This window comes from Paenibacillus sp. PSB04, from assembly GCF_025809195.1.
Taxonomy (GTDB): Bacteria; Bacillota; Bacilli; order Paenibacillales; family Paenibacillaceae; genus Paenibacillus_AQ; species Paenibacillus_AQ favisporus.
In genome coordinates this window covers 7,051,237-7,281,922 of sequence record NZ_CP081301.1, presented here as the reverse complement: position 1 = coordinate 7,281,922, position 230,686 = coordinate 7,051,237, and the positions used below count along the sequence as shown (strand labels likewise).

General features: G+C 54.2%; 217 protein-coding genes, 1 tRNA gene, 1 pseudogene and 1 other annotated feature (2 of these 220 running past the window's edge). Of the genes and pseudogenes, 151 read left to right on the top strand and 68 right to left on the bottom strand.

The features are described 5' to 3' along the window. From K2F33_RS33440 to K2F33_RS33415, 6 genes are all read left to right on the top strand, one after another. A protein-coding gene (locus K2F33_RS33440) for a response regulator transcription factor (protein ID WP_263880671.1) crosses the window boundary here: on the top strand, nucleotides 1–1,145 show its 3' portion. 400 nt of this gene lie to the left of the window's left edge; 1,145 of the gene's 1,545 nt are visible here — the last part of the coding sequence; the start codon falls outside the window, past its left edge; it ends in the stop codon at nucleotides 1,143–1,145. Between the two features lie 131 nt (nucleotides 1,146–1,276). Beyond that, nucleotides 1,277–2,971, top strand: a complete 1,695-nt coding sequence (locus tag K2F33_RS33435) for an ABC transporter substrate-binding protein (protein WP_089545780.1) — start codon at nucleotides 1,277–1,279, stop codon at nucleotides 2,969–2,971. 90 nt (nucleotides 2,972–3,061) lie between these two features. Beyond that, complete coding sequence (locus tag K2F33_RS33430; protein ID WP_089545781.1) at nucleotides 3,062–4,021, top strand: ABC transporter permease; 960 nt, start codon at nucleotides 3,062–3,064, stop codon at nucleotides 4,019–4,021. A 2-nt stretch (nucleotides 4,022–4,023) separates the two neighbouring features. After that, nucleotides 4,024–4,983, top strand: coding sequence for a carbohydrate ABC transporter permease (locus tag K2F33_RS33425; RefSeq protein ID WP_179232121.1), 960 nt, complete (start codon nucleotides 4,024–4,026; stop codon nucleotides 4,981–4,983). A gap of 162 nt (nucleotides 4,984–5,145) precedes the next feature. Next, nucleotides 5,146–6,162, top strand: a complete 1,017-nt coding sequence (locus K2F33_RS33420) for an endo-1,4-beta-xylanase (protein WP_089545782.1) — start codon at nucleotides 5,146–5,148, stop codon at nucleotides 6,160–6,162. Between the two features lie 468 nt (nucleotides 6,163–6,630). Next, entirely contained in the window at nucleotides 6,631–7,917 is a 1,287-nt protein-coding gene (locus K2F33_RS33415) for a glucuronoarabinoxylan endo-1,4-beta-xylanase XynC (protein WP_089550065.1), read from the top strand. A gap of 153 nt (nucleotides 7,918–8,070) precedes the next feature. On the opposite strand, the gene K2F33_RS33410 is transcribed toward K2F33_RS33415, so the two are convergent. Further along, on the bottom strand, nucleotides 8,071–9,306 hold the full coding sequence (locus tag K2F33_RS33410) for an MFS transporter (protein ID WP_089545783.1): 1,236 nt from the start codon (nucleotides 9,304–9,306) through the stop codon (nucleotides 8,071–8,073). Between the two features lie 484 nt (nucleotides 9,307–9,790). On the opposite strand from K2F33_RS33410, the gene K2F33_RS33405 reads away from it, so the two are divergent. The 15 genes from K2F33_RS33405 (at nucleotide 9,791) to fba (ending at nucleotide 26,613) form a co-directional block, all read left to right on the top strand. Beyond that, on the top strand, nucleotides 9,791–10,969 hold the full coding sequence (locus tag K2F33_RS33405) for an ROK family transcriptional regulator (RefSeq protein ID WP_089545784.1): 1,179 nt from the start codon (nucleotides 9,791–9,793) through the stop codon (nucleotides 10,967–10,969). Between the two features lie 24 nt (nucleotides 10,970–10,993). Continuing rightward, the gene (locus K2F33_RS33400) at nucleotides 10,994–12,001 is read left to right on the top strand and encodes an asparaginase (RefSeq protein WP_089545785.1); all 1,008 of its coding nucleotides are present in this window, start codon (nucleotides 10,994–10,996) and stop codon (nucleotides 11,999–12,001) included. Between the two features lie 246 nt (nucleotides 12,002–12,247). Then, entirely contained in the window at nucleotides 12,248–13,897 is a 1,650-nt protein-coding gene (locus K2F33_RS33395; RefSeq protein WP_076170526.1) for a peptide ABC transporter substrate-binding protein, read from the top strand. 124 nt (nucleotides 13,898–14,021) lie between these two features. Continuing rightward, on the top strand, nucleotides 14,022–14,957 hold the full coding sequence (locus K2F33_RS33390; RefSeq protein WP_076170525.1) for an ABC transporter permease: 936 nt from the start codon (nucleotides 14,022–14,024) through the stop codon (nucleotides 14,955–14,957). A 13-nt stretch (nucleotides 14,958–14,970) separates the two neighbouring features. Then, complete coding sequence (locus K2F33_RS33385) at nucleotides 14,971–15,885, top strand: ABC transporter permease (protein ID WP_244879341.1); 915 nt, start codon at nucleotides 14,971–14,973, stop codon at nucleotides 15,883–15,885. 12 nt (nucleotides 15,886–15,897) lie between these two features. Then, nucleotides 15,898–16,908, top strand: coding sequence for an ABC transporter ATP-binding protein (locus tag K2F33_RS33380; protein ID WP_089545787.1), 1,011 nt, complete (start codon nucleotides 15,898–15,900; stop codon nucleotides 16,906–16,908). Further along, nucleotides 16,905–17,924, top strand: a complete 1,020-nt coding sequence (locus K2F33_RS33375; protein WP_089545788.1) for an ABC transporter ATP-binding protein — start codon at nucleotides 16,905–16,907, stop codon at nucleotides 17,922–17,924. Before K2F33_RS33380 ends, K2F33_RS33375 begins: the two co-directional genes overlap by 4 nt. After that, nucleotides 17,921–19,354 carry a dipeptidase PepV gene (pepV, locus tag K2F33_RS33370; protein ID WP_089545789.1) on the top strand — a complete coding sequence of 478 codons (1,434 nt, stop codon included), beginning with the start codon at nucleotides 17,921–17,923 and terminating at the stop codon, nucleotides 19,352–19,354. Before K2F33_RS33375 ends, pepV begins: the two co-directional genes overlap by 4 nt. A gap of 42 nt (nucleotides 19,355–19,396) precedes the next feature. Beyond that, the gene (locus K2F33_RS33365) at nucleotides 19,397–20,854 is read left to right on the top strand and encodes a leucyl aminopeptidase family protein (protein ID WP_089545790.1); all 1,458 of its coding nucleotides are present in this window, start codon (nucleotides 19,397–19,399) and stop codon (nucleotides 20,852–20,854) included. After that, a complete protein-coding gene (locus K2F33_RS33360; RefSeq protein ID WP_089545791.1) occupies nucleotides 20,851–21,555 on the top strand; it encodes a copper homeostasis protein CutC in 705 nt (234 codons plus the stop codon). Before K2F33_RS33365 ends, K2F33_RS33360 begins: the two co-directional genes overlap by 4 nt. A 32-nt stretch (nucleotides 21,556–21,587) precedes the next feature. Continuing rightward, nucleotides 21,588–22,544, top strand: coding sequence for an ROK family protein (locus K2F33_RS33355; RefSeq protein WP_373309524.1), 957 nt, complete (start codon nucleotides 21,588–21,590; stop codon nucleotides 22,542–22,544). Nucleotides 22,545–22,824: 280 nt separating this feature from the next. Further along, nucleotides 22,825–23,886, top strand: coding sequence for an SIS domain-containing protein (locus K2F33_RS33350; RefSeq protein WP_212982755.1), 1,062 nt, complete (start codon nucleotides 22,825–22,827; stop codon nucleotides 23,884–23,886). A 20-nt stretch (nucleotides 23,887–23,906) separates the two neighbouring features. Continuing rightward, entirely contained in the window at nucleotides 23,907–24,692 is a 786-nt protein-coding gene (locus K2F33_RS33345) for a DeoR/GlpR family DNA-binding transcription regulator (RefSeq protein ID WP_076170516.1), read from the top strand. Between the two features lie 30 nt (nucleotides 24,693–24,722). After that, nucleotides 24,723–25,727: an ROK family protein gene (locus tag K2F33_RS33340; protein WP_263880670.1), complete on the top strand. Its 1,005-nt coding sequence runs from the start codon at nucleotides 24,723–24,725 to the stop codon at nucleotides 25,725–25,727. A gap of 22 nt (nucleotides 25,728–25,749) precedes the next feature. After that, on the top strand, nucleotides 25,750–26,613 hold the full coding sequence (gene fba, locus K2F33_RS33335) for a class II fructose-1,6-bisphosphate aldolase (protein WP_076170514.1): 864 nt from the start codon (nucleotides 25,750–25,752) through the stop codon (nucleotides 26,611–26,613). A gap of 87 nt (nucleotides 26,614–26,700) precedes the next feature. Here fba and K2F33_RS33330 read toward each other — a convergent pair whose 3' ends face one another. Further along, nucleotides 26,701–27,375 carry a TetR/AcrR family transcriptional regulator gene (locus tag K2F33_RS33330; RefSeq protein WP_089545796.1) on the bottom strand — a complete coding sequence of 225 codons (675 nt, stop codon included), beginning with the start codon at nucleotides 27,373–27,375 and terminating at the stop codon, nucleotides 26,701–26,703. 286 nt (nucleotides 27,376–27,661) lie between these two features. Between K2F33_RS33330 and K2F33_RS33325 the strand changes: the two genes are divergently transcribed. The 6 genes and pseudogenes from K2F33_RS33325 to K2F33_RS33300 all read left to right on the top strand — a co-directional run bounded on the left by K2F33_RS33325 (nucleotide 27,662) and on the right by K2F33_RS33300 (nucleotide 33,272). Next, the gene (locus K2F33_RS33325; protein ID WP_076170512.1) at nucleotides 27,662–28,414 is read left to right on the top strand and encodes an SDR family NAD(P)-dependent oxidoreductase; all 753 of its coding nucleotides are present in this window, start codon (nucleotides 27,662–27,664) and stop codon (nucleotides 28,412–28,414) included. Between the two features lie 156 nt (nucleotides 28,415–28,570). Then, nucleotides 28,571–29,737, top strand: a complete 1,167-nt coding sequence (locus K2F33_RS33320; protein ID WP_263880669.1) for a DUF4349 domain-containing protein — start codon at nucleotides 28,571–28,573, stop codon at nucleotides 29,735–29,737. A gap of 146 nt (nucleotides 29,738–29,883) precedes the next feature. Then, nucleotides 29,884–30,564 (top strand): Na-translocating system protein MpsC family protein, encoded by a 681-nt coding sequence (locus tag K2F33_RS33315; RefSeq protein ID WP_089545799.1) that lies wholly within the window; start codon nucleotides 29,884–29,886, stop codon nucleotides 30,562–30,564. Nucleotides 30,565–30,678: 114 nt separating this feature from the next. Then, nucleotides 30,679–31,065, top strand: coding sequence for a response regulator (locus tag K2F33_RS33310; protein ID WP_076170509.1), 387 nt, complete (start codon nucleotides 30,679–30,681; stop codon nucleotides 31,063–31,065). An 85-nt stretch (nucleotides 31,066–31,150) separates the two neighbouring features. Continuing rightward, nucleotides 31,151–31,927, top strand: coding sequence for a delta-lactam-biosynthetic de-N-acetylase (gene pdaA, locus K2F33_RS33305; RefSeq protein ID WP_076170508.1), 777 nt, complete (start codon nucleotides 31,151–31,153; stop codon nucleotides 31,925–31,927). A gap of 185 nt (nucleotides 31,928–32,112) precedes the next feature. Beyond that, nucleotides 32,113–33,272 (top strand): annotated as a pseudogene (locus K2F33_RS33300) (phosphodiester glycosidase family protein). A gap of 37 nt (nucleotides 33,273–33,309) precedes the next feature. Here K2F33_RS33300 and K2F33_RS33295 read toward each other — a convergent pair. Together K2F33_RS33295 and K2F33_RS33290 are read right to left on the bottom strand one after the other, a co-directional pair. Next, on the bottom strand, nucleotides 33,310–34,161 hold the full coding sequence (locus tag K2F33_RS33295; RefSeq protein WP_076170506.1) for a DegV family protein: 852 nt from the start codon (nucleotides 34,159–34,161) through the stop codon (nucleotides 33,310–33,312). 49 nt (nucleotides 34,162–34,210) lie between these two features. Continuing rightward, complete coding sequence (locus K2F33_RS33290; RefSeq protein ID WP_076170505.1) at nucleotides 34,211–34,648, bottom strand: hypothetical protein; 438 nt, start codon at nucleotides 34,646–34,648, stop codon at nucleotides 34,211–34,213. Nucleotides 34,649–34,824: 176 nt separating this feature from the next. On the opposite strand from K2F33_RS33290, the gene K2F33_RS33285 reads away from it, so the two are divergent. After that, a complete protein-coding gene (locus K2F33_RS33285) occupies nucleotides 34,825–35,205 on the top strand; it encodes a DUF423 domain-containing protein (protein WP_076170504.1) in 381 nt (126 codons plus the stop codon). 106 nt (nucleotides 35,206–35,311) lie between these two features. Here the strand turns inward: K2F33_RS33285 and K2F33_RS33280 are convergent, their stop codons facing one another. Next, complete coding sequence (locus K2F33_RS33280; RefSeq protein ID WP_089545800.1) at nucleotides 35,312–35,842, bottom strand: hypothetical protein; 531 nt, start codon at nucleotides 35,840–35,842, stop codon at nucleotides 35,312–35,314. Nucleotides 35,843–36,058: 216 nt separating this feature from the next. Here K2F33_RS33280 and K2F33_RS33275 point away from each other — a divergent pair, with 216 nt between their 5' ends. Continuing rightward, complete coding sequence (locus K2F33_RS33275; protein WP_076170502.1) at nucleotides 36,059–36,361, top strand: YunC family protein; 303 nt, start codon at nucleotides 36,059–36,061, stop codon at nucleotides 36,359–36,361. A 119-nt stretch (nucleotides 36,362–36,480) separates the two neighbouring features. Here the strand turns inward: K2F33_RS33275 and mtnA are convergent, their stop codons facing one another. Together mtnA and mtnK are read right to left on the bottom strand one after the other, a co-directional pair. Further along, on the bottom strand, nucleotides 36,481–37,566 hold the full coding sequence (mtnA, locus tag K2F33_RS33270) for an S-methyl-5-thioribose-1-phosphate isomerase (protein WP_089545801.1): 1,086 nt from the start codon (nucleotides 37,564–37,566) through the stop codon (nucleotides 36,481–36,483). Further along, complete coding sequence (gene mtnK / locus K2F33_RS33265) at nucleotides 37,563–38,786, bottom strand: S-methyl-5-thioribose kinase (protein WP_076170812.1); 1,224 nt, start codon at nucleotides 38,784–38,786, stop codon at nucleotides 37,563–37,565. Before mtnK ends, mtnA begins: the two co-directional genes overlap by 4 nt. A 321-nt stretch (nucleotides 38,787–39,107) precedes the next feature. Between mtnK and K2F33_RS33260 the strand changes: the two genes are divergently transcribed. The 6 genes from K2F33_RS33260 to sufB all read left to right on the top strand — a co-directional run bounded on the left by K2F33_RS33260 (nucleotide 39,108) and on the right by sufB (nucleotide 45,357). Then, on the top strand, nucleotides 39,108–39,569 hold the full coding sequence (locus K2F33_RS33260; protein ID WP_076170500.1) for a Dps family protein: 462 nt from the start codon (nucleotides 39,108–39,110) through the stop codon (nucleotides 39,567–39,569). Nucleotides 39,570–40,186: 617 nt separating this feature from the next. Beyond that, the gene (gene sufC, locus K2F33_RS33255; protein ID WP_076170499.1) at nucleotides 40,187–40,969 is read left to right on the top strand and encodes a Fe-S cluster assembly ATPase SufC; all 783 of its coding nucleotides are present in this window, start codon (nucleotides 40,187–40,189) and stop codon (nucleotides 40,967–40,969) included. 25 nt (nucleotides 40,970–40,994) lie between these two features. After that, complete coding sequence (gene sufD / locus K2F33_RS33250; protein ID WP_263880668.1) at nucleotides 40,995–42,299, top strand: Fe-S cluster assembly protein SufD; 1,305 nt, start codon at nucleotides 40,995–40,997, stop codon at nucleotides 42,297–42,299. Next, nucleotides 42,296–43,507, top strand: a complete 1,212-nt coding sequence (locus tag K2F33_RS33245; protein ID WP_076170497.1) for a cysteine desulfurase — start codon at nucleotides 42,296–42,298, stop codon at nucleotides 43,505–43,507. The genes sufD and K2F33_RS33245 overlap by 4 nt, the downstream gene beginning before the upstream one ends. Beyond that, nucleotides 43,507–43,938 (top strand): Fe-S cluster assembly sulfur transfer protein SufU, encoded by a 432-nt coding sequence (gene sufU, locus K2F33_RS33240; protein WP_076170810.1) that lies wholly within the window; start codon nucleotides 43,507–43,509, stop codon nucleotides 43,936–43,938. Before K2F33_RS33245 ends, sufU begins: the two co-directional genes overlap by 1 nt. A 21-nt stretch (nucleotides 43,939–43,959) precedes the next feature. After that, complete coding sequence (sufB, locus tag K2F33_RS33235) at nucleotides 43,960–45,357, top strand: Fe-S cluster assembly protein SufB (protein WP_076170496.1); 1,398 nt, start codon at nucleotides 43,960–43,962, stop codon at nucleotides 45,355–45,357. Between the two features lie 230 nt (nucleotides 45,358–45,587). Here sufB and K2F33_RS33230 read toward each other — a convergent pair whose 3' ends face one another. Then, complete coding sequence (locus tag K2F33_RS33230; protein WP_076170495.1) at nucleotides 45,588–46,637, bottom strand: HD-GYP domain-containing protein; 1,050 nt, start codon at nucleotides 46,635–46,637, stop codon at nucleotides 45,588–45,590. Between the two features lie 89 nt (nucleotides 46,638–46,726). After that, nucleotides 46,727–47,455 (bottom strand): molybdopterin converting factor subunit 1, encoded by a 729-nt coding sequence (gene moaD / locus K2F33_RS33225; RefSeq protein ID WP_076170494.1) that lies wholly within the window; start codon nucleotides 47,453–47,455, stop codon nucleotides 46,727–46,729. Between the two features lie 130 nt (nucleotides 47,456–47,585). Here moaD and K2F33_RS33220 point away from each other — a divergent pair, with 130 nt between their 5' ends. The 10 genes from K2F33_RS33220 to K2F33_RS33175 all read left to right on the top strand — a co-directional run bounded on the left by K2F33_RS33220 (nucleotide 47,586) and on the right by K2F33_RS33175 (nucleotide 57,100). Continuing rightward, nucleotides 47,586–49,022 carry a bifunctional metallophosphatase/5'-nucleotidase gene (locus tag K2F33_RS33220; protein ID WP_412974029.1) on the top strand — a complete coding sequence of 479 codons (1,437 nt, stop codon included), beginning with the start codon at nucleotides 47,586–47,588 and terminating at the stop codon, nucleotides 49,020–49,022. Nucleotides 49,023–49,043: 21 nt separating this feature from the next. Then, nucleotides 49,044–49,871: an undecaprenyl-diphosphate phosphatase gene (locus K2F33_RS33215; protein ID WP_076170492.1), complete on the top strand. Its 828-nt coding sequence runs from the start codon at nucleotides 49,044–49,046 to the stop codon at nucleotides 49,869–49,871. Nucleotides 49,872–50,005: 134 nt separating this feature from the next. Continuing rightward, the gene (locus tag K2F33_RS33210; protein ID WP_263882496.1) at nucleotides 50,006–51,088 is read left to right on the top strand and encodes an HD-GYP domain-containing protein; all 1,083 of its coding nucleotides are present in this window, start codon (nucleotides 50,006–50,008) and stop codon (nucleotides 51,086–51,088) included. A gap of 298 nt (nucleotides 51,089–51,386) precedes the next feature. Further along, on the top strand, nucleotides 51,387–52,520 hold the full coding sequence (gene yfkAB, locus K2F33_RS33205; protein ID WP_263880666.1) for a radical SAM/CxCxxxxC motif protein YfkAB: 1,134 nt from the start codon (nucleotides 51,387–51,389) through the stop codon (nucleotides 52,518–52,520). Nucleotides 52,521–52,536: 16 nt separating this feature from the next. Beyond that, nucleotides 52,537–53,898, top strand: a complete 1,362-nt coding sequence (locus K2F33_RS33200) for a hemolysin family protein (protein WP_076170489.1) — start codon at nucleotides 52,537–52,539, stop codon at nucleotides 53,896–53,898. A 10-nt stretch (nucleotides 53,899–53,908) separates the two neighbouring features. Beyond that, a complete protein-coding gene (gene ytvI / locus K2F33_RS33195) occupies nucleotides 53,909–54,940 on the top strand; it encodes a sporulation integral membrane protein YtvI (RefSeq protein WP_076170488.1) in 1,032 nt (343 codons plus the stop codon). A gap of 244 nt (nucleotides 54,941–55,184) precedes the next feature. After that, the gene (locus K2F33_RS33190) at nucleotides 55,185–55,427 is read left to right on the top strand and encodes a spore coat associated protein CotJA (protein WP_076170487.1); all 243 of its coding nucleotides are present in this window, start codon (nucleotides 55,185–55,187) and stop codon (nucleotides 55,425–55,427) included. After that, nucleotides 55,411–55,686: a spore coat protein CotJB gene (locus K2F33_RS33185; RefSeq protein WP_076170486.1), complete on the top strand. Its 276-nt coding sequence runs from the start codon at nucleotides 55,411–55,413 to the stop codon at nucleotides 55,684–55,686. The genes K2F33_RS33190 and K2F33_RS33185 overlap by 17 nt, the downstream gene beginning before the upstream one ends. A 34-nt stretch (nucleotides 55,687–55,720) precedes the next feature. Further along, complete coding sequence (locus K2F33_RS33180) at nucleotides 55,721–56,290, top strand: manganese catalase family protein (RefSeq protein ID WP_076170485.1); 570 nt, start codon at nucleotides 55,721–55,723, stop codon at nucleotides 56,288–56,290. Between the two features lie 123 nt (nucleotides 56,291–56,413). Next, complete coding sequence (locus tag K2F33_RS33175; RefSeq protein ID WP_263880665.1) at nucleotides 56,414–57,100, top strand: HAD family hydrolase; 687 nt, start codon at nucleotides 56,414–56,416, stop codon at nucleotides 57,098–57,100. A gap of 60 nt (nucleotides 57,101–57,160) precedes the next feature. Here K2F33_RS33175 and K2F33_RS33170 read toward each other — a convergent pair whose 3' ends face one another. The 6 genes from K2F33_RS33170 to K2F33_RS33145 are packed head-to-tail and all read right to left on the bottom strand — an operon-like array spanning nucleotide 57,161 to nucleotide 63,805. Further along, on the bottom strand, nucleotides 57,161–58,294 hold the full coding sequence (locus K2F33_RS33170; RefSeq protein ID WP_089545809.1) for a YheC/YheD family endospore coat-associated protein: 1,134 nt from the start codon (nucleotides 58,292–58,294) through the stop codon (nucleotides 57,161–57,163). Further along, nucleotides 58,276–58,797: a GNAT family N-acetyltransferase gene (locus tag K2F33_RS33165; RefSeq protein WP_089545810.1), complete on the bottom strand. Its 522-nt coding sequence runs from the start codon at nucleotides 58,795–58,797 to the stop codon at nucleotides 58,276–58,278. The genes K2F33_RS33170 and K2F33_RS33165 overlap by 19 nt, the downstream gene beginning before the upstream one ends. Nucleotides 58,798–58,819: 22 nt before the next feature. Continuing rightward, nucleotides 58,820–59,926, bottom strand: coding sequence for a YheC/YheD family endospore coat-associated protein (locus tag K2F33_RS33160; RefSeq protein ID WP_263882495.1), 1,107 nt, complete (start codon nucleotides 59,924–59,926; stop codon nucleotides 58,820–58,822). A 2-nt stretch (nucleotides 59,927–59,928) separates the two neighbouring features. Then, nucleotides 59,929–61,305: a YheC/YheD family endospore coat-associated protein gene (locus K2F33_RS33155; RefSeq protein ID WP_089545811.1), complete on the bottom strand. Its 1,377-nt coding sequence runs from the start codon at nucleotides 61,303–61,305 to the stop codon at nucleotides 59,929–59,931. Continuing rightward, entirely contained in the window at nucleotides 61,305–62,426 is a 1,122-nt protein-coding gene (locus K2F33_RS33150) for a YheC/YheD family endospore coat-associated protein (protein WP_089545812.1), read from the bottom strand. Before K2F33_RS33150 ends, K2F33_RS33155 begins: the two co-directional genes overlap by 1 nt. A gap of 11 nt (nucleotides 62,427–62,437) precedes the next feature. Further along, nucleotides 62,438–63,805, bottom strand: a complete 1,368-nt coding sequence (locus tag K2F33_RS33145; RefSeq protein WP_089545813.1) for a YheC/YheD family endospore coat-associated protein — start codon at nucleotides 63,803–63,805, stop codon at nucleotides 62,438–62,440. A gap of 291 nt (nucleotides 63,806–64,096) precedes the next feature. Between K2F33_RS33145 and K2F33_RS33140 the strand changes: the two genes are divergently transcribed. The 3 genes from K2F33_RS33140 to K2F33_RS33130 all read left to right on the top strand — a co-directional run bounded on the left by K2F33_RS33140 (nucleotide 64,097) and on the right by K2F33_RS33130 (nucleotide 66,278). After that, nucleotides 64,097–64,444, top strand: coding sequence for a YlbF/YmcA family competence regulator (locus tag K2F33_RS33140; RefSeq protein ID WP_089545814.1), 348 nt, complete (start codon nucleotides 64,097–64,099; stop codon nucleotides 64,442–64,444). Nucleotides 64,445–64,528: 84 nt separating this feature from the next. Beyond that, on the top strand, nucleotides 64,529–64,816 hold the full coding sequence (locus tag K2F33_RS33135; protein ID WP_076170477.1) for a hypothetical protein: 288 nt from the start codon (nucleotides 64,529–64,531) through the stop codon (nucleotides 64,814–64,816). A gap of 127 nt (nucleotides 64,817–64,943) precedes the next feature. Beyond that, nucleotides 64,944–66,278 carry a DRTGG domain-containing protein gene (locus K2F33_RS33130; protein WP_089545815.1) on the top strand — a complete coding sequence of 445 codons (1,335 nt, stop codon included), beginning with the start codon at nucleotides 64,944–64,946 and terminating at the stop codon, nucleotides 66,276–66,278. 188 nt (nucleotides 66,279–66,466) lie between these two features. Here the strand turns inward: K2F33_RS33130 and K2F33_RS33125 are convergent, their stop codons facing one another. The 3 genes from K2F33_RS33125 to K2F33_RS33115 are packed head-to-tail and all read right to left on the bottom strand — an operon-like array spanning nucleotide 66,467 to nucleotide 67,662. Next, entirely contained in the window at nucleotides 66,467–66,814 is a 348-nt protein-coding gene (locus tag K2F33_RS33125) for a YtpI family protein (RefSeq protein ID WP_306433629.1), read from the bottom strand. Between the two features lie 14 nt (nucleotides 66,815–66,828). Then, the gene (locus tag K2F33_RS33120) at nucleotides 66,829–67,332 is read right to left on the bottom strand and encodes a sporulation membrane protein YtrI (protein ID WP_076170475.1); all 504 of its coding nucleotides are present in this window, start codon (nucleotides 67,330–67,332) and stop codon (nucleotides 66,829–66,831) included. A 3-nt stretch (nucleotides 67,333–67,335) separates the two neighbouring features. Then, the gene (locus K2F33_RS33115) at nucleotides 67,336–67,662 is read right to left on the bottom strand and encodes a YtrH family sporulation protein (protein WP_076170474.1); all 327 of its coding nucleotides are present in this window, start codon (nucleotides 67,660–67,662) and stop codon (nucleotides 67,336–67,338) included. A gap of 155 nt (nucleotides 67,663–67,817) precedes the next feature. Here K2F33_RS33115 and K2F33_RS33110 point away from each other — a divergent pair, with 155 nt between their 5' ends. The 13 genes from K2F33_RS33110 (at nucleotide 67,818) to K2F33_RS33050 (ending at nucleotide 82,654) form a co-directional block, all read left to right on the top strand. Beyond that, a complete protein-coding gene (locus tag K2F33_RS33110) occupies nucleotides 67,818–71,486 on the top strand; it encodes a DNA polymerase III subunit alpha (protein ID WP_263880664.1) in 3,669 nt (1,222 codons plus the stop codon). 236 nt (nucleotides 71,487–71,722) lie between these two features. After that, entirely contained in the window at nucleotides 71,723–72,229 is a 507-nt protein-coding gene (locus tag K2F33_RS33105; RefSeq protein WP_089545818.1) for a phosphatidylglycerophosphatase A family protein, read from the top strand. Between the two features lie 135 nt (nucleotides 72,230–72,364). Beyond that, on the top strand, nucleotides 72,365–72,553 hold the full coding sequence (locus K2F33_RS33100; RefSeq protein WP_076170471.1) for a glutamate decarboxylase: 189 nt from the start codon (nucleotides 72,365–72,367) through the stop codon (nucleotides 72,551–72,553). A gap of 77 nt (nucleotides 72,554–72,630) precedes the next feature. Beyond that, nucleotides 72,631–73,521, top strand: coding sequence for an acetyl-CoA carboxylase, carboxyltransferase subunit beta (accD, locus tag K2F33_RS33095; RefSeq protein WP_263880663.1), 891 nt, complete (start codon nucleotides 72,631–72,633; stop codon nucleotides 73,519–73,521). Next, the gene (locus K2F33_RS33090; protein WP_076170469.1) at nucleotides 73,522–74,505 is read left to right on the top strand and encodes an acetyl-CoA carboxylase carboxyltransferase subunit alpha; all 984 of its coding nucleotides are present in this window, start codon (nucleotides 73,522–73,524) and stop codon (nucleotides 74,503–74,505) included. A 136-nt stretch (nucleotides 74,506–74,641) separates the two neighbouring features. Beyond that, nucleotides 74,642–76,066, top strand: coding sequence for a pyruvate kinase (gene pyk, locus K2F33_RS33085; protein ID WP_076170468.1), 1,425 nt, complete (start codon nucleotides 74,642–74,644; stop codon nucleotides 76,064–76,066). 179 nt (nucleotides 76,067–76,245) lie between these two features. Further along, nucleotides 76,246–76,755: an acyl-CoA thioesterase gene (locus K2F33_RS33080; protein WP_076170467.1), complete on the top strand. Its 510-nt coding sequence runs from the start codon at nucleotides 76,246–76,248 to the stop codon at nucleotides 76,753–76,755. Beyond that, nucleotides 76,752–77,153, top strand: coding sequence for an FxsA family protein (locus K2F33_RS33075; RefSeq protein WP_076170466.1), 402 nt, complete (start codon nucleotides 76,752–76,754; stop codon nucleotides 77,151–77,153). The genes K2F33_RS33080 and K2F33_RS33075 overlap by 4 nt, the downstream gene beginning before the upstream one ends. A gap of 339 nt (nucleotides 77,154–77,492) precedes the next feature. After that, nucleotides 77,493–78,608, top strand: a complete 1,116-nt coding sequence (gene citZ, locus K2F33_RS33070) for a citrate synthase (protein WP_089545820.1) — start codon at nucleotides 77,493–77,495, stop codon at nucleotides 78,606–78,608. A gap of 124 nt (nucleotides 78,609–78,732) precedes the next feature. Next, nucleotides 78,733–80,025, top strand: coding sequence for an NADP-dependent isocitrate dehydrogenase (gene icd / locus K2F33_RS33065; RefSeq protein ID WP_076170464.1), 1,293 nt, complete (start codon nucleotides 78,733–78,735; stop codon nucleotides 80,023–80,025). Between the two features lie 15 nt (nucleotides 80,026–80,040). Beyond that, nucleotides 80,041–80,982, top strand: coding sequence for a malate dehydrogenase (gene mdh / locus K2F33_RS33060; RefSeq protein WP_076170463.1), 942 nt, complete (start codon nucleotides 80,041–80,043; stop codon nucleotides 80,980–80,982). A 135-nt stretch (nucleotides 80,983–81,117) separates the two neighbouring features. After that, nucleotides 81,118–81,543 (top strand): hypothetical protein, encoded by a 426-nt coding sequence (locus tag K2F33_RS33055; RefSeq protein WP_076170462.1) that lies wholly within the window; start codon nucleotides 81,118–81,120, stop codon nucleotides 81,541–81,543. Nucleotides 81,544–81,778: 235 nt separating this feature from the next. Beyond that, a complete protein-coding gene (locus K2F33_RS33050; protein ID WP_076170461.1) occupies nucleotides 81,779–82,654 on the top strand; it encodes an SDR family oxidoreductase in 876 nt (291 codons plus the stop codon). 180 nt (nucleotides 82,655–82,834) lie between these two features. On the opposite strand, the gene yfbR is transcribed toward K2F33_RS33050, so the two are convergent. Next, complete coding sequence (gene yfbR / locus K2F33_RS33045) at nucleotides 82,835–83,494, bottom strand: 5'-deoxynucleotidase (RefSeq protein WP_263880662.1); 660 nt, start codon at nucleotides 83,492–83,494, stop codon at nucleotides 82,835–82,837. A gap of 334 nt (nucleotides 83,495–83,828) precedes the next feature. Here yfbR and pnpS point away from each other — a divergent pair, with 334 nt between their 5' ends. The 10 genes from pnpS to K2F33_RS32995 all read left to right on the top strand — a co-directional run bounded on the left by pnpS (nucleotide 83,829) and on the right by K2F33_RS32995 (nucleotide 95,382). Further along, complete coding sequence (gene pnpS / locus K2F33_RS33040) at nucleotides 83,829–85,634, top strand: two-component system histidine kinase PnpS (protein ID WP_263880661.1); 1,806 nt, start codon at nucleotides 83,829–83,831, stop codon at nucleotides 85,632–85,634. Between the two features lie 165 nt (nucleotides 85,635–85,799). Continuing rightward, nucleotides 85,800–86,534 (top strand): response regulator transcription factor, encoded by a 735-nt coding sequence (locus tag K2F33_RS33035; RefSeq protein WP_076170458.1) that lies wholly within the window; start codon nucleotides 85,800–85,802, stop codon nucleotides 86,532–86,534. Nucleotides 86,535–86,689: 155 nt separating this feature from the next. Continuing rightward, complete coding sequence (locus tag K2F33_RS33030; RefSeq protein ID WP_263880660.1) at nucleotides 86,690–87,880, top strand: methyl-accepting chemotaxis protein; 1,191 nt, start codon at nucleotides 86,690–86,692, stop codon at nucleotides 87,878–87,880. 145 nt (nucleotides 87,881–88,025) lie between these two features. Continuing rightward, nucleotides 88,026–88,781, top strand: coding sequence for a phosphate ABC transporter ATP-binding protein PstB (gene pstB / locus K2F33_RS33025; protein WP_076170457.1), 756 nt, complete (start codon nucleotides 88,026–88,028; stop codon nucleotides 88,779–88,781). Between the two features lie 49 nt (nucleotides 88,782–88,830). Next, nucleotides 88,831–89,490, top strand: coding sequence for a phosphate signaling complex protein PhoU (gene phoU / locus K2F33_RS33020; protein ID WP_076170456.1), 660 nt, complete (start codon nucleotides 88,831–88,833; stop codon nucleotides 89,488–89,490). A gap of 179 nt (nucleotides 89,491–89,669) precedes the next feature. Then, nucleotides 89,670–92,336, top strand: coding sequence for a DNA polymerase I (polA, locus tag K2F33_RS33015; protein WP_263880659.1), 2,667 nt, complete (start codon nucleotides 89,670–89,672; stop codon nucleotides 92,334–92,336). Between the two features lie 129 nt (nucleotides 92,337–92,465). Further along, nucleotides 92,466–93,299, top strand: coding sequence for a DNA-formamidopyrimidine glycosylase (gene mutM, locus K2F33_RS33010; RefSeq protein WP_263880658.1), 834 nt, complete (start codon nucleotides 92,466–92,468; stop codon nucleotides 93,297–93,299). 141 nt (nucleotides 93,300–93,440) lie between these two features. Next, complete coding sequence (locus K2F33_RS33005) at nucleotides 93,441–94,211, top strand: manganese efflux pump (RefSeq protein WP_076170453.1); 771 nt, start codon at nucleotides 93,441–93,443, stop codon at nucleotides 94,209–94,211. A 14-nt stretch (nucleotides 94,212–94,225) separates the two neighbouring features. Then, complete coding sequence (coaE, locus tag K2F33_RS33000; RefSeq protein WP_076170452.1) at nucleotides 94,226–94,822, top strand: dephospho-CoA kinase; 597 nt, start codon at nucleotides 94,226–94,228, stop codon at nucleotides 94,820–94,822. Further along, nucleotides 94,819–95,382 carry a lytic transglycosylase domain-containing protein gene (locus K2F33_RS32995; protein WP_076170451.1) on the top strand — a complete coding sequence of 188 codons (564 nt, stop codon included), beginning with the start codon at nucleotides 94,819–94,821 and terminating at the stop codon, nucleotides 95,380–95,382. Before coaE ends, K2F33_RS32995 begins: the two co-directional genes overlap by 4 nt. A 91-nt stretch (nucleotides 95,383–95,473) precedes the next feature. Here the strand turns inward: K2F33_RS32995 and K2F33_RS32990 are convergent, their stop codons facing one another. Next, nucleotides 95,474–95,692: an alpha/beta-type small acid-soluble spore protein gene (locus K2F33_RS32990; RefSeq protein WP_076170450.1), complete on the bottom strand. Its 219-nt coding sequence runs from the start codon at nucleotides 95,690–95,692 to the stop codon at nucleotides 95,474–95,476. A gap of 214 nt (nucleotides 95,693–95,906) precedes the next feature. Between K2F33_RS32990 and nrdR the strand changes: the two genes are divergently transcribed. Both nrdR and K2F33_RS32980 read left to right on the top strand, forming a co-directional pair. Next, nucleotides 95,907–96,374: a transcriptional regulator NrdR gene (gene nrdR, locus K2F33_RS32985; RefSeq protein WP_076170449.1), complete on the top strand. Its 468-nt coding sequence runs from the start codon at nucleotides 95,907–95,909 to the stop codon at nucleotides 96,372–96,374. A 236-nt stretch (nucleotides 96,375–96,610) separates the two neighbouring features. After that, nucleotides 96,611–96,683: transfer RNA gene (locus K2F33_RS32980), tRNA-Ala, on the top strand. A gap of 51 nt (nucleotides 96,684–96,734) precedes the next feature. Here the strand turns inward: K2F33_RS32980 and K2F33_RS32975 are convergent. Then, the gene (locus K2F33_RS32975; protein WP_263880657.1) at nucleotides 96,735–97,613 is read right to left on the bottom strand and encodes an AraC family transcriptional regulator; all 879 of its coding nucleotides are present in this window, start codon (nucleotides 97,611–97,613) and stop codon (nucleotides 96,735–96,737) included. Nucleotides 97,614–97,779: 166 nt separating this feature from the next. Between K2F33_RS32975 and K2F33_RS32970 the strand changes: the two genes are divergently transcribed. Together K2F33_RS32970 and K2F33_RS32965 are read left to right on the top strand one after the other, a co-directional pair. Beyond that, entirely contained in the window at nucleotides 97,780–98,964 is a 1,185-nt protein-coding gene (locus K2F33_RS32970; RefSeq protein WP_263880656.1) for a Gfo/Idh/MocA family protein, read from the top strand. Between the two features lie 49 nt (nucleotides 98,965–99,013). Then, entirely contained in the window at nucleotides 99,014–100,099 is a 1,086-nt protein-coding gene (locus K2F33_RS32965) for a Gfo/Idh/MocA family protein (protein ID WP_263880655.1), read from the top strand. A 106-nt stretch (nucleotides 100,100–100,205) separates the two neighbouring features. Here K2F33_RS32965 and K2F33_RS32960 read toward each other — a convergent pair whose 3' ends face one another. Together K2F33_RS32960 and K2F33_RS32955 are read right to left on the bottom strand one after the other, a co-directional pair. After that, entirely contained in the window at nucleotides 100,206–100,652 is a 447-nt protein-coding gene (locus K2F33_RS32960) for a GNAT family N-acetyltransferase (protein ID WP_263880654.1), read from the bottom strand. A gap of 195 nt (nucleotides 100,653–100,847) precedes the next feature. After that, a complete protein-coding gene (locus tag K2F33_RS32955) occupies nucleotides 100,848–101,426 on the bottom strand; it encodes a TetR/AcrR family transcriptional regulator (RefSeq protein WP_263880653.1) in 579 nt (192 codons plus the stop codon). A gap of 184 nt (nucleotides 101,427–101,610) precedes the next feature. Between K2F33_RS32955 and lpdA the strand changes: the two genes are divergently transcribed. Further along, the gene (lpdA, locus tag K2F33_RS32950) at nucleotides 101,611–102,999 is read left to right on the top strand and encodes a dihydrolipoyl dehydrogenase (RefSeq protein ID WP_263880652.1); all 1,389 of its coding nucleotides are present in this window, start codon (nucleotides 101,611–101,613) and stop codon (nucleotides 102,997–102,999) included. Nucleotides 103,000–103,088: 89 nt separating this feature from the next. On the opposite strand, the gene K2F33_RS32945 is transcribed toward lpdA, so the two are convergent. Both K2F33_RS32945 and K2F33_RS32940 read right to left on the bottom strand, forming a co-directional pair. Then, the gene (locus K2F33_RS32945; protein ID WP_076170443.1) at nucleotides 103,089–103,586 is read right to left on the bottom strand and encodes a MarR family winged helix-turn-helix transcriptional regulator; all 498 of its coding nucleotides are present in this window, start codon (nucleotides 103,584–103,586) and stop codon (nucleotides 103,089–103,091) included. 250 nt (nucleotides 103,587–103,836) lie between these two features. Then, entirely contained in the window at nucleotides 103,837–104,979 is a 1,143-nt protein-coding gene (locus K2F33_RS32940; RefSeq protein ID WP_089545834.1) for a family 8 glycosyl hydrolase, read from the bottom strand. Between the two features lie 305 nt (nucleotides 104,980–105,284). Here K2F33_RS32940 and K2F33_RS32935 point away from each other — a divergent pair, with 305 nt between their 5' ends. From K2F33_RS32935 to gdhA, 5 genes are all read left to right on the top strand, one after another. Continuing rightward, nucleotides 105,285–105,863, top strand: coding sequence for a TetR/AcrR family transcriptional regulator (locus K2F33_RS32935; RefSeq protein WP_116232286.1), 579 nt, complete (start codon nucleotides 105,285–105,287; stop codon nucleotides 105,861–105,863). Between the two features lie 125 nt (nucleotides 105,864–105,988). Further along, a complete protein-coding gene (locus K2F33_RS32930) occupies nucleotides 105,989–106,543 on the top strand; it encodes an NAD(P)H-dependent oxidoreductase (protein ID WP_089545835.1) in 555 nt (184 codons plus the stop codon). Between the two features lie 54 nt (nucleotides 106,544–106,597). Next, nucleotides 106,598–107,311 (top strand): SDR family oxidoreductase, encoded by a 714-nt coding sequence (locus K2F33_RS32925; protein ID WP_263880651.1) that lies wholly within the window; start codon nucleotides 106,598–106,600, stop codon nucleotides 107,309–107,311. 132 nt (nucleotides 107,312–107,443) lie between these two features. After that, on the top strand, nucleotides 107,444–108,427 hold the full coding sequence (locus K2F33_RS32920; RefSeq protein WP_076170438.1) for a diaminopimelate dehydrogenase: 984 nt from the start codon (nucleotides 107,444–107,446) through the stop codon (nucleotides 108,425–108,427). Between the two features lie 150 nt (nucleotides 108,428–108,577). Next, nucleotides 108,578–109,942 (top strand): NADP-specific glutamate dehydrogenase, encoded by a 1,365-nt coding sequence (gdhA, locus tag K2F33_RS32915; protein ID WP_412974028.1) that lies wholly within the window; start codon nucleotides 108,578–108,580, stop codon nucleotides 109,940–109,942. A 190-nt stretch (nucleotides 109,943–110,132) separates the two neighbouring features. Here the strand turns inward: gdhA and K2F33_RS32910 are convergent, their stop codons facing one another. Then, the gene (locus K2F33_RS32910) at nucleotides 110,133–111,392 is read right to left on the bottom strand and encodes a cytochrome P450 family protein (RefSeq protein WP_263880649.1); all 1,260 of its coding nucleotides are present in this window, start codon (nucleotides 111,390–111,392) and stop codon (nucleotides 110,133–110,135) included. Nucleotides 111,393–111,632: 240 nt separating this feature from the next. Between K2F33_RS32910 and K2F33_RS32905 the strand changes: the two genes are divergently transcribed. Next, nucleotides 111,633–112,250: a TetR family transcriptional regulator gene (locus tag K2F33_RS32905; protein ID WP_263880648.1), complete on the top strand. Its 618-nt coding sequence runs from the start codon at nucleotides 111,633–111,635 to the stop codon at nucleotides 112,248–112,250. 401 nt (nucleotides 112,251–112,651) lie between these two features. Here the strand turns inward: K2F33_RS32905 and K2F33_RS32900 are convergent, their stop codons facing one another. Both K2F33_RS32900 and K2F33_RS32895 read right to left on the bottom strand, forming a co-directional pair. Further along, nucleotides 112,652–113,629 carry an aldo/keto reductase gene (locus K2F33_RS32900; protein ID WP_076170434.1) on the bottom strand — a complete coding sequence of 326 codons (978 nt, stop codon included), beginning with the start codon at nucleotides 113,627–113,629 and terminating at the stop codon, nucleotides 112,652–112,654. 180 nt (nucleotides 113,630–113,809) lie between these two features. Continuing rightward, nucleotides 113,810–114,427, bottom strand: coding sequence for a LysE/ArgO family amino acid transporter (locus K2F33_RS32895; RefSeq protein ID WP_263880647.1), 618 nt, complete (start codon nucleotides 114,425–114,427; stop codon nucleotides 113,810–113,812). A 126-nt stretch (nucleotides 114,428–114,553) separates the two neighbouring features. Here K2F33_RS32895 and K2F33_RS32890 point away from each other — a divergent pair, with 126 nt between their 5' ends. From K2F33_RS32890 to K2F33_RS32880, 3 genes are all read left to right on the top strand, one after another. Then, the gene (locus K2F33_RS32890; RefSeq protein ID WP_263880646.1) at nucleotides 114,554–116,002 is read left to right on the top strand and encodes an aminotransferase-like domain-containing protein; all 1,449 of its coding nucleotides are present in this window, start codon (nucleotides 114,554–114,556) and stop codon (nucleotides 116,000–116,002) included. A 161-nt stretch (nucleotides 116,003–116,163) separates the two neighbouring features. Then, a complete protein-coding gene (locus K2F33_RS32885; protein WP_263880645.1) occupies nucleotides 116,164–117,003 on the top strand; it encodes an alpha/beta fold hydrolase in 840 nt (279 codons plus the stop codon). A 1-nt stretch (nucleotide 117,004) separates the two neighbouring features. Further along, on the top strand, nucleotides 117,005–117,478 hold the full coding sequence (locus tag K2F33_RS32880) for a PAS domain S-box protein (RefSeq protein ID WP_263880644.1): 474 nt from the start codon (nucleotides 117,005–117,007) through the stop codon (nucleotides 117,476–117,478). A 58-nt stretch (nucleotides 117,479–117,536) separates the two neighbouring features. Here K2F33_RS32880 and shc read toward each other — a convergent pair whose 3' ends face one another. Then, the gene (gene shc, locus K2F33_RS32875; RefSeq protein ID WP_263880643.1) at nucleotides 117,537–119,465 is read right to left on the bottom strand and encodes a squalene--hopene cyclase; all 1,929 of its coding nucleotides are present in this window, start codon (nucleotides 119,463–119,465) and stop codon (nucleotides 117,537–117,539) included. 77 nt (nucleotides 119,466–119,542) lie between these two features. Continuing rightward, on the bottom strand, nucleotides 119,543–120,454 hold the full coding sequence (locus K2F33_RS32870; protein ID WP_263880642.1) for an alpha/beta hydrolase: 912 nt from the start codon (nucleotides 120,452–120,454) through the stop codon (nucleotides 119,543–119,545). Between the two features lie 136 nt (nucleotides 120,455–120,590). Between K2F33_RS32870 and K2F33_RS32865 the strand changes: the two genes are divergently transcribed. The 5 genes from K2F33_RS32865 to K2F33_RS32845 all read left to right on the top strand — a co-directional run bounded on the left by K2F33_RS32865 (nucleotide 120,591) and on the right by K2F33_RS32845 (nucleotide 125,021). Further along, nucleotides 120,591–121,442, top strand: coding sequence for a helix-turn-helix transcriptional regulator (locus K2F33_RS32865; RefSeq protein ID WP_089545844.1), 852 nt, complete (start codon nucleotides 120,591–120,593; stop codon nucleotides 121,440–121,442). A 132-nt stretch (nucleotides 121,443–121,574) separates the two neighbouring features. Further along, entirely contained in the window at nucleotides 121,575–122,804 is a 1,230-nt protein-coding gene (locus K2F33_RS32860; RefSeq protein WP_263880641.1) for an MFS transporter, read from the top strand. Nucleotides 122,805–122,821: 17 nt separating this feature from the next. After that, nucleotides 122,822–123,835: a quinone oxidoreductase family protein gene (locus K2F33_RS32855; protein ID WP_263880640.1), complete on the top strand. Its 1,014-nt coding sequence runs from the start codon at nucleotides 122,822–122,824 to the stop codon at nucleotides 123,833–123,835. 92 nt (nucleotides 123,836–123,927) lie between these two features. Beyond that, on the top strand, nucleotides 123,928–124,383 hold the full coding sequence (locus tag K2F33_RS32850; RefSeq protein WP_089545846.1) for an SRPBCC domain-containing protein: 456 nt from the start codon (nucleotides 123,928–123,930) through the stop codon (nucleotides 124,381–124,383). 404 nt (nucleotides 124,384–124,787) lie between these two features. Next, entirely contained in the window at nucleotides 124,788–125,021 is a 234-nt protein-coding gene (locus tag K2F33_RS32845; protein WP_076170422.1) for a hypothetical protein, read from the top strand. Nucleotides 125,022–125,538: 517 nt separating this feature from the next. Here the strand turns inward: K2F33_RS32845 and K2F33_RS32840 are convergent. From K2F33_RS32840 to K2F33_RS32830, 3 genes are all read right to left on the bottom strand, one after another. Beyond that, the gene (locus K2F33_RS32840; protein ID WP_076170421.1) at nucleotides 125,539–126,522 is read right to left on the bottom strand and encodes a glycoside hydrolase family 43 protein; all 984 of its coding nucleotides are present in this window, start codon (nucleotides 126,520–126,522) and stop codon (nucleotides 125,539–125,541) included. Between the two features lie 219 nt (nucleotides 126,523–126,741). After that, entirely contained in the window at nucleotides 126,742–127,812 is a 1,071-nt protein-coding gene (locus tag K2F33_RS32835; protein WP_084203900.1) for a hypothetical protein, read from the bottom strand. Next, nucleotides 127,802–128,377 carry a sigma-70 family RNA polymerase sigma factor gene (locus K2F33_RS32830; protein ID WP_089545848.1) on the bottom strand — a complete coding sequence of 192 codons (576 nt, stop codon included), beginning with the start codon at nucleotides 128,375–128,377 and terminating at the stop codon, nucleotides 127,802–127,804. Before K2F33_RS32830 ends, K2F33_RS32835 begins: the two co-directional genes overlap by 11 nt. 268 nt (nucleotides 128,378–128,645) lie before the next feature. On the opposite strand from K2F33_RS32830, the gene K2F33_RS32825 reads away from it, so the two are divergent. Further along, the gene (locus tag K2F33_RS32825) at nucleotides 128,646–128,852 is read left to right on the top strand and encodes a zinc ribbon domain-containing protein (protein WP_089545849.1); all 207 of its coding nucleotides are present in this window, start codon (nucleotides 128,646–128,648) and stop codon (nucleotides 128,850–128,852) included. Between the two features lie 74 nt (nucleotides 128,853–128,926). Here the strand turns inward: K2F33_RS32825 and K2F33_RS32820 are convergent, their stop codons facing one another. Then, the gene (locus K2F33_RS32820; RefSeq protein WP_263880639.1) at nucleotides 128,927–129,364 is read right to left on the bottom strand and encodes a GNAT family N-acetyltransferase; all 438 of its coding nucleotides are present in this window, start codon (nucleotides 129,362–129,364) and stop codon (nucleotides 128,927–128,929) included. 184 nt (nucleotides 129,365–129,548) lie between these two features. Here K2F33_RS32820 and K2F33_RS32815 point away from each other — a divergent pair, with 184 nt between their 5' ends. The 11 genes from K2F33_RS32815 to K2F33_RS32765 all read left to right on the top strand — a co-directional run bounded on the left by K2F33_RS32815 (nucleotide 129,549) and on the right by K2F33_RS32765 (nucleotide 141,231). Beyond that, nucleotides 129,549–130,706: a YhgE/Pip domain-containing protein gene (locus K2F33_RS32815; protein ID WP_263880638.1), complete on the top strand. Its 1,158-nt coding sequence runs from the start codon at nucleotides 129,549–129,551 to the stop codon at nucleotides 130,704–130,706. 69 nt (nucleotides 130,707–130,775) lie between these two features. Beyond that, the gene (locus tag K2F33_RS32810; RefSeq protein WP_089545852.1) at nucleotides 130,776–131,303 is read left to right on the top strand and encodes a PadR family transcriptional regulator; all 528 of its coding nucleotides are present in this window, start codon (nucleotides 130,776–130,778) and stop codon (nucleotides 131,301–131,303) included. 82 nt (nucleotides 131,304–131,385) lie between these two features. After that, nucleotides 131,386–131,621, top strand: a binding site (T-box leader). Between the two features lie 94 nt (nucleotides 131,622–131,715). Beyond that, a complete protein-coding gene (locus K2F33_RS32805) occupies nucleotides 131,716–133,278 on the top strand; it encodes a 2-isopropylmalate synthase (protein ID WP_076170417.1) in 1,563 nt (520 codons plus the stop codon). 15 nt (nucleotides 133,279–133,293) lie between these two features. Continuing rightward, on the top strand, nucleotides 133,294–133,767 hold the full coding sequence (locus K2F33_RS32800; RefSeq protein ID WP_263880637.1) for a YbaK/EbsC family protein: 474 nt from the start codon (nucleotides 133,294–133,296) through the stop codon (nucleotides 133,765–133,767). Nucleotides 133,768–134,036: 269 nt separating this feature from the next. Beyond that, nucleotides 134,037–134,705, top strand: coding sequence for a helix-turn-helix transcriptional regulator (locus K2F33_RS32795; protein WP_263880636.1), 669 nt, complete (start codon nucleotides 134,037–134,039; stop codon nucleotides 134,703–134,705). Nucleotides 134,706–135,034: 329 nt separating this feature from the next. Then, complete coding sequence (locus K2F33_RS32790; RefSeq protein ID WP_263880635.1) at nucleotides 135,035–136,126, top strand: alanine racemase; 1,092 nt, start codon at nucleotides 135,035–135,037, stop codon at nucleotides 136,124–136,126. A gap of 26 nt (nucleotides 136,127–136,152) precedes the next feature. Then, nucleotides 136,153–137,364 (top strand): M20 family metallopeptidase, encoded by a 1,212-nt coding sequence (locus K2F33_RS32785; protein ID WP_263880634.1) that lies wholly within the window; start codon nucleotides 136,153–136,155, stop codon nucleotides 137,362–137,364. Continuing rightward, nucleotides 137,364–137,825 carry a RidA family protein gene (locus K2F33_RS32780; RefSeq protein WP_076170412.1) on the top strand — a complete coding sequence of 154 codons (462 nt, stop codon included), beginning with the start codon at nucleotides 137,364–137,366 and terminating at the stop codon, nucleotides 137,823–137,825. Before K2F33_RS32785 ends, K2F33_RS32780 begins: the two co-directional genes overlap by 1 nt. Nucleotides 137,826–137,964: 139 nt before the next feature. After that, nucleotides 137,965–138,195, top strand: a complete 231-nt coding sequence (locus K2F33_RS32775; RefSeq protein ID WP_116232318.1) for a DUF3311 domain-containing protein — start codon at nucleotides 137,965–137,967, stop codon at nucleotides 138,193–138,195. Then, nucleotides 138,195–139,685: a sodium:solute symporter family protein gene (locus K2F33_RS32770; RefSeq protein WP_263880633.1), complete on the top strand. Its 1,491-nt coding sequence runs from the start codon at nucleotides 138,195–138,197 to the stop codon at nucleotides 139,683–139,685. Before K2F33_RS32775 ends, K2F33_RS32770 begins: the two co-directional genes overlap by 1 nt. Before the next feature lie 340 nt (nucleotides 139,686–140,025). Then, nucleotides 140,026–141,231: an acyltransferase gene (locus tag K2F33_RS32765; protein WP_263880632.1), complete on the top strand. Its 1,206-nt coding sequence runs from the start codon at nucleotides 140,026–140,028 to the stop codon at nucleotides 141,229–141,231. Between the two features lie 114 nt (nucleotides 141,232–141,345). Here K2F33_RS32765 and K2F33_RS32760 read toward each other — a convergent pair whose 3' ends face one another. Then, the gene (locus tag K2F33_RS32760; RefSeq protein WP_263880631.1) at nucleotides 141,346–142,335 is read right to left on the bottom strand and encodes a quinone oxidoreductase family protein; all 990 of its coding nucleotides are present in this window, start codon (nucleotides 142,333–142,335) and stop codon (nucleotides 141,346–141,348) included. Between the two features lie 143 nt (nucleotides 142,336–142,478). Between K2F33_RS32760 and K2F33_RS32755 the strand changes: the two genes are divergently transcribed. The 4 genes from K2F33_RS32755 (at nucleotide 142,479) to K2F33_RS32740 (ending at nucleotide 146,955) form a co-directional block, all read left to right on the top strand. Continuing rightward, nucleotides 142,479–143,351, top strand: coding sequence for a LysR family transcriptional regulator (locus tag K2F33_RS32755; RefSeq protein WP_263880630.1), 873 nt, complete (start codon nucleotides 142,479–142,481; stop codon nucleotides 143,349–143,351). Nucleotides 143,352–143,467: 116 nt separating this feature from the next. Continuing rightward, on the top strand, nucleotides 143,468–144,337 hold the full coding sequence (locus K2F33_RS32750; RefSeq protein ID WP_318671803.1) for a LysR family transcriptional regulator: 870 nt from the start codon (nucleotides 143,468–143,470) through the stop codon (nucleotides 144,335–144,337). A gap of 221 nt (nucleotides 144,338–144,558) precedes the next feature. After that, nucleotides 144,559–145,458, top strand: a complete 900-nt coding sequence (locus K2F33_RS32745) for an NAD-dependent epimerase/dehydratase family protein (protein WP_263880628.1) — start codon at nucleotides 144,559–144,561, stop codon at nucleotides 145,456–145,458. Between the two features lie 426 nt (nucleotides 145,459–145,884). After that, nucleotides 145,885–146,955 (top strand): bifunctional 3-deoxy-7-phosphoheptulonate synthase/chorismate mutase, encoded by a 1,071-nt coding sequence (locus tag K2F33_RS32740; RefSeq protein ID WP_089545861.1) that lies wholly within the window; start codon nucleotides 145,885–145,887, stop codon nucleotides 146,953–146,955. Nucleotides 146,956–147,102: 147 nt separating this feature from the next. Here the strand turns inward: K2F33_RS32740 and K2F33_RS32735 are convergent, their stop codons facing one another. After that, nucleotides 147,103–147,948: a LysR family transcriptional regulator gene (locus tag K2F33_RS32735; RefSeq protein ID WP_263880627.1), complete on the bottom strand. Its 846-nt coding sequence runs from the start codon at nucleotides 147,946–147,948 to the stop codon at nucleotides 147,103–147,105. 119 nt (nucleotides 147,949–148,067) lie between these two features. Here K2F33_RS32735 and K2F33_RS32730 point away from each other — a divergent pair, with 119 nt between their 5' ends. Further along, a complete protein-coding gene (locus tag K2F33_RS32730) occupies nucleotides 148,068–149,189 on the top strand; it encodes a Gfo/Idh/MocA family protein (protein WP_089545862.1) in 1,122 nt (373 codons plus the stop codon). Nucleotides 149,190–149,324: 135 nt separating this feature from the next. Here the strand turns inward: K2F33_RS32730 and K2F33_RS32725 are convergent, their stop codons facing one another. Then, entirely contained in the window at nucleotides 149,325–149,798 is a 474-nt protein-coding gene (locus tag K2F33_RS32725) for a MerR family transcriptional regulator (protein ID WP_076170404.1), read from the bottom strand. Between the two features lie 191 nt (nucleotides 149,799–149,989). Between K2F33_RS32725 and K2F33_RS32720 the strand changes: the two genes are divergently transcribed. Beyond that, nucleotides 149,990–151,126, top strand: coding sequence for an NADH-dependent flavin oxidoreductase (locus K2F33_RS32720; protein ID WP_263880626.1), 1,137 nt, complete (start codon nucleotides 149,990–149,992; stop codon nucleotides 151,124–151,126). 146 nt (nucleotides 151,127–151,272) lie between these two features. Here K2F33_RS32720 and K2F33_RS32715 read toward each other — a convergent pair whose 3' ends face one another. Further along, complete coding sequence (locus K2F33_RS32715) at nucleotides 151,273–152,133, bottom strand: SDR family oxidoreductase (RefSeq protein WP_089545865.1); 861 nt, start codon at nucleotides 152,131–152,133, stop codon at nucleotides 151,273–151,275. Nucleotides 152,134–152,221: 88 nt separating this feature from the next. On the opposite strand from K2F33_RS32715, the gene K2F33_RS32710 reads away from it, so the two are divergent. Beyond that, nucleotides 152,222–152,671 carry a MerR family transcriptional regulator gene (locus K2F33_RS32710; RefSeq protein WP_263880625.1) on the top strand — a complete coding sequence of 150 codons (450 nt, stop codon included), beginning with the start codon at nucleotides 152,222–152,224 and terminating at the stop codon, nucleotides 152,669–152,671. A gap of 84 nt (nucleotides 152,672–152,755) precedes the next feature. Here the strand turns inward: K2F33_RS32710 and K2F33_RS32705 are convergent, their stop codons facing one another. Continuing rightward, complete coding sequence (locus K2F33_RS32705) at nucleotides 152,756–153,613, bottom strand: DMT family transporter (RefSeq protein WP_318671798.1); 858 nt, start codon at nucleotides 153,611–153,613, stop codon at nucleotides 152,756–152,758. A 22-nt stretch (nucleotides 153,614–153,635) separates the two neighbouring features. Beyond that, nucleotides 153,636–154,598 (bottom strand): metallophosphoesterase family protein, encoded by a 963-nt coding sequence (locus tag K2F33_RS32700; protein WP_076170400.1) that lies wholly within the window; start codon nucleotides 154,596–154,598, stop codon nucleotides 153,636–153,638. A 249-nt stretch (nucleotides 154,599–154,847) separates the two neighbouring features. On the opposite strand from K2F33_RS32700, the gene K2F33_RS32695 reads away from it, so the two are divergent. Next, complete coding sequence (locus K2F33_RS32695) at nucleotides 154,848–155,627, top strand: DeoR/GlpR family DNA-binding transcription regulator (protein ID WP_076170399.1); 780 nt, start codon at nucleotides 154,848–154,850, stop codon at nucleotides 155,625–155,627. A gap of 7 nt (nucleotides 155,628–155,634) precedes the next feature. Here the strand turns inward: K2F33_RS32695 and K2F33_RS32690 are convergent, their stop codons facing one another. After that, complete coding sequence (locus tag K2F33_RS32690) at nucleotides 155,635–156,603, bottom strand: glycerophosphodiester phosphodiesterase family protein (protein ID WP_412974027.1); 969 nt, start codon at nucleotides 156,601–156,603, stop codon at nucleotides 155,635–155,637. Between the two features lie 35 nt (nucleotides 156,604–156,638). Then, nucleotides 156,639–157,220 (bottom strand): TetR/AcrR family transcriptional regulator, encoded by a 582-nt coding sequence (locus K2F33_RS32685; protein WP_212982816.1) that lies wholly within the window; start codon nucleotides 157,218–157,220, stop codon nucleotides 156,639–156,641. Nucleotides 157,221–157,445: 225 nt separating this feature from the next. Here K2F33_RS32685 and K2F33_RS32680 point away from each other — a divergent pair, with 225 nt between their 5' ends. The 10 genes from K2F33_RS32680 (at nucleotide 157,446) to ptsP (ending at nucleotide 167,026) form a co-directional block, all read left to right on the top strand. Next, nucleotides 157,446–157,799: a DUF2512 family protein gene (locus K2F33_RS32680; protein WP_076170396.1), complete on the top strand. Its 354-nt coding sequence runs from the start codon at nucleotides 157,446–157,448 to the stop codon at nucleotides 157,797–157,799. A 347-nt stretch (nucleotides 157,800–158,146) separates the two neighbouring features. Then, nucleotides 158,147–160,282, top strand: coding sequence for a BglG family transcription antiterminator (locus tag K2F33_RS32675; RefSeq protein WP_263880623.1), 2,136 nt, complete (start codon nucleotides 158,147–158,149; stop codon nucleotides 160,280–160,282). 24 nt (nucleotides 160,283–160,306) lie between these two features. Further along, nucleotides 160,307–160,750 carry a PTS sugar transporter subunit IIA gene (locus tag K2F33_RS32670; protein ID WP_076170394.1) on the top strand — a complete coding sequence of 148 codons (444 nt, stop codon included), beginning with the start codon at nucleotides 160,307–160,309 and terminating at the stop codon, nucleotides 160,748–160,750. Further along, a complete protein-coding gene (locus K2F33_RS32665) occupies nucleotides 160,747–161,010 on the top strand; it encodes a PTS sugar transporter subunit IIB (RefSeq protein WP_089545873.1) in 264 nt (87 codons plus the stop codon). The genes K2F33_RS32670 and K2F33_RS32665 overlap by 4 nt, the downstream gene beginning before the upstream one ends. 35 nt (nucleotides 161,011–161,045) lie before the next feature. Then, nucleotides 161,046–162,344: a PTS ascorbate transporter subunit IIC gene (locus tag K2F33_RS32660; protein WP_089545874.1), complete on the top strand. Its 1,299-nt coding sequence runs from the start codon at nucleotides 161,046–161,048 to the stop codon at nucleotides 162,342–162,344. Nucleotides 162,345–162,481: 137 nt separating this feature from the next. Continuing rightward, nucleotides 162,482–163,474: a phosphotriesterase family protein gene (locus tag K2F33_RS32655; protein ID WP_212982817.1), complete on the top strand. Its 993-nt coding sequence runs from the start codon at nucleotides 162,482–162,484 to the stop codon at nucleotides 163,472–163,474. 12 nt (nucleotides 163,475–163,486) lie between these two features. Next, nucleotides 163,487–164,245 carry a creatininase family protein gene (locus K2F33_RS32650; protein WP_212982818.1) on the top strand — a complete coding sequence of 253 codons (759 nt, stop codon included), beginning with the start codon at nucleotides 163,487–163,489 and terminating at the stop codon, nucleotides 164,243–164,245. Further along, nucleotides 164,242–164,976, top strand: coding sequence for an SIS domain-containing protein (locus K2F33_RS32645; protein ID WP_373309579.1), 735 nt, complete (start codon nucleotides 164,242–164,244; stop codon nucleotides 164,974–164,976). Before K2F33_RS32650 ends, K2F33_RS32645 begins: the two co-directional genes overlap by 4 nt. Before the next feature lie 26 nt (nucleotides 164,977–165,002). Further along, entirely contained in the window at nucleotides 165,003–165,272 is a 270-nt protein-coding gene (locus K2F33_RS32640; RefSeq protein ID WP_076170389.1) for an HPr family phosphocarrier protein, read from the top strand. Next, nucleotides 165,272–167,026, top strand: a complete 1,755-nt coding sequence (ptsP, locus tag K2F33_RS32635) for a phosphoenolpyruvate--protein phosphotransferase (RefSeq protein WP_212982820.1) — start codon at nucleotides 165,272–165,274, stop codon at nucleotides 167,024–167,026. Before K2F33_RS32640 ends, ptsP begins: the two co-directional genes overlap by 1 nt. 374 nt (nucleotides 167,027–167,400) lie before the next feature. On the opposite strand, the gene K2F33_RS32630 is transcribed toward ptsP, so the two are convergent. Then, the gene (locus K2F33_RS32630) at nucleotides 167,401–168,156 is read right to left on the bottom strand and encodes a YqjF family protein (RefSeq protein ID WP_212982821.1); all 756 of its coding nucleotides are present in this window, start codon (nucleotides 168,154–168,156) and stop codon (nucleotides 167,401–167,403) included. Nucleotides 168,157–168,299: 143 nt separating this feature from the next. Here K2F33_RS32630 and K2F33_RS32625 point away from each other — a divergent pair, with 143 nt between their 5' ends. Then, nucleotides 168,300–168,641, top strand: a complete 342-nt coding sequence (locus tag K2F33_RS32625; RefSeq protein WP_212982822.1) for a KGG domain-containing protein — start codon at nucleotides 168,300–168,302, stop codon at nucleotides 168,639–168,641. A gap of 76 nt (nucleotides 168,642–168,717) precedes the next feature. Here K2F33_RS32625 and K2F33_RS32620 read toward each other — a convergent pair whose 3' ends face one another. The 5 genes from K2F33_RS32620 to K2F33_RS32600 all read right to left on the bottom strand — a co-directional run bounded on the left by K2F33_RS32620 (nucleotide 168,718) and on the right by K2F33_RS32600 (nucleotide 173,972). Continuing rightward, nucleotides 168,718–170,007, bottom strand: a complete 1,290-nt coding sequence (locus K2F33_RS32620) for a phytoene desaturase family protein (RefSeq protein WP_212982823.1) — start codon at nucleotides 170,005–170,007, stop codon at nucleotides 168,718–168,720. A gap of 248 nt (nucleotides 170,008–170,255) precedes the next feature. Further along, nucleotides 170,256–171,167 carry an aldolase gene (locus K2F33_RS32615; RefSeq protein WP_212982824.1) on the bottom strand — a complete coding sequence of 304 codons (912 nt, stop codon included), beginning with the start codon at nucleotides 171,165–171,167 and terminating at the stop codon, nucleotides 170,256–170,258. 103 nt (nucleotides 171,168–171,270) lie between these two features. Then, the gene (locus K2F33_RS32610; protein WP_105441696.1) at nucleotides 171,271–171,396 is read right to left on the bottom strand and encodes a paeninodin family lasso peptide; all 126 of its coding nucleotides are present in this window, start codon (nucleotides 171,394–171,396) and stop codon (nucleotides 171,271–171,273) included. A 15-nt stretch (nucleotides 171,397–171,411) separates the two neighbouring features. After that, nucleotides 171,412–173,361 (bottom strand): asparagine synthase-related protein, encoded by a 1,950-nt coding sequence (locus K2F33_RS32605; RefSeq protein ID WP_212982825.1) that lies wholly within the window; start codon nucleotides 173,359–173,361, stop codon nucleotides 171,412–171,414. A gap of 140 nt (nucleotides 173,362–173,501) precedes the next feature. Further along, nucleotides 173,502–173,972, bottom strand: a complete 471-nt coding sequence (locus K2F33_RS32600; protein WP_076170382.1) for a VanZ family protein — start codon at nucleotides 173,970–173,972, stop codon at nucleotides 173,502–173,504. Nucleotides 173,973–174,347: 375 nt separating this feature from the next. Between K2F33_RS32600 and K2F33_RS32595 the strand changes: the two genes are divergently transcribed. From K2F33_RS32595 to K2F33_RS32520, 16 genes are all read left to right on the top strand, one after another. Then, the gene (locus K2F33_RS32595) at nucleotides 174,348–175,100 is read left to right on the top strand and encodes a YveK family protein (protein WP_076170381.1); all 753 of its coding nucleotides are present in this window, start codon (nucleotides 174,348–174,350) and stop codon (nucleotides 175,098–175,100) included. Then, nucleotides 175,081–175,770: a CpsD/CapB family tyrosine-protein kinase gene (locus tag K2F33_RS32590; RefSeq protein ID WP_212970006.1), complete on the top strand. Its 690-nt coding sequence runs from the start codon at nucleotides 175,081–175,083 to the stop codon at nucleotides 175,768–175,770. The genes K2F33_RS32595 and K2F33_RS32590 overlap by 20 nt, the downstream gene beginning before the upstream one ends. Nucleotides 175,771–176,022: 252 nt before the next feature. Continuing rightward, nucleotides 176,023–176,913: a UTP--glucose-1-phosphate uridylyltransferase GalU gene (gene galU / locus K2F33_RS32585; protein ID WP_212982826.1), complete on the top strand. Its 891-nt coding sequence runs from the start codon at nucleotides 176,023–176,025 to the stop codon at nucleotides 176,911–176,913. A 17-nt stretch (nucleotides 176,914–176,930) separates the two neighbouring features. Further along, nucleotides 176,931–177,629, top strand: coding sequence for a sugar transferase (locus K2F33_RS32580; RefSeq protein ID WP_089550070.1), 699 nt, complete (start codon nucleotides 176,931–176,933; stop codon nucleotides 177,627–177,629). 24 nt (nucleotides 177,630–177,653) lie between these two features. Beyond that, on the top strand, nucleotides 177,654–178,862 hold the full coding sequence (locus K2F33_RS32575; RefSeq protein WP_263880622.1) for a glycosyltransferase: 1,209 nt from the start codon (nucleotides 177,654–177,656) through the stop codon (nucleotides 178,860–178,862). 31 nt (nucleotides 178,863–178,893) lie between these two features. Next, a complete protein-coding gene (locus K2F33_RS32570) occupies nucleotides 178,894–180,153 on the top strand; it encodes a hypothetical protein (RefSeq protein WP_263880621.1) in 1,260 nt (419 codons plus the stop codon). A 28-nt stretch (nucleotides 180,154–180,181) separates the two neighbouring features. Then, entirely contained in the window at nucleotides 180,182–181,264 is a 1,083-nt protein-coding gene (locus K2F33_RS32565; RefSeq protein ID WP_263880620.1) for a glycosyltransferase family 4 protein, read from the top strand. 20 nt (nucleotides 181,265–181,284) lie between these two features. Next, nucleotides 181,285–182,448: a glycosyltransferase family 4 protein gene (locus K2F33_RS32560; RefSeq protein ID WP_263880619.1), complete on the top strand. Its 1,164-nt coding sequence runs from the start codon at nucleotides 181,285–181,287 to the stop codon at nucleotides 182,446–182,448. Nucleotides 182,449–182,479: 31 nt separating this feature from the next. Then, nucleotides 182,480–183,928, top strand: coding sequence for an oligosaccharide flippase family protein (locus tag K2F33_RS32555; protein ID WP_263880618.1), 1,449 nt, complete (start codon nucleotides 182,480–182,482; stop codon nucleotides 183,926–183,928). 43 nt (nucleotides 183,929–183,971) lie between these two features. After that, nucleotides 183,972–185,342 (top strand): sugar phosphate nucleotidyltransferase, encoded by a 1,371-nt coding sequence (locus K2F33_RS32550; RefSeq protein WP_263880617.1) that lies wholly within the window; start codon nucleotides 183,972–183,974, stop codon nucleotides 185,340–185,342. 31 nt (nucleotides 185,343–185,373) lie between these two features. Beyond that, nucleotides 185,374–186,717, top strand: coding sequence for a UDP-glucose dehydrogenase family protein (locus K2F33_RS32545; protein WP_263880616.1), 1,344 nt, complete (start codon nucleotides 185,374–185,376; stop codon nucleotides 186,715–186,717). 15 nt (nucleotides 186,718–186,732) lie between these two features. Then, nucleotides 186,733–187,947 carry a nucleotidyltransferase domain-containing protein gene (locus K2F33_RS32540; RefSeq protein ID WP_263880615.1) on the top strand — a complete coding sequence of 405 codons (1,215 nt, stop codon included), beginning with the start codon at nucleotides 186,733–186,735 and terminating at the stop codon, nucleotides 187,945–187,947. Next, nucleotides 187,931–188,968 carry a dTDP-glucose 4,6-dehydratase gene (rfbB, locus tag K2F33_RS32535; RefSeq protein ID WP_263880614.1) on the top strand — a complete coding sequence of 346 codons (1,038 nt, stop codon included), beginning with the start codon at nucleotides 187,931–187,933 and terminating at the stop codon, nucleotides 188,966–188,968. Before K2F33_RS32540 ends, rfbB begins: the two co-directional genes overlap by 17 nt. 18 nt (nucleotides 188,969–188,986) lie before the next feature. Further along, nucleotides 188,987–189,292, top strand: coding sequence for a lasso peptide biosynthesis PqqD family chaperone (locus K2F33_RS32530; protein WP_116232362.1), 306 nt, complete (start codon nucleotides 188,987–188,989; stop codon nucleotides 189,290–189,292). After that, nucleotides 189,279–189,773 (top strand): lasso peptide biosynthesis B2 protein, encoded by a 495-nt coding sequence (locus K2F33_RS32525; RefSeq protein ID WP_263880613.1) that lies wholly within the window; start codon nucleotides 189,279–189,281, stop codon nucleotides 189,771–189,773. The genes K2F33_RS32530 and K2F33_RS32525 overlap by 14 nt, the downstream gene beginning before the upstream one ends. 13 nt (nucleotides 189,774–189,786) lie before the next feature. Next, on the top strand, nucleotides 189,787–191,595 hold the full coding sequence (locus K2F33_RS32520; RefSeq protein WP_263880612.1) for an ABC transporter ATP-binding protein: 1,809 nt from the start codon (nucleotides 189,787–189,789) through the stop codon (nucleotides 191,593–191,595). Nucleotides 191,596–191,702: 107 nt separating this feature from the next. Here K2F33_RS32520 and K2F33_RS32515 read toward each other — a convergent pair whose 3' ends face one another. Together K2F33_RS32515 and K2F33_RS32510 are read right to left on the bottom strand one after the other, a co-directional pair. Next, nucleotides 191,703–192,530 (bottom strand): NAD(P)-dependent oxidoreductase, encoded by an 828-nt coding sequence (locus K2F33_RS32515; protein WP_263880611.1) that lies wholly within the window; start codon nucleotides 192,528–192,530, stop codon nucleotides 191,703–191,705. A 66-nt stretch (nucleotides 192,531–192,596) separates the two neighbouring features. Continuing rightward, a complete protein-coding gene (locus K2F33_RS32510) occupies nucleotides 192,597–192,986 on the bottom strand; it encodes a MerR family transcriptional regulator (RefSeq protein ID WP_263880610.1) in 390 nt (129 codons plus the stop codon). 351 nt (nucleotides 192,987–193,337) lie between these two features. On the opposite strand from K2F33_RS32510, the gene K2F33_RS32505 reads away from it, so the two are divergent. Then, entirely contained in the window at nucleotides 193,338–194,570 is a 1,233-nt protein-coding gene (locus tag K2F33_RS32505) for an acyl-CoA dehydrogenase family protein (protein WP_263880609.1), read from the top strand. A 197-nt stretch (nucleotides 194,571–194,767) separates the two neighbouring features. Here K2F33_RS32505 and K2F33_RS32500 read toward each other — a convergent pair whose 3' ends face one another. Beyond that, nucleotides 194,768–195,721, bottom strand: a complete 954-nt coding sequence (locus K2F33_RS32500) for a helix-turn-helix transcriptional regulator (RefSeq protein WP_263880608.1) — start codon at nucleotides 195,719–195,721, stop codon at nucleotides 194,768–194,770. Between the two features lie 238 nt (nucleotides 195,722–195,959). Between K2F33_RS32500 and modA the strand changes: the two genes are divergently transcribed. Continuing rightward, nucleotides 195,960–196,802 carry a molybdate ABC transporter substrate-binding protein gene (gene modA / locus K2F33_RS32495; RefSeq protein WP_263880607.1) on the top strand — a complete coding sequence of 281 codons (843 nt, stop codon included), beginning with the start codon at nucleotides 195,960–195,962 and terminating at the stop codon, nucleotides 196,800–196,802. 3 nt (nucleotides 196,803–196,805) lie between these two features. Then, nucleotides 196,806–197,519: a molybdate ABC transporter permease subunit gene (gene modB / locus K2F33_RS32490; RefSeq protein WP_263880606.1), complete on the top strand. Its 714-nt coding sequence runs from the start codon at nucleotides 196,806–196,808 to the stop codon at nucleotides 197,517–197,519. Between the two features lie 32 nt (nucleotides 197,520–197,551). On the opposite strand, the gene K2F33_RS32485 is transcribed toward modB, so the two are convergent. The 9 genes from K2F33_RS32485 to K2F33_RS32445 all read right to left on the bottom strand — a co-directional run bounded on the left by K2F33_RS32485 (nucleotide 197,552) and on the right by K2F33_RS32445 (nucleotide 206,639). Beyond that, nucleotides 197,552–197,839, bottom strand: coding sequence for a hypothetical protein (locus K2F33_RS32485; protein WP_263880605.1), 288 nt, complete (start codon nucleotides 197,837–197,839; stop codon nucleotides 197,552–197,554). A gap of 348 nt (nucleotides 197,840–198,187) precedes the next feature. Then, nucleotides 198,188–199,903 carry an adenine deaminase C-terminal domain-containing protein gene (locus tag K2F33_RS32480; protein ID WP_076170358.1) on the bottom strand — a complete coding sequence of 572 codons (1,716 nt, stop codon included), beginning with the start codon at nucleotides 199,901–199,903 and terminating at the stop codon, nucleotides 198,188–198,190. Nucleotides 199,904–199,921: 18 nt separating this feature from the next. Next, nucleotides 199,922–200,977, bottom strand: a complete 1,056-nt coding sequence (locus K2F33_RS32475) for an ABC transporter ATP-binding protein (protein WP_076170357.1) — start codon at nucleotides 200,975–200,977, stop codon at nucleotides 199,922–199,924. 16 nt (nucleotides 200,978–200,993) lie between these two features. Continuing rightward, a complete protein-coding gene (locus K2F33_RS32470; protein ID WP_263880604.1) occupies nucleotides 200,994–201,782 on the bottom strand; it encodes an ABC transporter permease in 789 nt (262 codons plus the stop codon). 4 nt (nucleotides 201,783–201,786) lie between these two features. After that, a complete protein-coding gene (locus K2F33_RS32465) occupies nucleotides 201,787–202,608 on the bottom strand; it encodes an ABC transporter permease (RefSeq protein WP_076170355.1) in 822 nt (273 codons plus the stop codon). A 15-nt stretch (nucleotides 202,609–202,623) separates the two neighbouring features. Then, on the bottom strand, nucleotides 202,624–203,568 hold the full coding sequence (locus tag K2F33_RS32460) for a nucleoside hydrolase (RefSeq protein ID WP_263880603.1): 945 nt from the start codon (nucleotides 203,566–203,568) through the stop codon (nucleotides 202,624–202,626). A 132-nt stretch (nucleotides 203,569–203,700) separates the two neighbouring features. Further along, the gene (locus tag K2F33_RS32455; protein ID WP_145137863.1) at nucleotides 203,701–204,744 is read right to left on the bottom strand and encodes an ABC transporter substrate-binding protein; all 1,044 of its coding nucleotides are present in this window, start codon (nucleotides 204,742–204,744) and stop codon (nucleotides 203,701–203,703) included. A gap of 364 nt (nucleotides 204,745–205,108) precedes the next feature. Then, entirely contained in the window at nucleotides 205,109–205,456 is a 348-nt protein-coding gene (locus K2F33_RS32450; RefSeq protein ID WP_089545915.1) for a Na-translocating system protein MpsC family protein, read from the bottom strand. A gap of 220 nt (nucleotides 205,457–205,676) precedes the next feature. Then, nucleotides 205,677–206,639, bottom strand: a complete 963-nt coding sequence (locus K2F33_RS32445) for a family 43 glycosylhydrolase (protein WP_263880602.1) — start codon at nucleotides 206,637–206,639, stop codon at nucleotides 205,677–205,679. 261 nt (nucleotides 206,640–206,900) lie between these two features. On the opposite strand from K2F33_RS32445, the gene K2F33_RS32440 reads away from it, so the two are divergent. Together K2F33_RS32440 and K2F33_RS32435 are read left to right on the top strand one after the other, a co-directional pair. Continuing rightward, nucleotides 206,901–207,500, top strand: a complete 600-nt coding sequence (locus K2F33_RS32440; RefSeq protein ID WP_263880601.1) for a phospholipase D-like domain-containing protein — start codon at nucleotides 206,901–206,903, stop codon at nucleotides 207,498–207,500. A 109-nt stretch (nucleotides 207,501–207,609) separates the two neighbouring features. Next, entirely contained in the window at nucleotides 207,610–208,239 is a 630-nt protein-coding gene (locus K2F33_RS32435) for a nitroreductase family protein (RefSeq protein ID WP_076170352.1), read from the top strand. Nucleotides 208,240–208,374: 135 nt separating this feature from the next. On the opposite strand, the gene K2F33_RS32430 is transcribed toward K2F33_RS32435, so the two are convergent. Further along, the gene (locus K2F33_RS32430) at nucleotides 208,375–209,265 is read right to left on the bottom strand and encodes a LysR family transcriptional regulator (RefSeq protein ID WP_076170351.1); all 891 of its coding nucleotides are present in this window, start codon (nucleotides 209,263–209,265) and stop codon (nucleotides 208,375–208,377) included. A gap of 161 nt (nucleotides 209,266–209,426) precedes the next feature. Here K2F33_RS32430 and K2F33_RS32425 point away from each other — a divergent pair, with 161 nt between their 5' ends. The 3 genes from K2F33_RS32425 to K2F33_RS32415 all read left to right on the top strand — a co-directional run bounded on the left by K2F33_RS32425 (nucleotide 209,427) and on the right by K2F33_RS32415 (nucleotide 213,096). Next, the gene (locus tag K2F33_RS32425) at nucleotides 209,427–210,650 is read left to right on the top strand and encodes an amidohydrolase (RefSeq protein ID WP_263880600.1); all 1,224 of its coding nucleotides are present in this window, start codon (nucleotides 209,427–209,429) and stop codon (nucleotides 210,648–210,650) included. A 104-nt stretch (nucleotides 210,651–210,754) separates the two neighbouring features. After that, the gene (locus tag K2F33_RS32420; RefSeq protein WP_263880599.1) at nucleotides 210,755–211,978 is read left to right on the top strand and encodes an amidohydrolase; all 1,224 of its coding nucleotides are present in this window, start codon (nucleotides 210,755–210,757) and stop codon (nucleotides 211,976–211,978) included. Between the two features lie 353 nt (nucleotides 211,979–212,331). Further along, on the top strand, nucleotides 212,332–213,096 hold the full coding sequence (locus tag K2F33_RS32415) for a class I SAM-dependent methyltransferase (protein WP_263880598.1): 765 nt from the start codon (nucleotides 212,332–212,334) through the stop codon (nucleotides 213,094–213,096). 227 nt (nucleotides 213,097–213,323) lie between these two features. Here K2F33_RS32415 and K2F33_RS32410 read toward each other — a convergent pair whose 3' ends face one another. Continuing rightward, a complete protein-coding gene (locus K2F33_RS32410; RefSeq protein WP_263880597.1) occupies nucleotides 213,324–214,343 on the bottom strand; it encodes an aldo/keto reductase in 1,020 nt (339 codons plus the stop codon). A gap of 365 nt (nucleotides 214,344–214,708) precedes the next feature. Here K2F33_RS32410 and sigZ point away from each other — a divergent pair, with 365 nt between their 5' ends. The 4 genes from sigZ (at nucleotide 214,709) to K2F33_RS32390 (ending at nucleotide 219,672) form a co-directional block, all read left to right on the top strand. Beyond that, nucleotides 214,709–215,446 carry an RNA polymerase sigma factor SigZ gene (sigZ, locus tag K2F33_RS32405; RefSeq protein ID WP_263880596.1) on the top strand — a complete coding sequence of 246 codons (738 nt, stop codon included), beginning with the start codon at nucleotides 214,709–214,711 and terminating at the stop codon, nucleotides 215,444–215,446. Nucleotides 215,447–215,601: 155 nt separating this feature from the next. Next, the gene (locus K2F33_RS32400; protein WP_263880595.1) at nucleotides 215,602–217,584 is read left to right on the top strand and encodes a stalk domain-containing protein; all 1,983 of its coding nucleotides are present in this window, start codon (nucleotides 215,602–215,604) and stop codon (nucleotides 217,582–217,584) included. A 183-nt stretch (nucleotides 217,585–217,767) separates the two neighbouring features. Next, on the top strand, nucleotides 217,768–218,379 hold the full coding sequence (locus tag K2F33_RS32395; RefSeq protein WP_089545931.1) for a TetR/AcrR family transcriptional regulator: 612 nt from the start codon (nucleotides 217,768–217,770) through the stop codon (nucleotides 218,377–218,379). A gap of 84 nt (nucleotides 218,380–218,463) precedes the next feature. After that, nucleotides 218,464–219,672: an MFS transporter gene (locus K2F33_RS32390; protein WP_076170343.1), complete on the top strand. Its 1,209-nt coding sequence runs from the start codon at nucleotides 218,464–218,466 to the stop codon at nucleotides 219,670–219,672. Nucleotides 219,673–219,874: 202 nt separating this feature from the next. On the opposite strand, the gene K2F33_RS32385 is transcribed toward K2F33_RS32390, so the two are convergent. The 5 genes from K2F33_RS32385 to K2F33_RS32365 all read right to left on the bottom strand — a co-directional run bounded on the left by K2F33_RS32385 (nucleotide 219,875) and on the right by K2F33_RS32365 (nucleotide 226,184). After that, nucleotides 219,875–220,585: a rhamnogalacturonan acetylesterase gene (locus K2F33_RS32385; protein ID WP_263880594.1), complete on the bottom strand. Its 711-nt coding sequence runs from the start codon at nucleotides 220,583–220,585 to the stop codon at nucleotides 219,875–219,877. Nucleotides 220,586–220,681: 96 nt separating this feature from the next. Beyond that, complete coding sequence (gene uxaC, locus K2F33_RS32380) at nucleotides 220,682–222,103, bottom strand: glucuronate isomerase (protein WP_263880593.1); 1,422 nt, start codon at nucleotides 222,101–222,103, stop codon at nucleotides 220,682–220,684. Nucleotides 222,104–222,156: 53 nt separating this feature from the next. Further along, entirely contained in the window at nucleotides 222,157–223,644 is a 1,488-nt protein-coding gene (locus K2F33_RS32375) for a UxaA family hydrolase (protein ID WP_263880592.1), read from the bottom strand. 11 nt (nucleotides 223,645–223,655) lie between these two features. After that, nucleotides 223,656–225,065: a tagaturonate reductase gene (locus tag K2F33_RS32370; protein ID WP_263880591.1), complete on the bottom strand. Its 1,410-nt coding sequence runs from the start codon at nucleotides 225,063–225,065 to the stop codon at nucleotides 223,656–223,658. A 120-nt stretch (nucleotides 225,066–225,185) separates the two neighbouring features. Beyond that, the gene (locus tag K2F33_RS32365) at nucleotides 225,186–226,184 is read right to left on the bottom strand and encodes a LacI family DNA-binding transcriptional regulator (RefSeq protein ID WP_263880590.1); all 999 of its coding nucleotides are present in this window, start codon (nucleotides 226,182–226,184) and stop codon (nucleotides 225,186–225,188) included. A gap of 160 nt (nucleotides 226,185–226,344) precedes the next feature. On the opposite strand from K2F33_RS32365, the gene K2F33_RS32360 reads away from it, so the two are divergent. Beyond that, nucleotides 226,345–228,588, top strand: a complete 2,244-nt coding sequence (locus K2F33_RS32360; protein ID WP_076170337.1) for a helix-turn-helix domain-containing protein — start codon at nucleotides 226,345–226,347, stop codon at nucleotides 228,586–228,588. A 68-nt stretch (nucleotides 228,589–228,656) separates the two neighbouring features. Here the strand turns inward: K2F33_RS32360 and K2F33_RS32355 are convergent, their stop codons facing one another. Then, entirely contained in the window at nucleotides 228,657–229,547 is an 891-nt protein-coding gene (locus K2F33_RS32355; RefSeq protein ID WP_076170336.1) for a carbohydrate ABC transporter permease, read from the bottom strand. 292 nt (nucleotides 229,548–229,839) lie between these two features. On the opposite strand from K2F33_RS32355, the gene K2F33_RS32350 reads away from it, so the two are divergent. Beyond that, nucleotides 229,840–230,686, top strand: the 5' portion of a protein-coding gene (locus tag K2F33_RS32350) for an ABC transporter permease (RefSeq protein WP_373309525.1). The gene runs 119 nt beyond the window's last position; 847 of the gene's 966 nt are visible here — the first part of the coding sequence; the start codon lies at nucleotides 229,840–229,842; its stop codon lies off the right edge, out of view.

Here is a 230,686-nt window from a genome sequence, read left to right as displayed (position 1 = left end):
TGACGAGGATGGCTTCTTACGAAGAGGCGGTTTCGATGATTAAAGATCTGCTGAATGGCGGTGCGAACGCCTTGGACGGCAGGGAGAAGGAGGTCACCCGCCTGTCGGATGCCATGCCGGCATGGAATATGTGCCTGGTGCAGGCGGCGCCGGATGCTCTTGCCAGGCTGAGGGCGAAGGCTGCCGCAATGGCAGAGGCGGGGGAATACATATACCTGGTCGATCTGGAGCCGAGCAGCTTCGGGATTGTGTACGGTTGGAACTCGGCAGAGGATAACGATAAGGCAGCTTACGCGATGGCGGAGGAGCTGCTGTCGGAAAGCGCGGACGGACAACGGGTGTTTATGGCGTCAGGGCAGGCGGAGAACAGCCTGCACCGGATCGGCTGCTGCTGCAAGGCGGCGAAGAAGGCCATACAATATGCCTTTTACCTTGATCATGCCCCGGGCTTGATCCTTTACGAGCAGGTAGAACATCTCCAGTTTGAGGATCATTTCGAGCGGTTGGATCTATTTAAAGAAATGCCCCAGGCCGTATCGCTGCTGGACAAGCCGGCTTTGCGAAAAACGGTACAGTTAGCGGATTCCAGCCTGCGGGAGTCCATGCCGAATCCGGACTTCGTCAAAAAACTCGCCATCCATGTCATGTATCAAATCATGAGCCATATGCGAGAAGCAGCCGGCCCGGCAGCGGAGCCCTGGATCGAAAAGCACGATATTCCCCGGATATCCGGCACCGTGATGACGCTTGGCGACGTGATGGGCGATTTGCTGTCCTGCGCCGAGGGCTGCATCGACTTTTTTATACGGGAACAGCAGCGGCAGTCCCAGGGCATTGCCCAGGAAATTATCGACTACGTCCGCGAGCACTACCGGGAGCCGCTGACGATCCGCAAGCTGGCCGAGGTCTTCTACCTGCATCCCGTTTATCTCGGCCAGCTGCTGCTGAAGAAGAACGGCATCGGCTTTAACGAAATGCTGCATAACCTGCGGATTGAAGAGGCTGTACGCCTGCTGGAAAACAGCAGTTTGAAGAACAGTGAAATTGCGGAGCGCGTCGGTTACGGCCATTACGGCCAATTCCTCAAGCAGTTCGAAGCGAGGCATGCGATGTCCCCCAATGAATACAAAAAAAGGATGTTCTAAAGTTTTGAAGGTGACTCCTTTAATTCCGATATAGTTTCGGCTATGGCAGCGCTTTTACAATAAAGGCAGTTACATGAAAAGGCTTACAATAAAAAGCTTGGTGTGGCTAAAATTTGACGGAGGTGCTTTACATGGGGGGAAGATTTAAACCGCTGTTTCGTCTTGGCATACTCATGGCGATGACGTTCAGCGTAGTCCTGTCCGGCTGCGGCGGCAGCAAAGACAACAGCGCAGACAACGGCAGCAGCTCTACAGGGCAGACAGCAACCGGAAGCAGCAGCGACGGAAAGGTGGAGCCGTTCAACGTGAGCGTTTTCATCGGGGAAGCCGGGCAGCAGCCCACTCCGGACAACAAGATTTACAAAAAAATCAAGGATGAGACGGGAGCCACGTTTAATTTTGAGTTTTTGGCAGGCGACATTAACCAGAAGCTGGGCGTCATGATTGCCGGCTCCGACTACCCGGATCTGATGACCGGCAACACGAAGCTGACAGCGGCTGGAGCCTATATTCCGCTGGAGGATTTGATCGAGAAGTACGCGCCAAATTTGAAGAAGCATTATGAAAAATACTGGAACATGATGAAGGACCCGAACGACGGGCACATTTATATTCTGCCGAACTATGGAGTATACAACGGCAAGCTGAACAGCACCTGGTATTCCGGGCCGGCGTTCTGGGTCCAGAAGGACGTGCTGGCTGAGGCCGGCTATCCGAAAGTGAAGACGCTGGACGAGTACTTCGACCTGATCGCCAAGTATAAGGCGAAGCATCCGACCATCGACGGCAGCCCGACGATCGGTTTTGAGATTTTGAACTATGACTGGAAAAACTGGGGTCTCTTTAACCCGCCTCAGCATCTGATTGGTCATCCGAACGACGGTGGCGTTGTTGTGAACAACGGCGTAGCCGAAATTTTTGCCGATAAGGATTATGCCAAGCAATACTACCAGAAGCTGAATCAAATGAACGAGCAGGGGCTGATCGACAAAGAGACGTTCGTACAGAACTTTGACCAGTACCTGGCCAAACTGTCCAGCGGCACGGTGCTCGGCATGTTCGACCAGCACTGGAACTTCCAGAATGCCGAGAACTCGCTGATCACCCAGAAGAAGTTTAACCGGACGTATGTGGGACTTCCGCTCGTATATGACACAAGCACGAAGGACTATTATCGCGACCGGGCTGTGCTTAACCTGAACAACGGCTTCGGAATCAGCGTCAATGCAAAGGATCCTGTGAAGATCATCAAGCTGCTCGACACCTTGATCACGGAAGATTGGCAAAAAGTGTTCTCATGGGGCATTGAAGGTGAGGACTACATCGTCAACGACCAGGGCCGGTTTATGAGAACCCAGGAGCAGCGCGATAAGCAGTCGGACGGAACATGGAAGCTGGCGAACAAAGCTGACGCCCTTTTCGGAAACTTGCCGAAAATCGAGGGAAGCTTCAGCGACGGCAACTCCACCGACGCCGCTGCACAGCCGGAAGAATACAAAGCGGGCCTGAACGATTACGACAAAAAATTCCTGGAAGCTTACGGCTTTGACAGCTACGTCGATTTCTTCAGCGAGCCGCCGGAGAATCCGATTTACTACCCGGCCTGGTCCATCGATCTGGTCGAAGGATCGCCAGCCAAAGTAGCGAACACGAAGCTGAACGATCTATCCACCAAGTATTTGCCGAAAGCAGTTTTGGCGAACCCGTCCGATTTTGATTCGGTATGGAATGAGTACACTTCACAAATTCACAAGGTCGATGTCAAGGCGTACGAAGACAAGATCAACGAGCAAATCAAGTGGAGAATCGATAATTGGAGCAAATAAGGGTTCACAGAAAGTGGGAGGCGCTAATGAGCGCCTTCCGCTTTATAGATACCCGCTCCGGAATTTGAATATGGTGAGGAGAGCAAACGTATGGCTGTGACTGTAACCAATAAGAAAGCTGTCCGGAAACCAGAGAAGAAACGGAAGCTGACCTGGGCTGTGCTGAAGAGCCAGCAGCAGTTGATCTGGATGTCCGTGCCCTTGACGTTGTATATCATTTTATTTGCCTACGTTCCGGTCTGGGGCTGGACGATGGCATTTCAGAACTACAAACCGGCGCGTTCCTTCAGCCAACAGGACTGGGTCGGATTCAAGCAGTTTAAATTTTTGTTTACCGATGACGATTTTATGCGGGTGCTGCGCAATACGCTCGGGATGAGCATTATCAATCTCGTGCTTGGTTTCGTAACGGCAATCGTGCTCGCGCTGCTGCTCAACGAAATTCGAAAGGTCATTTGGAAAAGGACGGTACAAACGATTTCTTACCTTCCGCACTTTTTGTCCTGGGTTATCGTGACCGGGATCGTAGCCACTTCGCTGGCTTCCGACGGCATTGTCAACGATATTTTGATGAAGCTGCATCTGATCAAGGAACCGATTTTATGGCTTAGCGAAGGAAAGTATTTCTGGGGCATCGTCGGTGCTTCCCATGTGTGGAAAGAAGTGGGCTGGAACACGATCATCTATCTGGCCGCCATGGCGTCGATCGATCCCGCGCTGTACGAAGCGGCGGAGATGGACGGAGCCAACCGCTACCGGAAGATGTTTCATGTAACTCTGCCGGGGATCAAATCCACGATCGTGATTCTGCTGATCATGTCCATCGGCCATATTTTGGACGCTGGCTTTGAGGTTCAGTACCTGCTCGGCAACGGGCTTGTCGTGGACTGGGCCGAAACGATCGATATCTTTGTCTTGAAATACGGGATTGCTCAAGGAAACTATTCACTTGCCACAGCCGGCGGGATCTTTAAAACGGTCGTGAGCGTCGCCCTGTTACTGGTGGCCAACTGGACCGCAAAGCGGCTTGGGGAAGAGAGGCTGTTATGAGTATGGAAAATCATCAAATCAGCCCGCAGGGAGCGGCTGGTGTTACGATAAGAAAAAGCATGCGCTCGAGCAAGGTTGAGCCGGTGCTGTTCAATACGTTTAATGCGATTTTTATGATCTTTTTGGTGGTTGTCACGCTGTATCCGTTTTTGAACACGATCGCCGTGTCGCTGAATGCGGGTAACGATACGATCCGCGGAGGCATTTATTTATGGCCACGGCAATGGACGCTGCAGAACTACAAGGCGGTGTTCGCATCGGGCACGATTTATGACGCATTCTGGATCTCTGTGGCACGGACCGTGCTGTCCACGGTGCTGAACATCTTCCTGACAACGATGCTGTCGTATACGCTGAGCCGGAAGGAATACGTCTTACGCAAGCCGATCACCGTCATTTTCGTGCTGACGATGTACTTCAGCGCCGGCCTGATCCCGGGATACTTCCTGATCAAGGACCTGCACCTGCTGAACAGCTTCTGGGTGTATATTTTCCCGTCCATGATCAGCGCGTTCAACATGATCGTTATCCGCACCTATATCGGAACGATTCCGGACAGCCTGGTCGAATCGGCCAAGATCGACGGCGCCGGCGATTTCAAAATTTTCCTGCGGATCATTTTCCCGCTGTGTACACCGGTGCTGGCCACCATCGCACTGTTTGTGGCCGTAGGCGCATGGAACTCCTGGTTTGACGCATTCCTGTACACGTCTTCCAGACAGGAGCTCAGTACACTGCAGTATGAGCTGATGAAGCTGCTCTCGTCGAGTATGAACTCCAACAGCAATCCGAACGTGGCGGCAGGCGTCGGCGTGAACCAGGAAACCGCGGTATCGATGGTGACGCCGCTCTCGATCCGCGCAGCTATAACGATTGTTGCCTCCGTTCCGATTCTGGTGGTCTATCCGTTTCTGCAAAAGTATTTTGTGGTCGGACTGAATGTCGGCAGCGTGAAAGAGTAACCGAGTCAAAAAACGGAAAAGAGCAGTGGATGGCGATTTTTCGAACCCTAAGAGAACCGAACCGCATAGGGGCCTTTTAGTGGCCTCCCAAGAGGTCATCGTGGCGGCCGCCGGATTTCACTAAAGTCCAAATTAACACCCATAGGCAGGAGGGAGTCTGTCATGAATTCAACGGGCACGCATACCGAGCAGGCGCTGAAGGATCTCTTCGCGCAGCATTTCCGGATCGGGGCGGCGGTCAATCCGCGGACGATCCGGTCGCAGGAGCAGCTGCTGGCGCACCATTTTAACAGCATTACCGCGGAAAACGAAATGAAGTTCGTCAGCGTTCATCCGGAGGAAGACGTGTATACGTTTGAGGATGCGGATCTGCTGGCCGATTTCGCCGGCAGGCACCAAATGGCGATGCGCGGGCACACGCTTGTCTGGCATAATCAAACCCCGGACTGGCTGTTCGAGGACAGCCAGGGACGGCCGGCAGGCAAGGCCTTATTGCTTGAGCGGCTGCGCTCGCATATCAATACGGTGGTGGGGCGGTACAAGGGCCGGCTTTATGCCTGGGATGTGGTCAACGAGGTTATCGCCGACGAAGGCGACGCGCTTCTGCGTCCGTCGAAGTGGCTGGGCATCGCCGGGCCGGAGTTTATCGCCAGGGCGTTCGAATACGCCCATGACGCCGATCCGGAAGCTCTGCTCTTCTACAACGACTACAACGAATCACATCCCGCCAAGCGGGATAAAATCTATGCGCTGGTGAAGTCCTTGCTGGAGCAAGGCGCGCCGATCCACGGCATCGGCCTGCAGGCGCACTGGAACCTGTTCGATCCGTCCCTGGACGATATCCGCGCGGCGATCGAGAAGTATGCTTCGCTCGGCCTGCAGCTGCAGCTCACCGAGCTGGACGTGTCGGTCTTCCGCTTCGATGACAGGCGGGCCGATCTGACTTCGCCGGAGCCGGGCATGCTCGAGCGTCAGGCAGAGCTGTACGAGGGCGTGTTCGGTCTGCTGAAGGAGTACAGCGACGTCATCAGCGGGGTGACGTTCTGGGGGGCGGCCGACGACTATACGTGGCTGGACGATTTCCCGGTGCGCGGCCGCAAAAACTGGCCGATGCTGTTCGATGCGCAGCACCGTCCGAAGCCGGCTTATGACCGGATCGCCGCGTTGTTTGCGGAGTAGGCGAAAACGCAAAATAGCGAAGAAGCGGATTCTTGCAGCTTGCAGCAAGCAAGCGCCTGGTATTAGATGATGCCGTTCTCCTATGATCTACGGGGGACGGCTCATTCCTTTACCAATTGGAAATGTTCTAAATCGGAATACATTCGTTACATGGAAACTTCGATGGGGTTCGGGCAGAAACGTCATGCGTCTTACCGACAGGGAAGCGTTGATATCAAAGAGCGGCTGGCTGAGCGAGGGATTGGGGTCTCGCCCATCGATGGTTATCCGAATCTGAGATGAAGGGGAAGTCGAGACTTAAACAGGGGGGTGAGAGGAAACCGAATTTTAATCCGGCAATATAGAATGAACTAAAAAAGAATGTTATCGGCCGTATTTGGGCGGTTATAACAGGAAGTTCAGTGCAACACTTTTGTTCAATCTATATAGCTAAACGATTCTATCAAGAGAATGGAGGTATTGATGGAAATGCATGCAACGTGGTCACGTTTGAAAAAATCGGTTTGCGGATGGTTAGCCGGTGTAACGGCCCTGTCGATCGTACTGGCCGTGCCGGGGCCGGCTCAGGTGTCGGCTTCAAGTAACGCCACCGTCAACTTATCGGCGGAAAAACAGGTCATTCGCGGTTTTGGGGGAATCAACCACCCCGTCTGGATCGGGGATTTGACGGAAGCCCAAAGAGAAACGGCTTTTGGCAATGGGGACAACCAGCTCGGCTTTTCCATCCTCAGAATTCATGTAGATGAAGATCGGAACAATTGGAGCAAGGAAGTCGAAACGGCCAAGAGTGCGATTGCACACGGAGCTATTGTGTTTGCATCCCCTTGGAATCCGCCAAGCGATATGACAGAGACGTTCAACCGGAATGGAGATACGTCGGCCAAACGGCTAAGATACGACAAGTATGCCGACTATGCCCAGTATCTTAACGATTTCGTTACGTTCATGAAGAACAACGGTGTGGATCTATATGCGATATCCGTCCAGAATGAGCCTGATTATGCCCATACCTGGACGTGGTGGACCCCTGAAGAGATGCTTCGCTTTATGAAGGAAAATGCAGGCTCCATTAACTGCCGGGTTATCGCGCCGGAATCGTTCCAATACCTGAAAAACATGTCCGACCCTATTCTGAACGATCCGCAGGCCCTGGCCAATATGGACATTTTGGGTACCCACCTGTACGGGACCCAGATCGGCGATTTCGCGTATCCTCTCTTCAAGCAGAAGGGAGCGGGCAAAGAACTGTGGATGACGGAAGTATATTATCCGAACAGCGATGCCAACTCTGCAGATCGGTGGCCCGAGGCGCTTGACGTGTCCTATCATATTCATCATGCGATGGTAGAGGGAGATTTCGAGGCTTACGTATGGTGGTATATCCGCAGGCAGTATGGTCCTATGAAAGAGGACGGTACGATAAGCAAGCGCGGGTATAATATGGCTCATTTCTCCAAGTTTGTCCGCCCCGGTTATGTCAGGGTCGATGCAACGAAGAACCCCGATACCAACGTCTACACCTCTGCATATAAAGGCAACAACAAGGTCGTGATTGTGGCCATTAACAAAGGCACCTCAGCGGTAAGCCAAACCTTCACCTTGCAAAACGGCAAGGCGTCGAAGGTCACCCCATGGGTAACGGACGCCAGCAGAAATATGGCAGCCGGATCTTCGATTAAAATCAAGGGCGGTTCTTTTACGGCCCAACTTCCTGCCCAGAGCGTGACAACCTTCGTAGGTGAATTGGCGCATTAAACGGTGCAAACTAAACGGTGAGACAGGATGATGATTTCGGCCCGCCGGCTCGTTAATCGGGAATGATATGTAACAAAAAGAGAACACCTCCCTTTCAAGGGAGGTGTTCTTTGGCTTATCACTCTAATCTCAGGCATATGCTCAAGTCCGGTCTTACTTGCTAACCGTCCCCGCCACCGGAACCGTCTGCCGTCTGCGCTCCTGCATATAGACGGCCAGCACGATCAGGAAGGCGAGCCCGACGAGCAGGGCGCCGATCCAAGGCAGGGAGGTGAGCCCCATCTCGTCGATGACCCATCCGCCGAAGAAGGCGCCGAACGCGTTGCCGAGATTCCCGGCGGAGTGATTGGAAGTCGAGGCGAGCGCGGGTGCCTCCTGCGCCAGGTTCATAATTTTCACCTGAATGCCTGGCATGACCGCAAACGAAGCGGCTCCCCACAGGAAGATCGTAACGACTGCGCCAACGGGGCTTTTGACGGTAAAAGTGAAAATCGTCAGCAGCACACAGATGGAGAGGAAGATGCCCAGGATCGCGGGCATCAGCCTCCAGTCGGCGAGCTTGCCGCCCAGCATGTTGCCGACCGTGACCCCGATGCCGAACAGGACGAGAATCCAGGTGACGCTGCTTTCATGGAATCCGGTCACCTGCTCCAGCAGCGGGGCGATATACGTAAAGACGGCGAACAAGCTTGAGTTGCCAACGGCGCAGGCCAGGAGGATGATCATTAGCTTGGGCTGGGCTACCGCCCTGAACTGCTTGCCCAGGCTGGCCGACTCATCGCGGCGGATCCGCGGGATGAACAGGACGATGCCGATCAGGGCCACGATCCCCATCACCATGATCGCGCCGAAGGAGGCGCGCCAGCCCAGGTGCTGGCCGACAAAGGTGCCCACCGGCACGCCGATAATGTTGGCGATCGTCAGGCCCGCCATCATGATGGATACTGCTCCGGCCCGCTTATGCGGCTTGACAAGGCCGGAAGCGATGACGGCGCCGACGCCGAAGAAGGTGCCGTGGCACAACGCCGTTATGAGGCGGGCTGCCATCAGCACGGTATAGTTCGGTGCGATGACGGCAATGCCGTTGCCGAGAATGAACAGCGCCATCAGCAGGCAGAGCAGCAGCTTCTGCGGAAGCCGGTGAGTTAAGATGGTCAGGATCGGGGCGCCGACCGCTACACCCAGCGCGTAGCTTGTGATCAGCTGCCCGGCTGTGGAGATGCTTACGTTCAGATCATCGGCTACATTTGGCAGAATGCCCATGATCACGAATTCGGTCATGCCGATCGCAAAGGCGCCCACCGTCAGCGACAGAAGGGAGACAGGAAAGGGTTCCTTGCCTTTTGCCGTCGTACGGGGATGCAAATCTGGAGTAGAAGTAGAATTCATGCTGCAGCTTCAACCTTTCTGTAACCAGACCGTCGCCGTCCGGATCATGTTCTTTCTCCATAGTAACAGGAAAACAGGGGATTTTCAGAAAAAGTTTCACGGTTACTGGTTAGATAGGGGGCTTGTAAAGGGCCGAAACATTCTAATCTTTGAAATAAAAAGTTGACACAAAGTGTTATAGTAAGCGGTTTAATTGGGATTTTCATTGAAAACCTAAATCTGAAAATTTGCATTTCATTCGATGGAATTTCCTCAAAAACGGAAATTCAGACGAATTTCGACAAAAACATGACATATATATTGACACGAAATCTCAATTCTATTAAAGTTCAATTAATAACATCACTGGAGAAATTATAAGACCAAAGTCGGACGCTAATTCGGGTAATTATCCCTAAATGCCGAGTTTGAATCCGCTGTGTTCCTTTTTCCTACCAAGATTTTCTCCATAGGTGAAATTAATTAAAATGGAGGACCGTCTCCGATGCAGAAGCACGATCAGGATTATATCCGGAGGAAAAACAGAAGTACGGTGTTTGAACTGATCCGTAAACACTCGCCCCTGTCCCGTGCCGAGATCGCCAGACTGACAGGAATGAGTCCTACGACGGTCAGCCGGATCGTTTCCGAGCTGTTCCAGCAGGACTTTATGCATGAGATCGAGCAGACGACGACCGGCGTCGGACGGAAAGCTGTGATGCTGCATGTGAATCCCGGCTCGGTGCTCTCCGTGGGCGTTGAAATCGACCGCAGCGGCATCCGGATCGGCATTGTGGACCTGGATGGCAAAGTGGTTCACAGTACGCAGGTGACGCGCGATTCCCGCGAAACGCCGGAGGCAACGCTGGAGCGTATCGCCTCGGCCATCGAGGAGCTGATCCTGGCGGAGGACATCGACCGCCGCAAGGTGGTCGGCATCGGCGTCGGACTGCCAGGCATTGTCGATTACGCCGGGGGCAGCGTGGTACTGTCCGCGCAGCTTGGCTGGAAGCAGACTGACATCGCCGGGGAGCTCCGGCGGCTGACCGGATTTGAGGTTGCCGTGGATAACGAGCTGAAAGTCCGTGCGCTGGCCGAGCACCAATATGGCTCGGCGAGAGGATCGAGCCGCTCGGTGCTGATCGGCTTCGGCAGCGGGGTCGGCTCCTCCCTGATCATCGATGGGGAAATCTATCGCGGGGAGACGAACAGTGCCGGGGAAATCGGGCATACGGTAGTAGACCCGGGAGGCCTTCTGTGCGAGTGCGGCAAGGTCGGCTGCCTGCAGACCTATATCGCTGAAGCGTCGCTTGTTGAGCAGGCCAACAAAATCAAACCGATCGGATCGCTGGAGGAATTGTTTCAGGCGAAGAAGGACGGAGAGTATTGGGCGGCGAGCATTGTAGACCGGGCCATGACTTTCGTAGCGGTCACGGTCAGCAACATCGCCTGCGTATACAACCCGGATACGGTGATTCTGACCGGCAAGCTGGTGGAAAGCTTCCCTGAAGTCCGGGACTTCATTTCGGACAAATGCATGGATCAATTTGTGTGGGAGCCGCTGCGCGGAACGTTCCAGATCGTCTACTCGGCTCTGGAGAGTGACGGCGTGGTGATCGGATCGGGCATACTGGCCCAAAACCTGTTCCTGGACATCGACAGACAGATGGAGCAGGCAGACTAAATTTAACGAAGCGGGTGTTGACGTATGAAATTGGAACCGTTGGTGGAGGAATACCGCGGCGGCGTGCTGGAGAACGTGCATCTCGGCGTGCTGTGCGGCGTATCGGATCAAGGAGAAGTCATCTATGAGGTGGGCGATGCGGAGCATATGACCTTCCTGCGTTCGGCGGCCAAGCCGTTCCAGGCGATCCCGGTCATGAAGCAGAACATCGCCGAAAAGTACGGGCTGACGGATGCGGAAGCCGCCATGTTCGCCGCCTCCCACCGGGGCGAAACGTATCATATCGAAGCATTGGAATCGATTATGGCCAAAACCGGCCTCAAAGAAGAGCAGCTGCTGTGCTGCCCGACCTATCCGTTGAACGATGAGCCGAAGTTCGCCCTCATGCGGGAAAATAAACCGCCGCGCAAGCTGTATCATAACTGCTCCGGCAAGCATCTCGGCATTCTGGCTGCGGCGAGGGAGATGGGCTTGCCGACCGAGACTTACTGGCAGCCATCGCATCCGCTGCAGCAGGACATCCTTCACACGCTCGCGGACATGGCCGAATATCCGGTCGATCAGATTAAAGTAGGCGTTGACGGCTGCGGATTTCCGATCTTTGCGCTGCCGCTGAAATCGATCGCCACGGCATACCTGAAGCTGGCCTGCCCAGAGCTGATCCGTGATGCCGGGACGCGGGAAGCCGTGCAGCGTATGGTCCGCTATATGCACGCTGCGCCGGACAGCATCGCGAGCCATCAGTTTATCTGCTCGGAGCTGCTGCGGGACGACAACATCGTCGCCAAGGGTGGAGCCAAAGGTGTCTACTGCTTCTCTTTAATTCGGGAACGCGTCGCTTTTGCGCTGAAAGTGATCGACGGCTCGGAGACACCGTGGCCGATCGCCGTTGCTTCGATCCTCGAGCAAATCGGATACAGCAACCAGGCCACGATTGACCGTCTGTATACGGTCGTTTCAAAGGAAATCAAGAACGACAACCACATTGTAGTCGGCGAGCGCAGAGCCGCTTTTACCCTGGCAGGTAAGTAAACGCAAGCTTCTAAATAAAGTAATACTCTCCTTTTCGAAAAATTGTTCGATCTACGAAACTAGCATTTCGGCAGTAACGAATAGAGGAAGCAGGAGAGACCAAGCACCTGATTGCCATTGACACGCAGTACCGGAAGTTCTTCAGCATGAATGAGCACAAGAGATTCGGATTCACCCGCGGCTTCCTTCGGAAACGGCGGTGCAATCATACATTCACAAAGGGGACATAAAGGAGTGGGACATGCAATGAAAAGGAAAAAGGTAAGCTTGCTGGCGACGCTGCTTGTCGTATCGGCCATTTTCACAGGATGCTCGTTCACCGGCGGCGACAGTAAAGGCGCGAGCTCGGGCACGACGGGGGACACGGGCAATGCCGCACAGACGGCGTCCAAAGAGCTGAGACTGTCTGTAGAAAGCGAAATTAAAGACCTGAATCAATGGGCGGCATCCGACGACGTATCGTTTACGGTGCTGAACAATATCGGAGAAGGGCTGTACCGCCTCGATCCGAAGAACGAGCCCCAGCCGGCCATGGCAGAAAGCTCGGAGCTGTCCGAAGACAAGCTGACGTATACGTTCAAGCTGCGCGCTGACGCCAAATGGAGCGACGGATCGCCGGTAACGGCAGCCGATTTCAAGTTCGCCTGGCTGCGTGAAATGGATCCGAAAACCGGAACCAACGGCTATTCCTTTATTATGACGGACTACATTGTTGGTGCAGCCGAGTACGCAGAAGGCGGTTCGGCGGACAAAGTCGGCATCGAAGCGAAGGATGACAAGACGCTGGTCGTTCATTTGAAGCAGCCGACGCCTTACTTCCTGAGACTGACTTCGCTGGCTCCGTACTTCCCGATGAAAGAGGAATTCGTGAAGTCCCAGGGCGAAAGCTATGCGCTGAGCCCGCAAAACATGCTGTTCAATGGTCCTTACACGCTGACTTCGGTCGATGCCGCCAGCGGTGCGGTGCTCGAGAAGAATGCCGGCTATTGGGACGCTGCGAACGTCAAGGTGGACAAAGTGGACGTGAAAGTCATCAAGGAAAAGAGCACGGCGCTGAACGCTTATAAAGCCGGACAGCTTGACCGTGTGCTGCTGCAGTCTTCCGATGTCAATGCATCCAAGTCCGACCCTGGATTCGGAACAGGCATCAACTTCAGAACGACGTACCTGCAGTTCAACCTGAAGGCGGACGGCGTGAGCAACATCAACATCCGCAAAGCGCTGGAATACGGCTTCGACTCCAAACTGCTGGCAGACCAGGTGCTGAACAACGGTTCCAAGGCCGCTACAGGACTGATTCCGGACCAAATGAGCGCAACGGGAGGCAAAAGCTTCCGCGAAATGCAGGGCGACCTGATCACGCCGGATGCGGCAAAGGCCAAATCCTATTGGGAGCAAGGGGTTAAAGAGCTGGGTAAAGCGCCTAAAATTACGATGCTCGTAGCGGACACCTCCGAAACGAAGGACGTCGCTACCTTTATGCAGAGCGAGTTCAAGAAAAACCTCGGCATCGACGTGGCCATCGACACCAAAACGGCGAAAGCCCGCGGACAGCTGATGGACAACAGCCAGTATCAAATGGCGATTACCGCATGGGGCGCCGATTATGATGATGCCATGACGTATCTGGATCTGTGGGCAAACCACACGCCGTACCGCGGAAACTATGAAAATCCGAAGTACGACAAGCTGATCACTGACGCCAAGAAAGAAACGGACGAAGCAAGACGGATCGACATGCTGCTGGCTGCCGAAAAAATTCTGACGGCAGAAGACGTCGTGGTCGTTCCGATCTACTTCGGCGGATACTCCTACCTGCTGAGCGATAAAGTCGAAGGACTGGACTACCATCCATACGGCAACCCGGTTGACTTTAAATATGCAAGCATCAAGTAATGCCGCTTCACATGGGCATGTATCGGGAGAGGAGAGAAGCGCGGCTTCTCTCTTTCCCTTTCCTGGATCAAGCTCCGGGACGTAATGAAAATTTTGAAGGCCCCGCGTATTGGGAGGTGCAACATTGAAACGGTATATCGGCATCCGGATCGTATACTTACTGCTGACGTTGTTTATTATTACGACCGCCACCTTTTTCCTGATGAAAGCACTGCCTGGCACTCCGTTCGATGAAGAGAAGCTTCAGCAGCTGCCGCAGGAACAAAGACAGATGATTTATGCCAGCTACGGCTTGGACAAGCCGGTTGGCGTGCAGTACGTGAACTATTTAAAAAATATTGTCAAAGGCGATTTGGGAACGTCGTTTTTCTACACCGGTCAACCTGTAAAGGACATCATCATGAGCCGGATCGGACCTTCGGCCTTGATCGGTCTGCAAGCGGTTCTGCTGGGACTGGCCATCGGCATGATCCTCGGGATCATCGCCGCTTACCGCCATAACTCCGGCTGGGATTACGCCACCATGATTATCGCCGTTCTCGGCGTGTCGGTGCCGAATTTCGTGCTTGCGGCGCTGCTGCAGTATTTTGTCGGGCTCAAATGGGGGCTTCTGCCGGTCGCATTCTGGGAGAGCTATCCCAGCTCCATCCTGCCGTCCATTGCGCTCTGCGTCGGCGTCATCGCCTTGATCGCCCGGTTTGTACGGACAGAGATGCTGGAGGTGCTTGAGCAGGATTATGTCACGACGGCTAAGGCAAAAGGGCTTGGGTTCGCGCGCATCATGTTCCAGCACGTGATCCGCAACTCGCTCATTTCGGTCATTACGATTCTTGGTCCGATCGTAGTCAATTTGCTGACAGGTTCGCTCGTCATTGAGAATATTTTTGGGATTCCGGGGATCGGGAGCCTGTTCGTCGACTCGATCAAAATGAACGATTATTCCACGATTATGGGGATCACGATTTTTTACAGCGCCTTCTATGTATTCGTCATGCTGATCGTGGATCTGCTGTACGGCCTGGTGGATCCGCGGATCCGTCTGGCATCGGGAAAGGAGTGAGGACATGACGCAAATGGATAACGTGGATGCGCTGTTTAAGCCGGCCGCCGCAAAGCCGGACGAACGGGAGAAGATTTCGGGCAAATCCTTGACGGCTTTTCAGGACAGCTGGAGACGGCTGAGACAAAACAAAGCGGCGATCGTCAGCTTGGTCATCCTGGTCATCATGCTGCTGCTGGCGATCGTCGGTCCGTGGATCGGACATCACGACTATTACTCTACCGATTATAATGCCGTCTATCAAAAACCGAACGCCGATCATTGGTTCGGCACTGATAAATTCGGCCGGGATCAATGGGCCCGCGTATGGCAGGGAACGCGCGTATCGCTCCTGATCGCCGTGCTCGCCGCCGCGCTCGACCTCGTCATCGGGGTTGCCTACGGCGCCATTTCCGCCCTGTTTGGAGGAAGAGTCGATAACGTGATGCAGCGGATCGTCGAAATTTTGACCGGGATTCCGAGCCTGATCATTATTATTCTGCTGATGATGGTGATGAAGCCGGGGATTGTGACCATCATGGTCGCGATGTCCATTACGGGCTGGGTCAACATGGCCCGGCTGGTCCGGGCACACATTATGAAGCTGAAGTCGCAGGAATTCGTCCTGGCGGCCCGTACGCTGGGCACGCCCACCGGGCGCATCATTACAAAGCATTTGATTCCGAATACGATCGGCATCATCGTCATCAACACGATGTTCACGATTCCGTCGGCGATCTTTACCGAAGCGTTCCTGAGCTTTATCGGCCTTGGACTTCAGTCGCCGATGTCTTCGCTCGGGGTGCTGATCAACGACGGCTTCGCATCCTTGAATACGCAGGCATACCTGCTGCTATACCCTTCGATTGTCATCGTCCTCATCATGGTAACGTTCAATATTCTGGGTGACGGGCTGCGGGATGCGCTGGATCCGAGAATGCGGAAATAGGGGGAAGAGAGAATGGACAACTTGCTCGAAGTGCAGGATTTGCAGGTCAGCTTTTTCACATATGCGGGCGAAGTGCAGGCCGTGCGCGGCGTAGGCTTTTCCCTGGGCCGGGGCGAGACGCTGGCGATCGTGGGGGAATCCGGCTCCGGCAAATCGGTGACTTCCAAAAGCATCATGAGGCTGCTGGCGAAGTCCGCAAAAATTAAACACGGCTCGATCCGTTTTGAAGGCAAGGACATCGCGTCGCTGCCTGAAAAGCAGATGCAGGATATCCGGGGCCGGGACATCTCGATGATCTTTCAGGACCCGATGACGTCGCTAAACCCGACGATGACGATCGGCAAGCAGATCACCGAGGTGCTGAAGAAGCACCGCAAGCTCGGCGGTGCGGAAGCCAACCGGCGGGCGGTGGAGCTTCTGAACCAGGTTGGCATCCCGAATCCGGACAAGCGGCTGAAGCAGTATCCGCACCAGCTGTCCGGAGGCATGCGCCAGCGCGTGGTCATCGCGATTGCGCTGGCGTGCAACCCGAAGGTGCTGATCGCCGACGAGCCGACGACTGCGCTTGACGTGACGATCCAGGCGCAAATTCTGGAGCTGATGAAGAAGCTGCAGCAGGAGCTGGACACGTCCATCGTGCTGATCACGCACGATCTGGGCGTAGTCGCGAATATGGCGTCACGCGTAGCGGTCATGTACGCCGGTAAAATCGTGGAAACCGGTACGGTAGACGAGATCTTTTATGAAGGCAAGCATCCGTATACTTGGGGGCTGCTCGCTTCCATGCCGAAGCTGCATGAGAAATCGGAGGAGCTGACGGCTATTCCCGGCACGCCGCCGGACCTCAGCGACCCGCCCAAGGGATGCCCGTTTGCGGCACGCTGTCCTTACGCCATGGAAATTTGCCACGAATATATGCCAGAATATACAGAACACTCGGAGACGCACCGCGCGGCCTGCTGGCTGCAGGACAGCCGGGCGCCGAAAGTGCAGAGTCCGCTTGCGGGAGGTGATCGGCCATGAAGCATGAGAAGGGGACAAAACCGCTGGTCGAGGTCAAGCATTTGAAGAAGCATTTTGACGTGGGCCGCGGACAGATTCTGAAAGCGGTGGACGACGTCTCGTTCGACATTTATCCGGGGGAGACTTTCGGTCTTGTCGGCGAGTCCGGCTGCGGCAAGTCGACCCTGGGCCGCACGCTGATCCGTCTCTATGAAGCGACGGAGGGGACGGTCAGCTTTGACGGCGAGGCGGTGCACGGCCGTAAATCCAATGCCGAGCGGAAGAAGCTGAGCCGGAGCATCCAGATGATCTTCCAGGATCCGTATGCGTCGCTGAACCAGCGGATGACGGTGACCGACATCATCGCCGAAGGCATTGATGCCCACGGCATCGCCAAGAACCGCAAGGAGCGCCAGCAGATGGTCTACGACCTGCTGGAGACGGTCGGACTGAACCGCAGCCACGCTGAGCGGTTCCCGCACGAATTCTCTGGCGGCCAGCGCCAGCGGATCGGCATCGCCCGGGCGCTTGCGGTTCATCCGCGGTTCGTGATCGCCGATGAGCCGATTTCGGCGCTGGACGTTTCGATCCAGGCACAGGTCGTGAACCTGATGAAGAAGCTGCAGCAGGAGCTGGGATTAACGTATTTGTTCATCGCCCATGACCTGTCGATGGTGAAGCATATCAGCGACCGCATCGGGGTGATGTACCTCGGGGGCATGGTGGAGCTTACGAGCAGCGACGAGCTGTTTGAGAATCCGCTGCATCCATACACCAAAACGCTGCTTTCGGCGATTCCGATTCCTGATCCGAAGCTGGAGCGCGGCCGGGAACGAATGGTGCTGCAGGGAGACCTGCCAAGCCCGATCAACCCGCCGAGCGGATGCCGATTCCGGACGCGCTGCCCGTTTGCTACAGAGCTGTGCGCTGCGGAAACGCCGGTATGGCAGGAAGCGGAAAAAGGGCACTGGGTAGCCTGCCATCTGTATGATCCAAGTAAAAAGATGACTGTAAATAAGGAGGGAGCCGGCGCATGAGCTGGTACGAGATGGCCGAAGAGCGGGAAGAGGCCTTGATTGAAGATCTGTCCGGACTTCTGAGAATCGACAGTGTTTATGATCCGGACACCAGCGGCCCCGGGCAGCCGATGGGCCAAGGTGTTGCGGAGGCATTGCAATATATGCTGGACCTGTGCGCGGCCGAAGGCTTCCGGGTCCGGAACCTGGACGGATATGTTGGCTACGCCGAATTCGGCCCGGAATCGGCCGAGAACTATGTGGCCGTTCTGAGCCATCTGGATGTCGTTCCGGCATCCGGGAAGTGGACGACCCCTCCGTTCGAGCCGTCCGTCCGGGGCGGCAAAATTTTTGCGCGCGGCGCTGAGGACGATAAAGGCCCGGCAATGGCTGCGTTTTACGGACTCAAAATTGTCAAAGACATGGGGCTTCCGCTGAAGCACCGGATCCGCCTTATTTTTGGAACGGACGAGGAGCGGACAGGGAAGTGCATGCAGAAATATAACGAGCTGGAGCCGGCACCGGTTTGCGGATTTACGCCGGATGCCGATTTTCCGATCGTTCGGGCAGAGAAGGGGCAGATCAATACCCGGCTGCTCTTTAAGCCGATCGAGGAGAGCGATTCGTCCGGCTCCGAGTACCGGCTGCAGTTGTTCACGGCCGGCGAGGTGGCCAACAGCGTGCCTGAAGGGGCGCGCGCCGAGGTAGCGGGAGATGCAGGCAGCCTGGGTGCGATGCAGAAGGCTTATGAGGACTACTGCGCGTCGGAAGGGCTGAAGGGAAGCTTTGAGATCGATGCGGACGGGCAGACGGCGAGCCTGTCGCTAACCGGTAAGACGGCCCATGGCATGGAGCCGCAGCTCGGCATTAATGCGGGCCTCAAGCTGATCCATTTTCTGAAGGAGTTCTCGTTCCCTTCGGGTGCGGAGCATTATCTCCATACGGTCGATGCGCTGATGTATGGCGATATCCACGGGCGTGCCTTCGGCATTGCGATGGAAGACCAGATCACCGGACCGCTGACGGTCAACACAGGGCTGCTGCAGTATGATCCGGAAGGAGAATCGTATTTTCACATCAACCTGAGATATCCGGTTTGCGGCAATCAAGCGGATATTCTGGAGAACATCGCGGTCCGGGCCTCAGCCTGCGGCCTTGAGATCGAACCGCCGAGCTTGAAACATCCGCACTGTGTGCCGGACGATCATCCGATGATCGAAGCGCTGCAGCGGGTATACGAGGCGGAGACGGGGCAGCCGGCCGAGCTGCTGTCCACCGGCGGCGGAACTTATGCGGCGTATATCGCAAACGGCGTCGCTTTCGGCCCGGTATTTCCGGGCATGGCCAATTCGGCACATCAAAGGAATGAACATATCGACATCGACGCACTGATTCGCTCGACGGCAATCTATGCCCGGGCGATGCATGAGCTGGCCAATCTGAACCTATAATCTGCGGCTTAACCAAAATTCTTGTAAAGGAATGTACAGCTGATGGAATTGATATCAGGAACAGGGCAACCGGCGGATGTAACGATCTATCCGGTGTTTGAGGACAGCGAAGGCGAACCCGCCGGGCTCACCCTTCGCGAAGGGATGGGCGGCCGCGGCGCCGTCCATTGGTTTTACGGACGGCACGGGGAGCAGGATATTCTCGTCGTCGGTCTGGGCAGCCGGGACAAATTCGGCATGGAGGCGCTGCGGGAAGCCGCCGGCGGGGCGGGCCGCGAAATCCGCAAGGCGTCCTTGAGAACCGCGTCGATCGACGGTACGGCCCTCCGTGACATTTTCGGGGAAGGCGAATGGCCCGAGCAGGCGGCCGTCGCCTGGGCCGAAGGATGGCTTCTGGGCACATATGTGTTCGATAAATATACATCGCGCCACAAGAAGGGGCAGGTGGATTGGATTCGGATCGAGTCCGATGCCGAGCGCAGCTATGCGGAGGCGGCCTGGCTCGGACGTGCGCGGGCCGAAGCGGTCGCCTTGGCCCGGGACCTGTGCAACGAGGCCCCGAATGATCTTCATCCGGCCAGCTTCGTGCAGCGGATCAAGACGGTCTTCGCCGGCCGGAACGTGAAGCTTCACGTGTACCAGGGCGAGGAGCTGAAGCAGCGGCAGATGAACGGCCTGCTGGCTGTCGGCAGCGGAAGCAAGCATCCGCCGGCCATGGTGGAGATCGAATACTTCGGCGATTCTAACGCCCCGCATCTTGCGCTGATCGGCAAGGGGATCACGTTTGACATGGGCGGCATGAACCTGAAGGTCGCCCGGGATCTGAGCGACGCCCGCTTTGACATGGGCGGGGCCGCGGCTGTCATCGGCGCGATGGACCTGCTCACCCGGCTGGAAGTGAAGGCGAGAATCACGGCGCTCATTCCGATCGCGGAAAATGTGCCGGATGGGGACGCCATCCTGCCGTCGCATGTGATCCGCTATCCGAACGGATTGTCCGTGCAGGTGGTCAACACGGATGCCGAAGGACGGCTGATCCTGGCCGACGCCATCCTGCACGCCGCCCGGAACGGAGCCGAGCGGATCATCGATATTGCGACGCTGACCGGTGCGGTGGGACACGCACTGGGGCTGCGGGTGGCCGGCATCTGGGGCGACGCCGGGTTTGCCGAGCAGCTGATGCGGATCGGCAGCAAGAACGGCGACCCGATCTGGCGCCTGCCGCTCGTCGATGAGGACGAGGAGCTCCTGGGCAGCCCGTACGCCGACCTGGCCAACCTGGCCTCCAGCCCTTATGGGGGAGCCAATATGGCGGCCTTGTTCCTGCGGCGGTTTGTGCCCTCTAAGGCGCGCTGGTGCCATATCGACATGGCCAATACGTCCCAGGTCCCGGCGGACCGGGGGTATAAAGCTGCCGGGGCTACCGGTTACGGAGTCCGGCTGCTGGCCGATTTTGTGACGGAACAGGCCAATTCTGGAAATGGAGGCACTGCGGAGTGAAGCTGGAAGTGATCGCAACCAATTTGTACGACGCGCTCGTCGCCGAGAACGCGGGTGCGGACCGCCTGGAGCTGGTGACGGGCATTATGGAAGGCGGATTGACGCCGGGTCCGGGCATGATCCGCAAGGTCGTCGGCTTGATGAGCATTCCGGTCCATGTCATGGTCCGGCCGCACAGCCAGTCGTTCGTCTACGACCAATACGACTTGCTGACGATGCGTGAGGATATCGCTTTTATCAAAGAGTGCGGAGCGGCGGGAATCGTGCTTGGAACGCTAAAACCGGACCGCACGGTGGATACCGAAGCGCTGGAAATGCTGCTGAAGGAGGCCGACGGTCTGAACGTGACGTTTCACCGGGCCTTCGACGAAATCGACGATCAGCTCGGCGCGCTCCAGACGTTATCGGCATATCCGCAGATTAACCGGATTCTGACTTCCGGAGGGCCGCGGCCCGCGCCGGAGTCGACGGACCGCATCCAAGCACTGGTCGAGGCATCAGCCGGAACCGGCATCCGTATCTTGGCTGGATACGGTTTGACCGTACCTGGGTTATCGGAGTTCGTCCAGAAGACGGGCGTGACTGAGGTCCATTTCGGCTCGGCGCTGAGAGCGGAAGGGAATTACCTGCTGCCGCTCGATTCCGAGCGGGTGAAGGCGGCGGCGCAGACGGTGAAATCCATCGCAAAGTCAGCAGGGTAACAACAAAATACTCGATTACTGTGGTGAAATCATTGGACAAACAACCTAAGATGATCGTCGGGGTGGATCTCGGCGGAACGAAAATCGCAACAGGGCTTTTGGACGCCGGCGGACGGATGCTGGCCCGGAGCCAGAAGGCGACCGCAGGGCTGAAAAGCTCGGAAGAGGTCATTCAGGCGATCGTAGATACGATAACGGAAGTGAGTGGAGAACACGAAATCGCCGGTGTCGGCTTGGCCTCCCCGGGGGCGGTCGACACCCGCCGGGGAATCATCCGCAACGGGGTGAACCTGCCCGGATGGAACGGCATTTCGCTGCAGGCGGAGCTGGAGAAGCGGCTGCAGGTGCCGGCCAAGCTGATCAATGACGCGAACGCGGCGGCATGGGGAGAATACGTGTACGGTGCTGGACGCGGGGCACAGAGCATGGTTTACGTCACCCTGAGCACCGGCATCGGCTCGGGCCTGGTTCTTGACGGGAAGCTGTACCTGGGGACAAGCTCCTTCGCGGGCGAGCTCGGTCATACGGTGGTCGACCCGAACGGGGCGCTGTGCGGCTGCGGCCAGCGGGGCTGCTGGGAGACCTACGCTTCGGGGACGGCCATCGCCCGCCAGGCGTCCGAGGCGGCTGCGGCGGCTGCGGAAGGCATGACGCAGATGACCGTGCTGGCCGAAGCGGAAGGCGTGCCGCTGAGCGCCAAGCATGTGTTTCAAGCCGCGGCGATGAACGACAAGCTGGCCCAAGAGACGCTGGAGCAGGTTATACATTACACGGGCCTTGGACTCATGAACATCATTCACAGCTTCAATCCGGATTGCATCGTCATTGGCGGCGGCGTCAGCCGCGCCGGGGCTGCCTTCTTCGAGCCGCTCCGCGGGAAGACCGGGGAGCTGGTCATGGAGCCTTATCGGGGCACTTACGCCATCAAACCCGCTGAACTCAAAGACGATGTGGGCATTATCGGGGCTGCAGCCCTGTTTGTGGAATAGACGGCTGAAAAATTAGCCGCCATCTTATGCATTATGCGTGCATTTTAAAGAGGCAGCATTGATATGAGTTAAAAGGAAAGGGCAAATCCATACATGTTATGGATTTGCCCTTTTTTTGTTGGAGCTGCTGAGTTTTGAAGAGGGTGCGTCGATCCTAATCGGGAGCTTATTTTGCAATTTTATATCAATTTAATGATTGAATATTTCAATGTATTGCAATATAATGCCAATAGAAACAACCGCAATACTACCAATATGATGAGATCGGGGTGGATATTCATTGGCACAGACTCAAGGCGTACTGACGTATCCAGAGATCGGCGGACAATCCGATGCGCTGGCGGCTGCCTGGAAGCAGCTAGAGGCGCAGCAGGATTGGATCTCCCAGTTTATCGGCAATTCTTCGTTTGATGAAGTGATTTTTATCGGGTCGGGGACTTCCTATTATTTGGCGCAGACCGCCGCATCCACGTTCCGCAAATGGACGGGGCGCAGCGGTGCGGCCTATCCGTCATCCGAAATCTTTTTGTTCCGGGAGCAGGCGGTTCCGCCCGGAAAACGTGTGCTGCTCGTCGGGATTTCCCGTTCGGGAGAATCGACGGAGGTTATTCTCGCACTGGAATCGGTGAAGGATTTGCCGGATTGGACGATCTGCAGCATCACCTGCGATGAGGAAAGCACAATGGCGAAGCTCGCTCCATACTTACTGTCACCGCTCGGCAAGGAGAAAAGCACCGTCATGACGAAGTCTTTTAGCAGCATGACTTTTATGCTCCAAGCGGCGATGGCTCGCGCTGCCGGCAAGACGGAGCAGCTGAAGGAGCTTCAGGAAGCTGTGGAGCTCAGCGCAGGTGTGGTAGCCAAGGCGGACGAAGCCGCCAAGGAACTGATTTCCGGACATCCGGAGCTGAACAAATTCATATATTTGGGCATGGGATCCTATTACGGGCTGGCGCAGGAAGCCTGCCTGAAGATTAAGGAAATGTCCTGCGTCTGGACGGAAAGCTTCGGCACGATGGAATTCCGGCACGGACCGAAATCGGTCGTCGAGCCGGGAACGATGGTCTGCCTGCTGCTGTCGGAAACCGCAAGGGACTATGAGATCAAGGTAGCCCAGGAGATGAAAGAATACGGCGCGCATGTTGTTATCATTACCGCGGACAAGGGCGGAGACACCGGCTTTGCCGATCTCGTGTTCGAGACCGGTGGCCGGGCGCTGTCCGATGAGGCGAGAGCGGTGCTGTACATGCCGCTGGTTCAATATATCGGGTATTACACCGCACTGCGGGAGGGGAGAAATCCGGACAGCCCGCGGAATTTGACCCAGGTGGTCAAAATTTAAACCATAAGGAGAGAATCGCTTTGAGTGAACGAAATGGATCGAAAGAAGAACGCCGGGAACAGATATTGGACTACATCCTGCAGCACGGCTCTATTTCCCTTCAGGAGGTGACGGCCCGCTTCAAATGCTCTGAGGCTACGGCACGCCGGGATCTGGAAGCGCTTGAGAAATCGGGACGGGTCATCCGCACGATGGGCGGAGGCGCCAAATCCGCGGGTATCACCGCCGGAAGGGAAATTCCATTTCACGAGAAGCAGAACAAGCTGTACCAGGAAAAGGAAAAAATCGCCGCCATGGCGGCTTCCCTCGTGCAAGAGGGGGATGTGGTCGGCCTGACGGGCGGGACCACGACGTATCTCATTGCGAGGGCACTCAAGAACCGCCGCAATATTACGGTGGTGACCAATGCTGTCAATATTGCGATGGAGCTGTCGGAGAACGAAGACCTTCAGGTCGTGCTGACCGGCGGCATGCTGCGCAGCAAAAACTTCGAGCTGTGCGGACCGCTTGCCGAGCGGACGCTGGAGGCGATCAACATTCACACGATGTTTATGGGGATCGACGGTTTTTCGGCGGAACAGGGGGCCAGCACTTATTCCGAGCTTGAAGCGAATACGGCGATGATCATGATGAAGCGCACCAACCGCACCATCGCCGTATTTGACCATACGAAGAACGGCCGCAATTCCCTGTTCCAGGTGGCGCCCGTGGCGGCCCTGCACGGAATCATTACGGATGCGGATCCCGGGGAGGAGCTCCGCAGCCGGTTGAAAGAATCCGGGGTGCAGGTGCATGTCGCGCAATAACATTCTGTGAAATAAGGGCAGGTGCTCAGCATGGAAGTGTTTGCGGGAGTCGATGTCGGTGGAACGAATATCGTATGCGGTCTGGTATCTTCCGCCGGACAAGTGGTTCATAAGCTGAAGCGGCCGACGGAAGCCGGACGCGGTCCGGATGCGGTACTGGAGAGAATCGCCGCAATGATCGAGGAAGCGGTCGCCTCGTACCGCGGGGAAGACGGACAGCCTGTAACGCTCGCGGCAGCGGGAATCGGACTGCCGGGGCTGGTCGATCCCGAGGAAGGCATCGCCAAGTTTGCCGGCAACCTCGGCTGGCGTGACCTTCCGGCCGCCAGCCGTCTGAAGGCCAGGCTGCAGCTGCCGGTATTTATCGATAACGATGTCAGAACGTATGTGTTTGGCGAGGCGCTGTATGGAGCCGGTGCAGGCACCGGCCACGTCATCGGCGTGACGATCGGCACAGGAATCGCCTCGGCCATGGTGAATGAGGGGAGCCTGTTCTACGGCTTCCGCCATATGTCCGGGGAGCTGGGGCATATCGTCATGGAGGGGCTCAGCGATCCGTGTCCATGCGGCTTGACGGGCTGCCTGGAGACTTACGCCTCCGCCTCCGGTATGGTGCGGCAGGCCCGGAAAGCGATAGAGTCCGGTGAGCCGACGGTGCTCCGCAGCTGGTTTCCGGGCGAACGCCTCGCGGAGCTGACGGCGGCGGATTTGTCGCGGGCGTACGATCAGGGTGATACGCTGGCCGTTTCCATTCTGGAGCGGGCGGGTTCGCTGCTCGGCCGGGCACTGTCCTACGCCGTTTCGCTGAACAGCCCGGAGATGATCATTATCGGTGGCGGCGGGGCGCTGGCGGGGGACCGCATTTTGAAGCCGCTGGAGCAGGAGCTGATGAGCCGGATCCTGCCTGATTACCGCGATCGGCTCAAGATCGTTCCTGCCATGCATAACGACGATGCGGGCGTGACCGGGAGCGCCATGTACGCAAAGCATAAATATACCGCATTGAGCGGATCAATACAGGACAGCAAGGCATAACAAACGGGAAGGGGAAAACACCATGTCACTCGTTTCGTCTACGTCTTTACTGCAAGAAGCAAGGGCCAAACATTACGCCATTGGGGCCTTTAACGTGCATACACTGGAAATGCTGCAGGCTGTGGTCGAGGCGGCCGAAGAAGCACAGTCGCCGCTCATTATTCAGTCTACGGTGGGGACCGTCAAGCATCTGGGGGCCGATTATATCGCTGCTGCCGCCCGGGTGGCTGCGGACCGGGCCAGCGTGCCCATCGCACTTCATTTGGATCATTGCAACGAATTTTCCGTCATTATCAGCTGTATCCGGGCGGGTTATACGTCCGTCATGATCGATGCGTCTCATTCCCCATTTGAGGAAAATGTGGCCATGACCCAGAAGGTGGTCGAAGCCGCCAACGCCGTTGGCATCAACGTGGAGGCGGAGCTCGGCAAGGTCGGCGGCGTCGAGGACGACATCGTCGTCGACGAACGCGATGCCTTGCTCGCCGATCCGAAAGAATGCGCCGAATTCGTGGAGCGCACCGGCGTGCATACGCTTGCCCCTGCGATCGGCACCGCCCACGGCATCTACAAAGGGACGCCGAATATTGATTTCGACCGGATCGGACGCATCGCCGAAGCCGTTGATGTTCCGCTCGTCCTGCATGGAGGCTCCGGCATTCCGGAGGAGCAGGTGAAGCGGGCGGTCAGTCTCGGCATGGCCAAGATGAATGTGGCTACCGAACTGCGCATCCTGTTCTCCGACGCCATCAAGCATGTCTTTGCCGAGAACCCGGATGAGAACGACCCGCGGAAATACATGGTTCCTGCCAAGAAGGCGCTGAAAGCAGCCGTCATTGAGAAAATGCAGCTGTGCGGCTGCGCCGGCCGGGCGGGGGACTTTTAAACGCCAAAGCCATTCACAAAATAAATGAAACAAGCCTGCTTAGGGCCCGGGGAGCCGGGAAAGCAGGCTTTTTAAATTCATGGGATGTTATAAATCTGAAGCGGCGGATTCCGGGTTCCGCAAATAGTCGAGAAACATCCGTTTCAGCAGGTCCAGCTGGACGTCCGCGCTGACGATGGACTCGAACATCACGATGCTGCGCTGCAGTGACAGCTTTTTCGAAAATATGCCGAATGCATTGACCACGGTCGACAGGGTTTCCTCTATGGGGAGATCGGAGCGGACTGAACCGTCCTGGGTGCAGCTGTCAATGATTTCGGCGAACGCATCGGATACCTTGCGGTGGACGTCGTTGTACTGCTGGATATCCTCCAGCGGCTCGGCCTGCTGGGCGGCATAGCTCTCAAACGCCTCAAGGTACCGGCTCCTGCTGCTCAATTCCGGCAGTTGGAGATTCAGGAAATGATCCAGCAGCGCTTCAAGCTTCTCGATGCCTGTCACCGGTGTGGCGGCAATTGCCCGGAACGCCTCTTCCTCCAGACTGATCAAATGCGTGGCGACCGCCACGATCAGCTTGTCCTTCTTGGGAAAATACCGGAACACCGTGGCGATCCCCACATTATCTTCCGCGGCGATATCCCGCATCGTCGCTTTGTCGATCCCTTTGCGGTTAAAAACCCGCTCCGCTGCCTCGATAATGCTGCTCTCTCTCGCTTTTTTACCTTCCAGCCGTTCCTGTTCCCATCTAGTCTTCGGATCCATAATTGTGAGTCAACTCGCCTTCCGGGTGAAAAGATAAAATCGTAAAAAATGCTATCAAAACCACCCGGAGAAGTCAACGTTGTCTAGGTGCAGGGTACCAGGAAAACAAAGGGATGTCCTTTGGAAAGATTGAAGGGAAAAACAAACGGTGATATAATTGGTTTTGTCATGATAGTGATGCTATCACGACCTTTGTTTTTGCAAGGTCATGCACGCCCAATATGGGCTGAATGTTGCCTCGTTCGTAATCATCTTGGAGCAAATAGGGGAAGGGAGTCTTAACAATATGGGCAGAGTACAGGGGAAAGTAGCGATCGTCACCGGCGCAGCCGGAGGCATGGGCAAGGCGGACGCCGTTCTGTTGGCGCAGGAAGGCGCCAAGGTGGTCGTCACCGACATTCAGGAGGACAAAATCCAGGCTGTTGTGGATGAGATCAAACAGCAGGGCGGAGAGGCTATTGGCTTCCGTCATAACGTTACCTCCGAGGAGGAGTGGCAGCATATCGTGGACGAAACGGTCAAAGCGTTCGGCACAATCGACGTTCTCGTCAATAATGCCGGCATCTCACTGGCCAAATCGCTCGTAGACACGTCCATGCAGGATTGGGACAAGGTCATGTCCATCAACCTGACAGGCAGCTTTCTCGGTTTGAAATACGTGGTACCGGTGATGCAGCGCGGTGGCGGAGGCTCCATCATCAACATTTCTTCGATTGCCGGTCTCACGGGGAGCAACGGAGCAGGGCCTTACACCGCAAGCAAGGGCGCTGTCCGGATGCTGACGAAGGCGGTGGCTGTGGATTACGGCAAGGACAATATCCGTTGTAATTCGATCCATCCGGGTTACATTGAAACACCGATGACCGAAGGATTGTTTGCCAACGACCAGATGACGGGCTGGTTCCGCTCCAAAACGCCGCTGCCTCGCTTGGGCAAACCGGAGAACATTGCGGCCGGCGTGCTGTTCCTGGCATCCGACGAATCCTCTTTTATTACCGGAGCCGAGCTGGCCATCGACGGCGGCGTATCCGCGACCTGATTTTTATTCGGCAATCCATACGCTTGGATGAAGCATAAATAGCCTTCCGGGGTATACCCGAGGGCTTTTTTCTTTTTTTGCCCGCAACCTTCGGAGTCCTCTTGACGTTAGATAGGAAAATATAAAATATTTTCCATTTCTGAGGAGGAATGAAGTATGCGCACTTGGGGGTCATGGCTTGCCGCATTCATGTTAGTCATTCTGTTGGTAACCGGCTGCTCGTCCGGGAGTTCAAAGGACAGCGCCAGCAGCGCCGGCGGAACCGTCGAAAGCTCCGCGGCTTCAGACCATGCGGCGAACACCGCAGCGGTTCAGGACCAAAAATCCACGGCAGCATCGACATCTGTGCAGACATCGGCGGATTCGGCCGACCCGAAGCAGGCCGATACGGTAAAGGCTTTGGAGGCGGACACTGCGCCGGAAGCCGGGTTCACCGCCCATGACCTGGCCGGCGGGTTAAACAAGAAGCTCATCTATAAGGCAAATTTGGTAATGGAGATTCAGGACTATGCCAAGGCACAGACCGAAGTCAGAAATATGGTAACGCTGTCGGGCGGCTATATCGTCAATTTTTCCGAAACGGATTCAGCCAGCGAGCGGGGCGGTACCTTTATCCTCAAGGTTCCTGCATCGGGCTTCTCGTCCTTTTTGAATCGGCTCGAGCAGATCAAGCACGATTCCCTTCAGCGAAGTATTGAGGGCCAGGACGTGTCCGAGGAATACGTGGATTTGCAGGCGAGATTGAAGGCTAAGCAGGTGATGGAGGAGCAGTATATCGCTTTTATGAAAAAGGCGACAAAGACTAGCGACCTCGTGGCGTTTGCCAAAGAGCTGGAGAGGGTTCAGGAAGAAATCGAGCAGATCAAGGGCCGCATGCGCTATATCGATCAGAATGTGTCTTATTCCACGGTGGAGCTGCGCATTTACCAGCCGGAGAAAACGCTGCCCAAAGCCGAGCCTGATCGCCAGCAGGCCCCCCTTGGCCAGCGTGCGGGCGATGCGCTGCAGGGAAGCATGGACGTGCTGACGCAGATTGTCCAGTGGATCATCGTCATCCTGTCGGGAGCCGTTCCTGTTCTGATTCTTGCTGCGATCGTGCTTCTGATCGTCTGGATCGTCCGCAAAGGCCGGAAGCAGCAGCGGGCTGAAGCCGCCGCGCGGAGGAAGACATGGAAAGAGGAGCGCCATAGACCTGCCGGTCCTACAGACGGTCCTATAGAACAGCAGCAGGAAGAATCGGATCCTACACGGGCGGAACGAATCGAGCAAGCTCCCAAGCAACCCGATCCCGACTCTGACCCCGATGCTGACCCCCATAAATAAGGCCATCCCATGGATGGAAGAAAAGAGCCGGACGCACCTGATTGCGCCCGGTATCTTTTTGGGTATATACCTCTTAATAATGACGCAAGATGAAATCAATTGATTTAACGTATGCGTTGCACTATGATGAGAAGGAGAGAGCTGTCATGTTGTATACAGCCAATCACACCAACCAAATCGCGGCATTTACCGGCAAGCTGCTGAGGGACAGGTTTGGCAAAGGTCCGGAGTCGGTGCATGTATCCGTCGGAAACTACGGGATCGCACTCCATATCCGCAATTTTATTGGACCTGTCGAGCGGTTTCTTTTGAACAAGGAAGAAGAAAAAGCATTTCGATATACCCGCGAGCTGCTGATGGAGTCTCTGCTTCCTGAATTGAAGGCGTATCTGGAGAAGGAAATGGACATCCGCCTGGAAGAGGTTTACTACGACTGGGGATTACATAACGCTTCGGGGATCATTGTCGGGCTTAAGGCAGACCAGATCATCGAAGCCGAGGATTATGCGGGCCGTGATGCGCTACATAATGAAGTTAACCGGGTCACCGGTATCGTCCAGAAGGTTCCCCGGAAGGTGTACTCCTGGTGGATGAACCCCAAAACTTTAATTGTCGTCCGGGAAGGACTTCTGATTCTGATCGAGAAGGAATTAATCAATACCGGTTTTGATGAAGTTTTGCGGACAACGAAGAGAAAGCTTGAGAAGCGGTATTTTGAGGAAGAAACCCAGCTGGGGGGGATTTTGGGCCGGACCCTGGCCGATTTTTACGTGGACTGGGATTTTGATAGAGATAAAAGCGTGATTGCCTGCACATTCCAGGATTAGGCGGTCACCAGGCGGTAATGGGTCAGACATGATTGGAACATGAGCTGAACATAAGCCAAAGAAGGAGCTGGAGCGCTCTTTCTTTGGCTTTTTTTCATGGTAGGAGGTTTAAAAATGAAGAGCAATTATGACATTTTATGTGTGGAGGACGACGGAATTAATATGTCTCTCATGCGGCATATTTTCAAAAAAATTCCTAACGCCACCATGTGGGAGGCCTGTACAGGGGAGGAAGCGGTAGAGATCGCCACGGCCAGATGCCCCGATCTGATCATCATGGACATCCAGCTGCCCGGAATGAGTGGATATGATGCTCTAGCCTGCCTCCAGGCCAATGAAAAGACAAGGGCAATCCCGGTGGTGGCCGTCAGCTCTTATGCGATGGCGTCGGATATCGCCAAGGGGAGACAGGCAGGTTTTATCGAATACATTACGAAGCCATTCTACATTAAGCACTTTATTCAGGTGATCGATTCTATTCTCCGGCGGCTGCCATTTTGAAAATATCACATAACTTTGCATCGGATGTGGCATATTACGTTATAGCTTTTAGTGCCTATAATCCAACGCAGGGGGAAATTTCAAGATGAAGCGTTTTGCGTTTGCTGCGGTTGCCGCACTGTTACTGTGCTGCGGATTTTTCCAGGAGACAGCGGCTGCGGACAGCCCTTATCATTTTGGCTTTAAGAAAAGCAGGAACGGTCAGCTTCCTTCCATCAATGAAGAAGGCTTTAAAGACATTCTGCAGAAGAATGGTGCGATCTTCCTGGGGGATACAACCCAGAAAGAGCTGTATTTGACGTTTGACAACGGGTATGAAAACGGGTTCACGCCTAGAATCCTGGATGTTTTGAAAGAAAAGAAAGTGCCGGCTATTTTTTTTCTGACGGGACATTATGTAAAGGACAAGCCGGAGCTCGTAACCCGGATGGTCACCGAGGGCCATCTGGTGGGCAATCATTCCTGGACGCATCCGGATATGACCCAGATTTCCAACGCGCAGCTCAAGGAAGAGCTGGATAAGGTCAAGCAGAGCGTAACCGGGACGACCCGCCAGAAGGAGATGGCATACGTGCGTCCTCCCCGGGGGATTTTCAGCGACCGCACGCTTGCGGCATCACGCGCTGAAGGTTATACGACGGTATTCTGGTCCGTAGCGTACAAGGACTGGGACGTGAACGATCAGAAGGGGGCTGACTATGCCTACCGTCAAGTGATGGCGCAGTTGCATCCGGGGGCGGTCATTCTGCTGCACTCCATTTCGAAGGATAACACGGAGGCGCTGGCCCGGATCATCGACGATGCCCGTAAGCAGGGCTATGAGTTCAAAAGCTTGGACCAACTGAAGCGGCCAACTTACTAATCCGAATAGGAAGACGCCAGGCCAATGTGGCTTGGTGTTTTTTTTGTGCTTTTACGGCAGCGTTAATGGAAAATATTTGTATCCTATTGTTGATAATGCCCGAATATATGAAACCTTCCTCCCTGATTTCGCGTCTATTCTACGTGGGACTTAGGACCCGAGTTCATGAGATGGGGGAAGTAACCATGGAGCAAGCATCGCTGCCCAAACGTTCAAGCGTAAGAAACCAACGGTCCGCTCCAAAAGGGACAAAGAAAAGGAAAAAGAAAAAGGGAGGTTTCCTGCGATTCAGTATACGCTTGTTCTGGAGCCTGGTTCTGGTCGGTGCCGCGGCAGCCGCGTGGTTGTTCCTGACGGTATCCGGCAATCATTTTCGTTACCTGATAGCGGATACGCTCATAACGACACAGCATCGCTATTTGGCGAAATATATTATTGGACAGGACGAGCTGAACAAGCGCGTAGCGGAATACAACAAGCGGTTTGAAGCCATGGGCGTCGAAAAAGATACGCACCAAATCAAGCTGCCGGTGCAAACCCAAACGGCTTCCGCCGAAGCCGGCAAGGAGATGGAGAAGCCGCCCCTTGTGGAGATTGAGGAAGTTTCGGGTAAAGGGTATCACGGGGGTATGTAATGACCGTTCACGATCCGACAAAAATCCGTCTGGGCGTTCCCGCAAAGCGCGGCAAAGGCGAGAAGGTCTCCAGCATGGTCAAGCGCTACGGCGCGATCGCCGGCGTGAACGGAGGCGGATTCGCCGACCCGAACTGGAAAGGGAACGGCTTTAAGCCGATCGGCATCGTCATATCGCAGGGGAAGCTGTATTACAACGGATTGGGAAAAAATGCGACCACCCAGGTGGTAGGCATTGACCGGGACGGCAAAATGATCGCCGGCAACTATTCGCTAAAGGAATTGGACCGGATGGGGGTTCAGGAAGCGGTGACGTTTCAGCCGCGGATCATCGTCAACGGCAAAGGGCTCATCAAGAATGCCGCCGAAGGCTGGGGCATCGCGCCGCGGACCGCCATGGGCCAGCGTGAGGACGGGGCCATCCTGTTTGTTGTTATTGACGGAAGACAGCCGACGTACAGCGTCGGAGCCAATTTATACGATGTCCAGCAGATCATGCTGAAGCACGGAGCGGTGATCGCTGCCAATCTGGACGGAGGATCCTCCACCGTCCTCGTCAAAGATAATGAAATTGTGAACAAACCGTCATCGGAATACGGGGAACGGTATTTGCCTACCGCGTTTCTGGTGTTTGAACACCCAGAGCAGGCGGACATCCCGAATATATGGGCGGGCCTCAATCCGAGGGACATCGACCCTTCGAAGAAGTAAGAATTGTTTATATATACAAGAAAAAAAAGCCTGAAAATCAGGCTTTTTTGGAATAAATGATTCCGATCGTTTTGGCACCGCAGTGGGAGCTAATGACACAGCCGGCATCCGAGAGGGCAACCTCGCGGGCGCCGGTTTTTTGTTCCAGCAGCCTTTTGATCGCTTCCGCATCTTCAGCCGCCATGGAATGGGTGACGAAGATGAGATCGTTGTCCATCTCGTCCTTCTTGTCCAGCGTATTGTTGACCATCTGCTCCAGAGCCTTTTCCCGCTTGCCGCGGACCTTGTAGGCCGGAGTCATCTTACCGTCGATCACCTTGATGACCGGCCGGATCTTGAGCAGGCTGCTCATGAGGTTCTGCATGCCTGAGCAGCGTCCGCCCTTGTACAGATATTCTAGCGAATCAATGACGAATTCGGTCTCTACGAGCGGCTTAACGGTCTCCACGATGCCGGCGATTTCACGGGCGCTTTTCCCCTGTTCTGCCGCGGCCACCGCTTTCATGACCAGCAGGCCGATGCCGGTGGTCAGATTCCGTGAATCCACGACCGTGATTCGTCCCTCCGGAAACTCCTCACCTGCAATCAGCGCGTTCTGATAAGTCGAGGATAGCTCGGACGACAGGCTGATATAAACGATATCCCGTCCTTCTTCCACAAACGGGGTGAATGCCGCGATAAAATCGGACGGAGACGGAGCGGCCGTCTTGGGAAGGCTGCCCGTCTGCTCCACCTTGGCATACAATTCGGGTGTCGTTAAGTCGACGCCGTCCCTGTAATTCTGGTCCCCGAACGTAACGTACAGCGGAATAATGCCGATGTCATGGGCTTTGATCCAATCGTGAGGAAGGTCGCATGTGCTGTCGGCAAATATTTTGACTTGAGACATAAGATCACCTTTTTCTTCTAATAGACTGCTGGACTGCGGGTAAAGTCCGCTAGACTGCGGCGGAGGCCATGAAGTATATAAAGAACAAGCCGATACTGAGCACGATGACGGCATTCACAATAAGCCCGATGATGGCAAAGATCTTTTTGCGGTTCCTGATGGCCGTCCCCACAATGCCCAGAATCGTTCCGACCACGTTGATGACAACCAGTGCGATCATCAGCAGACCGACGACGCCGAGGCCAAGAATTGCATTGGAATTCGGACCGTCCAGCATACCTTCTTCGAGATAAGGAGCCATAATGGCGCCTGCTGCCGCGGCACTGATGATATAACCCAGCAAACTGACCAGGCCCATGACAAAGGATGCGATGCCTGGCCCGGAATGCTTCAGCGCAGCAGGGGGAACGAACTGAGCATGGGGCGAATGGGGCCCCGGGTTCTGCTGGAATCCGTCCGGCTGGTGCGGAGGCTGGTTTGAATCCATGAAATCACTCTCTCCTTCGAATCGATAGATATGCTTCTTACTTTTCCATAAGATCCCGTAAAAATCAAGCTGATTTGGGCAGTCTTGAGCCATGGTGGTGGAAAAGGCGGCGTCCGATCGGTTAAAATAGTTAACAGTTTGTTAGTAGATTAGGAACATCCAAAGGAGTTGTCGATGTGCAGCGTAAATTTATATTGACCGGCGCCCTGATGGCGATGCTGTCCGTGGTGATCGGAGCATTCGGAGCCCACATGCTGGAACCTATTGTCGGAGAGTCGGCGATGAAGGTTTATGAAACTGGGGTTCAATATCATATGGCGCACGCCTTGGGGATCATACTGATTGGGGTCGTTGCGGGGTTATGGGGAGATTCGCGCAAGCTGGCCTGGGCGGGATGGCTGCTGCTGGCCGGAATCATTCTGTTTTCCGGAAGTCTGTATGTGCTCGCCATCACCGGGATCAAAGTGCTTGGCGCCATTACGCCGCTTGGAGGCGTTGCCTTCATCATCGGCTGGATCTGCCTGATTGCGGAAGCCGCCTCGCGCAGACGAGCCTGACCCGTCCATATCGGAGGAGAACAGAAGAAAGCCCGTCTTCGGCTTAGTGAGCCGGGACGGGCTTGTTTTAGTGTTATAAGCTTCGGAGAAACGGAGCCTTATCCTATTAGATGACCTCGTCCACTTCGTTCAGCTTAAAGGTATAAACCTGTTTCTCATCCACGTGATATACGTTCAGCATCTGGTGTTCCTCATCATAATTCAGGATCCGGCACGGCATATGAATGTGCTGCCCGCTCCGGTTGGCCGTCAGCCGGATCAGCCGGTTGTCACGGATGTATACCTGAATCCAATCATAAATGTCCGAACCGCCATGCACCGGGTTTCGGGGCGGCTGGCTTTTTGCATTTTTCCCCACGGCCGCTGTACGCAGTTCCGCTTCCTTGATCGGAGCAGGGGGAACGGACGGGCGGGAAGGCTCTTCTTTGGAAAGGAGAGATTTGCGCTTGTCCTGAAGCATCGATTCAATCAATCGCCCCAGTTCAATTCCCGATTTGATGCGAAAATCCGCAATATGCCCGTTGCCGTTCAGCATGCCGAGGAGTTCTTGAAGCGCCAGGGCATTAGAGGGACTTTTCACTAAGATGTCGACGTTGAATAAAAAACCCGATTCGTCATTGGATTGATTGTTGTCCATGGATCCCCCAAACTATACGTTCAAATTAGATATGAAAGTGACTAAATAATATCATGAATGTGAATAGAATCATAGTCCTAATGTCGGAGTGGATAGCAACTTTCTTCCTATTTATTTCGGCGCATTTTGGTTATGGACGTCCGCACAGTCACCCCTTCCCCCGGGCGAATACAATGATGCTGGATGGATATCACGCCTGGGGAGGTGTACAGCTGAATGGTGACCATGGTGCCGATTACCGTCGGGGGGCACAGCTTTGTTGGGGTAGAGGTTAAGCTGCCCAAGACGACGCTGCTCACGATCAACTCGCCGAAAGGGTACATTATGTGCGGGGCGCTGGACGTAGGCCTGCTTAACACGAGACTGGCGGAGCGAAAAATCATTGCGGGCCGGGCTGTCGGCGTCAAAACGCTGCAGGAATTGCTTGAAGCGCCGCTGGAGTCGGTGACGACCGAGGCCGAGGCGCTCGGAATCGTTCCGGGCATGCCAGGGCATGAAGCTCTGTTAAAAATGGTGTAATGGCCTCAAGGCCGCCGACTGGAAAGCAATAAAAAGCCAGCCCTGGCAGGGCTGGCTGAGCCGGTGGCATTTCGGCGATTAGAGACACTAGCCCGAAAGATCCACATTGGCCAAGTTCATTAAGCTTGGAAAAGGGCGGCGAGGTTCTCGGCGAACGGCGCTTTGACGATCCCCTTTTCCGTGATGATGGCTGTTACATATTCGTGAGGCGTGACATCAAACGCCGGGTTGTAGACCTTGATGCCTTCAGGAGCGGTTCTCTTCCCGAAGCCCTCGGTGACTTCCTCAGCCGGCCGCTCTTCAATCGGGATGTTGTCCCCTGTAGGGGTGTTCAGATCGATCGTCGACAACGGGCAGGCGACGTAGAACGGAATGCCATGGGCCTTGGCCAGCACGGCCAGGCTGTACGTGCCGATCTTGTTGGCGACGTCGCCGTTGGCGGCCACCCGGTCGGTGCCGACGATCACCGCCTGCACCCACCCCTTGGACATGACCATGCCTGCCATGTTATCGCAGAGCAGCGTCACGTCAATTCCGGCCTGCTGCAGCTCGAAGGCCGTCAGCCGCGCGCCCTGCAGCACAGGGCGCGTCTCATCGGCATACACTTTCAGCTGTATGCCCTGTTCCTGGGCCAAATACATCGGCGCGGTCGCCGTTCCGTATTTGGCCGTAGCCAGCCCGCCTGCATTGCAGTGGGTGAGCACGCCCATGCCGTCCCGGAACAGGGGCAGTGCATTCTCCCCGATGCGGCGGCACACTTCCTCGTCCTCCGCTTGAATCGCGTTGGCCTCGGCGAGCAGGGCCTCGTTCAGGTCGGCAACGCTGCCTCCCCGGCCGGCCAGCTCATGCGCTTTCCCTTTCATCCGGTCCAGCGCCCAGAACAGATTGACCGCCGTCGGCCGCGAGGTGGCCAGATAGGCGCTGACCTTGACGACATGGTCGTCCCAGGCGGCGGCATCGACGCCTCCATACTGGCGCGCCCCGAGCACTACGCCGTAAGCGGCGGCGATGCCGATGGCTGGCGCGCCCCGGACTTTCATCGCATGGATCGATTCCCACACTTCTTCGGGTGTGAACAAATCCAGATAGACGATGGCGTCCGGAAGCAGGCGCTGATCCAGCAGGATCAGCTTGTCGCCGCCCCATTGGACGGAAGTTAACGGTTCGCTGCGTCGTTGTGTTTGTTCTTGGTTGTCATTACTCATTTTACGGCTCCTTTAAGCGGCTCGGCTTCCTTCACCAGCCGGACGATGTCTTCGCCGGACTGGATGGTCCGGTTGAATAGAACGAGCTGTTTGCCGATAGCCAGCGCCGTACGCTGCGCCTTCTCCCGGAGCTTTACGTCCGCGATCGTGTCGATGTCGGCCACATGGGACAAGCCGACGATGCGCCGGATCATTTTGCAGCCGGCGAATCCGCAGGCATCCCGCAGTACTTTGGCCACGTAGGCGTCCTGGTAGCCGGGTGCTTTCGCAAGCGGGTCTCTGGCATCCTCATCCCACAGCTTGCGGAAGCGGATTTCAAATTCGGACCAGACGTCCGAAACCATGCGCAGAAGACGCTCTTGATTGCCGAGAACCTCCGACTCCGCGGCATCCCAGCCTGGCCGGGAAGCGTAGTTCAGCAGCAGGTTGCCGATGATGGCGCCGAGGTCAAAGCCCATCGGCCCGTAGTAAGCAAACTCGGGATCAATCACTTTGGTCGATTCCGGTGTGACAAAAATGCTGCCGGTATGCAGATCGCCGTGAACCAGCGCTTCGGTCCGGGTCAGGAAGGCTTCCCGGAGCAGGGCGACTTCCAGATGGAGCTTGCCGTTCTCCCGCAGCTCCTTCGCCTCATCCTCCAGGTAGTCCGGGTAGTTGTTGTTATCGGAAAACCGGTATGGATCGTCAAAGATCAAATCCTCGGTAATTTTGCACAGATCCGGATTGATGAATTTACGTACCTGTTCTTTCTTTTCCTGCGGGTTCAGGTACAGATCCGAGGTATAGAACAGCGTCCTGGCCGTAAATTCGCCGATATGGCGGGCAAACAACGGATAGGCTTGTCCTTCGATCAGCCCTTTGCGCATAATCGTGTGGTCGCTCAGGTCTTCCATGACGGTTATCGCCAGGTCATCGTCGTAGGAGAACACCTGCGGTGCCAGTCCGGGGCACAGGCGGTACTGCACTTGAAGCGCCTCGCGTTCAATGCGCGCCCGATCCAGGGACAACGGCCAGGATTCCCCGACCACCTTCGCATAAGGAAGGGCTTGTTTGACAATGATACTTTTATCGCTGTTCCGGTCCGTAATATGGAACACTAAGTTCAGGTTGCCGTCACCGATTTCTTTGCATTCCAGCTGCGCATCGGGCGTGAAGTGCCCCGGAATGCCGCGGACGAGAGAAATGGCGTCTTGGACGGTGAGCGGGTGATATGTGGACATGGAAGTCACCTCCGTATAATAAGGAAACGCGAATAAAGCCAACTTGTTCACTTGGTTATAAAACAGTATATAGGATTGCCGACCTCTTTTGAATCTTTTTTTCAGTGAGAGCGTTTGAAAACGAAAGACCCTGCCATTTATGGGCAATTGTTTCGTGCAGCAGGTTGAAGGGTAAGATAAGGGCAGGGAGGCACGCAGCCCAGATTACTCTCGGAAGAGCCTCCCCATACTTATACGAAAACTCCAGCCGGACCCCGAAGCTGCCGTTGTATGCGGCATTGGAGAGGGAAGGCCATATACTTAAAAAAGGAAGGGATATTCATGGCAAAAACGTCATCCAAATCGAAAACATCCACTTTGGAGCAAATCCTAAACCAACAAGTTGCGAACCTGAACGTCCTGTATGTCAAAATCCATAACTACCATTGGTATGTAAAGGGTGAGCATTTCTTTACCCTCCACGTAAAATTTGAAGAACTGTACGACGATATTACGCTGAAAATGGACGAAGTGGCTGAACGGCTGCTTACGATTAAAGGAAGCCCTGCTGCGACGATGAAGGAGTACCTGGACATCGCAACCATTCAGGAAGCTTCCGGCAATGAAGACCAGCGCAAAATGGTGCAGACCCTGATCGAGGACTTTGCCACCGTTGCCGAGGAAATGAGCGAAGGAATCAGCCTGGCGGAGGAAGCCGGCGACCATCCGACGGCCGACATGTTTATCAAGATCAAGAGCGATCTCGAAAAGCATATGTGGATGCTCCGTTCTTACCTGGGATAAGGGATGCTTCTTTCGCGAAAGCCCGGAAGTGCGCTGGCCGCCAGCGCACTTTTTGTGTCCCGGATCAACCTTTGACGGCATAACGTATAAGACCGCGTTGCCTTTTTGATGAATCAGACATGAATCGGACGTACGGGAAATTGAGAAATGGGATCCGGTCTCTGGCGGCTGTTCCCGATAATGATTCCGAGCGTCTGCGCGGTTGTCAGGATCCTCCATGCTGCTGTTCCTTGGATGTGGGAATGCAATCCATAACATATCGTAGAATGTTCACGAAACGCCAGCCGGTGATGAGAACGATGGCTCCGTTGCCGGATGCTGCAGAACTTCCGCGAAATCCGTTCGTCATGAACAGCATCCATGGAAAAATTTGATATTGTAAGGAAACAGGCTTGGCTGCAACCGCGGCGAAGCCTGTTTCTGTAATGAAACACCAGGTTTACTCCGACGGGCGGTTGATATGATTCGCCATTTATTATAAAATTGTGATAATCATTGAGAATCAATTTAGACTCATTACAAATTGATAATAATGATTGATTGAAATCGGGGAGCGCGTCCCTGTTGAAATAGACTTTCTGATTTCGGCAAAACATTTAACGGAGGGAAAAACGAATATGGCTACTAATTTCACCATTGAAGGACTTAAAGCGACAATCGAGGGCAAGGAAATCCTGAAAGGCATCAACCTGGAAATGAAGGGCGGAGAAATCCACGCCATCATGGGACCTAACGGTACCGGTAAAAGTACACTTGCTTCCGCTTTGATGGGACATCCTAAATATGAAGTAACGGACGGCAGCGTAACCCTGAACGGCGAAGACGTTCTGGAAATGGGCGTTGACGAGCGTGCGCGCGCCGGCCTGTTCCTTGCTATGCAGTACCCGAGCGAAATTACGGGCGTGACCAATTCCGACTTCCTTCGCAGTGCCATCAATGCACGCCGTGAAGAAGGCAATGAAATTTCGCTGATTCGTTTCATCCGTCAAATGGAAGCGAAGATGAAAGAACTGGATATGAACCCTGAGTTTGCCCATCGTTATTTGAACGAAGGTTTCTCCGGCGGTGAGAAGAAGCGGAACGAAATTTTGCAAATGATGATGATCGAACCTAGCATTGTCATCCTGGACGAAATCGACTCCGGTCTGGATATCGACGCTTTGAAAATTGTTGCCAGCGGTGTAAACGCGATGCGCAGCGACGACCGCGGTTTCTTGATTATTACCCACTATCAGCGCCTGCTTAACTACGTGAAGCCTGATTTTGTACATGTTATGATGCAGGGCCGCATCGTGAAATCCGGTGGTCCTGAACTGGCGGAGCGCCTGGAAGCAGAAGGTTACGATTGGGTGAAGGAAGAACTCGGTATCGAAGACGAAACTGTAGGTCAAGAAGCGTAAAGATAACGGAAGGAGGAGAACGAAGATGACAACACAAACCATTCTTCCGGTTAACGCTGAAGGCCTGAGCGCGCTGTCGAAGGGCAGCAACGAGCCGGCCTGGCTCACGGAAAATCGTCTGAAAGCATTGGAACTCGCGGCAACCCTCGAGCTGCCGAAACTCGAAAAAACGAGAATCGAACGCTGGGATATTCAAAATTACGGAAGCTTCAAATCGGTAAGCCCGATTGCATCGCTGGCTGAAGCTCCTGAATCGATTCGGGAACTGATCAAGGACCAGGAAGCGGGCAACCTGATTATCCAGCGCAATTCCGGAACTGTGTATACGAAGCTGTCTCCTGAGCTGGCTGCTCAAGGCGTCATTTTCACCGATCTGGCGACGGCCGTGAAGGACCACGAGGATCTCGTTAAGGCTCACCTTCATACGGCTGTTACAGCGGATGAGAGCTCCGTAGCCGCACTGCATGCCGCATTGTGGAACGGCGGGGTGTTCCTGTATGTTCCAAAAAATGTGGAGGTATCCGTACCGCTGCAGGCCGTTCTGCTGACAGACGACGAGGAAGCGACCTTTGCTCCTCATATTCTGGTCATTGCCGATACGAACAGTTCTGTAACCTATGTAGATAACTATGTATCCGGTACATCCGGTAAACCGGTCACTCATAACGGCGCCGTTGAGGTATTCGCCAAATCGGGAGCGAAAGTCCGGTTTGCGACAATTCATCAAATGGGCACGAACGTGACGGACATCAGCTACCGCCGTGCCGTGATCGAGAACGACGCGTCCATGGAATGGATTGTCGGCGAAATGAACAGCGGCGATACCGCCAGCGATACTTACTCGATTCTGAAAGGAAACGGATCGACGTCCGATTCCAAGATCATCGCCGTCGGCTCCGGTTCGCAGAAGCTGAACTACACGACTCGTGCGAACCACTTCGGCAAGAGCTCCGAGAGCCAAATGATTACCCGTGCGGTTATGCGTGAAGAAGCACTGGCCATCATCAACGGCATCACCAAGATCGAGAAGGGCGCGACCAAATCCGACGGACAGCAAACGGAGAAAGTGCTGATGCTGAGTCCGAAAGCACGCGGTGACGCCAACCCGATCCTGCTGATCGACGAGGACGATGTTAAGGCAGGTCATGCTGCATCCGTCGGCCAGGTCAACCCTGAACAAATTTACTACCTGATGTCCCGCGGGATTTCCCGCGAAGTTGCGGAATCCCTGATCATCTATGGATTCCTGGCACCGGTCGTATCTCAGATTCCGCTTGAAGGCCTGCGTACGCAGCTTCAATCGGTCATCGAAGGGAAGTTGGGACAATGAACCGCGACATTCTCGAGCAGTTTCCCATCCTGAATCAGGAAATAAACGGCCACCCGCTGGTATATCTTGATAATGCGGCGACTTCCCAGAAACCGCTCGCTGTGATCGAGGCTGTCAAACGCTATTACGAGCATGACAACGCCAACGTGCACCGCGGGGTGCATACGCTTGGAAGCCGTGCAACGGATGCTTATGAAGGCGCGCGCGAGAAGGTAGCTAAGTTCATTAACGCCAAGAGCACGAAGGAAATTATTTTTACGCGTGGAACGACGACAGCCCTGAATCTGGTGGCTTCATCGTTCGGGCGCTCGATTTGCCAGGAAGGCGATGAAATCGTCCTGACCCCGCTGGAACACCACAGTAATCTAATTCCTTGGCAGCAGGTGGCAAAAGCCACCGGCGCCACGTTGAAATATGTTAAACTACAAGAAGACGGTTCAGTCACCTTGGCCGAAGTCGAGAAAGTCGTCACCGAGAAAACCAAGATCATCGCGATGGGCTATGTGTCCAACGTCATGGGCGTGGTTAACCCGGTGAAGGAAGTTGCCGAGCTGGCGCACCGCCATGGCGCGTATATGGTCGTGGACGGCGCCCAAAGCACGCCTCACATGAAGATCGATGTTCAGGATCTGGATTGCGACTTCTACGCCTTCTCCGGCCATAAGATGTGCGGTCCTACCGGCATCGGTGTACTGTACGGCAAAAAGGCGCTGCTCGAATCCATGGAACCGGTGGAATTCGGCGGTGAAATGATTGACGATGTCGGACTATACGATTCTTCCTGGAAGGAGCTGCCCTGGAAGTTTGAAGGGGGCACCCCGATTATCGCCGGAGCGGTTGGGCTTGCTGCAGCCATCGATTTTCTCGAGGAAATCGGCATGGATCAAATCGAGGAGCATGAGCAGAAGCTCGCGAAGTATGCGATCGAGCGGTTATCGGAAATTGAAGGCCTGAAGCTTTATGGTCCGCGTGTACGTAAAGTGGGCTTGGTCACCTTCAATTTGGGAGATGTGCATCCGCATGATGTGGCTACGGTTCTGGATGCCAGCGGGGTTGCGATCCGCGCAGGCCATCACTGCTGCCAGCCGCTCATGCGTTGGCTTGAGGCCAGTGCCACCGCCCGTGCAAGCTTTTATCTATACAATACCGAACAAGATGTAGATCGTCTGATCAGCGCCTTAATCCAGACAAAGGAGTATTTTGGATGATGGAACTTGACGACTTGTACCGGCGTGTCATAATGGATCATTATAAAAACCCCCGCAATCGGGGCAAATTTGAAAATGAAGCCGTGACGGTGGATCTGAACAACCCGACCTGCGGCGACAAAATTTCGCTTCAGCTTATTGTCGATAACGGCATTGTCAAAGATGCCAGATACACAGGCGAGGGCTGCTCCATCAGCATGTCCTCCGCCTCGATGATGACCGAAGCGGTCAAAGGCAAGACGCTTGAGGAAGCGAAGGAAATGGCTTCACGCTTTTCGTCGCTGATGCAGGGTGAGGACGTTCATTTTGACGATTACGAAGATATCGAAGCCCTGTCCGGAGTTAACAAGTTCCCGGCCCGCATTAAATGCGCAACGCTCGCTTGGAATGCACTGCGGAAAGGTATTGACGAGGAACGCATTAACCACTAACGATAGGGAGGCTGAATACTCATGGCCAAAAAAGCGCCTGAAATAGAAGAGTATAAATACGGATTCCGCGACGAACATAAAGCGGTATTCCAAACCGGTAAAGGACTTACCCGTGAGATTGTTACCGAAATTTCCAAAATCAAAAACGAGCCGGAATGGATGCTTGAATTCCGTCTGAAATCATTGGAGCAGTTCGAGAAAATGCCAATGCCTCGCTGGGGCGGCGACCTGGATGAACTGGACTTCAACGATATCCAGTACTACGTAAGACCTTCCGAGAAGCAAGGAAAGACGTGGGAAGAAGTACCGGCTGAGATCAAAGAAACCTTTGACAAGCTGGGTATTCCGGAAGCCGAGCAGAAATTCCTGGCCGGTGTATCCGCCCAGTATGAATCCGAAGTTGTGTATCACAACATGCAGAAAGACCTGGAAGACCAAGGGGTTATCTTCATGGATACCGACACAGCGCTGAAAGAGCATCCTGAAATTTTCAGAGAGCACTTTGCGACTGTCGTTCCTCCTACCGATAACAAATTTGCTGCGCTGAACAGTGCGGTATGGTCCGGCGGAAGCTTCATTTACGTTCCAAAAGGCGTTAAATGTGAAATCCCGCTGCAGGCTTACTTCCGGATTAATTCCGAGAACATGGGCCAATTCGAACGTACGCTGATCATTGCGGACGAAGACAGCTTCGTGCATTATGTCGAAGGCTGTACCGCTCCAATCTACAGCACGAACTCGCTGCACAGTGCGGTCGTTGAGATCATCTGTAAGAAAAACGCACGCGTGCGTTATACGACGATCCAAAACTGGGCGCCGAACATCTACAACCTTGTTACCAAACGGGCGGTAGCTGAAGAGAACGCCACGATGGAATGGGTAGACGGCAACATCGGCTCCAAGCTGACGATGAAATATCCGGCAGTGCTGCTGAAAGGACGCGGCGCGAAAGGCATGGTGCTGTCCATTGCGGTTGCAGGCAAAGGCCAGCATCAGGATGCAGGCGCTAAGATGATTCACTTGGCTCCGGATACGACGTCCACGATCGTATCGAAGTCGATCAGTAAGCACGGCGGCAAGGTCACCTACCGTGGTCTCGCTTCCTTCGGCCGCAACGCGGAAGGCGCGAAAGCCAACATCAAGTGCGATACGCTGATCCTGGATAACGAGTCCACTTCGGATACGATTCCGTACAACGAGATCAAGAACGACAACATCGTTCTGGAGCACGAAGCGACGGTATCCAAGGTATCGGAAGATCAGCTCTTCTACTTGATGAGCCGTGGTCTCACCGAAGCAGAGGCGACGCAAATGATCGTTATGGGCTTCATTGAGCCGTTCACGAAGGAGCTCCCAATGGAATACGCGGTCGAAATGAACCGCCTAATCAAGTTCGAGATGGAAGGCTCCATCGGTTAATAGTAAGCAGACAAAGCGTGTTCTGTGCAGCCGTTACGGCGGCTTCGCGGGACACGCTTTTTTATTAGAATAAGAGAGTATAAACTTCGGAGACTCGGCATCCTTTATATCGCAAGAAAAGCTTCGGATAAAAGCGGCCTGTCTTCTATGAAAGTACGTCGATAGACGGTTTTTTCTGGCCATCATTAAAAAGAAGCCCTCAACCGAGGGCTTCTTTTGCATTGAACGGGTTACATATAAATTTGATCGATGGCAATATTCCGGTCAGAGGACAGATCAATGAACCGGTCCTTGGTCTTCACAAGCGGACGGAAGAAATCCGCCGGATTGGTCATGATAATGGTGCCGGTTTCCCCGGAAGTCAGGGTGACCCGTTTGCCGATAAAGTTCGGGAGCATATGGCTGATAAATGCCTGGGTTGCCCGGGGGCTCAGCTTACCGAAGCTGAGGCTGTACAGCTCGCGGAGCACGGTCAGCAGTTCCTGCTTCGTCTGATACACACGGTTCGTTGTCATCGCACTAAACACGTCGGCCACCGCGGTAATCCGCGAAAAAGGATGGACTTCAAGTTCGCCGCACTGGTGGGGATACCCGCTCCCGTCGTCACGTTCATGATGCTGCAGCGCGACCAGCGCGGGAATTTCATCGTTGGTGGAGCTTCGGATGATATCGTAACCGTAGACGGTATGACGCTTCATTTCTTCAAATTCTTCCGGCGTAAGCTTGCCGGGTTTGTACAGCAGCTCGGCGGGGACGAGGCATTTGCCGATGTCATGCAAAAAACCCGCTTTTCCGGCTGCGTAGGCCTCCTCGGGAGCATACCCGAGCCAGGTAGATATGTAGTAGGAAAGAATGCCGACCTGAACGGAATGTTGGTATGTATATTCGTCTTCCGGATTGATGGACAAGAGGAGGGAGACCACGTCGGTATGGGTGCTGAGCCGGTCCACCAGCGGCTCCATAATGTCATTGACGACGGTCGTGTTGATCCGGCCTGTCGAAAGGGCTTCCAGATACAGCGACTCAAACCCTTCCACCGCTTGTCCAACCTGTTCTTCCACCTTGGAAGCAGGTTGACCGGAAAGGAACGGTGATGAAGCGGTCGGCTCATCCGGCCGGGAGGGGTCAACCTCCACATAAGCGATGCCATGCTGAATCAGCTTGCTGATCTCTTCAAGCTTCAGTTCCTTCCCTTTGTGGAGCACATGAAGCCCGATATCGTTAAACGTATCGGCTTGAAGCCGATCACCGGGCCGTAATTCCGTGACATGAACTCTCAAAACTGATCGTCACCTCATTGTTCAGATTGGAACCTATTGTTTTGAAATCTATATTAGCAAGAAAAATATGGATTATCAACGAACTCTTCTTAGACGGAAGGAGGGAGCGTCGGGTCCCACGGCCCCTTTTGATGTCCCTTCCATTCCGACCCGTCCTCCCAAATTTCCTTCTTCCAAATGGGCACGGACTGTTTGAGCTTCTCAATCGCATACCGGCTCGCTTCATAACAAGCCTCCCGGTGCCCGGTCGATACCGCGATGATGACGCTGATCTCTTTCACGTCGACTGTACCGATCCGGTGCGAAATCGCACAGCGCGTGCCCGGCCAACGTTCGGCGATTTCACGGCCGATCAATTCAAGCTGCGCCAGTGCCATCGGGATATACGCATCGTATTCCAAGTGAACGGTGCGCTGCTCACCCGTCATTTCCCGGGTTGTCCCGACAAAAGACAGCGTGGCGCCATGGTTGTCGTCCAGCACCTTGGACGTCACTTCATCAACGGACAGCGGCTGATCGGTAATACAGTATAAGCCGTCTGCTGATGCTTCCTGTACTGAGCTACTTCCGTCTCCGCCCGATACGGGCGGAATCAGGGCGACTTCGTCACCTTCCGTAATAAGCGCGTCACCCGGCGCATAATTCTGATTAACGGCAACAAAAGAAACGGAGATCTGCGCGGCAGCCTCCGGGTATAATTCGGTCAGCTTTTGTTTCAAGCCGTCGGCTGTGATGGATTCCCCTTCGACGGACAAAGGTAAAACAGAGGTTTGGAGCCGTTCTGCAAGACCGGCAAACAATCGAATATCAAGCTGCATTTCTTTCTCTCCTCGGGCGTGGTAGTTCATGTCTTCAATATACCATATCCACCTTGAAAATGTTATGCTTATCCCTAGGAGCATTTGGGCCTAACAAGGCGAGAACAGTGAAAGGGGAGGTTACCCAATGATGCTGCAGAACCAGGCAAAATCGATTACAATCCTGCATACGAATGATATACACAGCCACTTTGAAACGGTTAGTTCCATTGCAGCCCTGGCTGCCGCCGAACGCGCTCAGGCGGCGGAGAGTCCTCTTTTACTGGTGGATATAGGAGATCATATGGACCGGACGGCCGTCGAAACCGAGGGGACGATGGGCCAGACGAACATCGACATATTGAATTTAACGGGATATGAGGCGGTAACGATCGGGAACAATGAGGGGCTGACATTTACCCCGGACGTGCTGGAACGCCTTTATGCGGGCCTGCAGTCCCCGGTTATTTGCTGCAACATCCATGAGCAGCTCAGCTCGGCGCCGCCCGCATGGATGAAGAAACGCGTCATTCTGGACAAGGACGGAATCCGGATCGGGCTGACGGGAGCTACGGCTCCGTTCGCCGACTTCTACAAACTGCTCGGCTGGGATGCCCTGGAGCCGCTGCAAGCGTTGCAGGAGCAGGTGGAGGCGCTGCGTCCGGAGGCCGATATCGTGATCGTTTTATCCCACCTCGGGCTGTCTACCGACCGGCTGATGGCAGAACGGATTCCGGGTATCGATCTGATTCTCGGCGGGCATACCCACCATCTGCTGGAAGAGCCGCTGCGGATTGGTGATACGGTGCTGTGCGCAGCGGGAAAGTACGGTCAATACGTCGGTAAGGTCGTCATGACTCAACAGGATGACGGCCGTTTCCGTGTCATCGAGGGAGGATGCCAGCCAATTGATACCAACCTTTTAGATGAAACGGTGTCCCGCGCCCTTGGAATTCATCGCGAGCGGGCCGAAGAAGCCCTGAAAGAGCCTGTGGCGGTTACGGACCGGCCGCTGCCCCTGACGCATACGGGAGAATCGCCGTTCGGCAATTTGCTGGCGCAGTCGGTCCGCCAGTTTACCGGCGCGGAGCTGTCGCTCGTCAACACGGGGCAGCTGCTGGGCGATCTGCCGGAAGGGGAAATTACGGCGGGACTCCTTCACGAGCTCTGCCCATCTCCGATTAATCCCTGCGTGATCAGCCTCAAAGGGGAGCATATCCGGCGAAGCCTGGAGGAGAGCCTCCTGCCGGAATATTGGAGCAAGGAAATCCGGGGATTCGGGTTCCGCGGCAATGTTCTCGGCAATATCGCGGTGGACGGAATTGAAGTCTTGTACGATCCAAGCCGCATCCCTTATGATAGGATTGTTCAAATTTCGCTTCAGGGGGAGCCGCTGCGGGACGACCGGATGTACACTGTTGGAACGTTGGACATGTTTACATTCGGGACGGGATACGAGCAGATTTCTCGGGGGGAAGATCCGAAATACTTGCTTCCCGAGTTTTTGCGGGACCTGCTGAGACTTGAGCTCCAGCGTCCCGGAAGTCTGGATACCTGCGGCAAGCACCGTTGGATCGAGGTTGTTTAAGAAGGACCAGAGGAGGAAGAAATGGATACCATTACTGCAATAATCTTGGGGATTGTGGAGGGGGTTACGGAATTTATTCCGGTCTCTTCAACGGGGCACATGATATTGACGTCCAAGCTCTTGGGCTATGATGAGCAGGACCCCATTATGAAAACCTTTGAAATCGTCATTCAGCTGGGGGCCATTCTGGCGATCGCCCTCGTCTATTGGAGACGGATTCTGGATCTGCTGGGCATCAAACGGACCATGCCCGAATCCGGAAGCCTGCGGTCCGGCAAGAAGCTGAATCTGCTGCATGTTATCATCGGGATAGCCCCTGCACTCATCGTGGCCTTTTTTGCCAGGGACTTTATCAAGAGCCTGTTCAGCGCAAATACCGTAATCTGGGCGCTGATCGTAGGCGGGATCTTCATGATTTTTGCCGAGTGGTTTAACAAGTCCAAAGCCAGAATCACCGCCGAAACGATGGATGACCTGTCGTACAAGCAGGTGCTGTTGATCGGGCTTTATCAAATTTTATCTGTCGTATGGCCGGGATTTTCGCGTTCGGGATCCACGATTTCCGGAGGGATGCTGAGCGGGGCAAGCTACAAGGCGTCGGCCGATTTCTCGTTTCTGATCGCGATTCCGATCATGTGCGCCGCTTCCGGCTATGAAATGCTGGATTCGTACAAGTATATGACCAAGGATACGATCGGCATGTTCGTTATCGGATTTATCGTAGCTTTTGTGGTGGCCTATGTCGTTGTGCTTGCTTTTATGAAATTGATTCAAAAAATTCGTCTGACCCATTTCGCCATTTACCGGTTTGTGCTTGCCGCCGTGTTCTGGCTGTTCGTTATGCGCTGATTCAAGAACCGTAATGTGATGGACTAATTCCGCATAGCGTGAATGGGCTACATAGGATGGCATGGGGAAACTAGGTAAACGGACCTGGGAAGCAATAACCGGGCGGCCGTGATTTTAGGCAGGAGTGGATCGTGTTGCGTTTGGTACCCGTTCCGATGCTGCAGCAGGGAATGAAAATCGGCAAAAAGATATACAGCGACGAAGGTGTTGTGCTTCTCGCGGAAGGCGTGGAGCTCACCTCCTTGCTGATCAGCCGCCTGCAAAAGCTGGACATCGGTTATATTTATGTGGAAGATCATCTGACGGAAGGCATCGATATTCCCGAAATGCTCCGGGAGGAAACGAGGCGTCAGGCTCTTCAGAAGATTCGCGTCAATTTTCAGCGGTTATCTGAAGCCTCCCCGATTACTGGAGGGTATCACCATCTCGGAAAGCAGTTCTCCAAGGTGATGGAGTCCATCCTTGAAGATGTCAGTTCCCAAGAGGACTGCATGATCATGCTGATGGACATGAACACCGCAGATCATTACTTATATAAGCATTCCTTAAATGTGTGCGTATATTCACTTGTGCTGGGGATTGCGAGCGGTTATACGCAGGACCAGCTGATGGTGCTGGGGCTGGGTTCGCTGCTGCATGACATCGGAAAAACCCAAATTCCCCAAAAAGTGCTGTTCAAGCCGCAAAAGCTGGATGATGAGGAATTCCGTCTCATGCAGGCGCATGCCCAAATCGGCTTTAAAATCCTGAAGGACGAGCCGAATATTCCGCTCCTGGCCGCGCACTGCGCCTTTCAGCATCATGAACGGATTAATGGATCAGGTTATCCGCGCGGCATCAAGGGTGATGATATTCACGAATATGCCCAGTGGGTGGCGCTCGCCGACTCCTACGATGCGATGACCTCGCACAGGGTGTACCGGCCTGCGATGCTTCCGCATCAGGCTGCTGAAGTGCTGTACGGCGGGGCAGGTACCTTGTACGACCAAAAGAAGCTGGAGCTATTCCGGGATAAAGTGGCGATCTATCCACCTGGCTTGTCGGTCAAGCTCAGTACCGGGGAGACGGGAGTGGTGTCGAAAATTCACGCCCATATGCCCCATCGTCCCGTGGTCCGCATCTTGCAGGATCCGGAAGGGGTGCCGCTGCTGGCACCTTACGAGGTGGATCTGTCCCAGTCGCTCTCCGTTATTATTGACGGCGTTCTCGGGGATTAGCGAGAGCAGGAATTAGGATGTGTCATGACCGGAAGACCCATAAAACGAGCGGTATCGGGCGGTAATGGATGCGGTGGAAATTCGATTCCCCTGCTGCCCGCAGGAGCCGCCGGTTTAGGGGTCTTTTTTCTTCTTGTCCCGGCATACCTATTCAGACAGAGAGATTTTTCGCTCTTCATGGTATGATAGAAGGAATGACATATTCATCCTGAGACAACCGGACTGCGCTGGGTCTGGAAAATAAAGGTTACACAAAAACCGTGTTTTGGGTTAAATAAAGAAATAAGGTGAGTAAATAATGAATACTGTAAATACCCGGGGAGCACTTGCCCCCTTATCTCCGAGCAATGATCCATGGGATCCGATTGAATCCCTTCGTACATATGGCCGGCATGTGCTGACCAGTGTCGAAATGACGGTAACGCATTTGTGCAATATGCGCTGCGAGCACTGTGCGGTCGGCGATATGCTCGTTATGAAAGAGGCAGAATTTCTTCCGCTGGATTTGATGCTGCGGCGTCTGGACGAGGTCGAGCATCTGCAGACGATCAGCCTGACCGGAGGCGAGCCCTCCTTCCGGGAGAAGACGGTGAAAGAGGTCATCGTCCCTCTGCTCAAATATGCTCAGGACCGGGGAGTCCGCACGCAGATTAACTCCAATTTGACGCTGGATATCAGCAGATATGAGGCGATGCTGCCGTACCTTGACGTGATGCATATTTCGTTCAACTATTTGAACGGAGACGATTTCCATGAGGTGGGCTTCGCCAACAGCAACCATCCGGTTCCGAAGGAAACCGCCTACCGCATGTATGACAAAATGATGGAGAACGCCCTGAAGCTGAGCGAAGCGGGCATGTTCATTTCGGCGGAGTCCATGATTAATTACCGGACGCATACAAAGCTTGCAGGAATTCACAAACTAATAGGGGAAATGGGCTGCCGCCGCCATGAAGTGCATCCGATGTATGCCTCCAATTTTGCCACGGAGCTTCCGATGCTTTCTTTGGATGAGACGCGCAAGGCGATCCACAGCTTGCTGGATGTTCGCGATCCGCAAATGTGGATGCTGTTCGGAACGCTCCCGTTCTTCGCGTGCAGCGATATTCACGAGGATCTGAAGCTGATCCGCAGGCTTGCGGATGCGCCGAACGTCACCGTGCGCAACGATCCTGACGGCCGCAACCGCGTCAACGTCAATTTGTTCTCGGGCGACGTCTACGTCACCGACTTTTCCGATATTCCGGCGTTCGGCAATATTCAAACCGGCCGCCTCGACGACATCTTTAATGCGTGGCAGACCGGGCATCCGCTGAACAAGACGGTGAACTGCCACTGCGACGCTGTGGGCTGCTGCGGACCGAATCTGCTCGTGAAGGACATGTATTATAAAGATACCGATTTTACCGTGAAAAAAGCGAACTTATTATAGAAATGGGGCGTTGTCATTGGACGGGGAGTTAGAAATAGGCAAACTGCTTTTAAACCTCTTTTTTGTTCTGCTGCTGGTATTTTTTAACGGCGTGTTTGTGGCCGCCGAATTTTCGCTTGTAAAAATGAGGCAGTCCCGGCTGACGCAGCTGGTCAGCGAAGGCAACCGGCTGGCCGGCTATGCGCTCCGGGTGAACAACAAACTGGACGCTTATTTGTCCGCTACCCAATTCGGCATTACGCTGGCATCCCTCGGTCTCGGCTGGATCGGGGAGCCGGCCATTTCGGAACTACTGGTAGAGCCTTTGATGTATAAAATGGGCGTTACCGACAGAACGCTCATCGCCACCGTATCCGTGGTGCTCGGGTTCTGTGTCATTACTTTCTTACATATCGTGCTTGGGGAACTGGCCCCCAAGTCGCTTGCCATTCAGAAGACGGAAGGGGCCGCACTGCTGCTGTCCGCACCGCTGATGGCCTTTTATAAAATATTTTTTCCTTTCATTTGGCTGCTCAACGCTTCCGCCAACGGATTGCTGCGCTTGTTCGGCGTTCATCCGGCCAGCGAAGCAGAAGCTGCGCATTCTGAAGAGGAGATCCGCATATTAATGAATCAGAGCGCCAAAAGCGGGGTCATCGATAAGGACGAGATGAAGCTGATGGACAACATCTTCGAGTTCTCCGACCTGCTGGCGCGCGAAATTATGCTCCCACGGACGGATATGGACTGCCTGTACACGACGAATACGCTGGAAGAGAACCTGCAGATCATCAGTGATACGAAGCATTCCCGTTATCCTGTCGCCGTGGAGGACAAGGACCAGATTATCGGATTTGTGCATATTACCGATTTTCTCCTGGCCGACGCCGAGCATCAGAAGGAGCTGACCTCGCTGGTCCGTCCGATTCTGAACGTGCCGGAGTCGATGGAAATCAGCCATGTGCTGCGCCTTATGCAGAAGAAGCATGCCCAGCTGACGCTGGTGGTCGACGAATACGGCGGCACGGCCGGCATGCTGACGGCCGAAGAGATCCTCGAAGAAATCGTCGGGGAGCTCTATGACGAATTTGAGGACGAGCGTCCCGATGTCGAAATCCAGGAGGATGTCATCTCGGTTGACGGGCGGATGCTGATCGAGGATGTCAACGATCTGACCGGCGTCATCATTGAGGATGATGAGGTTGATTCGATCGGCGGCTGGCTGTTCAAGGAGCTGGAAGGCAATCCGGTAAAAGGCAAAAAGGTCCAGGTGAGCAATTTCGTGTTTGAGGTCGAGGAATCGACCAAGCTCCGGATTACCCGGGTTAACATTCACCGCGTTGCCGATACGGAAGTCATCGACGAGGAGGAACAGGAAGGGACGGATAACGGGGATTAAGGAGTGAAGCATGACTGGCAAACAGCTGGTGTTCGTCGGTGTGGGACTGCTCCTGCTGTATTTGCTGTTTACGGCAGGCGCCCCTTTTGTACTGGCTGCGCTCGTGGCCGTTTCGCTGGAGCCGATCAACCGGATGCTGATCGGGAGGCTGAAATGGAACCGTGTCGCTGCCGCTTCGCTTACATGTACGTTGTTTATGCTCATGATTCTTCTTTTGGTGTACATGCTGGGTTTTCAGGTTTTCGCCCAGCTGCTGGAATACTGGAAGAATGCGCCGGCATACTTTGCGTCGGCCGACGATTTTGTGCAGACGACGCTGATCCAGGCGAGAGGGCTGTTTGACCGGTTTCAGCCGGAGCTGGCCGAGAGCCTGAGGGAAATGCTGACCAATCTGACGTCATACGCCGAGTCGCTCATCAACTCGTTGTCGTCAACCTTTTTATCTTTTGCCAAGGGCATCCCGGGCACGTTCGTGTTTTTGGTGGTTTTCTTTGTAGCTGTCTATCTGTTCAGCTTTGGACTGGAGACGATCAAGGCAGGGATTCTATCCCTGTTCGAGGAGGAGACCCAAGACCAGATCAACGAGGTGCTGCACAGCCTAAAACGGTCCATCTTCGGCTTTATTCAGGCCCAGATGATCCTGAGCGCTTTTACCTATGTATTGACGCTAACGGGGCTGCTCATCCTCGACATTCATTACCCGCTGGCGATCGCCCTGCTGATCATGGTCGTCGATATTTTGCCGATTCTGGGGGTCGGCTCGGTGCTGATTCCCTGGGCGGTATACTTGTTTATCGTGGGCGACTCTTATACCGGCTTTGGGCTGATGCTGCTGTTTGGGGTCATTACGATTGCCCGCCGGGTGGTCGAGCCTAAGATCATCGGCGATTCGGTCGGCATCGGAGCCCTGTCGGCTCTGGTGAGCATGTATATCGGCTTCAAGCTCGTCGGCGTGATCGGCGTATTTATCGGCCCGCTGGTGGTCATTATTTATTCGGCGGTCCGGAAAGCGGGACTGTTCCAGATCAAGATCAGATTTTAAAAGTTCATCATCTCATTGAAGGCTCGCGCTTCATCCAGCGCTTCGACAGAAGCTGCTGGGTCCTTTACACTGACCCCTTGGCGGTAAATCGACCGCAAATCAGGGGTCTTTTTGTTGTCCCATGAACTTTTTTGTTCAGATTCCGCGGATGGGTCATATGTTTAATTACGAAGAGTGTCTGATTTTTCGCCTTCTCAAGGGAAATCAGCGACTTTAGTATGGACAACAAAAGGAGGAGCAAGTGGTGAACTCACAGGTACGAGTGTATAAGCCTTTCATTGGCCCGTTTGATCCGTGCCCGCCGCTGCCTTACAGGACGTACGTCGTCCCGCCCAACCAGTATATCGTGTTCCAGCCTCTGGACTGGCCGCAATTCAGCCTCGCCGAGGCGCTGAAGCTGGGAACGCTTTGGCCGAACCTTTACAGCCCTTATGAATCTAAAGGCAAAAGAGTGGAGGAGGTGGGGAGTGATGGAGAACCAGTCTAAACCGGCGGTGGATCAGCGCTATTACGAGCTGCTTGAAAAGCTGCAGATGATCGATTTCGCCTTGGTCGAGCTGAATCTGTTCCTGGATACGCATCCGGACGATTTAAAAAGCATCGAGCAGTACAACCGGCTCGCCCAGGAGCGGATCCCGATCGTCCGGGAGTTTCAGGAATCCTATGGACCGTTGATGCATTTCGGCCATGCCTATTCGAAGTTCCCGTTTGAATGGCCGCAGGCCCCGTGGCCATGGCAGGTGTAACCGGCAAAGAATCTAAAGGAGGCGAATGTCCCGCATGTGGATATATGAAAAAAAGCTGCAGTATCCGGTCAGGGTCGGCAAGTGTGATCCATATATGGCCCGGTTGCTGCTGGAGCAGTACGGCGGTGCCGACGGGGAATTGGCCGCTGCCTTGAGATATTTGAATCAACGGTACACCATCCCGGATAAGGTCATCGGCATTCTCAACGACATCGGCACGGAGGAATTTGCCCATTTGGAAATGATTGCCACCATGGTTTATAAATTGACAAAAGATGCGACGCCGGATCAGCTGAAGGCAGCCGGACTCGCAGACCACTATGTCAATCATGACAAAGCATTGTACTACCAAAATGCAGCCGGGGTCCCATGGACGGCGGCGTACATTCAGGCCAAAGGCGATCCGCTCGCCGATTTATATGAGGACATCGCCGCAGAAGAAAAGGCCAGGGCTACATACCAGTGGCTGATTGACATGACGGATGACGTGGACCTGCAGGACGGACTGAAGTTCCTTCGGGAGCGGGAAATCGTCCATTCGACCCGGTTCCGGGAAGCCGTGGAGATCATTAAAGATGACCGGGGTAAAAAACGGTTCTTCTAAAGGTTAACCTTTTTTATGAACGACCGAAGTTTACAAGGCTTGGCACTTCCCTTATCATAGGCATGTAATTGGGTGATACTGAGTATTACGCATTAAAGCAGGCAATGAAAGGGAAGATAACCGATGGACAAAGAGAAGACATTGAACAAGCCGCAGGCGATATTATTCGACATGGACGGCACGCTGTTCAAAACCGAATCGCTGCTGCTGCCGGCCCATCAGCGGTTATTCGACAAGCTGCGGGAGGAGGGGCTGTATACTGCACCGACGCCTCCGGCGGAACGGATGATGGGCAGTCTCGGGATGCTGCTGGAAGACATTTGGAAAGTGGTCATGCCGGACGGCAGCGAACGTGCCCATGCGCGTGCTAACGAGCTCCTTCTCCAGCTGGAATTGGAGGGGCTCAAGGCAGGGAACACCGAGCTCTATCCCGGCGTGAAGGAAACGCTGGCACGGTTGAAGGAGCAGAGTGTGCGCCTGTATGTAGCAAGCAACGGGCTGGAGCATTACGTAAAGGGGATCGCGGAGGCCCACGGCATTCTGGACCTTTTTGACGGCCTGTACAGTGCCGGGGAGCACGGAACCAAATCAAAGGTGCATCTGGTGGAATTACTGCTTCAGCGCGAAGGTGTAAGCAGCGCCTGGATGGTAGGCGACCGATCTTCGGATGTGGAAGCCGGCCGGAAGAACGGCCTCGCCGTCATCGGATGCCAATATGCCGGGTTTGGAAACCCGGATGAACTGGCAGGGTCCGACGTCCTCATCAGCTCGTTCGACGAACTTCTGGGGCTGTATGCCTCATCGGTGTAAATCGGCGATGAGCCGCCTTTGAAGGGAATCATAGCTGCATATAAAGAAAAACAAACCGCGCTAGAGCTGCGGTTTGTTTTCTTTAGTGTCGGCGGTTTCCGTCTTCTGCTTGTAAACCCACAGGGCGTACTCCAACGGTCTGGTGATGGCCGTGCGGTACAGTTCGGGTTCGCCGATCTGGGAGAAGACTTCCCTCGCGGGCTTGGGATTGACTTCGAGCAGGTAAATCCGGCCTTTCCGGTTGATGGCGAGGTCTAGCGCCAGCTCGCACAGCGGTCCGTACTGGTGCTCCAGATAGGCGGCGATGTCCACGCCCATCTTGCCTGCCGTCGAGATCACTTCCTGCCGCTGCTCCTCATTCGTGATCCAAGAAGACAGCATTTGATGAGCGGGCACGGCTCTTCCGCCGCCGTGCAGGTTGGAGGTGACGCTCCGCGGCGCCCCCACCCGGCCGGCAATGCCGGTCAGCTGCCAATGCCCCTCCTTGTTTTTCTGCACCAGCATGCGGTAGTCATGAACCCGGCCGTCGGGAAGCTCCACGGCGATGCCTTCCTGGATCAAATACCGGTCCTTCATATTCCAGCCGCTCAGAATGGCGCCGAGCCGGGAAGCGTGGATTTTTTGCGGAGAGATGATTTTCCGCTGCTGATTCCGTCCTTGAATGTAGTACTGGGAAGCAGCCTTCAATTTTTCAATCCGTAAAATACCCCGCCCGCCGGTTCCGTTGATCGGTTTTAAAAACACGACAGACCTGTTCTTCAGCATTTGGTGGACGTCTGTCAGTCCGTGATACAGGCGCGTTTCCGGCAGAAACTTCCGGAATTCCGCCTTTTTGGACAGCACCTCGTGAATGGTCCATTTGTTGCGGAGCGGTTTGTTCAGAAACAGCATCTTGCTGTACCGGCTCCGGAACTGCAGAAGCTGGGCAAAGCGGGGGCTCTTCTGGATGCGGCACCGGTCATAAATCATATCCGGGAAGTTTCTCCATCGCCGCGTCCACTTCTTTTGCTTTGCGTCGTATTCCATGGCAAAGATTTTTTTCTTGCTGTCGCTGACGTCCATCGGGGTAAACACAAATACGTCAAGTCCCAGCTTGCCGCCTTCAACGATCATTTTCTGATAGATCGGTTTTTCCTCCAAATGCTTATGCTCGTTCAGATACAGCGTCAAGATGCCTAACACGGGTAGCGGCACAGGGGATCACCTTCTTGGGTCAGAGTAATGGATGCACCATCCGGATCTCCACACGGCCCCTCCATGACCAGGGCGGGCTCTCCGGCAGCCCCCTGGTGGACGGCGACGGCGTGAAGTCCGGCGCGAAAGCACATTTTAACAAAAGGAAGCCGGCTCAGAAGAGCCTCGCATCGCATGGTGCCTAACTGCCGAAGCTGCGAGGCCAGAAGGGAGGTGCCGATCCCTCTTCCGCGGTACAGCGGATGGACGACGACGAGACACCCCTCGGTCCCGTAGCCCGATACAAAGCTGACACCGGCCAGACGTTCCCCGTCTTCGCACCGGACGGTTGCGGCCATAAGCGAGGTTCCCGGCGCAGCGAGCTGCTCCGCCGTCAATCGGGCAAGAAGAATGAACTCCGCGCGCGCCGCCTGATTTCCGCCGTGTTCAAACACAAATTTGAGAATTTTGGCGTGCTGGCGCAGCCAATCTTCACGGGTCGGGGTTATCGTTAAGATCTGCACCTGTCAATCACTTCCCTTGCAATTACATTTTAGGTTGATTGGAGAGATATTCGCTGTATTGGAAAATTCGCTTGAGAGACCGCTTCCGGATATGCGGTTCATCGAATTTCATCGGCTTGGCGTTTGCCTCAAAGAACCAGATATTTCCTAACTCGTCAATCCCGAGGTCCATCGACATCTCTCCATGTTCGTAGCCGGAAGCCTTCTCAATCTGGCGGGCGATGATGATTGCCGTCGTTCGGACGCGGTTCAAAATCACGGCCGACATCTCGGATCCGAATACATCGGACAGGAGCTTGCTGGGATCCTCGATCGTGCCGCCTCTCGGTACATGGGTCGTAATGCTCTTAGAACCCGCCATTCTGGCTCCGACACCGGTAACACTCCATAAGCCTTTGTTGTTTTTTTGCAGCAGCGCCCTTAGGTCAAAGTGCCGGTTGTTGACGGATGCGAGTTCGATGCCCTGCTGAATAATGTAGCGTGCGCTGCCGGTTTCGCTTTTGATCCGTGCCCAGAGGCGGTACAGATTCCGCGTTTTGTACGTGGTGCTGGATCGGTGGTGCTGAACTTTGAGGCGGTAGGGAAGCAGTTTGTCTCTCTGGTATCTCAGCATCATAATGCCTTTTCCGGCTTTTCCGCTTTCGGGTTTGAGGTAAAGGCAGGGATAACGCTCAAGCATTTTCTGCAGCGTGCTCACGCTTGTGAAGCGTTTGGTTTTCGGTACCAGATGCTCCGTCGCTTTGGAGCTTCTGAGCCACTCGAACAGATGCCATTTGTTGAAAAAGTGCGGATTGAACAGCGAAATGGATGGATGTTTCATGCATTCCTTGATTTTCTGGCGCACAGCGGGCCGGAGTTCGTCTTCACGCTGCGGAATCCGGTTATAGATGACCTGGGGCAGCGGAAAATACTGCTGTTCCCAGGTCTCCTCGTCATTCAGTGTAAATCCTTTGATCCGATCCTCCGTCAGCTTCAGATCTTTAGCTGTGACTACATAGACAGGAAATCCCATTTTCTGTCCTGTCTTGACAATATCTTCAAAATTCTGTTGATTTCCCCGGAAATAACCGTGGGAATCCGACATGGTCAGGATGGCCACTACGGGTTTGTTGTCGGTATGACTCCGGATGTTCACTCCACATCCCTCCTGCGGAACTTGCTCAAATACAGGCAGTGTTCAAGAATATGCTCAACGGATGCCTTGCCTTCCGCTTTGAGGGAAGGATGGCTGAAAATGGAACGGCCCGGCTTGGCGTTCGCTTCAAACATCCACACTTTCTCGTCTTGGTCGATACCCAGGTCAAAACCGATTTCTCCAAGGAGATGCTGGTGATGAAACTCAATCGCTTCGGCCAGGGTAATCGCGACTTTTTTGGCGTTTTGCAGCACCTCGTCGGATCTGTCGCCAAAGGTCCGGCTCAATGCCTGTTCAGGAGTAAGGAGGGAGCCGCCATTCTTCAGGTGGGTCGTTACGCTGCCGCGGCCGGCCTTTTTGGCGCCGACTCCGACAACAACCCATTTGTTGCTGCCGTTCTTATGCATATGGAAGCGGAAGTCAATCGGGCAGTTGTCGATTTCGACCAGCCGGATTCCCTGCTGAATGACATACGTTTCCAGGGTCCGGCCATGTCTGGATTTAAGCATCCGCATCAAGCTGTTGAAGTTGCTGAAACGGAGCAGGACGTTGCCGCCTCCCTTGCGGTAACGGGCGAAATATCCCCTTTTCGGGAGGTAAGTCAAACGATAGATGCCTTTACCCAAGCTTCCTGCGGAAGGCTTATAGTACAGAAACTGATGCCTTTCAAGCATATCCTTGATCCGTTCCGGGGAAGGGTTGATATGGGATTCGGGCACGTACCGGTTCACCGTGTTGTCGTCTTCAAGCAGGCGGTAGATGTCGGATTTGTTGAAGAAGCTCCAGTTAAAAAACGGGATTCTCTTGCGGGTCAGCCGCTCTCTGAGCTGATTGATGGAAGAGGAGGTTTCCGCTTTCCGGCTTGGGAGGCGGTTGTAGACGACATCGGGCAGCGGAACGGTTTTACGGTAAAAGGTGCCGTTGTCGTTCAGAAAATAGCCCCGGACCGTCTCCTGCTGCCAGTTGATGTCCTTGGGCGTAAAGGCGAAAATATACGACTTCCTTTTCCCCTCGCGGAGAAGCTGTTTGATAAAATTCGTCCGGGAAGCGAACGGCTGCGATGGCGACGTGCTGGGTCCATCCGAGAGCACGCCGATCAGAGGACCGAGCTGGACTTCGTCCTCCTGGAGATTTCTCAGCATGACCCCGCCGGCGTTTGGAACGTGGATGCCGCTTCGGACACCGGAGCTGAGGAACAGATGCTTACCCGTCTTTTTTATGGGCTTAATGGTTGCGTTAACCATGTCTTTTCCCAGACGGAGCTGAATATTCTTTTTGCCGGACAGCTTGAGGCTTTTCATCAGCGAATTCGAAATGTAGACGACTTTCTCGGGCTGCTGCGAAAAATGAACATTACAAAATGTCAAACTCATCAATTTACCCTCCTAAGTTGTCGAAGCAATAAATAGCGGGCATAACGGAGCGGATTTTCCGTAGCGAGAACATCGCTGCCTGGTTCCCCAATGTGCCGGAAGGAGGTGCGCCCCGGTTTGGAATTGACTTCAAGCAGCCAGATTCTCCCTTTCGTATCAATGCCAAGATCGATACCCAGTTCTCCGAGCCGGCCATAACGGCTTTCCAGAATCGGCGGAATCTTCTCCGACAGATTATGAAGACGATCCCTTATGTGTTCTGCCCGGTCAGCCCCGAATTGTTCGGTCAGAAAAGGCAGGACAGACAGAGGTTTTCCTCCGCCGTGAAGGTTTGAGGTAATGCTGTCCGGGTTGCCCAGGCGCAGCGCCATGCCGGTATGCATCCACGAACCCGTTTCATTTTTTTGCATCAGCACTCTTACGTCAAAAGGGGCGCCGTCTGCGTTGTACAAATGCAGGAAGGGCTGAATCAGGTACGAACGGTCCCCGGTAAACCGCCGGATCCATGTTAGGCCTGAACTCGTATCGTCGAAATGCTTCACAAACGGCAGGTTGCTTGCGCTTCTTCCCCGGATCGTCAGAGATCCGTCTGCGGCATGGCGCGTGACGCGAAGCGTATTTTTTCCCTGGGATCCGCTCATCGGCTTCATGAACAGCTCGCCGTCATATTTCTCCAAGGTGCGCAGCAATTGGCTGCTCCCACGATAGACGGCAGTCGGGGGAAGAAACGGCAGCAGGCCGGGCTCCTTACGAAGTACTTGGTCCACATGCCCTTTCCCGGGAAGTCCGCGGGACCACAGGATCCACCTCTTCCCAGTAGGGGCGTCCGCAAGTAACCTCGCCGCTGCCCGGTATTCGCTGCCTCGCTGCGGAAAACAGCGGTCGTAGACGATATCCGGAAAGGGGACCGTGGCAGCGTGCCACGCCCCATCGCTGAAGATATATCCATGGATGCTTCTCTGTCCCTCCGGCACGCCCTCAGGGCAAAAAACGACGACCTGAATACCGTATTTCCTGCCGGCCACAGCCAATCGGCGGGCGTATCCTTCTCCCGAAAAGGGAGGGGAGCCCGGTGTGGAGGAACTTAAGATTCCAATGGTTCCGATTGTGGTTCTTTTCATCGCGGCACCTCCTAAAACCCTGACAAGAAGGCGCAGTATTCCAGCAGGCGTTTGACGGAAGGCCTTATTTTCTGTTCATGGAGCGGCGTATTGTCGTTTTTGGAAGGCTTGGAATTAACCTCGAGCAGCCATATTTTACCGGAGGTATCCATAGCCAGGTCGATGCCGAGTTCGCCGAAATGGGCGGGCAGCAGCGCATCCAGGCCTTTGGCGATGTCCAGCGAAGCCCGCTGCAGCTTGGCGTGTGCAGTGCTTTTCACGGCCGGCGGGAGGGCGCAGCGGTTCACAGCTTCCTTTACGGTGCTGAGGGTTCCGCCTCTGGCGAGGTTCGAGACAAAATGGTTCCCGCCCGCGATCCGGGCTACGACCGAAGTCACGCTCCATTTGCCGAGACCGTTCTTTTGGACGAGCGCACGGAAATCGATGGGCCGTTTGCTGTGGTCGATGAGCGTCAAGCCCTGCTGAATCTGGTAGCGGGTGCTCTTCATCTTTCCGGAGACGTTGGTAAACAGTTTGTTAAGGTTTGGATAACTTTGTTTTTTGGGCCCGCCCACCGATGTCGCCAAAGTTTGGTAGGTGCCGTCAGACTGCCTGGAGATCCGGATGATCCCTTTGCCGAGGCTGCCCCGCACCGGTTTCAGAAACACGACCGGATACTGGCTGCACATCTTCTTCAGGATGGAATAGCCGGTCAGCAGGTGCGATTCCGGCATCAGCCGGGATAAGGAGGAGTCCTGCTTCAGCGTGTCGAACACTTCATTTTTGTCCAAAAACTTTTCGTTGAATATGTGGCTCCCGTAGCGGGATTTTACTTCTTTCATAAAATGCTGTACGCTAGGTTTATTCTCCATTTTGCGTGTCGTCAGGCGGTTATTGATGACATCTGCGATAGGCATCGTTGTCTGGCGCCATCCGCCGTCATAGATCCAGCCCTGTATGCTGCTTGCACTCTCGGTGATGTGATTCGGAGTGAAGAAGTATACGTATGCACCCTGCTTGCGGCAGGCGTTGACGAGTTCCCTGCAGAACATGGAAATGGAACCGAACGGCTTTTCCGGCGTGTCAGGATAATCCCGGCTGATCAGGACACTGATGAGCGGACCCAGCCTGAGCGTTTTGCTGGATGGGCTGTATGCCACTCGGAGCACGGGACGGGACGCTAAGCCCATTTTGCGGGCCAGTGGCTCGCTGATGCGCAGGCCGGAATATTTTGCTGCGGAAATAACGGTGATCTCTTGTCTAAAGGAACCAAAGGACAGCTGCAGAGGCCGGTCGGTGGGAATCTTCCACTGTTTGATCAGTCTCTCGCCGAGCATGACGGTGTTTTCTTTCACAATGCCCGGGCTGAACGTTTGGACCGGTAGCTTTTTTTTGGACATCGTGGATCTCCTTCCAACAACAACTTGATGTCTACAGGGCAGATAAGGAGCATCTGCAATATTGCATGTAATGCATCATATGAGGACATATATCCCTTGGTGATTGACCCACTTTTATAAAAACCGGGATTTCAGCCCTTCATTTTTTCGGAGACGGGCGGATTGATAAGCTGTGAGCAAAGCCAAAGCTTGCAATGATCGCAGGATTCACTTCCGCGGGAGTCAGCGGTCCGTCTCCCATAAAACACGCCGATTGGTAACTGCCCAAATTTAAGGAGGAAATGACAACCTATGAACATTTATGACAAAGCGCACGATTTGGCCAAAGCCCTAAAGGAAAGCTCGGAGGTCCAGGAAATCAGCTCGGCGATGAGTCTGATTGAAGCGGATCCGGAGAGCAAACAAATGCTTGAGGATTTCCGCCAGCGGCAGATGGAAATTCAGCAGCGGATGATGTCCGGGGATATGCCATCCCAGGAGGAGATGGAGAAGATGGAGAAGCTCTTCGACGTGCTCAGCCTGAACCTGAACATCCGCCGGTTGTTTGAAGCGGAGCGCCGCCTCAGCACGATCATCGAGGACGTGAACAAAATCATTTCGGACAGCCTCCAGCATCTGTACGGGGGACAAAGCCTGTAGGTTGGACAAAACTTTTCTCATATTTTCGCAGACCCCTTCATAGAGTAGAAATATAGAGTTACCAAATGAAGGAGCTGCGATGAGATGAAAAAAAGAAGCAAACTGAAGCATTCCATTTACCTACTTCTCGCTCTGGCGATGCTGGTGTACGCTCTGCCCCGGATCAACTTCAGCGGCGGATGGACCTGGGCTTCCGGGTTCGGAGCGGCCTGGGCCGTGTTTGCCTTTCTGATAATCGGCTCGCACCTGCATTATTTGCTTGGGGTGGACGAAGAGAAACAAAGAGCGCTGGAGCGCATTCGTAAGGCCAAGCTGCAGCAGTGGCAGCTGAAATGGCCGGAGGAAACACAGCAGCGCCAGGAAAATGTATAAATGCGATCAAAAGCTGTCTTGCGCAAGTTATTGCGTGGAGGCGGCTTTTTTTGCGTTGTTATTTTCCGGCCTCAACCATGCTATAATAGTACAGTATGGTACAGATAGAAACGTGGGGGTGTAACAGTTGGAGGGCCGCGATGAAACGATTACGAAACATGAGCAGCTGCTGCAGCATATCGAAGGGCTGAAAATTGGCACCAAGATTTCGGTCCGCAAGCTGGCGAAGGAAATGTCCGTTAGCGAAGGGACCGCTTATCGGGCGGTTAAGGACGCCGAAAACCTGGGCATCGTCGTGACCAAGGAAAGGATCGGCACCGTCCGGGTCGAGAAGAAGCCGCGGAATATTTCCGAGCAGCTCACCTTCGCCGACGTGGTCGAGATCGTGGAAGGCCACATGATCGGCGGAGCCGATGGACTGAATAAACATCTGCATAAATACGTCATCGGCGCCATGGAAGTGGACGCCATGGCCCGTTACATCGACGCGGGCAGCCTGCTCATCGTCGGCAACCGGGCTGACGCGCATTCGCTGGCGCTGGAGCAGGGAGCGGGCGTGCTCATTACCGGCGGATTCGGAACGAGCCGGGAGGTCAAGGAGCTGGCCGACACGCTCGACCTGCCGATTTTTTCATCGCGCCACGACACGTTTACGGTGGCATCGCTGATCAACCGGGCCATTTTCGACCGCCTGATCAAGAAGAAAATTATGATCGTGGAGGACATCGTCAACACCCGGGCCAAAATCCACGCCCTCAAGCTGTCGAGCACCGTGGCGGATTGCAAAGCGCTGGCGGATCAGACCGGACAGCTGCGGCTGCCGGTCATCGATGAGTGGAACCGGGTGCTCGGTATCGTGAACCGGAGCGATATGAAGGACCTGCCCGATGGGCAGAGCATCGAGAAGCTGCTGGTCCGCAATCCGGTCACGGCCGGACTGCAAACCTCGCTCGCGTCTGCAGCGCAGCTCATGATGTGGGAAGGCGTGGACTTTCTGCCGATCGTCGACCGCAACCGCAAGCTGGTGGCGACCGTGTCGCGGAAGGAAGTGCTTCAGGCCATGCGCGACGCCCGCAAGCAGCCGCAGCTCGGTGAGACGTTCGACCATTTGATCTGGAACGGATTTGCGGATGAGCGGGATGAGGAGGGGCGGCTCTTTTTCCACGGCTTTATTACGCCGCAGATGGCGACGGATCTCGGTACGATTTCGGAAGGCATCCTGACCACGGTGATGACACAGGCGGCGCTGCGGGCGGCGAAGGATATGACGGGGAATGACTTTGTCCTGGATAACATGTCGACATACTTCGTCCGCCCGGTGCAGATCGAGGATCCGGTGACCGTCATGCCGCGGCTGCTGGAGGCGAGCCGGCGGACGTGCAAGATCGAGATCGAAATGCTGCATGACGACAGCCTGGTAGCCAAAGCCGTGCTGACGCTTCATTCTATCGAGCATGGATAACAGGTAACGGGCATGGCCGAATTGGCCATGGTCTTAGCCAGACATAAATATAACCGGCAGCATCTTTGATCAAAGATACGGCCGGTTATTTGTTGTGTGTGGCCCCGATTATCTCCCGCCACGTTAAAGTTTGGGTCTTGTCCACGCTTGGAAGATTCAGATTACACTGCGCAATTGCAGCACCAGATTCAAGCTTTCGTATCTGAGGATTTCATGCGGCTGAAATGGCCCCGATTGCGGATACCCGCGAAAATATTGAACGCCCCGAGGACGAGGAACAGCCCCTCGATAACGACCGCGGCGGTCGATCCATGGAAAATAAACATGCAGATCAGCGCAAGCACGATCAGCATTATTCCAAGGCAGATATTCATATTCGAGCCGTACAAGCCCCGGTCACGGACATCGGCGGAACGCCGGGCGCGGTAGCTGTAGTAAGCGGAACATAAACAGGTAATCACCAGCAGCGCAAATAGGCAATAGCGGATGACGGAAATCATCGAATGCTGCAGCTCCTTTACTGTCAATAACTTCAATATTCCTCATTGTATCACGATTTGCCGACCGAAGCGACACTTTGAGGCTCGATGTCGATCCAGATCTGGAGCACGCCCTCCGCCACCAGCATCGTCTTGATTTCGATGGAATATTCCTTATCGCGCACCCTGTAAATTTTACGATTGAGGAGGTTCCGGGCGATTTTGCTGTCCTCGTCGATATCGAAAATGTTTCGGCCCCGCAGCACCTCCAGATCCTCGCCGAGTTTGCGGATCACTTCCTTGACGATGACCGGATCGAGAGGCGGGTCCTGCTGCTCCGCACGGATTTTGATTTCCTTGATCACGGTCTGCTGATTGTTGTATTTTTTCAGCGTTTTGATGTCGTCCTCGTATTGCTGGATCCGAAGCTCCAGGTCCTGATTGGACGCCCAAAGCATGTCAAAGCTGGAGTGGAACACCGAATTATACACGACGCTTCCGATAACGGCGCCCAAGACGAAGACGGCGGTCAGCTGGGAGAAATGGCGGTATCGGCTGAACGGAGGAATTCGCATCGGCTACTCCCTGCCGCCGCAAACCCATTTGACCAGCTCGCTGCCCATGTGAGCGCCGAGGAAAGCGAAGAGGAGAAACAGAACCTGCTTGATGGCGGGGGAAAGATTGCCCCCCATAAAATTGCTCTCGATGACCCGCATCGGATCGATCGTGCCGCCGATCGCCGCCGCCATGGCCCATATTTTAATCCGATCGGCCACCTCGAGCATGGTGTGTGTCGGTGATTGCAGCGAGATGACTGCACCGATCCCGCCGACCATCGCACCGCCCAGCACGATGCCGAAAGCGATAAAGAAATCCAGTATGGCTTTGGATAAAAACACGCTCATGATTCCCAGTCCTTTCCCAAGGAGGTCGGAAACGCCTTGTCCAGCGGTTTCCTTATTCCATTCTATGGGCGGTCCTAGGCGGATTATGATAAAATAATAAATAGTACATGAAACGTTAAAAACCAGTGATCACTGCGGCGAAAAGGAGACGAGACATGAGTTCATTTGTGCATCTTCACGTGCATAGCGAATACAGCCTTCTGGATGGAGCGGCACGGATCTCGGACCTTGTCCGGCGAGCCGCGGAGAACGGAATGAAGGCGCTGGCGCTGACTGACCATGGGGTCATGTACGGCGCGGTGCCATTTTATAAAGCCTGTGTGGCGGAAGGCATCAAGCCGATCATCGGCTGCGAGGCCTACCTGACGGCCGGTTCCCGCAAAGAGCGCGGCAGCCGCAAGGATCAGCCGATCTATCACCTGATCCTGCTGGCCAAGAACGAGACGGGTTACCGCAATCTGATGAAGCTGTGCTCCATCGGGCATTTGGAAGGTTTTCACTATAAACCGCGCATCGACATGGATGCGCTCGCGAAACATCATGAGGGCATCATCTGCCTGAGCGCCTGCCTCGGCGGGGAAGTGCCTCAGCATCTGCTGCACGGCCGGACTGAGGAGGCGCGCCGGGCGGCGCTGCGGTACCGTGACATTTTCGGCGAAGATTTTTACCTGGAGCTGCAGGACCATGGGCTGCCCGAACAGAAGCGGGTTAATCCGCAGCTGATCGAGCTTGCCCGGGAGCTGGACGTTCCGCTCGTGGCGACCAACGACGTCCACTATCTCGTCCGTGAAGATGCCTCCATGCAGGACGTGCTGATCTGTATCGGTACGGGGAAAACGGTAGAGGACGAGGACCGGCTGCAGATTCAGACGGACCAGCTGTATCTGAAGAGCGGAGAGGAAATGGCCCGCTTGTTCCCGCATGTCCGGGAAGCTCTGGACAATACGCTCCTCATTGCGGACAAATGCAGCCTGGAGCTCGAATTCGGCCGGTCTATTCTGCCGGAATACCGCCCGCTTCCCCAGGGGCAGACGGCTGCCGAATACTTGCGGACCCTGTGTCTGGAAGGACTGGAGAGCCGCTACAGCACGACCGGCCTGTGGGACACCGAAGAAGGAAAAAGAGAGCTTCTCCAGCGCCTCGACTACGAGCTCGGCGTCATCGGCAGCATGGGGTTCAGCGATTACTTCCTCATCGTTTGGGATTTTATCGCGTATGCGCACCGGCAGGGAATCGTGACCGGTCCCGGACGGGGCTCATCCGCGGGCAGTCTCGTCGCTTACGTGCTCCGTATCACGAACGTTGATCCGATCAAGTACAACCTGCTGTTCGAACGCTTCCTGAACCCGGAGCGGGTGACCATGCCGGATATCGATATCGACTTCAGCGACGAACGCCGCGACGAAGTAATCGAGTACGTGGCCGATAAATACGGAAGCGAACACGTCGCGCAGATCATCACCTTCGGGACGATGGCCGCCCGCGCGGCGGTACGCGACGTGGGACGCGCCTTGAACGTATCGTACGGCGAGGTGGACAAGGCGGCCAAGCTCATCCCGAATGCACACGGCATCAACATCCGCCGGGCGATGGAAATCAGCGACGAGCTGAAGAAGCTGTACGAGCAGAGCCCTAAAACCCGCGAGATGCTCGATATGGCCATGAAGGTCGAAGGCATGCCGCGGCACGCGTCGACCCACGCCGCGGGCGTGGTCATATCGCGCGACCCGCTGACCGATGCGGTCCCGCTGCAGGAAGGCAGCGAGCGAACCGCGCTGACCCAATATCCGATGGAGCAGCTGGAAAGCATCGGCCTGCTCAAAATGGACTTTCTCGGTCTGCGCACCCTGTCGATCATCGAGCGGTCCATGCGCTGGATCGGGGAAATGACCGGCAGCGCGCCGGACTTCGCGCAGGTTCCGGACAATGACCCGCTGACCTATGAGATGCTGGGGAGCGGAGATACGACCGGCGTGTTCCAGCTGGAGTCCGCCGGCATGCGGCGGGTGCTCAAAGAGCTGAAGCCAAGCGTATTCGAGGACGTCATCTCGGTCGTGGCGCTGTACCGCCCGGGTCCGATGGAGTTTATCCCGAATTTCATTCAGGCGAAGCATGGTACCATCCAGGTCGACTACCCGCATGACGATTTGAAGCCGATCCTGGCCGATACCTACGGTATCATTGTGTACCAGGAGCAGATCATGAAAATCGCCTCGCTGATGGCGGGCTTCTCACTCGGGGAAGCCGATCTGCTGCGGCGTGCCGTGTCCAAGAAGAAGCGGGAAGTGCTCGACCGTGAGCGCAGCCACTTCGTGGAGGGCAGCCTGAAGCAGGGATATACCGAAGTGGATGCGAACAAGGTATACGACATGATCGTGCGCTTTGCCGATTACGGTTTCCCAAGAGCCCACGCGGCAGCGTACGCTGTTCTGGCATTCCAGACCGCTTATCTCAAGGCGCACTATCCGGTGCAGTTCATGGCCTCGATGCTGACGGCCGTCATGGGCAGCCACCGGAAGGTCGCGGAATACGTGGTGGAGTGCCGCCGGATGAACATCAAGGTGCTGCCGCCCGACGTCAACGAGAGCGGCGTGCTGTTTACACCGGTGGCGGTAAGCGCGGAGAACGGGCAGCCGGCCGAAGGGCCGGGGCATATCCGTTTCGGGCTGGGGGCTATCAAAAACGTGGGTACCCAGGCCGTGGAAAACATGATGCGCGTCCGGGAAGAGAAGCCGTTCGAAAGCCTGCTCGACTTCTGCCGCCGGATCGATCTGCGCGTCTGCAACAAACGGGTGATCGAGTCGCTGATCCAGGCGGGCGCCTTCGATTCGCTGCCGGGCCACCGCGCGCAGCTGCTCGCCATGCTGGACGAGACCGTCGATGCCGCCGTCAAATGGCGTAAGGAACGCGAGGATCTGCAGATCCAGCTGTTTGATTTTGTCGAAACGACGAATTGGGAGATCGAATATCCTGACATTCCGCCGTTTTCCGTTTCCCAGCAGCTGGAGCACGAGCGCGAGCTGCTCGGTCTGTATCTGTCCGGCCACCCCCTGGACGACTTTGATGAAGTATTGGACGAACCGGGCGTGGAGCGGCTGATGAACCTGGCCGAAGCTCCGGATGAGACGAAGGTGGTCGTCGCCGGCATGGTCGTGTCGGTGAAGTCGATCACGACCAAGCAGGGCAAAGCGATGGCCTTCATGGAGCTGGAAGACCAGATCGAACGCTGCGAAGTGGTGCTGTTCCCTGAAGTTTGGAAGCGCAGCTCGAGCTATGTCGGCAAGGGCGAGCTGCTGGCACTGCGCGCCAAGGTGCAGCAGCAGGACGAGGGCTTCAAGCTCCTCGCCGAGGAAGTGCTGCCGCTAGCCGGGGCCCCGCTTGCCCAGATGGTCAAGCGGAACCAGGCGCCAGCCGGCGGCAGATCCTTCGCCGCGGGGCCGGGGCCCTCGCGGCGGCAGGGCGCGCCTGCGGGCCGCCCCGCTCCGCAGGCAGCGGCCGGCGATGCTGCCGCGCCGGCCGACGCCCCGGCGCGCAAGGAGCAGGGCGGCGGCGCACCCGCCCCGGCGAAGGAACAAGCGCGCCGCCCCACAACGGCGGAGCAGCGCGTCTTCGTTAAGATAACGCCGGAAGCGGAGAACCCGGACCTGCTTGCCAGGCTGAAGCAGCTGCTTCAGGAGCATCCGGGTCCGGTGGCCACGGTGCTCTTTTACGAGCAAAGCCAAAAGCTCCTTGCGCTCAGCGACAACTATCGGATCAAACCGTCGCCCGAATTTTTCGAAATGATCGAAAACATGCTCGGCAAAGGGACGGTCCGGATTAAATAGAAGCACGGATCAAAGGGCGGCTGGCACAACCGCCGGCAACAGCTCAATAGTTCAATAGTTCATTGACCCTCCGGGCTTCTGCGGAAATGACACAGATTTTACGAACGTTTCCAGAGCCTCCCGCATACACTTAGGAACACCTAGGGACAACATTATCATGTGCCGCCCGGCTGCCTTGGGCAGACGCATCTTTTCGAAGGACCCGGGGGCGGGCGTGCCGTGCGGGAGGAATAAACATGTCATATGATGCAGCGATTGCCATGCTGAGCCGCAGGGGAGTCAAAGTCGGGGACATTGCCGATATCGTGTATAAACTGCAAATCCCGTACCATCCGGAACTGGAGATCGACGAATGCGTGGAGAGCGTGAACGCCGTCCTCGGCAAAAGGGAAGTGCAGTACACGCTGGTGACCGGGATGGCGCTTGACGAGCTGGCGGAGAAGAAGCTTCTTCCCGAGCCTTTGCAGGCGATCATGGAGGCGGACGAACCGCTGTACGGAGTGGACGAGACGTTGGCGCTCGGCATTACGAGCGTGTACGGCATGATCGGACTGACAAGTTTTGGTTTTTTGGATAAAGAAAAAATCGGTATTATCGATACCCTGAACAATAAAAAGGACGAGATCCACGTTTTTCTCGATGATCTGGTCGCCGGGCTCGCCGCCGCGGCATCCGCGAGGATCGCCCACCGGTACAAGGGAGCCAAGCAGTATCCGTCCGCTTCCGGAAATTCCGGGTTGTAACGCCCGAAGGCCTTGAACGAACCCTCTGATCGGCCTGCCCGCGTCCCATCACTTTGTTGCGGGAAAAAACGGAGTTATGTTATCATTACTCTATTATACGTGCTCAGAACATGAGATTAGGGGGTTCTGCAAGGAATGTGGACGGTCATCTATATCGCACCTACCGCCAAGGTAGCGGAAATGATCACGACCAAATTAACGGAAGAGGGATTTTTGGTTAAAAGCCGTCCGATCAATTTATCCAAGCAGCAGTTCGAGATTTTGGTTCCCTCTGGTGAGCTGGAGGAAGTCCAGGAAGTGCTTAATTCCATTTTGCATCCTTAATTTTAAGGAAACAAAGTGACGTTTATAGAGGCAGAGTGAAGAGCGGCTGGGCAAATTAACGGCTGAGAGGTGTAGTTGTGTTTAAAGACTTGTTCCAGAAAAAAAGAAAGTACGCGACCATTCCTTCAGAACGTGTAGGAAGAGGCAGCGAGCCGGGTGAAGAAAGACCGCGCCGGGAAATTCCCGAAGGCTTGATGAATAAATGTCCAAAATGCGGCAGCATTCAATACAGCAAAGAGCTGGAGAAAAATCTGAAGGTTTGCCCCAACTGCGGACACCACATGCGTCTGAATGCGTTGGAACGGATCCAAATGACGCTGGATGATGCAGGATTTGAAGAGTTCGACAGCGGTATGGTATCGGTCGATCCGCTCCAATTTCCGGGATATGCCAACAAGCTGGAGCAGCAGGCGCTCAAGTCGGGTCTGCGCGAAGCGGTTGTTACCGGACAAGGCACCATTGAAGGACTCCCGGTTGTCGTGGCCGTCATGAGCTTCGATTTCTTTACGGGAAGCATGGGTTCGGTCGTCGGTGAGAAAATTACCCGGGCGATCGAAATTGCGAACGAAAGGGATCTCCCACTCATTATTTTCTCGACCTCCGGCGGAGCGCGTATGCAGGAAAGTATTCTAAGTTTGATGCAAATGGCGAAGACAAGCGCTGCTTTGTCTCGTTTTAACGAAAAAGGCGGCCTTTACATTTCGGTCATTACCGATCCGACGACAGGCGGAGTTTCGGCCAGCTTTGCCACGCTCGGCGATATTAACATCGCGGAGCCGGGGGCTGTGTTCGGCTTTGCTGGACGGATCGTTATCGAGCAGACCATCCGCCAGAAGCTCCCGGATGATTTCCAGACGGCGGAGTTCAATTTGGCGCACGGACAGCTGGATTTGGTCGTCCACCGGAAAGAGCTGCGCCAAATGCTGTACAAGCTGATCGAGATGCATACCGTGAAAGGGGGATATTAAGTGGCAGGAGAATTGCCTTTTGAAAAGCCCCTTGTGGAAATGCGGCAGAAGATCAATGAGCTGAAGCAGTTCGGAGCGGACAAGGGTATTGATTTTAGCGACGAGATTGCGAGATTGGAAGAAAGATACGCCCAGTTGGAAGAAGAGGTGTATTCAAATATTACGGCCGCCCAGAAAATGCATCTGGCCCGGCATCATCAGCGTCCCACTTCGCTCGATTTGATCCAGCTGATTTTCAGCGATTTCATCGAGCTGCACGGGGACCGTCTATTTGGTGATGACCTCGCGGTCATTGGCGGGCTGGCCAAGCTGAACGGGACTCCGGTCACCGTGATCGGTCAACAGCGCGGGAAGGATACGAAGGACAACATTGCCCGTTTCTTTGGCAGTGCGCATCCGGAAGGCTTCCGCAAAGCGCTGCGGCTGATGCATCAGGCGGACAAATTTAAACGCCCGATTATCACTTTTATTGATACAAAAGGTGCTTATCCGGGTAATACAGCAGAAGAGAGGGGACAATCCGAGGCAATCGCCCGCAATTTACGGGAGATGGCCGCTCTGGGTGTTCCTGTTATTTGTGTGGTCATCGGCGAAGGTGGAAGCGGCGGTGCTCTTGCGATGGCCGTCGGCAACCGTGTGCTGATGCTGGAGCATGCGATCTACTCGGCGATTTCGCCGAACGGAGCGGCTTCAATCCTCTGGAAGGATGCGTCCAAAGCGGATCAGGCGGCCGAGGCCATGAAGATTACGGCCAAAGACCTGCTTGAATTCGAAGTGATCGAAGAGATCGTGCCGGAACCGAAAGGCGGAGCGCACCGGGACTATGAGGCGACGGCCGCTGCTATTAAGGACAGCCTGGTACGCCATCTGGGCGAACTGTCGGGACTTGACAGCGCCGCCTTGAAGGAAGACCGGTATCAGAAGTTCCGCAAGATCGGCAAGTTTGCCTATGAACAATCTTCGCATGTCGGTGTGATAGATTAGTTCGATCTGGGCAATGATGTATTATGACAAACTTTCAAACTTCCTATACAAAACTTTCGTTTTGTAGTAAATTTAATCTTTGGATAAAGATATGTAGGGTAGAGAGACTTTAAAGAATAAAACGGAGGAAACCCAAATGCGTAAAACAAAAATCGTATGTACCATCGGTCCTTCCAGTGAATCGTTGGAAAACACCAAAAAATTGATTATGGCCGGCATGAACGTTGCCCGTTTGAACTTCTCGCACGGCGATTTCGAGGAGCATGGCCGCCGGATCAAGAACATCCGCGAAGCCTGCCGCGAGCTTGGCAAAACCGTTGCCATCCTGCTTGACACCAAAGGACCGGAAATCCGCACAGGCAAGCTTGCCGTGGAGCCAATCGAGCTGGTGCAGGATGAGTACATCACGCTGACGACCGAAGAAATTCTGGGCGACAAAGACCGGATTTCGATCACGTACAAAGATCTTCCTAGTGATGTGCAGCCGGGTTCGACGATCCTGATCGACGACGGATTGATCGGCCTGACGGTTGTGGAAGTCGAGGGCACTGAAATTAAATGCCGTATTGTCAATGGCGGTACGATCAAGAGCAAAAAAGGCGTGAACGTACCGGGTGTGGCGATTTCTCTGCCGGGCATCACAGAGAAAGACGCGAACGATATCGTATTCGGGATCGAACAGGGCATCGATTTTATCGCAGCTTCCTTCGTACGCAAAGCAAGTGACGTTCAAGAAATCCGCGAGCTGCTCGCTAAGCACAACGCAGAGCACATCCAGATCATTTCCAAGATCGAGAACCAGCAAGGCGTGGACAACCTCGATGAAATTTTGGAAGCGTCCGACGGTCTAATGGTTGCCCGCGGCGACCTCGGCGTGGAAATTCCGGCCGAAGAAGTACCGCTGGTACAAAAGCGCATGATCGAAAAATGTAATGTTGCCGGCAAACCGGTCATTACGGCGACGCAAATGCTGGATTCCATGCAGCGCAACCCGCGTCCAACACGCGCCGAAGCGAGTGACGTAGCGAACGCGATCTTCGACGGCACGGATGCAATCATGCTGTCCGGGGAAACGGCTGCCGGTAAATATCCGGTGGAATCCGTTCTGACGATGTCCCGCATCGCCGAGAAGGCTGAATCCGCACTGAACTACCGCGAGATTTTCCTGAAGCAGCGGATTGCCCAGGAAACGACAATTACCGAAGCGATCAGCCAATCGGTGGCGATTTCCGCACTGGATCTGAACGCCAAGGCGATCATTTCTTCGACGGAATCCGGCCATACGGCACGCATGGTATCCAAGTACCGTCCGGAAGCACCGATCATCGCAGTGACTACGCAGGAGCGCACGCTGCGTCGTCTGGCTCTGACTTGGGGCGTTACGCCGGTCCCAGGCAAGACTGCTACATCGACGGATGAAATGTTCGAGAACTCCTTGAAGGGCGGCCTGGAGTCCGGTCTCGTAAAACCGGGCGATCTGGTTGTTATTACGGCAGGGGTTCCGCTGGGACAATCCGGTTCGACGAACCTGGTGAAAGTCAGCCAAATTCCAAACGCATAAGAGGACTGCGGCGCAGACCGCCGCTAGCCTACCGATAGATCCATTTCATAGAAAAGCCTGTCAGGATTCACTCCTGGCAGGCTTTTTTGCTGATACCGGGCAAATTTCAGAAGCAGGCATCCCTTATGTTATACTAAACTGAAGGACATTAATTACAGCAAGAAAGGGAACAGTGGAGGATGGGAAAAGATAACGGCATTCAGCTCAGCCGCTGGTTTACGACGTCACTTCGGGTACGCTATCAGGAAAGCGACAAAATGGCTGTCGTCTACCATGCGAATTATTTAAACTGGTTTGAAATCGGCCGGACCGAAATGATCCGCGAATTGGGCATTACTTACCGCAGTATGGAGGATGAGGGCTTGTTTCTGCCCGTCACGGAGCTTGACATGAAGTTTGTGCAGCCGGCGCGCTATGACGACATGATTACGATTTTTACGAGAATGACGCGGTTCACCAAACTGCGGATTGACTATATCTATGAAATCCGAAGACGATCCGAACAGGAGCAGGCGACGTTTGCCGGCAGCGGGTATAAGATTGGCGAAGAACTGCCTGGAGAAGTGCTTGTCACGGGTTCGACGCAGCATGTGTGGCTGAACCGGGACTGGCAGCCCGTAAGGCTCGACAAGCACTCGCCTGCGCTGTATACGGCCCTGTCCAAGTCGATTACAGGAGGAGAAGCATGACCGCGTTCAGAAAATGGCTGCTGGCCCTGATCATTATCGTTCCGGTGGTCGAAATATTCGGCTTCGAATGGGTGGCTACCCGGGTAGGAGCGGCCAATACGCTGCTGCTGACCATCGTCACCTCCGGAATCGGCATGCTGATGATGCGCTTTGAGGGGCGCAAGGTGCTGGAGGATTCGCGGGCCAAAATGAATTCGGGCCAGGTTCCCGGCCGGAGCATGGTGGATGGCTTATGCGTGTTTATCGGAGGGATGCTGCTTGTCCTCCCTGGCTTTGTAACGGACCTGATCGGGTTTACGATGGTATTTCCGCTGACTCGGCCCTTGTACCGCTATGTCATTTTGAAGTGGATCGAGCGGAAGATGAAAGACGGAAACATTAAGATTTACCGCCGTTAGCGGCAGGAAGAGCATACCTGATAAAAAATTGTTTATTTGGCTGATAAAACAATTTGATGTTTTCTGTCACCTTGTAATTGTTCACATAGACGTCAAAATACTTTATGATAATATATGGTTCCATTACTTGGCGATTGGTGTCAGGTAGATTAGCGGACAACGGTTTTGCGGGATCCGAACAGGAGAGTACAGCCCGCCCGGTTCCGCGTTAACGGCATTATGGCACGGCCTGTCTGCTGTGGATTGCGTCGATGGACGTTTTTCTTTTCAGTAAAATGTAACTGTTTTCACGGTTCATGCATGTTGTTAAAATTCCGTTATACGAAGGAGAGATGTACGATGACAGCTACCAAAGGTCTGGAAGGAATTGTTGCCGCAGCTTCTTCCATCAGCTCGATTGTCGACGGTGTGCTCACATACCGCGGTTATAACATTGATGACCTGGCAGCGAACGCGAGCTTCGAAGAAGTGGCTTTCCTGCTCTGGTTCGGAAAACTGCCGAATCAGGACGAATTGAGTCGTCTTCAGCAGGACCTCAGCGACTATGCCGCAATTCCGGATGCTTTGATCGAACAAATGAAATTGTACCCTAAAGATATGAGCACGATGGCAGCTCTCCGTTCCGCCGTATCGGCCTTGGCGCTGTACGATGCGGAAGCCGACGATATGAGCCGTGAAGCCAATGAGCGCAAGGCGATCCGTCTTCAGGCGCAGCTCCCTACGATTATTGCGGCCATGGCCCGCCTCCGCAAAGGCCAGGAGCCTGTCGCACCGAAAGCAGGCTTGTCGGTTGCCGAAAACTTCCTGTATATGCTCAGAGGTGAAACGCCTGAAGAGACTTCGGTGAAGGCTCTCGACCAGGCGCTCGTGCTGCATGCCGACCATGAGCTGAACGCTTCGACGTTTGCTGCGCGCGTAACCGTGGCGACGCTTTCGGATATCTACTCCGGCGTTACATCAGCGATCGGCGCATTGAAAGGCCCACTGCACGGCGGTGCCAACGAAGCGGTCATGAAGATGCTGAACGAAATCGGAAGCATCGACAAAGTCGAGCCTTACATTCAAGAGAAGCTCGACAATAAAGACAAAATTATGGGCTTCGGCCATCGCGTTTACAAAAACGGGGATCCCCGCGCCAAGCATCTGCAGAAGATGTCCCGCGAGCTGGGTGAAATGAAAGGGGATACAAGCCTGTACGAAATGTCCGTCAAAGTGGAGGACATCGTGACTGGCCAGAAGGGACTGAAGCCAAATGTGGACTTCTACTCCGCTTCCGTATATACTCAGCTTGGCATCGAGCAGGAGCTCTTCACGCCGATCTTTGCGATCAGCCGCGTGTCGGGATGGACGGCGCACATTCTGGAACAATATGAAAACAACCGCATCATCCGTCCGCGTGCCGAATATGTCGGCCAAACGGATCAAAAATATGTTCCGATTGAGCAGCGTTCTTAAGGTATAATAGAAAAAGGGGGAACACCGTGAACGATCAACCCGGGCACGGGCGGTTCCCTCTGGCTTTGTGCTTGTCCCGGCAGAAATCTGATGCCCGACGAAAACTATAAGGAGGAATTTATTCATGAAACTCGAGAAATTTGCACTCCCTACCGAAGGTGAAAAGATTGAAATAACGAACGGCAAGCTGCAGGTTCCGAACAATCCAGTTATTCCGTTCATCGAAGGCGACGGCACCGGCCGCGACATTTGGAGAGCTTCCAAGCGCGTTTTGGATGCGGCTGTTGAGAAAGCTTACAACGGCGAGAAAAAAATCGCCTGGTATGAAGTATTTGCCGGTGAAAAAGCCTACAATACATACGGGGAGTGGCTGCCGAACGATACGCTCGAAGCTATCCGCGAGTACATTGTAGCAATCAAGGGACCTTTGACTACGCCGATCGGCGGCGGTATCCGCTCCCTGAACGTGGCCCTGCGCCAAGAGCTCGACCTGTACGTCTGCCTGCGTCCTGTGCGCTACTTCAACGGCGTGCCATCTCCGGTTAAGCATCCTGAGCTGGTTGACATGGTCATCTTCCGCGAGAATACGGAAGACATCTATGCTGGTATCGAGTACAAGGAAGGCTCGGAGGAAGTGAAGAAGGTCATCAAATTCCTCCAGGAAGAAATGGGCGTTAACAAAATCCGTTTCCCTGAAACTTCCGGTATCGGAATCAAGCCGGTATCTTCCGAAGGCTCCAAGCGTCTCGTTCGCGCTGCAGTAGAATACGCCATCAAGCACGGCCGTAAGAGCGTGACGCTCGTTCACAAAGGCAACATCATGAAATTCACCGAAGGCGCCTTCAAAAACTGGGGTTACGAAGTGGCTGAACAGGAGTTTGGCGATAAAGTGTTCACTTGGGCACAATATGACATCATCAAGGAAAAAGACGGCGTAGACGCTGCGAATGCCGCTCAAAAAGCCGCTGAAGCTGAAGGCAAAATCATCATCAAGGATGCGATTGCCGACATCGCTCTCCAGCAGGTGCTGACTCGTCCGACGGACTTCGACGTGATTGCAACCCTGAACCTGAACGGTGACTATCTGTCCGACGCCCTTGCTGCCCAAATCGGCGGTATCGGTATCGCGCCAGGAGCGAACATCAACTACGTGACAGGACACGCGATCTTTGAAGCAACGCACGGAACAGCTCCGAAATACGCGGACAAAGACGTCGTGAACCCGGGTTCGGTTATCCTGTCCGGCGTTATGCTGCTTGAGCACCTGGGATGGCAGGAAGCGGCTGATCTGATCTACAAAGGCATGGAAACGTCGATTAACAATAAGACGGTAACTTACGATTTCGCTCGTCTGATGGAAGGCGCTACGGAAGTTAAATGCTCCGAGTTTGCTGACGAAGTTATCAAAAACATGTAGGGGAGAGATCCGATCATGGCCTTGACTCGTAAAAAGATTACCGTTGTGGGTGCCGGTTTTACCGGTGCCACGACGGCGCTGATGCTCGCGCAAAAGGAACTTGGCAACGTGGTGCTGCTCGATATTCCTCAACTGGAGAACCCAACCAAGGGCAAGGCGCTGGACATGCTGGAAGCGAGTCCTGTTCAAGGCTTTGACAGTCAGATCATCGGTACCTCGAATTACGATGATGCGGCTGGCTCCGACATCGTGATCATTACGGCCGGCGTTGCCCGCAAACCGGGCATGAGCCGTGACGACCTCGTGAACACCAATGCAGGCATCGTTAAATCGGTCTGCGACAACGTAAAACGCGTCGCGCCGGAATCTATCGTGATCATCTTGAGCAATCCGGTGGACGCCATGACGCATGTCGCTTATAAGACACTCGGTTTCCCTAAAAACCGTGTGATCGGCCAATCCGGCGTTCTTGACACAGCCCGCTACTGCACGTTCATCGCGCAGGAGCTGAACGTCTCCGTCGAGGATGTGCGCGGCTTTGTGCTTGGCGGTCATGGCGACGACATGGTGCCTCTCGTGCGGTATTCCAGCGTCGGCGGTATTCCGATCGACACGCTGATATCGCCGGAGCGCATTCAGGAGATTGTGCAGCGCACCCGCGTCGGCGGCGGCGAAATCGTCAACCTGCTCGGCAACGGCAGTGCGTATTACGCCCCGGCAGCCTCATTGGTGCAAATGGCGGAAGCCATCATCAAGGACAAGAAACGGATTATTCCGGTCATCGCGCGCCTTGACGGCGAATACGGCTACCATGACATTTTCCTAGGCGTACCGACGATTCTAGGCGGCAGCGGCATCGAGAAAGTTTTCGAGCTGGAGCTGACGGCCGAAGAAAAAGCGGCGCTGGATCAATCGGCCGATTCGGTCCGCAATGTCATCGCTGTAGTGAATGTATAAGCGGGACCATTCGTGTCCAAACTTTGAACAAGAAAACCTCTAATGTGTGACAACCATGGAGGTTTTCTTTTCTTTTCAAAGGTTTATAAGTATAATGGATGTTATGGAAACACAAGCACGCGGGGAGGAAATGGAATGACCACTGTGATGTTTTTCGTACATATTTTGGGAGCGTTGGCTCTCGGATTCTATCTGGTTCTGCCATTCGTTGTAGGTAAAGTGGCCGGTTTGTCACTCCCTGCTCAGGAAGGCAGCGCGGCAGCCATCCGCAGCCTCAATACGTTTGCTCAAGTAGGCCTTGTTATCCAGCTGCTGACAGGCGGCTATCTGATGAGCCAAGGCGACTATTCCGTGCCGTGGATGATCATTATTGTCATCCTGCTGCTGGCGCTCGGCGCAATCAGCGGAATCATGGGCAAGCCGCTCCGGCTGGCGATCAAGGGCATTCAGGAAAAAAGGGATATTTCCGTAGAAATGGGAAAAATCCGTACGCTCAGCGCCCTGCTGGCGATCTGCCTGTTGATCATGACCTTCTTCATGGTCTACAACCACATTATTTAAGTAATAGGTTCTAACGTTTGAAGATGACTCCGCATCGCGGGGTCATCTTTTTTTTGACAAAAATGATCCATGGACTGCTTTTTCTTGAATGGGGAGGGGTCTTCTACTGTTTAACTCCGGGAGCGATGTGGTAAGTATCAACGGTAGAGAATAATCCATCCGTCATATGCCATCCTAATACGGAATGTGATGGCATGTGCACCGATGAAACCCATCCGTGAAAGGAGAATGAATGATGTCAGGAAATTCGCAATCGCAATCTAAACAGACTTTGCCTCCTCAGCATCAGAATCATCAGCCGGGGACGGAATCGGAAATGAACCCTCTACCGAAATACGAGCCCAAGGATTACAAAGCCGCGGGCAAGCTGCAGGGCAAAAAGGCGATCATCACCGGCGGCGACAGCGGGATCGGCCGTGCGGTGGCCGTAGCTTTCGCTAAAGAAGGTGCCGATATCGCGATCGTATACCTGAATGAGCACGGGGACGCCGAAGAAACGAAGCGCCAGATCGAGCAGGAAGGACGCAAATGCCTGCTGATCCCTGGCGATATCGGAGACGAGTCTTTCTGCAAAAACGCCGTCAACCAGTCGGTACAGGAGCTGGGCGGACTGGATATTCTAATTAACAACGCGGCGGAGCAGCATCCGCAGCAGAAAATTGAGGACATTACGAAGGAGCAGCTCGAAAAGACGTTCCGTACGAACATTTTCGGCATGTTCTTTATGACCAAGATGGCGATGCCGTATCTGAAGAATGGCAGCGCGATCGTCAACACGGCCTCTATAACGGCCTATAAAGGCAACCCGACGCTGATCGATTACTCCTCGACGAAGGGCGCAATCGTCAGCTTCACGCGCGCGCTGTCCATGAACGTAGTGGAGAAGGGCATCCGCGTGAACGCGGTCGCTCCGGGGCCGATCTGGACCCCGCTCATTCCGTCCACGTTCGACGCCCAGCAGGTGAGCCAGTTTGGCGCATCGCAGCCGATGAAGCGTCCGGGTCAGCCGGAAGAGCTGGCGCCGGCCTATGTCTATCTGGCGTCGGATGACTCGTCTTATGTCAGCGGACAGGTGATCCACGTGAACGGCGGCGAAGTCGTAAACGGCTAAGCCGAACGGAACGTAAAAAAAGGGGCAGCGATGCCTTGTAACGTCTGGCATCCGCAGCCAGTATTTGGATCGGTTGTTATCCAAAGGGATTGAATTCTAGCATTCCTTGAACAAAAGGTTGTACCCGGAAAAAGAAACTCCGGGTACAACCTTTTTTGGTGGTGGCGTCAGAGGGCCGCTTCATTCCGGACTGCTACCGTGATTTCCATCGTCGGCAGTGTCGGCTGGATTACTGCCGCCTTCATCGTCGGCGGACAGCTCATCCAGCGACATTTCGAAGCTCGGCGCCATATTTTCCAGGAAATAATCCGCCTCGGCGAGCTTCATCTGGCGGATCTTCGCCAGTGTCTGCTCCTTGGCGGCGGCGAATTCCCGGTTGCCTGCGGCAACCTCGCGCGTGCACTTCAGGTACGCGTCCAGCCGGTCGGCGGCTTTGACATAGCGCAGCAGCTCGGACTCCTGTTCATCCACCGTATCCGGATGAAGGAGGGGGCCGTAGACCGCCTGCAGTTCCGGAGGCACCATGCCGGCGAGGCGCTCCGCGGCGATCTGCTCCATCTCGCGGAAGCTTCCGAGGAGCCGCGGGTTGTTATGCTTCACCGGCGTGGCGATGTCGCCGGTGAACACCTCCGCCGCGTCGTGAAATAAGGCGAGGGACGCGGCACGGTCCGCGTTGAGCCGGCGCCCGAAGAAGACGTTGCCGATATGGCAGAGCATATGTGCGAGCAGAGCGACATGATAGGAGTGCTCCGCCACGTTTTCCGGCGAGGTGCTGCGCATCAGGCTCCAGCGCTGGATATACTGCAGACGGTACATATAAGCGGAAAAATGATAGTTCAACGTTCGGTTCTCCTTTCGAAGCTGGATAGATTGAACCTAAAGTTTAGCGCTGAAATTCCTGTTAACGGTGCAGCAGAGGACTTTAACTTCATTTTCTTTTGTTCAATCTATCTGGATAGATTGAACCTAAAGTTTAGCGCTGAAATTCCTGTTAACGGACCATCAGAGGACTTTAACTTCATTTCTTTTGTTCAATCTATCTGGATAGATATTATTATATCCGGGAAGAGGCACCCCGGAATAGGGCTGTCCATTTTCCACTGGTCAAAGGTCCGGATTCACGTTAGGATTAGGAATAGAAAAAGAGGAAACTTGAGGATAAAGGAAGGGACCCATGAAACCTTTTCGGATCAGATTGACGCTGATTCTTATGGTGATGATCGGCGTATCCATGCTTGGGGCAGGCATTACGATGGCCCAGGTGTTCAAGAAATCGCATATTACAGGACTTGAAGAGAATATGGTCCGCGAAATAAAGCTGCTCAGCACCACGTTTGACTTTATACCGATGCAGGGGGCGGATGCGGTCAGCTATTATACCGGCGAAGCCGGGAAGCTCGGCAAGCTGACGGAAGCGCGGGTGACCTTTATTAAAAGGGACGGCACCGTGGTCGGCGATTCGGAGAGCAATCCGCTGGAGATGGACAACCACAGCAAGCGGGAGGAGATTGTGACGGCTTCGAAAGAAGGGGTGGGGCACGCCATCCGGTACAGTGATACGCTCCGTCAGAATATGCTGTATGTGGCGGTGCCGGTGACTTCCGGCGCGAATTTCGACGGCTTCATCCGGCTGTCGGTCAGCCTGAAATCCGTCGATGAGGGTGTCCGGAACGGCTGGATGGTCATGGCCGTCGGCCTTATTATCTTGTTTGCCGTGGCAGCCTTGATCAGCTACCGTATCGCATCCGGGATGACGTCGCCGCTGGAGAAGATCACCCGGGTGGCCAGACGCATTTCGCAGCAGGATTACGATGCCCGCGTGGACCTGCGCAGAAAGGACGAAATCGGCCTTCTGGGCAAGGCGATCAACGGGATGGCCGACAGCCTGCAGACACAGCTGAAAACGATCCAGGACAATGAGGATTTGCTGCAGAGCGTGCTCGACAATATGACCGGAGGCATTCTGCTTGTGGATGCCGAAGGGAAGATCGCGCTGGTGAATCCGGCCGCCGAGAACATGCTGAGCGTGAGTGCCCAACACATTACCGGCCGCTCTTATGATGAACTGAAGCAGTACTACGAACTGACGAAGCTGATCAAGGAAGGGATCTCCGAGCGCATCGAAATCCACGAAGAGCGGAAGGTCTACATTCCGCAGGAAACGATCCTCCGCATGGACGGGGTTCCGATGTTCCGGGAACAAAACAGCAAAGAGTTCAGCGGCATGCTGTTTCTGCTGCAGGACGTTACCGCGATCCGCAGGCTGGAGAATATGCGCAGCGAGTTTGTGGCCAATGTGTCCCATGAGCTCAAGACGCCGGTGGCGGCGGTCAAGGGCTTTGCCGAAACCCTGCTGAACGGCGGCGTCCATGACGAGAAAACGGCCAAGTCGTTTCTGCAGATCATTTTCGATGAGAGCGAGCGGCTGAACCGTCTGATCAGCGATATATTGGATTTGTCCAAAATCGAATCCAAGCAGTCGCCGATGGATTACGCTCCCGTCGACGTGTCCACGTTCTTTGGGACGATGATGGAGACGCTCGGCACGGTCGCCAGGAAAAAAAGGATCACGCTGCAGACGGACATTCCGGATGAATTGTTTATCGAAGCAGATGAGGACAAGCTGCGGCAGATTTTTATCAATCTGCTCTCGAACGCGATCAGCTATACCCAGGATGGCGGCAGAGTCGAGCTGTCCGTGCGCGATCAGCAGGACGCCGACGGGAACGAACAAGTCGTATTCGCCGTTTCCGATACCGGCATCGGCATTCCGAAGAAGGACCTGCCGCGGATCTTCGAACGCTTTTACCGGGTGGATAAGGCAAGATCGAGAAGCTCGGGAGGAACCGGGCTGGGGCTTTCGATCGTGAAGCATCTCGTTGAACTCCACCACGGAGCGATTTCTGTGGAAAGCGAGCTCGGCATCGGCACCACGTTTACCGTTAAGCTTCCGATGCTTCAGGAGCAGGACGGTGTGTAAACGGGGGAATTGGAATATTCCCCCTTTTCGTTAGAGACAATAGGCTTATCTTTTTGAAAAAGGTAAACATCATGTATTCTTTTACACAGCGTTAACAATCAGATGATAAGATGTTGCTTGTCAGCATTCATTCATTTGATACAAGAAACAGGGGGACCGGTGAATATGACTCAACGATTGTTGGTAATCGAGGATGAGCCGACGCTCGCCAGATTGCTTTCGTACAACTTGACGCAGGAAGGCTACGATGTCACGATTGAAGACCACGGCACGTCCGGGTACGAGCGGGCCGCCCATGAGCCTTACGACCTCATTATTTTGGATTTGATGCTGCCGGGAATGAATGGATTTGACATTTTGAGCAAACTCCGCAGCAAGGGAATGGAGACGCCGGTGATTATTTTGACGGCCAAAAATGCGGAGGAAGAGGTCGTGCAGGGCCTTAAGCTGGGCGCCGACGACTACATTACGAAACCGTTCGGGGTCTCGGAGCTGCTGGCGCGCGTAAGCACCGTGCTTCGCAGAGTGTCTGGTCCAGGAGAGGAAGCGGCGGCCGTTCCGGAATCGCCTACCTCGGCCATCACGCTCGGACAGCTGGAAATTTATCCGGAGAAATACGAGGTGATGCTGGGCAGTACCAGCATTAATCTGCGGCCGAAGGAATTTGAAGTGCTGCTGTACCTAGCCCGCAAACCAGGCGTTGTCCTGACCCGGGATGATTTGATGAACGCGGTGTGGGGCTTTGATTACATCGGGGGTCAGCGGACGGTGGATGTGCATGTCAGTTCCCTGCGCAAGAAGCTGGAACTCGACCCCGAATCCGTTCATATCGATTCCATCCGCGGCGTTGGCTATAAGCTGGTCGTCAATAAAAAAAGAAGCTCTCATCCTGTGGAATAAAAGGAGAGAGCTTCTTTTTTTGCATGCATTAGACCTAAGGGACTAGTTCTTTGATCATAGGTTTACATACAATTTACATTGTCCGCATATTCTCTTAACGCTCGGGAGGTATGATGCGGCTAAAGACTAGAGAGCCGAAGAGGGGGAGGGCCATATTGTCCACACTGTACGCCGATCTGGAACAAAGCATTCGTGCAAATGGAAACCGAGCTCAAGAAGGTAACGCCTCCGCACAAGGCCATACTGAAGCAAGCACGCAAGGGGGAAGAGATTCCGGGGATCGCCCCACACCGGCGGAATACTGCCGGATGGTTCCGCTGCTGGACGCTCAGACGAGCTGCCGTGAAGTTCTGGAGCTGATCAAGGAGCAGCCGGATCTTCCCTGCGTGGTCATCGGAGGAAAAGAGGGCGAGCCGTATGGGCTGGTCATGCGGGACACCTTTTACCGGAAGCTGACCGGCCGGTTCGGTGCCGATCTGTATTTTGCCCGTCCGGTGGAGAGATTTGCAGATATGCAGCCCTTGATTGCCGACATTGGAGCCGATCCCGGACTGCTGATTCAGCAGGCGCTGGACCGTCCCGAATCCCAATTTTATGACTGCGTCATTTTGACGGATCACGGGCAGCTCGCAGGCGTATTGACGGTCCTGGATTTGATGATCATGTCGGGCCTGCTTCAGACGGGGGCTGAGCAGCGGCGCAGGCAGACGGTAGCGGAGAGCTTCAGGCATGTCACCGGGATGGAGGAATCGCTGCAGCAGGTAGCGGAGGCGGCAAACGCCACGCTGATAGAATGCCGCCGGATGAAAGAATGGTCGCTGAACGGACGCAGCAAGCTGGATGAGGTCAGCCAGTCCTATTCTAATGTGGTGGAACGGATGAACGAGAATCAGCAGCAGGTGGCCCGGCTGATCCAGGATGTCGACACGATCTCGGCATTAACCCGGACCATTTCGGAGCTGGCAGATAAAAGCAACCTGCTGGCCATGAACGCATCAATCGAGGCGGCGCATGCCGGTGAGCACGGACGCGGCTTTCAGGTCGTCGCTGCTGAAGTCAGATCGCTCGCAGGACAGACGCGTCAGCTGGCGGCGGATATTTCCGGACTGCTCGGAAGCATCAGCCGGCTGGCGAAGGAAACGGGGGCTTTAACCACGGCCGGAGTGGGCGAAATCACGGCAAGCGCGGAGCTGTTAGGCGAAGGAAGCCGAATGTTCGGTGAGCTGGAAAAGGCGGTCGAGCACGTGGAGGGGACCGGTGAAACCGTCAACCGGTTGGCGGGAGATACGACCATGCGGGCCGCCGTCATCAGGCAGGAACTGGAAAAGGGAAGTTCTTTTGCTTAATATTGGATCTGCTAGTTTACACATTTTACACTGCGTTTACAATTGTGGGACACAGCATTTACATAACGGCATTACTATAGATAGGTGCCATATAGATGAACTGAACTTCATAGACCCTTTTTGAAAAAAGGAGAAGCGATTGTAAATGGAAGATATTATCGATATTGAGCAGTTGAACTTGTACTACGAGCAGTTTCACGCGCTTAAAAATATAGACCTGGACATTCCCGAGAAAACGATTACTGCCTTTATCGGCCCTTCCGGATGCGGCAAGTCGACCCTGCTGCGGACGCTGAACCGGATGAATGACATGATCACAGGCACGCATATCGAAGGCTCCGTCAAGATCGGCGGCAAAGATATTTACGGCAATGACGTGCACGTGGAAGCTCTTCGCAAGCAGGTGGGCATGGTGTTCCAGCAGCCGAATCCGTTCCCCAAATCGATTTACGACAATATTGCCTACGGCCCCCGTCTGCACGGCACGCGCGATAAGAAGGTGCTCGACGAAATTGTGGAGCAGAGCCTGCGCCAGGCTGCGCTGTGGGAAGAAGTTAAGGATTACTTGAAGCGTTCGGCCCTCAGCCTCTCGGGCGGACAGCAGCAGCGCTTGTGCATTGCCAGAGCATTGGCGGTTCAGCCGGACATTCTTCTGATGGATGAGGCGACCTCTGCGCTCGATCCGATTTCGACACTAAAGATTGAGGAATTGGTACAGGAGCTCAAGGAGACCTATACCATCGTTATGGTGACTCACAATATGCATCAAGCTGCCCGGATTTCCGGCCGCACGGTATTTTTCCTGAACGGGGAAGTCGTCGAAGCCGACGATACCAAGGAGTTGTTCACCAACCCGCGGGACTCCCGTACCGAAGATTATATTTCCGGGCGTTTCGGGTAACCGGTAGCAAGATGAGCATTAAATATATCCTAGGGGGAACAGGGCAGCGATGATTCGGAGAAAAGAGTTGGATCAGGATTTAGAGGTACTGCGCTCGTTGCTTCGCCAGATGGGCGCGCATGTGGTTCATGCTTTGGAAGAGGCGGTTATCAGCCTGAAAACGCTCGATGCGGTGAAGGCACAGCAAATCGTCAAGGATGACGCCAAGCTGAACGCGATGGAAGAGGAAATCATGGACATCGGCTCTCGACTGATCGTCACCCAGCAGCCGGTAGCCAAGGATTTGCGGAGAATTCTCGTAGCCTTTAAAATTTCGAGCGACCTGGAGCGCATGGGAGACCTTGCCCTGGACGTTGCCAAGGTGACGCTGCGGCTGCAGGGGCAGGAGCTGATCAAGCCGCTGATCGACATTCCGCAAATGGCTGATCTGGTGCAAGTGATGATCGAGGAGTCCATTACGTCTTACTTGGACGAAAATACCGACCTTGCTTATAAAATGGCCAAGGACGACGATCAGGTGGACCAATTCTACAGCCGGATCATCACAGAATTGTACGGCTATATCGCCTCGAATCCCGAAACGCTGTCGCAAGCGATGCTGCTCACACTGGTTGCCCGGTACATCGAGCGGATCGCCGATCACGCCACGAATATCGGGGAGAGCACGGTGTATCTCGTCACCGGCCGGCGTCCTGATTTGAATCAATAACATCATCATACATGAGATCAAGGAGCTGACCCGCACAGGCGGGAAGCTCCTTTTTTGTCGTCAAGGAATTGACAGAAATTACGCTTAGGAGATTTGGGGCAAAACGGCCTAATTTTTTCTCGAAAAGGGGCGTGTATGGTATCATAAATGAAGGACGTTTGATAAAGGGAAGGTGCCCAATGAACAAGCTGATTTTGATAGATGGAAACAGTATTATTTACCGCGCATTTTTCGCAATGCCCCCGCTGACGAACACCAAGGGTCTGCATACGAATGCTGTGTACGGATTTACGAATATGCTTCTGCGTTTGATCGAAGACCATAAGCCGACGCACATGATGGTTGCGTTTGACGCCGGAAAAACGACGTTCCGCCACGAAGGCTACCAGGAATACAAGGGCGGAAGGGAAAAGACGCCGCCGGAGCTGTCGGAACAGTTCCCGCTGCTCAAGGAGCTGCTGCAGAGCTTTGGCATCGCCCAATATGAGCTGAGCGGTTATGAGGCGGACGATATCATCGGGACCGTCTCCCGCATCGCCGAGGAGGAAGGGCAGCAAATTCTCGTCGTGACCGGGGACAAGGATATGCTGCAGCTGGCTTCGGACCATGTTCAGGTGGGCCTGACACGCAAAGGGGTAACGGAAATCGAAACCTACGCACCTGAGCAAATCAAGGAGCGGTACGGATTGACCCCGCTTCAAATCATTGACCTGAAGGGCCTCATGGGGGACCCGTCGGATAACATCCCGGGAATTCCGGGCGTCGGCGAGAAGACAGCGCTTAAGCTGCTGCACCAATTTGGATCGGTCGAGGAAGTGCTGGCCAATACGGCCGAGCTGAAGGGGAAGATGAAGGAAAAGATTGAAACCCATTCCGATGACGCGGTTCTCAGCAAGAAGCTGGCGACTATTTACCGCGAGGTGCCGCTGGACAAGTCGTTTAACGAGATGGTATTCCCGGGCCTGAAGGAAGAAACGGCAGGGCCTGCCCTCGCCAAGCTGGAATTCAAATCGCTGCTGGAGCGGTTGTCCTTCCATGCGGACGGTAACACGCACTCGGATGAGGAGCAGGCCAAGGCTGCCGAACGGGAGATCGAGGTCACCATCGTTGACGGCGAAAATGCGGACGAGCTGATCGGTGCACTGGACGCCGTGCAGCTTATTCATGTCGAGACCAGCGGAGAGAACCCGCATCACGCCGACGTGATCGGGGTCATGTTCTCCGCCGAGCCGAAGCATTACTACGTTCCGTTCGAGCGAATGAACGAGTCTTGGGCGGAGCCGCTGCGGACGTGGCTGGGGAACCCGGATGTTCCGAAACGGGGATATGACCTGCACCGCACGGATCTGGCGCTTCACTGGAAGGGAATCGCGTTTGCCGGGGCGTCGTTTGACGTGCAGCTGGCCGCGTATTTGCTCGATCCGACGGAAGCCAACCAGAATGTCAACGCGCTTGCATCCAAATACGGCCTGCCGGTGCTGGCGGCGGATGAGGACGTATTCGGCAAGGGCGCGAAATACAAGGTGCCGGAGTTGGACGTGCTGAGCGGGCATCTGGCCCGGAAGAGCGCCGCGCTGCTGGAGATCATTCCGCTTCAGGAGAAGGAGCTTGCGGACAATGAGATGAGCTCGCTGTTCCATGACCTGGAGATGCCGCTGTCGCGGATTTTGGCGGACATGGAGAAGCAGGGCATCGCGGTCAACAAGGATGATTTGAAGGCGCTCGGAACGGAATTCGAGTCCCAGATCAAGTCGCTGGTCGAGCAGATTTATGAAATTGCAGGCACCGAGTTCAACCTCAACTCGCCGAAGCAGCTGGGAGAGATTCTGTTCGTCAAACTGGGTCTGCCTGTCGTGAAAAAGACCAAAACCGGCTATTCCACCGACGCCGAAGTGCTGGAGAAATTGGCACCGTATCACGATGTCGTACGCCTGATTTTGCAGTACCGGACCATCGCCAAGCTTCAGTCGACGTATGTGGAAGGCCTGCTGAAGGAAATTTCGGAGGAAACGGGCAAGGTGCATACGTATTACCGCCAGACGATTGCGGCTACAGGTCGTCTCAGCAGCCAGTTCCCGAACCTGCAGAACATTCCGATCCGCCTGGAAGAAGGACGGAAAATCCGCAAGGTGTTCGTGCCATCCGAACCGGGCTGGTACATTCTGGCCGCCGACTACTCGCAGATCGAGCTGCGGGTGCTGGCCCATATCTCGGGGGATGAAGGCCTGAAGGAAGCCTTCCTGCACGATATGGACATCCATACGAAGACGGCCATGGACGTGTTCGGTGTTAAAGCCGAAGACGTTGACGCCAATATGCGCCGGTCCGCCAAAGCGGTTAACTTCGGCATCGTGTACGGCATCAGCGACTATGGCCTGTCCCAGAACCTGAACATTACCCGGAAGGAAGCGGCCCAATTTATCGATCAATACTTCGACGCCTTCCAGGGCGTTCGCAAATATATGGACGATATCGTCAGAGACGCCAAGCGCGACGGTTATGTCACCACGCTGCTGGAGCGCAGACGTTATTTGCCGGAAATCAATGCGAGCAACTTCAATCTGCGTTCCTTCGCCGAGCGGACGGCGATGAACACGCCGATCCAGGGCACTGCCGCCGATATCATCAAACTGGCTATGGTTCAGATGGATGCGGCGCTGGCCAAAGAGAAGCTGAAGAGCCGCATGCTGCTTCAGGTGCATGACGAATTGGTATTCGAAGTCCCTGAGGAAGAGCTGGAGCTCATGAAAAAATTGGTGCCGGAGACGATGGAGCATGCGCTGGCCCTGTCCGTACCGCTCAAGGCCGAAGTGAGCTACGGAGTCAATTGGTACGAGGCGAAATAAAGGGCTCCGTAAGCGCCCGTAATTCAGATTTTTACGGGAGCTCCGCGAAGTACTCGGAGCAGGCTTCGAAGAAAAGCGCCACTTTGTGGGGTTGTCTTACGCTATAATAGAGGTTGAGGTGAAGTCATCATGCCGGAATTGCCGGAAGTCGAAACAGTCAAAAGAACACTCAATCAGCTCGTGAAGGGAAAGACGATTGACCGCGTTAGTGTCCATTTGGCGCGGATCATTCAGCGCCCAGATGATATAGATCAGTTTGCGTGGATGCTGGCCGGACACACCATTGAAGGCGTGGAGCGGCGCGGCAAATTTTTGCGGATCCTGCTGGACGGGCTTGTGCTCGTCTCCCATTTGCGGATGGAGGGACGATACGGGGTATACCAGAGCAGCGATCCGGTGGAAAAGCATACGCATGTCATTTTCCACTTTACCGACGGCACCGAGCTGCGGTACAAGGATGTGCGGCAGTTCGGAACGATGCATTTGTTCCAGCCCGGAGAGGAATTCCAGCTCCCCCCGCTCTCCAAGCTGGGATTGGAACCGCTGGATTCGGCGTTTACGCTGGAGCGTCTCAAAGAGACGCTGAAGGGGAAAAAGACCAAAATCAAGGCTGTCTTGCTCAACCAGGCATATATCGTCGGCATCGGGAATATTTATGTGGATGAGTCGCTGTTTCGGGCGGGCATTCACCCCGAGCAGCCGGCCGATACGCTGACGGATGGACAACTTAAAGCGCTCCATCAGGCGATTGTAGCCACGCTTGCCGAGTCGGTTGAGGTGGGGGGATCGTCCATCAAGTCTTATGTCAATGGACAAGGTGAGATGGGCATGTTCCAGCACCAGCTGAAGATTTACGGCCGGCAGAACCAGCCGTGTGTAAATTGCGGCACCGCCGTGGAGAAAACGGTCGTTGGCGGGCGCGGAACCCATTTCTGCCCGTCCTGCCAAACCTTGAAATCGTAACAATTCGAACTGGGCGTGCACCCCTTTTTTGTACCCTCCATATACTGAGGTAGAGATATCTTATGAAGCGGGGCTTCCGAATGCCTGATCCATACTGCAGGCTTTTTCGGGGCACCGCTTCTGTCACAGGGAGGGAACGGGGTGCTCAGTCATGTTCTTGCACTGCTGCTGCTTGCGTTAGCATTAAGTTTGGACAGTTTTGGTGTCGGCATTACATACGGCCTTCGTCAAATGAGGATTTCGCCGTTATCGATAGCGATTATTTCTTTGTGCTCCGGGGTCATCATCTATGTGTCCATGCAGGTGGGCGTGCTGCTGGCCCAATTCGTATCCCCTTCGATCGCCTCCATCATTGGAGCCGTCATCCTGATTATTATGGGCTCGTGGTCGCTGGTACAGATGTGGATCCAGAAGGAGAAAAGCGGGGAAGGCAAAGAAGTCTTGGAAGCCAAAGACGCAGAGCTCGCCAAGCAGGCTAAAGACGCCCAAACCAGCGGGATGGAGGGGCTAGGCTTGCAAAGCTCCGGCGGAGAAGGTACACTGGACCCTGCCCAGCATGAAGCACCAGAACAGACGGTGTTTTCACTGGAAATCCGGAAGCTGGGCGTCGTGATCCGCATTTTGCGGACGCCGTCTTCTGCGGATATGGATAAGTCGGGCAGCATCTCCGGATGGGAGGCCATGTGGCTTGGCATCGCCTTGTCCCTGGATGCGTTCGGCGCGGGTCTAGGTGCGGCATTGCTCGGCTTTTCGCCGCTGCTGACCGCCTTCGTGATCGCTCTCTTCAGCGGCACCTTTTTGGTCGTCGGAATGAAGACGGGTCTGCGCTTTGCGTCCCGAACGTGGATGCGCCGGTTTACGGTGCTGCCGGCAATATTATTAATTGTAATGGGAATAATGAAGCTGTTATGAGGTGAGTTAAGGATATGAACATCGGGTTAACCGGAGGAATAGCGACAGGAAAAAGTACCGTATCCGCCCTCTTAGTCAGCAAGGGGGCGCTGCTTGTTGACGCCGACGTCATCGCCCGGGAAGTCATGCTCCCGGGTCATCCGGTTTTGGCGGCGGCCGTCGAGCATTTTGGACAAGCCATCCTCCTTCCGGACGGAACGCTGGACCGCAGACGCCTGGGGGATATCGTGTTTCACGATCCGGGCGAGCGCAAAGCTCTGAACGATATTACGCATCCTGCGATCCGTCAGGAGATCCGGGAGCAGATGCACACCTTTGAACAGGAGCACCCGGACCGCCTGGTAGTGGTGGACATCCCGCTCCTGTTTGAATCGGGTCTGGAAGCGATGTTTGAGCAGGTCCTGCTGGTCTATGCCCCGTTTGAGGTTCAGGTGGAACGCCTGATGGAGAGGAATCGGCTGACGAAGGATGAAGCGGTCGCGCGGATTCGTTCCCAAATGGATATCGAAGAGAAGAAGAAGCGGGCCGACGTTGTGATCGACAACAGTGGACAACCTTCCGAGACGGAGCGCCAAGTGGATGAATTTTGGAACCGGAAGGGCCTGCTATGAAGTTTTTACGCAAAAAAAGAGTGCTTCTTCTGTTGTTCTTAGGATTTGTCGTCATCCTGTTTTTTAATACGAACTGGATGTCGTGGTTTTACCCGATTCATTATAAAGAGAACATTCGCGAGCAGGCTGAGCGTTATGACGTCGACCCGTTTCTGGTGGCTTCAATTATCCGGGTGGAATCCAATTACAAGCTGGGCAAGGAGTCCAAGAAGGGGGCTCTCGGCCTGATGCAGTTAATGCCGGATACGGCCAATTGGGCGATGGAAAAGGCCAAGCTTCCGGAGGTGACGCTGGACCATATTAAGCATGAGCCGGAGGCCAGCATCGAAATCGGCACCTGGTATCTCAAAACGCTGTCGGAGCAGTTTAAAGGAAACCGGATTGCCGTGATCGCCGCATACAACGCGGGGCCTGGTAAAGTGGACGGTTGGCTGAAAAGGGGCGTATGGGACGGGACCTACGACTCGGTCAAAAATATTCCCATCGGGGAAACCCGGCACTACGTCCAGCGGGTCATTTATTACTACAATCAGTACACGCGGATATACAGCGAGTTTTAAAGGGAGTACTGTTCTGTCGCTAAACATAACAAAAGAAGCATTGGAGAAGCTAGGTTAGCGTCTCCAACACTTCTTCGGGTATCAAACCGAATTAGAATTGACCAGCCAGTTGTTGTTCAGCCAGGGTCACCAAACGTTTAGTGATAAGTCCCCCGATCGAACCGTTCTCATATGCAGTCATGTTGCCTTGGTATCCGTCTTGTGGGATGCTGATACCCAGTTCTTGAGCGACTTCATATTTCAATTGGTTCAGGGCTGCGGTAGCTTTAGGTACTACCAGGTTGTTGGAGCTGTTGTTGTTGGAAGCCATTGTTGTTCACCTCCTCGCTGTTTGTAAATGTATTATGTCTCGAAGCTCAAAAGTTCATTACTCTTTTTGAAAAGTTTTTGTTGGAAATTTAATACATTTCGGTGAGGCGGCAAGCTAATCCCTGATGGGATAAGGGTTCGCGGTATTCGGACCCTGTGAATGTTCGTGATTTTGTTCTATATACACCGTGATTTGCAAAGGAAGGGAGTTTACCATGAAATGTCCGTACTGTGATTATGCCGGCACGAAAGTGCTGGACTCACGGCCCGCTAACGAAAATAAATCGATCCGCCGCAGGCGTGAGTGCGAGAAGTGCAGCCGGCGCTTTACCACGTTTGAGATGGTGGAGGAAACGCCGCTGATGGTCATCAAGAAGGATGGAAGCCGGGAAGAGTTCAGCCGGGATAAAATCCTCCGCGGCCTGATTCGCGCCTGCGAGAAGCGCCCGGTATCTGTCGAGCAGCTCGACATGATCGTCTCCGAGGTGGAGAAATCACTGCGCAACACCGCCGTGGCGGAGGTGGAGAGCCGCCAGATCGGCGAGCTGGTGATGGAGCAGCTGTATCCGGTGGATGAGGTGGCTTATGTCCGCTTTGCGTCGGTTTACCGCCAATTTAAAGATATCAACATGTTCATGAAAGAGCTGAAGGGGCTGCTGTCCAAAAATACGGTGGAGGACTAACCGTTAAGGGGTATGCTGCTTTGCCGATCCGTTACAGAGGATGCAACCATCTTAAAGAGCAAAAGGGCCTTACAAGGCCTCTTTTGCTTTTGGCGGTGGTCATGGCATGAGAGCATGAGGCTGAACACTTGCATGAGCTCCAAATCTTTTTTTTGAATTTTTTTGTTGACACATGCATAAATCTTTGATAAATTATAAGAGTCGCTGATACATAATAAATCAGTAGAAAATATTAAGGGGCCTTAGCTCAGCTGGGAGAGCGCATCGCTGGCAGCGATGAGGTCAGGGGTTCGATCCCCCTAGGCTCCATAGAAGAAAACCCTTGGGAATCAAGGGTTTTTTTGTTTGTCTTTTTTAATTTTAAGCCCTGGCCCACTTCTTCCGATACTGGTGTGGGGTAATGCCCATGCGCAGTTTGAACAATTTACAAAAATAAGAGCTGTTCGCTAAACCAATCTCCTCAGCAATGAGCGAGATTGGTTTTTTCGTGGTCGTTAACAGCAGAACGGATTGATGGACCCGGCGGGCCATGATGTATTCGGAGATGCTGATGCCTGTCGCCTCTTTGAAGAGATGCGAAACATGATAGGGAGATAAATGCAGCGACTTGGCCATGTCGTCCAGCCGAAACGGTAACGTATAGTTGGCCTCGATCCATGTCAATATGTGCTCCACCTGATGATTTTGGCGAAGGGCCGGTTTCGGCAGCCCGGCTTCCGTCCGCTGATCCCATACGTGTTGGATCGAACGGTACAGCATGACGAGAAATAAAGAAAATTCCTCATATCTTTCTGCATCTGAAAGCGCGGGTAATTGATTATCCAAGCTTTTGTAGACAGCGTCCAGGATGTGGAGCTCATCCCCGGTGTCATACAAGCACGGAACTGAGAGTTCCCCTAAATACAAGAATCGATAAAAGGTATGAAGCGAAGGCCATTTTTCAAAATAAGACTCAAACATCGTCGGTTCAAAGGTCACGAGAGAGCGTTCGAAGCATTGGCCTTCGTCGTATTCGAGCTTGAGATGATGAAGCTGATAAGGCTGAAAAATGCAGAGCATGCCCGGTTTGATGTCGTAGCGGTTGTTATTGACGATCATCGTCCCTTTCCCTTGATGGATCAACAATATTTCCACCCCGAGATGGGAGTGGAAGGTTTCCTTATGCTCATCGTTGACGCTTTTTCGTTTATAGGCAAAATGCAGGGGCACCTCGCTATAGTTACCCGCTACAAAAGACATGGCCGCTGCCTCCTTCTTCCCCCGTATGTACTCGCTTTCGAATCTATTCTATCGCAGAACCGCAATCTAGTGTTATTTTTTCCCCCACAGCGAAGCACAATGTTCTCGCAGCTTCAGTTAATATCCTTATATGCCAATGAAGAAAGCTCAGGGGAGGTTAACCGAAATGATCAAGGTTGCGATTATTGGGACCGGGGCGATTTCGTCCGCTCATATCGAAGGTTATCTGCAGTTGAAAGACCGCTGCAGCATTGTTGCTTTATGCGATCTTTATCCCGAGAAGGCCGAAAGCAAGCGGGAGCAATACGGTTTGGATGCTGTCATAGTTAAAGATTACAAGGAACTGCTTGATCAGGAGATCGACCTGGTTTCCGTTTGTCTGCCTCCGTTTGTTCATGCGCCCGTTACTATTGATTTTCTGAATGCAGGCAGTCATGTGATCGTGGAAAAACCGATGGCTTCCTCTCTTGAAGAATGCGATGCCATGATCAAAGCTGCGGAACAAAACGGGAAAGTATTGTCCGTCATTGCCCAAAATCGTTTCAGAAATCCGATTATGAAGCTGAAGCACGTTGTGGACAGCGGATTGGCCGGCAGAATTCTTCATGCCCAGGTAGATTCGTTCTGGTGGCGGGGCCATTGCTATTACGATTTATGGTGGCGCGGCACGTGGGAGAAGGAGGGAGGCGGTCCGACGCTGAACCATGCGGTTCATCATATCGACGCCTTGCTCTGGATGCTGGGTCAGCCCAGCGAGCTTCAGGCATATATGAGCAACGTCGCGCATGACAATGCGGAAGTGGAGGATTTGTCCATCGCGATTTTGAAATATCCGAACGGCAGCTTAGGGCAAATTACAAGCTCCGTCGTTCATCATGGTGAAGAACAGCAGTTTATTTTCCAGGGTGAGCATGCCCGGATCTCGGCGCCGTGGCGGGTCACGGCGTCCAGGTCACTGCCGAACGGCTTCCCGGAGCGGGAACCCTCTCTCGAGGAGAAAATCCAGCAATATTACAACGAGCTGCCGGATCTGCCATACGAAGGCCATACGGCACAGATCGATAATGTGCTGAATGCCATCGAAACGGGGGCGCCGGTCATGATTGACGGAATCAGCGGGCGGAATACGTTGGAACTCATTATGAGCATTTACAAATCCGCAAGCACCGGAGAAAAGGTCAAACTTCCCCTGCAGCAGGACGATCCTTTTTATACGCGGGAGGGCCTGATGAAGAATGCACCACATTTTTACGAAAAGGGCAGCAGCGTTGAAAATTTTGCGGATCTGAAAATAACGACAGGAAGCCGTTACGGCAGTGTAACGAACGGACAAACGTCAGGCGAACAGTAAATCCCAATCATCGGGATGGACAACCTTAAACGCGAAAGGGATGAAGGAGATGCAGAAGAACGACGGGATGAATTATGCCCCGAAAGGGAAACCCAATCCGGTGGTCAAGCCGGGTGAATTTGTGATTGCCGCGGTAGCGCTCGATCATGGGCACATCTATGGGATGGTCAACGGACTGATCGAGGCAGGCGCTACATTAAAGTGGGTTTATGACCGTGACCGGGCCAAAGCGGAAGCATTCGCACGAACCTATCCTCAAGTAACGATTGCAGCCTCCGAGGAAGAGATATTTTCAGATCCGCAGGTTCAGCTTGTTTCAGGAGCAGCCGTTACTTCGGAACGATGTGCGCTCGGTCTCCGGGTGATGGACGCAGGCAAAGATTATTTTACGGATAAAGCTCCCTTTACCACGCTTGAGCAGCTGGAGTCGGCCCGAGCCAAAGTGCGTGAAACCGGAAGAAAGTATATGGTTTATTACAGCGAAAGGCTGCATGTCGAATCGGCGGTTTATGCCGGGCAGCTCATTGAGCAGGGCGCGATCGGGCGGGTGCTGCAGGTGACGGGATTCGGACCGCATCGGTTAAACGCTTCGTCCCGGCCGGAGTGGTTTTTTCAAAAGAAGCAATACGGAGGAATTCTATGCGATATTGGCAGCCACCAGGTCGAGCAGTTTCTTTTTTATGCGGGTTGTAAACAAGCGGAGGTGCTGCACAGTAAAGTGGCAAACTACAACAACCCTGAATATCCGGAGCTTGAGGATTTTGGCGATGCCACCCTGCTGGGGGACAACGGGGCCACGCAATATTTCCGGGTGGACTGGTTTACGCCGGACGGCTTAGGTTCATGGGGAGACGGACGCACGCTGATATTGGGAACCGAAGGTTATATTGAGCTGAGAAAATATATCGATATCTCCCGCGATCGGACCGGCAATCATGTCTACCTGGTCAATCAGGAAGGGGAATACCATTTTCATGTTGACGGACAGGTTGGATATCCGTTCTTTGGAGAACTCATTCTTGACTGTCTGAACCGGACCGAAAATGCCATGACGCAGGAGCATGCGTTTATGGCGGCGGAATTGTGTTTGAAAGCGCAGGAAATGGCGATGGACGTAACCCGCGGCGGCAGCTGATTGCATGACCAGGCCATGAAGTTCATGGAGCAGCTGCTTAATATTGCATCTGTTAAAAATAAGCTGGGGAGGGTCTCGTATATATCATACAACCCTCCCTTATTCGTTATTTAGGTTGATTTGTCAGTTGTTTGACCATGAGGATATGAGGTATGCCATCTTCCATAAATTCCTCCGAGGAAGTTCGATACCCAAGTTTCTTATAGAACCCTTCCGCCTGACTTTGCCCGTGCAGTTTAACCTGCTGTATCCCTTTGTCTTTAGCGATTTCTTCTAACGATGCAATGATCCTTCTCCCGATTCCAAATTTGCGGTAAGGCTGCAGGATGCAAATCCGCTCCAGCTTTCCGGATCCTTCATGAATTCGTATCCTTCCCGTTCCTACGGGCTGACCATCATAATAGGCGATGATGTGCTCACATGGTCCACCCAAAGTATCAAACTCGTCGAATTCATCATTCAGCGGCACGCCCTGTTCCTCAACAAATACGTTCCTCCGGATAGCAAATGCAGCCTCTAACTCTTCAGGTAGATTAATTCTTTGGGTTTTCAATCGTTTTCGTCCCTTTCATGATGTATTCAATGATCGTTATTCAAATTATAGGATGAATTATGTTGTAAGTGCAATAAAAATAACTCTCTGCGGTTGAAAACACCTGTGAGAATCAAAAAAGCCCCGAATAACGGGGCTTGAAAATCATATTGGTTGGTCTGAGGACAAAAAGGCTGTGACCATCTCAATCTCAATTTAGCTCTGCACGCTTGTCTTGATAAGATCTTTGGCATGCTGCCTGCCTGTCGATAATAAACTGTCACTCAGCTCGGCATCACTAACGGAACGCGCCAGTACAATCGTGCCGACCATAAGGCTCAGCAAAGCTTGGCCAGTCAACGGATCGACTTCTGCCAGATCAGAGATAAAATCAATCATGCGCTGCAGCTCCTCGGTAAAGACTTCGCGCACCTCATCGGACATTCGGGATACTTCCCCGGAAAGGGCGGGAAGAATGCAGCCCACCTCGGTCTGGTCGCGATGCTGCGGACTCAAATAATAATGAATGACTGCGTGGATTTTGGGTGCTTCCTTTTCCTGGTCCGCCGCCTTCTGCAGCAGGGCAATGGTCTCGCTGATCGCAAAGCGGCAAGTTTCAGCGACCAATTGCTCTTTATTGTCAAAGTGGGAATAGAACCCCCCGTGCGTCAGACCGGCACCCTTCATAATAAAGGGAACGCTGATGCCCTGTACTCCGCTGGCCCGAATGGCTTTGGCTGCACTTTCAATAATCCGGCCGCGAACCTTTAATTTGTGACCTTCCGGATATGGCAAAACAATCACTCCTACTAGGAAAAAACGCATTTTAAAATATTATAGGCATCATAATAAAACCTGTCAATTTCCTCGGTCCAGTCGTTTGGATCTTATGGCAAACAAGCAGGGATATTGACTGTTATAAAATATGATGACTATAATATATTATGTTCATCATATTTTATTTCGGAGGTGCAAAATTATGATCGACCTTAAATCGGTAGATACCCTGGTAATAGGATCGGGTCCGGGAGGTTATGTGGCGGCGCTTCGGTCAGCACAGCTTGGAATGACAACGGCTGTCGTTGAGCGCGGCCGGGTCGGTGGCGTGTGCACCAATATAGGTTGCATTCCTTCCAAAGCGTTGATTGGGGAAGCACATCGCTTCAAGCAGCATAAGCAATGGAATCAGGCAGTTGCTGCTGCTGCTTCCTTTGAGGATGCTCAGGGCTTTAAACAAGCCGTCGTAAATAAGCAAGCCCGTGGAGTTCAATATTTATTAAAGACGGCCGGAGTATCGGTTCTTGAAGGAGAGGCACGCTTGATCGACGAGCACACCGCTTCCATTCAACAAGCGGGAGCCGAACAAAGGATTTCTTTTAAACACGCCATCTTAGCAACCGGTTCTCGTCCAATTGAGCTTGCGGCTTTGCCCTACGGCGGACGTATTATGTCTTCCACTGAAGCGTTGTCCCTTTCACAAATTCCATCGAGCCTGGTCGTAATCGGCGGCGGTTATATCGGCGTTGAACTGGGGCAAATGTATGCCAAATTCGGAACAAAAGTTACGATTCTGGAGGGAGGAGGACAGGTGCTGCCCGGATTTGAGGCGGACCTTGTGGCTCCGGTTGTACGGCAGTTAAACGAAGACGGTGTAACTATCATTACGGAGGCTATAGCCGTCCATGCGGAACAGGATGCAGACGGGCTGACGCTCAGCTATATGTGTCAAGATGAGCAGCGTACTGTAAGAGCAGAATATGCGCTGGTGACTGTTGGAAGAAGACCGAATACGGACGGCGAATTAGGGCTCGAGAACATCGGCTTGCAGACAACGGTCAGGGGGCTGATCGAAACGGACGCTCAGTGCAGAACGGCAGTTCCGCATATATTTGCGATCGGTGACATTACGGAAGGTCCGGCTCTGGCCCATAAAGCTTCCTACGAAGCTAAAGTTGCGGCAGAAGCTATCGCCGGCAAACCTTCTATTGTGGATTACAGAGCTATTCCGCTTGTTGTGTTTTCCGAACCTGAATTGGCCAGCGCTGGTCTGACAGAGACAGCATGCAAGGAGCAAGGGATCCCGGTTATCGCAGGCAAATCCTCCTTTAGTATTAATGGCAGAGCTTTGGCGCTGAAAGAAGAGCCAGGATTTGTGAAGATCATTGCGGATCAAGCGTCGGGGATCGTTAAAGGAGCGCAAATCGTGGGCATAGAGGCGTCAACCCTCATATCGGAGCTGGTCTTGGCGATCGAAATGGGAGCGACCGTAGAGGATTTGGCGATGACAATTCATCCCCATCCTACGTTAGGGGAAGTCATTATGGACGCGGCCGAGAACGCGGTGAGAAAAATGAGGATTGTAAAATAAATAATGAGAATGGCGAAATAAATGTGGCCTTTTGCCCAAAAGAAAAGCCATTTGCGAGAGCAAACGGCTTTCATGACGGCGATTCATACTCAGCTCATCCTGTCTTTCTCATTCTTCATCTTGTTCATCTCGGTTAAAGTCATCTCATTGCACTGCCGGATGAAGTTCAAAATCAGCTGCAGTTCCTGCTCCGTATACTGCGAGACGATCTCGAGCGTCGACTGCATAATCGATTGGAACAAGGGAGAGATGGATGCCGAGCCTTCCGGCACCGGTTTGACGACGACACGTCTGCGATCGTTCGGATCCTTATCCCGGATGACATAACCCGCTTGTTCGAGCCGGTCGATGACACTGGTCACAGCACCGGTTGTAAGCCCGGTTAACTGGGCCAGCTGGCCGGCCGTGACAGGTCCGGCTTGATTCAAGTAATCCAGGCATTTGTGATCGGTGGCGTTCAACCCCAATCGTTCCGAAATGAGCTGATGGAACATTACGGCACGGGTGCTGTTCTGGCGCAGCTCGTGCACCATTTCCTGCTGTAAGGAAGCGAGTTCAGGTGACACGCGGTCCTTTTCTTTTGACATCTTGATTCCTCCGCGTATGCGACTTATGTCTTTTCTCGTTAAGATAAACATTATATTAAGATGATTTGCCGATCAAGACTTATTTACTCTGCATAGTCACATTATGGCGTCTATTTCGACCCAATCCACGAAAAGGGCGGTTTTACGCAATGTGAAGGAGGCTTAAAGATCAGCAACGGAGGAACTGCAATTAAGCAGAAAGAAAACCCTTGTTTGTTTATCAAGGGTTTTCTAGTTTCTCTCAGTATGTTTAATAAATACGATATTTTCCGCTTAGCGCGAGGAGGCTAAAGAAATAAAGGCAGTTGTCGTAATATCGGCGAATGCCGGTTCTAAGCGGTGTGCTCCAGAACTTGTGAACAAAGGGGAGCGCATCTTCACCGTCGGCGGCCAGCGATGCCATCGCATTGGTAGCCAACAGCCCGATGGGGTGCAGGGCAGGCTCTTCGAAAGGGCTCCCGTCGATGCGGTATCTCCGGTATTCGGAAGGCTCGATCTCCCGGAAAAACCGCTGAATCCGGTTGGACTGCCCGACCTGCCATGGGTCCTGGCGGAACCATTCCCAGTCGAGGGCAATGTTGGCCGCCACCCGGTACGCATCGCTGAAGAAATGGCGGTAATCGCCATGGGGCTGCGGTTCAGCCGGCGTGCCGTCATAATTCGCATACTCCGGAGACAGTCCTGTTTGGGGGTGACAGGCCAGATGCAGATAAGCCCGGCTGGCGACGGCAGCTTCTTTCCAAAAAGTTCGATCCCGTTCGTCGGCACGCTCGGCGAACAGCTCATAGAAATGGGGAAGGTGATAGGATGGATCGCTGAAGGGAGACTCCGGAATGAACTTGATGAGCTTGGTTGCAGGGTCCCACATCGGATCTCCTTCCTGGTCCCGGCCTTTATGAACGCAAGCGCGAAGAATCGTCTTCGCCTGCTCGGAGTAATCGTACGGCGGCAGTCCGTCGCCCCACCGGCTTGAAGCAAAGAACAGGGCCATTGCAAAATATTCCTCCCCGTCAGGAGCAGGTCCAGGAGACAAGCGGGTGCCGTCCGGCTTGCAGTGCCAGGCGAAATAATCCTTGTAGCGTCCTTCCTTATGCTGCATATACGATTTGGAAAAATTCCAGAGCCGGTCGAAGATGTCTTTCTTATCCATCTGAACGGCCATCATCATGCCGTATGACATGCCTTCGGTGCGGACGTCCGAATTGCCTGTATCCAGAACATATCCTTTATCCTCGCCAAGAGGAAAGTAGATCCGAACCTCAGGTGCACCGTCAAACAGGTCATTCCACGCCTGTTCGAGCCTTGCGTCGATCTCCTCTGGCGAATAACCCGCTTCCAGGAATACATTCCGATATTGGCCGGTATAAAACGCTCCTTGCATCGTTAGAGCCATAATCAACCTCCAGCTGTTAGTTTAAGCTTATCGTAACATAAGGGGCACTCTAAAAATTAAAGCGTTTACCCTTCAAATTATAGATGTTCGTGTTCCGATGTACAAAAATAATACTTTACCGATCGTTCCCTATATGTTATGCTGAATTCGTAAAGAAAAGGGTTCACAGCGTTCGAAGTAGAATGTACATTCTCAAAATAGGCAATACTGTTCTAAGATAAGCGAAAGGAAAGGGAAGCGGAAAGGACAGATTTTCTATACCGATGATTCCCGAAATGATAATATAACGGAAGGAGGTGTACGGGGTGGCCAGAAGCAAAGAATTTGAGGAAAGTGCCGTTCTCGAGAAAGCGATGAAGCTGTTCTGGGAACAGGGCTACGAGAAGACATCCATGAACGACCTTGTCGAGCATATGGGCATTCACCGCAGAAGCCTGTATGATACGTTCACCGATAAGCATACGTTGTTCCTGAAAGCGATCGACCGCTTTGGGGAACGGTTCAACGCCAGAATGTCCGCAGGGGTTAAGCAGTCGGAAACGGCCGAACAAGCGCTGAAGTTTGTTTTCCAATACATGATTCATGGGGATGAAGACGTACCGCCAGGCTGCATGGTTGTGAACTCGGCCGTGGAACTGGGGATCCGTGATGAAGAGGTGGACGCAAAGGCGACGGAGGCATTTGCCAAAGCCGAGCAGCTGGTGAGGGAAATCGTGTTTTGGGGGCAGCAGAACGGAGAGTTTACAAGGGAATACGAAGCGGAAGAATTGGCGGAGTACCTTCATAACGCGCTGGTGGGAATTCGAGTGATGAAACGGACGTCCATTCCCCAAGAAAAACTGGAGCGGATCGCAGACGTATCGATACGCTTCGTCAAAAAATAAAAACATATTTTTTTTCATAATTATAGAATGATCGTTCTCAAAATAACAGTGCTTAATCTTTTTAATGAGCATAGCATGACGCATTGTTAATAGAACGATCATTCTCAAAAAAGGAGACCATCATTATGAAGACGTTAATTATTGCTGCACATCCCGATTTACAAGCCTCCCGGATCAACCGGGCCTGGACCGAAGCGGCACAAAAGCAAGCAGAGACGACCGTACACCTGCTGTATGAAGCCTATCCGGACAAAAAGATCGACGTCGCACGGGAGCAAAGTTTGCTGGAGAGCCATGACCGGATTATTTTTCAATACCCGCTGTACTGGTACAGCACGCCGCCGCTCCTCAAACAGTGGTTTGATGAGGTTCTCACCTACGGCTGGGCTTTCGGTCCTGGAGGGGACCGCTTGAAAGGGAAAGAAATCGGTATTGCCATCTCGACTTCAGGCACCGCGGCTTCGTATCAACCGGGAGGATACAACCTGTTTACGATCAGGGATATCGCGAAGCCGGTGGAAGCGCTGGCTAACTATGTTAGCGCCCGCTATCTCCCGCCCTTTGCACTGCATAACGCGCATCATGTGACGGATGAGCAGATCGCCGACAGCCAGGCCGCGTATGTCAAGCACTTGGTTGAGGCGCAGCCCGTGCGATACGAAGCACTTGAAATTCTTTGATCATTTCATAACGATGACCATTTTCATCAAAACAATAACAGGGAGGAAATGAAGATGAATAACAGCAAAATTGCACTTGTGACGGGAGCCAGCAAAGGAATCGGATTTGAGGTGGCCAAACAATTGGGGCAGCAGGGCATTACGGTATTAACAGCAGCACGGACGAAAGAAGCGGCGGATCAGGCGGCGTCGGAGCTGCGTCAGCAGGGGATCGAAGCGGTCGGCGTTCAGCTGGAGGTGACGAATGAAGCCCATATCACGGAGCTTGCGAAGTGGATTGAAACGGAATACGGCCGGCTCGATATTCTGGTCAACAATGCAGGCGTCCACCTGGAAAAATCCGGATATGAAGGCGACGCTTTCAGAGATACGTTTGAAGTGAACACGTTTGCGCCTTATTTTATTACGGAGGCACTGATGCCATTGCTGCTGAAAAGTGAGGCAGGGCGGATCGTGAACCAAAGCAGCGCGCTCGGCTCGATGCAATTTATTCTGACGAACGAGCTGGCGCAGCGTATTGCGACCCCCGCCTATTCAGCCTCGAAAGCGGCGCTGAATATGCTGACGGCCTATTGGGCGCAAAAGACCAGCGGGACGAACCTGAAAGTTAACGCGGTGCATCCGGGGTTGGTTAAGACCCGCATGGGCGGTGACAAGGCTGAGCTAACGGCCGAAGAAGGCGCGGTGACGGCTGTTCGGCTGGCAACGATACCTGAGGATGGACCAACCGGCGGATTTTTCTACATGGATGACAAGCTTCCGTGGTAAATACTTCTATATATCGGCAAAAGCCCTTGAGAGATCAAGGGCTTTTTCTTGTTCTTTCGTATTTTTGCTTTGCATATGACATCTCATGTCATATAATCAAAAGGATAATCAGAATAAGTGGAGGGACATAAAATGGCATCGAAAATCAGAATTGGAATTGTAGGCTATGGTAACCTTGGACGAGGCGTCCAGGCATCCATCGCGCAGAACGAAGATATGGAATTGGTGGCGGTATTCACACGGCGTGACCCGTCGCAGATGCCTGCGGAAGCGGGCGTCAAATTTGAGCATGTATCGACGGTGGAACAATATAAAGGATCGATCGATGTCATGATTCTGTGCGGAGGATCCGCAACCGATCTTCCCGAGCAAACACCGGCCATTGCCGCCCTGTTTAACACAGTGGACAGCTTTGATACGCATGCCAAGATTCCTGAGTTTTTTGCAAGCGTGGATGCAGCGGCTAAAAACGGACAAACTGTCAGCGTCATTTCGACCGGCTGGGATCCGGGCCTGTTCTCCATGAACAGACTGCTCGCTGAGTCGATTCTCCCGCAGGGTAAGGAATACACATTCTGGGGTAAAGGCGTCAGCCAGGGCCACTCGGATGCCATCCGCCGCGTTCCGGGCGTCAAAGCAGGAGTGCAGTATACCGTCCCGGTAGAAAGCGTCATCGAACAAATCCGCAGCGGCGAAACGCCAGAACTGGCAACCCGCGAGAAGCACGAACGGATTTGCTATGTCGTTGCTGAAGAGGGTGCGGACCGTGCCGAGATTGAAAAGACGATCGTGGAGATGCCTAACTATTTTGCAGACTATGACACAACAGTTCATTTCATTACGGAAGAAGAGCTGAAATCCGAGCACAGCGGGATGCCGCACGGCGGATTTGTGATCCGCAGCGGAGTGACCGGCCAAGGAACGAAGCAAATCGTCGAATTCAGCCTGAAGCTGGAGAGCAACCCGGAATTCACCGCAAGCGTATTGACCGCTTATGCCAGAGCGGCCGTCCGGTTGGCCAAAGAAGGAGCCGTTGGCGCCAAAACGGTATTTGATATCCCGCTCGGTTATCTATCCGCGAAAAGCGATGCGGAGCTGCGCCAGCAATTGCTGTAATTTTGCACCGATAAATGCATTTAATCGACTAAAAAAATATTTTTTATTGGAAAAAACCCCTAAACCTGCATTAGAATTTAGTGAAGCAAAGCGTTATAGTGCAAAAAAATGTGCGAATTGTGCAAAAGGGGTTGGGTTATGAATAGTGTAATGGATACGAAGGGTTTAAATACAGCCGAAAAGTATGTTAACGATGTGTATAATTTAGTCGTTTCCCGGAATCCTTCCGAGGATGAGTTCCACCAGGCCGTTAAGGAAATTTTTGACTCGCTGGTACCTGTTCTTGCAAAACATCCGGAGTACATGGAAGAAGGCATTTTAGAACGCATGGTCGAACCTGAGCGTCTCATCACATTCCGCGTGCCTTGGGTGGACGATAACAACAAGATTCAGGTCAACCGGGGATTTCGGGTACAATTTAACAGTGCACTCGGTCCATATAAGGGAGGACTCCGGTTCCATCCGTCCGTCAATGCAAGCATCATCAAGTTTTTGGGTTTTGAGCAAATCTTGAAAAACGCATTGACCGGCCAGCCGATCGGCGGAGGCAAGGGCGGCTCCGATTTTGATCCAAAGGGCAAGTCGGACCGGGAAATCATGCGGTTTACCCAAAGCTTCATGACGGAGCTGTATAAGTATATCGGACCCGATGCGGACGTCCCTGCTGGCGACATCGGCGTAGGAGCCCGGGAGATCGGGTACATGTTCGGGCAGTATAAGCGGATCCGGGGCGGCAACGAAGCCGGCGTGCTTACGGGCAAGGGCATCGGATACGGCGGAAGTCTGGCGCGTACGGAAGCGACCGGCTACGGATGCGTGTATTTCGTGGATGAAATGCTGAAAGACAACGATCTGTCCTTTGAGGGAAGCAAAGTCGTCGTATCCGGTTCCGGAAACGTATCCATTTATGCTATGCGCAAAGCGAAAGAACTCGGCGCTACGGTTGTCGCGTGCAGCGATTCCAACGGCTATATCTATGACGAAAAGGGACTGGACATCGATACGGTTCAGCGCCTGAAAGAAGTGGAGCGGAAACGGATTAAAGATTACATCAATGAACATCCGGATGCCGTTTATGTCGAGGGCTGCCGTGACATTTGGACCGTTCCATGCGATATCGCGCTGCCTTGCGCCACGCAAAACGAAATCGACGAGGAATCGGCCGCTCTGCTCGTTAAGAATGGCGTGAAGGCGATCGGTGAGGGCGCAAACATGCCGTCCACCCTTCAGGCGATCGAAATTTTCCAGAAGAACGGTGTCCTGTTTGCACCGGCCAAAGCAGCGAACGCGGGCGGCGTTGCCGTATCCGCGCTGGAAATGGCCCAAAACAGTATGAGAATGTCCTGGAGCTTTGAAGAGGTTGACGCAAAGCTGAATGATATCATGAAAAATATTTATGCGAGCTGCGTTCAGGCAGCCGATGAATACGGATATCATGGCAATCTCGTCGTAGGCGCCAATGCTGCCGGATTCCGGAAAGTAGCGGACGCTATGATCGCTCAGGGGATCGTCTAAGTCCTCCCTACAGCTTAGTAAACCATTCGAAATGAACTCATATCACGATAAAAACCACGGATAAAGGATGAGATACCCTTCCTTTGTCCGTGGTTTTCTTTTTTATACGTTACGAACCAATCGGAGTACCACGGCTTCATCCCGCATATGAAAAAGCCCTTGGGTCCCAAGGGCTCCACTGAATATGGATTTAAAAGGCCACAGGCAGGGCAGCGAGCCCTTGGGAGCTGAGCGTAAAGTTCCAAGGGACCTCATCCCGGGGAATGCTCAGCCGCAGGTTCGGCATGCGCTTCAGCAGCGTAGTAAAGGCGATGTCCCCTTCGATGCGGGCCAGCGGCGCTCCCAGGCACATATGGATGCCGTGGCCAAAGGCGAGATGCCGGTTGATCTGGCGCGTTATGTCCAGCTGTTCGGACTGGTCGAACTGGCGCTCGTCCCGATTGGCCGATTTCAGCACGGGGATCACGGCATCGCCTTTCTTGATGGACTGCCCGGCGAGCACGATGTCCTCCGTGGCAAAGCGGGGTCCGGCAATGGTGGCCGGCCCGTTGAAGCGCAGCAGCTCCTCAACGGCAGAAGGCACCAGGCTCGGCTCGGCCTTGAGCTTCTCCAGCTGCTCTGGATGATCCAGCAGCATCAGGCTGCCGGTGGCGATCAGGTTCGAGGTCGTTTCGTGGCCGGCAAAGATGAGCAGGGTGATCATCGACACGAGTTCAGTTTCCGAGAGCCGGTCTCCTGCCTCTTCGATCGCGATCAGCTGGCTGATGAGGTCGTCCGCAGGCTGCCGCCGTTTGGAAGCTACCAGCCGGGCGGTGTACTCGCCGAAGGCGCGCATATTCTCTTCAACGCCCGGCTCGCGTCTTCCCAGTCCCAGCCCATGGGCGAGAGCGGCCGACCAGGTATGTATCTGCTCCCGGTCTTCCTGGGGAACGCCCAGCATTTCGGAAATGACGTTGATCGGGAGCGGATAGGCGTAGTCCTTGACGAGGTCCATCTCGCATTGCGCCTGGACATGGTCGAGCAGTTCGTCGGCGATTTCCTGCACGCGGGGACGAAGGCTCTCCATGTATCGCGGCGAGAACGCCTTGGATACGAGGCTCCGCAGCCGCCGGTGGTCCGGGTCATCGACCGTGAGCATGGAGTGTCCGGTGAAAAAGGTGGGAGGTGCGGACGCATCCGAACCGCCGGCCAAGCTCTTTCTGAAATCTTCATTCCCGTCGATCGAAGCGGGGTCCACCGTGAAATGGGCATGGTCTTTGAGCACCTGCATCGCTTCCTCCATCCGGGTGACCATCCACGCTTGACGATCCGGCCCGCCCATCGGAAACGGGATCGGAATGACAGCGTTCAATTCTCTCATTTGGGCGAATACAGGGAACGGATTGTCCCCGCTGGCACCGCTGAACAGATTCAGCGCTTCCGGGGCAATGGGATCTGACGGATTCATCATCAAACCATCCTTTCATAAGCAGAGTATTTTGGCCTTGCCTTAGCAGGACGGAGCTGTCTGTAGGGATGATCGAATGATTGAAATAAGCTGTGATAACAGGTGGAATCTTAGAAATGGCCCGTCCCGAAAAGCTTGGGCCTACGTCTTCGCGCTGCTGTGTCCGTATTTTGCATTGTGGATTGCGCTTAAATTTAATATAATGTCACTGAGTGACAAAAGTCAATGAAGGAAGAATTCGAGATGAATCCTAAAGAAAACATACATCCCATAGAAGCGCCGGCAGGTTTAAGGGAGCGAAAGAAACGTCTGGCCCAGGCGGCGATTGAGGAAGCGGCGCTGCGGCTTTTTCAGCAGAAGGGCTATGAGCAGACCTCGATTCAGGACATTGCCGATGCGGTCACGATGTCGTCGCGCACGTTCTTCCGGTATTATGCGTCCAAGGAGGAAGTGCTGTCGGGACCGATCCGCAGCACGCAGCTGGATGGGGTCCGACACCTGCTGGAAGCGGAGCCTCCGGCATCACCCCATGCCGCCCTGCAATCGGTCTTCAGTTACCTGGCCAGCCAATACGAGAAGCAGCGCCCGGGTCTTGTGCTCCGGTACCGCATAGCCGGGCAGACGCCCTCTATCGCGTCTTTATTTTTGTACACGCTGATGGAGACGGAGCCGGATCTCTGCGATGCGCTGTGCTCGAGGCTCGAAACCGGGGCGGACCGTGATGAAGTCCGGTTTCTGGTGGCCGTCTATATGGCGGCTCTGCGCGTCTCCATCGAAGAATGGCTGGAGCAGGGGGACGATGCGAACCTGGTGGATAGGCTGCATCGCCATATGGACCGGCTTTCTTCTATGCCGGGTTGAGGTCATACAGTTAAGCGAAAAGATTCCGCGGCTCCTAGCGGAATTTTTTTGTTGATATAACCAAAAAGTGGGGTTCAGCCGGTCCGCCGGATTGCCGAGCGCCCGTATATGGTCGTGCATTGGTCGGAGTTTGACCGGGGCGGCCATTTCGCCGCCATGGAGGTACCGGATCAGCTTGCCGAAGATCTGCGCTCCTTTTTCCGGCAGTTCAGAGACTAATCAATAAACAGCAAGAACACACCTTGAAGCTTCAAGGTGTGTTCTTTATTGAAGGTATAAGAGAATATAAGCCTTTTCTAGTTAGACTGGCGCTGATTTTTAGCACTCGGAACATGTCCGGAAGGCCATCAGCTCATCTGAATAGGATGAATTCGATCAAGCAAGCTTTCTTTTACTGCGGGTTACCAAGCATAAGCCCGAGGGGCTTCTCCGCCGGGACCCGGGAAAATTTCGTCCAGGCGCGCCAGCACGTCTTCGCTCAGCTCGACCTCAACAACCCGGAGCGTCTGCTCGAACTGCTCCAGCGTCCGCGGTCCGATGATCGGGGCCGTCATCGCCGGATGCACGAGCGTCCAGGCGAGCGCTACCGTCGCTTCGGATTCGCCCAGCTCCTTGCACAGCTTCGAGAACTGCTCCAGCTGCGGGCGCAGCTTCTCAAGCCGCTCGGTCTGGCGCGCAGTCCGCGATCCTTCCTTCGGGTTCAGGTTGCCGCCAAGCACTCCGCCGTCCAGCGGGCTCCAGGCGATGACACCGATGCCATGCTCTTCCGCGGCAGGGAGCACTTCAAGCTCCGGCAGCCGGCAGAGCAGGCTGTATTTGTGCTGCTCGGACACCAGGCCGAGCAGGCCGCGCTTCTCCGCTTCGTACTGGGCCTTCACCAGGTCGCGACCGGCAAAGTTGCTGGCGCCGACGTATCCGATTTTTCCCTGGTTCTGATGAGTTTGAAAAGCGTTCCAGAGCTCATCCCAGGACACGTTCCGGTCCACATGGTGCATTTGATAGAGTTCGATATGGTCCGTCTGCAGCCTGCGGAGTGAGCCTTCCAGGTGGCGGCGGATCTTGTACGCAGAAAGTCCCCCTTGCTCATTGGGATCCACGATAGGATGTTCCATGTTGCCGTATACTTTCGTAGCGAGCACGACTTTTTCCCGTCTTCCGCCGCCTTGGGCGAACCAGCGGCCGATGATTTCCTCAGTCCATCCGCGGTGCTCATTACCGCCGTAGACGTTGGCCGTATCGAAGAAATTGACACCTGCGTCGAGGGCTGCATCCATAATCTTGAAGGCTTCCTTCTCCTCGGTGCTTGGACCAAAATTCATCGTACCGAGGCAGAGACGACTGACCTTTAATCCTGTTTTTCCCAAATAGGTATACTTCACGTTTCAATTTCCTCCTTTTCCTGGTGGATTCGGTAACATTATAATTCTTCTTTCGGTTTCTGGTAAGCACTGAAAAAAAGTATACTAAGTGAATCTCGTGTTACTTGATCTTGTTTGGGCCTGCTTTGAACTAACCTGCGTTGACCTCATTGGACCCTCCGGATCCTTCACTCCTCGTCATCATCCCCTAAACAGGCTGTAAGCCAAATAAGCGGCCGTAACCCACATAATGATGGCGGACAGCAGGTTCAGCCACGATCTGAGCCTGCCTGTCGAATCGAGGTTTCTGGCGGCCCGTCCCGCCGCGGCGAGCCCGGCGAACCATACCCAGGAGACGAGGACGCATGCCGCGCCGAACGCCAGCTTTTCCCAGCCGGCATAGTTTAAGGAGCTTGTGCCTACCACGCCGACGGTGTCCAGAATCGCATGGGGATTGAGCAGGGATACCGATACGGCAAAAGCGATTTGCTTTCGAGTCGATAAAGACCGGGCGTCTTCCCCGTTATGGGCGAGCGGTTTGCTCGTTAACGTGACGTAGCCCATGTACAGCAGGAAAGGAATCCCCAGCCCCAATAGGACCGTTCTGATCCAGGCATATTCAAGCACGACGACGGAAACGCCCATGATCGCCAGGGATATCAGCAGCGTATCGCAAAGGGAGGCGGCAATGACAGCCGGCAGTGCCCGGCTCAAGCGGGTATGGGCGGCGCCTTGACCGAACATAAACAGATTTTGAACGCCGAGCGGCAAAATCAGCCCAAGGGCCAATATAAATCCGTGAAATAAGGCGTGTATCATATCATTCCTCCTGTAATGTCCCTATTTTATCGAAGGCGCCACTCTAGGTCTCCATCCAATTGGTTGGTTAAGGACCCAACCAATCTGTTAGAATAAACGAAATCAACCATGATAGGAAGAGGGTCTATGCGTTACGAGGAATGGCATTTGGACAAGTCGTCTCCGGTGCCGCTTCACCGGCAGATTTACGAATATATGCAGGGGAAAATCATGAACGGGGAATGGCCCGTCGGCACGAGAATCCCTCCACAGCGGGAACTGGCCGCCCGGTTTCAAGTGAACCGCAGCACGGTGGTCTATGCGCTCGGAGAACTTGCGGCCAATGGGCTCATCGAATCCAAGGTTGGACAAGGAACCGTGGTGGTCAACAACACGTGGAATCTGCTTGCGGCTGGTCCCGCTCCCGACTGGAACCGCTACGTCCGGGCGGGAGCTTATCCGCCCAACATTCAGCTGATTCAGCGAATTAACCAGGCCGAGGCCAGGGCGGACATCATCCGGCTTGGAACGGGGGAGCTGTCGCCTGAGCTTCTCCCTTCAGCTAGTATGCAGGAAATCATCGGGAAGGGGAGCGGCGGGCATTTGTCGCTGGGATATTCCGAGCCCAAAGGAAGCCGGTTTCTCCGGGAGACACTCAGCGAATATTTACGGTCCAAGGGAATCTTCGCTTCCCCGTCGTCGATTCTGATCGTGTCGGGTGCGCTGCAAGGATTGCAACTGATATCGGTCGGTCTGCTCCAGCCCGGTTCGACCGTTCTGACGGAAACTCCGTCCTATCTGAACTCGATCCACGTGTTTCAGTCGGCAGGGATCCGGCTCGCCGGCGTTCCGATGGACCTGGAAGGGATTCGTCCGGATGCGGTGGGACCGGCCAAACGTCAGCATCAGGCGGGGCTGCTGTATACGATCCCGAGCTTCCATAACCCAACCGGACGGGTCATGTCAGGGAAGCGCCGGGAAGAGCTGATGAAGGCTGCGGCCTTGGAGCGGCTGCCGGTAATCGAAGATGACGTATACGGAGATTTGTGGCTGGACGCGCCGCCGCCCGCGCCGCTCAAGTCGGCCGATCCGCAGGGACTTGTCCTCTATATGGGGAGCATGTCCAAAACGCTTGGCCCGGGACTGCGGATCGGCTGGGTGGCAGGACCGGAACCGGTCATCGACCGGCTGGCCGACATCAAAATGCAAACAGACTACGGCGCCAGCTCGCTGTCCCAATATGCCGTGGCGGAGTGGCTGAGCACAGGCCGGTACGAGCCGCATCTTGCCGATATCCGGCAGAAGCTGAAGCTGCGCAGAGATTTTGCCCTCTCGATCCTTCAGCAATATTTTCAAGATATGGCAACGTGGGAGATACCCGGAGGCGGGTTTTACATTTGGCTGCGGCTGCATGTTCCCATCCCGGTTCACCAGCTGTTCGAACAGGCGCTGAAAGAGGGGATCCTCTTAAACCCGGGGCAAATTTATGACCGGCATGACCGGCAGCATCTGCGCTTATCGTATGCGTATGCATCCCTTCACGACCTGGAGCGGGGATTGATCCGACTGGCCGGAATGATTCGAGCGTATAGGTGAGGGTTCACCCTTGTGGTCCTGGATTTTGATTCCATTTTTCAAAAGGAATGGTTAATCTCTTGTCCTGAGGGATGAGTTTAGTAGTATAATGAAGTTTAGTGTCGAACGATCATCTTTCAAATTTAATTGAAAATAACTCTGTGTATACGGGAGGAAGCAACATGGACCATCAACAGATTCTCGTCCGTAACAACGTTCAAGTCACCGGGAGCGGCACGCAGTATTTGATTTTTGCCCATGGGTTCGGCTGCGACCAAAACATGTGGCGTTTTGTCGCACCTGCTTTCGAAGATCATTACAAAGTGGTCTTGTTTGATTTTGTCGGATCCGGCAGGTCAGACATTCGGGCGTATAATCCGGTCCGCTACAGCGATCTGGACGGCTATGCCCAGGATGTGCTGGATATATGCGAGGCACTGGGGGCAAGGGACGCGATTTTCGTAGGTCATTCCGTAGGTGCCATGATCGGCATTCTCGCTTCCATCCGCAGACCCGAATATTTTGAACGGCTGATTCTGATAGGCCCTTCCGCACGGTATTTAAACGACCTTCCCGATTATATCGGAGGCTTTGAACGCGAGGATTTGCTCGCTCTAATGGATATGATGGACAAAAACTATCAGGGTTGGGCAAGTTATCTGGCCCCCGTCATCATGGGCAATCCGGGGCGTCCCGAGTTGTCCGGCGAGCTCGAGCAGAGCTTCTGCGCAACCGATCCGAAGGTCGCCCGGCGGTTTGCCGAAGCGACGTTTCTCTCGGATTACCGGGATGCGCTTGGAAAGGTAACCGTGCCTTCCTTGATACTCCAATGCGCCGAGGACGTGATCGCGCCTCTGGAAGCAGGGGCTTATATCCATACCCACATGCCGGATAGCGAATTTCAGCTCATGGATGCTACCGGCCATTGTCCGCACATGAGCCATCCCGATGAAACGATTCAGCTGATTCAAGCCTACTTGGCGTCTGCCAGAGCCGGTCAGTCAAGCGAGTCCACACGGTAGTATGGACGAACGATTGGATCAGGCGCCTTGCGGATATGTGTCCATGGCCGATAATCGCGTTATCCAGGACGTCAACGCCACGCTGTGCCGCATGCTGGGATATGAGAAACGGGGAATGTGCGGAAGCAGCTTCGAATCGCTGTTGACCCGTTCCAGCCGGATTTTTTTTCAAATCTATTTTCTTCCGCTCATGAAGCTGAACCGGGGCGTCGAGGAAATGTATTTGACGTTTAAAACGAGCAGCGGCGAACCCCTTCCCGTGCTACTTAACGCTTCGGCCGTGGAACGGGATGGCGAATGGGTCTACGATTGCATGCTGATGCCCATGCGCCGGCGGATGGAATATGAACAGCAGATCCAGCAAGCCGAGAGCGCTTCAAACCGGGCGCGGGAAGAGCTTGAGCGGATCGAGAACCTTCTCCGGCAGAAACGCGATGAGCTGGAGCGGATACAGGGATCGTCTTCCATGGAATAAGAACAATACTTCATTTTTAAAAATAAGTGGTTTGCTAAAAAAGCCGCCGGACTCTTTGTCAGAGATCCAGCGGCTTTGGTGTTTCCGGGGCGGCATGGCCGTATTTGCGCTTGTAATGGCTCAGCGCCAGAAGCGGCCAAATGTACCGGTAGCTGTGGTACCGGGAGTAGAAGGTACCGGGAAGGCCGGCCCCCGTCGGATAGGCCGTCATGCCGCCGTCCTGCTGCAGCAGGGAAGTCAGCCTTTGGACGCCCCGGTCCACGGAAGACGACGGCTGCTCCTGCACAGCGATGAGCGCGTCCAAAGCCCAGGCCGTTTGCGACGGCGTGCTCGCTCCGAGGGGGACATAGCGCATGGTTCGGTCGCTCCGGCAGGATTCGCCCCATCCGCCGTCCGGGTTTTGGATCTGCTCAAGCCAACGGACGCCTTTTTGGATCGCATCATGACTGGCCGGTACACCGGCTGCCGCCAGTCCTGTTAATGCCGCCCAGGTGCCGTAGATGTAGCATACTCCCCAGCGCCCGTACCACGAGCCGTCCTTTTCCTGGTGCCGGATCAGCCAGTTTGCGCCCCGCCGGATGAACTCATGCCGCTGCGTCAAACCCGCAAAATGGCCGAGGTACTCCAGCGTCCGGCCCGTCAGATCCGCCTCGGAGGGATCGATGGCCGCGGACTTGGCCCCTTCGATTGCAAGCCAGGTCAGGATGTGCTTGTCGGTATCCTTTTCGAACGCCGGCCAGCCTCCGTCCCGATTCTGCATCGACAGCACCCAATTCAGCCCGCGGTTCCATGCTTCCCGGTACTGCGCGTCTGTTTCCGTTAGACGGGATATCGCACGCAGCGCCGCCGTGGTGTCATCCACATCCGGGTTGATCGTGTTCGACTCGGAGAATCCCCAGCCGCCGGGAGCCGTATCCGGGTTATGGAAGCTCCAATCGGCCGGTTTGTCCTGCTGCCGGGACAGCAGGTAGGAGGCGGCCTGACGGATGGCCGGATGATTCTCCGCAACCCCGGCCTCCTGCAGGGCATCGGCGATCAGGGCGGTGTCCCAGACGGTGGAGGGCGAATTCTGGATCGTAGTCGTCCCGTCCGCCTGACACTGCAAGGCAGTCAGCCCTCTGACGGCATCGCTAATGACGGGATGCTCCCGCTCATAGCCCAAGGCAAGCAGCGCCAGAACCATCAGAATCGTGCTGCTTGCGTAGCTGTACAGGGTGCCGTCCGGCTCAATTCGATCCAGCATAAACCGCTCGGCCCGTTCCACGGCGGCTTCATGGATGAAACGCGGCGTGCCGATCAGCCTGTTCATTCCCCGGCGGAGTTCCGCCTGCAGGTTCTCGTACTCCCGCGGCAGCGGATCATCTTCGTCGGCATCCAGGCGCGGAGAGGCAAGGTCGGAGAGGTCGGGAGCGTCCGGCGGAGAAACCGAAAACTTCCGGTCCGCCATGATCAGCAGCGGCGTGAGATGGACTCTGGAATAGCCCGAAAATTCGAAAAAGTTGATCGGAAAATACGAGGGGAACAGCAGCACCTCCAGCGGGATCATGGAGATCGACCGGGGCCAGGGGCGCTGGCCCGTCGCTGCCAGGATCGCCTTGGTCAAAATGCTGTCGACCTTACCGATTCCTCCACGCGAAAGGATATACCGCTTGGCGCGCTGCATATGCTCCTCCTCCGGCCGGCTGTAACCGGAGCAAAGTAGGGCATAGTAAGCCTCCACCGAAGCCGATAAGCTGCCCTCTTCCTCATCGGGATACAGTCTCCAGCATCCGTCAGGCTGCTGCTCTTTGCAGATTCGGTCGTGAAGCTGCCGGATGATACCTTCCGGATCCGCCTCCAAAATACGAAAGAGGATGATCACGAAGGCGTCGATGCCGATTCCGTTTTCAAAGCAAAAACGCCAGGAGCCGTCAGGCTGCTGCGTCTTTAGGAGATAAGCCGTCAAACGCCCGATCTCCTCATCTACCGTACTTAGCCTATTGCTCATTTTGCCGCTTCCCTCCGTTTGTTGACCATTGATAGCAATATATGTCGGCAGGGAAGGAGAAATGAGAAAGCCGCTGATTATACCAGGGTTTGCAGAAATCTGTGGATATCCTCGTAAACGAGGCGGCCGTCGTCGAACAAGTCGGTCATGGCGTAAAAGCCGTGGATCATGCCGGGATAACGCCTGAATGTGACTAAGCCCCCCGCCTCCGCAAGCCGTCTGCCATACGCTTCCCCTTCGTCGCGGACCGGATCATACTCGGCCGTGATGATTAGTGTCTGCGGCAGGCCGTCAAGGCGGCCGAGCATCGGTGATGCGAGCGGGTTCGAAAGGTCGGTGCCGTTCTTTAAGTAATGCTTCCTGAAGTAATCCAGCACGTTACGGTTTAGAAAATAACCTTCGGCAAATCGATCTTCCGATTCATAGCTTTGCGAATAATCCGTGAGGGGGCAAATTAATATTTGCCCAGCAACATCGACTTGTCCCAAATTGCGCAGCTGTTGGGCAACCACGGCGGCCAGATTGCCACCGGCGCTGTCCCCCGCTAGGGTCAGCTTGGAGGGGTCAAATCCGAGTTCCCCGGCATGTTCCGCCACCCACTTGGCGGCGAAGATGGCCTCTGTCGGAGCGACGGGAAAAGGATGTTCGGGAGCCAGCCTGTAATCCACCGATACGACGGCACAACGGGTTACTGCGGCCAGCATGCGGCACATCGGGTCATACTTCTGCACATCGCAGATGACGAAGCCTCCACCGTGATAGAATACGATAACGGGCAGCGCGCCTTCCCGCTCTGGCCGGTAGATCCGCAGCGGCAGATCACCGTAAGGCCCCTCGATGCTCCTATCTTGAACCGATGCGAGCTCGAACGTATCTGAAATGACGGTTCCTGCGGCTATTTTGCGCAGCTCCACAGGATCCAGTGTGTGGGAGGGCGGCAGGGATGCCGTATCCTGTATGAATTTTTTGGCTTGTGCATGCAGTGTCATAGAATTCGTTCCTTCTTTCCTGATATTTGGTTAGGGGACATCATGGCTTGAAGCGAGATTAACATGCCGTTTATACTGAAGGCAGTAGCCAACGTAACTAGCATAAAAACTACCTGGATAGGAGTGGACTCGACCGATGGAAGCCGGTTTGAACCGAAAAGCGATCGGAGATTTCCTGAAAGCTAGACGAGCGCAGCTGACACCAGAGCAGTTTGGACTGCCGCAGGGACATACGCGCCGCAGAACGCCAGGACTCCGCCGGGAGGAAGTGGCGCAGCTGGCCGACTTAAGCATTACTTGGTACACGTGGTTAGAGCAGGGCCGGGAAGTATCCGCATCGCCCGAGGTACTGGATCGCCTGTCCTCTGCGCTCCAGCTGAGCCCTACGGAGCGTGAATATTTGTATCTTCTTGCTGGGAGGTATCCGGTACCATCCAGGGATATGTCGGCATACAAGCTGTCGCCCGCCTTTATGAATTTGGTGACGAGCACGCCGTATCCCTTTTTCGTCATCGGACCGGAAAATCGCCTCATCGCCTGGAACGAGCTCGCCTGCGAAATTTTGACGGATTTTTCAGCGATACCTCCCGAGGACATGCAGATGCTCCGCCTTACTTTTATGCATCCTGCATTTCGGACCAAAATTATTAATTGGGAGCACTCGACCAAAATCGCGCTTTCCTTCTACAGGAAGCTGTACGACCGCTCGGCAAGTCAGCCTTGGTATACCCGGCTCATTGAGGAACTGACCATTAGCAGCAAAGAATTTGCCGAATGGTGGCCTCTTCATGAAGTAGCCGAAAAGAACGGCCTGCGAATCGAAGTGAAGCACCCGGCAATGGGACACCTGCACTTTGAAATCATTACGTTTACCCAAATCAATGATCTTGAAAATCTGATGTGCTGCATCTATATGCCCCTGCCGGAGACACGTACGCCAGAAAAGCTGGAGGCATGGTTGAAGACTCGCCCCGCTGCCCGCATGTAAGCGAATTTTTTCGCCGAAGTGCGGGTTTTTTTTGCCCTGAATGTTCCTGTTAGTTTTTATACTAGTTAAAAATTTGATCTGGTTCCCTCTGCCTCCTTAACGTAATGTGATTTACCGAAAGGAGGCGTCTGTATGAAACCATTACCTGAAGTTCCCCGGCCTTTATCTTCTCCGTTACGCCCTCTATTGGTGCTTTCCTTGTGCGCATTTGCCATCGGCATGGCTGAATTCGTCATCATGGGCATACTGCCCGACATCGCTTCGAACCTGCAGGTCACGATATCGGATGCCGGGCTGCTCATTTCAGGCTATTCGCTTGGCGTTGCCGTTACTGCTCCGCTGATCATGATATTGACGGGACGTTTGCCCCGGAAAACGCTGCTTCTCCTCCTTATGCTGCTGTTTGTCATCAGCAACGTTTTGGCCGTATCCGCTCAAGACTTCTCCGTGCTGATGACAGCGAGGATCTTGATGTCCTTGACGCACGGCTCGTTTTTCGGCGTGGCCACGGTCATGGCGGCTGAGATGGTGACCGCCGATAAGAGGGCCTGGGCGATATCCGTTCTCGTCAGCGGCTCTTCCATAGCGAACATCGCCGGCGTTCCCTTTGGTACGTGGGTTGGCCATGCCCTTGGCTGGCGTTATACGTTTGCGGCGATTGCCGTCATCGGGGCCGCGGCGGTGGCGGGACTCTTCCGGCTGCTTCCCGGCCATCTGAGCACCCGGACTGAACCGCTGAAACGGGAGATCGGCGTTCTGGGCAAACCGGAAGTACTACTCGCGCTGCTGGTGAGCGCTTTATGTTTTGGCGGCGTGTTTATGACCTTTACGTACGTAGCTCCGCTGCTGGAGCAGCTGGCCATGTTTGACGGCCGCTCCGTTTCGTGGATTCTGGTTTTGTTCGGCATTGGCGTAACTCTTGGCAATATAGCGGGAGGGAGGTTGGCCGATTGGCGCTTGAGACCTGCGCTGATCGGAATCACCGCGGGGCTAGCAGTATGCCTCTTTGCCTTTACCGTGACGCTGGAAAGCAAGATTTTTGCCGTGGCGGATATTTTTCTTCTGGGGGTGTTCAGCTTCGGCATTCTTCCCTGTCTTACGGTCCTCGTAATGAGCAAGGCAAAGGAAGCGCCAAATCTGGCCACCACCATGAACGTATCTGCGCTGCATATCAGCAACGCCGTGGGGGCCTGGCTGGGAGGAATGGTCATCGACAGCCGGTTTGGGCTACGAGCAGTACCCCTTTTTTCCGGAGGGGTTACGCTATTGGGATTGACGCTGATCGTCTTCATGATCCTGCTGGAAACGAGGCGCAGAAAGATTCATCGAAAACAGCAGCAGGCGATTCCAGTAGAAAATTAGAAAGGAGAGTAATTCTGATGAAAGCTCTAATCGTAGAACAACCGGGGGAGGCGCAAGCCCTTCGCCTGAAAGAAGTAAAGACTCTGTCTGCAGCACCGGGCAGATTGACCATCGACGTCGCGTATGCCGGTGTAGGCTTCGTGGATGTGATGCTGGCCAGAGGGGAATTTGACCACGTTCAGCCGCCATATATTCCCGGTTTAGAGGTTGCCGGCTATGTGCGGGAAATAGGCGAAGGCGTCAAGGGCTTCCGTGTAGGCGAGCCGGTTGCGGCGATGACGCTGTCTGAGATTGGGGGATTTGCTACGGTGGTATCCGTCAGACCCGAACTGACCGTAAGGCTTGCAGAGCTCGATTCCACCCTGGATCTGGCAGTGGCTGCCGCTTCCATCGTCAATTTGACTACGGCTCTGATCGTGATGAAAGACGTGATTCGCTTGCAGACAGGCGGAAGCCTGCTGGTCCATGCCGCCGCCGGAGGGCTGGGAAGTTTCCTTGGCCAGGTCGCCCGCCGGCTGGGTGCCGGCTTGGTGTTGGGCACGGTTGGATCGGAAAGTAAAAAGAGCCTGGCCTCCTCGCTTGGGTACGATGAATTATTTGTGCGCTCCGCATTCGTCGAAGAGACGATGAGGGCTACCGGCGGCCAAGGCGTTGATGCCGTACTGGATCCCGTAGGTGGAGCCATGAGAAGGGCGAGTCTTGAAGTGATGAAGCCCTTTGGTCAGCTCGTTGTGCTTGGCAACGCTGGTGGGGAGCCGGATACACTGCAATCGACCCAAGAGCTGTGGTTTAAAAATCTGTCCGTCGCCGGATTTCAGCTTGGTACATACAGCGATGCTAACCCCGAGAGGGCAGGCCAAAGGGCCAATGAAGCATTGCAAATGCTGGCCAAGGGAGAAGTCCATGCCGACATCTCCGGGATTTACCCGGTACATGAAGCCAATGAAGCGCTTCGTCTTCTGGAGACCGGGTCCACGCGCGGGAAGCTGCTGCTTAAGATGGATGTTACGGTTGGTTTAAGCAAAATATAGATTGGCTTCAACGAGCCTGCATGCTAAAGTGAAAAAATGGATGAAACGATCCAGCAACACCAGTTCCTATCAAGCAATGGAAGGTGAATGAAATGGCAGTCAATCCATCAAGCAGCAGCTTGACGTACGAAGTCTTGATCGCAGCTCCGCCCGAGCGGGTGTGGGCGGCCATTGCCACATCGGAAGGTACACGTGCCACGTTGTTCGGGTCCAGCATCGAATCGACCTTTGAGCCGGGAGCCCGTGTCGAATTCCGGGGACCGGGGCCGGATGGGGACCGGACACTTCATGTGTACGGATTCGTGAAGCAGTACGAGCCGAACCGCGTATTTTCGTATGAACAGCATCCCGCTCCGGCATACAATGAACAGCATGAATCTGTATTTTGTGATATGACTTATCAATTGACGCCGGTGGGGGACCAGACCAAGCTGGAGCTCACTTGTGCGTGGTCCGAAGGCAACCCGGGATACGAACACGCGAAACAAGAATACCCGGCCTCGTCCTATATGGACGCGATCCGGAATTTTGCCGAAGGGACAGCGTAGACCCTGACGGTACAGCAGACCAAAAGGCTTATCTCCAATTGGTGGAGGTAAGCCTTTTCAATGAGTGCCAAACAAAGGCGTTATATATAGGGTGTAAGTCCCGAACGGAAATGGTGGGCCTACCGTTAGCCAAGGGCAAGAGTCTGCAGATTGAAACGCATAATGATTGGCAAAGATGGTTGCTAAAGAAGTGAAGCTAAGCTAAATGACCATTTTGTTCAGCTTATCGATCATCATAATCTGTTATTTGCTGTATTCGAATAAGAAGCAGAAGCTACTGCTAGTAAACTACCAAGAAAGTAAGTTTAGGTTATTTTTTTGTTAATGAGTCAGGGATAGGAGATATGTTATAATTTCAGGGTAAGGTTGTTTCAGATCAGGAAAGGCAAAAGGAGGTTGGAAGGATGAATTTTAGTCTAAAAGCTCCTGACGGTACGGTCATTGAATCGTATTTGAAAGATCACAAAGAATTTATTCGTATAGATGGCCTGGAATATGAGGTCCACAGTCCTGTAGATGAGCTGGATTCTGATCCTGAAATCCGCCATATGATCGAAGCATCGGAGACGGATCTGGTGGAGGGCAAATTGTACTCCACAGAAGAATTAATCGAATCGGTGAAGCGTGGTGAGCTGTAGTTGATTGTCCAATGGACGGAAACGGCAGCTAATCGGCTACGGCAAAATAAGAGTGAGCATTTCACCGAGCAAGAAACAAGGGAATATAAAATAAGCCTTATCAGACGAGTGGAAGAACAAGTCGTCAAAATGGGAGTTATAATGCCTTCGCGTGAATACCCAAATACGTATTACTGAATCGTCGACCGATATATCGTATCTTACAAAGTACTGGATAACGGCGAGCGTTATGTGATTACTTCATTCAAGCATAGTGCAATGAAGCGTAAATAAGAATGTTGACCGATTCCCAAGGGAGCCGGTTTTTTTGTGCCCACAAACTTAAGCATTGCCCTTCCGCATTCTATGAGGAATTGAAAGGGTTAAAATGTTTGCTTTCACGTTACTTGGACCTTTGTTAACCTTTTGGGAGCGCCATATGTGGAGCTGCCCTGTACGGCGCTGCAAACCAAAAAAGGCTTATCTCCATTTGGTGGAGGTAAGCCTTTTCATTTTGCCTCGAGCGTGTCACATGCAATTACTTCCCGTACGGATCGATCGTTTCAATCGTACCGTCCTCGTGGATCGTCAGCTCGGTGAATTTGACGCAGCGTTTGTTGTCCGCGCCGCCCGAGAGGGAGCTGTCGTGATAGAACAAGTACCATTTATCCTGGAACTGCACGATCGAGTGGTGAGTCGTCCAGCCGATGACCGGCGTCAGGATTTTTCCTTTGTACGTAAAAGGTCCCTGCGGGTTCTCGCTCACAGCGTATACGATGTTATGGGTCGTGCCGGTCGAGTAGGACAGATAATACAGTCCGTTATGCTTATGTACCCACGGTCCTTCAAAATATCTCCGTTCCTCGTCCCCTGCCAAAATCGGCTGGCCGTTCTCATCAAGAATGGAGATTTCGCGTGGCGCGTCCTTGAAGGTGAGCAGGTCGTCGCTCAGCTCAGCCACTCTTGGCCCCAGCGCCGGCTCGTCGGCCGCCGGGCCTTCTGCGTTCGGATCAAAGGTGCCCGTCTGCCATTTTTCCAGCTGGCCGCCCCACAACCCGCCGAAGTATATAAAAGCGCTTCCGTCATCATCCATAAGAACGGCCGGGTCAATGCTGAAGCTGCCCGGAATATATTCCGGCTGCGGAGTGAACGGTCCCGCGGGAGAGGAGCTGGTAGCTACGCCGATCCGGAAAATGTTGTCGTGATCCCGTGCCGGAAAGAAGAGGTAGTACGTGTTGTTCTTATAAGCCGCATCCGGTGCCCAGAGCTGCTGCTTGGCCCAAGGGATATCGCGGAGATGCAGCGCCTCGCCGTGGTCCTGGCATGGGGAGTTCGCATCGTCCATGGACAGGATGTGGTAGTCCTCCATGTCGTACTGGTCCCCGTTATCGTTGGACGTGTGCTCATGGTCCAGGTCGTGGGAAGGGTAAATATACAATTTGCCTTCAAACACGTGAGCCGAAGGGTCGGCGGTATAAATGTGGGTGACCAAAGGCTCGCGCTGCGTCACAGGCTGAGTCATCTCGTTTCCTCCTTAATCAGTGGTTGGATGGATGCTGCAATAGGTGCTCCTTTCCATTTTAACAAACAAACCGGGTCAAAAACCTACAAGATTTATAGGTCTTTTCCTCAAAATTTTAGGTTTTTAAGAAAATGGATGGTTCTCTTTTTGAGACGATCAGTTCTATGGGGGTACCCTAAATAAAAACAGGCGCCATTTCTGGCGCCTGTACTGATCTTTCTACCAAGGCGTTTCCGTTTTATGTTCAATCACTTGCGATACTTTGGGTTCAACCATTTGTTTCAATTGTTCCAGCGCACGCTCGTCATCGGAAGCTCCTCCATGCGAATCGGCCTGGAATTGTTTTTTAGCCTGAGTACTTGCGATGACGTCTATTACTTGTTGCTTGGAGATCTTTTTGGATGCTGCGATCTCGGCGACAGATGCACCTTTTGCCAATTCTTGTTTCAATTCTGCTGGGCTCATGTGAAGTAAAGCAAAGAGCTTTTCATCGTTTAAAAAGGCATCCGCAGTATAGTCAGGCTTGCCGTTTGTAGTGAAGAAGCCTTCCACGGTTGCGGCAGGGCCCCCTCCGATCAGCGAAACGCTGATCGTATTCCCTTGAACCAATGCCTGATAGAACGGCGTTGTCGATCCCTTTTCCGTATAGTTCAATATCAACGTTTTTGAGTCCGAATTCTGCATCGGCTCCATACTGTATTCGTACTTACCGGTGCTGCCGTACAGTTTGTTAATGAGATCATCGACCTTCGACTTGATTTCTTGATCGGTTAAGGAGATGACCGGCTTGTCTTGAGGCTGCCAGTTTTCTTGGTTTACATGTTCGATTTCACCCGTAATCCCGTTCAGATCAAGCCGGATCTTTTTGCCGTGATCTCCCTTTTCCTGCAGCACGATACTGGTTTGGATAGCTTTCCCCTGACTTGCATTCGCGGGATTTCCTCCAAGCTGGCTGGCGTCGACAATTTCAAACGACTTGGTTTCCGGGTAAGAGCGATACAGCTTGTCAAGCGCTGCCTGGCCAACCACATCCACCTTGACTTGTTCAGCCGTCATCGGTGTTCTCGTCGCCATTTCAATCAGGGGAGGGGCCGCGAATGCCGCGGTTGGAATCATAATTGCGGCAGCAACGATGCCGCCGATCCATCTTTTTTTCATCGTTTTTTTGCTCCTTTGTCGTTGGACGTATTGAGAATAGGATTGCTCGATTCGTTTGGAAACAGCCGGGGGGCATTCCATGGTCTCTGCCTCTCGGGTCAGGTATTCGCGGATTTGGCTTTCAATAGGCATTGTTCTTTTCCATCCTTTCCAGGGGGAGGTTTCCCAAGTGTTTTCGAAGCGACTGCAGGCCCGCATGATATCTGGACTTGACGGTTCCCAGCGGAATATCGAGTAATGTTGCAATCTCCTCCAGCGTATAGTCGTGGTAAAAGCGGAGAATGATCACCGTTCGCTGTTTATCGGTCAGCTTGTGCATGGCTTTTGATATCTCGGGGTCTGTCCCATCCGTCGTCACCGCGGGCTGATCCCAGTGATGCTCTTCCCGGGAAAAGACACGGACGCGTTCGAATATTCGGAATCTCCTCCAGCTTTTCATCCGGAATCTCTGCACTTGGCGGATGACCAAGCCGTGCAGCCAGAAGTGGAAAGGACGATCCGGATCATAATTGGGAAGCGAGGTCCACATTTGCATGTAAATCTCATTCATGATATCTTCGCGATCCTGCGGATGATCCACCAGAAAAGAGACGGTCCGGTAGACGTCCCGATAGGTGGCATCATACAAGGTATGAAACGCCTGCTGATCTCCTTCGATCATTTTTGTGAGCACGTGGTACATGGATTCGTTTTGCATTCAGAGGGCCCTCCTGGGTAAGCAGCTTACACCCTATATTGTCGCTCGATGGAAAAAAGGTTCGGTTTTTATATCATCCTATAAAAAAATATTTGGGCAGTATAGGAGGTGGTGCTTTTACAAAGCGCTGAATTACAACGTCGCCTTGGAGGAATTATACCAATATAAGGGCTGGGGAAGTATTCGGAAGAGTAACGGTTTGCAACCATGCGATACACGAACCGTATTAGGATACAAAACGCGAACGCGAATATGGAGGTAATAAGAGATGAATGAACAACAGGGATGCGTGAAATGCGGCAGCCGCAACGCCAAAACGAAAGAGGTGGCCATGACCGGCACAGGCCTGTCCAAAATGTTTGATATCCAGCACAACCAATTTGTCGTCGTCTATTGCGAAAATTGCGGTTATTCCGAATTTTACAATAAGCAGTCGTCGACGGGATCGAATATTCTCGACCTGTTCTTTGGCTAAGCCGTGGAGGGGCGTCCTCCACAGGCTTAGATAAAAGATCGCCTTTTCCAGGGCGGTCTTTGTTGAATACATCGTCAGTCTCCTATTTTTTTCGTCAACAGCAGCTCATCGTCTCTAACATAATTGCAGTGTTCATACGTTTTAATGGCAGCGTCATTCCTTTTGCCAGTCAACAATTTTACGCTTTTTACGCCGCGTTTCCTAAGATTGTCTTCCAGACATGAAATGATTGCACCCGCAATTCCTCTCCTTCGTGCGGCTTCTTCAACATACAGTTCCGTAATTTCTCCCTGCGGCTCTTCGTAACAAAATGAATGAAAACTTTGGGCACAACCAAAACCAACGAGTCTGCCCCTTATTTCCGCCACGGCAATCAATTCGTTGTTGATCTTCAAGCTCTCCATGATTTGATGGGGAGGCCGCTTGTCACCTCCGTTAAATGCTTGATTTAACCTCGAGAGTTCCTCTGCATCGGATTCTGATGCCAACCTTACCTTAATATCCGCATTCATTCTTTTCACCTGACCCATAAGTAATATGATTACATATTCTACCATACGGATGCGGTTCAAGGGTGAAGATAACAGGCGTTTAGCCCCTTAGCTCCAGTCACCCGCGCCTCGATTTGACAACCACCTTTAAATTTATTACTCTAATTAAAGTATATAAAACAAAGTAAAAAAGGTGGAGTGGAGTTTGAAAGCATATTTTAAAAATAAAGCCGTCATCGGCGGCATTTTCATGATGATTTTTTATCAAATCATCATGATCGGAATCTTCATGTCCGGTTACAGCGCGCTTCCGAAAAACGTGGACCGCTTGACGATGGCGATCGTGAATGAAGACCAGCAGTCGGGCGCACAATTTGTAGAGCAGCTGCAGAAGCAGCTGCCGCTGCATGTCGTCACGGACGAATCGCTTGAGCAGGCGCAGAAGGACTTGGATAATCGCGACATTCAGTTCATCATGCATATCCCGCAGGATTTTACGCAGAAGCTGGCCGCCCAGGGCGAACAGGTGAAGCTGGACTTTTTCATCAACGAATCGAATCCGGCGTCGGTCAACAGCACGATGCAGAGCATTGCGACACAGGTTTCCTCCAAGATCAGCACGCAGATTCAGACGCAGAGCTTTGAGGCCATGCTGCAGGGCATGAAGGTGCCCGCTGATCAATCCAAGCAGATGGTTGAAGGCGTGATGTCGAAGGTGACGCCGAATATCGTGTCCACGAACACACCGCCTGCCGGCATGCATAATCAGATGGCACCGATGTTCCTGACGATGGCGTCCTACGTAGGTGCGATGATTTATTCGATGATCAGCTCGGGCGCCCTGAACCAGCTGAAAGCCAAAGTTGGCAAATGGAGAGCGTTCCTGTCTCTGCAGGGCGTCCATGTGGTGCTGTCCGTGATCGCGCCGCTGGTCGGTTTGGCTATCTACTTCGGCTTCCACAACTACGGAGTGGAGACGTTCCTGAAGATGTGGATGGTGCACTCCCTGGAAATGCTCGTCGCCATCGAGTTCACCAGCATTTGCGTGCTGCTGCTCGGCCAGGCCGGCATGATGCTGAATCTGCCGCTGCTGCTGTCGCAGACGATTGCGGGCGGAGCTGTGCTGCCGCCGGAGATGATGCCGGGATTCTTCAAGGCATTCAGCCACATTTCGCCGATGTTCTACACCATTCATCTGGATTACAACCTGCTTTTTGGAGGCGGGAAAACGGCGGAATACGTCCTCGGTTTGGCCCTGGTGGGTGCAGGAGCGCTCGTCATCAACCTGTTCATTCACCAGTTTAAGCCGGTCAAATCGGCCAAGGCGGGAAAGGAGCCTGCAGCGGAACCGCAATTCATGTAAAATAAGATCGGATGGGCTGACAGGAAAAGGTCCTGTCGGCCCTTTTTTCATATGATGAGGAGGATCGCAATGTCGCTTCAGATCTTTATTCTCGGCTTGCTCAGCGAGGGGGAGCACCATCCGTACGACATCAAGAAACAGGTGTTCAAGCCTCTGGAAAATACGATCACAATTAACGACGGGACGCTGTATTACAATTTTGAGGTCCTGCTGAAAAAGGGCTACATCCGCAAAATCAAAGTCGTCCAATCCGAAAACCGTCCGGAGAAAACGACATATGGCATTACCGAAGAGGGCCGCAAGGCGCTGGAAGAGGAAATTTACGCGGTATTTCAAAATTTCACGAGCATCACGAGCCTGTATTCATCCCTGTTGTTTCTGGATAAAGTGGATAAGCATAAGCTGGCTTACATCATCGAAGAGTCCATCGCCCGGCTGGAGAAAAAAATCCGGCTGATCGAGGAGCGGCCCGGCTTTTCCGAGGTTCCGGACAGGTACCGGGATTCGGCCCTTTTTATTAGCGAGCATGCCTACCACGCCCTGTCGAATGACGCCAACTGGCTCCGGAAGCTGATGGAACATCTCCGTTCTGCTTGACCTCCCGGCTTCAACTTTATGGAAAATCCAGGGTTGACAAAAGCAAATGGATGCCATAATATAATTAACAATTTCATACCTCATAAAGGTTTCGATTAGAAATAGTAGAAGTGAAGTGACTTTTCAGAGAGCCGCTGGGTGGTGCGAAGCGGTATGGTCGATCATTTCGAACTCGTCTATGAACCGCCACCTGACAATGTAGGGTCTGCCGGAGTTCCACCGTTACAGGGATAGATGGTGATTGCCATCGAAGAAGATCATTTTTGCATTGCTGAAAATGAATTAGAGTGGTACCGCGGGTTAAACCTCGTCTCTAGCGTAGAGACGGGGTTTTTTTGTTGGCCAAATTCCGGGTTTGGCCGGCACCCCTTTTAAATATATATGAACTACACTCATTTGGGAGGAATAGCAGATGAACCGCAAAATTATCGTATTGGACACGACGTTACGCGACGGAGAGCAGGTGCCTGGCGCCAAGCTCAACACGCAGCAGAAGGTTGAATTCGCGCAGCAGCTGAAGCGCCTCAATGTAGATATCATCGAGGCGGGCTTCCCTGCGTCGTCGGCGGGGGATTTTCAAGCCGTGCAGGAAATCGTCAGAACCGTGGGGGACAGCGTCTCTGTGACCGCGCTCGCCCGCGCAGTGAAGAGCGACATCGAAAGCGTGTATGAAAGCATCAAGCTGGCACAAAATCCGTTTATCCATATCGTGCTGGGCACGTCCAACATCCATGTGGAGAAAAAGTTCAGCCGCTCGAAGGACGCCGTCATGCAGATGGGTGTGGATGCGGTCAAATTTGCGAAGACGCTGCTGCCAGAAGTGCAATATTCCACGGAGGATGCTTCCCGGTCGGAATTCGAGTACCTGTGGCAGACGATCGAAGCGGTGGTCAAAGCCGGCGCGACGATCATCAACGTTCCAGACACGGTAGGCTATGCCGTTCCGGAAGAGTTCGGTGAGCTGATCCGCAAAATCAACGACCGGCTGAAAAATCTGAACGACAAGGTCGTCCTGAGTGTGCACTGCCATAACGATCTGGGGCTGGCCACGGCAAACACGCTGGCCGCCATCAAGAACGGCGCCGAGAAGGTGGAGTGCACCATCAACGGGCTTGGCGAACGCGCCGGCAACACCTCACTTGAGGAAGTGGTGATGGGGCTGAAGGTGCGGGAGAATTATTTTAACTGCCATACCCAGATCCAGCTGAAGGAAATACTGCGCACCTCCCGGCTGCTGACGCATTTGACAGGCCTGGATGTGCAGGTCAACAAGGCGATTACGGGCGAAAACGCGTTTGCCCACTCGTCCGGCATTCATCAGGATGGACTGCTGAAAGATAAAAACGTGTACGAAATCATGTCGCCGGAGGAAGTCGGGGCTGAGAGCATGGAATTGATCCTGACCGCGCGTTCCGGACGGCATGCGTTCAGAAATGCGGTAGAAAAGATCGGCTTTGACACGAGCAATCCAAACGATTTTGAGGAGCTGTTTGCGAAATTTCTGCAGCTGGCCGATGCCAAAAAGGAAGTGTACGACCATGACGTATTCTACCTGGTGACCGAGCACCGCAAGATCGATCAGGGCACCAGCCATCTGTATGAGCTGGAATCCTTCCAGGTCGTGACCAACGACCTCGTGCCGACGGCGACCGTCCAGCTGAAAAAAGGCGGCGAAAGCTATACCGACAGCAAAGTCGGGGACGGACCGATCGATGCGCTGTACAGCGCGATCAAGGCCTTGGTCGGACTTGACGTGCAGCTGAGGGATTATAAAATCAACAGCCTGTCCCGGGGCAAAGAGGCGATCGGCCGCGTCAACATCCGGCTGGAATATCAGGGCAAAACTTATTCGGGACGGGCGATGGATACCGACATTATCAAGGCGAGCGCGCTGGCGTTCCTCAACGGCATCAACGCCGCCGTACTGGACGCACCGGGCGAGCCGCAGGCAGCTGTGCAGGGCGCAAGCGAGTAAAAGGAGGCATATATCATGGCTTTAAAAGAGAGTGCCGAGCGGGTGCAGGGCCGTCTCCGTGACATGGGCTACGACCATCGGGTGGTGGAACTGCCGGACAGCACTCGCACGGCGGAAGAAGCCGCGGCGGCGATTGGCTGCGAAGTGGCACAAATTGCGAAGTCCATTATTTTCCGTCAGAGCGGTTCCAATGAACCTGTGCTTGTTGTAACAAGCGGCGTAAACCGCGTCAATGAAAAGCTTGTTTCCTCCTCGCTTAACGTCAAGCTGAAGAAGGCGGACGCAGATTTCGTGCGGGTACACACCGGCTTTGTCATCGGTGGTGTAGCGCCGATTGGTCACCCGGAGAGAATCACGACGATTATTGATGAAGACTTGTTGAAATTCGGCACGATTTGGGCGGCGGCCGGTCATCCGAAGGCGGTATTTTCTTGCACCCCGGAGGAGCTAACTGCAATGACAGCCGGACAGGTAATGACCATTCAATAAGGTATGGGGCCGAGGTTATGAGTACAGCCGGAGACGAACGTATTTTATGCGGTTGGGAACCAGTTCGGGCTCCGCATTTAAGATCCGAATCCAGAAGAGGCAGCAGGATGTGCTGCTTCTTCTGTTTTTATCATTTTTCGTATAGTCTTGCGGCGGATCTGCCGTCATGCCTTGACAAAAGGAACGATTTTGAAGAAACTAGATGTATATGAAAGTTTTTTTGATGTTCAAAATTATTTTTAGATGACAGATTGAAGAGAGTGGGATCTATGGAACATATCAAGGAAGAGCTGAATGTGCTGCTGCCTGTTATCCGGGCCATCGCCGCCCAGTTTGGGGAGAAATGTGAAGTGGTGCTTCACGATTTGACGCAAGGGTACGAAAGCACGATCGTGGCGATCGAGAACGGCCACATTACCGGGCGGAAGATCGGGGACTGCGGCAGTAATCTCGGGCTGGAGGTGCTGCGCGGAACCGTGACGGAGGGAGACCGCTACAACTATATCACCCAGACGAAGGACGGCAAAATATTGCGTTCCTCCTCAACCTACTTCAAGAACAGCAAGGGTGAGACGATCGGAGCGCTCTGCATGAACCTGGATATATCCGATCTGCTCGTGGCGGAGAATACGATCCGCTCGCTGACGATGCACAGCCTCGATCAGGAAGTGAAAGAGGTATTCGTCAACGACGTGAACGATCTGCTTGATTACCTGCTGCAGGAATGCCAGAAGGAAATCGGCAAGCCGGTCTCGCATATGAGCAAGGATGACAAGGTGAAGGCGGTGCAGTTTCTGGATATGCGCGGCGCTTTTCTTGTGAAAAAGGCGGGAGATAAAGTATGCCAGTTCCTCGATATTTCCAAGTTTACGCTGTATAACTATCTCGACGAAATTCGGGCAAACCAGGACAAAGGCATGCCGAAAAACAGGGTATAGGGCTGGATGGATTTTGAATAGCGAAGTGACAGACAAGGGCAGAAGGAGTCCACGCATTTGCATGAACATAAGTGGAAACGGTGCTGCATAAGAGTAGGCCTTTATTTCGGGCTTTTCTTTGTCATGATTTGAAAGCGTATTCAAACTTGTGCTGAATCATAGAAATTATATTGACAATGCGCAGCGAAGGGATTCATAATGTGAACAATCAAAAAAATATTTTTTTGACCTAATTATTTTTTTGTTGGTTTGGAGTTTGATTGTCTCAGCGAGCCTATCACAAGGGCATACCCATGACCCAGATCTGTGTCATTTAAGGAGGGAGCAAGATGGTTCAAACCGTATCAACGCCTGCCGTCATCGTCGATTTGGACATTGCCGAACGCAACATCCACAGCATGGCGGAGGAAGCGAGAAAGGCCGGAATCCGGCACCGTCCCCACATCAAATCCCACAAGTCGGTTTATTTTGCCCGCAAGCAGCTGGAGGCCGGAAGCACCGGCATCACCTGCGCCAAGCTGGGGGAAGCGGAAGTGATGGCTGAAGCGGGGATCGACGATATTTTGATCGCTTTTCCCATCATTGGCGAAGACAAGCAAGAGCGGCTGTATCAGCTGGCGCAAAAGGTGAAAGTAACGACGGTCGCCGACAGCGTGGAAGGCGCCACGGCGGTGTCGGAGGTGGGCGAGCGTCTCGGCCGCCGCATACCGCTCTACATTGAAGTGGACGGGGGGATCGGGCGCTGCGGCCGCCAGCCGGGGGAGGACACGCTGCAATTTGCGCGGCGGATCCAAAGCCTGCCGGGGATCGAAATCACCGGACTGCTGTCCTACGCGGGGCAGATTTACGGCGAAGAGAGCCGGGAAGAGATTCGCAGCACGGCACGCCAAGAGGCGGCTACCCTGAAGAATACCGCCGATCTGCTGAGGGAAGCGGGGATCGACGTTCCGGTCGTCAGCGGCGGTTCGTCGCTGTCGTCCAAGTTCGCAGGGGAACTGGAGGGGGTAACTGAGATCCGCGCCGGAAATTACATATTCCACGACGTGGGCCAATTGTCGATGGGTATGATCACGGTGGACGATTGCGCGCTGCGGGTGATCACGACGGTCGTCAGCGTACCGGCTCCTGGCCGGGCGATCATCGACGCGGGATCCAAAACGCTCACCACGGATACGATGCCGTTCTCTAAAGGTTTCGGCTACATCGTGGAGCATCCCGACATCGAAATTTTCAAGCTGAATGAAGAGCACGGGTTCCTCAGCTATGATCCGGCTTCCGTATCGCTTCACATCGGCCAGCACCTGACGATTATCCCGAACCATGCCTGCGTCCTTCCGAATCTGTGCGATGAAATCGTCGGCTTCCGCGGAGGAGTGCCGGTCGAGAAAATTCGGATCGATGCAAGGGGCAAGAACAGCTAAGCGCTACAGGGAGGAGGCTGGGATTCATGGGAAAGGACCTTGATTCATTTCACGAGCTGGAGCTGCTGGATATCGTCTGCGGACTGATCCGCATCCCGAGCGAAAATCCGCCGGGACGCGAAGAGGCGGCCGCCCGGTACGTCCTGCAGCTCCTCCGGGACGAGGGGATCGAAGCCGAGCTGCAGTGGGCCGCGCCGCAGCGGCCGAATGTGGTCGCCCGGTTGAAGGGCACGGCCGAAGGGCCGGCGCTCCTGTACAACGGCCATCTCGACGTTGTCCCGGCCGGGGAAGGCTGGAGCGAGGACCCATTTGCCGCCGTCGTCCGGGGCGGTGAGCTGATCGGCCGGGGTGCGGCCGATATGAAGTCGGGCGTCGCGGCCATGCTGTACGCGGCCATCCTGCTGCACCGGCGCGGCTGCCCGTTCGCCGGGGAGCTGATCCTGCTCTTCAACGTGGACGAAGAGCGGGAGAATGTCGGCATGCGCCACTTTATGCGCAGCGGCGTACACGCCGATTTCGCCGTCATCGGCGAGCCGACCGATCTCGGCATCTGCACCGCCCATAAAGGCGTCGGCCGCTACCGGATCCGCACGGCGGGCGTCGCTGGCCATGCGGCAAAGGTGCTGGAGCCCGACAACGCCATTCCGAAGATGGCGGCGCTCATCTCGGCGCTGGAGCCGCTTCGAAGCCGCCTCAAAGAGAGCGCCGATCCGCTCCTCGGATACGCGACGCTGAACGTCACGCAGATCAAGGGCGGGACGGCGCCGAACATCGTGCCGCAGCACTGCGAGATCGAGGTCGACCGCCGGGTTATCCCCGGCGAGACGGCGGCGCAGGTGCTGGAGCAGCTGAAAGAGGCGCTAAATACAGCTGCAGGCACAAGCTCAAGCGCAGGCTTAAGTGCCGGAACTGGTGAAGTCACCTACGAAGTGGACGACTACTTGTTTATACCGGCGTCGACCATTCCGCAGGACCATCAGCTTGTGCAGGCACTGGTGGAGGTCACCGGCGATGTTCTCGGGAACCCGTCCGCCATCGGCATTTTTGAAGCGACCTGCGAGGCGCCGTTTCTGTCCGTTGACTTGGGCATACCGACGGTTATATTCGGACCCGGATCGCTGGACCAAGCCCATGTGAAGGATGAGCGGGTTCCTGTCCGTCAGATCACGGACGCAGCCAAGGTGTACATGCAGCTCGCCATGCGGCTGCTTCAACAACAACCATTACAGGAGGAATGATGATGAGCATTCAAGAGAGATTGAAAGAACTGAACATCGAGCTGGAGCCGGTTGGCGAGCCGAAGTTCTCGTACGTTCCCGTAAACCAGGTAGGAAATCTGCTGTACACTTCGGGTCATGATTGCCGCAAGAACGGGGAGCTGATTTTAAAAGGCAAGCTTGGAGAAGAGCTGACGATCGAACAGGGGCAAGAGGCGGCGCGCCGGTGCATCGTGAACATTTTATCGTCGCTGCAGGCCCATCTGGGCAGCTTGGACCGGGTGAAGAAAGTGGTGAAAATGCTCGGCTTCATCCAAAGCGCTCCGGGATTTAAAGATCAGCCTTACGTGCTGAACGGGGCGTCGGATCTGCTGATTGAGGTGTTCGGGGAGAAGGGCAAGCATGCGCGCTCCGCGATCGGGACGAACGAGCTGCCGTTTGATACGCCGGTCGAGGTGGAGATCATCGTCGAGATCGAATAACGGCGGTAGAACCGGGAGAGCTATTTTTCATATAAAAAAAGGAGGGGGTTCAACCCAATGAACCACCACTCCGGAAAATGATCAGATTATTAATGTAACAGACCGAAGCTTGAAAATCAACGAACCGGAGGATCGAAGGATGAAGAGCAAGGTTCCATTATATCTGCTGTCTCTTATTGCATACCTGGGGATGCCGCTCGGCGTCATCTGGATGAATCGGATTTACGAGGAACGCCATGTGTTCGTGCTCGGCATGCCTCTATTGCTGTTCTGGATGGTGCTGTGGATCCTCCTTGGGGTTGGCATCATGCTGCTGGTTCATAGGCTCAATCCGGACAACCTGGAAGAAGAGAAGGAGGCGACGGAATAATGTCACATCAGGCTATTTCCATCTCGATTATCGGCATTTTTCTAGTTCTGGCGCTGTATCTCGGCATCCGGGCGTCGAAAGGTAAAAAAATGAGTCTCGAAGAATGGTCCGTCGGTGGGCGCGGATTCGGGACGGCTTTTATTTTTCTTCTGATGGCGGGCGAGCTGTATACGGTCAACGCCCTGATGGGCATCAGCGGCTGGGCTTTCGGGCGCGGCGGGGCTGCGTTCTATAACATCACGATGCTCAATTTCATCATCGGATACTGGCTGCTGCCGAAGATTTGGAAGTATGGGAAGGAGCATAATCTGATCTCCCAATCCGACTTCTTTATCAAAAAATACAACAGTCCGGCTCTGGGCATTTTCGTGGCGGTCGTCGGCTTCATTTCCATGATTCCTTATCTGATCATCCAGCTGAAGGGGCTGGGGCTGATCATTTCCGAGGCGTCGTACGGCGCCATCTCCCCGACCGCCGCCATTTGGATCGGCGTGATCGCCGTCACGGTCTATGTGATGATTTCGGGCATTCACGGCTCGGCGTGGACCGCCGTCATCAAGGACATCCTCATCGTGGTGGTTGTCGTGTTTCTCGGTTTGTACCTACCGATTCACTATTATGGCGGCATTGGGGATATGTTCCGGGCGGTGGAGGACGCCAAGCCCGGTTTTCTCGGCCTGGAGGACAAGGGGTACAGCACGTCCTGGTACGTATCCAGCCTGATTCTGCTGTCCTTCGGATATTACATGTGGCCGCACGGCTTCATCGCCACCTATTCCGGCAAAAATGCGCGCTCCATCCGCAAAAATACGCTCATGCTCCCGCTGTACATGCTGTTTACGCTGTTCGTCCTGTTTATCGGGACGTCGGCGGTACTGCAGGTGGATGGCGTCAGCAACAACGACATCGCCATTTTTGCCATCGTGAAGCAGACGTTCAGCCCCTGGGTCGTCGGTCTCCTTGGCGCTGCCGGGCTGCTGACGGCGATCGTTCCGGGATCGATGCTGCTGATGACGACGGCAGCGCTGATCGCTAACAACGTCGTCAAAGCGCTTCGTCCGCGGACGGACGACCGAACGGTCATGAGTTTGGCGCGCTGGTTGGTGCCGGTGGTGGCCGCGGTCGCGCTCATCTTCACGTTCAACAGCGGCTCGGCGATCCTGCTGCTGATGCTGAGCGGTTACGGTTTTGTGTCGCAGCTGACGCCGGCGGTGGTCACAAGCTTTATGAAACGGAATCCATTGAACAAGTACGGCGTGTTTGCCGGAGTGACGGTCGGCGTGCTGATCGTCGCTTATATCAACCTGATCGGCGCCACCATGGGCACCTTTTTCCCTGCGGCCCCGAGCTGGTTCCAGGATTTGAACGTGGGGATTGTGGCGCTGCTCGCCAACATCGTGGTTTCCCTGATCGTCAGCGCAGCGACCCGATCCTTGTCCGCCAGCCGCGACAGCGCCGCTGCCGAGCGTGCGGCCGTCAAAGGTGCATGATCGGTGCTGTGAGCAAGCAGCGGGAAAAGTTAGAAAGATATCGATATGGCCGTGGGGTGAGCCTTTAGATCAAGGGGCCACTTAATGGATGGACTGCCATTTGATAGGCATTTTTCGTTATACACGGCGCTTCGTGCCGGGAACGTCCAGAAGATGGACTTCCCGGTTTTTTTATATGTATTGGGAGGTTATTAGAACCTGGGGAATCATGAATTTGTACGGGGCAAAAAGAATGACCTTTTGGATGAAATAAAATCTGTTAATTCCGCCTGCTTTAAGGTTCATTTAATATTGACCGGGTATACTGGCCCTGACCAAGAAGAAGGAGGACCTCATGCTCATGGGCAAACCGCGAATCGAAGAATGGACGCAGCTGCGTGGCCTCGCCTTTCTGGCGATCGTGATGCAGCATTCCATTGCCGAGTATATCTACAGGCCCGACATTGTGGCCGCGGATTCCACCATGCTGACGATGATCTACCACCTGACCCGTTTCGGAACGCCGACCTTTGTATTTTTGTCCGCCGTGCTGCTGTTCTACAACTATGGTGAACGGTTTCGGTACGGTCCGTTTATCCGCAAACGGTTCGGGGATGTGTATGTCCCTTTCCTGTGCTGGACGGTGATTTATTGGCTGTATGTCCACGTATTTACCCCATCCTTCTGGCAAAAAGGAGGACAGGACTGGGGAGCGCTGCTGAAAGAGATGTTCGTTCCTCAGACGGGATACCAGCTGTGGTTTATCCTGATGATCTTTCAATTCTACCTGCTGTTTCCGCTGTTTGCCTGGGCGTTCCGGGCGGCGCGGCGCGTGATCGGTCCTATGGAGGCGAAGAAGCGGGCAGGGGTGCTGACCGCGATCCTGGGCGGTTCTTGTATGATCTACACTGCTCTGCTGTATCTCTCCTATTACCGGATGGGGAGCTGGGCCGAAGGGCTTGGCGGACCCTGGTCCGTTTTGCTGCAGTACCGCAGCTATTCGTTTGTGATGTACGGTTTTTATTTTGTGGCGGGTGCTGTATGTGCGGCATCCGTCTCCAACTGGCGGAAGTGGTGCACCCGGCTGCTGCCTTGGACCGGACTCCTGTTCCTGGCGATGTACATCAAGCTGGGCTATGACGTGCTGCAGGGGTCGGGCGAGGTCGTGAATTTAAATATATCCACGTACCTGCGGCCATCGACCTTTGTCATCATCGTCGCGCAGATGCTCCTGTTGTACGGGCTGCTCGTCATGATGCAGGGGCGAAGCCAGGCTTTCCTGCGGCTCCTGACCTGGATCGGCCGATATTCATTCGGCGGCTATCTTGTGCACGCCCTGATCATTTACGTGATTGCCTTTTTTACGCGACCGATGGATCTGGCCGGCAGCCACGTGTCTTTTACGCTCCTGACCTTCGGCCTGACTGTGCTCGCTTCGCTCGGCATCAGCTACACGCTGTCGCATCTGCCGGGATCGCGCTGGATCATTGGCGCAAAGCGCCGTGACATGAAGCAGGGCAAGCCGGACGAGACCGGCTTCCGAAAGGAGTCGCCCACAGTGTCTTGATGCCTTGATGAAAGTCCATTGAAACAAACCATTTATGCTTCCAATCATCCCGCAGCGAAAAAGGGTGCCATCAATCCAATGATTGATGGCACCCTTTTTGATTTCGAAGGTAAATTAGACCGAGAGGACGATCTTTCCGCGGCCATGGCCGGATTCGATCTCCCGGTGGGCTTCCCGGGCCTGATCCAGCGGCAGCACTTTGCGGATATGGATATCGACCTTTCCTTCGTTGTAGATGCGGACAAGCTCGGCAAGGCGTTCTTTGCTGCGCGTGCCGGTCAGCTGCCGGATGCCGAGCGTTTGGGCCCGAACACTGGGGACCATCGCTACAATTCGGCTGAGGTCCTGGACCAGGTCCACGGATGCCTGCAGGGCGAGGTCATCCCCGCCCCCGGCATGCAAGGCGGCGTCCACTCCCGCGGGAGCGATGGCGCGTACACGGGCGGCGAGCCCATCCCCGCCCCCGGCATGCAAGGCGGCGTCCACTCCCGCGGGAGCGATGGCGCGTACGCGGGCGGCGAGCCCATCCCCGTAGCCGAGCGGAATGGCGCCCAAACGCTGGAGATGATCGTGATTGGCCTCGCTGGCCGTGCCGATCACCCTGCCGGCGCCCCAGGCCAGCGCGAGCTGTACGGCAAAGGTGCCCAGCCCGCCGGCCGCCCCGTGGATCAGCACGGTATCCCCGGGCTGGATCCGGATCGCTTCCAGTCCCATATGGGCGCCCTGTCCGTTGCCGGTAAAACCTCCGGCGGTCTCCCAAGGCATGGCCGCCGGTTTGCGGACCAATTGGTCGCTGCTGACGACGGCATATTCGGCATATCCGCCAAACAGCGTAAAGCCGATTACTTCGTCCCCGCGGACGAATTCGCTGACGTCGTCCCCCACCTCGTCGATGATCCCGGCAAATTCATTGCCGGGGATGATCGGAAACGGGTGGGACTGCGCGTATGGAACACTTCCGCTGCGGACCTTGGCGTCGATTGGCATGACGCCGGCCGTTTGGACGCGTACCCGGACGGTTCCCGGCCCGGCGGACGGAACGGGCAGCTCGGTCAGCTGCAGCACGTCCGGCGGACCCAGGCGGTTAAACGTTATGGCTTTCATTGGACTCACTCCTTGAATATCCTGAATTGTAGATCCCATTGATTTCCTTTTCACGTTATTTTATAATCAGGCTGCGATAAACGGAAATATATATTTAATTATGACTCTATATATTCAAGTATATAGGAGAAGGAGGGAGAGCTATGGAGCTGCTGCAGCTTCAATATTTCAGGACGGTCGCCAGGCTGGAACATATGACGAAGGCGTCGCAGGAGCTGCGGATCGCCCAGCCGGCGCTCAGCAAGACGATTTCCCGGCTGGAGGAGGATATTGGCGTTCCGCTGTTTGACAGGCAAGCGGGTAGAATTCGGCTGAATTCCTATGGGAAGGCGTTTCTGACAAAAGCTGAGGAAGCGCTCCGCCTGCTGGAGGAAGGAAAGCGGGAGGTGGCGGATCTTGCCGGGCTGGAGCGCGGCAGCATCCGTCTGGTCACGGCGACGCTGGAGCGGATGACGGGGCCGATCACCGAATTTATATCGGCTCATCCGAAAGTGAACTTTCAAATTTCCCAGGCTCCCATTGAGCAGATGAGCGAATTTCTTACCTCGGGTGAGGCCGATCTCGGCTTTACGCCGCTGCCGCTGGATCAAGCGGGATATGCCTATAAGGCGGTGCTGAGCGAGGAATTGTACTTGGCCGTGCCCTCGGCGCATCCGCTTGCCGGCCGCCGTCAGGTTACTTTGAAAGAAGCGGCGGCGGAGCCCTTTATCGGATATCGGGAGGACTTTGTCTTCCAGCAAATCAATGACGGCTTCTTTGAGCAGGCCGGAGCGGCTCCCCGGTACATTTGCCGGGTCGACGAACCGCCGGCGATCCTAAGCCTCGTACGCGCGGGCGTCGGGGTAGCGCTGTCCGGCTGCAAAAAAGGAGATAAAGAAATACCCGGTGTCACTCTAGTGCCCGTGTCCGATCAAGCGTGCCGGCGCCAATATTACCTCGTATGGAGCGAGCAGCGCTATTTGTCGGCCGCCGCGTGCGAATTTAGGGACCACGTGGCCGCATATTTTGCGGAGTAGACGTGGCCTAGGAAAAGTAATTACTGCCGCTGTACTTGCCAGCAAGCAGGAGACGTCTGCAATCTTTGCCGGACGGAAATCAAATAATAAGGAGCAAAAGGAGGCTTGTGGATTTGGTGGATTTTGAATGGTACCGCAGCTTCTGCGCGATTTATAAGCATCTTTCGCTGTCGGAAGCCGCCAAGAGCCGCATCATGACACAGCCGGCGATGAGCCAGCATCTGGCCGCGCTGGAGGCGGAAGTGGGCGAAGCATTGTTTATTCGGACGTCCAGAAAAATCGTGCCGACGGAGCGGGGGAAGGAGTTGTATTCCCGGGTTGCTCCCTTGATCGAATCGCTGGAATCGACGACGCATGATTTTAAATCGGCATCTTTGCCTTCGATGGCGGTGACGAAGATCGGGACAGCCCATGAATTTTTTAAAGAAAAGATACTTCCCAGACTTCAAGATTTCCCTACCTGTACGGTCACCCGTTTCGGGACAGCCGATGTCCTGTTGGACCAGTTGAAGGATGAACAGCTGGATATTGTCGTCACGCCAAAAAAATACCCGATTCCAGGCATTGGATATACGAAATCCATGGTCGAAGAATTTGTCATCGTTGTGCCAGCGGCCTTGGACGTTCCGGAAGTGCGGAATCCGGAAGAAGCCGAACGGTGGCTTTCCGCGCAGCCCTGGCTCAGCTACGGCCTGGAGCTGCCCATCATCCGCCGGATCTGGCGGGAGCATTTTCATAAACGCCCACTGATCCGACCCATTCATGTCATCCCCAATCTGCATATGATTCTGAGCGCGGTCGCGAGTGGAGCAGGAATCAGTGTGGTGCCGACGTATATGCTAACGCATGAGCCTGAATCACCGGGCTATCGAATACTGTGGGAAGAATTGAAAGTAAGCAACAACATTTTCTTGGCTTACCAGCTAAAGCATAAACATGTGCCTCACATCCTGGAAACGCTGTCCCTTCTGCAAGGAGTTGTTTGAGCGCTGCTTTCAAGTGGATATTCCCTCTTCTATCAATAAATAAATTTATGATTTATTCGATAATTCATAATTTGTTTTCTGGATAAGTCCGTGTTTACAATGGAATAAAGAATCCTCGACCAACCGTATAGCACGGGGATTCTGGACTGTGATCGTGCCCGGGTTCAGCCGTTCGCAGGATCTGGTCCGCAAAAGGAATCCAGAGAGATGGGGGAAAGTTGATGAAGATTTTTATCACAGGAGCATCTGGTTATATAGGCGGATCCGTAAGCAAGGCGTTTGTAGATCAAGGGCATACCGTCTACGGTTTGGTCCGAAATCCGGACAAGATGGAGCCACTCCGGCAGCTCGGTATTGAACCGGTGCTGGGCACGCTGGACGACGCACAGCTGCTGACAGACTATGCCCAAACGAGCGATGCGGTCGTACATACGGCCGACTCGGATCATCATTTTGCGGTGGAGACGTTTATCGCGTCTTTGCGCGGCACGGGCAAGGCGTTCATTCACACCTCCGGTTCCAGTGTGGTGGGAGACGATGCCAGAGGAGATCATCTCAGCAGCTATATTTACGATGAGGAAACTCCCTTTGTCCCGATGGACATCCGGGCGGACCGTGTGAACATTAACAAGCGGGTTCGCCGGGCCGGCGTAGATGAAGATGTAAGAAGCATTGTTATCGTCCCGTCCATGATTTATGGGGAGGCGCTTGGGCTCCCGGTCGAAAGTGATCAGCTGCCGCAAATCATCCGCAAATCCCGGGAATTGGGAGCGGGCGTACATGTCGGCAAGGGTGTGAACCGTTGGTCTAATGTGCATATCAGCGATTTGGCGCAGCTCTATGTGCTTGCGCTGGAAAAGGCTCCGTCTGCCTCCTATTTCTACGCTTCAGACGGGGAAGAATCCTACGGGGATATTGCCCGGGCGGTGAGTGACGCTTTAGGTTTCGGCGGCAAAACAATCAGCTGGCCGGCGGAAGAGGCGATAGCGGAGCTGGGAGACTGGGCGCGGTTCGCTATTGCCTCCAACAGCCGGGTGCGTTCGGTTCATGCCCGGAATTTGTTAGGCTGGCAGCCCAAGGAGGAGGAGCTTCTCAGCTGGATTCGGCATCATTTGAAATGAGGAAAGGCATGGATTTTTCAATAATTCACCTCATTAACGCGTTACCTTGTGATCTTGCATCCCTTCCACCGATTGTAATACAATGCTTTTAAATTTTAGTTCGAGCTAATTCATAGGACACAAGCTGTGAAGGAAAGAGTAAGCGGAGAAAGCTCCTGCCAGGGACGGTATGCCGATAGACTGGAAGCATCCGAGGGACACTGCCCGCCGAAGTTCATTCCTGAGCCGGTATTTTGATTCCCTGCATGAGGAATGCAGGACGTAGGAATACCCGTTTCCCTTGCGTTAAAAGGTTCAAGTGAGATGTGCAGCCAACACGTGTGCATGTCTAATAAGGGTGGTACCACGACTCCTCGTCCCTTGGCGGACAGGGGTCTTTTTTGTTTGATTTTATATTTTTCAACACTAGGTGAGGAGAGATGAGAGATGAGTCAAGGGCGCTTAGAAGAACTGCGCAATCAATTGGATGAGGTGAATCTTCAGCTGCTGTCGCTGCTGTCCGAACGGGCACGGATCGCACAGGAGCTTGGTGTAGAGAAGGAAAAACAGGGCGTGCCGAAGTTTGATCCGGTCCGTGAAAAGGAAATGCTCGAGAAGCTCGTGGCCAGCAACGAAGGACCGTTCGACCATGAGACGGTTCGGCATCTGTTCAAGCAAGTTTTTCAAGCGACGCTGACACTGCAGCAGGTCGATCATAAGAAGCACCTGCTCGTCAGCCGCAAGAAAAAGGCGGAGGATACCGTCATTCAGCTGGGCGATGTGACGATCGGCGGCGGCAAGCCGGTCATGATCGCGGGGCCATGCTCGGTTGAGAGCTATGAGCAGGTCCGCACCGTGGCGGCCGCTTTGAAGGAAGCGGGCATCACGGTGATGCGCGGCGGCGCCTTCAAGCCGAGAACCTCGCCTTATGATTTTCAGGGGCTTGGCATCGAAGGCCTGAAAATTCTGAAGGAAGTGGCGAGCGAATTCGGGCTGAAGACGATCAGCGAAATCGTGGATCCGGCTCATATCGAGCTGGCGTGCGATTACATCGACGTCATCCAGATCGGGGCGAGAAACATGCAGAACTTCGAGCTGCTGAAGGCGGCTGGCGACGTCCGGACACCGATTCTGCTCAAGCGCGGGCTGGCAGCGACCATCGACGAATTCGTGCACGCGGCCGAGTACATTTTATCCCGGGGCAACACGCAGATCATGCTGATTGAGCGGGGCATCCGCACGTACGAAAAAGCGACGCGCAACACGCTCGACATTTCGGCCGTACCGATTCTGAAGCAGGAAACGCATCTGCCGGTACTGGTCGACGTGACCCATTCCACCGGCCGCAAAGACATCATGGCTCCTTGTGCTAAAGCGGCTCTGGCCGCCGGCGCGGACGGCGTGATGGTCGAGGTTCATCCGGATCCGGCTACGGCGTTGTCCGACGCGGCCCAGCAGTTCAACATTCCGCAGTTCCAGGAATTCTACAACCAGGTTAAAGGTTCGGGACTGCTATAAGCACCGGATTCCTATCACTTTGCCTGAATAAATGACGTTAGAAAGGCACAACAAAAGCCGGGTCTCCTCTAGAGCTGCATGAGAGGGGATCCGGTTTTTTAGATAATGCAGTCTGTCTGCGATGAGTTTAGACCGATAGGCATTTCTTTATAAAAAATGGCTTGTTTCCACAAAGCTTTTTTCCAGGGGGGACATCTCATATCCCGCTCGGGTCACCAAATATTTGTCCACATAGCGGAACTGCTCGGGCAGCTGGGCATACGCCGAAAATCCGTGCTGCATCACGATGTTTTTGGAAATCAAGGAGATGCCCATCCCAAGGGAGGTCAGCTGAAGGAGAGTGTCCAGAATCCCCACTTCGGTGCTTTCTCCTTTTTCCAGGCCAAGCTCGGCGTAAAGCCGCTCCAGAATCGCAGCGTATAGGCAGTCCCGGGTCAAAATGATCCAGTTCTCCCCGTGGAGGGCGCATTCCAGGCTTTGTCCGCCGGCGAACTTTTTGCCGATGAGCACCATCTCCTCCGTACCCAGTTTTTTGTAACTCAACTGCGGCGAATCGGTCCTGCCGATCGTAAAGGCCAAATCGATGTTTCCTTGGAGCAATTCGTGCTCCATCGACTGCGTCGTCCCGGTCTTTAGCGTGACGGACAGATCGGCGTGATTTTCATATAAACGGGTCAGTGCATCCGTGAGCTCTTTGCCAAAGACGGACTGCATGGTGCCGATCCGCAGCTTCATCTCCCTATAGCTCATATCCAGCTCGGTTTCTTCCCATAAAACGAGCATTTTTTTATATTGGCGGTAGAGCTTCCGCCCCTCCGACGTCAGCTCCATGCCTTTGGCACTCCGGATGAAAAGCTGCTGTCCGTAATGGGCTTCGATTTTTTTAATCTTGGCCGTCATGTTGGACTGGAGATGGTTCAGCTTGACGGCAGCGGCCGACAGGCTTTTAAGCTCGGCAACGCTGACAAAGGCTTTCATATTATCGATATCCATATCGGCCTCCAAGGTATCAAAAATGATGATGACTCTATTGATAACATGCATTATTCATGATATCCCAATTCCAGTATACTGGAACCGTAAAGATTCATAAAGCCAGGAGGAGAAGAGAAATGGAGATAAAGGGTTCTGAAAAAATACGCACCGGGATCATCGGAGGCTCGTTAAACAATCAGTGGGCCAGCAAAACTCACATTCCGGCTCTTACCCGGAGCGCAAGTCATGAAATTACAGCCATTGCCACCTCGAATATGGCATCCGCCCGGGAAAGCGCGGATGCACTGGGCGTCGCCCATGCTTTCGACGACTATCGTGAACTGGTGCAGTCCGGGAATGTGGATTTAGTAGTCGTCAGTGTGAAGGTTCCCCATCATTACGAAATGATCAAGGAAGCCATCGCCGCGGGGAAACACGTGTACAGCGAGTGGCCGCTTACCGTCACGCCAGAAGAGGCAGAGGAATTGGCGGAGCTTGCTTCGGAACAGGGGATTCATCATGCCGTTGGCCTCCAGGCCAGACAGTCGCCTGCGCTGCTGGATGCGAAAAACCGCATCACTCGAGGAGACATCGGCCGGGTGTTATCCGCCAGCATGTCGGTGTCTACGCCGGGTAAGGGAGGGTACACGGAACGGAACAACATTTATCTGCTTCAGGAGAAGTATGGAGCGACCCTGCTGGCGATTAACGGGGGACACTCGCTCGACGCGTTTGGATTTGTGCTGGGGGATCTGAAAGAAGTCTACGCAACCATGAACAGCAATTATTCGGAGGCCAAAGTATTGGGAACCGGGGAGACGGTACCCAAAGATACAGCCGACCAGATTATGGTTCATGGCACGCTCGAGAACGGCGCGTCGGTATCAATCCATATTCAAGGCGGAACCTATCCGAAATTTGAATTGGAGATTCAAGGGGAGAAAGGGGTCATCCGCATTTCCCAGCCTCAGTCCCAAGGTCATGTCCAGTTTGGTGGACTGGTGGTCGAGCAGGCGCTGTATCCGTCAGGACATATTGAGGGTTACGGAGATCAGGAGGCGTTTCAAAAGGTGTACGACGAGACCGAAGAATCTTCAGTCATCGTGAATCACGTGATGAAGGCACATCAGGTCATGGCAGAAGATATTCGTCTAGGGACGTCTCAGGCCCCTGATTTTTACGAAGCCGCCCGCCTGCACCGGCTGCTGGAAACGATCCGGCAGTCTGCCTTAACCGGCAAACGGCTAAGCGTAAGCTAATCGGAACAAACATGGCGGTGTGGCAGGACTTAGACCGAAAAAACGGCGGCAGCTAGGACAGAAAAAGGTCCTGGGCTGCTGCCGTTTTTTGAATCAAGCGTGTTTGCGGCACTTCATGAAGCAGCGCTGCTTGTTTCATCGGATTCGGCGGTTTGCCCGTTTTCGCAGCTGTGGAAAATAGCTCATCTCCTCAACGGAAATGGGCTTTGCACCGTCCTCCGGGTTTTGATCCGAATATTCCCCGCTCGGGTACCCATCTTCCAGTCTAACGTCAATGAAATCAACGAGCTGCTGAAGTGAGGAGATTTGCTCGACGATCTGTTCACGGTGGTTTTTTAAAGTCTGGGTCAGCTCAATATATTCGGCGGGATCAGGGTTGCCGGATGCCTTCAGGAACGGCCTCATGGCCTCCAGGGAAATTCCTGTTTTTTTCAGGCAGGATATTAATTTGATCATATGAATATCCTTCCGGCGGTAGACGCGATGCCCGTTTTCCTTTCTGTCCGGCGGAGGGAGCAGCTTGATTTTTTCATAATAACGGATCGTGTCCTCGGAAAGTCCAGTCAGCTCCGCGGTTTGCTTGATCGTGAACGTTTGCTCGGTCATCATCCTGCACCTCCTGTAATGGAAACTTAATTGCATTATATATCTTGGAGCCGGCTCCAAGTCAAACGGGGTCTGCTTACTTTTTATTCATACAACGGCTCTTTATAAGGGGCCTTGACTTCGATTCGACTCCAACTTTTAAAATGTGCTCTATCAGGGAGACCTATCCCTGACATATGAAGGAGGAGACGCACATGAACCCTAAATATCAGCCTATAATGGAACCTTATCGTTTCAAAAATGGCGTCGAAGTCAAGAACAGAGTCGTTCTTGCGCCCATGACGATTTCTTATTCCCGGCAAGACGGTACGATATCGGATGATGTCATCGCGTATTATGAAAGCCGTTCGAACGGTGTTGGAATGGCGGTCACGGGAAGCGCGATCGTCACATCGAGCGGAAAGGTATTCGGAGGGGAGATCGCGGCGGACCATGACGATCGGATCCCAAGCTTGCAGCGCCTGGCTGCAGCGATGAAGAAACGCGGGGCCAAAGCCATTTTGCAAATCTTTCATGGGGGACGCGAAGCTCTGCCGGAGGCGGTATCAAACGGTGAGATCGTAAGCGCAAGCGCGATTGCAAAAGAAGGGCAGAGCGTGATCCCCCGGGCGCTTGAAGAGCAGGAAATTTTAGAGATCATCCGGGCATTTGGCGCCAGCACCCGGAGGGCAATCGAGGCGGGTTTCGACGGGGTAGAGATTCACGGGGCCAACCGGTTTTTGATCCAACAATTTTTTTCGCCATACACCAACCGGCGCGATGATCGTTGGGGAGGAAATCTAGACAAGCGTATGGCGTTTCCGCTTGCTGTAGTGGATGAAGTGAACAGAGCAGTGGCTGGACATGCTAAACGGCCGTTCCTCGTAGGATACCGGCTTTCGCCGGAAGAAGAAATGACGCCTGGCATTACGATGGCGGATACACTAAAACTGGTGGATGCCCTCGCCAATAAAAACCTGGATTATTTGCATGTTTCTTTGATGGACTTCTGGTCTAAGCCTAGACGTGGAGTAGAGGACAATCGCTCCAGAATGGAGATGATTGATGAGCTCGCCGGGCAAAGAGTTCCCGTCATCGGTGTAGGATCGATCCGCACACCTGATGAGGCGCTAAGAGCGCTGCAATCGGGAGTCCCGCTTATAGCCCTGGGACGTGAGCTGATTATCGACCCGGATTGGGTTGAAAAGGTAACGCAAGGCAGGGAAGACGAAATCCGAACGGAGATCACGTTAGACGATCAAGAAAAACTGGGGATTGCCGATCCGTTATGGCATAAAATCGTCAATACGCCAGGATGGTTTCCGATCGCGGGCCAGGGCGTAACCGGCTAAATGGTTATGCGAAAAGCGCGCCCAAGGCGCGCTTTTCTGCTATGACGCTAATCATCCAGCCACAGAACATTTCGGTGAAGTCGAAGTCATTATAGGGACCCCGAGAAGCCAATTCATAAGCTTTACTTTGGGTACACCCTCCTTTTTTATGCAAAATAATGCCCTTCTTCGAGATCGGCGATGAGTCCGGGCTGCACCGGTTTCCAGTCCAGAAGCTCCCGTGTTGCTTGACTCGCCTGCGCAGTGTTGAACACGCCTGCGATGTCGAATGCCGCAATGGGGCCAAGAAAGCCGAAATGGGCGGCAGCTTCTTCAGGTGTAATGCTGACCGTCGGCACGTTCAATTGCTGCCCGATGACCTCGGCGATCTCGCGGAACGGAATGCCTACATCGCCGACTGCAACCATCTGTGAACCCGTCGGGGCGGATTCCAGCGCCAGACGGTACAGAACCGCCGCATCCAGGCGATGAACCGCCGGCCAGCGGTTCGTTCCATCGCCGATGTAGGCGGAGAACCCCTTCTCCCGGGCGATGTTGATCAGCTTCGGCACGAATGCCCTATCTCCTTCGCCGTGCACGGTCGGTGCAAGCGTGACGATGGATGCCCGAATACCCCGCTCTGCCATGGCGAGCACTGCATCGTCCACGGTATGTCCATTTTCATGAGGGTGACCAGTGGTAATGAACGGCTTCCCGGAGCCTTCGAGCGCCGCTCCAATGGCTTGGACAGCCCGCAAATCCAGAGCCAGCGCACCTTCAAAGTTGGAAAAATCGTTGGTGGGTGAACTGAACGCCAGATGAATCACACCGTCCGCTGCCGCGGCGGCGCTGCTTAGCGTATCGAGATCGTCCAGCGTGCCGTACAGCGCTTCAGCTCCCGCCGCCTTTAATCCTGCAGCTTTCTCCTCAGAACGACAAAGACCCGTTACGGTATGCCCCGCGCCGATCAGTTCCCGGACGACCGCAGAACCGACAAACCCTGTTGCTCCTGTAACAAAAACATGCATGATGATATCCTCCTTCATAGGTTGACTGTTTGATCGTGTTAAGCATAAACTATGAAGCGAACTCTAGGGCAAGCGGTCCAAAGGAGAAATGATGATGAGAATTCAGGAACTGGCGGACAAGATGGGATTAACGATCCATACGATCCGCTTTTATGAAAAGGAAGGCTTGTTGGATGATCGACATGTCCGGCGAGAAAGCAACAATTACCGAAACTATTCTGAAGAGGCTGTCGAGCGGTTGGGGCTCATCAAGAAGTTCCAGTCCATCGGCTGTTCGCTGGCCGAACTGAAGGAAGCTTTGCAGGAATGCGACACCAATAGGAGTACCAATCTAGAGATTATAGATTGGATTCGCGGTAAGAAAAAGGAGATCGAAAGTAAGAGGGAAGAATACGATCAAATGCTGGACACCCTTAACAAGATGCTGGAGTACAAGACTCTACTCATGGACGATCCGCAAAAAGCTCAAGAGATTCAGAGGACTTGGTATACCGGCTCATCCGTAAATAAAAAGCGCGCCCCAGGCGCACTTTTCTGATGTTTCTCTGGAAACCAACCGATTCGCAACCATGTTGGTGCTTGCTATTTTGTTGAGACGCTGAGTCATGTCAGAGTAATACAGTCAGCCCAGCATGCCGATCAGAACAATGCCGCCAAAAATAACGACGGAGCACAGCATCCGCCGCAATCCCTGCTGCTCCTTCAGAAGGAGGACGCCGAGGAAAGTGGCGAAGATGGTGCCGATTTCACGCAGCGGGCTGATATGGGCCATCGGCGCCTGGGACATGGCGAACAGGAATAGCAGATAAGATCCCGGATTTAAAATCGCCCCAAGCAGCAGCGTAGTTTTGTTGGCCTTCCATTCCTCAACAATTTTTCGAGAGGCGATCACGGCCGGGGTCAGACCGAGCACAAATCCGATGTTGGTCACCTCCAGCAGCGCGATCGGAGAGACATGCTCCAGATTCAGCTTGTCGACGAAGACGTAGCAGGTGGTACACAGCCCGACGCACAAAGCCATAAGCACGGGCTTCAAGCCTTGGGCCTGCTGCCCGCCGCTGCGGCTGTTGGAGCCGATGCCGCTCAGCACGGCGAATCCGCCGAGCATGCAGAGGATGCCGAGCCAGCCGAAGACGGACAGCGATTCGTTCAGAAAAAGGACGCCGATCACAGGGACGAGCAGCGTGCTGGTGCCCCGCATGATCGGATAGATTTGCGACAGGTCGCCCAGCTCATAGGTTTTCGACAAGAGCCAGGAATAGACGGCCTGAAGAAGCATCGACAGCAGGAGCAGGCCGTAGGAAGCGGCGTTCATCGGATTTTTCCAGAGCTCAGTGATCAGCACCGGAAGCAGCAGAATCGTCGCGACCATCATGATTGACCACAGAAAGACGCTTTTGCTGCGGCTCCGCTTGGTGAACATGCTCCACACGGCATGGGCCATGCCGGAAGCAATCACAAGAACAATCGGTAATAACAAAATGAGTCAGCCCCTTGATTGTTTAGTTGGTTTCTTGGGTATCGGGTTCATGAATCGGCTGTTCCAGAGCGGCGGACCCGTCCTCCAGCCGGAGCCAGGTATCGAAGTCCTTCTCGCCAAGGGACAGGCGGATGACGCGGGCACCCCGCATAAATCCTTCTTTGCCGTATGTGTTGCAGCCGGTGGCCCGCCCGTAACTCAGGCGGATGCCGTGCAGCGTTCCGCTGTAATCGTTGATATGATCGTGTCCGCAGAACGTACCGATGACGTCGCCCATTTCGACCAGTGCCGCAAACAGTCCGGAGTTGACCGGAGGGCTGCAGACCCGTTCGTATTTATGGCCATAGCAGACTTGGGTGTCCCATACTTCCTGATATTCGGGAATCGGGATATGGAAGAATGCCAGCGCAGGCAGCTTCTCCGCCTGCCCGCTCGGATTCAGCCTGGCGGATTCAGCGGCGAGCCAGTTGATTTGGTCCCGCTGGATCCAGTTGTAGCCGGGAACCTGCTCGAGGCTCGAATAATCCCCGGAATCGAGGAAATACAGGTTGGCGGCCGGACGCCCTTCCGCGTCAACTAGCTCCAGTGTGTAATTGCCCGACCCGCTCAAATCCGCCGGACCGGGCTCTGTTACCGTGTGCCGGTGCTCCAGCACAGTCTGCATCAGTTCGTCCCGGCTGATCCGGTTTTCCGTATCATGATTGCCGAAGACGACCGCCCACGGGATGCCGCGTTCTTCCAAGGCAGCGACCGCATCCCGGAAGGCTTCCCGGGGATGCTCGCATTCTTTTTTTCCCGGGGACACGGGTCCGGTATAAATGACGTCTCCGGTGATAACGACCAAATCCGGTTTCTCAGCATCCATGACCCGTTCCATGATCTCGCGTGTGCGCTGGTCCTCAGGTCTGCCGTCCATCCAATGCAAATCGGTAAACTGTACAATCGTAAAGGTGCCGTCCTTTCGAAAAGACAAGCTCTTGCTCATCTCACGTGTCCCCCTCGTCATTTTACGTTGATTTAACAAACCACACATATCAATGTTGCATTGTGTGTGTTTATGTGGTTTTAGTTGATTTTAGTCCTGGTGAAGGCTGCTGTCAATTGATTTTTTTGAAGTTTGACATTCCTCTCCATCGCCAACTACACTTATAAGAAACAACAACAAAACACATGTAAGCGATGAAAAACCACATGTGTCCAATACTAAGCCTTTGGTATAAAGGAGGGTTTCGATATGTCCTTAACCTATGAGGAACGGCGGGAGACCATTCTCGGCCAATTGGGGATGGAAGGGAAAGTCCGCGTGCACATGCTGGCGGAGATGTTTGGCGTTTCGACAGAGACGATCCGCAGGGACCTCGACCGCCTGGAGAAGGAAGGCAAGCTTCGGAAGGTTTACGGCGGCGCGGTCCGGGTCCGTTCCGGCTTCACGGAGCCGACGTTTACGAACCGTTCCCTGATGCACCGCAGCGAAAAGCAGGAGATCGGCAAACTGGCGGCGTCCCTGATTGAAGACGGGGAGACCGTGCTGCTGGACAACGGTACCACGACACTGGAAATTATGCGGAATGTGATGGAGCGCCCCCAAGTCACGGTCATCACCAACTCCGTGCCGATATTAAACCTTGCCCTTGAGGGGTTCCGGGGGAAAATCGTGTTTGCTGGGGGCGAGATCAATCCGGAGCATCAGGCGGCTACGGGGATGATCAGCCATGAGCTGCTCGATCGTTTCAAGGTGAATAAGGCGTTTATTTCCGCAGGGGGCATATCGCTGACTGACGGGATCACCGATTATCATCTGGAAGAAGCGCTGCTGTCCCGCAAAATGATCGAGCGTACGGAAGAGGCCATTCTCGTCGCGGACCATTCCAAGTTCGGGGTCACCACCTTCGCCCAGATCGCACCGCTTACGCAGATCTCGATGGTCGTCACCGATGCAGGCTGCTCCAGGGAATGGATCGACGCCCTGAAGCAGCTGGACATTGAAATCATTTCGGGAGAGGCCCGGCTCTAAGAGGACTCTAAGTGGCGGGTTCCTCCGCGGAACTGCCTTTAAATAAAGGCGCGATCCGGTCGATGCGGTTCGTCCAGATGCCGCCGCTGTAGTGGGCCGGCAGCCGCTTTATGTCTTCGGGGCTGTCAAAGCCCGATGAGAAATCGCTGCCGTCGCCGCCGACGACGATGACCCGCGTGTCAGCCTTGTCCATCCGGTTCAAGAAGCGGTTTGGCCATCCCCACAGGAGCGGGGCGATTTTCTCGGGAATATGCAGCTCCGTATGCTTGCAGGCTGAAGGCATATACCCCGTCCATCCCGCGGCCAGATAAGGAATCAGGCAGCGCTTCATCGTGGCGATGGACATGACGCGGGCTTCGGGAAGCTTTGCTTGGAGAGCCGCAACCGGCTCATCCCCGCCATAGAAGGCGAGCTGCTTCAGCCGCTGTTCGGGTAGCGCCGACATCGCATCCGCCAGCCGGGTGCCTTCCTTTGGATCACTGCTTTTCATATGAATCAGAAAAGACCGGTCTGGAAATTGCTTCAGCACCTCATCCAGCGTCGGCATAAGTCCGACGCCTTTTCCACGGAACGGATACGTTTGTCCGCCGTCGGCGGTATAACCGTAGCCGATATCAACCTTTTTCAGCTCGGCCATCGTGTAATCCGTCGTCATGCCTTTCACATTGGTACGGCAGTCCAGTGTCCAGTCATGGAACACGGCGATCTGATCGTCTTTCGTCAGCTTGATATCGAGTTCCACCATATCAGCACCGGCCTGAAATGCGGCTTCCATGGACGGAAGCGTATTTTCCAGATAGGGGTGCTCGGGGGGATGAATCCGTTCCGCGGTACAGGTGTCGTTCGTGATTCCCTCCATCGTAAAGGTTTGGGCCAATCCGCGATGGGCGAGCAGAAAAGGGGAACCATCCCGGGGCTTCGCCAGCAGGGAGGTGTTATTCAGATAAATAAAAACAAGCAATAGTGCCACAACCATAAAGGTTTTGCTTCGTACGATCCGCTTCAGCCGTTTCACCTTCCGATTCCCTCCCACACGGCATCCAGCTGCCGTTCAATCGATCCGTATATCCCGTCTTCATTCATCTTTGAGGACAGCGTTATCAGCGTTTGGAAGAACAGTCCGACCACCACTCCTGCGCTTAACTCGGGGTCTGACAGCCGCTGCTGCGGATCTTGTTCTCCGGCATCCACCATCACCCGGCGAAGTGCATTTTTGAAATTCGAAATGTTGGTTAATTCGCTGCCTGATACGATTTCAGCTTTGATCGTTTCCATCAAAGTCAGCCGCAGAAGCTCCTCGTGCTGCATATAGATGTGCAGCAGGTCGCGCAGGATTCGCAAAATGCGCTGCTTCAAGGGACCATCCTGATGACGCGCGACGATGTCGTCCATCAGGCCGGCGTACGAATCGGCTACATACAGAAGCACATGCTCTTTTTTGGGGAAATAGTTAAAAAAGGTTCCTTTCGCGATTCCGCACGCGGCGGCAATCTCCTCCACGGTGACGTTGTCGTAGCCCTTTTCCTTAAACATTTGAATGGCATTGCGGGTAATGTTTTCCCGGGTGCTCTTCTTCTTCTGGTCTCTCAGCAAACCGTTCACCTCACTTTTAAAAAATGACCCTGGTCATAAATGACTGTGGTCATTATATGGCATAAACCGGCTTATGCGCAAGTCCATGCGCATATAAACTGCACTTTTGGCGCATGGTAATAAAAAAGGACGATTTTCTGCAAGGCAGTTGATCGTTTTAAAGCACCCGAACCCGTTTATTACTTACATGAAAAACATTCCAAATGAGGAAAGGAGGTCAGGGATATGGGGAAATTTGCCGTTAAATTGGTGGCTCATTTGGTTGTGATCACGGCGATGCTGTTGGTACTCTCAACGGCAACGATCTGGGGGGCATTGGCCACGGCGCTGGCGATCGGCGTCATTTCCTATTTGGTCGGCGACCTGCTGATTCTCCGCGCTTCCCAGAACAATATCGTTTCCACGCTGTGCGATGCTGTTCTGGTTTTTCTCATGCTTTGGGCGGTGCGTGCATCGAATCTGTGGTCCTTGTCGTATACGGATATGCTGGTTATCACCATCGTGGCGGGGATTTTCGAATACTTCTACCACATGTGGCTGCTGAGCGACGACCGTTCGGCCAGAAGACAGCGGGCCTAATGAGCTTTTCTGCTTTACCTTTGTTTGAAATTTAATTGATGAATAGATGACTAAGACCCTCTGCCAACAGGCAGAGGGTCTTCTTTTAGCGGTTCTGCTTCAGCTCGGTAAGCCCGACCAGGAACATGAGGACGCCGCCATTCTTTACATAGAATGTCATCCGAAAAATCCACATCGTCTTGGACGGATCCGAAAGAAAGCCGATAAATGCAGAGCTGGAAATCGATAGCATTCATTTTTGCACAAACCGGACTTCCAGGAATTGAACTGTCATTCGCAGCAGGGCCATAGGTATAATCGAGTCACAAGGAACGACATATTTCGTCAATGACAGGAGGGATGCCGGAATGCTTGATGAACGCAGTACCGAAATACTGAAACTGTTGGTGCAGACGGACGATTACGTGACGCTGGATGAACTGACGCTGAGGCTCGGCATCTCCCGAAGAACCGTGTATTACGATATGAACAAAATCAATGACTGGCTGGAGACTTTGGAGCTGCCCCCTGTCGAGTACGTGCGCACGGCCGGTTATTCGCTGCCCGAGACCAGCCGCCGGGGGATCCCGGACACGGCAGGGGCAAAGAGTTCTGCGGCCCAGCAGTATTATTTGTCCCAGCGGGAGCGGCTTGCCTGGATCGCGATCCGGCTGCTCACGGCAGAGAGTCCCGTCTTTATCCACCGACTAACCGAGCTGCTCCAAGTCAGCCGGGGGACGGTGCTGAAGGATTTGAATGCGGTCCGCGCGCAGCTGGAGACGACCGGCCTCGAGGTGGTGTATGACCGGAAGCGGGGTTACGAAGTGCACGGCGAAGAGGCGAGGATCAGGAGAGAGCTGACCCGCTGCTGCGATCAGCTTGCCGGCAGCGTCAGCTGGGAGCAGGCGGTCAGCCGTACGGGCTACTGGGGAGAGCAGGATCCGCTGCGGGACATCATGCCGGAGAATACGGACGAAGGCATCCGGCGTCAGATCTACCGGCTGATCGCGGCCAGCGAGCGGATGCTGAACGTCGAGCTCACCGACGAGATGCTCTTTCATTTGACTACCCGATTTTTGCTGTTTATCCGCCGGATCCAGTCCGGCCGGGTGATCCGCGTGGATGAGGACGAGCGGGAAGTGCTGCGGCAGACGCCCGAATATGACGCGGCTTCCCGAATTGCGGACGGCCTTGGCCGCTTGTTTGGCAGCCCGGTACCGGAAGAAGAAAACGCTTACCTTACGATGCATCTGCTTGGGGCAAGGGCGAACCGGATGGAGCAGCTGACAGGCTCGGATGAAATTATCGGACGCCTGCGGGATGCGGCCCGGGAGATGACGGATGCGTTCCAGCGCAGCGCCTGCGTCTGGCTTGGCGGCAGGGAAGCCGTGGAGGAGGACCTGCTGGTTCACCTGAAGCCGGCGTATTATCGGATCATATACGGTTTGGAGCTGGTCAATCCTCTTCTGGAGGACATCCGCAGTAAATACGGCGATTTATTTGAGCTCACCCGGCGCTCGGCATATGCCTTCGAGGAGTTGGTCGGCAGGAAGCTGAGCGACGTCGAGATCAGCTATCTGGCCATGCATTTCGGCGGATGGCTGCGCCGGGAGGAAGTGGAGCCGGCGGCCCGGCGGAGGGCGGCGATCGTCTGCGTGAACGGGATCTCGGCATCGAGAATGCTGAAGGCCCAGCTGGAGGGGCTTTTCTCCACTCTGGACATTATCGCGATGCTTTCCCTGCGGGAATACGAGCAGTTCCAGGAGCGGGTCGATTTAATTTTCTCAACAGTCCCGCTGCCGGACAGCAAAGTGCCCGTTTATGTCGTCCGTTCGATCCTCAGCGACAAGGACAAAGAGAATCTGCTCGGCAGGGTGAACAAGGCGGGCGGCAGAGGCCAAAGGACACAGGCGAGCTCGGTGCAGGCACTGCTCGATATCGTCCGTAAGCACGCCGACGTGACCGACGAAGCGGGCCTCGCCGACGAGCTCGGCCGCTACCTGTCCGGCGGCCGGAGCAAAGTATGGCTGGGCGAGCGGCCCAAGCCTTCCCTGGCCGAGCTGCTGCCCGCGCCGATGATCCGCCTGCAGCGGGAGAGTACTAGCTGGCGTGAAGCGATCCGGGAGGCAGCCCAGCCGCTGCTGGCGGAAGAATACATCGACGAAGGCTACATCGACGCCATGATCGGCAAAGTGGAGTCCCTCGGCCCATACATTGTGGTCGCGCCCGGAATCGCCATCGCGCACGGCCGGCCAGAGGATGGCGTGAAGCGGCTGGGGATGAGCCTTCTGCAATTAGAGCGGCCCGTGGCTTTTTCCGGGGAAGCGCGCCACCAGGTGAAGGTCGTTCTGGTGCTGGCGGCCATCGACGGAGAGTCGCATCTAAAGGCATTGTCCGAGCTGACGGGCATGCTGAAGGACGCAGCCGGCCTGAACCGGCTGAAGGAGGCGCATACGAAGGAGCAGATTCTGAAGCAGATCGGGACGGCTTCAAGTTCCGGCTAAACTATCCGAACGGGAGAGATGAACATGAAATTTCTTGAACCTCCGCTCATTGCGCTGGATGCGGAAGCGGCATCCGCCGAGGAGGCAATCCGGCTGGCAGGTGCGCTGCTGACGGAGGCGGGTGCTGCGGAAGCACGCTACGCCGACGCAATGGTAGATTCCTACCGGGAGAGGGGCCCGTATTTCGTCCTTGCCCCGAGTATTGCCCTGCCGCACGCCCGGGCGCAGGACGGCGTGATTGAGGCCGCGGTGTCTTTTGTCCGGCTGAAGGAACCGGTCGTCTTCGGCCACAGCGCCAACGATCCGGTGCAGCTGGTATTCGCCCTTGGCGGGTCCGACAGCGGCGAGCATATCGCCCTGCTGCGCCAGCTGACGACGCTGCTGAGCAGTCCGGCGCATCTGGAACAGTTCAAACAGGCGGCCGATGTGGAAGCTATCCAACAAATCATTAGGGGGAATGAGCAATGAAAGTATTATGCGTATGCGGTTTGGGACAAGGAACGAGTCTGATTCTTCGGATGAATGTGGAAAATGTGCTGAGTGCGATGGGCGTCAGCGCCGACGTGGAGCATACGGATGTCTCCACGGCTTCGGGTACGGCGGCCGACTATATTATCACTAGCCAAGAGCTGGCGCAAAGCCTGGAGGGCCATTCCGCCCGGATCATCGTCGTCAATAACTACTTCGACAATGACGAAATCAAGCAAAAGCTGGAGGAAGCCTTGTAAGCCCTATCTTGACCTAACCGAGGAGGTGTCCATCCATGGACGTGCTTTATTGGATCGCAACCAATATTTTTGGAACACCTGCCATACTGCTCGGCTTCATCGTTCTGGTCGGCCTTATGCTTCAGAAAAAATCGACCAGCCAGCTGGTGAGCGGGACGTTCAAGGCGATCATCGGCTTCCTCATCATCGGAGCGGGTTCGGACGTCATCGTGAATGCGCTGAACGTGTTCGAACCGATGTGGAAGGAAGTGTTCGGCCTGAAGACCAGCTCGCTCGGCAGCTTCATGGGCCAGGAAGCCTTCAACGCCAAATTCGGCAGCGCCGTCACGCTGGCCATGCTGGTCGGCTTCCTGATCAACGTGGCGCTGGCCCGGTTTACCCGGTTCAAATACATTTACCTGACCGGACACATGATGTTCTGGACCTCGACGATCTTTGCGGGCGTCATCGTCCATGCGGCAGGCACCGGCGTTCCGGTATGGAAACTCGTGATCGTCATCGCCGTCATTCTGGGCCTGTACTGGACTTTCCAGCCGGCCCTGGTTCAGCCGTTCCTGAGAAAGGTTACCGGGAATGACAACATCGCTCTGGGCCATACCTCAGCCTCCGTCGCCCTGCTGGCCGCGCTGCTGGGCAAGGTGCTCGGTAACAAAAAGAACGATTCCGAAAAGATCAAAGTGCCGAAGGGATTCGAATTTCTTCGCGACTCCAACGTGATTACGGCGCTCAGCATGGGCGTGCTCTTCCTGATCGGAGCGATCATTCTGTCGACCAAGGGGACTCCCGAGGCTGCTGCCCTGATCGCCAAGGCAGGAGACCAGAACTTTATCATTTATTCCATTATCCAGTCATTTACGTTCGCCGGCGGCATTGCTATCGTGCTGATGGGGGTGCGGATGTTTGTCGGCGAGCTCGTGCCGGCCTTTAACGGGATTGCGACCAAACTGGTGCCCGGAGCCAAACCGGCGCTGGATGCCCCGGTCGTGTATCCTTACGCGCCGAACGCCGTTGTGCTCGGTTTCCTCGGCGCCTTCGCCGGAGCCATCATCTGGCTGCTCGTGCTCGGCAGCACGGTGTCCTACATTTTTGTACCGACGATGATCGTGCTGTTCTTCCACGGGGCGACGGCCGGCGTATTCGGCAACTCGACGGGCGGCGTGCGCGGGGCGGTAATCGGGGGCTTCGTAACATCGACGATTGTCGCCTGGGGGCAGTTTGTCATGGTAAGCTTCCTGATCTCTTCAACCGTGCCGGACACGGCCATGTGGGCCGCTGACTCGGATATGTTCATCATCGGTCCGATTTTGCACTTTATCGCCAAGCTGCTCTTTTAGAATGGATATTTGAAACCGGCCAAACGGAAGACGGCGAGCGGTCGGAGCGCCGTCTTTCCTGGGCCATAGCGGGTCTTGTATGCAGCGGATCTTACCAACGACACCAACCACTCACCAAGAATGGAGGAGGAACGATTATGGGCTTTATTCGCACACTTCACGGGGATATTGATCCAAGGGAGCTCGGTTTTACGTATTCCCATGAGCATATCGTATGCCGCCCGGCCTATTGGCAGGAGCGGGGCGAAGACGATCTGCTGCTGGACGACAAGGAGAAGTCGAAGCTGGACGTGCTGGATTTCAAACGGTACGGCGGGCAGTCGATCGTGGATGCGACGGCGGTCGACTATGGCCGGGATGTTCATGCCGTAGAGGAGATTGCCCGCGAGACGGGCATCCGGATCGTCGGGACGGCCGGATTCAACAAAAGCTTTTTGTGGGACGCGGGCATCAAGGAAGAGCTGAAGCCCCTTATCGGGCCCTATGATACTTACGCCCAGTGGATTGAGGCGAAGACGATCAACGAGCTGGCCGATTTCGTCATTCGCGAGGTCGAGGAAGGGCTGGAAGGGACGCCGTTCAAGGCAGGCCAGGTCAAGTTCGGAACGGGCTACAACCGGATCACGCCTTTGGAGGAAAAGACGCTGCGGGCCGTGGCAAGGGCGCATCACGAAACGAAAGCTCCCGTCCACTCCCATACGGAAGTCGGCACGATGGCGCTGGAGCAGATTGAGCTCTTGAGAAGCGAAGGCGTAAACCTGTCTTATTTGAGCCTTGGACACATGGACCGGAATCCGGATCCGTATTACCACGAGCAAATCGCCGCAACCGGCGCATTCCTTAGCTTTGACGGCATCGGCAAGATCAAATACGCGCCTGAAAGCACGCGGATCGCGCTGATTCTGAATCTCGTCCGCAAAGGGTACGAAGACCAAATCCTGATCAGCGGGGACACCGCCCGCAAAACCTACTACAAGCATTACGATCATGGACTGGGGCTGGAATATATCATTGCCAAATGGGTGCCCCGATTCATCGACGAGGCGGATCATGCAGGGCTTGACGGCAAAAAGCTGATCGAGAAGTTTTTTGTCACCAACCCGGCCCGCTGCTTTACATTCAAAAAGTAAGGGGGCAGGGTCATGAAATTCGAGCATGAAAACTCGGCTGACGTCATGGACAAGATCCGCCGGCACCGTACGGCCATACTGCCGGTTGGCGCCGTGGAAGCGCACGGCCCGCATCTTCCCCTCGGCACGGACAATCTGCTTGCCGAACGGCTCGCGGACAAACTGGCTGCGCGCACCGGCGGATTCGTGCTGCCGACGCTGCCTTACGGGCAGGTGTGGAGCCTGCGTCATTTTCCGGGGAGCATAAATGTGTCTAACGAGGCGCTGATTGGGCTCCTTGCCGATATCGGGGAAAGCCTGCACAACCAAGGCTTCCGCATTCTGGCCATGGTCAACGGCCATTTGGGAAATGCCGTCGCCCTGAAGGAGGCCGCAAGGGTGCTGTATGAACGGGTGCCGGACCTGAAGGTATTCTATTTCTTCTATCCCGGAACGAAGGAAGTGACCGCAGAAGTCCGGGAAACGCCTGCGGCTCATGGCACCTACATGCATGCCGACGAAATCGAAACGTCCTACATGCTGTATTTGGCTGAAGAGCATGTGGACATGGACCGTGCGATCGACGGGAAACCGCATATCCCTGCCGACGCAGACTGCACCCCCACGCCTTGGGAAGAGATGACGTCTTCGGCGGTGCTGGGCGACGCCACCCGGGCAAGCCGGGCGAAAGGGGAAAAGATCATCGAACGCAGCCTGGACGCGATGGCGGACATGGTGCTGCAGGCCAGAAGGAAGCTGGATTTTGAAGCGAAGGGGGAGGAATTATGCTGATGAACGCGTATTTCAACATTATCGGCGAGCTGCTGCATAAGGTACGGACGAAGCAGGCAGAGGAGATCCGGAGTGCTGCCGTCAAGGTCGCGGATTGCATAGAGCAGGGTGGCATCATCCATTTATTCGGCTGCGGGCATTCGCATATCCTCACCGAAGAAGTGTTCTATCGGGCCGGAGGGCTTGCCCCCATCCGCCCCATCTTCGTGGAGAAGCTGATGCTGCACGAAGGCGCAGTGCGCTCATCCGAGCTGGAGCGGCAGAACGGCCTTGCGGCAGACTTCATGGATGAGCAGGATATCCGTGAAGGCGAAGTGGTATTCGTGCTGTCTACCTCCGGGCGTAATCCGGTACCGGTGGATGTTGCGTTAATGGCCGGGCAGAAAGGCGCCTTTACCATCGGCATAACTTCCCTGGCGTATTCCAAGAGCCAACCATCCCGCCATGAGAGCGGCCGGCATCTGGTCGACGCCGTCGATCTGGTCATCGACAACTTCTCCGTTAAAGGGGATGCGGTGCTTCGGTATCCAGGCATGGAGGTCGCCTTTGCGCCCAGTTCAACGGTGATCGGCGCGGCGATTCTGAACGCCGTATTCGCGGAGGCGATCGGGATCATGTTCGACAAGGGGCTTACGCCGCCGGTATTTTTGAGCGGCAACATCGACGGGGCCGACGCGCATAACGAGGCATTGATCGAAGCTTATAAGGGCCGGATCGCGCTGCTGGCGTGACCGGCTTCATAAAGGGGAGGAGCAACATGATTACACAAACGGTGACCATACGGAATAAACAGGGCTTTCATGTGCGGCCGGCTCAGCAGTTCTCGGACCGGGCGGGACAATATGAAGCGCAGGTGGCGGTCGTAACGGAGGATGGACGCCGGGCCGACGGCAAAAGCATGCTGGAGCTGATGACGCTTGGGCTCGAAGCAGGATCGGTCGTAACGATCGAAGCCGCCGGACCGGGAGACGAAGAAGCGGTCCGCGCTTTGGCGGAGCTCGTGGACGGCAAGTTCGGTGAGGACTGATGGACACGCTGTATCTTCAAGGCATTGGCGTGTCGGAAGGGGTACGGATCGCGCCGGCCTTCATCTACCGGCGGAAAGAGGCAGGCGGTGCACCGGCTCCCACGGAGCTTCCCGGCGGCCCGGAGGCGATTCGGGCTGAGCTCTCCAGGCTGGGAGAGGCGAAGCGCCGGTGTGCCCGGCAGCTGGAGGAGCTGGCGGCAAAGGCAGCGGAGACGCTCGGCGAAGACCAGGCCGGGATCGTGACGGGTCAGCGCAGGCTGCTGGATGACCCGGCCTTCTATCCGAAGATGGAGGCCTGGGTGCAGGAGAAGCGCGTGCCTGCGGAGCAGGCTGTTGCCGGCATCGTGGAACAGGTAGCCGGCGTGTTCGAGGCCATGAGCAGCGACTATATGAAGGAGCGGGCCGCGGATATCCGCGACATTGGCGGACGCCTGCTGGATGCGTTGGCGGCAAAAGAGGACCGCGGGTTATCCGCGATCACGGAGCGGGTCATCCTCGTGGCGGACGACTTGGCGCCGTCGGACACGATCCAGCTGGACCCGGAGCGGGTGGTGGGGCTGATCACCCGCGCCGGCGGTGCGACGTCGCACACGGCGATCCTGGCGCGCTCGCTCGGCATTGCCGCCGTCGTCGGCGCCGGCAGCGCCATCGACGGCATCGCGGACGGCGATCTGATCGCCGTCGACGGGGCGGCCGGACGCTGCATCGTCCGGCCCAGCGAGGCGGAGGCGGAGCAGAGCCGCCTCCGGATGGAGGAGGGCGAGCGGGAGCGCGCCGCGCTCGCCCGTTACGCCGCGCGTCCGGCGGTGACCGCTGACGGGACGCGCGTGGAGCTGGCGGCCAACATCGGGACGGCCGCCGAAGCGAAAGCCGCCGCCGAGCAGGGCGCCGGCGGCGTGGGGCTGTTCCGCACGGAGTTTCTGTTCATGAACGCCCCGGCCATGCCGGGCGAGGAGGAGCAGTTCCGTGCGTACCGGGAGGCGGCGGCCGCCATGGATGGCCGCCCGGTGATCATCCGCACGATGGACATCGGCGGTGATAAGGCGCTGCCGTATCTGGATCTGCCGCGGGAGGACAATCCGTTCCTCGGCTATCGGGCGATCCGGATCGGCCTGGGCAGGCAGGATCTCCTGAAGGTTCAGCTGCGCGCGGTGCTGCGGGCCAGCGCCTTCAGCAACGTCAAGGTGATGTTCCCGATGATTTCCGGGCTGCAGGAGTGGCGGGAAGCCAAGGGCGTGCTGGAGGAGGCGAAGGAAGAACTGAGGCGCAGCGGGGCGGCATTCGACGAGCGGATCGAGGCGGGAATCATGGTCGAGGTGCCGTCGGCGGCCGTCATGGCAGGGGCGTTTGCCTGTGAGGTCGATTTCTTCAGCATCGGTACGAACGACCTGGTTCAGTACACGCTGGCTGTGGACCGGATGAACGATAAGGTCGCATACTTGTACGATTATTTCCACCCGGCGGTGCTGCAGCTGATCCGTCAGGTCATCGAAGCTTCCCATCGGGCGGGCAAATGGACCGGCATGTGCGGCGGGATGGCCGGCGATCCGCTGGCCGCTCCGCTGCTGCTGGGGCTCGGCTTGGACGAATGGAGCATGGAGGCTGGCAGGCTGGGCGTTATCAAAAAAGAACTGTCGGCTCTCGACCGGGAAGCCTGCCGCTCGCTGGCCGACAGCGTTCTGACGCTGGATACGCCCCATGCGGTCCGACAGGCACTCGAAGAGTTTCGACGCGCCATCGGGCATACGCTATAGGCACAATGTTTAAGCATCCGACCGCTAGAGTTTGCAGGAAAAGGCAGAGCGTCCTCTCTGAGAGGATTCTCTGCCTTTTGGATTTGCGCCAAGGTGGATTGCGATATTGCTGTAATTTCTGAATTGTAGTAATTGTGGTAACGATAGTGCACAATACGGTAATGTAAAATATAGTAATATGAAATATAGTAATGCGCAATATGGTAATGCACATTAAAGTAATGTACTGTACTGTAATGCACAATACGGTTTTCCGCATTACGGCACAGCGCATTACAGCATTGCGATATTCTTCATATCGCAATGCTGCGGTCAGTCCGAGTGCCTCTTTGTTTTTACTGGCTCCTATTCTCGTACTCACTGTTAAGGGCCATTTATATTTTCAGCACGGGCCACAGCAGCACCTCCAGCCGCGGGGTATACGTCAGCAGCGCCGGCTCCGGGTCGTGGACCAAGCCGAACGAGGTCGTCAGGCTGTTTTCCTCGATCCACAGTCCGGCCTCCTGGAGCGGCCAGGGAAGGTGGTGAATCTCCCCGATTCGGAGCTCACCGTCGGATCCCGCAGAATACAGACAATACCGCTCAGTCAGCCAATGGACGAGGGTCCCGGGCTCGGCATGATAGACCTTCGGGTTTACCGCGCGATACCGGCTTTTCCATACCGCCGGGGACTCTCCATGCCCGCGATCCCTTTCGCTGACATAATGGATGAATCCCTCTTGGTGGCTCTTTTGCATTCGGGCGTAGCGGTAGGGCAGGCGGGCCAGCATGTGGGCCCCCGCGACCGCAATCGGATTCGACGCTTCCAGCGTCAAAAACCAAATGCCGGGTTTGCCGCTGCAGTTCACGTACGTTCTAACGTTCAGCTCCAGGAACTTCCGGGTCCCCGGTACGGGCGGCATACCCCGCAAGCGGAGCGGATCCAGCAGAAACGGGGCGACGCTGATCCACGGCCTTCCTTCCCATCGCTCAAGTTCAAGGCCGGGGGGAATATGGGGAAGCAGGCTGTGTTCTTCTACCGGCCAATGGGCGAAAAGCAGGTCGTTCCAACCCTGCTTCATGACCCAAGGCCCGTCTGGCATAGGTATCGGACGATGGCTCGTTTGCTCCAGTATGCTGCGGTTTTTCATGGTTCTCTCCTCTCGGCGGTTTGGGCAGGGGCTACATATCGTTATTACCCATCTATGCACAAATACGATGTTTCATATCCAGGGGCACGGGTAAGTAATGAATGCAAGCGCAACACTCAAAACCCTAGAAGGAGTGATTCGAAATGGCAAATAACAAAGATAACCGTAAGATGACCGTCGAAGAAGCCGGACGTATGGGTGGCGAGCAAACCGCCAAAACGCATGACAAGGAATTTTATCAAGAAATCGGCAGAAAAGGCGGCGAAGCGACGGCAGATTCCCATGGCCGTGAGTTCTATGAGGAAATCGGCCGTAAGGGCGGCGAGGCGACATCAGACTCGCATGACCGCGAATTTTATCAGGAAATCGGCCGGCAAGGCGGAGAAGCGAGAAGCGATAGCGATGGCAGGGACGGCAAAATGAGCCGTGAGGAAGCCGGCCGCAAGGGCGGAGAGGCCCGGGCCCGTCAAAGAGACAACTCTTAATCAGTCGATACGATAGATGAACCACAATAAAAGGGACCTTCCTTCGGGGAGGTCCTTTTTACTATTACATGGCGCGTCAATCTATGCCTGCGGCCGTCAGACCGGCGAGCTTGGCGCTCGTCATCGCGGTATCGGCAAGGCGCCCTTCGCGGCCCACCCAGTCGCCGGCGACGTACAGCCCGCGAATTTCCGGAACGGCCGGTCCCGGTGCGGGAGCATCCCCACTTCGCAGCGCAGGCCGGGAAGTATGAGCGGCAAGCAGATTCGGGGAGAAACGGACGGCGGCGGTCGCCTGCTCCCAGCCCGGCTGAATGGCCTCAAGCCTTTCCTTCAGGCGCCGCAGGACCAGCTCGGAATCACCGGCAGGACTGGAGCCGTGGTATGTCATCACATGGATCACCTGGGAACCGTCGTCTGTAAGTGGGATCGCTGCCGAATGGTTCGAATAATAAAACGGCTCATCCAGTCCGAGAACAAACGCCCGATCCGGATGGGGCACCTGTTTCAAAGCGACGTCCAGGCAGGAAACGTACAGCGGGTGAGACTGCTCCTTCCAGACTTCCAGCGAACGGCTGTGCAAGCCGGAACCCTTGAGCCATTTGCTGACCGCATGCGGTCCGGCCGCGGCGATGATGCTGCCTGTTCTAAGGAGGGTCCCTTCGGACAGAAGGATACCGGTGACTGTTCCCTGCTCATGCACAACTTGGGCAGCTTCGGCACCTGCGGCAATGACAACGCCGGCCCGGACGGCTTCCCGCTGAAGGCTGTCGATGACCGTCTGCCAGCCCCCAAGCACATACCGGACGCCTTGGCTGGCGAGCTGTCCTTGTTCCAAAACGTAGCCTGCGCTTAACCGCTCCATGTCGTCATCGTAGGCCCACTGTCTGCACATGGCGTAAAAGAACTGGCGGACGCGGTCGGAACGGACATTCCCCAGTGTCCATTCTTTCATGCTGATCGAGCGGATCGGTTCCGGATCGATCCGGTTCAGGCTTCCCATGAGCGTACTCCATTCCGTCTGCTCCTCGGGACTTAGCTCCTGGGCGGCATGGATGAGTTTCCCGTCCAGAATGCCGTACATGGCATTTTTCGTCCCGCTGCCCAAGGAAGGTTTGCAGCCGAGCTCTTCCAAAATCCGCAGCGCAGCGCTTCCTTCGTACATGGCGCGGGGGCCGTAATTAAACAAGGCTCCACCGATTCTGGCGGTTTGGGCCAGGCCGCCTAGGCGGCTGTCTTTTTCAAGCAGTATGACGGATCGCCCGGACCGAGCTGCATAAATCGCTGCGGTCAGACCGGTCAGCCCGCCGCCGATTACAGCAATATCATAAAATGGGTGTTCCATAGTCATGTTCATATTTAGTTTCATTATAAAGTACACTCCTTTCAAATGCGTTACCAATTAGTCACATATAATATATGTTACTTTATAGTAACGTGTCAATGGGGTCATGGAGGATTTATTTGAAGAGCCTCAGCAGGGATGGTACAGCAAATCAGTTGAAAGAGGGGATGATTGCATTCCTGCAGCAACAAAAAAGCCCTGCTCCCGGGAGTAGGGAAAAAGGGCTTGGTCATGAATCGGCGATGGCGATACCCGGTATGAATTTGGATTGCTCAGCCTCGAATAACATCCAGAACCATCTCGGTCAATCTGCCGATCGTAGGCTGATCCAGGGGACGCTGCAGCTGATACATATTCACGGATCCCGACAGGCGGGTTGTGCATTCAAAATGCCACGGGGTTAGACCGCTCTCCGCGAGGAGAGAGCTGCGGTACGTATGGCGGTAAAGAAGGGGCAGGCGCTCCAAGCCCCCGATTTCCCGGATCTCGGGCTGCTCGCAGTCCGTTTTGACCAATTCGAACACGCCGGCCAGCGGAATCGGTTCGGATGCAAACTTGGAGAGAACGGGGACCGCATACTTCGTTTCCCGGTCGAACAGAGGACGGAGACCGCCCGCGTCCATGCCAAACGTGTCAAGGCTGTCCTGCCAAAGCTTCTGCTGTGGATAGGCAGGGGCAACAAGCGGAAGCTGCTCCGAATCCATCGTAACGGCGATGACATCGTCGGTCAGCAGCTGGCATCCCTGCTGCAGCAGGGCGGATGCCAGCGTAGACTTGCCGTGTCCGGAGTGGCCGACCAGGGCGTAAGCCTTGCCGTTCATGACGACGGCGCTTCCGTGCAGTGGCAAAATCCTTCTCTGCATCAGAATAGCACCCATGCAGGTACCGAGGACATACAGCCGGATCTGATCCTCGTCCGCTTCTGCCTCAGGCGAGACGTAAATGTCGGTTCCGTTCTCTGCGCTGAACACGGCCAGCTTCGGAATCCGGAACATCACCTGCTGCTCGCTTACGGCGAATTTGTTGACGGGTGTTTCCCGCTGTGCCCAGGCATCGTCAAGGTCGGCGAAGCCGATCCGCACTTGGATATCTTGGCCGAAATGCAAGGCCGGCCGGAGCTCGGGCAGCGGGATTTCACTTTCTATCCTAAGCCCGAAGGCTGTATATATCGCTGGTTTGATCATATATTTTCTCCGCTTCGTCAGAAGAATGTGGATATAAGAACAGCCCTTACCCCATATCATTGGGACCAAGGGCTGCTCCTGATCACTCGGTTATGAATTGGAATTAGCTGTAGAAGACAGGATCATCCGGGTCCGGTTGGAAAGAGTCCGGTTTGCCTTTTCCGGGGCCAGCCATCGTCATGCTGACTTCCAATACTTCCAGTTCAGGTGTAGTCCATTCTTTTTTCATCGATTTCACCTCCTTTCAAAAGTTTCGCTCCAGAAAGCGGTACACGATTAAGCTTCGCATCAGCACCTTGATGGCCGGGCTGTAGGCCTGGCTTGGGTGCATCCCGTTTCTGGCTTCGTCAAGCGCTTCGCGTACGACAGAAATGTTCAGCACCTGCTGCATGCGGGAATCCCGGCACAGTTGGTCCAGCTCCCGGATCATTTGCTCCCAGTGCGGAGCCATCCGGTGGAGGATGTCGGCCGCCTGGATCCCCTTGAGCCGCTGATTCAGCCGGACGTTGTCGGGAAGGTAGCCTTGGGCAGAGCGTCTGATCAACGCGCGGTCGAGTCCGTTCTGCACATACTGCTCCATCGGTACCGACAGGCAGAACCGGATGACGCGTAGGTCGTTGGTCGGATCATGCGCCCAGAGGGGATACTGCAGCGACAGCTTACTGACGCTCGTTCCTGTCGTGCTCCATACGTTATAGCTGTCAAAATGATACTTTCTCGCCTCCACCGGGTCGGAGGGAAGGTCTTCGCCCGATCCGATTTCGGTGAACTGCCTGTCCGTCAGCTTGTCGTAAACGCCGGCCTGTCTGGCGAATTCCGGGTTAACCAGCTGCGGAAATTCATTGGCGGATGAGGCGGCATGCCTGCGTTTCAGAAGCGGAAAAGCCTGCTTGCAGAGCTCGGCTATGATGCGTTTGCGTCCTACGCCAATGTTCATACTGTATTGGTTAATCTCCTCGCGCAGGCGGACCCACGCCATTTTCTTCATCAGTTTGGCATAATAGTCCAAGGCGTTGCCCCAGGAGATGCTGTAATTTCCTCTTGCACCATTCAGCAGAATGCCCACCCCGCGCTCATGCGCCTGTTCGTAAATTCCTCTAAGCCAGAATGAATTTTCGAAAAATTTGTAGGGTGTCTCCATAATATCCAGCCAGTGGTCGATATCCGTAAACGGGCTGCGGCCGTTAAAGCTGAGGTAGCTGTCCTCGATGTTGCCCGCATGCTGGACGGTCTGACGGATGAGCGGCCTTTCGTCGGCCAGTCTCCGCTTGGGCGTCCAATCCTCGAAGCCGTCTTCGGGAACGTAGCTGAACGTATGCAGTTTCCTGTGATCACGCTCCAGCGCTTTGGCCGCAAAACCGGCAACCGATCCGGAATCCAGTCCCCCGCTTAAATGAGCCCCCACCATCCGGCTTGTCCGCTGCAGCCTTGAGGTAACGGCCCGGTTAAACACGTCGCGGAAAGCTTCCTGATATTCTTCGGAAGTCTTAAGCTGCAGGGGGGAGGTCTCCGTCAAGCTGTAGTATCTGGAGACGGACACCTGGCGGCTGCGGACCGTGAGCGTATGCGAAGGCGGCAGCTGCTCGATATGCCGGTAAACCGTTGTAGATAAGTCCGGCGGCTCAAAAACCCCGCTGATGGCCAGAAACTCGGCCAGCCAAGGTTCGTTCAGCTCCTGGTGAACATACGGCAGGGATAACAGCGGGCGAATGGCCGTACAGAAGGCCAGTTGTTCCCCGTTCCGGTGATAATAGAGCGTTCGCGCGCCGGAGAAATCCCGGGCTCCGAACAGCATCTGCTTGTTCCCGTCCCAGATCATAAAAGCAAAGTCGCCGACTAAACGCTCCGGCATCGACTCTCCCCATTTTTCGTAAGCGAGCAGCAGAATTTCCCCGTCCGTCATGGCTTGTCTTGCACGGGGAGGGACCTGCAGCCCATCCATCAGCTCATGCCGGTTATCGATGATGGCGTCGGCGGTAATGGCCAGCCTGCGTTCTGCGCAATAGAAGGGCAACAATTCGTGGGCAGACTGCTGCGTGATCCACTGGGCGTGACAACCGAACCACACATGGCCCAGCTGCCATACCGAACTCCGGTCTGCCGGATACCGTTTCAGTGACTCCATAATGGGCGCTCCGGCGCTGACGTCTAAGGGGTCTTGGCTAAACCGGTAAATCCCCGCAATTGCGCTCATGACATCTTCCTCCGTTATGTACCGTCCAAACAATTTGCGACAATATGTATCTAGTTCTTCTGTATCATACTACATGTATACATATTGTATCAACATATTTTTTCAACGTGCGAAATTTAGTGAATTTGGATGAGGAAAGTTTACCTGGTTTGCTTTTTGTCGGATGGGAGAGCTGAACGCGGAGGCCGTGCTGCCGTTCTGGCACGGTTTGTCCGCTTGATATAAGCCTGGAGCATAAGGCAGAACAGGTAGGCGCAGAGGATGCCGAACGTATCGTTCACGATGTCGTAAATCCGTCCGCTTCGAAAAAAATACAGCTGAAGAACCTCAGTTAACGCTGCGTACAAGATCGCCGTCATGACGGCAAGCTTCGAGCCGCGCAAATTGGACAAGAGCAGTTCCAATAGAAAGAAACCGATAAAATGCCCGATTTTTCGGTTGATCCAGGCCTCGCTCGACCACTGTAAATCAAGCTTGAGCAGCTCACTCCAATCGGGTGAGGGGTTCAGCCGGAAATCCGCTTGGTGATGGTGGAGAAGGGCGTTGAAATCGAAAGAACAAGTAAAGACGAACAGGCAGACCGCCCACGTCACGGTGAGAAAAATGCGCATAATTCCTCCTTCATTTAAAGCGCTTCCATTATATATGTGTTCGTTCTGAGGTGAGAGAAGGCGTGTTTGCGATACAAGTTGTAACTTTTTTCGGCAAGTATATAGCAGCATTTTTCGGATTTCAAGTTTGCTGGCCGTCAATTTTTTTAACGCCCGGAAAGGGAATGCGGATTTTAACTGTCTGAATATGCATGGAAATGCGGATGAAAGCGGTTTTTCGCTGCATAATCATGTCGCTTTTCGAAAAAAATTAGAGTCATTTGCTTGACATGATACATTTTGTATCTTAAAGTGTAGGATGAATAATACATACTGTATCGGTAAGGTGTGACCCACAACTGCAGTTGAAAAATGATTAGCGGGGGTAGCGTGTTTATGGAGCTTAAACAGTATTTTCGAATCATTGTAAAAAAGTGGTGGTTAATCGCGGCGATTGTCGTTATTGCCGTTGCGGCTACCGGAGTCAAAAGCCTCTACCTCACGACGCCGGTCTATGAGGCCAACGCCAAACTGATCGTAAACCAATCCGCCTCCGCGGACGGCGGGGCCAGCCTCAATGCCGGAACGATCCAGACCAGCATTTTCCTCATTAACTCCTATAAAGAAATCATCAAGTCGTCCGCCATTATGAACAAAGTCGTGCAAAAATATCCCGATCTGAAAGCATCGCCCGGTGAACTTGCAGCGATGATCTCGGTCACTTCAGCCAATGATTCGCAGGTCATGAACCTGGTGTATCAGGACCCGTCCTATACCCGGGCGGCCAAAATCGTTAATGCCGTCTCCATGGTGTTTAAGGAACAGATTCCCCGCATTATGAACGTGGACAACATTACGATTCTTAGCGAAGCCGACACCAAGGCCTCCCCTGGACCGATCAACATTAACCCGGTCATGAACATGCTGATCAGCTTTGTCGTTTCCCTGATGCTCGCCATCGGACTGGTTTTCCTGCTTGACTATCTGGACGATACGGTGAGAACGGAGGCCGAGGCTGCGGAAATTTTGGACATGCCAGTGCTTGCGGTCATCAGCGAAATGAACCGGGCGGATTTGAAAACCCGAAGCGGCACGAGTATACCAAATCAAAAAGTAGGTGAAGGCAAGTATGCGACGCTCAATCAATAAAGAAGCCCTGGTCGTATCCGGGAATCCAACCTCCCGGGTATCCGAGGCATACCGGCTGCTCCGGACCAAAATTCATTTTTCCCCCAAAGACGCGGCGCATCAGGTCATCATGGTCACATCGACGCGTTCTTCCGAAGGCAAAACGACAACGGTCAGCAATTTGGCGGTGACCTACGCAATGGAAGGCCGGAAGGTGCTGCTGATTGACGCGGACATGCGTAAGCCAGCGCTGCATGACATCTATTCCCTTTCCAACCGGCACGGGTTGAGTACGGTACTGGCCGGGGACGTGCTGGTGCAGCAGGCCGTTCAGGAGACGGGCATCAACCATTTATCCCTGCTGACGGCCGGGCCCGTGCCAGCCAATCCGGCGGAGCTGATGGACTCGGCCGCCATGCGGGACATGCTGGTGCAGCTTCGGCAGGAGTACGACGTTATCCTCATCGATACGCCGCCGGTGCTTGCGGTGTCGGACGGTGTCATTACGAGTGCGTTATGCGACGGCGTCATCATGGTGGTTGCCGCAGGCAAGGTCAAACGGAGCCACCTGAGGGCGGCCAAGGAACAGCTGGATCATGTGAAGGCCAACATGCTGGGGCTGGTGCTTAACCGGAGCAGCCGCGACCAGCAGGCATTTGCTGCGGACCATTACGGTATGCAGGCTCAATAAAGACTTGTTTTTCAAGAAGGTAATGCCTACTGCACCTTTATCACTGGAGGCACTCGGTCACGCTGTGGGTCCTATGGACCTTAGACATTCATTGTCGAGGGTGTGATGTGAGGACGGGTTGAATGCCCTGTTTTTTAGAAAATGGAGCTATGGTCTTTTCCCTGTTTGCGAAGAGCATATAGCTAGGTTTTCTACATACACAGCATGCATCTGGGGTACAAAGAAAAATATAAAAGATGGGTAGTGAATGAGATGAGGAAAGTGAAAAAAGCGATTATTCCCGCAGCGGGGCTTGGAACCCGGTTCTTACCCGCGACCAAAGCGATGCCGAAGGAAATGCTGCCGATCGTCGACAAGCCGACGATTCAGTACATCGTAGAAGAAGCGGTGGCGTCCGGAATCGAGGACATTATTATCGTGACCGGCAAAGGCAAGCGCTCCATCGAGGACCATTTCGATCATGCGTTTGAGCTGGAGAACAATCTGTTCAGCAAGGGGAAGTTTGACCTTTTGGACGAAGTCCGCCGGTCCTCCAACGTGGAGATTCACTACATACGCCAGAAGGAAGCCAAAGGGCTGGGGCATGCCGTGTGGTGCGCCCGCAACTTTATTGGCAATGAGCCCTTTGCAGTGCTGCTTGGGGATGACATCGTACAGTCCGAGGTGCCCTGCATCCGCCAGTTGGTGGAGCAGTACGAGCAAGTTGAAAAGTCCGTCATCGGCGTGCAGACCGTTCCGAGCGAACAGACGCACCGGTATGGGGTGGTTGCGCCTTTGGAGAAGTTCGGACGTTTGCACGAAGTGAGCTATTTTGTGGAGAAACCGCCGGCAGGACAGGCTCCGTCGAACCTGGCCATTATGGGCAGGTATGTTCTGACGCCGGAAATTTTCAGCTACCTGGGGCTGCAGGAAGAGGGAGCCGGCGGGGAAATTCAGCTGACCGACGCCATTCAGAAGCTGAACGAGAGCCAGGGTGTCTATGCTTACGATTTCGAAGGCACGCGTTACGATGTCGGCGAGAAGCTGGGCTTCATCATGACGACACTGGATTTTGCGCTGCAGTACGAAGAACTGCGCACCCCGCTGCTGCAGGGGATGGAGCATATTCTCGAGCGGGAACAGCTCGGCAAAATAAATCGCTAGTGAGGTGATAGGTGGTGATCTCTCCCACACCGCAAAGAAACGAGTCGGATGTCGCATTCGAGGGTACGCCGGCGTACTCGCCATATGTTCTGGAGAACGACAATCCCCGGGTCATTTATCAAGCGTTTAAAAGAGCGACGGATATCGTCCTTGCGCTGATCGGCCTTGTCGTGCTCTCACCGCTGTTTCTGATCGTTGCGATTCTGATTAAACTGGAGGACCCGAAAGGGTCCGTTTTTTTTGGACAAACCCGTGTCGGTAAAGAAGAAAAGCCGTTCCGGATGTACAAGTTCCGCTCTATGGTATCCAATGCCGAGGAGCTGCTGGATGGACTTCTGGAGCAAAACGAAATCAGCGGCGCCATGTTCAAAATGAAAAAGGACCCGCGCATCACCCGGGTGGGCGCCTTCATACGCAAAACGAGCATCGACGAGCTGCCGCAGCTCTGGAACGTTGTGCGCGGTGACATGTCGCTTGTCGGCCCCCGGCCGGCCCTTCCGCGGGAGGTCGCGGAATACAGCAGCTACGATAAGCTGCGCTTGAGGGTCATCCCCGGGTGCACCGGCCTCTGGCAGGTGAGCGGACGAAACGAGCTGAGCTTCAGCGAGATGGTGGAGCTGGATTTGCGGTATATCGAGCAGCGCGGCGTGATGATGGATTGGAAGATTATTTTTATGACGATCCGGATGTTTGCTGGTTCAAAGAATGCTTATTAAAGATCATATTATACGGTGACGACAATGGACAAAAAACTAAAGGTTGTGTTTGCAAGTCATACGTTTATCGGAGGGCCTTTTGTGGTGGGTTCCCACCATTTGGCTCGAGAAATGACCAATTTGGGACATGAGGTGCTGCATATCAGCACACCGATAACACCATTTCACTATCTTTCTTCTAACAATGAGATTAACACCCTCAGGAAAAAAATCTCACGGGAAGTATCAAGGATATCGTCAGCTGAAATCGGGAATATCCCGATTAACTATGTACCATTTTCATTACTACCGTGGAAAATTGCTAGGACGTTTTACCGCCAATTCGGCATTAATTTCATGGTGAATCCGGTCTCAATTCCTTCTATGCGGAAGCATTTGAAGCAGCTATCCTTTCTTCAGCCCGACATTTTATTTATTGATCAGCCTACTTTTCTGGGTATTGAGAGTTTTATCTCACCCAAAGTTACCGTGTACCGCGCTACTGATCTGTATAAAGAAATGACAGGAGATCCCATGATTTCTAAAGTGGAGGAAGAGGTCATTAAGGGAGCCGATGGTATTGTAGGAACTTCGGAGCCGGTTGTGGAGTATTTGAAGACAATAAATCGTACGCTGCCTAATTTGTTAATTGAAAATGGCGTCGATTTTGAGCATTTTGCAACATCCGGATCAGAGCCCGAGGAGTATAAAAACATACCTTTCCCTCGGGCCGTATATGTTGGGGCTCTTGACGACAGGTTTGACTTTGCCGCATTAGAATCGTTGGCAAAACATATCACAAATCTGCAAGTAGTGGTTATCGGCCCTGGTGATGGTAGATGTGAACGCCTTTCTCAACAGTTCACCAATATCCATATACTTGGGCCGAAACCATATAGCGATCTTCCTTCTTATTTAAATCATTCTCAAATTGCCTTGCTCCCGTTATCAGATCATGAAGCAAATCGGGGTCGAAGTCCAATGAAGCTATATGAGTATGCAGCGAGCGGCCTTCCGGTTATTGTGAAGGAAACTCCGGAACTTCAAAGAAGAGAAGAAAAATTCACTTACATGTATAAGGACCCTGAGTCCTTAATTTCAGTAATGAACAGATTATTAAATGAAGTGAATCAGAACAAGGTCAACAGAGAGGAGATTCAACTAAGTGCCAGGAGTCAATCATGGAAATCTAAAGCGTCCCAACTGCTTGAATTCTCGTTAGATTTGCCGAAGAAAAAAGAAAATTATAAATAACAGTTAATATTCAATTTGAGAAGGTGACATTTTGGATACTGATAATAGTCCTATAATAAAAAAAACTACGAAATTGGGCACATGGTTTTTTTTATCATTGTTATTACTCTCCTTTTATTATTTAGCCTATAGGTATCCATTTAAAATTAATAGTTCCAGTACAAGTCCAACATATTCGGATACACCACTCATTCTACAAGTAGGGAAATATATTATTTTTTCTGGAATTTTTTACTTAGCCCTAATAAGCACACTTCGTTTAAAAGCTAGACCATTAATTTCTAAAGTAAGAATGATAGAGTTGGTAGGATATGTTTATATTTTTTTGATGTCGATTGTAGGGACAGTGCTAGGTTCATCAGACTATATGATGCAGACAGGAATGTTTTTCTGTTTGCTAATTTTTCCTTACTTTATCGAATTAAGAGTTGACTACAGACGAATCAAAAAAGTTATATACTGCTTCATATATTTGGCAGTAATTTCTGAGCTGGTACAGGTAATGTTATTTAAACTTTTTGATCGTTTACCGGCTCTTGGATATTACAATTCAACAAATGTACGGTTTGGATCCCTTTGGGATGATCCCAATGGATTCGCAATAATTATAGCATTTCTTCTTTCTTTTATATGGCTAACAGAAAATAATAATGTTATTAAACTGGTATTATCAATATCTCTAATTATAACTTTATTACTAACTTTATCATTCACAGGTATCGTTTCTGTGGGGGCAGCGATAATTATAGGTACTCTTCTTACTCATATAAGTCAAAAAAAGTTTTCTGCTTTTTTCAAAACATGGGCAATTATATTGTTATTAGGTATAGTCTTGGTTGCAGTGTATATCTTTATCATTAAAGACTCTGCTTTTTTCAATCAATTTATGAGAGAGAAGCAAGGGAGTATTAGTGCACATATAAATTACGCTAATCAATTTAGCTTAAAAGATATATTTAAAGCAGTTAGCCTCCAACCAGCTGGTAAATACTCGGAGTCTGGTTTTATAAATATTCTTATAAATTTTGGAGCAATTTATTTTGTTTTATATTTTTTAACAGGGATTATTACTGTTCTGAGATTTCTAAAACTTATAAGAATATATGAAGGAAATAACCATGTTAATTTATATTATAGTGGTTTATTTTTTGTTATCGCCTATATGATAGGGATGCTAAATATTCCATATGATGTTGTTTTTCCTGTAAATTTAATTTATGTGCTGTGTATTTTATTGACTTTCTTTAAGCCGGGAATATCTCCTCGAGTGATAAATCCTTATAAAAGGTAACGATAATTATCGGGAAGTAGGCACTTACATGTTAACCATTGATGTACGAATGATCAAGCAATCCGGAATTGGAACTTACATTGTCAATTTGTTGCCTTATGTCATTGAAACTATATCTTTTATGCCAATTACCTTATTGGGAAGAAACGAAGAATTATCCCAATTTCCCTGGATTCGTCGTTCAAACATTAACGTTATTGAGTTCGATGAGCCGATTTATTCGATCCAGGAACAAGTCGGCATGAGCCGTAAAATCCCCAAACAAACGAAGCTGTTTTGGTCTCCTCACTACAACATTCCTTTGCTGTACTCTGGAAAGCTTTTAGTAACGGTACATGATGTTTTCCATTTGGCTATGAAGGAGTATGTTGGAGGTATTCATAAAAGAATGTATGCGAAACTGATGTTCAACGCGCTGAGCAGGAAAGCATCGCATATTATTTGCGTTTCTGATTTTACGAAAAATCAATTCATCCAATATACCGGCTCTACCAAGAGTCCGATAACCACGATTCATAATGGAGTTAACTCAAGCTGGTTCCGTCCCGCAGACTTCCGCGAACAATCGGAAACTCCGTATCTACTGTATGTTGGAAACGTGAAGCCGCATAAAAATTTAGGGAACCTGCTAACTGCCTTCTCTAAAGTCATGCATCTGATACCGCACAATTTAGTTATTGTTGGCCGACGTGAAGGTTTTATCACTGGTGACCAGGCAATTGTCAATCAATCCGAAGCATTGGGTGACCGTATACAATTTACTGGATATATAAGCGATGAAGAGTTGAAAAAGTACTTTAGTCACGCCTCCGCATTCGTTTTTCCTTCGGTATATGAAGGGTTTGGTCTCCCCCCGCTCGAAGCAATGGCATGCGGATGTCCCGTCTTAGTCTCAAATCGGGCCTCGTTGCCAGAGGTTTGTGGTGATGCGGCTCAGTATTTTGATCCGATAGACCCTAAGGATATCGCGGAAAAAATCATGATGGTTGTTAACGACCGCAGCTTGAGAGACAAACTCGTCCAAGCAGGTTTAGAACAATCTCAAAAGTTCAACTGGGATATCAGTCGCGATAGGACGATGGAGAAAATCCGTTCATTACTGATCCAATAATTCGAATGGGGGCTGACTACATGAAAGTAGCGATTGTTCACGACTGGCTCGTTACATATACAGGTGCCGAAAAAGTATTAGAGCAAATGATAGATATGTATCCCGATGCGGATCTATTTTGTGTCATAGATAATCTTGACGAGAAGGACCGCCATTTTATCAAGTACAAAGAGCCGGTGACCACTTTTCTCCAGCATATTCCTTTTGCCAAAAAGCATTACAGAAATTTGCTGCCTTTAATGCCATTGGCGATCGAACAGCTTGACCTATCGGATTATGATATGATCCTTTCAAGCTCTCATGCCGTGGCCAAAGGAATTATTACGGGTCCGAGCCAACTCCATATAAGCTACGTACATTCTCCAATCAGGTATGCCTGGGACTTGCAACACCAATACCTCAAAGAATCCGGTCTTCAACGTGGAATGAAAGGAGCATTGGTTCGTTTTTTCCTGCATTACATCAGGCATTGGGATTACCGCACAAGCAACGGGGTAGACTATTTTGTCGCGAACTCCAACTTTATTGCGAAACGAATATATAAAGTATATCGAAGAGAGTCAAAGGTGATCTATCCGCCGGTTGATATCTCTTCTTTTGTATACAGCGAAGAAAAAGAGGATTATTACTTCACTGCGTCTCGCATGGTCCCGTATAAAAAGATGGATCTGATCGTGGAGGCATTTGGCGAGATGCCCGACAAGAAATTGATTGTCATTGGTGATGGTCCAGAAATGCCGAAAATCATGAAAAAAGCAAAACCAAACGTTACGTTGTTAGGTTACCAGCCTAACAACGTGTTGAGGGAGCATATGCAAAGGGCAAAGGCTTTCATTTTTGCTGCCGAGGAAGACTTTGGTATTACTCCTGTTGAAGCCCAAGCCTGTGGAACTCCTGTGATCGCATTTGAAAAAGGTGGAGCACTGGAAACCGTTAATGGACTGGATACACCACATCCAACGGGACTCTTTTTTAGTGAACAAACAACAGAGAGCATTATTGATGCGGTACAACGTTTTGAAATTTCTGGAAATCGTATACAATTCTCTAACTGCCGGGACAATGCATTAAGGTTCAGCAATCAACGCTTTAAGGAAGAGTTATCTGAATACATCAATACATGCATTCGCAACTATAGTCCAAATACTCAAACGAAGGATTTTGAATACAGTGTTACATCGTAAAGATTCTATTGTAAAGTCGAGATGACAAAAGATGGTAAAGCATGGCTTGATTTACTTTATAGCGAAACTGTTTGCCGGAGCGGTTGGGTTTTTATCAATTGTCCTTTATACCCGTATGCTTGTACCGGATGAGTATGGCCGATATGCGTTGATCCTCGTTTATGTGAACCTGATTAATTCTTTGTTGTATCAATGGTTTCGGCTGGGGCTGATTCGATATATCCCGAGATACCATAACGATAAGGGGAAATATAACAATCTTCTCAGTACTGTGATCGTTTGTTACCTCGGATGCTGCTTGTTCACTCTTGTAGCAGGAGGCGTCCTTGTGCTCGTGGGCATCCAATCCGCTGTGCAGATGGCAGTGACGCTGTTTTTCCTGTGGACGGCGGCCTGGTTTGAGCTGTCGCAAGCCGTGCAGCGCTCCAATTTAAAACCGGTCCGCTTTACGATGATGACCGGGTTGAAATCGGCGGCAAGCCTCGGATTTGGAGTGCTCGCCTTGGCGATGGGATACGGCGAAGTGGGCCTACTGATTGGGATTTCACTTGGGACCCTTGTGGCTAATGTAGTGTTCATCCGGGAATGGAACATTCGAGCAGGATGGTCGGTAGACCGCTCCATTCTGGTAGAGCTGGTGAAGTATGGGCTTCCGCTCATCATTAGCGGTGGAATGGCCTACATCATGCAGTCGATTGACAGGGTGATGATCGGCTGGTTAGAGGATGAGTCCGCTGCCGGGATCTACTCCGTCACATTCGATTTTGCGCTCCAGACTGTGGGCATGCTAATGCTCATTGTAAACTTAAGCGCGCTTCCGCTGGTCATCCGGCGTTTGGAGACGGAGGGATATGAATCCGCGCAGGGACAGCTCACGCAAAACTACCAGCTGCTGCTCGGAATCTCCTTACCGGCCGTTCTTGGATTAACGATCCTATCTGGAAATATTACAAGTGTTGTTTTTGGGAGCGAATACGTGCATGAAGCGGCCATTATTCTGCCCATAATCTCTTTTGCAATGCTTTTTCAAGGCTTAAAAAGCTACTATACGGACAATTCATACCAGTTAGGGAGAACAACCTACAAGCAGGCCATTCCTGTACTGATCGGCATTGTACTTAATGTCGTCCTGAATATGGTGCTCATTCCACGGTTTGGGCTCACTGGAGCAGCGATATCCTCATTGACGGCGTATTTATGTTCGTTCCTGGCAAATTGGTTTGTGGCCAGGAGCGTTTTTTATTTACCGCTCCCCCTTGCGGAAAGCGCGAAAATTATTGGATCTTCCTTCGTGATGGGACTGGTCCTTTTCCTGCTCAAGGGACAGTCTGGGCTGCTGGCTTTAATCTGCCAAATCGCCGTAGGAGCTGTCGTATATGCAGCCATGTTCGTCATCTTGAATATCATGAATGCTCGCACGCTCCTGATGCGAAAGCTGTCAGTTTTAAGACAGAAACGGCTGGCCAAGTCGGATGCTTGAACGAAACGGAAATGAAACCAATTTGAAATAGGGGTGAATGAGTATGAAAATCGTATTGTTGTCCGGCGGCAGCGGCAAGCGGCTGTGGCCCTTGTCCAATGACGCCAGATCGAAGCAGTTTTTGAGAGTGCTGGAAACCGGATCCGGGGAGCGAATTTCCATGCTGCAGCGAGTATGGGACCAGTTAGCGGCTGAAGGTTTGGGACAGGACTCCTGCATTGCGACAAGCAAAGGGCAGGTCGACATGATCCAAAGCCAAATTGGAAGCGAGGCTGAGATCGTGATCGAACCGGAGAAAAGAGATACGTTTCCGGCGATTGCTCTTGCGGCGTCTTACTTATATTCGATGAAGGATATGCCGCTCGATGAAGTCATGATCGTTATGCCTGTGGACCCCTTCGTGGAGCAACCCTTTTTTAACCGGCTCCGGAAGCTGGAGAGAGTGGTACAAACCTCGGGTGCAGATCTGGCGTTACTTGGAGTTCTTCCAACGTACCCATCCGAAAAATACGGGTATATCGTTCCTGAGAACATAGAAGACAACAATTCTGAATATGTACAGGTACACAGCTTTCGGGAAAAGCCCCGCGAAGAAGAAGCCGCCGAAATGATCCGCCAAGGCGCGCTTTGGAATTGCGGGGTTTTTGCTTTCCGGCTCGGATTTATCATCGATATGTTAATCGAGAGAAAGCTGCCGATTCACTACGAGGAAGCAGTTAGGCAATATGGCCGTTTCTTGAAGACGAGCTTTGATTATGAAGTGGTGGAAAAAACAGAACAGATCGTGGTCATGCCTTATGATGGTGAGTGGAAGGACTTAGGAACTTGGAATACGCTGACAGAAGAAATCGCCTCCCCATTGATCGGAAAAGGAACGCTGTCACCGGATTCCCAAAATACTCATGTTATTAATGAGTTGGACATTCCTGTCACAGCGATCGGCGTATCCAACCTTATCATTGCAGCTAGTCCAGACGGCATTCTTGTATCCGATAAAGAGGCAAGCCCAAGAATTAAGGAACTGGTGAACTCGGACGAGCTCCGGCCAATGGTTGAGGAACGACGCTGGGGTAGATATCGCGTATTAGACTTTTTGAAATACGAGGACGGACAGGAAGTACTGACGAAGCGAATTTGTATTCAGGCCGGAAAAAATTTGAGCTATCAATACCATCACAAGCGGAAGGAAGTATGGACTGTCATTGCCGGTTCCGGTGAAATGATACTGGACGGACAATATCGGCGGATTACCACTGGCGATGTCATTGTCATACCGGCTCAGAGCAAACACAGCCTGAAGGCCGCAACCGATATGGAGATTATTGAGGTGCAAACGGGAACAGAGCTGGTGGAGGAAGATATCGTAAGGCTGGCAATGCGATGGGAGGAAATTCTTCAGTTTTGTTTTATCTGACGAAGAATTCATTAAGAGTGAGGTGTATGAAATGAAAATTACAGTCGTCGGGACGGGATATGTCGGCCTGGTCTCCGGGGTTTGCTATGCTGAACTCGGGCACGATGTCATTTGTGTGGACAAGGACATTGAGAAAATCCGAAAGCTGGCTGAAGGGGAAATTCCCATTTACGAGCCTGGGCTTCAGCCGCTCGTCATTCGAAATTCTGCTGAAGGCCGACTGCGTTTCCAAACAGAGTTAAAAGAGGCAGTTGCCGCTTCAGATATTATCATTATTGCTGTTGGCACTCCGTCATTACCGAATGGGGAGGCCAACCTTTTTTATATTGAGCAAGTGGCTCGTGAAGTCGCAGAGGTCATTGACTGTTATAAGATCATTTGCATTAAGAGTACCGTTCCCGTTGGGACTAACGAGCGCATCCGGTATTTGATTCAGAGCCAGTCGCCGGTTCATTTCGACAGTGTCTCGCTGCCAGAATTTCTTCGAGAAGGAACAGCTGTTCAGGATACGCTTCATCCTGACCGAATTGTCATAGGTGCGGAGAGTGAGCAGGCAGCTAAGATTATGCGGGAACTTCACCAGGGGCTGACCGAACATATTCTCGTGACCGATATCCGCAGCGCGGAGATGATCAAGTATGCTTCCAATGCTTTTCTTGCGACGAAGATTTCCTTTATCAACGAAATCGCGAATATCTGCGAGAAGGTCGGGGCAGACATTACCAAAGTGACGGAAGGCATGGGATACGACAATCGTATTGGCTCCTCCTTTTTAAAAGCTGGGATCGGATACGGAGGCTCTTGTTTCCCAAAAGACACCCAAGCTCTAATTCAGATTGCTGGGCAAATGAATTACGACTTCAAGCTGCTGAAATCGGTAGTTGAGGTCAACCGGGGGCAGCGCTTTAACGTGATCCGTAAGCTGGAACAGCTGCTTGGCGATCTCTCCGGAAAAACCATTGGCATTTGGGGGCTCGCCTTCAAACCGGAAACGGATGATGTTCGTGATGCGCCTTCTATCGAAATTATCCAATCGCTTATTGATCGAGGGGCAGTCGTCAAGGCTTACGATCCAATTGCGACCAATAACTTTAGAAGCGTACTCGGCTACGCTAACGTGAAATATTGCGAAACAGCGAGAGAGGCAGCTGTGGAGACGGATGCCCTGTGCATTCTGACAGAATGGCAGGAATTTAGGCAGATCTCGCTTTATGAGCTTGAAACCTGGATGAAAACTCCGAACCTCATTGACGGACGGAATATTTACTCGGAAGAAGAGATTGCAAAGACACAATTTGCTTATTACTCCATTGGCCGGCCCAACCTGAACAAAGGGATTCGCGAGCAGAGCCCAGTCTTTATGATGCAGGGATGAGAGGAAGAAATGTGAATGAATAACTCGCTGAATACGAGTGATTTTTCCAGAGAATTGTCGCTGCTTCTCCGAATTATTGGATCCGGACCATGGGGGGAAGAAGATTTAGAAGGGGTAGACTGGAAAGAATTGATTCGCCTTGCTTATCATCACCGGGTCTATCCGTTGTTGTACATGCGTTTAAAGGAACGGGGCCGGGAGAGTGTTCCACGCTCTATAATGGATTCGCTGTATTCCAAATATTCCGCTAATGTGATCAGCATGCTGCGTCTTAGCTCTGAAATGGAGAAAATCAACTCTGCTTTGATGGAACATCAGGTTGAGGCGATTTTTCTGAAAGGACCGGTTCTAGCACAACAGCTATACGGAGACTTGTCGCTTCGGACCTCCAAAGATCTCGATGTATTGGTTTCCCCCAAACACTTGGAAAAAGCAGAAGGGATTTTGTCTGAGTTAGGCTATGTTACAGAAGACGAGAAAACTTTGGGCTCCTGGAAACGGAAAAAGCACCATATCAGTTACGTGCATCCGCTCTATTTTACTCAGGTGGAATTACACTGGCGGATGAGCGCGGAACTGCCCGGGGCCTCTTTCAGAACACTGTGGGATCGGCGAACAACGGTCTCCTTCTCCGGACGGCCGATTCATTACTTAAGCGACGGAGATCTGTTTATGTACTTGGTGTCGCATGGCGCAAGACATGGCTGGTTCCGCCTTCGCTGGTTATGTGATATTGACCGGATGATTCAAAAAAAATCATTCAATGTACAAAAGATAATGGAACACTACCTTCAGCGGAAGGAGCGGGATCTGGCAGGACAGGCTGCCATTTTAACGAATCGGCTGTTGTCAACGCCACTAGGCGGAGACCTAGAAGAGCTATCCCGTAATATGTACGCAGAGGAGCTTGCAAGAGCATCGCTGTATTTCATCAAGAACCCTGTTGACTTATCCCCTAATGGTGATAAGGACACATTGGCATACTACAAGCGCTATTTACATTCTTTAATGTCGAGAAAAGAAAAGCTGTCGTTGATCATGGATTATCTTTACCCCAGCACAAAGGATGTTTCGCTGCTGCCACTGCCTAAATTACTGCATTTCCTCTATTTTCCCCTTCGTCCGTTTCTGTGGTTTTGGCGCTATGTATTCAGTAAAGAGCCCGTAACAACGGCTGATCCCAAAACCGATAGAAAAGAGGAGAGGCATGCAAGTGAATCGACGGTTTAAGGACAACCCCGCCATTTTGGTTACAGGCGGTGCGGGGTTCGTAGGGGGGAACTTTCTGAGGCTGATGCTTCCGAAGTATCCTTCATACCGCTTCATTAATCTCGATAAGTTGACCTATTCGGGAAATATACAAAATATTGCCGCCTTGTCAGACTATGACCACTATACCTTTATTCAAGGCGATATTTGCGACCGGGACATGGTAGATGCCGTCATCAGGGAGCACCAGATCGATGTTATCATCAATTTTGCCGGCGAATCCCACGTGGACCGGAGTATAGTGGATCCGGTGACATTCGTCGCCACGAATATCAATGGAACGCAATCTCTGCTTGATGCCGCAGTCCGCTATGACATTGGGCTGTTTCTGCAGATCTCAACCGACGAGGTTTATGGTTCTTTGGATGACACGGGCTATTTTACGGAAAACTCCCCGATCGCCCCTAACAATCCGTATTCTGCCAGTAAAGCTGGAGCCGATATGCTGATTCATTCCTACAGCAATACGTATGGATTACCGTTCAATATCGTCCGGTTCGGCAACACATACGGCCCTGCACAGCACCCGGAGAAGCTCATTCCTATGGTCATCATGAACGCTTTGCAGGACAGGAAGATTCCGATCCACGGCGAGGGTCTCAGCATTCGCGATTGGGTCTATGTCCGCGATAACAATACGGCAATCGACCGTGTTCTGCACCTGGGGCGCAGTGGAGAGGTATACAACATCGGTTCACATCAGGAAGTGAAGACGATAGACGTCACGCATTTTATTCTGGATATGCTCGGAAAGCCCCGAAGCCTCATTGAGTTCATCCCGGACAGGCCGGGGCAGGATTACCGATATGCCAACAATCCGGCAAAAATTATGAATGAGCTCGGATGGAGACCCGAATACAGGTTTGACGAAGGGTTGAAACAAACCGTGGAATGGTACGTCCAGCACGCAGATTGGTGGCAAGAGCCGAATAGTCGTAGCTATGAATCTAACATCCCGATGGGTTCTCAACAAATTATATGAGAAAGAGGTAGGTCAATCATGAGTATGACAGAAATCGCTGCAGCCAACATCATCTCCCAATCCCCCGGCTATCTCGTCAGCGACATGGATGGGGAGAAAGTCATGCTGAGTATCGAGACCGGCAAATACTACAACCTGGGGCAGATCGGCGGGCGGATCTGGGAGCTGATTGCTGCGCCGACCAGCCTGACGGATCTGGTGGGGCAATTGGTCGAAGAGTATGATATCGGGCCGGAAGCGTGCGAGCAGCAGGTGCATCCGTTTCTGAACAAGCTTGCGGCGGAGGGGCTGATCCAGGTGAGAAGCGGGCATGAGCTGGAGTAGGCAGCTGCGCGCTTTTGTTCGCTTTCCATGGGCCCAGAAGATGATGTATGCCGAAGCCTACGTGCTCCTGGCATGGGGAAGAGTGCTGAAGGCACTCCCTTTCGCCAAAGTCGCCCCTTCCCTGGGGAGCTATATGAAGGAGACTCCGGAGGAGGAGCTTAGCCGGCAGGAACTGCTGACCATCCGTCAAGTCTCCAAAGCCGTTCACGGGATGAGCCGGTACACGTGGTGGGAGAGCCAATGCCTGGTCAAGGCGATCGCCGCCATGAAAATGCTGGAGCGCCGCGGCCTGTCGAGCACGCTGTATTTGGGAAGCGGCAGGGACGAGCAGGGGCGGCTGGCGGCTCACGCCTGGCTGCGCTGCGGGTCGTACATCGTGACGGGAAGGGAAGGACACGAGAAGTATACGGTTGTGGGCATTTTCGGCAACGGAGCGGCAGCCGACCGAGAGGCCGGGCTCATGACGCGGCAATCCGGATAAGGAGCTACGTACAATGAAGGATTTATTCTACTATATTCGCAAAATCCAGCGGGTCGCCGGAGGCAAGCTGTACTTGAACATGTCCATGACCCTTCTCATCAGCCTGTTGGACGGCATCGGCATGTATTTGATCGTTCCGCTGCTGGGCATGATCGGCCTGCTGCAAATGGATTCGGGGAGCCTGCCGTTTTTGGCCCCGCTTACCGGGCTGATCTATTCCTGGTCCCTGCAGCTCAGCCTGCCGCTGGTCCTGGCGGTCTATGTCCTCATCCTTGGTGGACAAGCGCTGCTGCAGCGAAGCCAGACCCTCCTGAACGCAAGGATTATACAATCCTTTATCCGGACGCTGCGGACCGAGACGTATGAAGGGCTGCTGCGGGCCAAGTGGGAGTTTTACCTGCGCAAACGCCGGTCGGATTTTAACCACGTGATGTCCAACGAGCTGGGGCGGGTCAATTACGGAACGACTTTATTTTTACAGATGGTGACGTCGCTGATCTTTACCGTGCTTCAAATTGCCTTGGCCCTGTGGCTGTCGCCGGCATTGACAGTGATGGTGCTGGTCAGCGGAGGGCTGCTTGCTTTGTTCGCACGGAGGTTTGTGCGCAGGTCCAAGCGGATCGGGGAGGAGACCACCGAGCTGTCCAAGCATTATTTTGCGGGAATCAGCGACCATTTCGGCGGCATTAAGGATATCAAAAGCAACCGGCTGGAGGCGTCCCACATCCATTGGTTCCGTAAGCTGACCGACCAAATGGAGCATAACTTCCTCGAGTTTGGCCGGGTGAACTCCATGTCGCAGGTGATTTACCGCCTGTCCTCCGTCGTGCTTATCGCGGCATTTATGTACGTGGCGATCGCGGTACTGCATACTCCGCCGGAGCAGCTGATTACGGTTGTGCTCATTTTTACCCGGCTGTGGCCGAGGTTTATCGGCATTCAGTCGAATATGGAGCAGCTCAGCTCGAATCTGCCGGCGTTTCATGACATGCGGAAGCTGCAGCAGGAATATGAAGCGGAGCAGGAGCTGATCAGCCCGGAAGAAGTGGGGGCTTCGAAGCTTGCTTTGGCCGACGGAATCAGCTGCACCGATGTCAGCTACCGGTACAACCCCAAGGAGCCGCAATACGCGCTGCGCGATATCAATGTCCATATTCCGGCTAACCGCATGACCGCTATCGTCGGCAAGTCCGGCGCCGGGAAAAGTACGCTAGTCGACCTGCTGATGGGGCTGATCCATCCGGAAGAGGGAGAAGTGCGGGCGGACGGCGTTTCGCTCCAGCGCGAACGCCAGCTGCTGGCGCTGCGCGGCTCGATCGGATACGTGGCGCAGGATCCGTTCCTGTTCAACGAGAGCATCCGCTACAATTTGCAGCTGGTGGACCCCAATGCGCAGGATGACGATCTATGGCAGGCGCTGGAGTTCTCGGCTTCGGCCGAGTTCGTCCGCAAGCTGCCTCAGGGAATGGACACAGTCATCGGGGACCGGGGCGTTCGCTTGTCGGGCGGAGAGCGCCAGCGGCTGGTGCTGGCCCGCGCGATTTTGAAGCGGCCGAGCATCCTTGTCCTGGATGAAGCGACCAGCGCGCTCGACAGCGAAAATGAGCTACTTATCCAGCAGGCGCTGGAACGTCTCAAAGGAAGCATGACGATGATCGTGATCGCCCACCGGCTGTCCACCATCCGGAACGCAGACCATGTGATCGTGATGGAGCAAGGCAAGGTGATTCAGCAGGGCGGTTATTTGCAGCTCTCTCAGGAGAGCAAAGGTTCCTTCAGCAAACTGCTGAGCTACCAGAGCGGGGCTCAAATGCAGGTATGATTCGGATGAAAAGCAGCCCCCGGGAGGCGTTCGCGCTTCTGCGGGGGCTGCTGTTTTATTTCATGTGAGATGGTTATGAACGTATATTGGATAAGATATTATCGATATTAGGCTTGTTTATGCTCGCTGCTTAACAGGTCATACAACAGGTTCGACAAAGGTGCGGGGGCCCCGGCCCGCTGGGACGCTTGTTTAAAAATGCCCACGTCCTTTAACGGAATATGGCTTTGAGTAAAGAGATGATCCATGTTCTCGGCAGCCATCTGGCCGTAACGCTTATAAATCGGGGCGTTAAACAGCGTTTGGGTCAGCATATCCATCACGGGCTTGGGATCGCCACCGCTCTTTTCGACCATCGAGAGAGCTTCCCGAATGGTGTACACGGCGGAAGTAATCATGAAGTTTCCAACCAGTTTCACCTGATTCGCTGCCCCGGCTTTTTCACCAAAATCGAAAATATTCAGCCCACCCATAGCCTCCAAAACCGGGCGGACGCGTTCTTTAGCCTGCTGCGGCCCAGCCATGGGGATGGAGAGCTGACGTGCTGCCGCAGCCTCCGGGACTCCAAAGATGGGGGCTTCGACCAGGGTGCTGCCATGCTCTGCGTGAACAGCGGCCAGCTTTTTGGATGTATCCGGCGATATCGTGCTCATCGAGATATGAATCCCCCCTTTACCAAGCTTCTCTAAAAAGCTATCGCTCATGACGATGCTCTCCACGGACGCATCATCCCACAAAATGGTGACGACGATTCCGCCAGCGGTTACGGCCTCATCGGGTCTGGATGCCAGCCGGGCGCCTTGGGCAATCAAAGGTTCGGCTTTGCTGGCCGTCCTGTTATGCACTACCAAAGGATACCCTGCATCGAGGAGATTCTTAGCCAGCGGCAGACCTAGGCTGCCAAGTCCGATAAATCCGATTGTCTCGTTCATCATGTTTATCCTCCTGGAAATGTGAATGTTATAAACATTACGTTAACGTCATGTTTGTGACAAAAAAAATTAATGCTGCTCTGCGTCCTTGAGCCATTGCTCAAAGCGTTCGATATGGGTCAGCAAATCGGTCCGGAATTGTTGTAACCCCTCGATCTTCTGATCCGTCTCTGCGAGGTGCTGCTTCAAGATGCCGAGCACTTTCTGTTTAGGCTGTACACCACTGGGGTCCATGAAATAGAGATCGATCACGTCCCGTATTTCCTCCAAGCTGAGCCCAAGCTTCTTTAATTGGTCGATTTTGCGCAGCCGGGCAACGGTCTCATCTGTATAGTAATGCTGCCCATTGCCTTCACGCTCGCCTGGAGGGATCAGCCCCATTTTTTCGTAATATCGAACCGTTCGCTGAGTAACCCCCGCTCGTTCCGATAAATCCCCTATGCGCATGCGATCCTTCATATCTTGCCCTCCAAACATGACGTTTACGTCGTGTTTATAACATATCACCTTTATCCGGCTATGTAAAGCGCGTAAGTATATTGTGCTGGCTGCATCCCGTATCCGGTGCGGTGTTGAGCAAAATGATCGCAAAAAGCTTATTCGTCCAGCCTTTATAAAATGAAACAGGTTCTGCTTTGGACAACACAGCCCCCGCATTATACAATGAAGAAAACATCTTTCGAAATAACCTGACAGAAGACGGACCGCGTTTGGCGGGTTCGTTTTCTCGGGAAGTCAGTATACAGGCGTCCATTTTGATGCTTACTGATTTCGTTAGGAGAAAAGATACAGGCGAGGGGAGAGTGCAGGATGAATTCCATGCAAACGGATCCGTTTATACGAAATAATCGGGAGGCCGAAATCGCGTCCAGGTCCGAGCGGCTTGCGGCGGTATTTGCGGAGAGGGCTGCGGAACATGATCGGGAAGGATCGTTCCCGTTTGAAAATTTTGCTGACCTGAAGGAGTCGGGTTATTTAAAGCTGACGGTGCCGGCGGAGTTTGGCGGTGAGGAAGCGTCGCTGTACGAAATGATCCTTGCCCAGGAACGGCTGGGAAAAGGGGACGGCTCGACGACGCTCGCGGTCGGCTGGCATGTGAGCCAGGTGCTGCAGATGCGCATCGGCCAGTCGTGGCCGCGCGAGCTGTATGCCGACTTCTGCAGGCAAATCGTCCATGACGGGGCGATGATCAACCAGTTTGCCAGCGAACCGTCGACCGGCAGTCCGAGCCGGGGCGGCCGTCCGGGAACGAAAGCGGAGCGTACGGATGGGGGCTGGTTGCTGACCGGCCGCAAAACATTCAGCTCGCTCATCCCGGTGCTGGATCAGTTTACGGTCACTGCATTTGTGGAGGAAGAAGACAAGACCGGAACGTTTTTGGTGCGGAAGGGTCCGGGTGTCAGCATTGACGAAACGTGGAATACGATGGGCATGCGGGCGACCGGCAGCCACGACCTGGTGATGGAAGAAGTGTTCGTGCCGGACGGGGAAAGGATCGATAGTGAGGATCCTTTAGGAGGACAGCCGGCAGGTAAGATGTCCGACCACGGAGGGGCGCTGCTGCATATCCCGGCATGTTATATCGGCATCGCCTGGGCTGCCCGGGATTTTGCGGTGCGTTACGCCGCCAATTACCGGCCAAACAGCCTGCCGGGGCCCATTGCCGACCTGCCGCATATTCAGCAGAAGATCGGGGAGATGGAGTCCGAGCTGATCACCGCCCGCACGCTCATGTACAGTGTGGCGGACCGCTGGGACCGCCACCCGGAGCTGCGGCCGGGCATGAGGCCCGATCTCGGGCTCGTGAAGACGACGGCGACCCATGCGGCCCTGCGCATCGTCGATCTGGCGATGCGCATTGTGGGCGGGGCCAGCCTGTCGCGCCAGCTTCCGCTGGAGCGGATGTACCGCGACGTGCGGGCGGGTCTGCACAACCCGCCGATGGACGATACGGTCACATCGATGCTCGCCCGCCGGGCGATCGCGGACGTATCCGCAGCCGGAGAAGCGAACGGAGAAGGGAACTCGGGAACCAACCGGTAAGATCTGCTCGTAGGCTCATGCTCGTAGGATCGCAGGACTTCGAAACAGCATAAAAGGCAGCCGGAATGATTCCGGCTGCCTTTTTCTTTTTTAAAGATATGTACTTCTACCCTCTAATGTACGGCAACGGCAATGGGTGCTCACCTCGATTTGAGAGGGCACCGGGTGATACGGATCCGGTTCCGCTATATATATGTCTATGTCTCAAGCAGGATCTCCCCGGTACGGGACAGATCATACCCTGCGATGCTCTGCAGCTCGCGGCGGAACTCCTCCGAACGCAAAATGCCCATCAGCGACTCGATCCAAGGCATATTTTCCGCCGATTTGAGCACGACCAGGTCGTAGCGTTCCTCGATCAGCGGGATAAAGTCCACGCCGCCTACGATTGCTGCCGCCTTTTCGATGCCAACCCCGACATCAGACTCCCCGGCGGCGACGGTGCCGGCGACCGCAATATGGTTGGTTTGCTCCTCCCCGTAGCCCTGCAGCTGATCCCGCTGGATCCCGTGCAGCCGCAGCTGTTCATCGAGCAGGACGCGGGCACCCGACCCTTTTTCGCGGTTGACGAGCCTAAGCCCCGTGCGGGACAGATCGGCCCAGTCTTTTAGCCCAAGGGGATTCCCTTTTTGGACATAGAGTCCCGCCTTTCGGGATAGCAGGTTGACGACCAAATACGGAAAGCCAACCAAAATCCGCTTAATGTACGGCAAATTGTATTCGCCCGTATCGCCGTCGAGCAGATGGGTGCTCACGATGTCGGACTCTCCGCGGTACATCGCAATCAGGCTGTCCAGACTCCCGACATATGCGCGGAGCGGACGGATGCCAGGCGTATGCTTTTCCATATGCTTAACGAGAATGTCAAGGCTGATATCCTGCCCGGTAATGACTACCGAACGGGTTCCGCCGGCTCCGACAGCGGCAGGTTGAAAGGAAACCGGCTCCGCTGGAGCCGGGCGGTGTTCGGCCGCCTGCAGTCCTTTAGCCCTTTGCTTGTAGGCTTCCAAATCTGCGGCATCGACGCGCATTTGCTTGCCCACCCGATATGAAGGCAGCTCGCCTTTTTTGATCAGGTCGTAGACGGTGAGCTTGGATATTTTCAGGAGCTTGGCAATCTCCTCGGTCGTATACGAAATGTCGCTGGACATGAGCTTCCTCCTTGTACGTTGTATGTTTCGCTGAACGTTTCGTTATATGTTATCTTTTCTTGTAATGGCTTAGGTCTGAACCCTGTGAACATAGTGTCTTCTATTGTATCACACCCGGATGTGAAAATTGTGCAAACCGTATTTACAACCTCGCGGCCCACTGGATATAATCAATTATATCTAATTATAACTAAATATAACGATTAAGGATTGGAGATTACGGATGATCAAAAGGGGTATGAAACCAGGTGTTTGGCTGATCCTCGCCGCCTTCGTTCTAATGCTGGCAGGCTGCGGATCGAATTCCGGTTCGGCAGCAGACCCGAAATCGGCCGACTCAGGAGCCGCTGCGGAAACTTCTAATAGAGAGGCTGCACAGCAGGTAGAACTGACCATCTCCGCTGCGGCCAGCATGACGGATGCGCTGCAGGAGATTCAACAAGCGTACGAGGCGGAGCATGCCAACGTCAAACTGAACTTTAACTTTGGCGCTTCGGGGGCGCTGCAGCAGCAGATCGAGCAGGGCGCACCGGCGGATCTGTTCCTCTCGGCTGCCGTGAAGAACATGAAGGCGCTGGAGGACAAGCAGCTCATCGATTCTTCGCATGAGAAAGACCTTCTCGCCAATGAGCTTGTGGCCGTGGTGAACGCCAAAGAACCGGCCCAAGTCTCGGGCATGGAGGACCTGAAAGGAAACGGCTTGAAAAAAATCGCCATCGGCATTCCGGAAAGCGTTCCGGCAGGGAACTACGCCAAGGAAGCACTGACGAACGCCAAGTTGTGGGACACACTCCAGCCGAAGCTGGTGCAGGCCAAGGATGTGCGGCAGGTACTGCAGTACGTGGAAACAGGCAATGCAGATGCGGGTTTTGTGTATAAAACGGATGCATTGACTTCGGATCAGGTCAAAGTAGCGTTTACTGTCGACCCGTCTGCCTATACGCCGATCGTTTACCCGGTCGGAATCGTTAAGGCGACGAAGCACAGCCAGGAGGCGGTGGATTTTTACGAGTACCTCCAGACGGATTCGGCCTTGGACATTTTTAAAAAGTACGGATTTTCCGTGCCGCAGCAGGGTTAACAGATGATGGACTGGCAGGCATTTTGGGATCCGGTCAGACTGTCCTTACAGGTTGCCCTGCTCTCGAGTCTGATCGTGATCATCCTGGGTACGGGAGCTGCCTGGTGGATGGCAAGGCATCATTTCCCGGGAAAAATCGTCTTGGAGACGCTGTTTATGCTGCCTCTGGTTCTGCCGCCGACCGTGGTGGGATTTCTGCTGCTGATGCTGCTTGGCCGCCGCAGTTGGGTGGGGCAGCTGATCGAATGGCTGTGGGATGCGCCAATTATTTTTTCCTGGTGGGCCGCTGTTGTGGCGACCGTCGTCGTGGCATTCCCGCTCGTCTATCAGACGATGAAGAACGGCTTTGCCGCCGTTGATCCGGATCTGGAAAAGGCGGCCCGCTCCGACGGGGCAGGCGAGTGGAGGGTGTTCCGTTCCATTACGCTGCCGCTCACTTATTCCTCGCTGCTGACCGCGCTCGTGCTTGGGTTTGCGCGCGCTCTCGGCGAGTTCGGCGCTACGCTCATGGTTGCCGGGAACATTCCCGGCAAGACGCAGACGGTCCCGACGGCCATTTACGTGGCGGTCGACGCCGGCAACATGCCGATGGCCTGGGCGTGGACGCTGGCGATCGTCGCGCTGTCTTTTGTCATGCTGCTGCTGACCGGAAGGAAAGCGCCGGGAGCAGAGCGGCCGCGAGCGGGCACAGAGGTATCGAGGGAAAGCCGGGGATAACGGAGGAGTATTGGTTTCGGGCAGTTTGCTGATCATGCATTGATAAGAATATACAGCCCCAGGCAAAACAGTATAGCTGATATCAAATGGAGGACTGTTTTTCTCAGCCACCATGGAAAATGCTTATAGATCAACCCTGCAATAAAGCTGCAGATTATTGCTGCGATATTTCCTGATATCGTATCGGCAAGGGGCCATACATTCATCACATCCGTAACACTGCCTTTAGATTTTTCACGTTTAATGGCAAGGCCAGATCTAATCGCCATAAACGATACAATCCATATAAGGACAACGAGTATGAGCTTCCACCACTTCATGTGCAATTCCCTTCTATGTAGCAGTATATATAAACGGGCGGATTACGCCGAGACTAATGTTTGTACGGTATATCGCCTAAAGTCCGTAGGATATTGTATAGCATAAGGTCGTTATATGCCTATAGAAATAATCTGGAATAAGTGATGTGATTTTGGCCCATCAAGCGGCTTTAGGGCGAAGATAGGTATACTTGTGTTTGATCGATTATGTCATACAAAAAAAGGGCTGTCCCCACGCCAAAATGGCGGGGACAGCCCTTTGTGATATATGCGGCAAGGCCATTTATAAAAGGTCAAACCTTACGGCATGCCAAACCTAACGGTTAAATGTTATACCTGGCCAGTAACTTACACCTGCTCAATAATGAGCGGCACGACTTTGCCGGCGTTGACATCGATCAACCCGTGATCGGTGATTTTGAGGTACGGGCTTACCGGCAGCGAATGCGTCGCGATCGACATGATCGGGTTGTAGTGCTTATACCCGAGCTCTTCCATCGCCTCGCGAACCTGTTGGACGGACTCGGCGGCCAGATCGAGCGGATCCTCGGTCAGGATGCCGCCGACCGGCAGGTGCATGTTGGCTTTAATCTCGCCGTCCAGGGTGACGCAGAAGCCGCCCTGCTGGCGGATGACGGTGTTGGCGGCGAGGACCATGTCCTCGACGTTGTGACCGATCACGAGCAGGTTGTGGTTGTCGTGGGAGTAGGTCGTCGCCACGGCGCCGCGCTGGATCGTATCGCCCGCGATAAAGCCGAACGCTTTTTGGCGTCCTTTGCCGTACCGTTCAAATGTGGCGATCATGCCGCAGCCGCTGTCCTCCCACAGCAGCCGGCCATTCGCGGCCGGCACGTCCACCTGGCTCTCCTTGGTGAAGGTCGAGCCGTCCTGGATCGTCATCACCCGGCACCGGTAGATGCCGTCCTCCACGCCGGCCGCCGCTTCAAAATCAGCGGCGCTCAGCTCGTCCAGCTGGACGCTGTGGTAGAAGTGCTCCGGGAACCGGTAGCCGCTCGACTGCGGCTCAAAGGCTTTGGCGGCGGAGTACACCTCCGCGCCGTTTTTGTACACTGATTCCAGCTTCAGCTCGGACAAATCCGAGATCAGCTGGAAGTCGGCGACTTTGCCCGGTGCGATGGAGCCCCGATCGTACATCCGCATGCGGCGGGATGGGGAGAAGGTCGCGGCGTAAATCGCCCGCTCCGGAGACATCCCCATGCCGATGGCCTTGCGGACGATCTGGTTCAGGTGGCCGCGGGCGCGGAACGAGTCCGCCATGACGTCGTCGGTCACGAAGCAGAAATGCTCGGAAACGTCGTGGCGGATCAGGTAGTCCATCACTTCCGGCGTCATCGACTTCTCCTGGATTTCAATGAACATGCCGGCCGCAATCCGCTCCTCCAGACCCTGCAGCGTCTGATGCGTATGGTCCGAGTTGACGCCGGCATAAATGACGCGCTGCAGGTCCAGATCCAGCAGCTTCGGCACGTGGCCTTCAATGACGAGCTCAGGATAATGCGAGCGAATATGCTCCAGGATGCGGTTCGTTTTGCAGTCCGGGTCGGTAATGATGTCGACGTAGTTCATGATCTCGCCGAGGCAGATGACGTCCCCTGTGGACAGGAGGGCATCCATGTCCTCGATTTCGATCGATCCGCCCGTCGTTTCCATCGAGGTGGACGGGACCGAGCTCGGAATGGCGTAGAACATGTCCACCGGACAGTTCCGGCTCGCCTTGATCATCTCAAGAACGCCGTCGAGGCCGAACACGTTGGCCATCTCATGCGGCTCGGGTACGATCGTGGTGACGCCGTTTCGCAGGAGACCCGCCGAGAAGGATTCAGGCGTCACCATCGTGCTTTCGATGTGCAGATGGATATCGATGAAGCCGGGGACCATATAGAGTCCCTCCGCGTTAATGACCTGCTTGGCCTGGAACGTATCTTCGCCCCTCAGGCCGATATAGAAAAACTTGCCGTCCTTGACGGCGACGTTGTTGGTAGACCACTGCTTAAAGTAACTGTTGTACACCTTGGCTTGAAGAAATAGCAAATCTGCATGCATACGTTGTTCCCCCTATGGTTATTCGACAAGAACGAGCTTATCCGATGGAAACAACAGACGGATTTCCTGCCCGTTCGCATAGGGCTGCTGCATTTCCTGGTTGACCGTAAATTCGCCCAGCGGCGTATCGACGACGTATTGGTAGCTGCGTCCAAGATACGTGCTGACTTTGACCTTGCCGGTCAGTACGTTGTCGCCGGAATTGATCTCCTGCAGCGTACCGGCAATGAGGTCGTCGGGGCGGATGGCGCCCTTCATGGTGACAGGCATGCCATCGGCCTTGGCGGCATGAAAGTGGTAGTCTCCCTTGCGCAGGGTGAAGAAGGAGCCTTCACTGTCCCGCTCGTCAAAATGGATGAAGTTGTTGAAGCCGATGAAGCGGGCGACGAATTCGGATTTCGGATACTGGAAAATGACCGACGGCTGATCCAGCTGCTCGATGATCCCTTTGTTCATGACGGCGACCCGGTCTGAAATGGAGAAGCACTCCTCCTGGTCGTGGGATACGTACACGGTCGTGATGCCGAGCTCCTGCTGGATGCGGCGGATTTCCACGCGCATGTTTACCCTGAGGTTGGCGTCCAGATTGGAGAGCGGCTCATCGAACAGGAGCAAATCCGGCTCAATGACGAGGGCCCGTGCGATGGCGACGCGCTGCTTCTGGCCTCCGGAGAGCGCCTGCGGGAATCTTTTTTCAAATCCGCCGAGGTTGACGATCTCCAGCATGTTCATGACCCGCTTCTTGATCTCGTCTTCCTTGACTTTGCGCTGGCGCAGTCCGAAGGCGACGTTGTCAAACACAGACAGGTGCGGGAACAAGGCGTAGCTCTGGAAAACGAAGCCGAAATTCCGCTTGTTGATCGGCACGCGCGTATAGTCCTTGCCGCTGAATTTGAAGGCTCCGTCCGTCGCTTCGAGGAAGCCGGCGATGAGCCGAAGGGTGGTCGTTTTGCCGCAGCCGCTGGGACCCAGCAGGGAGATCAGGTGGCCTTTCTCAATGGAAAGGTTGAAGTCTTTCAGAATATACTGCTGGTCATAGGCGACCGATACGTTTTCAAGTTGTAGTAGTGCCATCGTCTCACGCCTTTCGTTATTGTTTGGTGAAATAGGTTAGTCCGAGCAGCCTTTCGATGACGAACATGAACACGGCCGTGATCAGCATGAGCAGGACCGAGATGGCTGCGATGGTCGGGTCAAAATAGTTTTCGACGTAGGTCAGCATTTGGATCGGCAGCGTGCTGACGCCCGGACCGGTCATAAACAGCGAAATATCCACGTTGTTGAACGATTCGAGGAACGCAAGCAGCACCGAAGCGATGATGCCGGATTTAATGTTCGGCAGGACGACTTTGAAAAAGGTCGCAAGCCGGCTGGATCCGAGGCTGAGCGCCGCTTCCTCGACCGCGAAATCGAAGTTGGCGAGGCTGGAGCCGATGACCCGGATAATAAACGGCAGCATAATGATCGTATGGCCGATCAGGAGCGACGTATAAATCGGGAAGTGGAACGTGATGACGACGTACTTGAGCAGCGTAAAGCCCAGCACGATCCCCGGAATGAGCAGGGGGGACAGGAACACCGCATTCAGCGTATCTTTGCCCCGGAACGTCACCCGGTTCAAGGCGTAAGCGGCCGGAACGCCGAGCAGAATCGCAATCACGTTGCCGATCAGCGAGACGATGATCGACGTTTTGAAAGTCGACATGAACATCTCCACGTCAAAAATATTCTGGTACCATTTCAGCGAAAAACCGGTCGGCGGAAATTTCAGCACCGTTCCCGGCTCGAAGGACGTCACCGCGATGATCAGGAGCGGCCCGAGCAGGAACAAGTAAACGATAAAGGAAAAGAGGGCGAGCCCCGGATTTTTGGTCTTCATAGTTCTACCCCTTCGGATTGAATTTGGCCGCTGCTTTATTCATCAGCCCGATGACGATGAACGTAATGATCATCATGATGGTGGCAATGGCCGAAGCCGCCTGCCAGTCATTCAGCGTAATGGCGTTCTGGTACAGGAAGGTCGCGACGACGCGCTTTTTCCCGCCCAGCAGGGCAGGCGTGGTGTAAGCGGTCAGGCTGCCCACGAACACGAGAATGCTGCCGACGATCAATCCCGGTATACTGAGCGGGATGACGATTTTACGGAAAGCCGTCAGCTTGGACGCACCCAGGCTCTGCGCCGCCCGGACCAGATCGTGGTCGATGGACTCGAGCACCCCGACCAGCGTAATCAGAATCAAGGGAAGGAACAGATGGACCAGACCGATAATCATCGCCGTCGGTGTATAGAGAATGCTGAGCGGATCGTGAATGATCCCCAGCTTGATCAGCACATTGTTGACCAGACCGTTTTTGCCGAGAATGATCATCCAGCTGAAGGAGCGGACGACCGAGCTCGTGAGCAGCGGGAAAATCGCCAGCGCCAGCAAAATGCCCTTTTTGCGCGGAGGCATCATGGACAAATAGTAGGCGACCGGGAATCCGATCAGGATGCACAGCAGGGTGGTCGCGACGCTGACGAGCAGCGTCGTTCCCAAAATATCAAGGAAATACGAGTCCTTGAAAAATTGTAAGTAAATGCCGAACGTGAAGCTCCCGTCCTTGAACAGCGTCGAGCCGACCGTGAGGATCAGCGGAACGATCATGAACAAGGTCAGAAACAGCAGCCCGGGTGCGAGCAGCAGGTACAAGTATCGCTTTTTCATGAATGTAATCTCCTGTTATTGGTAGGATCCACCGCGCAGCACGGCGATAAAGCGGTTCAAAAATGCGTCTGAATCGGCATCGAGGCATACGTTCAGGTTCGGCTGGCGCTGCAAACGGTTTTGGAAATCGCACACCGTCTGCCCGTCGCACAGCTCGCTCCGGGTCTCCACATCGACGTATAGACGCTCCGTCCGAACCAGCTCGGGCCAAATGGCGGCGCCGACCGCCAAAGGGTCGTGCATGGCGCAGGCCCGGACCCCGTTGCGCTCATAGTAGCGCTCCATGTAATCCGATGTGCTCTGGCGCACGTAACCCGCGATCTCCGAGGAGCCGAGCGCATCAATGTGCGCGCTGGTCAGCAGCGCTTTGCGCGTCACGTCGAGTCCGACCAGCGTCAGGGACGGGAATCCGGCCTGAAAAACCAGGCGCGCCGCTTCCGGATCGACATGGATGTTGTATTCCGCTGTCGGCGTAATGTTGCCGTGCGTACGGACCGCACCGCCCATGACGACCAGTTCCTTGATATCGTGGACCAGGCCCGGATGCTTGGCGAGTGCAAGAGCCACATTCGTGAGCGGTCCGGTAGCGATCAGCGTGATTTCGCCGGGATAGCGCTTGGCCTGCTCTACAATGAAATCGGGCCCGAACATATCCGGGTCGGTCCGGTCGGCAGGCTGCATGTCCAAGAGGGCGCCGCCTAATCCGTCCTCGCCGTGCACGCGGTGCTCAAAGAGACGGTCCCGCAGGAGCGGCCGGGATGCCCCGGGATAGACCGAGATGGACGCCGGCGCCTTGATGAAGTCCAATATTTTGCAAGTGTTCAGGGTTGCAGTCGTCAGTGACACGTTGCCGTTGACTGTCGAGATCCCGAGCACGTCCAGCTCGCCGCTGCGGACAGCCAGCATAATTCCGAGCGCGTCGTCAATGCCGGTATCGACATCCAGGATGGCTTTCTTCACATGGATTCCCCTTTCAAAATGAAGGATATTCCGCCTTATATCCAGGCAGCGATGAATAAAAAGCAGGGGCGGGCAGCCCCTGCTGAATCATAACCCCGTAAGGCTGCTTATATTTACAAAAAAGGCTTGGCGTTACTTCGTCACTTCACGGTTGAAACGGTCCGTCCAGCTCTTCAGGTTTTTGTTGACGAACGCCATGTCCAGCTTTTGCAGTTTCTCAACGACGCTGGAGCCGTACGTTACGGCAGCAGCTTCCTCTGCGCTGAGGCTGACATTGCGGTTGGCAGGAGAGTCGACCTTGGCTTTAGCCGCTTTTTCCTGAACTTCCTGGCTAAGCTGCCAGTTGATGAAGTCTTCGGCAAGTTCTTTGTTTTTGCTTCCTTTGACGACGTTCAGCGTATTGACGATGGCGTACGCGCCTTCCGACGGCGTTACGAATTCGACGTTCGGGTCGGCCTTCTTCAGGTCGCCGAGATACATTTGCATGATCGGTCCTGCAGCGGCTTCGCCCTGTGTGAACATGTTGATGAACTCGGACGTCTGGCTGTAGTATTTCACGACGCTCGGATTGAGCTCGGCCAGTTTGCCAAATGCCTTGTCTTCATTGAATTCCGTGCTTCCAGCTACCTTGGAGGCGGCGTCGACCATCATCGGACCGCTGGTGGACGTAATGCTCGGCATCGTCACTTTGCCTTTCAGCTCCGGCTTCCACAAGTCAGCCCAAGAGGATATCGTCGTTCCGGCTGCCTTCTGGTCATAAGCGATACCCAATTGGCCAATCGTGTAGGCCGGACCGTAATCTTCGCCGTTTGGCGCTTTGGCGATATCATAGAGCGAGTCAAGGTTGCTCAGCCGGCTGCGGTCGATCTTTTCGAAGGCTCCCGCTTCAATACCCTGCTGTGCGTAGTAATCCGACAGATAGACGACATCGACGTCGGAGCTGCCCTGCAAAATTTTGCTCAGGCGGTCGGCGTTGTTTCCGGTCTCCAGGACGATTTTCACATTATGCTCTTTTTCGAATGGGGCATAAACTTCTTTATTGTAGAAATCCTCAGCAAATCCCCAGGTCGAGACGACCAGCTTCTTCTGACCGCCGGACGATCCGCCGGAGCTGCTGTCTTCGCTGCCTCCGTTTCCGCATCCCGCAAGTACCAGCGCTGCCAGCGTACAAGTCATGAGTCCCTTAATCCATGGTTTCTTCACAATCGATTCACTCCTGTAATGGTTTATTTTTTATTTGTTTTTCTGCTGCAGGCCGTATGCCGGGCTTCCGCCGCCGGGAAATTTTTTTCTCTGCTGTATATGATTGTTTTTCCCTACTGGACGGTTGTTGTATCCCCCTTTTGAATAGACATTTTGGCATGTCACAAGAAAAATCAAACAAATTCTATAACTAAATCTATAAACTAAAAAAGAAAAGCACTCTAGATAGAAGAAAATCTCTAACTAGAGCGCTTTTCAATGTAAACAAAGAATAGCGGCATCCGTTCTTGTTACGGTTCGGCCAGTCCTTAAGATAAATCAAAAGAAAAGGGCCGTATCATTCAGGCTGTGACATTATGATGTTCGTGACTGCCCACTGCGTGGCGGGATCATAGTCCCGAAGGAGAACCTCGATGTTTAGTCCCAGTTCCTCTTCCAGCCGAGATTTCAGCTTCTTCTTGTAAATCATCGACATGTAAAAATCGACCTCGTATTTCAAAGCCGGAACCTCGCCCTCGAGCACAGTGGAGCGGGGAGACCGACGGTGTCTGGCATACAAGGTAATCGCATCGGGCTGAATGCTTGTCTTCAATAAAGAAGTACCAAAGCCGAACAGCTCCTTGGAAACTTCATTATATACCTGACTCAGCTTCTGCTTGAATTCGTTGGAATCTAAATGAACCATTGGTCACCTACAAACGGTTGATTATTTTGGTGATGAGGAGTTCAGATAGGTCTATATTACATAAAAAAAGAGTTTTTTGCAAGACCATCGTTCGGGTTTTGTCGATTTTTGATGATAAATTAATGTCATAAATGATTTGAATTGAATCCATTCACGAACTTTCCAACCCATGTCAGGTTTTATCGACTGCTCCGAAACGAAAAATACGGTTGAAAAAGCATCAATTATAATACGGCCAGCCGCTGGAATCCCAATACAGATCGCTGATCAGCAGCTTGGGAGCGCCGTTCTCGGCTGCGCTGTAAGCGTGGCGTGCGATGATACTGATGCCTTCGATGTCCTGTCCGCCGGGACCGGCCCAAGCGCTGTTTCCGCTGTCGATGACCGACGCGCCGCCGTTTTTCATGTCGGTTCCGCTTTTGTCAACGTAAGGACCGAGGATGCTCTTCGAGCGTCCTACAGCAACCTGATACGTACTGTCCAGTCCGGAACAGCATTTGCCGATGGAGACAAACAAATAATAGTAGCCTGTGTTTGGATTGTACACGATGTTCGGCGCCTCAATGCCGCCGGATTTGGTCGCGATGCGGTAAGCGTTGCCCGACGGCTTCATGGTCGATTTGTCGATGGCTGTAATATAAATTCCGTTGCTCCATGAGCCGAATGTCAGCCACAGATTGCCTTTTTCGTCTTGGGTGAGGTTCGGATCGATGGCGTTATAACTGGACGAATCGTTTGAGGAGATCACCATTCCCTGATCCGTCCATTTGCCGCCGGAGATGGAGGTGGTCGTCACCAGTCCGATGGCGGACACTTTCGAGCCGAACGTGGAGATCGCATAATATAGGTAGTAAGTGCCGTTATAGTAGAAAATATCAGGTGCCCACACGTCCAGCCCCGATTGGTTCGGTACATAGCTGCTCCACCATGCGGGCTTGGCCGTAAAAATCGGCAGGGAACGGTTGTAGGTGGTTCCGTCCGTGGAATACAGCACTTGAAGGCCTGAACCGGTACTGAACACCCAATGGGTGCCGGTCCCCTTTTCAACGATATAGGCGGGGTCGTGAACGTTGGTGTCGCCTTTCAAATTCCAGGTTGAAGCGCTTACAGGAAAAACTGAACCGAGGAGAAGCAGGAGAGACAGCAGCACCGTCATCACCATTCGTTTACTTCGTTTCACCATTCTTGATCAGGCTCCTTTGACATGAGATTCATACAACTCTTTAATTTTAATGAAATATGAAACAGTTAAGTAATATCTAAAATTTATATCAATATTGAAAGCGTTGTCAATCATCTTTTTGAGATCAACGGCATTCTTTTTTGGCAGTTCCGGTATGAAATCAGGCTACGTGCCGCACTTGCTCAGCAATTTTGAATCGATGGAAAAGAATGTTATTCTACCTGTACGCCAAAATTTCCATGTTTTGAAGGAGGTCATCCGATGAAAGTCATCAACAGCTCCGTGTCCGCCATTCTGCTCTGTGCTGCCGTTACCGGCTGCTCCGCTGCGTCAGATGAACAACAAGGGCAAGGAAGCTCTGCTGGTAACGGTGCAGTAACAGAAGGCTCTGCCGCTGACGTTCAAGCCCTGTTCACGAGCGAAGGCGAACGTCCGGAGAAAGCGATCGTACAGCTCATCAAGGGGGCCAAATCCTCGCTGGATATTGCCGTGTACAGCATCAGCTACGAGCCGGTTGTGACGGCCATCATCGATGCGGCGGACCGCGGGGTTCAGGTACGGCTGATCACGGACCGGGCGCATGCCGAAGAAAAAGGGAAACAGAAGAAAGCGCTGAAGCGGATCCGGGAAGCCGGCGTTCCGGTCAAGGTGAATGCGCATGAAGGGAAGATGCATCTGAAAATGCTGATTGCGGATCAAAGCCGGGTGGAGGCCGGATCGATGAATTATTTGGAGTCCTCTGCCCAGGAAAATGACGACGTCGTGCTGATTATCAAGGATGCGGCCGTTGCCGCCAAGTTTGAGCAAGCGTTCAGCCATCTGTGGGACGATGCCGATCGTTTCACGGACTGGAGAGGGTGATATGTCAGAGGTCAGAACTTTTTTTGAATTGTAACTTACTTTTTTACAGTTAGTGTGATATGATAACTTCATAGCCAGTTGGAAATTTATACATACGGAGGCGAACAGCATGACGTCCTTTACAGACCTTGTCAAAGCAAGAAGATCCGCCAATAAATTCGACCCGAGCGTAACCATCAGCCCGCAGGAGCTGGACGACATGTTCAACCTCGTCAAATTTGCACCGTCGGCCTTCAACCTGCAGCACGCTCACTACGTTCCCGTCATCGATCAAACGAAGAAGGAACAGGTGCATGAAGCAGCATTCAAGCAGTACAAAGTGTTAACGAGCTCGGCCGTCATCGCCGTATTGGGCGATCTTGAAGCCTATCACAATGTGGGACCAATCAACGAAGGGCTGCTCAGCCTTGGCGTTATCGACCAGCGCGAATTTGAGGAGACGGTCAGCAGCGTAACAGACATGTATGAAAGCAGGGGCGACACGTTCAAGCGGGATGAGGCCATCCGGAACGCCAGCTTGTCCGCGATGCTGTTCATGCTGATCGCCAAGGACCGGGGCTGGGACACCTGTCCGATGATCGGATTTGATCCGGAAGCGCTGCGGAAGGTGCTGAACATTCCGGACCGGTATGTGCCCGCCATGCTGATTACGATCGGCAAGGAGGATGCGGGCAGACAGAGACCGCGCGGCTACCGGAAGCCGGTGGCGGAGTTTGTGACATATGACGGGTTTAACTGATTAAAAAAGAAGCAGCTGCAGTTCCAACGTTTTTTACGGTAAGTCCGTGCAATTATTCATAAAGTAGTGTCAAGCCAAAGCCCTCTCCGATATGCGGGAGGGCCTTTTCGTTTGCAATCCTTTGCTTATACGCTGTCATTCCCTTGATGCAGGAGGGGAGATCATGTCGATAAAATGCCGCGCCGCCTGGGACAGGTGGTGCTCCTTCAGCCAGATCAAGGCATACGGCGATGTTAAGTCCGGGTCCGCGATTCTCGCAACCTGAACATCATGACGGGTATGAAGCTTTACGATCGTCTCAGGGACGACCGCCGCCCCGAAGCCGCTGGACACTAAAGATAGCAGCAGGGGAATGTCCGAGCATTCGGCGATGATCCTGGGCTCGAAACGGTGCTTCGCGCAGGCCATCAGGACGGTGTAGTGGACGCCTAGTCCTTCTGTGCTTGGAAGGATCAGGGGGTAGTTTCGAATCTGCTCAAGCGGGATCTCCGGAGCAAGAGGCTCTGGGATAAGCTTCCTGGATGCCATCAGATAAAAGGGCTCTGTATTCAAATGAAGCACCGAGAACTCGTCCAGCGCAAGCGGAAGGCGGATGATCGCGAGCTCAAGCACCCTGCTCTTGACCATGCTGCACAGTTGGGCGGATTCGTTCTGCTGGATTTTGTAGGTGACCTGCGGATAGTTCTCCTTGAACCGCATCAGCGTATCGGGGAGATCCACCGACGACAGGGTGTTGATGCCGATGCGGAGTACCCCTTTAAAGCCGCTGCCGATCTCCTGAACTTCGGTCTTGGCTTCGTCCATCAGCTGCAGCAGCTTCAGGGCGTAGCTGTACAGTGCCTTGCCCGCTTCGGTCAGCTCCAGATGTTTGCCGCTCCGCTCCACAAGAGCCGATCCAAGCTCGTCCTCCAGTGCTTTTAGCTGCTGGCTCAGTGGAGGCTGTGACATGTGCAGCCTTCGGGCTGCGGCGGAAATCTGCTTTTCCTCTACGATGATCGTAAAATACCTCAGCTGTCTGATATCCATGGGTCATCCCTCCAGTCAATTCTGTTCAATGTATATATAAAACCTTTGCATTTCAAATATTATAAATATTTTTCATATATCAAATCCCATGTTAGCATACGGGATATGAGGCAGGGAAGTCTGCGCTTCTATCACAGGACCACCAAAGGAGGAAGGGCTTGATGGAACATTCATCATTATGGCTGACCCATGTCCGGCTGGAGACCGGCTGGCGTTACGAAGGAGACGCCGTCAGCGGTACGGAAACCGCATTGTACCATATCCGCATTTCCGAGGGGAGCATTGCCGAAATCCGGCCGGCGGATACGCTGCCGGAGGACGGCTTCCCCCACACGGACATGGGCGGGGCGTTGATGCTTCCGGCGATGCGGGACATGCATATTCATTTGGACAAAACGTATTACGGCGGCCCATGGAAAGCACCGGGACCTGCGCCCAAAGGCATCTTTTCCCGGATCGAGGAGGAGGAGAAGCTGCTGCCCAAGCTGCTGCCGACGGCGCAGCATCGAGCGGAGCGGCTTATCGAGCTGCTGCTTGCGTCCGGGACGACGCATTTTCGCACCCACTGCAACATCGATCCGGTTGTCGGGCTGAACAATCTGGAAGCGACGCTGCGTGCGGCCGAGACCTATAAGGACCGCGCCACCTTCGAGATCGTGGCGTTTCCGCAGCACGGGCTGCTGCGCAGCCAAGCGGCCGGCCTGGTGCGGGAGGCGCTGCGCAGCGGGGCTTCCCTGGCAGGCGGTGTCGATCCGGCCACGGTGGACGGCGACATTGAGAAGTCGCTGAACACGATGATGGAGCTTGCCGTAGAGGCCGACGCCGGGGTCGACCTGCATCTGCACGATCCGGGCCACCTGGGCGTGTTTACGATCCAGCGCCTCGCGGATCTGACCGAGCAGGCCGGATGGCAGGGCAGAGTCACGGTCAGCCACGCGCTGGCGCTGGCGGACATTCCGCCGGAGGAGGCGGCTGCGGTAGCCGCCCGGATGGCGGACCTTGGCATCTCGGTTACGTCGTCCGTACCGCTTGGACGGACGATTCCGATCCCGATGCTGGCAAAGCAGGGGGTTCGGGTGGAGCTGGGGCATGACAGCATCACCGATCATTGGTCCCCGTTCGGCAAAGGGGACAGCCTGGAGAAGGCCGGAACGCTTGCCGAGCGTTTCGGCTGGGGCAGTGAGGCGGCGCTTGGCGCCAGCCTCGGCTTTGTGACCGGCGGACGGACACCGCTGGACGGGGAAGGCCGCCGGGTGTGGCCGATGCCGGGGGATGAGGCCAGCGCCGTCTTTGTGGACGCCAGCTGCTCGGCGGAAGCCGTAGCAAGGCGGGCAGCGCGGAAAGCTCTGCTGCATCGGGGCAAGCCCGTTTTCGGCGTGAAATAGAAATGAGGGCATAGCCTCTTGTGAATTTTTTACCCCATAGAATGAACTAAATACAATGTGAAACTTTTAGTTCAATCTATAGAATAGAAAGGATGTTGATATCGATGCAATCAGCTCTTTGGCTTACCAACGTCCGCCTGGAGAGCGGACTCTATACCGACAACGGCGTGGTGACCGGCACGGAAACAGAGCTGTGCCATCTCCTGATCCGGGACGGCAAGATCGCGGATAAAATTCCGGCGAATCAGGCGATTACGGACGATCTGCCGCGGCTTGACGCCAAGTCGAATCTGGCACTTCCTTCTTTTATCGAGAAGCACTGCCATCTGGACAAGACGCTGCTCGGTTCCAAGTGGCGGCCGGTTACGCCGGCAAAGCATATTTTTGACCGGCTGGACGAGGAAAAACGCCTGCATGCGGAGCATGCCGTTTCCATCGCCGAGCGGGCCTCCCTGTATTTGGAGACGGCACTGCGATCCGGCGTCACGCATGTTCGGACCCATGTGGACATTTACCCGGAGGCCGGCCTCAAGCAGATGGAAGAGGTGCAGAAGGCGCTGCAGGCGTTTGATGGCAAGCTGACGTATGAAATCGTCGCTTTTCCGCAGCAGGGGCTCCTGCGCTCGCAGTCTGCCGGGCTTGTGCGGGAAGCGCTGCGCAGCGGGGCGTCGCTCGTCGGCGGGGTCGATCCGGCAACGGTCGATGGGGATGTGGAACAATCCCTGCGGACGATGGTCGAGCTTGCGGCCTCCGAAGGAGCGGGGATCGACCTGCATCTGCACGACCCGGATCATCTCGGGTTGTTTACGCTGAAGCGTCTGGCCAGCCTCACCCGGGATGCCGGTCTGGCGGGCAAGGTCGCTGTCAGCCATGCGTTCTGCCTCGGCGACATTCCCGCCGGGCAGGCTGAAGCAGCCGCAGACATGCTGGCGGAAGCCGGGATCGGCATTATCACGAGCGTGCCGATGAACCGCAAGTTTCCGCCCGTACGCCTGCTGCAAGGCAGGGGCGTATCCGTGTCGGTCGGCTGCGACAACGTCTTTGACGTATGGTCGCCGTTTGGCACCGGCGACATTCTCGAGCGTGCCGGCCGCCTCGCCGAAATCTCCGGCTGGGTGAACGAGCAGGCGCTCGCGCAGGGCCTGCAGTACATCACGGGCGGAGTAACGCCGCTTGATGCCGAAGGCCGCCAGTCTTGGCCGCAGATCGGCGATGAGGCGAGCCTTGCGCTGGTCGACGCGTCGTGCTCGGCCGAAGCGGTCGCCCGCAAATCACCCCGGGTGGCTACATTGTTCCGGGGGAACGTCGTGGCCGGAGCGCTGGACTGAAACAGTAGGTCGGGGTCGGTCCTTGCCGTGCCGCTGGACTGACTGAAGCCCAATAGACAGCTGGGCTCTGCGGGCCGGGGGACAAACTTGAAAGCCGTCAGCCTCTGCGATGCAGGGTTGGCGGCTTTTTTATGCCTGCGGTTTGGAGCCTGAGGGGATTTGCCGACAGGTGAGATGACTTCGCTTATCTAAATTAGGTCTTGCAACAATACGCAGGGTTTTCTATAATCAAGACAGAAATTAATGGAACTGTGTTTCATTGTATGAAACATATCATCGAGAAAGTACAGCAGGATGCAGGTTCGTGGTTCGTTGCGAGGGCATGATCTAATGATGCTAAAGGAGCGTGAAGCATGATGAGCAGTGACAGCAAGGCAAGATTTTCAAACCGGGTGGAGAACTACGTCAAGTACCGCCCAAGCTACCCTGCAGAAGCGGTGGACTACCTTTACTCCGTGGTCGGCATGAAGGCCGATTCGGTAATTGCCGATATCGGTGCGGGTACGGGCATTTTCTCCAAGCTGCTGCTGGAGCGGGGCAGCAACGTTATCGCCGTGGAGCCCAATGCAGCCATGCGGGAAGCGGCGGAGCAAGAGCTCGGCGCGTCGCCGAATTACCGCTCGCACGCCAGCGCTGCGGAAGATACCGGGTTGCCTGCGGACGCGGTCGATTTCATCGTGTGCGCCCAATCGTTTCATTGGTTTGACCGTCCGGCCGCGAAGGCGGAGTTTCACCGGATCCTGAAGCCCGGCGGCAAAGCCGTCCTGATCTGGAACTCCCGGCTCACGAGCGGCACGCCTTTTCTGGAGGGATACGAGCAGCTGCTGCGTCTGTACAGCAAAGATTATGAGAAAATGACCCACAAAAACATTTCCGGGGCGCAGCTGCAGCCGTTTTTCCGGGATGAAGGCATGCACACCGCGGTATTTGGCAACCGTCAGCTGTTTAATCTGGAAGAGCTGATCGGCAGGGCCATGTCGTCTTCCTATGTGCCGGCCGAGGGCGAGCCGAACCATGAGCGGATGAATCAGGGGCTGCAGGAGCTGTTTGAGCAGACCCAGGTGGACGGGAAGATCAGCTTCGATTACGAAACGGAATTGTTCTGGGGTGAAGTGTAGTGGAAGTTTCGTCCCGGTCCGGACAGCACAAAAGCCGCGGATGCCCCAGCTAATAGACGCAGGGCTCCGCGGCTTTTTGCGATATTTAGAGACGGTCCAAGATCATGAGAAATGAATAAATATCTTAGTCAGGCTGAGCCATTTCTGCTTGCAGGAAAGTCTCCCGCTGAACGCGAACGCGTGCCCGACTCATGTAAACTCAGCTAGATGGCATACGGCTCAAAGCCTCAAGGGTGCTTGCGGATAATCGAATCATCCTCTTCCATAAAGGGCCACGCCGGATATTCGATCGGCAGCCGGCTCACCTCGTCCAGACGGGCCAGTTCGTCATCTGTCAGCACGATCCCGCTGGCTTCAAGGTTGTCCTGCAGCTGATCCGGCCGCTTGGCGCCGACGATTACGCTGGTTACCGCCGGCTGGTTCAGCACCCAGGCGAGGGCGATGCGGGCCACGGTAGACTCGCGGGTTTTCGCGATGTCCTCCAGCACGTCGATGATGGAATAGGCTTTATCCACATCTACCGGCGGAAAAGCAAACTTGGTGTGCCGGTCCTCGCTGTTTCCGGTACGCGTGCGGGCGTATTTACCGGACAGGAAGCCGCCGGCAAGCGGGCTCCATACGAGCAGGCCCATGTTCTGATCCTTCAGGACGGAAATAATTTCCCTTTCGATGTCGCGTCCGGCCAGTGAATAGTAGGACTGGCTGCTTTTGAAGGCATGCAGGCCAAGTTCCCTGGAAATGCCCCGGGCTTTCATCAGCTCCCAGCCGGTCATATTGGAAGAGCCAATGTAGCGGACCTTGCCGCTGCGGACCAGGTCGTCCAGCGCCCGCAGCGTTTCTTCCCAATCGGTCAGCTGGTCCGGGTTATGGATTTGATACAGGTCGATGTAGTCCGTGCCGAGCCGCTTCAGGCTTTCCTCGACCTGGCGCATAATATGCAGTCTGGACAAGCCGAGGTCGTTCGGGCCGCTGCCCGTACGCCCCCTCACCTTGGTGGCGATAATGACGTCCTGCCGCTTCGCTCCAAGCGCTTTGCCGAGAATTTCCTCTGAGCGTCCGCCGGCGTAAATGTTGGAGGTATCAAAAAAGTTGACCCCAGCATCGAGCGCCTGCCACACAAGCTGTGCAGCGTCCTGCTCTCCCAGCCCGCCGAAAACGCCCCATTGTCCGCCGCCGCCAAACGTCATGGCTCCCAGCCCGATCTCCGATACCAGCACGCCTGTATTTCCCAACAAATTGTATTTCATTTTTTATCCCTCCAGGTTTTGTTTTAAGAGATCAGAATGTAAGCTTCAGTGGTCAAACATCCTGATCTCGCAAGAAAAACTTCCGCTAAACGCGGTCTGTCTTCTCAGATGTACGTCGATAGATGTTTTTGTTAAGAGATTAGAATGTAAGCTTCAGTGGTCAAACATCCTGATCTCGCAAGAAAAAGTTCCGCTAAACGCGGTCTGTCATCTGAGAATGTACGTCGATGAATGTTTTTGTTATATTGATGGAGACGGGGAAACCCGATCAAAGACGCAAAAGTGCGGGAATTTTTTTGAAAAATTTATATTAAACGCAGGATAAATATAAAAAAGCCGTGTTCTACGGGGAGGGAGATGTCATAATGCAGGATAGACCAGCACAGGAAAAGGGATATGAACCGAAGCAGGTACACACAGCCGTGAACCATTCCGTGATGACGGAAGATCAGGCCGGATACACGGATGCTGCAGGATGGAAAGCTAATGGCTGCCGGCCGGCGATCACGCCGGAAATGCTGTGGGATCAATATCACGAACCGATTTCCGCTTTCGTCGCGCGCCGGACGAATCGCCACCCCGATACCGAAGATATCGTGCAGACAGTCTTCATGAAGGCTTACCTGCACCTGCCGGAACTGCAGGACCCGGATCGGCTTCGGGCCTGGCTGTATCAGATTGCCCGGAATGCGGTGACGGATCACTTCCGAAAGGAGAGACGGTTGGATGAACTTCCGGAGCAGCTGCCCAGCGTTGCGGAAGAGGAAAGCGAAGATTTCTCGCAGGAGGCGATCTGCGGGATGAAAGGCGTTATTCCTTACCTGCCGGATAAGTACCGGGAGGCGGTTGAGCTCTCCGAACTGAAAGGGATGTCGCAGAAGGAACTGAGCGAGAGGCTTGGCATTTCCTATTCGGGGGCCAAATCGAGGGTCCAGCGGGGCCGTGAAATGGTGCGGGAGCTGATGAACAGCTGCTGCACGATCCGAACAGACAAGTACGGCAGCATCATCGATTACCGCGTGAACCTGCCCAAGCCGGTCGTCTACGGAAGGGTTGCCAAGAAGCCGGCACGGCGAAAAGCTTCGACCCGGGCGGAGCGTTAACGTATTTGGGTGGGTCAGCGAATGTTGTTAATCCCTTCGTTGTAAAGAACACGTCACAATAATGAGTGGCGTGTTTTTTGATTTGAAGGGATATTTTGCCATGGTGTCGAATCATACAAGGATTTGCCTAAATATGACAAAGAGGGGTTATGAACTTGAACGTAACATGGAAAAGAAGGCTGTCCACGATTGCGCTGGGCGCCTTGATGATGGGTGCCGTCCCGGCTTTCGGCCATCAGACGGCTTTTGCCGACGGGGCTCAGCAGCTGCAGATTAAAGACATCGCCGGCAAAAATACGTATCTGATGAGTGACGGCTCGATGTGGTCTATGGTCGACGGAAACCGGACCATCTATACGAAAGGCTCGGTCGACGAGATTTCGGGGAACGTGTACGAAGGCTTGGGCATTACGCGTGACGGCCGGTTGGTTGAATGGGATATCGGCATGAAGCCGCATGTGGTCGAGGGGAAAAGCGGAATCAAGCAGGTGTCCGGGCCGTACCGGCTTCAGGCCGATGGTACCGTCTGGGCCGGTGACAGCAAGCTGAAGAATCTTAGCGGCATAACGCTGATTGGCTACGGGGAGAAGGATTTTGCCGCATTGACACAGAGCGGAGAGCTGTTGTTCAAGGATCCGTACAAGACCGATCAATACAAAAAAGTCGGAACCGTAAACAATGCCGGATCGGTCAAGTCGATGGCCGTCCATGATGACCGCGTCGCTCTGCTGTACACAGGTGGAGAAGTCGTGGTCTATCAAATGTCGAACTTTGACGACAATGGCCGGGTTATCCCGGTAACCGTTGCTACTGATGCGGTACATATTTCTTATGTTTCGGCAGAACCAACCGACGTGCTGATTGTGACTCGCAAGGATGGAACCGTATGGCAGACGGGAGAATACTCGAACCGCTGGAAGCTGACCACACAGGTTCAGGGGCTGAGCAACGTGGTCAAGACGGCGGTAGATTCGTATAAGGATGACTTGACTGAAGGCATTTACGCGCAGCGTGCCGACGGGACATGGGTCATCAGCAAGGGCGGCGAGGTCCAGCCGGTGGAGGTGCCTGCCGTTAAGGCGGTGTCCATGTCCGTCTCCGATAAGAAGCCGTATGTTGGCGATACGGTACAGGTCGATATTCAAGAGACGTATACCAACGGGGCCAAGCTGAAGGTGCCTCTGAAGGAAGCGCAGCTTGACATGGACAAGCCTTACCTGCTGAAGGTGCAGCCTGACGGCAAGCTGAAAGCGGCCGGCGTAGGCGAAACGAAGCTGACGGTGACTTCTGGCAGCGTCTCCTCCAGCGTGACGGTGACGGTCAGCCTCCGCGATCCGTTGAAATATGCCAAACAGATCAAGGGAACCGTATATCTTCCAGCCAAGACGGTGTTCAAGGCGATGGGAGGTACGGCTGAGGTATCGGGTGGAAATTGGAACGCTGCTCTCGGGGATGCGAAGCTGTCATTTAAGGCCGGCAGTCAGGCAGCCCAATTTAACGGCAGTCATCTGACATTAAAAGCATCGCCAATCATCGACAAAGGCGAAACGTATATCCCTGCCTCCCTGCTTGCCGATACGCTGGGGGCCAAGGTCACCTGGGATGCCCAATGGCGGCAGGCCGAAGTTGCACTCGGTCAGGGCAAGATGACGATCGTCTCCCAAGACACTGCGGGCTTGATCAAGAAAGCAATGCAGGGCAGTCTGGCCAAATTCATCGGGAAAACGTATTGGGTGAACGACTTTGATGGCTGGGAACGGTTCTCCAAAGTCACGGTGACGGATGTTCTTCCCACGGACACCGGAAGCTTTGTCGTCGTTTTCAAATCGGCTGCTGGAAAAACGCTGAAGAGCTACGCCATGAATACGTCGGAAGTGACGCAGTTGTTTGCCGACTCGACGTACTTTTTGAAATATGATCCCTATACAAAGTATAAATGGTCATCTTCCGTCTGGAGCCAGATCAAGGCGGGCAATGTAACGCTTGGCATGACCAAGGAGCAGGTGCTGCTGTCCTGGGGAAATCCCGCCGCCAAAGATATCCAGTCCGTGAACGGAACGAAGATCGAGACCTGGGGCTGGTCCAATTACGATGTTGTCTCTTTCATCGATGGCAAGGTTACATTAATCATCATGTAACGGCTGGATCAGCAATCATTTGAGCCGCCAGTCCATTTACATAAACCGGCGCCGGGTACACCCCGGTGGCCGGTTTTTTTAGATCGTGTCACAGGAAAAATAAACTGCGGCTTGCCATGAAAAAAATGCCGTGCTACAATACTGACTGAACGTTCGGTATATATATGTATTGGAGTGAGCGTCATGAACCAGAAGCAGCTGCAAAGCGAACAGACCAAGAGGAAGATTGCAGATGCCGCCCGCACGCTGTTTGTTCAAAAGGGTTATAAGGCGACTTCGATCGAAGATATCGTGGCCGCGACCGGGAGCAGCAAAGGCAACATCTACTATCACTTCAAGAGCAAAGAAGGATTATTCCTTCACCTGCTCGAAGAGTGGGACCGCGAATGGGAACTGAACTGGGAGCAAAACGAGCACTTGTATAAGACCACTACCGATAAGCTGTATGCCGTGGCGGAACAGTTGGCGGCTGACGACTTGAACCATCCGCTCACGAAGGCAGCCGATGAATTTTTTCATAACGAAGAAAAGACATCCGAAGTGGAATCCCGTATGGCCGAGATGAAGGTCAAGCATTTGGCGTTTAATCAGAACCTGCTGCAGGAAGGAATCGACCGCGGCGAATTCATGCCGGGCGATGCCGAGCGGCTCGCGGCCGTGCTGGAGGCGATTTTTTTCGGCGCCAATCAGCTGTCGCGCAGATTAAACCCTGAGAAGACGACCCTGCTGTACCGGGATGCCGTCACTGTTTTTTTGAACGGAGTGGCGACGGATAAGCAAGCAAAAGAACGATAGCGGAGAATGGTCTTCGTTATCTCACGCCATAATACATAACGAACGTTCAGTATACATGCTGAATTTGCTTACGGAGGCTTTTTTATGTCGCTGCTAGTTAGAAACCGGGGAGCCATTCTGCTCCTCATGCTCAACAACTTCATTATTTTTACGGGCATCGGACTTATCATTCCAATTATGCCGAGTTATATGAATCTGCTGCACATTAACGGAAGCGTGCTGGGCCTGCTGGTCGCGGCCTTTTCCATCACGCAGCTCGTCTTTTCGCCGATCGCCGGCAGGCTGTCGGACTCCATCGGCCGCAAAAAGGTTATCCTGGCCGGACTGCTGCTGTTCGCCGTGTCGGAATGGTTGTTCGGCGCTTCCAGCACGCTGCCATTTCTGTTCCTGGCGAGAATGCTGGGCGGGGTGAGTGCGGCTCTGGTTATGCCGGCCGTCATGGCCTATACAGCTGACGTCACAAGCGAGGAAGAGCGCGGAAAAGGGATGGGCTTCATCAACGCTGCCATCACGACCGGTTTTATCATCGGACCCGGCATCGGCGGCTATCTTGCCGAATATGGCATTCGGGTTCCTTTCTACGCTGCCGCGGTCGGCGGGCTTCTGGCCATGGCGGTTACCGCGTTCTTCTTGCGGGAAGTGCCGAAGGCCGCGCAGACCAGCGACGGATCGGATACCAAGATGGCACCGGCCGGATTGCTGCGCCAGTTGGCGGGTGCCTACCGGGCCCCTTATTTTATCAGTCTGATCGTCGTGTTTGTCGCTTCGTTCGGGCTCGCCAATTTCGAGACGGTGTTTGGGCTGTTTGTCGATCATAAATTCGGCTTTACGCCTAAGGATATCGCCTTTATCATTACGTTCGGCTCGGTCTGCGGGGCGGTGGTGCAGATCACTATCTTCGGCTGGATCCTGAACCGGTTCGGAGAGAAAAGAGTCATCACGCTTAGCATTTTCGTATCGATCCTCTTTATTATTTTCACGCTGCTTGTGCATACGTTCTGGCTTATGGTCGCCGTGACCTTCGTTCTGTTTCTGGCGATGGATATTTTGCGCCCGGCCATCGGGACGCAGATGTCCAAGTTTGCCAATGAGGAGCAGGGTTATGTGGCGGGGCTGAACTCCGCGTTTACGAGCCTTGGCAACATTATCGGCCCGATCATTGCGGGGGCGCTGTTTGACATGAATGTGAATTATCCGTACATTCTCGCGAGCATCGTGTTGGTATTCGGATTCCTGCTGTCCTTCAAATCACGGGAAACGCAGTATGAGCTGGAGTCCAGATCGGTTCGTTAATACAGAAACAGGTTAGAATGATATATAAATAAACACCGGAATATGATGAAAAATCCTCCGAGCCCTATGGGCCCGGAGGATTTTTTTGTATCTATTAGCGGAATAAAGCCGCAAGTCATGGCCATGGTCCCTGTGAATCCGCGCCAGCTCTAAGCTTGTGGGCAGACAACGGCCTTCCATGAGCAGGCAGCCACTCGCCGCATCAGCTTGTCGGGGCAAAGTTCCGCAGCAGCGGGTGCAGTCCGGGCAGCGCTTCGCACTGCCGGATCGCTTCCGCCGCGAGTGCGGCGATTTCCCGCGCACCCCGGTGCGAGAAGTGTGTGTCGTCGGCGATCCCATCGGGATAATTGGGATGGGACCCGGCGGGCAGATGCATAAACAGATGCTTCGACTCCTCCTGGCCCATCCGGAGATACAGCTGCTGGGAAGCTGCAAACAGGTCAAGCAGCGGCGCGCCAGCCTCCTGCGCAGTTTCACGCATTGCCTCGGGGTAGGGACCGACAGCGTCGGGATCCGGAAGTCCCTCCGCCGTGAACCGGCGGCGGCTGACGGAAGTCAGCAGGACGGGGATGGCGCCGCGCGAGCGGGCCGATTCGATAAACCGCTTCAGGTTGGCGCGGTATTCCCCGCCGGGAGCAGGATCCGCGAAGCGCGAAGGATCTTCCTGCTTCTGATCGTTGTGGCCGAACTGGATGAACACGTAGTCGCCAGGCTGAAGCTCGTTCTCCACGGCGGCCCAGCGGCCCTCGGCGATAAAAGAGCGGGTGCTGCGCCCGTTGATGGCCCGGTTGTCTACCCGGATCGCCGGATCCAGGTGCTGCTGGAGGTATTCGCCCCAGCCGGTCATGGGCTTCTCGATGGCGCCCTTCAGGGCGGCCGTGGAATCGCCGACGATATACAGTGTCATGGTCATAGAACGGAGTCCTCCCTTTCTTTTACCAGAGACCCAAAAGTGGTCTGCTGGCATGGCTTGGGGTGGTTATCGCTCAGCATTGCCTCACGCTCATGCTTAGGAACGAAGCGCTTCGGGAATGCCGAGCTCCTTGAAGCCGAAATACCGCTCCGCGTTGCCGTAGGCGATATCTTCCACGATTTGTCCGAGCAGCGCCTCATCGTCAGGCGCTTCCCCGCGCTCGGCCCACTCGCCGATCAGCTCGCACAGCACGCGGCGGAAGTATTCGTGCCGGGTATAGGAAAGGAAGCTGCGGGAGTCGGTCAGCATGCCGACGAAGTTGGCCAGCAGGCTGTTGTCGGCGAGCAGGGTAAGCTGATGACGCATGCCGCTGCGCGTGTCGTTGTACCACCATCCGGAACCGAGCTGGAATTTACCGGCCGTATCCTTTTGATAGCAGCCCATCAGAGTCAGCAGGACGGGATAGTCGTTCGGGTTGAGCGAATACAGAATCGTTTTCGGCAGGCCCTGGCCGCATTCAGCACGGTCGAGCAGCCGGGACAGCGGGCCGGCCAGCGGCAGGTCGTTCAGGGCGTCATACCCGGTGTCAGGCCCCAGACGCTTGAACATCGGCGTATTGTTGTTGCGGAAGGCATGGATATGCAGCTGCATCGTCCAGTTTTTGCTGTGATACAGTCCGATCAGCGCGCTCAGCAGCTCCGTGCGGTAAACGGTGATTTCCTCCAGAGAGAGCGTCTCGCCGGCCATTCTTTTCGTGAAAATCCGCTCCAGCTCTTCGGCGCTGCCCTCCTGATAACGCAGCACGTCGATCGCATGGTCCGAGAGGCGGCAGTCCTGCTCATGGAAAAAGTCGATCCGCTGCTTCAGAGCATCCAGCAGTTCGGCATACGTCGTGACCTGCTGGCCCGCGGCTTGCGCAAGGCGCTCCAGCCAATCGGTAAAACCGGGAGCGTCGATGTTCAGCGCCTTATCGGGGCGGAAGGCCGGGAACACGCGGAAGCCGGTGTCCTCTTTTTTCAGCAGCTGGTGGTATTCCAGCGAATCGGCCGGATCATCGGTGGTGCAGACGACCTTGACGCCCGAATTCTTGATGATGTTCCGCCGCCGGAAGTCATCCGTCGCCAGTTTGGCGTTCACCTGTTCCCAAATCCGCGGGGCGGATTCTTCGTTCAGCAGTGCGGTAATGCCAAAGAAGCGGCGCAGCTCCAGATGGGTCCAGCTGTACAGGGGATTGCCGACCGTTTTCGGGACAGTCCGGGCCCATGCCAGAAACTTGTCGTAATCGGAAGCGTCGCCGGTAATATGGGATTCCGGGATGCCGTTCGCCCGCATTAACCGCCATTTGTAATGGTCCCCGGCGAGCCAGGCTTCGGTCAGGTTGCGGAAGTTCTGGTTGTCATAGATTTCCTTGGGGTCGAGGTGGCAGTGATAGTCGATGATCGGCATGTCTTTGGCATGCTGATGAAACAGCTTGCGGGCGGTATCGGTCGTCAGCAGAAAATCGTCGTTCAAGAACATGGTCCACAGCTCCTTTGGATAAAAATCGAAATAGATTTATTAGTCCAGTGACATCACAGAGTAACCCCGGTTTTAAAAATGGCCAGCTCCCGTACGTCGTTTTGCTCGTTCCGCGTTTGTTGGCCGCTCGCCACCTGGATCAGGTAGGCGATAAATTCCTCCAGCACTTCCTGCATCGGACGGTCCAGCAGCGAGCCGGCGTTAAAATCCATCCAGTGCTTTTTCTTGTTGTAGAGGTCATGGTTGGTGGCGATTTTGACGGTCGGGACGAAGCTGCCGAACGGTGTGCCCCGTCCGGTCGTGAACAGCACGAGCTGGCAGTCTGCGGCGGCGAGTGCGGAAGACGCTACCAGATCGTTGCCCGGCGCCTGCAGCAGGCTGAGGCCCTTCTTGCGCAGCTTCTCGCCGTACTGCAGCACGTCGACGACCGGGGCGGTGCCGGCCTTCTGCGTACAGCCGAGCGATTTGTCCTCCAGCGTGCTGATGCCGCCGGCCTTATTGCCTGGGGACGGATTCTCGTAAACCGGCTCCCCGTAGGACATAAAATACTGCTTGAAATCGTTGATCAGCGAGGTGATGCTCTCGAAGACCTCGCGGCTCTCGGCACGGGCCATCAGCATGCGCTCGGCGCCGAACATCTCCGGCACCTCGGTCAGGATCGTGGAACCGCCCTGTGAGATAAGAAAATCGGAGAAGGCGCCGAGCAGCGGGTTGGCCGTAATGCCGGAGAAGCCGTCGGAGCCGCCGCATTTGAGGCCGACGTTCAGCTCGCTGAGCGGGATCGGCTCGCGCTTGTCGAGGCTTGCGGCTTCGAACAGCTCTTCGAGCAGGGCCATGCCGGCTTCGACCTCGTCGCCAACCTCCTGCGCCACGAGGAATTTGACGCGGGACTCGTCGTAGTCTCCGAGCAGTTCACGGAACTCGGTGACGATGTTGTTCTCGCACCCGAGACCGAATACGAGCACGCCGCCGGCATTGGGATGATGGACCGCGTCCAGCAGGATGCTGCGGGTCTGGCGATGGTCGTCGCCAAGCTGCGAGCAGCCGTACGGGTGCTTCAGGATCGTGACGTTGTCAAAGGGACCGAGGTCCGGGTGGACGGCTTTGAATTCCTGCAGGATCAGCTCGGCCACACCGTTCACGCAGCCGACGGTTGGAACGATGTACAGGTCGTTGCGGATCCCTGCCTTGCCATTGGCCCGCCGGTATCCTTCAAAGGTGAGGCCCCGGTTCGGGTAGGAAATCGGATGAAGGTCCGGCTGGTATTCGTATTCTTCCTCACCGTCCAGGTTGGTCCGGAGATTATGCGTATGCACCCAATCGCCAGGAGCGATCGCGGACACCGCATGGCCGATCGGATACCCGTATTTGATCACCATATCGCCCGGGGGAATCGCCGTCAGAGCGATTTTGTGGCCCTGCGGAATTTCCTGGGCGGACTCCAGCTTCACGCCGTCCACTTCCAGCGGTTCCCCGGCCTGAATCGGCCGGAGGGCAACGGCGACGCTGTCCCGCGGGTTCAGTTTCATCAATGATTTCATGTCAATCCTCCTCAGGTCAGTTGATGGAGCGAAGCCCGGACGCCATCGCGTTCCAGCAGGCCGATATGCTCCCCAAGCAGCGTTTCAAGACCCGGAACTGCTGTTAAATCCGTGCCCCACAGCCGTTCTTCCTTCAGGATGCCGGTAACGAACGATTCAGGGTCGATCCAGTTCCGATCAAATGCCTCCAGCACTTCCGGCACATCGCGGCGGGCGACCTGGTCGCCGCGGTAGGTCAGGAGGAGTGCGGCGAAGGAGAGGACGAGCAGGCGGGGAAGCTTCCCCTGGACCTGCTGATAACGGATCAGCACCGGCAGCAGGCGCGCCGTGAATTTCGAAATGCTGTTCAGCGAAATCGATGCCAGCTCATGCCGGATCAGCGGGTTGTTGAACCGCTCGCGGATAGCCGCCGCGTATTCGAGCAGCTCGGCCCGCGGCAGCTTCAGCACCGGCAGGATTTCGTCTTCCATCAGCTCCTCGACGAAGCGGCCCAAATCGCTGTCCTTCATTACGTCCTCGACCGTTTCAAGTCCGGCAAGGAGGCCCAGGGGCACCATAGCCGTATGCGGGCCGTTGAGAAGGTGAACCTTGCGCTCGCGGTAAGGCGACAGGTCATCCGTGACGATGACGTTCAGCCCGGCTTCGGCAAGGGGAAGCTTCTCCCGCAGCCACGCCGGCCCTTCGATCACCCACAGATGATAGGGCTCGGCACTGACCATGAAGGGGTCTTCATAGCCGAGCTTCTGCTCCAGGTCGTCCGCCTGATCCCGCGGGTACCCCGGAACGATGCGGTCCACCAGGCAGGAGCAGAACGTGTTGGCTTCCGTGACCCAGGCGGCAAACGCATCGCCAAGCTGCCAGTCGGCGGCATGCTGCAGCACGAAGCGGCGCAGCTTCTCGCCGCTGTCCTCGATCAGCTCGCAGGGGAGGATGATAAAGCCGGCTTTGCCGAGCTGGAACCGCCTGTAGAGCAGCTCCGTCAATTTGGCGGGAAAGCTGGAATGCGGAGCGTCCTCCCGGCGCAGGCCGGCCTCATACACAATGCCGGCTTCGGTCGTGTTGGAGGTGATGAACTCGAGTTCGTCCTGTTCGGCCAGTTTCAAGTAGGCCTCATAATCCGTATAGGGATTGATGACCCGGCTGACGGTGGCGATGACCTCACTCGAGTTGACCAGCTGCCCTTGAAGCCGCCCTTTAAGCAGTACGGTGTACAAGCCGTCCTGCTCCATGAGCGAAGTGCTCTTGCCGTGTGCGGTCGGCTGCACGACGACGGCGCTTCCGTTAAATAATCCCTTCAGATTCATCCGCTGCATCTGCCAGTTCACGAAAGCCCGCATAAAGTTGCCGCCGCCAAACTGGATCATGCGCTCGGGCAGGGCGGGCAGATCGGGAAACAGGCTGCGGGAAAGACGTGATGTCATACGTTTTTCAAGCCTCCTTTAGAGATGATGGACATTATGCACACGTTAACATTTTGATGCAAAAAAATCATGTTTGAATTGTCGCCTTCAAAAAAATCAAGGGCATTACAGCTGTCCCTTCTAGGTGACAGCCGCAACGCTTTGCCGCACGATCAGCTCGGTCTGGACAAACAGCTGTTCCGGCGCCGAGTCCGGCTGCTCGAGCCGCTCGATCAGCTTGGTAGTGCCGAGCTTGCTGATATCGGCAATCGGCTTGCGGATCGTTGTCAGCGGCGGGTACGTATACTGCGAGAATAAAATATCGTCGAACCCGATCAGCGACAGCTGTCCGGGAAGCGCGACGCCCCGCGCGTAGCAGGCATTCAGCGCGCCGATGGCCATATCGTCGTTCGAGCAGAAGACGAGGGTCGGGGGATCGGACAGGGAGAGCAGCGACATCATGGCGTTATAGCCGCTTTCGACCCCGTAGTCACCGGCGGTGAAATAGTCCGGAATCAGCGGGAGGCGGTGGGCGATCAGACTGTCCATGAATCCCTGCTTCCGCTCCGTTGTCGACTTGAAGCCGGCCTTGCCTTCGATGATGGCGATCTTCCGGTGGCCGAGTCCGATGCCGTAATCCAGCGCCTCCCGGACGCCTTCGCGGTCATTGGCGACCACGTTCAGAATGCCGGGGTCATCCAGCTGGCGGTTCAGGACGACGAAGGGGATGCCGGTCTGCTTCAGGTGATAAATGAAAGCATTGTCCGCTTCGCTCTGGCTCATGACGAGCACACCGTCGAAACGCCTTGGCGTTATAGCATCATAGTGCCGGATGCTGTCGATCCCGTGGACCGTAAGGCTGTAGTTCTCGTCGAGCACCTGATGAATGCCCTTGATGGCGTCCACGAGAAAGCTGGCCGAAGTTCCCTGGTCGATGCTGGAGAAGAACAGGCCGATCGTGTAGGACTTCTTCATGACCAGGCTCTTGGCGCTGTAATTGGGAATGTAGTTGAGTTCGGCGGCGATGCGTTCGATGCGGTCGCGGGTTTCCTTCTTGATGAGCGGGTTGCCGTTCAGCGCCCTGGAAACGGTCGTATGCGATACCCCCGCAACGCGCGCGATGTCTTTAATCGTAATCATATGACCTCGTGACAAGAAATATTTGTTAACGGTTTCAGTTTAAGTTCAGACAGGGTTCAAGTCAATATGATTCCGGAAAAATGCACACGTGAATCATATTGTCAACCCAATCATGAAAACGCTATAATTGGAAACAAGAACGGGCTAAAGGAGCATCACAATGAAAAAAGGCCGCATGTTTTATAAAACGTTTATTCCCATTCTGGTCCTTGGGATCGGACTCGTCGTCAGTTTTGGCAGCTACATTTATATCAATACGACCCACTCGGTGATCGACCGGGTGGCGGGCAGCAAACAGAGCTTTATTACCCAGACCAAAAATTCGCTTGAGCAGAAAATCCAGACGATCGAATACGCCTTTAATACATACAGCACGACGAGCTCGTTTGATGCCGTCGTAAAAAGGCCGATCACGGAACAGGATTTCGAAGAATACCGGAACGTCAATACACAGCTGAACTATATCGCCACGATGGGCTTGGAAGGGACCGAGTATTCGCTCATCAGCCTCGTACAGAATTGGCAGATTACGAGCGGAAAGCTGTCCTATTTGACGGATGCCGACCGGCGCAAGCTGTACGAGGCCTACATCGATGACAAAGACAAAGGGCTGTTCTGGATCAAAACGGATGACGGCATCCGTTTCGTGAACACGCTGCCGGTCTTTTCCAAGCAAAAGCAGGCGATTGCCCTTTCGGATATTTCACGGTCCACGCTTGACCGGATCCTGAAGACCGAGGACAATGCGCCGGTCATCATTTTAAACAAACAGGGCGAGCTGATGTACGAGACCGATCCCGACAAGCAGCTGCTGTCCGCTGACCAGCTTGGACGCATCGTCCAGTCGGCCGGGGAAGATCACCGGGCCGGCAGGCTGAAGGTGACGGCATCCGGGCGCCAGTCGGCCGAAGCGATTTATGCTAAATCCAGCTACAACAATTGGATCTATGTAACGCTGCTGGACCAGAAGGAAATTTCCGGCGCGCTCAAGACGACCAAATACGGAATCATGCTGATGGTGGCCGTCATTACGCTGCTGATCATCGTGGTGGCTTACGGCATCTCCGTTTATTTCACGAAGCCGATCCGCCAAATCCAGCGCAGCCTGCCGCGCAGCTCCCATTTGCCGTACAAGAACGAAATCGAAGGCATCCTTCATTCCATCGACACGATCGTCACCGAGAAGAAAAACCTGGAGAGCATGATGGAAGCCGAATTGCCCCAGCTGGAAACGCAGCTGATCCTGAACCTGTTCCGGAACCGGGTGTCCCCGGAGGAGCTGGAGCGGATGCTGCCGCGGTTCGGGTATCCGGAACTGACGCAGCCGTCATTCGTCGCGATGCTGATCCAGATGGACAGTTACGGCGGCCGGGAGGCGTCGGACCGGGATATGCTGCTGCTCGCCATCAACAAAATGGTCGAGGAAGTCGTGCCGAAGGAAGGGCGCATGCTGCCGATTATTTTAAACGACAACACGCAGGCGACCATCCTCACGTTTACGGACCAGGAGGAACAGGAGATACGCAGGCAGGTGCTCTCCTTTTCGAAAACGATTATGATGACGGCGCGCGACTATTTGAACTGCTCCGTCAGCTTCGGCATCAGCAAGACGTACCGGCATCTGTGGGAGAGCAAGGAGGCTTGCGAAATGAGCAAGCAGGCGCTCCGGCACCGGCTCAATCTGGGTAAAGAATCGATCATTTTCTATGAAGATATTGAGACGGTCGTCTCGGGACCGGTGCTTCTGCATTACCCGACGGAGCTGGAAACCCAGCTGTTCGACGCGATCCGGCTGGGCGATGAGGAGCAGGTCCCCCGGGCGCTGTATCCGCTGCTGGCCGAGATGATGAAGAAGAACAAAAACTCGATGAATTTTGAAGTGGCCCTGGTGCGTTTCGTCAACAACCTGATCCAGCTGGAGCAGCTGCTCGGCGTGGAGGTGCTGCTGACGCAGGACAATCACGCCCTGTACCACCGCCTGCTCGATATCCGCAACCCGGAAGAGATCGAGCGGATCCTCGTGGAGGAAGTCATCTCGCCGATGGTGCGCAGCATGAAGGAGAAGACCAACCGCCAGTTCCGTTCCCTGGCCGAGAAGATCGCCACGATCGTCCGCACGGAGTACGACCAGGAATTGTCCCTGGAATGGATCAGCGACCGGCTTCATTATAATCCGAACTATTTAAGCAGCATTTTTAAAAAGGAGTTTGGTATGACGTTCAGCGAATACCTGATGAATTACCGGCTGGAGATGGCCAAGAAATGGCTGATTGAAACGGACATGACGATCAAGGAAATCGCCGAGCGGCTTCAGTATCACAATCCGCAAAACTTCATCCGGTCCTTCCGCAAGAAGGAACTCGTGACGCCGGGAAATTACCGTAAAGTCAAACAGGCTCAGTAATCAAAACACAAGTCTTGCATTTCCGTCCGGGCTGCTTTCTTGAGCGGAATGCAAGACTTTGCTGTTCGTTACCCTTTGACTGAGCCGAGCAGCGCCCCTTTGACAAAATGCTTCTGCACGAACGGATACGCGATCAGCATCGGTACGGTCGCGATGACGATCACCGCCATTTTGATGGTCTGCGCCGGCGGAACGACATCCACGGACGTCCCTTCGGCCTGCATGCCGCTGGAGACGATGACGATCTGGCGGAGCAGCACCTGGATCGGCCACTTGGTCGAATCCGTCATGTACAGGATCGCATTCATATAGGTGTTCCAGTAAGCTACCGCATAAAACAGCGAAATGGTAGCAATGGATGGCAAAGCGAGCGGAAGCATAATTTTGAAGAAAACGCCGAAATCGTTGCAGCCGTCAATTTTGGCCGATTCCTCGAGCGCGTCCGGAAGCGCCTGGAAAAAGTTTCTCATTATAATCAGGTTAAACGCGTTAATGGCGACCGGAAGGATGAGCGACCAGTAGGAGTCGATCAGTCCGAGGCTTTTGACGACGAGGAACGTCGGGATCATGCCGCCGCTAAACAGCATGGAGAATACGACGATGAAGTTGACGAAGCCCCGGCCGTAGAGATATCTCCTGGACAGGCCATAGGCCATGAGCGCCGTCAGGATCATGCTGACGATCGTGCCTACTACGGTGATCCCGATCGATACCCCCAGCCCTTTAAAAATCGTAGGCGTCGATAAAATGTACTTATAAGCATCGAGGGAGAATGTCGTCGGAAACAGAATGAATTTTTTGGCCACCACTTCCTGGGTGGAAGCGAAGGAGCTCGCAATCACGTTTACAAAAGGCAGCAGGCAAATGAGGGCAATCAGAATGAGCAGGAGGCTGTTTACGACGGTAAACAGGCGGCTGCCGAAAGACTCTTTTCTACGCAAAGCTGTGGATGGTGTCATACGCGGGTATCCTCCTTGTAATCGTTTACAGTTAGACTGTACCAAGCGCACCAGGTTACGTATATAATCAGCTCCTGAGGTGTTGTCCGGCAGGGGGGAGAGCGGGGAATCCGCGGCTGTCACCCGGATAATCATCAGCTTCAATCCGTAATCATCAGCTGAGATGCGGAAGGCGAAAATGGCGCCGTTATGCGGTTTTATGGCCGGTGTCAATGAAATGATTATGTACGGAATTCCCAAAACCGCCTAAGCTGGAGTCGTAACAGGAAACGCTTACAAGGAGGTAGACCTGGTGAAGGACTCGAACACGGCCGTCATGAACATGAATGTCAAACCGGCCAGGAAGGTACGGACGGACACCGCGCTGGACCGTATCAAACGTCACAAGCTGCTGTACCTGATGATTTTGCCCGGCGTGTTGTATTTCATCATCTTTAAGTATCTGCCGATGGGCGGTCTCGTCATTGCCTTTCAGGATTACCAGCCTTTCAAGGGGATCACGGGCAGCCCTTGGGTCGGAATGAAGCACTTTGTCCGCTTGTTTACAGAACCGACGTTCTTCATGCTTCTGCGCAATACGCTGATTCTGTTTGCACTCAACATCGTGATCTTTTTTCCGCTTCCCATTATATTGGCGCTGATGCTGAATGAGGTCAGGCACCGGCTGTTCAAAAACTGGGTACAGACCATCATCTACATCCCGCACTTCATGTCCTGGGTCATCATCGTCTCCATTACCTACGTATTCCTCACCGTGGACGGAGGCGTGCTGAACGAGCTGATCGCCAGGCTGGGCGGGCACAAAATCAGCTTCCTGACCGCTCCCGAATGGCTGCGCACTGTGTACATCGGGCAAATCATCTGGAAGGAGCTCGGCTGGTCCACCATTATTTATCTGTCTGCGATCACGGTGGTGGACACTCAGCTGTACGAAGCAGCCGAAATGGACGGAGCCGGACGGTTCCGCAAAACGTGGCACGTGACGCTGCCGGCGATCCGGCCGGTCATCATCACCCTGCTCATTCTCAAGATCGGCAGCACGCTTGATCTGGGATTCGAGCATATGTACCTGCTGCTCAATTCGCTGAACCGCGAGGTGGCCGAAATTTTCGACACCTACATCTATACGGCGGGGCTGA

Coding starts and splice junctions, on each gene's coding strand:
- K2F33_RS33425 (WP_179232121.1), top strand. CDS start 4,024: ATGGAAAATCATCAAATCAGCCCGCAGGGAGCGGCTGGTGTTACGATA.
- K2F33_RS33180 (WP_076170485.1), top strand. CDS start 55,721: ATGTGGATATATGAAAAAAAGCTGCAGTATCCGGTCAGGGTCGGCAAG.
- K2F33_RS33375 (WP_089545788.1), top strand. CDS start 16,905: ATGAAGCATGAGAAGGGGACAAAACCGCTGGTCGAGGTCAAGCATTTG.
- mdh (WP_076170463.1), top strand. CDS start 80,041: ATGGCCTTGACTCGTAAAAAGATTACCGTTGTGGGTGCCGGTTTTACC.
- K2F33_RS32500 (WP_263880608.1), bottom strand. CDS start 195,721: ATGTCCAGCGACATTTCGTATACGACCGAGGAGATTGCCAAGCTCCTG.
- K2F33_RS32905 (WP_263880648.1), top strand. CDS start 111,633: ATGAATCCTAAAGAAAACATACATCCCATAGAAGCGCCGGCAGGTTTA.
- K2F33_RS33115 (WP_076170474.1), bottom strand. CDS start 67,662: ATGAGCGTGTTTTTATCCAAAGCCATACTGGATTTCTTTATCGCTTTC.
- K2F33_RS32455 (WP_145137863.1), bottom strand. CDS start 204,744: ATGACTTGTACGCTGGCAGCGCTGGTACTTGCGGGATGCGGAAACGGA.
- K2F33_RS32920 (WP_076170438.1), top strand. CDS start 107,444: ATGGCATCGAAAATCAGAATTGGAATTGTAGGCTATGGTAACCTTGGA.
- K2F33_RS33395 (WP_076170526.1), top strand. CDS start 12,248: ATGAAAAGGAAAAAGGTAAGCTTGCTGGCGACGCTGCTTGTCGTATCG.
- K2F33_RS32860 (WP_263880641.1), top strand. CDS start 121,575: ATGAAACCATTACCTGAAGTTCCCCGGCCTTTATCTTCTCCGTTACGC.
- K2F33_RS32520 (WP_263880612.1), top strand. CDS start 189,787: ATGAAGGATTTATTCTACTATATTCGCAAAATCCAGCGGGTCGCCGGA.
- K2F33_RS32625 (WP_212982822.1), top strand. CDS start 168,300: ATGGCAAATAACAAAGATAACCGTAAGATGACCGTCGAAGAAGCCGGA.
- K2F33_RS32995 (WP_076170451.1), top strand. CDS start 94,819: ATGAAGTTTTTACGCAAAAAAAGAGTGCTTCTTCTGTTGTTCTTAGGA.
- K2F33_RS32430 (WP_076170351.1), bottom strand. CDS start 209,265: ATGGATATCAGACAGCTGAGGTATTTTACGATCATCGTAGAGGAAAAG.
- K2F33_RS32665 (WP_089545873.1), top strand. CDS start 160,747: ATGAAAGTATTATGCGTATGCGGTTTGGGACAAGGAACGAGTCTGATT.
- K2F33_RS32395 (WP_089545931.1), top strand. CDS start 217,768: ATGAACCAGAAGCAGCTGCAAAGCGAACAGACCAAGAGGAAGATTGCA.
- K2F33_RS33215 (WP_076170492.1), top strand. CDS start 49,044: ATGGATACCATTACTGCAATAATCTTGGGGATTGTGGAGGGGGTTACG.
- K2F33_RS32790 (WP_263880635.1), top strand. CDS start 135,035: ATGGTTCAAACCGTATCAACGCCTGCCGTCATCGTCGATTTGGACATT.
- K2F33_RS32425 (WP_263880600.1), top strand. CDS start 209,427: ATGGAACATTCATCATTATGGCTGACCCATGTCCGGCTGGAGACCGGC.
- K2F33_RS32355 (WP_076170336.1), bottom strand. CDS start 229,547: ATGACACCATCCACAGCTTTGCGTAGAAAAGAGTCTTTCGGCAGCCGC.
- K2F33_RS32695 (WP_076170399.1), top strand. CDS start 154,848: ATGTCCTTAACCTATGAGGAACGGCGGGAGACCATTCTCGGCCAATTG.
- K2F33_RS33075 (WP_076170466.1), top strand. CDS start 76,752: ATGACCGCGTTCAGAAAATGGCTGCTGGCCCTGATCATTATCGTTCCG.
- K2F33_RS32740 (WP_089545861.1), top strand. CDS start 145,885: ATGAGTCAAGGGCGCTTAGAAGAACTGCGCAATCAATTGGATGAGGTG.
- K2F33_RS32600 (WP_076170382.1), bottom strand. CDS start 173,972: ATGCGCATTTTTCTCACCGTGACGTGGGCGGTCTGCCTGTTCGTCTTT.
- shc (WP_263880643.1), bottom strand. CDS start 119,465: ATGAGCAATAGGCTAAGTACGGTAGATGAGGAGATCGGGCGTTTGACG.
- K2F33_RS32760 (WP_263880631.1), bottom strand. CDS start 142,335: ATGAAAGCCATAACGTTTAACCGCCTGGGTCCGCCGGACGTGCTGCAG.
- K2F33_RS32650 (WP_212982818.1), top strand. CDS start 163,487: ATGAAATTCGAGCATGAAAACTCGGCTGACGTCATGGACAAGATCCGC.
- K2F33_RS32670 (WP_076170394.1), top strand. CDS start 160,307: ATGAAATTTCTTGAACCTCCGCTCATTGCGCTGGATGCGGAAGCGGCA.
- K2F33_RS33135 (WP_076170477.1), top strand. CDS start 64,529: ATGAAAAAAAGAAGCAAACTGAAGCATTCCATTTACCTACTTCTCGCT.
- K2F33_RS32745 (WP_263880628.1), top strand. CDS start 144,559: ATGAAGATTTTTATCACAGGAGCATCTGGTTATATAGGCGGATCCGTA.
- K2F33_RS32855 (WP_263880640.1), top strand. CDS start 122,822: ATGAAAGCTCTAATCGTAGAACAACCGGGGGAGGCGCAAGCCCTTCGC.
- ptsP (WP_212982820.1), top strand. CDS start 165,272: ATGGACACGCTGTATCTTCAAGGCATTGGCGTGTCGGAAGGGGTACGG.
- K2F33_RS32565 (WP_263880620.1), top strand. CDS start 180,182: ATGTTAACCATTGATGTACGAATGATCAAGCAATCCGGAATTGGAACT.
- K2F33_RS32450 (WP_089545915.1), bottom strand. CDS start 205,456: ATGGTTCATTTAGATTCCAACGAATTCAAGCAGAAGCTGAGTCAGGTA.
- fba (WP_076170514.1), top strand. CDS start 25,750: ATGTCACTCGTTTCGTCTACGTCTTTACTGCAAGAAGCAAGGGCCAAA.
- K2F33_RS33325 (WP_076170512.1), top strand. CDS start 27,662: ATGGGCAGAGTACAGGGGAAAGTAGCGATCGTCACCGGCGCAGCCGGA.
- K2F33_RS33420 (WP_089545782.1), top strand. CDS start 5,146: ATGAATTCAACGGGCACGCATACCGAGCAGGCGCTGAAGGATCTCTTC.
- ytvI (WP_076170488.1), top strand. CDS start 53,909: ATGACTGGCAAACAGCTGGTGTTCGTCGGTGTGGGACTGCTCCTGCTG.
- K2F33_RS32560 (WP_263880619.1), top strand. CDS start 181,285: ATGAAAGTAGCGATTGTTCACGACTGGCTCGTTACATATACAGGTGCC.
- K2F33_RS32610 (WP_105441696.1), bottom strand. CDS start 171,396: ATGAAAAAAGAATGGACTACACCTGAACTGGAAGTATTGGAAGTCAGC.
- K2F33_RS32470 (WP_263880604.1), bottom strand. CDS start 201,782: ATGAAGACCAAAAATCCGGGGCTCGCCCTCTTTTCCTTTATCGTTTAC.
- K2F33_RS33310 (WP_076170509.1), top strand. CDS start 30,679: ATGAAGAGCAATTATGACATTTTATGTGTGGAGGACGACGGAATTAAT.
- K2F33_RS32515 (WP_263880611.1), bottom strand. CDS start 192,530: ATGATGAACGAGACAATCGGATTTATCGGACTTGGCAGCCTAGGTCTG.
- K2F33_RS32710 (WP_263880625.1), top strand. CDS start 152,222: ATGATGATGAGAATTCAGGAACTGGCGGACAAGATGGGATTAACGATC.
- K2F33_RS32765 (WP_263880632.1), top strand. CDS start 140,026: ATGGGCAAACCGCGAATCGAAGAATGGACGCAGCTGCGTGGCCTCGCC.
- K2F33_RS32675 (WP_263880623.1), top strand. CDS start 158,147: ATGCTTGATGAACGCAGTACCGAAATACTGAAACTGTTGGTGCAGACG.
- K2F33_RS32370 (WP_263880591.1), bottom strand. CDS start 225,065: ATGACATCACGTCTTTCCCGCAGCCTGTTTCCCGATCTGCCCGCCCTG.
- sufC (WP_076170499.1), top strand. CDS start 40,187: ATGGCTACTAATTTCACCATTGAAGGACTTAAAGCGACAATCGAGGGC.
- K2F33_RS33220 (WP_412974029.1), top strand. CDS start 47,586: ATGCTGCAGAACCAGGCAAAATCGATTACAATCCTGCATACGAATGAT.
- K2F33_RS33385 (WP_244879341.1), top strand. CDS start 14,971: ATGGATAACGTGGATGCGCTGTTTAAGCCGGCCGCCGCAAAGCCGGAC.
- K2F33_RS32890 (WP_263880646.1), top strand. CDS start 114,554: ATGCGTTACGAGGAATGGCATTTGGACAAGTCGTCTCCGGTGCCGCTT.
- K2F33_RS32365 (WP_263880590.1), bottom strand. CDS start 226,184: ATGATTACGATTAAAGACATCGCGCGCGTTGCGGGGGTATCGCATACG.
- galU (WP_212982826.1), top strand. CDS start 176,023: ATGAGGAAAGTGAAAAAAGCGATTATTCCCGCAGCGGGGCTTGGAACC.
- K2F33_RS33175 (WP_263880665.1), top strand. CDS start 56,414: ATGGACAAAGAGAAGACATTGAACAAGCCGCAGGCGATATTATTCGAC.
- K2F33_RS33415 (WP_089550065.1), top strand. CDS start 6,631: ATGCATGCAACGTGGTCACGTTTGAAAAAATCGGTTTGCGGATGGTTA.
- K2F33_RS32970 (WP_263880656.1), top strand. CDS start 97,780: ATGATCAAGGTTGCGATTATTGGGACCGGGGCGATTTCGTCCGCTCAT.
- K2F33_RS32825 (WP_089545849.1), top strand. CDS start 128,646: ATGAATGAACAACAGGGATGCGTGAAATGCGGCAGCCGCAACGCCAAA.
- K2F33_RS32975 (WP_263880657.1), bottom strand. CDS start 97,613: ATGTCTTTTGTAGCGGGTAACTATAGCGAGGTGCCCCTGCATTTTGCC.
- K2F33_RS32620 (WP_212982823.1), bottom strand. CDS start 170,007: ATGAAACTAAATATGAACATGACTATGGAACACCCATTTTATGATATT.
- K2F33_RS32725 (WP_076170404.1), bottom strand. CDS start 149,798: ATGATGACCGAGCAAACGTTCACGATCAAGCAAACCGCGGAGCTGACT.
- gdhA (WP_412974028.1), top strand. CDS start 108,578: ATGGATACGAAGGGTTTAAATACAGCCGAAAAGTATGTTAACGATGTG.
- K2F33_RS32865 (WP_089545844.1), top strand. CDS start 120,591: ATGGAAGCCGGTTTGAACCGAAAAGCGATCGGAGATTTCCTGAAAGCT.
- nrdR (WP_076170449.1), top strand. CDS start 95,907: ATGAAATGTCCGTACTGTGATTATGCCGGCACGAAAGTGCTGGACTCA.
- K2F33_RS32990 (WP_076170450.1), bottom strand. CDS start 95,692: ATGGCTTCCAACAACAACAGCTCCAACAACCTGGTAGTACCTAAAGCT.
- K2F33_RS32410 (WP_263880597.1), bottom strand. CDS start 214,343: ATGAAATACAATTTGTTGGGAAATACAGGCGTGCTGGTATCGGAGATC.
- K2F33_RS33185 (WP_076170486.1), top strand. CDS start 55,411: ATGGAGAACCAGTCTAAACCGGCGGTGGATCAGCGCTATTACGAGCTG.
- K2F33_RS32415 (WP_263880598.1), top strand. CDS start 212,332: ATGATGAGCAGTGACAGCAAGGCAAGATTTTCAAACCGGGTGGAGAAC.
- K2F33_RS33260 (WP_076170500.1), top strand. CDS start 39,108: ATGGCAAAAACGTCATCCAAATCGAAAACATCCACTTTGGAGCAAATC.
- K2F33_RS32465 (WP_076170355.1), bottom strand. CDS start 202,608: ATGAAAAAGCGATACTTGTACCTGCTGCTCGCACCCGGGCTGCTGTTT.
- K2F33_RS33150 (WP_089545812.1), bottom strand. CDS start 62,426: ATGAAAAGAACCACAATCGGAACCATTGGAATCTTAAGTTCCTCCACA.
- K2F33_RS32720 (WP_263880626.1), top strand. CDS start 149,990: ATGAACCCTAAATATCAGCCTATAATGGAACCTTATCGTTTCAAAAAT.
- K2F33_RS32715 (WP_089545865.1), bottom strand. CDS start 152,133: ATGCATGTTTTTGTTACAGGAGCAACAGGGTTTGTCGGTTCTGCGGTC.
- K2F33_RS32930 (WP_089545835.1), top strand. CDS start 105,989: ATGAAGACGTTAATTATTGCTGCACATCCCGATTTACAAGCCTCCCGG.
- pdaA (WP_076170508.1), top strand. CDS start 31,151: ATGAAGCGTTTTGCGTTTGCTGCGGTTGCCGCACTGTTACTGTGCTGC.
- K2F33_RS33405 (WP_089545784.1), top strand. CDS start 9,791: ATGCAGAAGCACGATCAGGATTATATCCGGAGGAAAAACAGAAGTACG.
- K2F33_RS32655 (WP_212982817.1), top strand. CDS start 162,482: ATGGGCTTTATTCGCACACTTCACGGGGATATTGATCCAAGGGAGCTC.
- K2F33_RS33155 (WP_089545811.1), bottom strand. CDS start 61,305: ATGAGTTTGACATTTTGTAATGTTCATTTTTCGCAGCAGCCCGAGAAA.
- K2F33_RS32835 (WP_084203900.1), bottom strand. CDS start 127,812: ATGCCTATTGAAAGCCAAATCCGCGAATACCTGACCCGAGAGGCAGAG.
- K2F33_RS33315 (WP_089545799.1), top strand. CDS start 29,884: ATGTTGTATACAGCCAATCACACCAACCAAATCGCGGCATTTACCGGC.
- moaD (WP_076170494.1), bottom strand. CDS start 47,455: ATGCAGCTTGATATTCGATTGTTTGCCGGTCTTGCAGAACGGCTCCAA.
- coaE (WP_076170452.1), top strand. CDS start 94,226: ATGAACATCGGGTTAACCGGAGGAATAGCGACAGGAAAAAGTACCGTA.
- K2F33_RS32485 (WP_263880605.1), bottom strand. CDS start 197,839: ATGAAGTGGTGGAAGCTCATACTCGTTGTCCTTATATGGATTGTATCG.
- K2F33_RS32440 (WP_263880601.1), top strand. CDS start 206,901: ATGAAAGTCATCAACAGCTCCGTGTCCGCCATTCTGCTCTGTGCTGCC.
- phoU (WP_076170456.1), top strand. CDS start 88,831: ATGATTCGGAGAAAAGAGTTGGATCAGGATTTAGAGGTACTGCGCTCG.
- K2F33_RS32870 (WP_263880642.1), bottom strand. CDS start 120,454: ATGACACTGCATGCACAAGCCAAAAAATTCATACAGGATACGGCATCC.
- K2F33_RS33295 (WP_076170506.1), bottom strand. CDS start 34,161: ATGTCTCAAGTCAAAATATTTGCCGACAGCACATGCGACCTTCCTCAC.
- K2F33_RS32925 (WP_263880651.1), top strand. CDS start 106,598: ATGAATAACAGCAAAATTGCACTTGTGACGGGAGCCAGCAAAGGAATC.
- K2F33_RS32730 (WP_089545862.1), top strand. CDS start 148,068: ATGGAGATAAAGGGTTCTGAAAAAATACGCACCGGGATCATCGGAGGC.
- citZ (WP_089545820.1), top strand. CDS start 77,493: ATGACAGCTACCAAAGGTCTGGAAGGAATTGTTGCCGCAGCTTCTTCC.
- K2F33_RS32965 (WP_263880655.1), top strand. CDS start 99,014: ATGCAGAAGAACGACGGGATGAATTATGCCCCGAAAGGGAAACCCAAT.
- K2F33_RS32575 (WP_263880622.1), top strand. CDS start 177,654: ATGGACAAAAAACTAAAGGTTGTGTTTGCAAGTCATACGTTTATCGGA.
- K2F33_RS32735 (WP_263880627.1), bottom strand. CDS start 147,948: ATGGATATCGATAATATGAAAGCCTTTGTCAGCGTTGCCGAGCTTAAA.
- pyk (WP_076170468.1), top strand. CDS start 74,642: ATGCGTAAAACAAAAATCGTATGTACCATCGGTCCTTCCAGTGAATCG.
- K2F33_RS32615 (WP_212982824.1), bottom strand. CDS start 171,167: ATGATCAAACCAGCGATATATACAGCCTTCGGGCTTAGGATAGAAAGT.
- K2F33_RS32800 (WP_263880637.1), top strand. CDS start 133,294: ATGGCTTTAAAAGAGAGTGCCGAGCGGGTGCAGGGCCGTCTCCGTGAC.
- K2F33_RS32525 (WP_263880613.1), top strand. CDS start 189,279: ATGAGCTGGAGTAGGCAGCTGCGCGCTTTTGTTCGCTTTCCATGGGCC.
- mutM (WP_263880658.1), top strand. CDS start 92,466: ATGCCGGAATTGCCGGAAGTCGAAACAGTCAAAAGAACACTCAATCAG.
- K2F33_RS33290 (WP_076170505.1), bottom strand. CDS start 34,648: ATGGATTCAAACCAGCCTCCGCACCAGCCGGACGGATTCCAGCAGAAC.
- K2F33_RS32360 (WP_076170337.1), top strand. CDS start 226,345: ATGAAAAAAGGCCGCATGTTTTATAAAACGTTTATTCCCATTCTGGTC.
- sufB (WP_076170496.1), top strand. CDS start 43,960: ATGGCCAAAAAAGCGCCTGAAATAGAAGAGTATAAATACGGATTCCGC.
- K2F33_RS32940 (WP_089545834.1), bottom strand. CDS start 104,979: ATGGCTCTAACGATGCAAGGAGCGTTTTATACCGGCCAATATCGGAAT.
- K2F33_RS32770 (WP_263880633.1), top strand. CDS start 138,195: ATGTCACATCAGGCTATTTCCATCTCGATTATCGGCATTTTTCTAGTT.
- K2F33_RS32505 (WP_263880609.1), top strand. CDS start 193,338: ATGAATTCCATGCAAACGGATCCGTTTATACGAAATAATCGGGAGGCC.
- K2F33_RS32910 (WP_263880649.1), bottom strand. CDS start 111,392: ATGATGAATCCGTCAGATCCCATTGCCCCGGAAGCGCTGAATCTGTTC.
- K2F33_RS32640 (WP_076170389.1), top strand. CDS start 165,003: ATGATTACACAAACGGTGACCATACGGAATAAACAGGGCTTTCATGTG.
- K2F33_RS33245 (WP_076170497.1), top strand. CDS start 42,296: ATGAACCGCGACATTCTCGAGCAGTTTCCCATCCTGAATCAGGAAATA.
- K2F33_RS32555 (WP_263880618.1), top strand. CDS start 182,480: ATGGTAAAGCATGGCTTGATTTACTTTATAGCGAAACTGTTTGCCGGA.
- K2F33_RS32700 (WP_076170400.1), bottom strand. CDS start 154,598: ATGAGCAAGAGCTTGTCTTTTCGAAAGGACGGCACCTTTACGATTGTA.
- K2F33_RS32945 (WP_076170443.1), bottom strand. CDS start 103,586: ATGTCAAAAGAAAAGGACCGCGTGTCACCTGAACTCGCTTCCTTACAG.
- modA (WP_263880607.1), top strand. CDS start 195,960: ATGAAACCAGGTGTTTGGCTGATCCTCGCCGCCTTCGTTCTAATGCTG.
- K2F33_RS33365 (WP_089545790.1), top strand. CDS start 19,397: ATGGAATTGATATCAGGAACAGGGCAACCGGCGGATGTAACGATCTAT.
- K2F33_RS32605 (WP_212982825.1), bottom strand. CDS start 173,361: ATGAGCGCAATTGCGGGGATTTACCGGTTTAGCCAAGACCCCTTAGAC.
- K2F33_RS33120 (WP_076170475.1), bottom strand. CDS start 67,332: ATGCGAATTCCTCCGTTCAGCCGATACCGCCATTTCTCCCAGCTGACC.
- K2F33_RS33055 (WP_076170462.1), top strand. CDS start 81,118: ATGACCACTGTGATGTTTTTCGTACATATTTTGGGAGCGTTGGCTCTC.
- K2F33_RS33320 (WP_263880669.1), top strand. CDS start 28,571: ATGCGCACTTGGGGGTCATGGCTTGCCGCATTCATGTTAGTCATTCTG.
- K2F33_RS32540 (WP_263880615.1), top strand. CDS start 186,733: ATGAATAACTCGCTGAATACGAGTGATTTTTCCAGAGAATTGTCGCTG.
- icd (WP_076170464.1), top strand. CDS start 78,733: ATGAAACTCGAGAAATTTGCACTCCCTACCGAAGGTGAAAAGATTGAA.
- K2F33_RS33035 (WP_076170458.1), top strand. CDS start 85,800: ATGACTCAACGATTGTTGGTAATCGAGGATGAGCCGACGCTCGCCAGA.
- K2F33_RS33330 (WP_089545796.1), bottom strand. CDS start 27,375: ATGGATCCGAAGACTAGATGGGAACAGGAACGGCTGGAAGGTAAAAAA.
- K2F33_RS33100 (WP_076170471.1), top strand. CDS start 72,365: ATGTGGACGGTCATCTATATCGCACCTACCGCCAAGGTAGCGGAAATG.
- K2F33_RS33275 (WP_076170502.1), top strand. CDS start 36,059: ATGGTGACCATGGTGCCGATTACCGTCGGGGGGCACAGCTTTGTTGGG.
- K2F33_RS32595 (WP_076170381.1), top strand. CDS start 174,348: ATGGAGCTTAAACAGTATTTTCGAATCATTGTAAAAAAGTGGTGGTTA.
- sigZ (WP_263880596.1), top strand. CDS start 214,709: ATGCAGGATAGACCAGCACAGGAAAAGGGATATGAACCGAAGCAGGTA.
- uxaC (WP_263880593.1), bottom strand. CDS start 222,103: ATGTTCTTGAACGACGATTTTCTGCTGACGACCGATACCGCCCGCAAG.
- K2F33_RS32680 (WP_076170396.1), top strand. CDS start 157,446: ATGGGGAAATTTGCCGTTAAATTGGTGGCTCATTTGGTTGTGATCACG.
- K2F33_RS32550 (WP_263880617.1), top strand. CDS start 183,972: ATGAAAATCGTATTGTTGTCCGGCGGCAGCGGCAAGCGGCTGTGGCCC.
- K2F33_RS33050 (WP_076170461.1), top strand. CDS start 81,779: ATGTCAGGAAATTCGCAATCGCAATCTAAACAGACTTTGCCTCCTCAG.
- K2F33_RS33380 (WP_089545787.1), top strand. CDS start 15,898: ATGGACAACTTGCTCGAAGTGCAGGATTTGCAGGTCAGCTTTTTCACA.
- K2F33_RS33105 (WP_089545818.1), top strand. CDS start 71,723: ATGTCATATGATGCAGCGATTGCCATGCTGAGCCGCAGGGGAGTCAAA.
- K2F33_RS32820 (WP_263880639.1), bottom strand. CDS start 129,364: ATGAATGCGGATATTAAGGTAAGGTTGGCATCAGAATCCGATGCAGAG.
- polA (WP_263880659.1), top strand. CDS start 89,670: ATGAACAAGCTGATTTTGATAGATGGAAACAGTATTATTTACCGCGCA.
- modB (WP_263880606.1), top strand. CDS start 196,806: ATGATGGACTGGCAGGCATTTTGGGATCCGGTCAGACTGTCCTTACAG.
- K2F33_RS32590 (WP_212970006.1), top strand. CDS start 175,081: ATGCGACGCTCAATCAATAAAGAAGCCCTGGTCGTATCCGGGAATCCA.
- K2F33_RS33110 (WP_263880664.1), top strand. CDS start 67,818: ATGAGTTCATTTGTGCATCTTCACGTGCATAGCGAATACAGCCTTCTG.
- K2F33_RS32435 (WP_076170352.1), top strand. CDS start 207,610: ATGACGTCCTTTACAGACCTTGTCAAAGCAAGAAGATCCGCCAATAAA.
- K2F33_RS32660 (WP_089545874.1), top strand. CDS start 161,046: ATGGACGTGCTTTATTGGATCGCAACCAATATTTTTGGAACACCTGCC.
- K2F33_RS32785 (WP_263880634.1), top strand. CDS start 136,153: ATGGGAAAGGACCTTGATTCATTTCACGAGCTGGAGCTGCTGGATATC.
- mtnA (WP_089545801.1), bottom strand. CDS start 37,566: ATGAGTAATGACAACCAAGAACAAACACAACGACGCAGCGAACCGTTA.
- K2F33_RS32445 (WP_263880602.1), bottom strand. CDS start 206,639: ATGGTGAAACGAAGTAAACGAATGGTGATGACGGTGCTGCTGTCTCTC.
- K2F33_RS32530 (WP_116232362.1), top strand. CDS start 188,987: ATGAGTATGACAGAAATCGCTGCAGCCAACATCATCTCCCAATCCCCC.
- K2F33_RS32810 (WP_089545852.1), top strand. CDS start 130,776: ATGTCGCTTCAGATCTTTATTCTCGGCTTGCTCAGCGAGGGGGAGCAC.
- mtnK (WP_076170812.1), bottom strand. CDS start 38,786: ATGTCCACATATCACCCGCTCACCGTCCAAGACGCCATTTCTCTCGTC.
- K2F33_RS32880 (WP_263880644.1), top strand. CDS start 117,005: ATGGACGAACGATTGGATCAGGCGCCTTGCGGATATGTGTCCATGGCC.
- K2F33_RS32895 (WP_263880647.1), bottom strand. CDS start 114,427: ATGATACACGCCTTATTTCACGGATTTATATTGGCCCTTGGGCTGATT.
- K2F33_RS33340 (WP_263880670.1), top strand. CDS start 24,723: ATGGAAGTGTTTGCGGGAGTCGATGTCGGTGGAACGAATATCGTATGC.
- K2F33_RS32630 (WP_212982821.1), bottom strand. CDS start 168,156: ATGAAAAACCGCAGCATACTGGAGCAAACGAGCCATCGTCCGATACCT.
- K2F33_RS32475 (WP_076170357.1), bottom strand. CDS start 200,977: ATGGCACTACTACAACTTGAAAACGTATCGGTCGCCTATGACCAGCAG.
- K2F33_RS32390 (WP_076170343.1), top strand. CDS start 218,464: ATGTCGCTGCTAGTTAGAAACCGGGGAGCCATTCTGCTCCTCATGCTC.
- K2F33_RS32775 (WP_116232318.1), top strand. CDS start 137,965: ATGAAGAGCAAGGTTCCATTATATCTGCTGTCTCTTATTGCATACCTG.
- K2F33_RS33400 (WP_089545785.1), top strand. CDS start 10,994: ATGAAATTGGAACCGTTGGTGGAGGAATACCGCGGCGGCGTGCTGGAG.
- K2F33_RS33140 (WP_089545814.1), top strand. CDS start 64,097: ATGAACATTTATGACAAAGCGCACGATTTGGCCAAAGCCCTAAAGGAA.
- K2F33_RS32420 (WP_263880599.1), top strand. CDS start 210,755: ATGCAATCAGCTCTTTGGCTTACCAACGTCCGCCTGGAGAGCGGACTC.
- K2F33_RS33280 (WP_089545800.1), bottom strand. CDS start 35,842: ATGGACAACAATCAATCCAATGACGAATCGGGTTTTTTATTCAACGTC.
- K2F33_RS33410 (WP_089545783.1), bottom strand. CDS start 9,306: ATGAATTCTACTTCTACTCCAGATTTGCATCCCCGTACGACGGCAAAA.
- pepV (WP_089545789.1), top strand. CDS start 17,921: ATGAGCTGGTACGAGATGGCCGAAGAGCGGGAAGAGGCCTTGATTGAA.
- pstB (WP_076170457.1), top strand. CDS start 88,026: ATGGAAGATATTATCGATATTGAGCAGTTGAACTTGTACTACGAGCAG.
- K2F33_RS32375 (WP_263880592.1), bottom strand. CDS start 223,644: ATGAAATCATTGATGAAACTGAACCCGCGGGACAGCGTCGCCGTTGCC.
- lpdA (WP_263880652.1), top strand. CDS start 101,611: ATGATCGACCTTAAATCGGTAGATACCCTGGTAATAGGATCGGGTCCG.
- sufU (WP_076170810.1), top strand. CDS start 43,507: ATGGAACTTGACGACTTGTACCGGCGTGTCATAATGGATCATTATAAA.
- K2F33_RS32385 (WP_263880594.1), bottom strand. CDS start 220,585: ATGACCATGACACTGTATATCGTCGGCGATTCCACGGCCGCCCTGAAG.
- yfkAB (WP_263880666.1), top strand. CDS start 51,387: ATGAATACTGTAAATACCCGGGGAGCACTTGCCCCCTTATCTCCGAGC.
- K2F33_RS33080 (WP_076170467.1), top strand. CDS start 76,246: ATGGGAAAAGATAACGGCATTCAGCTCAGCCGCTGGTTTACGACGTCA.
- K2F33_RS32510 (WP_263880610.1), bottom strand. CDS start 192,986: ATGAAGGATCGCATGCGCATAGGGGATTTATCGGAACGAGCGGGGGTT.
- K2F33_RS32830 (WP_089545848.1), bottom strand. CDS start 128,377: ATGCAAAACGAATCCATGTACCACGTGCTCACAAAAATGATCGAAGGA.
- K2F33_RS32850 (WP_089545846.1), top strand. CDS start 123,928: ATGGCAGTCAATCCATCAAGCAGCAGCTTGACGTACGAAGTCTTGATC.
- K2F33_RS32690 (WP_412974027.1), bottom strand. CDS start 156,603: ATGGTTGTGGCACTATTGCTTGTTTTTATTTATCTGAATAACACCTCC.
- K2F33_RS33430 (WP_089545781.1), top strand. CDS start 3,062: ATGGCTGTGACTGTAACCAATAAGAAAGCTGTCCGGAAACCAGAGAAG.
- K2F33_RS32545 (WP_263880616.1), top strand. CDS start 185,374: ATGAAAATTACAGTCGTCGGGACGGGATATGTCGGCCTGGTCTCCGGG.
- K2F33_RS32805 (WP_076170417.1), top strand. CDS start 131,716: ATGAACCGCAAAATTATCGTATTGGACACGACGTTACGCGACGGAGAG.
- K2F33_RS32840 (WP_076170421.1), bottom strand. CDS start 126,522: ATGACTCAGCCTGTGACGCAGCGCGAGCCTTTGGTCACCCACATTTAT.
- K2F33_RS32795 (WP_263880636.1), top strand. CDS start 134,037: ATGGAACATATCAAGGAAGAGCTGAATGTGCTGCTGCCTGTTATCCGG.
- K2F33_RS32885 (WP_263880645.1), top strand. CDS start 116,164: ATGGACCATCAACAGATTCTCGTCCGTAACAACGTTCAAGTCACCGGG.
- K2F33_RS33435 (WP_089545780.1), top strand. CDS start 1,277: ATGGGGGGAAGATTTAAACCGCTGTTTCGTCTTGGCATACTCATGGCG.
- K2F33_RS33145 (WP_089545813.1), bottom strand. CDS start 63,805: ATGTCCAAAAAAAAGCTACCGGTCCAAACGTTCAGCCCGGGCATTGTG.
- K2F33_RS32780 (WP_076170412.1), top strand. CDS start 137,364: ATGATGAGCATTCAAGAGAGATTGAAAGAACTGAACATCGAGCTGGAG.
- pnpS (WP_263880661.1), top strand. CDS start 83,829: ATGAAACCTTTTCGGATCAGATTGACGCTGATTCTTATGGTGATGATC.
- K2F33_RS32845 (WP_076170422.1), top strand. CDS start 124,788: ATGAATTTTAGTCTAAAAGCTCCTGACGGTACGGTCATTGAATCGTAT.
- K2F33_RS32480 (WP_076170358.1), bottom strand. CDS start 199,903: ATGCATGCAGATTTGCTATTTCTTCAAGCCAAGGTGTACAACAGTTAC.
- K2F33_RS32755 (WP_263880630.1), top strand. CDS start 142,479: ATGGAGCTGCTGCAGCTTCAATATTTCAGGACGGTCGCCAGGCTGGAA.
- sufD (WP_263880668.1), top strand. CDS start 40,995: ATGACAACACAAACCATTCTTCCGGTTAACGCTGAAGGCCTGAGCGCG.